The sequence below is a fragment of the Actinomyces qiguomingii genome, from assembly GCF_004102025.1.
GTDB classification, from domain to species: domain Bacteria; phylum Actinomycetota; class Actinomycetes; order Actinomycetales; family Actinomycetaceae; genus Actinomyces; species Actinomyces qiguomingii.
Genome location: NZ_CP025228.1, coordinates 3,285,637 through 3,516,322, shown reverse-complemented (window position 1 = coordinate 3,516,322; position 230,686 = coordinate 3,285,637). Strand labels below are relative to the sequence as shown.

The following is a 230,686-nucleotide window of genomic DNA, read 5'->3' as shown; positions in this document are numbered from 1 at the left end:
GCTGTTGAAGCAGAGCTCGGCCGCGGCGGCGCCGACGGGGGCTGATTGGGCTGCTGGCTCATGGAACCGACCTTCTTGTGCCTGCTGATAAACGGTGCGGGGCGGCCCACCGGCCGCTCCCATTGCTCGGAACAGAATCTCACACGCCGGGCCTGGGTTGAAGCTGACCGGTCCTGGCTAAGTGCCTGATTCGATGGCGGCGGTGGCAGTGCAACCGAATGGTGACGTTGTGGGCATGTCGGCACCTCGCGCTCCAGTTCCCGGCGGTCCGTCTGCGGATGGACCGTCTGGCTGCCGTTGGACCACCTGAAACGTACTCTCAGACGGTCCAACCGCAGGAAAGCGGTCCGACTGAAGGAACGCGGCCCGAGTGGGGTGCTCGGTGGCGAGTGTGGAGGGCGCAGCGTCTACCCGGTCCACCTGTGCGGTCGCCGTTATCCACAGCCCGGGTTGGTGCAGAGGGGCGTTCACCGTGTTCACAGGCGCTCGGACAAACAGCCCGGCCAGGGTGCACCGTGCAGGCATGTGGAGCTCGCCGATTCCGATCCTATTGTCATCCGAACTCGCCGGGTGCGGGCTGGACAAGGGTACGCTCGCCCGGTCCGCGCGCCCCGGCGGGGAACTTGTCCGCATCCTGCGTGGTGCATACGTGCAGCGTAGAGATCTCCACGGCCTGACTTGGTCTGAGGCACATCGGGTCAAGGTCATCGCCGCTCGACTCACCGGAGCACTGGAAGGTGCCGTGCTCGCCAGGGAGTCGGCGGCTGTCGTACATGGGATTCCGCTGGTGGGTGAGATTCCAAAGCAGGTCCAGGTGGTGCGGCCCGGGCGCGATGGCGGACGATCATCGGCGGGGATTCATACCCTGCGTGCCGGCTGCGACTTCCAGACGGTGCTTGACGATGGCGTGCCGGTTGCCTCGGTGGCGCAGACCCTCGCGGATCTTGGACGTCGCCGACCGTTGCGCTATGTATTGGCCGGCTTCGACGCCATGCTGAGAGAGGGGCGGGTGACGAAAGATGGGATCGCTGCCGCGGCTCCGGAGCGAACATGGGGGAGACAGCGCCTATCCCGGACGATCCAGGCGGCTGACCCGGATTCCGAGTCTCCCGGGGAGAGCTTGAGTCGAGCGGTGATGATCGAACACCACCTGCCACTACCGGCCTTGCAGGAGCCGGTACGGGACCAGCGTGGCGGACTGCTCGGACGTGTGGACTTCATGTGGCCCGAACACGGTGTGATCGGAGAGTTCGACGGTCGGGTCAAGTACGGACGGGAGCTGACGGGTAGGGCGATGGACGACGTCCTGCTCGCCGAACGGCGTCGAGAACTCGACATCGAGAGCGCCACGGGTATGCGAGTTGTGCGCTGGCTTTGGGATGACGCGCTGAGGGAACAGGGGATGTTGGAGATCCTCGCCGGAGCAGGCATTCGTGCCATCCATTGAGTAGGTGAGTGGGCGCCGTCGGTTCGGACCCGTTGCGTCGGTTTGGACTGCCCGCGTCGGTTTGGACCCCTTGCGTCGGTTTGGACCGGCCCAGTTGCACACTGCGGCGGTCCAAACGGAGGTTGGCGGTCCAAACGGAGGTTGGCGGTCCAAATGGAGGTTGGCGGCCCAAAACACGGCCAGGCCGCACGTGCCGGCCGCGCCGCTACTCCTGGCTCCAGGCCTCCCACAGGCTCGCATACTCCCCGCCGAGGGCGACGAGTTCATCATGCGTACCCAACTCCACGATCCGGCCGTCCAACATTACGGCCACCCGGTCCGCGTCCTGAGCCGTGTACAGGCGGTGTGCCACCTCTATTACGGTCCTGCCTGCCAGCGCCGTTGACAGGGTCCGCTCCAGAGTTCGTGCCGCGTGCGGATCCAGCAGAGAGGTCGCCTCATCCAGGATCAGTGTGTGCGGATCCAACAGCACCAGACGCGCCAGCGCCACCTCCTGCGCTTGTGCGGGGGTGAGCGTCAGGTTTCCCGAACCGACCGGAGTGTGCATGCCTTCAGGCAGTTCATCAACCCACTTGTGCGCCCCGATGGCGGCGATCGCGTGGGCGATGGTGGCGTCATCCGCGTCCGGGCGTCCCAGGCGCACGTTGTCCGCGATTGTGCCGGCAAACACATGCTGCTCCTGGGTCACCAGAGCCACATGGCGGCGCAGCTCCGCCTCAGTCAGATCGGTCAGCGGCACGCCGCCCACCGTCACCGACCCGGAGGTCGGCGGGTTGATGCCAGCCAGCATGCGGCCCAGGGTCGACTTGCCCGATCCTGACGGGCCGACGACGGCGAGTCGCTCCCCGGGCACCAGGTCAAGGTCAATGCCGTGGAGCACCTCCAGACCTTCGCGATAGGCGAAGCGAACATTGCGCAAAAGCATGCGCGTGTTCTCGGGTTCGGCACCGGTGGGAGTGCGATCATCCGGCACCTCCTCCACGCCCAGAATACGGGTGAGTGAGGCCTGGGAGACCTGCACCTGATCGATCCAGAACATCAGCTGGCCAATCGGCTTGCGCAGTTCCATGGCGTACAGGGTCACCGTGGTGATCGCGCCCAGGCTCGCCCAGCCGCGGGATGCGAGGAAACCTCCCCAGAGCAGAATGACCACCACCGGGGCCCGCCAGGCCACGTCCAGCACCAGGTACAGGCGCACTCGCAGCCAGGCCGTGAACTTCTCCAGACTCCAGGCCTCTGCCACCGAGGCGGCGATGACCTCCTCCCGACGACGACCGATCCCCAGGGCATCAACGGTGAAGGTGTGGTCAACCGTTTCGGAGACCACGCCGTTGAGCCGGGCTGCAGCGGCAGACCCCGCCCGGTACGCGGGCACCGAGATCGGCAGGTACCAGCTCATCATCGCCCACACCGGTGGACCCACCACCAGCAGTCCCGCCGCCAACAGCGGATCAGAAACCGCCGCCGCGGCGATAGTGAACACGATCGTCACGGTGCATACCATGATCTGAGGCACGCCAACTCGCACCAGGAACTCGATGCGGGAGACGTCATTGGTGGTGCGCCCCACCAGATCACCGGTTCCCGCCGATTCAACCGCCGACAGCGGCAGGTGCACCACCCGGGACATCATGCGCTCCCGTAGATCCGCGAACACCGATTCCCCGAGGGTACGCGCATACATCTGCGCAAAACGGTTGATCAGCGCGCCGACGAGCGTGACCAGGACGATCACCAGGACGATCTTGTCAACGTAGTCGACGGTGGCAGTGCCGGCGGAGACACGGGTAACCAGGCGACCCAGCAACTGCGGAGCCACCAGGGTGGCCAGCACCGCAGTGATCTGCAGAATCAGCACCCACACGAAACGCATGCGGTAGGAGGCCATGATCCCGAAGGTCTTGCGCATGGCCACCTTGCCAGGGGCTACGGGCAGCGCCATCAGCGCGTCACCCCCTCGGCGGGAGCGCCCGCGTCCGGCCGCGCCAAAGGCGCGTCCTGCTGGGATTGCGCCGCGCCCGCATCCGGCCGCGCCAAAGGCGCGTCCTCCCCTATAGCTCGGGCGACGACGCCGCGGTAGACGACGGCGTCCGGATCGCCGGCCCGGGCCCGGGCCACCAGCTCCCGATGCGGTGCGCGCAGGCGCTCGCGGCCGGCGTCGTCGAGAAAAACCACCTCATCGCACACCTCCAACACCAGCGGGGAGGCGGTGGTGACAATCGTGGTGCTGCCCGCACGGGCGGCGCGCACCCGACGCGCCACCCGGGCCTCCGTATGCGAATCCAGAGCGCTGGTCGGCTCGATCAGCACCAGCGTGGGCGCCTGCGTGAGCAGCGCTCGGGCCAGAGCCACACGCTGGCGCTGCCCACCGGACAGGGATCGCCCCCGCTCGGTGATCATGCCCGCCAGGCCCAGGTCCAGGGAGGACAGCACATCGTGGGCGTCTGCCACCTCCAGGGCAGCGAGCAGACGCTCATCGCCAGCCTCATGTGCCACCGCCCCATGCACATTCTGGTCCACATCGGCCACCCCGGACCGTTCCCGCTCGGCGGCCACCAGAGTGCCCACGTCCACTGGCTCGGGCACCGCACCACCGCGAACATCCAAGGCCTCACGCAGGGTGCCCGTGAACAACTGCGCCGTCGCCCCGGACACCACGATCGAGGCACGCACCTGCTCCAGCGGCATACCAGTCAAGGGCCGTGCGGCGAGTGTCACGGCAGGAGCGGCATCGTCGAAACGACCCAGCCGGGTGGCCAGCGCGGCGGACACATCCGGATCGGCGGAAACCAGCGCCGTCATGCGCCCGGGAGCCAGGGTGACGCCGGAGCCGGAGTCCGCCAGCTCGCCGACGACCGGGGAGGGGCGGGTCGGGTCGAGCACCAGCCGCTCGGCAACGTTCCCTGCGGCCGGCGTGACCGTGAGCAGTCGTGCCAGGCGTCGGGACCCCACCAGGGCGCGGGTGTAGTCCTGCACGGAGTATGAGAAAACCATCAACGGCCAGGACAGGTAGGCGGTGTAGCCGTAGAAGGTGACCAACTCGCCGGCGGTGATCGCCCCGGTGATGGCCATACGGGCCGCCGCCCATACGACGACGGCGACGAACAGGCCCGGCAGCAGCACTTGCAGACTCATAAGCACCGACTGTGTGCCGGCCACGGCCACGCCGCGGCGCCGCAGCTCCTGGGACGCCTCCCGGTAACGGCGGGCGAAGACGTCCTCCCCGCCGATGCCACGCAGAATCCGCAGACCCGCCACCGTGTCGGTGGTGATGGTGGTCAGAGCGGACTGCGCCTCGCGCTGCGCTGACTGGCGCCGCTGCAGTGGACGGATCACCGGGGTGATCGCCCAGGCCACCAGCGGCATGCCCACCAGCACGATCACCCCCAGCCGCACCGACGTGCTCAGCATGATCACCGCCACCACCAGGAAGGCGCAGGCGGAGCCGATCAGTTCGGGCAGGCGCTGCGCGAAGTTGCCGATGTACTGGGCGTCCGAGGCGACGATCGAGGCGACCTCGCCGGAGGAGACCTGCCGGGTCAGGCCGGCACCGGTGGTGGACACCTGGCGGCCGACCAGGCGGCCGATGTCGAAGTTGATCCGCATCCACGCGTGGATGCGGAAGTAGGACAGCATGGTGTCGCCCACCGCGTACACGAGGAACAGCCCCAGCAGAGTCAGCGTGATCGTCCATACACGCGGGTTCAGGCCATGCTCAATGCCGGCATCCAGAGCGGCTCCGAGGAAGGAGGGCACAATCGCCTGGATGATGCTGGAGATGATTGCGGCCACGGTGGCGACCGCAAGTGGTGCGGCGGCGCGCCGCAGCAGCCAGCGCAGCAGGCGCCCCGGTCCGGCCCCGGCCGGCGGCTGGGGGAGCGGGGCGTTCGGTTGCGGCAGGAGGTGGCGGACGGCGGTGAGTGGGTTGCGGGGACGAGCCATGGTGGCACGAGGCTAGCGGTGAGCCGACGCCTTGGGGCCGCGGCGCGGTGTGGGATGAACCGCGTCGCGGCGGGGAATACGCGTCGGACCGGAGCACGGGTGCTGTTGCGGCCGCATGGCCGCGGCTGCGGGCCGCGTCCGCTCCCGCAGCCACCGGCTGCAGACCGCCTACTGGTAGGTGTCCAGGATGCGTAGCTTCCGTGAAGTTACGTAGCGGGCGTAGGCCTTGGCGCGTGCCTCCAGATCGGCGGTGTGCATCGTCGTCGCCCCCGGAGTCACGAAGGGCTCCAGGTAGTCGGTGCCGATGATCACGCTGGTCGCCTGGAAGGGGCGCAGTACGTCGTTCATGGTGTAGCCGGAGGAGGCGGCGTCACGGTCGCGTCGACGCCGCCTAAACAGGACGTCGGCTACCGAGCGGCGGGTGTCGAAGCGCCGGTAGTGAGCGGCCACCGCACCGGCGGACACGGCCAGCAGCAACTCCTTGCCCTGCAGGGCGTCCCCGTTGGTGCCGTACGCCCAGCCCCAGGTCAGGACGTCGTCCTCCCACTTCTTCAGCAGCGGTGGGCTGGAGTACCACTGGATCGGGAACTGGAGCACGATCCGGTCGGTGTGCTCCAGCAGATTCTGCTCGGCCTCGATATCGAAGTTGAAGTCGGGGTACAGCGCGTACATGTCGCGGATCTCGACGCCGTCGAGCCCCTCCGCCGCCTGCGCCAGGCGCAGGTTGATGGTGGATTGGCTGAGGTCGGGGTGGAAGATGAAGATGGTGGTTTTCGCCATGACATTCCTCAACAGACGCGGGCGTAGAGATGCTGCCCACGGTAGACGACGAACTGTGCCGCTCCTCCCGGGGCGTTTACTCTCCGGAATAATAACGGCATGCTAACGGATGGGTGCGGGTATGTGTCTACCGATTGATCACGCTCACAATCCGGGGTTGCCGGCCCGGGGCTCCGGGCCGATCCAGTTGGGGGTCTTACTCGGTGGTGTCTGCGCCGGTGGGTGGCCGCGTCGCCCGTAAGGCCGGGGCCAGTGCCGCCAGCACGCCGCCGACGCCGCCGACCAGCGCTGGCGCCAGCAGCTGCATCCAGGGGATGACGATCTCGTCCAGACCCCGGTCGGCCAGCACCGTGCTCAGTGCCGTCGACAGGAGCAGGCCGCAGATCCCGCCGAGGATTACGCCGCCGGCACCGGCGAGCAGGGCCTCGCACAGGAACTGCCCGACGCTCTGACCCCGGGTCTGGCCGAGGGCTCGCAGCAGTGTGGTCTCAGCGGTCCGCCTGGAGGCGTGTGCCGACACAGCGCCGGCCGCGCAGATCCCGGCCAGCACCGCCATGCCGACGAGCATGGCCGGAAGGGCGTCCAATACGACGTCCAGGTATCCGGGTTGGTTCAGGGACTTGCGCAGGGAGGCGGCCGTGGGCGCGGCAAGGCAGGTGGCCGCGGCGGCAAGCAGGGGTGGCGCCGCCAGGGCGGCCCCCTGACGGGGAGCGGCGGCCAGACGGCGCACGGCTAGGCCACCGCTCGTCGTCGACCGAGCCGGCAGCCCCAGCAGCATGACGAACGGACGCAGCGCCCACGGCAGGGCGAGTAGGACTCCGAGTAGCAGCAGCGAAGCGGACACCCCCAGCACGGTTACCCGCTGGGGCAGGTCGGTCACGCGCCAGGTGACGCCGATACCGGCCATTGCGAGCAGACTCAGCACCGCACCGGCTACGCCCCGGGACAGCGCCGGGCGGGCGGCGTCGTCGGGCGGCGTCGAGCCGGCGGGCGGTGTCAACGCCGCACCGATGGCCGGCGGCGCAGCGCCGCAGACAGCCGCCAGCAGACCGATGATGATGGCGGCGGGCCGCGGCGCGGTCGACAGGTCGACCAGCGGCCCACCGCGGGAGGTGAAGCCGGTGTCCAACAGCCTGATGACGCCAATGCCGCCGAGCATGCCCAACGCGGCCCCAAGCAGGCCGATGGCCGTGGCCTGTAGGAGGACCGCCACTGCCACGGGCGTCGGGGCGGTGCCCGTGGCGCGCAGCAGGGCGAGCGCATGGGTGCGCCGTCGCAGGCTCGCCGCGAAGGCATTCATGACGATGATCATGACCGCTAGCGCCACCAGGGCGGTCATGCCCCACAGCAGAGCGTGCACGTACGCGTGCGCCAGGCGGGTGTCGGATGGGGCTGCGGGAAGGGCGTCGTCGACGGCGAGGGCACCGGCGACCGCGGACACGCCCACGGCAACGGTCGCCGCGGCGAGCAGGGACGGCCCCGGGCGCATGCGTACCGCATGCCAGACCGCCCGGATCACTGGTACCCCCACGGATTGTTGAGATCAGCGATGTCGGCACTGGCATTGCGGCTGCGCCGCCCCGGTCGGGCCGGTCGATCGCTGGGGGCGTCCCAGTCATGCGGGGTGGCGTCATAGGGGCGTGAAGCGCGTCCCGGACGGGGCTGGTCGCTGGGCTCGTCCCAATCGTGCGGGCGGTCGTGCGTGCGGGCGCCGCGGGGGCGAACGCGCTGCTGCCCGATGGGTTGCGCCCAGGCCTCTTCGATCTGTGAGACCTCCCGCTCGGTGGAGCCTACGCTGACGGCGGATGGCCCCGTGGCACCCAGGTCATGCAGGGCGTCCAGGAGTCGATCCCGGTCAGGCTGGTTCATCTCCGCGACGATATTGCCGTCTTGCAGGAAAAGGACGGTATCTGCGCGGGCGGCCGCATCGGCGTCGTGGGTGAACATGATGACGCTCTGCTCCAACTGGTCGACGGCGGCCCGCAGAATGTCCAGCAGCTGGGCGGTTCCCACCGAGCCCAGGGAGCCGGTCGGCTCGTCGGCGAAGACAGCCGCCGGGTTGCCGACAATTGCGCGGGCGCAGGCGACCCGCTGCGCCAGCTCCGGGGTCAGTTCGGCGGGACGGTAGTCGAGCCGGCCCCGCAGGCCGACGACGTCGGCGATTCGCTCCAGGCGCGCCTGATCTACGTGGCGGCGGGCCAGATTCAGCGTCAAGGTGATGTTCTCGGCTACGGGCAGCGACGGGATGAGATTGTGTGAACGCAGGATCAGACCGACCCGCTCGCGCCGCAGTCGTGCCAGGCGTCGGCCGTTCATAAGCGAGATCTCATTGCCGTCGAGTATCACGGTCCCCGAGGTCGGGGTGTCCAGGCCGATCAGGCAGCGCATGAGGGTGGTCTTGCCCGACCCCGACGGTCCCAGCACGGCGGTGAAACGGCCTCGGGCGATATGCGCGTCCACCGAATCCAGGGCCGTTACGGAGGCCTCGCCGTCGCCGAAGATTCTGGACAGGTTGCGGGCGGTGACCACCGGGTCGCCCACGGGCCCGTGCGCGACGAGCCGGTCCGGCCTGCGGCGGCTCATGCGCGTCTCGCGGCGCGAGGATGTCGATGATGTGCTCAGATGCCGGGCCTCTGAGGAGGTCGGTCCGTCCGGTGCGGCTGCGGTCATAACGGCAGTGTCACATGTAATGGTGTCGTGGGTGAAGCATGTGGCTGCGGCGCGCCTTGTCTGTGATCTGATCTGTGACCGTGTCACCTCGCGGCGCGGCTAGTCCCAACCGAGCTCGTGCAGCCGCTCATCAGAGATGCCGAAGTGGTGGGCGACCTCATGAATCACAGTAACTGCCACCTGTTCCACCAGTTCCTGGCGCGAGCCGCACCAGCGTTGCAGTGGACCCTGGAAGATGAGGATGCGGTCGGGTAGAACCAGGGACCACCCGGCATCACGTTCAGTCAACGGTACGCCGTCGTACAGCCCGAGCAGGGTGGGGCGTCCAGCGGCGTCGTAGTCCGCCTCGGTGAGCATTTCGTGCTCCGGCTCGTCCTGGACGAGCACCACGATGTTGTCCATGTGGGCGGCTAGGTCCTCCGGGATGATGTCGAGTGCATCGGAGACGGCGGCCTCGAACTCGGCGTCGGAGAGCTGGGTAGGGCTCATGGGGGAGAGCCTGCCATGGCTCGGCAGGTCGGGCTGATGCGGGATGGTGTGGGAAGGCTGCGGGAGGGCGTGGGAGGGCGGAGGGTGCAACAGGGGTGTGAACCGCCCACGGGATGCCTGGTGAGCAGGCTCACGCCCGGAAGATTTGCGTTGATGCGGTCTGGCCCAATACCGTACATCCCGGTTCGAGGCGCGACGACGCCAAGGGCAACCGGGCCCCCATCGTCTAGCGGCCCAGGACCCCGCCCTTTCACGGCGGTAGCACGGGTTCGAATCCCGTTGGGGGTACGATTCACGTAAGTGATGACATATTGGCCTCGTGGCGCAGTTGGTTAGCGCGCCGCCCTGTCACGGCGGAGGTCGCGGGTTCAAGTCCCGTCGAGGTCGCGGATGCGGGTCGCTCAGTCGGAAACGGCTGGGCGACCTAGCCTCTAGGCTCTGTAGCTCAGTTGGTAGAGCGTTCGACTGAAAATCGAAAGGTCACCGGATCGACGCCGGTCGGAGCCACGGCGATGGCCCTCGGGACCCACAAGGTCCCGGGGGCTTCGCTTGTTTCGGGCGGACTGCCGGGTTATCGGGGACGGTTATCGGCGCTAATGTGTGTGTGGTTCGGGCGTGTCGTGGTGTTCTAGCTGGTTCGTCCGGCCCAGCCTTTGCGTTTCCAGAGGCCTTCTTCGGGGGGTGGTGCCCCATCCGGCGGGGTGCGTGCTGGCGGTGGTGGGTGTGGACTCGATCGGCTGCCGTCCGCGTACTTGGACCGCGTTCCTGCGCTTGGACCGCGGTTTTGCGGTTGGACCGTCTGAGAGTGCGTTTCAGGTGGTCCAACGGCAGCTAGACGGTCCAGCGGCAGCCAGGTGGTCCAACGGCAGCCAGGTGGTCGATGGGTGTTTGCGCCTATAACCCCCAGGCCCTTTTGTGGGCCGGCCTCATCTCGTCGATGGAGATCTGGGAGTGCATCTCGCCGGTAACCGGTGGCTTGGGTACCGGGACGTGCCAGCACTAGGCCGTTAGGCGGCGAATCGCTCTGTTGCTACCACCGGACAGGTTGGCTTGGGAGCGGTTGCCGGTTGCCCAGTCGATGAACTCACCCAGCGCAGCTGGCTCGGTTCCACCCGGTGCGGGTGGGTGCGGTGGGGTGGTTGAGGACCGGCAGGCGGTGCACTTGCGCCGTTGGGTGTCTGCGGCGGTGTGGCTGGTCTTGTTCGTCGGGGTCTGGCAGATCGGGTGGAGCCTTGCTCGTGGGGAGCGTGTTCTGACGGCCCGCACATTTACCCGCGAAAGTCAAGCATCGCCCAGGATTAACGTCCCAGACCATAATCACCCCGATTTTCCCGCACCACACCGGCCAAAACCCCGATCTCAAGCACCACGCTCACGCCGACAACTCTCGACCGCAGGCACACCGGCACCATGCACACCACCGTCAACCACATCAAACAAGACAACCGCACCAACCCGAACCAGCACCACCACACCCCCGAATCGGAAGAGCCCTGGAGCGCCAGGTTGTTTGGAGTCCAGTAAGACGATGTCGGCGAGCTGTGGGACGACGGCCTCGCATGGGCCTCAATGGAGCCCGGTCCTGAAGACCAGGAAGACGCGCCACCAGCTTGACGTCGTGTGCGGCTGGCCGGAGCCTCAATGGAGCCCGGTCCTGAAGACCGGGAAGACGGCTGATCCTGATCCTGCTCAAGCAGTTGGTCGACTTGCCTCAATGGAGCCCGGTCCTGAAGACCGGGAAGACAGTCCGCGACCCAGCAGGTCCAGGCCGAGGCCCAGAAGCCTCAATGGAGCCCGGTCCTGAAGACCGGGAAGACAGCCCGACATTTTCGCCGAGACCTACCAGGAAGCCGCCTCAATGGAGCCCGGTCCTGAAGACCGGGAAGACAGTCGCCTGTCAGCCACCGCGGCCGGATGCCAACTTGCCTCAATGGAGCCCGGTCCTGAAGACCGGGAAGACGGCTGATCCTGATCCTGCTCAAGCAGTTGGTCGACTTGCCTCAATGGAGCCCGGTCCTGAAGACCGGGAAGACAGTCCGCGACCCAGCAGGTCCAGGCCGAGGCCCAGAAGCCTCAATGGAGTCCGGTCCTGAAGACCGGGAAGACGCCTGGACGACGGCACCAGCCAGGTCATACTGCCCGAGCCTCAATGGAGCCCGGTCCTGAAGACCGGGAAGACAAGGACACCCATCAGCCCTCAGCACAGGCACTCGGGCCTCAATGGAGCCCGGTCCTGAAGACCGGGAAGACCCGCATATCTACCGTCCGCGTCCGTCCACTACTGGAGGCCTCAATGGAGCCCGGTCCTGAAGACCGGGAAGACGTCAGGAGCTCGAGGAGATCGCCGCCCAGGGCTGGGCGCCTCAATGGAGCCCGGTCCTGAAGACCGGGAAGACCCGCATATCTACCGTCCGCGTCCGTCCACTACTGGAGGCCTCAATGGAGCCCGGTCCTGAAGACCGGGAAGACTAACCGCTTCTCTGACCTGTACGACAACACAGTCGGGCCTCAATGGAGCCCGGTCCTGAAGACCGGGAAGACAGGCGGGTGTTTCCGGTGGGCTCGACTGGCTGAAAGGCCTCAATGGAGCCCGGTCCTGAAGACCGGGAAGACAGGCGTACCAACACAAGTCTCAGCCGGCCGCGACTGGCCTCAATGGAGCCCGGTCCTGAAGACCGGGAAGACGCATCCGTCTACCGGCACATCGGCGCACAGGATATTGGCCTCAATGGAGCCCGGTCCTGAAGACCGGGAAGACTCCCGGCGAACTACGAGCACACGAGTATCACAATCGGGCCTCAATGGAGCCCGGTCCTGAAGACCGGGAAGACGGGACCAGCCTGGTCCTCACGGCCGTCATCTGACGGGCGGCCTCAATGGAGCCCGGTCCTGAAGACCGGGAAGACCGCGGTGCCTGGGCTGTCGAGCCCCTGGGCATGGACGAGCCTCAATGGAGCCCGGTCCTGAAGACCGGGAAGACCGCGGTGCCTGGGCTGTCGAGCCCCTGGGCATGGACGAGCCTCAATGGAGCCCGGTCCTGAAGACCGGGAAGACTTCACCGGCGGCCAGGTCACCGACTCCGACCATAAGCCTCAATGGAGCCCGGTCCTGAAGACCGGGAAGACGATAAACGAGAACAACATCGTTTTCAATGGGTATATGCCTCAATGGAGCCCGGTCCTGAAGACCGGGAAGACAGGCTGTGCGGGCGCTCAAGCCGCGCCTGGTGGTGTGGGCCTCAATGGAGCCCGGTCCTGAAGACCGGGAAGACAGCTCGCGGTTTTCACCGCCGCTGACCAGGGAGTTTACACGCTTCTGCGAGCGCTGCCTCAGAAACGGGTCAACCGGTTGTTCCAACGGGGGCGCCGACCGATAGAAATCCGCGTCATGGCAACGAATCGAGCGCTGCCTAGGAAACCGGCCGGCACCGGAGCGCTCGCAAAGCGCCCGCGTCTCCGGTGGGGCCTCGACCGTCGACCTCGCCAGCTCCGCTGTCATTCGTGGAGCTGGCGAGGTCAACGGCTGCCATGAGACGCCCTTCTCCGCATGCCTGGAAGCCACGGTTCTCAAGGGTACCCGCCTCGCTTTAGGCATAGTCGGTCTCGGTGTGTTACTGGTGCCGGTCTCGGTGAGGTTGCGCGGTGTGAGGATGCGGTCGCCGGCTCGGTCGGCGCCCGTGCGGCTCTTCAGCGAGTTAACGAGTCTGGACGGACTGGTGAGAGCGCCAGGACCGCAGGCTGGCCTCCCCGGCGGCGATCAGACCGAACAGGACGCCCGCGATCGGCCACAGTACCCAGCTGATTTCCCAACTGGAGCCGATGAAGGACCAGGCCAAGTAGATGGCCACGCAGCCGATCCAGTACGGCCCGGCGATCGCATCGGTGAAGGGGATGTTGGGGTTGCGCCAGGTGGGTGCGGCGTCGGCGGGACGGCCCTTCTCGGTGACGGTTGTATGCGTCATGGACGCCCAGGTGGTCGGCAGGAAGATGCGCAGACCGGCTGCCACCATGAACAGGCTGAGGACTAGACCGAGCGGCGGCCCGGAGTGGTCGGCTGACTCCCGGAATAGGACGCCGGCCCCCAAGGTGGGAATCGGAGCCATGATCCACAGGGCTACGGCGATGGCCAACGCGCGCGTACGCGCTCCCTCGTGCTCCAGTCGCAGCCGCGCGGTCCAAGCGGAGACGACCGGATTGCGCGTGAACTTGCCGTTCGTCAAATGGGTCAGGCCAGTGAAGGTGCGGTGGCGGCGGATCAGAACGGACACCGCCAGTGCCACTACGATCAGCGTCAGAACGGGTCCGAGTGCCGCGGCCTGGTCCTCGCTCAGGGGGATGAGCCCCAGGCCGTCCTCACCCTGGGCCAGGGCCACGCATACGAACAACGGCACCGCCGCCAGCACGCACAGGGCCACACCATTGCCGAGCAGGGTGCCGGTGGTGCGACGTGCCTCGGCCAGTGCCTGTGCCTCCGGCAGCGTGATGACGGGGAACTCCGACGACGTCGCATCGGGCGCGGTGGGGGCGCCGGTGTTCCCACCGCTCACAGCGTCGTGCTTGCCGGCCAAGCTCGCGTCCCCCTGGGGCGCGGCGCCGCGAATGTCGGGAAGAATGCCGAGCACGGGCGCCAGCTCCTCCAGATTGCCGAAGTCGGTGATTACCGAGCCGACCGCCTCATTGTGCGACTTCCCGGAGGCGACGGCGTCGGCGTAGGCATCTTCCATCATGGCGTGGAGTTCCCGCTTGGCCTCCAACAGGCGCGGGGTGGCCGGGTAGGGGGCGAACATGGCCTCTAAGAAGGTGTTGATGGTGTCCATCAGGGGTTCCTTGTCTGCTTGTGGGGTTCGGGGTCTGCTTGGTAGGGGGCGGGCGATTCGAGCTTTGACGGTTGGCCGGACGATCAGGGTTCAGCGGGGGAGGACCGTGCGGAGGCATACCGGGCGAAGCGATCGATGAGGGCCTTGGTGTCCTCCCACTCGGCGAGCTTGTCCGTCAGGTGGGTGCCCCCGGCCTCGGTCAGCCGGTAGTAGGTGCGGGGCTTGCCCGATTCGCTCGTATCCGCGAAGGAGGAGACCAGTCCCGCCGACTCCAGGCGCTTGAGAGCCGAATACAGCGTGGTCTGTTTGATCGTGTACTGCCCGTCGGCCACCTCGGCGATGGTCTTGGCGAGCTCGTAGGCGTAGGAGGGCCGCTCGTGCAGCAGCGTGAGCGCGATCAGGTCGATGTAGCCGCGGATGGCATCGGCGCTAATCATGGCGGCATTCCTTGCAGTCGCTCGGCCGCGGGGGCTTGTCGTGGGTCGTGACGGTATCCATGCGTCCAACGTACTACGACAGGCGTAGTACGTCTAGTGGGTTATTGCCGTGCCGCGTGGTGCTTCCGGCTTGGGGTGCGGTGGTAGGTGCTGGCCCGGAGCGTCCAAAATCGGCATAAACGGCCCCGGCAGCCTTGACGGCGGCGAGCAGAACGTTGGGATCATGCTGATACCGCAGCTGTTCGTGCCCCCGCCGACGGCGTTTATGCCGAGTTCGGACAATCCGCCCCTGGCGCCCGGTGCGGGGCGGGCTTGCCTGATGGCCGATCTCCCGGGGGCGGTCGACGTCGTCGGGTCGACGGCGCTTGACTACCTTTCCCGCGAACCACTCGACCCGGGTTGTGTCATAGTGGGACTGCTGCTGGTCACCGGCCGGCGATCAGGGTCGGACGGCGAAATACCCCTCTTCGTCTTGGTCTGGCAGCGGGGACCCCAGAGCCTGCGCCCACATCAGTACCGTCGCGAGGGTTAAGAGCTCCAGGCCCCGTACCCAGTGGGTGTGGGCCTCCAGTGCAGCCCTTTGCAGCATTGCCGGGGCCCAGGCGAGCAGGTGTGCTTCGGTGAACTCACGCGCCGCGGCCTCGTACTGCTCCTGGCGGTCGGGCCGGCCCGAGTCTGCGGCTTCCAACGCGGTCTGGCAGCAGCGCGCCAGAAAGTCCAGCTCTAGACCCAGATGGTCATCGGGCTCCCGATTCAAGTGCGGTGCATGCAAGCCCAGCCGCCGATACGCCCGCCTGACCTGCAGAGTGTGATCACCGAATACCAGGCCCTCCTCCTCGCGGTGAACCGACTCGAAGGGTGGTACGGCCGCGGTTGCGGTGATGCCGTAAAGCCGGTCCTGGTCGGCCCAGACGGATTCGGCCGACTCGCCGTCGCGCTGCGAGGCGATTAACCCCTGCCAGCCCCTGCGGGTGAGCCGACCGGTCGGAGAATCCGGCGCGACCACGTCTCCCAATGGCCACTGGTCTGACAGTCGGAGCATCTGACTGATCGTGTCCTGGTTCGCTGGGGACAGGTGAAGCCTCCCAAGTACGGACAGGGCGGCGCCGAAGCGTTCGAGCAGGTCATCAGACAGCACGGTTCTCCCGGTATCACATGAATGCGTAGAGATGGGTATTCGACCCAGGCCGGTGCTCAGCCCAGCCCGGACTGCAGGGAGGTGAGCCCAACATGCCTGAGGCCCTCGTAGTGGATGCCCCTTCCCAGCAGTTCCGTCCCCAGTGCGAGCAGGAAGGCGGTGGCGATCACGGTTACGAGCGCGGGTGAGGGCCGCTCGGCGTCCTTGGCCCGTGCGTAGGCGACCATGCGCACCAGAATCACCACTAGGGCAACCATCAGCAGGCGTATCGGCAGTGCAGCCGATGACGTCATTTCTTGGAGCACGTGGGCCGAGGCCGAATCCTCTCCGGCTCCCAGATGCGCCAGGAGCAGAGGGTATGTGACTAACAGTGCTACTCCGGCAAGCGCGCTGATAGTGCAGGTCAACTGGATGAAGTAGGCCGTCAGAGACGAGGTCGACCGATTCATCGGGGTGGGTGCCGTGATACGCAGCGCGGACAGCAGCCGCTGCCACCTGCCCGTGGCCCCCCGGGTGTCTCGCAGTCGCTGTGCCGTCCACGTCAGCAGCAGGCACGCTCCCACCGCCAGGGGCCCGGTTAACAGTGCCGATCCCAGGAAGAGCACCCAGGTTGTGGGAGTGTGCCATGCCGGGATCGTCCGTACCGAGTAGTACACCTGGATCATGGAAACTAGGAGTCCCAATCCTGCCAGGGCGGTGATGGCGGCTATCGAACGGCGGGCGGCGCGAGTCCCCAGTCCGAACCACTCGGCCGCGGCATAGGCGAAACCGGTGGCGCCGTAAAGCACGCCGAAGGCGATCTCTCTGCTGAGCCAGGACGAGCCCAGGTTGCGGAAGGTGTTCAGCGCATGCAGGGGATCGCCCAGGTGGAAGGAGGCGGCGATGAAACCCGCTACGAGGAGGGGGCCGACGGCGTACAGGCAGGCACGGGTGACCCGGTCCACCGTGGTGGGGTCATGACGACGCAGTCCCGCCACGACCTGCAACACCCCCAGGGTCCAGAAGGCGCCGACAGACATTTGGGCCAACACCGTGAACAGGATCATCGGCACTTCAGCGGCGTTCATCAGATCTCCTTCGGATTGGCGATGGCGCCGGTGCCCGCATCCCAGGACTGGGCGTCTCGGTGAGGCTTGATCACCAGGTGCGGCTCGGTCAGAGACGGGTCGGGCAGCGGGGCGATGCCGGCCTGGTCTCCATGCCGTTCTCGCAGCTCGTCGATCGGGCCCCAGTCGAGTGCCCGTGACGGGCAAGCGGATACGCAGGCCGGGTCCTGTCCGGTGGAACGGTAGTCGTAGCACAGATCGCACTTGGTCATGTGTCCGGTGCGCGGGTCCAACTGCGGGGCTCCGTAGGGGCAGGCCCACTGGCAGTACCGGCAACCCACGCATTTGGACTCATCGACGTATACGGTGCCATCCTCCCGCTTGGACATTGCCGTGGTGGGGCACACCTGCATGCACACGGGATTCTCGCAGTGGTTGCAGGCCATGGAGGTGTAGTAGGTGAAGACATTGGGGGTGACGGTGCTGCCCTCGATCCGCCAGGACCCGCCGCTGTACTCCACCACCCGGCGCCAGGTCACGCCAACCGGCAGATCATGCTTGTCCTTGCAAGCCACCTGGCAGGCCTTGCATCCCGTGCACAGGCTCTGGTCGAAGAAGAAACCGTAGTTAGCGCCCCCGCGGGTCAGGTCATTGCTCATCAAATACTCCTCAGGCCTTGACCACCTGAACGGTGGTGGTGTGGACGGCGTTTCCTTTGGCGAGCGGCGACGGGTGCAACGACGTCAGTGAATTGACACTGCCGTTAATGTCCACCGGGTGCTCTGGGTTGGCGCCCGGAGGAGGGGCGACTTCGCTGGCCGGGCGCGGGTTGTACCAGGCGCCCTGGGGTAGATCGACCACGCCCGGCACGATGCGCTCGGTCACTCGCGCCTCAATGCGAATAGTGCCGCGTTCGTTGTAGGCGAATACCAGGTCACCGCTGGAAATGCCCCGCGATGCTGCGTCTATCGGGTTGATCGCCAGATACTGGTGGTGCGCCTCCTGCATCCAGTCGACGTTGCCGTAGGTGGAATGGGTGCGCTGGCGGTAGTGGTGGCCGATCATCTGCAGCGGATACTTGTCCGAGTTGCGGGCCTCCAGCGCACCCTCCCAGGTTGCCGTGTACTCCGGCAGGGGCGTCAGTTCGTCTCCAGGAAGAGCCGGCCGGAAATCGTCCCAGGTCCATTTCTGCGCCATTTGCGCCAGGCGTTCGGAATAGATCTCTATGCGACCGGAGGGAGTGGGCAGCGGATTAGCGTTAGGGGCGGCACGGAAGTCCTCCAGGGGTATCACAGAACCGACGTGGCGGCGGTAGACACCCATCTCCTTCCAATCATCGTAGGTCGGCAGCTCTGGATCCACGGCGCGTGAGGTCTCCACCGTCTCTCGCAGCCAGTCCTCGCGGCTCTTGCCCTCGTAGTAGGCCTGCGCGACTCCCAGCTTCTCGGCAAGTTGGCCGCAGATGTCAAAAACGGAGCGGCATTCGTACAGCGGTTCGATCGCCTGGGAGGAGATGATGCCGTAGGCCATTGGGGAGGCGTTCTCCCCCGGGTGCAGATCGAACTCCTCAGCCGCGGAGGTTCCGGGCAGGATGTAATCGGCGTAGCGCGCAGACACGGTCATCTGAATGTCGCAGACGACTATGAGCTCACATTTGCTTTCATCCTGCAGTATCTTGGCGGACAGGTTGTTCTCCCCGGTCTGGTTGACGATCGAGTTGCCCGCGTACTGCCACACCATTTTGATGGGCGTGCTCAGGGCGGTATTCGTCGGGGAGCCGGACTCGTCAACGGGTACCTTTGCGGCGCGGACGCCCGGTTCCGGTTTCTCGCACACGCCGGCGTTGAAGGTGTCCATGCTTTCACCATGGTCAATGGCGTCCAACCAGGAGAACACCGAGATGATGTGCGGCTGAGGGTTGGTGGTGCCGGTATTGAACGGTTTGGACAGTGCCAGCGACGGCGAGGCCTCGCGCCCGCCGGTGCCCCCACCGGGGATTCCTACATTGCCGGTGACGCATGCCAGCAGGAAGATGGCTCGGGCCTCGTTCTCACCGTTGGCGTGCCGCTGCGGTCCCCAACCCTGATTGATGGAGCAGGGCTTGGCCCCGGCGATCTCGCGGGCCAGACGCGTGATCTGATCCGCCGGCACCCCACATATGTCCGCGGCCCACTCGGGAGTCTTCTCCACGCCGTCGGGACCTTTGCCCTCGATGTATGAGCGATAGGAGGAGTGGGCGGGTGCGCCCGCGGGCATATGGTCCTCGTCGAAGCCCAGGCAGTAGCGATCCAGGAAGTCCTGATCGTGGAGGTTCTCGGCGAGCATTACGTGGATCATCCCGGCGATCAGCGCGGCATCCGTGCCCGGCCGGATGGCGATCCACTCGTCCGCCAGCAGTGCCGCGGTCTCGGAATACCGGGGGTCGACCACAATGGTGCGAACCCCCGAGGCCCTGCGGGTCTGCTGGGAGACAAAGGTCAGCCCACCCCCGGACATGCGCGTTTCCAGGGGGTTGTTGCCGAAGAAGACTTGCAGCTGGGAGTTCTTGGCGTCGTCCAGAGAGTTGGAGGAGGTCCAGTCGCCGTAGAAGTAGGGGTAGGCGGCGGTGATCTCGGTGGTGGAATAGTCGGCGTAGTGGTCCAGGTAGCCGCCCCAGCAGTTCATCATGCGGGCGAAGGGCGTCTGCTCCGGCGGCCAGGAGCAGGCCATGGTCGCCCCCAGGGTCCCGGTGCCGTAGTTGATGTAGAAGGCCTCGTTGCCGTACTCCTCCTTCAAGGAGGTCATCTTCTCGGCGATTTCGGTCAGGGCCTGATCCCAGCTGATCTCCTCCCACTGTCCATCGCCGCGGGCGGTGCCCGCCTTGCGCCGCAGCGGCCGCTTGAGCCGGTCCGGGTTATAGATGCGGTGGCGAATGGAGCGTCCGCGCACGCAGGCGCGCACGCTTTGACTGCCCAGTTCGTCGTCACCGGTGTTGTCGGGCAGGACGCGCACGATGGTGCCGTCCTTGACTTGAAGCCGCAACGGGCAACGGGAACCGCAGTTGACGGTGCAGGCAGACCAGACGGTGCGGTCGGCGTCGGGCATTCCCTCGATCGGCGCCGCGGCAGCCGGGCCGATCGCAGGCATACCCAGATCGGTGGTGGCCACCAAGGCGGTGGTTCCGGCGGCTACCGCTGACCAGGCCAGAAAGGCTCGGCGGCCCAGTCTCGGTGGTGTGGGCCGCGATGGGTTGTGGGCGAGAACCATGGAGCCGAGGCCTCCTTCGGTGGCTGATGGCTGAGTGACCTGGTTGCACAACTGTAGGCGCTAAACGACACTTGTCGTATAGTCGTGGTGTGGATCGCGCCAGTGGGCGAGAAAACGCAGTTCCTGGGCTCACGGGCGCAGTGATGTGCAGAGGTTTTGCGGCACGGTGGCATATCGTTAATCGGCTCGCCGGACAGGACGGTGCCGGGAGGAGGGGTGAGTATGCCGGAGGCCAACCGCGACGACCCGCGCTACTTGCGTGTCCGTGAGCGCTTGACAACCGCGATACTGGATCTTGCCTCGCGCCGCAGCGTGGACACCATCACCGTTTCCGAGCTGACCGCTCATGCGGGTGTGTCCCGCTCGGCCTTCTACGCCCACGCCCCGTCTCCGACTCAGTTGTTGGCGGACCACCTGGTCTCCAAGCTGGCGCCCCTGCTGGAGCAGTTGGGAACGCTGTTGGAACGAGACCCGGACAACTACGTGCGGGGATGGCGGAACGTCTATCTGGACGTGCTTATGGCCGTGCGGGAGGACGGGAGCGTCTACGCCCATGTATTCGGCCCGGACGGCTCCCCGGCCGTGTTGGCGCGCCTATGTACCTGCTTTGAACGTGCAGCCGAGGTATTCGTGGGCGACTTCATAGCCCGACTGGACGAACCGGTCACGGAGCTGTGGCGCACGATGGCAGTGGCGCAGCATGTGAACAACACCGTAGTGCTCATAGAGTCATGGGTGCGGACGGGCATGCGGGGATCGCCAACGGCGGTGCTCGACACCTTCATGACCCTCGTGCCGCCCTGGCAGCTGGTGCATCTGTCTACCAGTGGCACAACATCCTTGGGACGTTCTCGGCTGCGGGCCGCGCTCAGCGCGCAGGAGAGCGTCTAGGCGGCCATTTGGCCGCGTGTCCCGCAAGGGGCGATATTCATCCGAGAACCGCGAAACGAACCATGAAGGAGTTGTTCTGTAGATGTCCGCAGACAGGGATGAGGATCTAGTCCTGGAGCGAATGCGCCGCTGGCTGGAGCTGGTGTGCGAGCGGCTGGAGGTGGACCCGGCCGTGGTTGCCGACCATGAGTCGGAGTTGCTCGGGCTCGTTTCGCAGGTGGCCCACGGACCGTCGCGGCCGGGAGCGCCGATGACCGCCTTCGTGGTGGGGTATGCGGCCGCGGCGGCAGCGCGCCCCGTGTCCGAGATCGTAGGCGAGGTCTCCGAGCTGGTCGCTGCTGCCGGCCGAGCCGATCCGGGGCAGTGAGCGTGCACAGTCGGCACACAGCGTGAAGCTCTACTCTGAGACCATGGCCATCGTCCCCGCGGCGCCCGCCGCCAGTCCCGCAGTGCTCGCGGCGTTGACCCTGCCCGGTGTCAGCCCCGCGGAGAACGACCCCACCGACTCGGCCACGTCCACGGCCACCGACGGCGCCGCCGAGACGGCCGAAGCCGTTGTGGAGGCCACCGCTAACGTGTTCTCGCTGGCCTGGCGCGCCGGACTCGGCGCGTTGATCGGCATCGCCCTGGTCTTCATCCTCGTGGTCATGCTGCGCACCATGGGGCGCCGCCGGGTGATGTACGCCGAGCTGATCCGCTTCTGCCGCACCCCCATGTACGTGACTGCGGCTGTCATCGGGGCTTTCATCGGCGGTCAGATCGCCTTCTTTGACCTCTCACAGCCCGACTGGGCCCAGTTCGTGCTGCATGCCCTGCTCATCGGCATGATCCTGGCCTCCACCTGGGTGGTGGTGGGGATCGCCAAGGCGGTGGAGTCCTCCATTGTGATCGGTGTGCGCGCCCGCGGCGACGTCGGCCGCACCAAACGCATCACCACCCAGGCGCAGGTGATGCGCCGCGTAGCCGAGGTGATCATCGTCGTCTGCGGGCTAGTCGGGGTGGCCATGACCTTCCCGTCGGCGCGCGTGGCCATGGCCTCGCTACTGGCATCGGCCGGGCTCGTCTCCGTCGTCGCCGGCCTGGCCGCCCAGTCGACCCTGGGCAACCTGTTCGCCGGCATCCAGCTGGCCACCACCGATGCCATCCGCGTGGACGACGTCGTCGTGGTCAATGACGAGCAGGGATATATCGAGGAGATCACCCTGACCTACGTGGTGGTGCGCGTGTGGGACGGACGCCGCCTCATCTTCCCCTCCACCTACTTCACCCAGAACCCCTTCGCCAACTGGACCCGGCGCGGCAGCCAGCTCACCGGCACCTTCACCATCGACCTGGATTGGCGCGTGCCCGTGGCCGCGCTGCGCGCTGAGGTGGACCGGATCCTGTCCGGCTCTCAGGCGTGGGACGGGCGCGTGGCCTCCGTGGACGTCACCGACACCTCTGACGCCACCGTCACGGTGCGCGTGGCCGTCTCCGGAGCCAATAACGCCGACGTGTGGACCCTCCAGTGCCAGCTGCGCGAGGAGCTGGTCGCCTGGCTGCAGCGGGAGGCCCCCTACGCACTGCCCCGCACCCGTGTTGAGGTGGATAACGTCGATATCGTCCATGACCCCACGGCGGAGAAGGTGGCGCGACTGGCGGAGGAGCTCGTGACACTCCAGCGTCCCGACGGAGCCGAGCCTGAACCGTCTGGGGCGGCGGCGACGGCGGTGCAGCGTCCTGTCGAGGATGATCCCATTGAGGCCGCCCGCCTGCGCGCCGTCGCCAAGGGGCGGGCCAAGCTCCGCCGCGCCCGACGCGACAAGGTCCGCCGACGCCGCATTCTCGCCCGCGACGCGGCGCAGGACGGCGGCGCGGCCGACTCCGCCCACAGCCGGGCGGCGGATACCGCGCAGGCCACGGGCGTCATCTCCACCCGGGAACAGCAGGCCTATGCCGACGCCGCCGAATCCGAAACCGGCAAGCCGGGCAGGCTCGACGGGCTCGGCATCGGCAAGTCCAGCACGGACGCGGACGAGGACTGATGAGGACTGAATCGGCCCGCGGAGGTTGAGTCCGCCCGCGATTCCGCTCGCAGGAGTCAGCGCCGCCCGGGGGAGCGGCTACGGCCGGGGCTCACCTGCGGCTCATATAGGCGTCCACCACCCGGTGGGCCAGGTCCGTTCCCTCCAGCTCGCGCAGCAGCTCCAGGTGCGGGAAGCGGACCGCCTCGCCGTCGCCCCGGTAGCGGGTGATCTGTGCCCGCGCGTCGAAGGCGGGCCGATGCGGCATGACGCCGTCGCGCACGAAGCCGAGCCAGTCCCGCTGCGTCACGGCCATCGCCCGGCGGTTGTCCGCGGTGATGGGGATGCGCATGCGATCCAGGTTGCCGAAGAAGATGGCGACCTCCGCGCCGTGATAGGCGCCGCGCAGTCCCCGGTAGAGGTTGGGGACGTACTCGAAGCGATAGCCGTAGACGCTGGTGTGTGCCGACAATCGCTCCATCAGGTTCAGTGCCGCACTGTGAAACACCAGCAGCTCCATCATCTTGATCTGCAAGTCCGGCAGGTCCGCGGCCTCCGGGCGCAGGGCGTCGGCGAGGGGGCCGGCCCAACGGCCGTATAGACGCGCGGTGGTCCGCTCGAACTCCTCCGGGGTCTTGGCGATGCCCATGCGTCGATACCACATGGGGATCTCGATCATGGAGAACTCGTCCGCGGTGCTGCCCACCAGCACCGGCACGTGCGGGAAGGCGCCCTCGTGCAGCACGTCGCGCGGATCGACCTTGAAGAAGGGCTGGTCCATGGTGGTGGACAGGGTCATGGTCGGCTGCGCCAGGCGCAGCAGACGACTCACCGGCGCGGCGGCCAGCTCGCGGTAATCGTGCAGGCGGTTGTCGGCCAGGAGCCGGGCGAAGGCCTCACGCTCGGCGTCGGGGTCCAGCGGCTGCGGGGTGGCGCGCTGTCCGCTGCACAGGATGAGGCGGTGGAACAGGCCGCGGTTGTCCGGGTTGAGCGCCTGGTAGAGGGCGTACTGGGCGCCGCCGCAGTGACCCATAAGCGTGATCCGCTCCGGGTCGCCGCCGAGGGCGGAGACATTGTCCTTCACCCAGCGCAGCGCCGCCTGTTGGTCCAGCAGCGCACGATCGCAGCTGATCCGGTCGCCGTCGACCACATGCAGGTGGCCCAGCACTCCGATCCGGTAGGTGACGGTGACGACCACGACGCCCTGTGCGGCCAGGTGGGTGCCGTCGTAGATCGGCAGCGTGCCCGAGCCGCAGTCGCCGCCGTGAATGAACACGAGCACCGGCTTGGGACGCGCGGGACCGGAGGTCCACACGTTCACGCGCAGTGCATCCTCACCCTGGACGTCCTCGCGCGGCTGCCATTCGGGGCGCAGCTGGAAATGACGCAGGAACAGGTTCATGAAGCCCGGCATGAGCCGCTGGGGGAAGCACTGCCCGCACCCGGAGTTGACGACATCGCCGCTCGAGTCGGCGGCCACGGGCTCCGGCTCCCGGAAGCGCTCGGCATGGGCGTAGGGGATGCCCAGGATGCGGTAGACCGGGTCTCCGGAGTCGGTGTTGTTGCCGGTGACGGAGCCGACACGTTCGGCCCGGAGCGTCCCGATCGTGGTGTGGAGCATCATGACTGCGTTCCCCTCATTGCTCTCATCAGTCCGATCCATCCGTGCAGGCGGAAGGCGCCGCGGTCGGCGAATACGAACTCCAGGACCCGATCGGTGCTCCGGGACGAGTACTCGGCAGGATCCGCCGCCGGGTCTGCGATGATCGGCGTGTGCGCATGGTCCTGTCGGTCACCGCGGACCTCTCTTTGATTGACTTCCGCCCGTGGGTAACGACGTTATCCAAATAAGTAAGGTGCGTCAAACCTAATCAGCATGCGCGTGGACCGTGCGGCGATGAGCGAGGGGTGCGGGTAGTCGGCGCGTGCGGAGTGGCCGAGCAATACGGACGACGCCGATATTCCCGCCGACATGCGTTCTTCGGGTGAGACTATCCACGCCTGTGCGGGGGTTGTCGGCCTATTACAGCGGGGCCAGTATGGGGGCATGACCGCAACAGAAGACACGAACGCAGCCCCTCGCCTTGATCCGGCCGCCATCGCGCGGACCGACGCCCAGTGGCGCGCCGCCCTCAGCCCGCTTGAATACCATGTGCTGCGCGAGGCTGGCACGGAGCGGCCCTTCACCGGCGCACTGCTCGACGAGCACCGGGAGGGCGTCTACCGCTGTCGCGGCTGCGGGGCGGAGCTGTTCCGCTCCACCACCAAGTTCGAATCGAACTGCGGCTGGCCGTCCTTCTACGACCCCTCCCGCACCGACGCCGTGGTGCTGTCCACGGACACCTCCCACGGCATGGTGCGCACCGAGGTGCGCTGCGCCGCCTGCAACAGCCACCTCGGGCACGTCTTTGACGACGCCCCGTCCACCCCCACCGGGCAGCGCTACTGCATGAACTCGGTGAGTCTGACCTTCGAGGCCGGCGCCGCCTCGCCCTCCGCCCCCGAGATGCCCGCCCAGGAGGCCTGACATGCTGCGGGTGCTGACCCTGAACCTCCAGCACGGCCTGCCCGGCGCCGGAGCCGGCGACGGCGCGGCCGCCTCCGGGTCGCTCGCCGGTGCCGACATCCGCAGCCCGGCCCTGGCCCGCGCCGTGCTGGTGCAGCTCGCCGCACAGATCGCCGAATTGGATCCCGATGTCGTCGCCCTGCAGGAGGTCGACCTGGGCCAGTCCCGCTCCGGTCGACTGGACCAGGCGGGGGCTCTGGCCGAGCTGCTGGGCTGGCACCACCACCGCTTTGCGGCCGCCTGGGCGGGGCCCGTCGCCGGACTGCGGCGCCGCCCCCTGCGTTCGGCCCTGGCCCGGCCCGCCGACGACGTGTTCGGCCCCGCCCGCGCCCTGCTGGGTCGATCGCCGGCCGGTTTCGGCAACGCTCTGCTGTCCCGCCACCCGATCAGTGCCTGGCGGGTTATGCGCTTGGGCCGCGGGCCGGCAAGTGTGGTGCGTCGCGGTGACAATCCCATCTCTCCACGCTCCTACCGCGTGTTCACCGCCTCCGCGCGCAATCTGCTCGTCGCCGAGCTCCGGCCGGGGGAGGGGAGGCTGCCCGGGATCGATAGCCTTCAGCTGGGAGTCACACACCTGGCCACTCGCGGCGATGTGGCTGCCGGGCAGCTCGCGGCCGCCTGGGGCGCGTTGGCTGCACTGCCCGGGGCGCACCTGCTCGCCGGCGATTTCAACCTGCCCGCCGATAAGGTGGCCGCCCTCGGCATCGGCAGGCTGCTCGGGGAGGGGGCCACCTTCCCTGCCGCCCGGCCGACCCGGCGTATCGACCACTTCCTGACCGATCCCTGGCCGGTCGACGCCGCCGGGGTACCGCTTTCCGTGGTTCGGGCGGACGGGGGCGGCTTGGCGCCGAGGCTGCACACTGTGGGTGGCGGGGTGCGCACCTTCGTCGCCTCCGACCACGCCGGAACCTGGGTGGATCTCGCCCCGCTGGGCTGATGGGCGCGAGGAGGGCGAAGTGGCGGACGTGGTCGGGGGCCTGGCGGTCTTCGCCGTCGTTATCGCCGTGGGCTGGGTACTGGTGCGCACCGGCGCCGTACCGGTGGGATCCGACACGGTACTGACGCGCCTTTGCTTCTATGCGGCCACGCCCGCCCTGCTGGTCACCACGTTGGCGGCCGCCGATCTGGCGGCCGTCGCCTCGGTTGGGACCGCGGTGGCCGTTTGGGCCGAGCTGCTCGGAATCGGCACCGCCTGGTGCCTGCACCGGTACATTCTGCGCCGCTCGGCCGCCGAGTCGATGATCGGCGCACTGGCCTCCGGCTATGTCAATGCGGCCAACCTCGGCATCCCGGTGCTCGTCCTGGTGCTCGGCGACGCCACCGCCGTCGCCCCGATCCTGTTGCTGCAACTGCTGGTGCTCACCCCGGTCACCTTCGCCGTGCTGGACACCGCCACCCGCCGCGGGAACCCTTCGCGCTTGGCCACCTATACCATCCCTCTGCGCAACCCGCTGGTGCTGGCGGTGCTTGCGGGGGTGACCATCAACCTCACCGAATTCAATCTTGACGGGGTGCTGCGGGGGTATCCGGCGCAGGTGCTGGATGCGCTGGGGCGGATAGCCGTTCCGTTGATGATGCTGTCACTGGGCATGAGCCTGGCGGCGTCACGTCGGCGTCCGCCGGCGGTTTCGGAAACAGCCTGCAGGACCCGCAGTGGCGGCCGGGGCGCCCGCGGCGATGCGGAGGCGATGGACCGCGTCGAGATTCCACCGGAGCCCGCCCACGACGCCGCTGGCAGGCGGGCCCTGTGCTGGGCGGTGACGTGGAAGCTGGTGGTTGTGCCCGGCCTGGCGGTGGCGCTGGGGCTGGTGGCCGGACTGCGGGATGGGGCGCTGCTGATGCCGGTGACCACGGCCTGCCTGCCGACGGCGCAGAACGTGTTCATGTACGCCTCCCGTTACGGGGTGGCCAGGCCGCTGGCCCGTGACGCCGTCTTGCTGACTACGGCGGGATTCGTTCCCGTGGTCCTGCTCGCCGCCGCACTGCTCTGAGGGGCCGGCCGTGGGTGCGGCGGCCCAAAGGCCCAGGCGCACTCTCCGGAGTAGTCGGCGTCAGGAGTCCAGGAGGCCACGCAGACCACGCTCCAGCAGGACCTCGCGCACCTCCGCCACGATCTCCCGCATGCACTGCTCGGCCTGTTCGGCTTGGCCCGCGGCGATCGCCTCGGCTAGGCGCACATGCAGGTCTAGGGCCTCGGCCTTGGGGGATTGCCAGGCCTCATCGGTCAGCCGGGCGCGGCCGCTGAGTACTTCTGCCACGACCTCGGTCAGCGCCGCGAAGGTGTCGTTCTGGCTGGCCGTGAGCACCAGGGCGTGGAAGGCGATATCGGCGTCTAGGTAGGAGGCGACCGATCCTGCGCTGCCCTGCTCGTGGATGATGCGGGCCAGTCGCAGCAACTCGGTGCGCTGTTGCTCCGTGGCTCGGCGGGCGGCGGCCGCGGCAGCGACCGGCTCGACGGCGGCGCGCAGCTCGGTGAGTGCGCCGAACTTGGGTCCCGCGGGCGTGGTCTCCAGCTGCCAGCGGATGACCAAGGGGGACAGTGCAGCCCAGTCCGTCTGGGGTCGGACTATGGCTCCCACACGGCGTCGGGACTGAACCAGGCCCAGCGATTCCAGGGTGCGCACACAGTCCCGGGCGAGGGTGCGGGAGACGTCGTGGCGGGATTGGATGTCCTCCAGAGTCAGGGACTCGCCCGGACGCACCCGACCGGAGACGATCGCGTGGCCGAGCGCGTCGAGGATGTCGCCGCGTCGGGATGAGGAGGTCATGGTCGCTCCCGGGCAGTGGTTTCACTGAAGTCTTAAGGCGTCAGTGTTGTTGGCCGCAGCGGTGTTCGCGGCGGCGTCGGGCGGTGGCTGTCCGGGCCCCGGCCCGCACCGTCAACATGCATGACGCGACACCCACCCAATCGGGGACCTTCGACCTATTTAAAAGTAGTACGTTATCTAGCATTATGGTACTACTAAATGTCGACAAGGTAGTCAAAGGAGTCCACCGTGAACCAACCCGTTGAACATCTGGTTCTCATGGGGGTGGCCGGCTGCGGGAAGACCACCGCGGCCGCGAACCTCCACCGCGCCCTGGGGTGGCCCGTGGCGGAGGCGGACGACTTCCATCCGCAGGCCAATATCGCCAAGATGTCTCGGGGCGTGCCCCTGGATGATGAGGACCGGCGCCCCTGGCTGGAGTCGCTGCGCGACTGGATGAGCGCGCAGGCCCGCTCCGGCACAAAGACCATCGTCACCTGCTCGGCGCTCAAGCGCTCCTACCGGGAGCTGCTGTCGCAGGCCGATGGACGCGTCTTCTTCATTCACCTGGTCGCCGATCAGGATGAGCTGCGCGAGCGTATGGAACACCGTGAGGGCCACTTCATGCCCCCGGCCCTGTTGCCCTCCCAGTTCGCCACCCTGCAGCCGCTCGACGCAGATGAGGACGGCGTCGCCGTCGTCTCCCGCGCCACCCCCGAAGAGACCTTCGAGGCGATTCTCGCCGCGCTCGAAACTGCCTGTGCCCCGTCCTGACCCTTCCCAATGGAGCCCATCGAAATGACTACCCATCTGCCGGCCGCGGGCGACGCCGTGGCCCACTCCGACAACGAACTGCAACTGGTGCTGGCCGCGCTTGCCGGTATCGCCGCCATCATCGTCCTGATCGTCTGGAAGAAGATCCACCCCTTCCTCGCCCTGACCCTGGGGTCGGCCGTGCTGGCTCTGGCGGCGGGCATTCCGTTGCGCGACACCTTCGCGGCCTTCACCTCCGGCATGGGATCGACCATCGGCGATGTCGGCACCCTCATTGCCTTCGGCGCCATCATCGGCAAGCTCCTGATCGACTCCGGAGGCGCCGACCAGATCGTCGACACCGTCCTGGACCGCACTCCTACCCGCAGGCTGCCCTGGGCGATGGCCCTGATCGCATTCGTCGTCGGCATCCCCCTGTTCTTCGAGGTGGGCATGGTCCTGCTGATCCCAGTGGTGATGATTGTGGCCAGGCGGGCCCGACAGCCACTTGTGCTCGTCGGGATTCCCGCATTGGCCGGCTTATCCGCCCTGCACGGCCTGGTGCCGCCGCACCCCGGCCCGCTGATCGCCATCGACGCCGTTGACGCCGACCTCGGCCTGACTCTGGGGCTCGGGCTGGCGGTGGCCGTGCCCACGGTTGTGGTGGCCGGCCCCCTGTCCGCCCGCATCATGGCTCGCTGGGTGCCAATCGAGGCGCCGGAGCCGCTCGGTGGAAGTGCGCAGGAGCGCGCCGGGGAGCGTCCCTCCTTCGCCATCTCCATAACCGTGGTGCTACTGCCGGTTCTGCTCATGCTTATGCGGACCGTGGTGGAGACGACGCTGTCGCAGGAGACCACCAATCCGATCGGAGATATCGCCCTGTTCCTGGGCCAGCCCATCGTCGCCCTGCTGCTGACGGTGTTGGTGGCGATACTCGTCTTGGGTGTGCGCATGGGGGATACCGCCGATGAGATCTCCGCGCGGGTGGGCGCCTCCCTGGAGCCGATCGCCGGAATCCTGCTGATCGTGGGTGCCGGCGGCGGATTCAAACAGACTCTGATCGACTCCGGTATCGCCACGATCATCGCCGGCTGGATCGAGCAGGCGGCCGTCCCGGCGCTGCTCGCCGGATGGTTGGTGGCTGTGGCGGTGCGCCTGGCCACCGGCTCGGCCACGGTCGCCACGATTACGGCGGCCGGGATCATGGCGCCCCTGGCACAGACCATGCCGCCGGTGGGGGCGGCCCTGCTGGTGCTGGCCATCGGTGCGGGCTCGGTGTTCCTTTCACATGTCAATGACGCCGGATTCTGGATGGTCAAGGAGTACTTCGGCATGAGCGTCGGGCAGACCTTCAAGACCTGGTCGCTGATGGAGACCGTCATGTCCGTTACGGCCCTGGCGGTGGTCCTGGTGCTGGCCCTGGTATTGGGCGTGCTGTAGCTGAAGGTGCGGGGCGTCACGCCGCCGCGGGCGGAGTCCGTGGCGCCCCGCACCCACGGATATGCCGTCACCGTCTCCCAATACACATCCTCGGCGTCCCGTGGCGCCCCGTGCCCACGGATGCGCCAAGGTCATCGTGATCCTGCGGAACATCTCCGGGGTCCGCACCCACGGATACGCCCTCGCGCAGATCCTGGACGATCGGGGCCACCAAGCTGCACTTGGACCGCCTGGCTGCCGTTGGACCGCCTGAAACGCACTCTCAGACGGTCCAACCGCAGGAACGGGGGCCAACCGCAGGAACGGGGTCCAACCGCAGGAACGGGGTCCAAGTACGAGGCCGGGAGTCGGCGCGGCCAGCGCCCACAACCAGCCAGCGCCCACGACACTCCCCAGCCCGAAGCGCCGGTGGGCGAGCCCGTCTTCACCGTCGCCCCAGCCTGAAGCGCCGGCTGTCACCGCTGTTTTCAGTGTTCATTATGCCTGCGCGGGGATATTGCGAGCCGGATGGGGAATGGATTGGAATACGGTGGGAGTGAAATGGGAATAGTGTGGGCGAGCGATTGCTATACGGCATATAGTTGAGACTGGTCTCACGGCAGGCAATTCGTGGTGTATCTTGCTTTCAGGCGTGTAGGGCGCCAGTGCTCCGTGGCATATATGCCGGCGAGCGCATTGTTCGACGCGATATGAAGGGAAAAGCGTCATGGGTGAACTCATTGGAATGATCGTCTTCGGCGGCATCATCGGTGCCCTGGCCAGGTTGATCATGCGCGGCGACCAGAGTCTGTCCATCCTGTGGACAATCGTCCTCGGCGCCATTGGCGCCTTCCTGGGCGGATGGGTGTCGGAGATGCTCGGCGTGGTCGACACCCCGGGAGTGGACTGGATCCGCTGGCTGCTGTCGCTCATCGCCGCCATGATCGCCATTTACGCGTATCTCGCCATCGCCCGCAGGCGCTGAGCGTCGGGTGTGGCGGGACGCCGTCGAGAATGAAACACGTTGTCGCGGTGGTCGCCAATATGGCGGGCGTGCTGCTGTGCATGTTTTCGCTGTTGCTTCTGGAAGGCGCCGGAGAACTGATTGTGGAGGGTAATGCCGATTCGTCGGCAACGCTTATCCTGTTCCCGCTCGCCGCGCTAGCAGGCGCATTGGCGATCGGCCTGCTTCTGGGGCCGGGCCGCCCGTGCTGCAGCGGCCCGCATGCGCAATACGGAATGAGGGTGCAAGATGCTCTGAGCGGCCTTTGCCCGAAGCTGTTTCCGGCTGGCGGCATAAAAGGTTTGCATTGCGCGCTCTTATCCCGCGTGGTGCCCCCCGTGGGGCTCGAACCCACGACCTTCGGATTAAAAGTCCGCAGCTCTGACCAACTGAGCTAGAGGGGCGCGCCGACGGCCGGAAGCGGAGTCCAGACGCCGTCAGCCAGGTCAGCATAGCCGATTGTGCAGGTACGGCAGGTGATCGACGGCGTGGAGCCGCGGCGTCGCCCGCGTCACTCTCGCCGCCATCCGCTCATGCGGGACAATGGCGTGAGCAACATTACCCGGGCCGACCGGCCGCTCCGCGGTCGATCGGCCCGGCCGACCACCGGGAATCACAAGGAGCTCCCATGGCACGCCAGTTCCACCGCCCCGCAAGACTCGACCCCGAGGACGCCGAGAACATCGAGGGCGGCGTCGATACCGCCGTCACCTCCGAGCTCGCCCACCGGGCGGCGCAGGCTCTGGTCGGCGGCTTCCCGGAGGATGCCGTCGAGACCGACGCCTCCGTGGAACTAATCACCCGTGACGGCGTGGTCGCGGCCGTCGCCGGTCATGGTGTGGACGCCGTCGCCGAACTCTGGGCCGACTCCCCGGCCACTACCCTGCCGGGCACCCTCTGGCGCCTGTTCCTAGTGTGCGAGTGGCTTCGCCGCGACCCGGATCTGGTTGAGCGGCGCTACGCCACGGTCGTGGACTTGACCGCGATCGCCTCCGAGCCCAAGGCCGCCGCTGCCCGGGTGCGCCTGGACGCCGCACTGGCCGATGCCCGTCGTGTTCCCTCCCCGCAGGAGGTGCGCGCCGCCCTGGACGAGGTACTTACCGGCCGCATCGAAGACTCTGTGCCGGCGTTGGTTCCGATTCTGAACATGACCGCGGGTTTCCTGCGGTCCCTGGCCGCGGGCAGCAATGCCACCTGGATCGACGACGACGCCGACGAGCTCGCCCACCGGGTCACCCGCCGCGACTCCGCGCTCGTGGCGACAGCCGACGAACTGGCCGAGGCGGCCCGGCGCGCCGAGGTCGGACTGCTGGACTGATCTCGTCGGATTACGCCGAGCGCCCGGGCCGGTCTGCGGCGTCCCGCAACGGCGGTCGCATCCTCGCCGGACGACGTCGAGCGCCCGGAGCTGGCCCGTCCGGCCCCGGAGCTGGCCCGTCCGGCCCCGGACCGGACTGTTAGGGCCGGGCGCTCGGAGACCGCAGGCTTCCTTGGTGCGGTTCCCCACCCGCTCCCGGCCTAGACGTGGGACGATTCCCCCATGACGACGCCCGACTCCGAAACGACCCCCTCCACGACTTCCGCGCCCCTGGCCTCCTTCCTCGGCGGCTGGGCTCGGGCCCAGGCCCGGCACGCCGCCGACCCGGGCTCCTCCCCGGTCAGTCCCGCGGAGGCCGATTCGCTCGCCGCGGCCTCGGCGTCGTCCGCGGATGCCGACGACGCGGCGTTGACCCAGGACGACCTGGACATCATTGAAGACCACGTCATTGAGGCGGCCGATCCCCGGGACTTCGTCGACGACGACGCCGGCCCCCAGTACGAGGATGAGGACTTCGACGAGGACGTTCCGCAGGCCGGGGGCGATGGCGTCGATGCCGGTGGCGCGGTGCCGGTATCCCCGCCCACCGCCGGCGAGCAGACCGGGTTCCGTACCCCCGCCAGCCCCGCGGGCTCTGACGCGCCCGCAGCCCAGAACGATTCCGCGGCCGCGTCCACGCAGCCGCCCGCCGCAGCAGACGCGTCGGATCCCGACCATCGAGGCCATGACGACGCCGAGGCGACCGCCGCGCCCGATCCACAGGACGATCTGCCGCCGCTGGAGTCCTTCACGGAGCGTTTCACCGACCGGGAACTGACCTGGCTGGACTTCAACGAGCGTGTCCTGGAGCAGGCCGAGGACCAGGACCTGGAACTGCTGGAGCGCGCCTGGTTCGCCGCAATCTTCTCCTCCAACCTGGATGAGTTCTACATGGTGCGGGTGGCCGGGCTGATGCGCCGCATCAAGGCCGGTATCACCCCGGTGCGGGCCTCGGGCTTGGACGCCCACCAGGTGGTCGCCGCCATCACTGAACGCGCCAAGGAGCTCACCGCCCGCCAGGCCGCCCTCTTCCAGGAGGACATCCGCCCCAAGCTCGCCGAGCACAACATCGAGATCCTCACCTGGGACCAGCTGGACACCCAGCAGGCGGAGAAGATGACCCGCTACTTCCGCCACCAGATCTTCCCGGTGCTCACCCCACTGGCCGTTGACCCCTCCCACCCTTTCCCCTACATCTCCGGCCTGTCACTGAACCTGGCGGTACTGCTGCGCAACCCGCGCTCCGGCAAGGAGCACTTCGCCCGGGTCAAGGTGCCGCAGTCCCTGCCGCGCCTGATCACCGTGCCCGGACGCGAACTCGATCCCAAGAACAAGCGGGCCGGCACTGCGCTGATCCCCATTGAGATGGTGATCGCCGAGCACCTGGACCACCTGTTCCCGGGGATGGACATCCTCGAGCACCACCTGTTCCGCGTCACCCGCAACGAGAACCTGGAGGTGGAGGAGGACGACGCCGAGAACCTCCTGACCGCCATGGAGAAGGAGCTGGAGCGTCGCCGCTTCGGCGCGAGCGTGCGCCTGGAGGTGGAGAACACCATCAGCCCCTTCGTGCGCCGCTATCTGGTACGCGCCCTGGGCCTGCGCGATGACGACGTCTTCGAGCTGCCCGCACCGCTGGACCTGACCAGTCTCAACCAGTTGCACGACCTGGACATCCCGGACCTGAAGTACCCGCGGTTCGTGCCGGTGACCGCAGCCGGCCTGGCGCCGGAGGAGTCCAGCACCCCCGGAGACATCTTCGCCGCCATGCGCGAACACGACGTGCTGCTGCACCACCCCTACGACTCCTTCTCCACCTCCGTGCAGGAGTTCATCTCCCAGGCGGCCGCCGACCCCAAAGTCCTGGCGATCAAACAGACCCTGTATCGCACCAGTGGGGACTCCCCGATCGTCGACGCGCTCATTGAGGCCGCCGAGGCCGGCAAACAGGTGGTGGCGATCGTGGAGATCAAGGCCCGCTTCGATGAGGAGAACAACATCACCTGGGCCCGCAAGCTCGAACGCGCCGGTGTGCACGTGGTTTACGGCATGGTGGGGCTCAAGACCCACTGCAAGCTGCTGCTGGTGGTGCGTCAAGAGTCCGACGGGCTGCGCCGCTACTGCCACGTCGGTACCGGCAACTACCATCCCAAGACCGCTCGCGGCTACGAGGACCTGGGTCTGCTGACCTGCGACCGCGACGTTGCCCAGGACTTGACCACCTTGTTCAACCAGTTGTCGGGCTACGCCCCGCGCGCCCGTTTCCGCCGGCTGCTGGTGGCTCCACGCACCGTACGTGACGGTCTCATTGAGCGCATCGACCGGGAGATCGCCAACAAGCGGGCCGGGAAACCCGCCTGGATCCGCATCAAGGTCAATTCGATCATTGACGAGGCCTGCATCGACGCCCTGTACCGGGCCAGCCGCGCCGGCGTCGACGTCGACATCGTGGTGCGGGGCATCTGCGGTCTGCGCGCCGGCGTGCCGGGGTTGAGCGAGAACATCCGCGTTCGTTCGATCCTGGGGCGCTACCTGGAGCACTCCCGCATCTATGCCTTCTGCAATGACGGCCAGACCGACCTGTTCATCGGTTCAGCGGACCTGATGCACCGCAACCTTGACCGGCGGGTGGAGGCGCTTGTGCGCATCACCGACCCGGTGATGATCGCCCAACTGGAATGGGTGGTAACCCACTCCGCCAGTCAGGCCGTCACCTCCTGGTGGCTGAACCCTGACGGCACTTGGACCCGACACACCCGCGACGCCGAGGGCAACCGGCTCGAGGACATCCAGAACACCATGATGACCTGGGCGCGCTCGCGTCTGCGGGCCGGTCACTGACGAGCGGAAACCACCACAGATGGCAGGCAAGTCCAACACTGACAAGCGCATAGTCCGTGCAGCCGGGGCCCTGGTGTGGCGCGAGTCGAAGGGGCACCTGGAGGTGCTGCTCGTCCACCGCCCCGGATACAACGACTGGTCCTTCCCCAAGGGGAAGGTTGAGCCCAGGGAGTCGGTACGCACCTGTGCGGTGCGGGAGGTCGCTGAGGAGACCGGTGTTCAGATCGCCCTCGGACAGCCGCTGGACACGATCCGCTACAAGCTCTCCAACGGTTCCCGCAAGGAGGTGCACTACTGGGCGGCACGTGAACTGGCGGGCGACTGTCCGGCCCTGCGCGCCCGTACACCGGTAAAGCCCGCCTCTGCCTCCGAAATCGACGGCGTGGAGTGGGTGCGCGCGAGAAGGGCACGTAACCTGCTCAGCCACGCCCTGGACCGTGATCTGCTGGGATCTCTGGTGGACCTGTGGGAGGACGGCAAACTCGACACCTGGACCTTCGTGCTCGTGCGCCACGCCCGCGCCGTCAAACGCTCGGTGTGGAATCGCCCGAAGAAGCGGGACGCCGAAACGGATGAGGCGACCCGCCCGCTGACCAGGGACCAGGGGGAGGTGCGTGCCCGGGCCCTGGTGCCGGTGCTGGCCGCCTACGGCGTCGCCCAGGTGATGACCAGCCCATGGCGGCGCTGTTTTGACACGGTTGCCCCCTACACGCAGGCGGCCGGGATCGAACTGGTCACCGAGCCGGAGCTGACGGAGGCCGCGCATGCCGCCAAGCCGAAGGCCGCCCGCAAGGTGGTTTCCAAGGTGCTGCGGCGCCGCGATGTGCCGGTCGCGGTGTGTACGCACCGACCGGTGCTGCCCACCGTCATGGAGGCGATCTCCGATTACGCTCCCGGCAAGCTTCTGCGCTCCGTCCCGGACCGTGACCCGTGGCTCAAGACCGGGGAGATCATGGTGGTGCATATGGCGCGTCGCCCGCGCGGCCGGATTCGCGCCGTGGCCATTGAGAAGCAGCGTCCGGTGCTATCCGAGGGCCGTTGACGCCCGCGCCCGGGCCAGCATCAGTGACCTGTAGGGAACGGGGTGTGAAGGACGTCGGGCCGGAGAGCGCCAGTCGGCGCGATGGCCGCTCGTGGCGGCTTATGTTGGAGCCCGGGGCCCGTCGCGGCCCGACGCCGCAACCAGGGTAGTACAGCCGGGGCTCATCCGACGACCTCCTCCAGGCCGATCTTCAACTTCTCCCAGGAGCGTCCCTTGGTGTCCTTGAGGATGTCGTACTCGACATCGACATGCGGCTCAATGGCGCTGTACTTGTCATTGGGCGCGCCGATTACGAGCTGGAAGCCCAGGCCCCGCCAAGCACCGATGGCCCGCTTGGTGAAGTGGGCATCGGCCTTGATCAGGGCCTCATCAAGGAAGACGACGGCGTACCGGGGGCGCTCGGCGGCGGCGTCGCCCAGCTGGTAGCGCAGGGCCGCCCCGACGATGAAGGCGATCAGCTCCTGTGACTCGCCGCCAGACTTCTCCCCAATGTGGTCGTACAGGGCCGCATGCGCCCCGGTGCGGGCGTGAACCTTTTCGGCGCTGATGCGCACATGGTTGCGCACATCGACCAGTGTGCTGAAGTCCGGGGCGGAGCGGCGGATGCGGTCGATCAGACGCGACATGCGCATATAGGCCTGCTCCCGCTGGGCCTCGCTGCCGGCGGCATCGATCAGGGCACGCACCTCGCGCAGCTCCCTGCGGAAACTACTGCGCACCCGCGACTGGTTGTCCCGCAGGTTGATCTGCAGACGGTGGGCGTCGTCGTAGAACGGCAGATCCGCCATGATCCGATTGACCGGTTCAATACGCTCGCGGACCTCCCGCAGTGCCCGGCTGAGCGAGGAGTCCAGGTTGGTCAAGTCATTGCCGGACAGGCGCAGCAGGCTGTTGCGCCACTGCTCCTGAAGCTCATGCAGGCCCGAAGTCTCCAGGTCTGTCAGGATCCGCTCGAAGTCCCGGTAGGAGGTATCCGGGTCCGCCCGCAGGCTCGGGTTGGGCCAGGCGTCCAGGAAGGATTCCAGGGCGTGGCGCAGGGCGGCCCGCTGCTCATCCAGGGTGGTGTGTGCACTGAGCCGGTCCTCCTTCAACAGGCGCGCCCCGGCGGCCAGCGCCGTGTCGAAGTGCTCCAGGCGTCGGAGCGGGTCCAGTTCCGTGGCGGCGGGGGCGGGTGCGAAGCGCCCGGACAGGTATTCCCGCTCCTGCGGTGTCAGGAGCTCCCCGCGATCCTGTGCCTGATCCAGAAGTCCCTGGGCCGCGTCGACGGCGTCGGAGGTGGCCGCCCAGCGCTGCGCAAGTGTCTCCTGCTCGGCGCGGACCCGGCCGACCTGCTGCTGGAAGTCCTGCACCTTCCTGCCCAGTTCATCCACCTTGCGGCGCAGGGAGGTGATATCCGGGTTCTCCGTGGAGGCCTCGGCCACGACGCCGCTCCAGCGCCGTTGCTCCTGCTCCAGCGCACCCACGTCGATCTGCTCCCAGCCGGTATCCAGCACGCGGCGGTAGGCGGTGCGCTGCGCCTCGACGTCGTCGAGGGCGCGTTCGGCCCGTTCCCGGCTTGCTTCGGCACGGGCCAGCTCCCCGGCCAGGCGCTCGGCCTCCTGCGCGAGCTCGGCCAGATGGCGTTGACTGGAGAAACCCAGCACATTTGAGCGTCCCTGACCGCCGTGGGCGCCCCGGCTGCCCTGGGAGACCTGACCGGTGATGGTCAGCGCCCGGGGGTGGGAGTCGAGTTGATCCGGCGAATCCACGCAGACGAAGGCGAAGCGCCGCTCCAAATGCTCCTTGAGCCACCCGGTGAACTCGGTGTCCCGGTACTCCAACCTGCCCGGGAGGATACTGGGGTCCAGGGGGCCCTGGTGCGGCACCGAGGTGCGCACGCCCTCGTACCGCAGCCTGGTGGGCAGCCGGAGCTCATCAATGGCCTGGCGGAAGCGTCCCATCTGGGTGACGTCGATCAACAGGGTCGTGGCGAAGCCGCCCAGCGCCAGGTTGAATGCCTCCCGCCACGGCTCATACTCGGCGCGCACCTCCACCAGCTCCCCGACGAAGGGCAGCCGATCCGGGTGCAGTCCGGCCTTCCGGGCCAGCAACTCACGTGCGGCATGGAGCCGGCCCGGGATGGAGTCCTGCCGACTGCGGGCCTGCTCCTGCTCGGCGTGTAGCTCCTCCAGGCGACGCCGCAGCTCATCCGCCTCGGCGTAGGCGCGGCCGTGCTCATCGCGCGCCGAGCGCCTGGCATCGGAGCTAGCCAGGGCGGCCTGGGCACGCTCACGCAGGGCCTCGAAGTCGTTGCGCCCGGTGATGCGCACACCCAGACACTCGGTGGCCTCAACAAAGGCCCGGCGCGCCGTGCGCACCTGCTCCAAACGGTGCTCGGTCTGCCTCAGCTCGCGCTCGGCGGTCTCCAGCCGGGCGCCGCCGGAACTGCGCAGCACCTCTCGGGCGGCCTCATACTGCGCCTCAGCGGCTTCGGCGGCGGCCACGGCGGTGGCGACTTCGGCGTCGGCCGTGCTCTTGCGTCTACGCAGCTCCTCTTCGGCCTCCCGCAGCAGGCCCAGCCGGTATTCGGCGCGCCACCGCCCGGCCCGTGAATCGGGTTGGGAGAACTCGCCGATCGAATCGAGTAGCTCCAGGCGTCGGGCGGCGTCCTGAATTCGGTCGTGCATGGTGCGGATGGGGCTCAGGGCGCGCACCTGCTTCTGGGCGGTGACCATGCGCTCGCGGGTGGACTGGAGCTCGTCGAAGTGGGAGACGACGGCGTCGGCGGTGGCCAGGGTGGCCGGCTCCTCCAGCACCATGCGCTTATACAGTTCATCCACGGTGGTTATCTGCTGACCGGCCTGAATTCGGGCCAGCAGGCTCATGGCTTTGGTGCCGGAGCCGGCGGCACCGATGCCCAGCACCGAGTAGATGCGGGCAAGGAACTCCCGGTCGGTGGGTTGGGTCTCCACCCCGGCGTCCCTGACCGCCGCGGCGCCCAGGCGGCGGGAGGCGGCCTCCTCCAGGCGGGTCAACGCGAAGGATGCGTCGACGGTTCCACGCACCTTGACGGTGTCGTCCAGGGAGCGGGCGGAGGCCGGGATGTACCAGGCCCGCAGGGCGGTGAAGCGAGAGCCGTCGTGGTCCACCCAGGTCATGGCCACTGCAGTCCAGGTGTCTTCGCCGTCGCCACGCAGTACCCGCATCCGGGTTCCGTCCTCGGTGCGGGATTCATCGAGTTTGCCGCGCCCGTAGGACAGGATGTTGCGTTGCTCCCCACTGCGCGCCCGTCCGGTGACCCCGCCGTTGGAGGCGCCGTTGAAGGGCGTGGTGTGCGGCATCATCAGGGCGATGTAGGCGTCCATGAGGGTCGATTTGCCCGAACCGGAGCCGCCGCATAGGAGGGTGGCGGTGGGGGAGAAGCGCACCCGGTGGTAGCCGTCATAGCCTCCCCAGTTGATCAGCTGTAATTCCTGAGCGAGCCACTGCTGTCCGCGGGAGGCGGCGGGAATCAGGCCGAACAGGGTGTCGATCATCGTCATGCGTGTCCTCCCACGGACTCGGGGGCGGCGGGGTGTGCGGCGTCGGCGGCCGCGAACAGGGGCTCGGGTTCCGGCGGCGTCGGCGCCTGCGGTGCTTGCGCCGCCGGGGGTGAGGCCGGTTGGTCGGTTTCTGGCGGTGTAGAGGAGTCCTGGTCGGTCTCCTCCAAGGATTCCAGTCCGGACTGCGCCCGCAACCAGGTGTCGAGCTGCTTGAGCCGTTCGGCGCTCAGGACGATCTCAATGACCGGGGTGATGCGGTAGCGGCCGGCGGACTCCTCCTGGATGAGTCCCTCCGTCGCGAGCCGGTCCAGGGCGTTGCGGATGGTCCGCTGTCTGCGAGCGGTTTCCCGGTCCGCATGGGTGAAGTAGCTCAGTGCCGTCTGCTCGACGTCTTCCACATCCACCAGCACCGAGCCCTCTCCCGCCGTCGACTCGCGTTGGTACACGGCCCGCAGGTAGATCAGTACCAGTGTCTCGGCGCGCGTGTACGGCTTGTCGCGCAGCAGGACGGGTGCCTCAATGCCCTCCGAGCGCACCTGCTGCTTGTAGGCCACGCCCCGGTCGAGGTCCACCACAAGACGGATGAACAGGTCGTGGAGTCGGGACTCGATGACCTGCTGGTTGTCCAGCAGGACACGCCAGTCCTCCCGGTTGCGTTCGGCGTGCAGGAAACGGTCACGCAGGATTTTGACCAGCACGCGTCGTACCGGGGCCTCCAGGGTGCCCCGGTCACCGGGGTAGTACCCCTCCGGGTCATCCTCCATGGCGACCGGTTGGATGAAGGCGCCGGTTTCCGGCGTCTCGGTCGGATGGTCCGCCTCGGCGGTGGGGGTCTGCTCGTTCAATCTGTGTCCTCGCTGGTCGGGGTCGGGCTGGCCTGGGCGGTGACGGAGCCGAAGGCGAAGCGCCTGGAGGTTCCGTCGGGGCGCTGCGCCTGGACGACGGAGACTGTATCGCCCTCGACCATGCCGTTGCGGTGTGCGATTTCCAGCAGCCCCAGCAGATCAACCGGGCGGCGGGTGTGAGCTGCCATACCCTCAAAGGCGGTGGCCAGGTCGAAGTGATCCTCGCCGAGAGTGCCGACGTACTCCTCGATCTGTCCGTAGTGGGGCCCGCCCCAGGCGCGCGTGTCCGCGTCGAGGAACTCCACGTCCTCCTCCTGCTGGTGCAGGGGCTCGGGGGCGCGTGGCGGGCGCAGGTCGCTCAGGGACTGGCGCAGATGGCCCAGTTCGGGGGTCGGCAGGGAACGGATCGGCTCTACGACGTCGAGGTTGGGGCCTGCGTGCATCCAGTTCTGCATGGCGGCCATAACTGAACGCAGCAGATCGTCCAGCTCCCGGTCCCGGACCGGATCATGGGTGCGCACCTGGGTGGTGATGACGTGTGAGGCGCGTCGTTGGGCGGTGAGCACCTCATCCACTCCCTGCTCGATGCGCTTGGCGACGGCGCGCAGTTCGTCACGCTGCTCGTCGGACATGAGCACAGTGAACGGCAGGTCCAGCACCGTGGCGAGCTGCTCGTTGAGCTGATCGATCTGCTCAGGGGCACCGATCAGCCGCAGGGCCCCGGCGAAGGCGCGCCCCTCGGCAGTCGATTCCATCACGTGTTGACCGCGCTCCAGGTACTCGCGCAGCACCTCGCCGGTGGGTCGCACATCGCGGCGCAGCTCGGTGACCACATCGCGTTGCATGGCCTTGATGGATTCCGCCACGCGGGCGAAGTCGGCGGGCAGCTCCTGGGACAGGTGCAGGACGTTCTCCGCCTCCTCCAGGAGTTGTTCGTCGTCGGCCGGCTCCATCTGCCCGGAGCGAATCCGCGCGATTTGCGCGTCCAGTTCCGATCGCTCGGCCAGAAGTCGGGTCAGACGCTTATCGGGATCGGTCTCGGCGCTGGTGGCCAACTGGTCAATGGCCTCCAGGAGCGTGCGGACGCGGGAGCGTGAGACTCGAGAGCGTCCGGCACCCGAACGGCCGACAAACTCCAATGCACCCACGGCCTGGGCGGAGAGGCGATAAACCTCCACGGAGTCACTCATCTGGGGAATGAGCCACCCCACGCGTACCCAGTAACGGCAGATGTCCCGGCCGGTTCCGGCGGGCAGGCCGCGTTCGTCCTCGTCGTAGCCGCAGGCGCGCAGCTGCTCGACGGCCTCAGTGACTTCTGCATGGGCGTCGGCCACGGCGACCAGCGGCCGGTCCGGGGTGAAGACGAGCGATAGGGCGGCGACGACGAAGGGCGCGTAGCGGCCGTGTAGCAAATCGAGTGTGGGACTTCTGAAGGCCGCCAGTGCACGTCTGTAGGCGGCTTCTGCGCGAGGTTCGGACATCGGGCCCAGGTTAGCGAGTCGTCGGGGTATTCGGCCTGACGGCCTGTTGCCCCTTCCTCCTCGCACGCCTCATGAGCGAGCTCATGGGCGTACTCGTCGTCGGGGTATTCGGCCTGACGGCCTGTTGCCCCTTCCTCCTCGCACGCCTCATGAGCGAGCTCATGGGCGTACTCGTCGTCGGGGTGGCGGGATTTGAACCCACGACCTCTTCGTCCCGAACGAAGCGCGCTACCAAACTGCGCCACACCCCGTGTGCGGGATGACTATATCCGTCGTCGCGCCGGTGGGGGAAATCGTGTTCCTGAGGATTCCGTCACCTGCGACCGGGCGGCCGTCAGTCGACGGGACGTAGCGTCAGGAGGGTTGCCTCGGGGCGGCAGGCCACGCGTACCGGCGTGTACGGGCTCGTGCCCAGGCCGGCGGAGACATGCAGAAGCATCCGCGTGTTTGCCTCGTCACCCGGACGGGTGTCCGGCCAACGCGACAGGCCCGAGGCCCGACCGCGATCCAGGTCACAGTTAGTTACCAGTGCGCCGTATCCGGGTAGGCACAACTGGCCGCCGTGCGTGTGTCCGGCGATAGCGAGTCCGACCCCGTCGTCGGACATGGCGTCCAGTACCCGACGATAGGGGGCGTGCACCAGCCCCAGTCGCAGTGGGCGGCCAGCGAAGTCGCGCACCGCGGTGGCGTCGTCGCCCGCCGGGGCGGAGGGCGGGAACACGTCCCGATCAACGTGCGGATCATCCGTCCCGACCAGCTCGATATGCCGATCCCCAACGGTTATGCGGCCGCGTGCATTGGTGAGATCGACCCAACCACCGGCGGTCTGCAGATCGCGGACCTCCCGCCAGGGGAGGGCCTGAACTGCGGCCTCCTGCTCGGGATCGTCGCCGGAACGCGGATCCCGGCGCAGGTAGCGGGTGGGCAGTTTGAAGACCGTCGTGCGGTAGTCGTGGTCGCCCATCACGAAGGCGCCGGGCAGATGCGCGAAGGGTGCCAGGGCCCGGCCGAGTGGCTCCAGACCGGAGGCGAAGGACAGGTTGTCTCCGGTGTTGACAACTATGTCGGGACGGATCTGTGCCAGACGCCGTACCCATGCCACGCGGGCTTCGGTGCGGTCGGTCAGGTGCAGATCCGACAGGTGCAGGATCGTCAGCGGACGCTCGCCGGCGGCCAACACCGGCACGTCGATGCGGCGCAACACCGGTGAGTGCGCCTCAAACAGGGCGTAGCCGAGCAGCCCGACGCCGGCAGCCAGCCCACCGAGCATGGCGATGCGGTGCGGGGGCATGTCAGTCATCGTCGTCGCTATTGTTGTTGTTCCGCGAACCCTGTGAACTGCCGCCGCCGGAGCCGCCGCCGGAGGACGGCGCACCGCCGCCCAGACTCACCTGGTTGAAGCCTTCGACGGGTTGATCGGCCAGGGCGGTGTCCATATAGGTCTTGAACATGGGTGCGGGCAGGTCGGAACCGTACATGGTGGCGTAGTAGCGCCCGCCGATGTACTGGTGGTTCATAGCGTAGTAGCCGTCGGAGTGACCGGCCCAGATGGCGGTGGACAGCTGCGGGGTGTAACCGACGAACCAGGCGTTGTCCATCTCATCGGTGGTGCCCGTCTTGCCCGCCGCCGGGCGGCCGTTGAGGGCGGCGGACTTGCCGGTTCCCTTACCTCCCAGCACCGACTGGAGCGTGATGGTCACCTGGTCGGCAGCCGTTTCGTTCATGACCTGCTTGCAGTTGGCCGACGGCGCGCTCATCGCATTGCCATCGGCATCGGTGATCGAGTCGATGACGATCGGAGTGCAGTAAACGCCGTGGGCGGCGAAGGTCGCGTAGGCGTTGGCCATCGCGAGGGGGGTGGCCTCGGTGCCGCCGAGCACCACGGAGGGGCGGGGGTCGACCGGCTCTCCGGAGGACTTGGTGACTCCCAGCTCCGCGGCCAGGCGGGTCACATCGCACACGTCCATTTGCGCCAGCATCTCCGCGTAGCCCACGTTGATCGACATGGCGGTGTTGTCCAGCACCGTGTGGACGCCGTCCTCGGCATTGTTGGCGTTCTTGGGCGCCCAGTCCTCGGGACGCAGATCGGGATCGCAGGAGATGTTCCACTCATAAGTGGAGAAGGTGCGTGGTGTGGTGTTGGTCACCGCGTATCCGGAACGGCCCTCTTGGTACCACTGGGCCAGAGCGAAGGTCTTGAAGGCCGATCCCGGCTGGAAGCCGTTGGCCTCCATCCCCCCGTGGAGGTAATCCGCCGAGTAGGAGATCTGGGTGGCGGTGGGGTCGGAGCCGGTGGCGTCGCCGTAGTTGGTGTTCTGGGACATCGCCAGGATTCGGCCGGTGCCCGGCTCGATCGACACCAGCGCCGTCTTCACATTCGAGGGGTCGCCGGTGGGCACATATGCCTGAACCGCGGCATCGGCTGCGGCCTGCTTGTTGGTGTCCAGCGTGGTGGTGATCTCCAGGCCGCCGCGCAACAGGAGTTGCCGGCGCTCGGCCTCGGTGGCGCCGAAGATCTCGGAGTTCTCAATCTCGCCAACCACGTACTCGCAGAAGTAGGCGGCCGAGCCGGCTGCCCCGCAGCCGCCCGCGGAGTCGGTCACGTGGAGTATGTCCGCGATCTGGGTGTCCTTGGCGGACTGGTAGTCCTCGGCGGTGATGAACTCCTCCTCATACATCTTCTGCAGCACCCAGTCCATCCGGCTCTTTGCCTTGTCCGGATACTGCACGGGGTCGTACATGCCGGGGGCATTGGTCAGGCCCGCCAGAAGCGCCGCCTCGGGGACTGACAGATCCTTGGCAGAGTGGGAGAAGTAGTGCCGCGCAGAGGCCTCCACGCCGTAGGTGGAGGGACCGAAGGAGGCGATATTGAGGTAGCCCTCGAGGATCTGCTGCTTGGAGTACTTCTGCTCGACGGTGAGCGCGTACTTGATCTCGCGGAGCTTACGGGCCACTGTCGGCGCCTTGGCGGCCGCCACCGCGGCGCTGTCGTCGTTCTGCAGACCCGCTTCAATCAGTACGTTGCGCACGTACTGCTGCGTGAGGGTGGAGGCTCCCTGGGAGCCGCCGTTGGCGTTGGACACGATGGCGCGGACGATCCCGGCGGGATCGACCCCCTTGTGCTGGTAGAAGCGCTGGTCCTCCACTGCCACGATGGCGTTGTGCATATTGGGCGAGATGTCATCCAGTGAGACGACTATGCGGTTCTCCGCGTAGAACTGGGCGATCTGGGAGCCGTCCGAGGCCTTGATCACCGAGATCTGGCTGGGTTCCAGGACGTTGAAGTCGTCGGGCAACTCGTCAAAGAGCTGGGCCGAGGCGTTGGTGATCGCGGAGGCGACGCCGACGGCGGGCATGGCGAAGCCGGCAGCCACAACGCCGCCCGCACCGGACAGGAGCAGGAAGACCAGCAGCATTGCCACGACCTGGGCAGGAGAGGATATGGACCTGCCGCGGGAGGAAGACTTCGACATAGTGCCCACACTACGGCGAAATGGGCCGTTTGTGCACCGGCTGGGGAGGTTTCACAACTGGGGAAACATCCATGGGGCGAGGCGAGCGGGTCAACGCCGGCGCGCCGATCGTGCGGGACGCACACCGGATTTGCCCGTCCATTGCGGGGTTCTTCTGGATTTGGGCGCTTCGGGTTGGAGGGTGTGGTCAGTGCGTGCGGTGGTGGGGGCTGGACGCCCCCAGGGGCCCGAAACCAGACGGCCAGGGCCGACTACACCCTCAAAACTGCGAGAGCTAGATTGCCGGCGTTACGGGCTGATGCGGCGGCGAAGACGGGCTTGGCCAGGGCATGGCGCCTGGGGGTGAGGGGACGGGGAGGATGACCGATTTGGCAAATGACCATCGGTTGGCATACCGTCTGCGTGTGATTCGGCCGACATTGTAGTTGACCGTCGCGGTAGGGGAGTGAGAAATGACGAGCGATCAGACCTGGGCGGCACGCGCCGCCTGCGCCAGCGTCCCGCCCGACCGGCTCTTTGGAAAGGGTGCCGAGCAGCGGGACGCCCGTTCGCTGTGCTTCACCTGCCCGGTGCGCATGGAGTGCCTGGCGGAGGCCTTGGACTCCGAGCTGAGTTTCGGGGTATGGGGAGGACTGACCGAGCGCGAGCGTCGGGCATTGCTGCGACGGTTCCCGGAGGTCACCGACTGGAGCGAGTGGCTGCGCCGTGAGGACGATGAGCTTGTGGCGGAGATCCATGCGCGCCGCGCACCCCGCATTCTAGCCCGCGTGCGGTAAGAACCGGCGTGTGGTGACTTTGCAGCCAACGTTCCCGGTGGACTTTCAAGTCGCGGGCGTCGGCCCCTAGGCTCTGTCTATGACTGACACGACCAGTAACGCCCCCGGCGCCTCCAAGGTCACCAGGTGGGAGTACGCGACCATACCCCTGCTCGTGCATGCCACTAAGCAGATACTCGACCAGTGGGGCGCCGACGGCTGGGAGCTTGTGCAGGTGGTCCCCGGTCCCTCCGGCTCCGAGAATCTGGTCGCCTACCTCAAGCGGCCTGTGGCCTGAGAATCCCGAGTTTCCGCTCAGCCGGCAGGGCTGTGCCCAATCTGTCGGATCGGCCAACAAGTCCGGATCCATCACCGCAGACACCCAACCGACTACAACGCCACGCCGCCCTAAAACACCACGCTCACGCCCGATCCCAGTCCGGGTGACTGGCTCACGACCCCCGTCAGGGTGACTAACTCACCTCCGGGCGTCGTGGCGCGGTGCAGCCGGACGCTGAGCTGACAAGTACACACGCCGGAACCGACACATCAGCGGTGTCGGTTCCGGCGTGTCGCCCGCCTCGGCCCTACGGCAGCGGTCTGGGAAGACCACTGATGCTGCGGGGCCGACGGGTGGTAGGCGTTAACGGGCGCGACGGCGCAGGCGATCGATATCGAGCAGCGTGACGGCGCGGCCCTCCAGGCGGATCCAGCCGCGGGAGACGAATTCGGCCAGTGACTTGTTGACCGTCTCCCGGGAGGCGCCCACCAGCTGGGCCAGCTCCTCCTGGGTGAGGTCGTGCGGCACGTGCACGCCGTCTTCAGTGGTGGAGCCGAAGCGGTCCGCCAGGTCCAGCAGGGCCTTGGCGACGCGCCCGGGCACATCGGAGAAGACCAAGTCCGCCAGCGCGGTGTTTGTGCGGCGCAGACGCTGGGCCAGGGCACGCAGCATGTCCTTGGCCAGCAGGGGGTGGGTCTCGATGAAATTCATGAGTTGGGTGTGCTCCAGCGCCAGCAGATCGGTCGGAGCGACCGCGGTGGCGGTGGTGGAGCGCGGGCCCGGGTCGAAGAGCGTCAACTCACCCACGACCTCCCCGGGGCCGAGCACCGCCAAAAGGTTCTCTCGACCATCGGCCGAGGCGTGCCCGAGCTTGATCTTGCCGGAAAGGAGGATGTACAGGCGGTCGCCCGGGTCGCCCTCATTGAACAGGATCTCGCCGCGACGCAAAGTGGTCTGCGTCATCATGTTGCGCAGCTCTTCTCGCTCCTCCGATGTCATCCCCTCGAAGAGCGGGATTCTGGAGATGATGCTGTCTTCCACGAAGGTCCTCCTGTGGTGTCGTCTGGCGGGCCCGGGAACGCGCGGGGCCTCTTACGTCATATCCTAGCCACGGCTTGTGATCTGTGGCACGCCGACCTGCATTGTAGTCTGACTGTGTGCCAGGTCAAACCCCTCACCGGTCGCAGATCTCATACACCGGTGCCACCGCCGATGATTGTGCCGCAGTCGTGCGGCGGGCCGCCGCCGTCGACGACGCCCTGACCCGCCTTTATCCGGACGCCGGCTGCACCCTGGACCACAACGGCCCGTTCCAGCTGCTGGTGGCCACGGTCCTGTCCGCGCAGACCACTGACGCCCGCGTCAATACGATAACTCCGGCTCTGTTCGCCCGTTATCCCGACGCCGTCGCCCTGGCGGGCGCCGATCGGACCGACCTGGAGGCTCTGCTGCGCCCCCTCGGCATGCAGCACACCCGCGCCGGCCGCCTGATCGCACTGGGGGCCGAGCTAGCGGCCGAATATGGCGGCGACGTCCCCGCCGACCGGGACGCCCTGGTGGCCCTGCCCGGGGTGGGAAGAAAGACCGCCAACGTGGTACTGGGGAACGCCTTCGGTGTGCCGGCCATAACCGTCGACACGCATGTGGGTCGGCTTTCGCGTCGCTTGGGTTGGACGACGGCGAGCGATCCCCGCGCCGTCGAAGGCGACCTGACCGCCCTATGGGATCCGCAGCGGTGGACCGATGGCTGTCACAGGCTCATTGAGCACGGGAGGACGGTGTGTCGTGCCCGCGGCCCCCGCTGCGGGCAGTGCGCCTTGAACGCCGCCGGGCTGTGCCCGCGGGTCGGCGTATGAAAGAGGCCCGCCAGGGCCTGCGACGGGTTCGCGGTGATCGTTCGGCGGGCAGCGGCGCGGTCTTGGCGTCCGCCTGTTGGGCGGGCCGCGCCAGCTCGGTGAGGAAGGGCAGCAGCACGTCTACGAGCCTGTCGGGCGCCTCCTCCTGCGGGAAGTGCCCGACGCCGTGAATCGTCACCTGCTGCAGAATGCCGGCCACGTGATGAGTGTCACGGGCATGGGCTCGGGCGGGCTGCACCGGATCGAACTCGCCCTGCACGGAAAGCACCGGCACCGTCGTCGGCCGGTTGAGAACCTGGATCTCGGCGCGGGTCAGGGTGGAGCGGCGGGTGTTCTCCAAGGCTGAGTGTGCCGCGCCCGGGCGCGACAGCAGTGCGGCGTAGTACTCGGCAGCCTCGGTAACCAATGGGCGCGTGGCCGGGGCCGCCCAGGACCGCAGGAGGCGTTCGACACCCGCCGTGGTCTGCAGGCTGCGTTCTGGCAGCAGAGGGATGTTGAAGAAGAGGTGCTGACCGGTTGAGCCCATGACGGTGCGCATGGGCAGGGAGCGCACCGCGAGTGGATGCGGAGCCCCTATGGGGATCAGACCCACCGTCAGCTCCGGCTCCAGGCACGCCAGCGTCCAACCGACCTGACCGCCCAGCCCCGCGCCGACGATGGCCGCGTGGTCGTGTCCCAGTGCCCGCACCACGGCGGCGACATCGCGCGCCAGGGTCATCAGGTCGTAACCCGACGGCGGGCGGTCGGAGCCGCCGAAGCCGCGCAGATCAAGGGCGGCTACGCGGCAGCCAGCGTCCGCCAGGGCCGGGATTACGTGCCGCCAGGTCCACCAGCATTCGGGAAAACCGTGCAGCAGGATCACCAGGTGGCCCGGTGCGCCCGCGGCGGTCCCCGTGGTGTCGAGTGGTGCCTCTGGTCCGGCTAGGACTACATGAAAGCGGGTTCCGCCGGCGGTGATGTGGCGGTGGGTCCAAGGGCCGGGACGAGTCACGGTGGCGCGCACGGTTGCAGCCTACTGGTAAGACGCCCTGTCCGGCTCTTCCGGTTTGACCCGTGTTCGCCGAGTTCGGTCGAAATAACCATCGAGTTCGGTAGATATGACGATCGAGTTCGGTTGGTAGGGCAGGCGGGCCCGGGGGAAGTGTCCAGATTCGGCACCAGCGATGCTTCCCCGCTCGACGCCGCCCGCCAGGTCCGCATGATTCCAACGAGTCTGAGGGCGTGTGTTGGGAGGGGCGGGGTGTTTGTGCCGATTCTGGACACTTTGGCTCTCAGCTGCCGGCCTACCGTCCTGATGCGGCGGGCCGGCCAGGGCCTCTGGTCGCCGACCCGGCCCCCTTGTCCGATCGGCTGGGACGCCTTTGATGACGAACCGGGCCCGCACCCCAGCCGGGTGCGCAGACCCGCCCGGCCCACAGTCAGGCCGGGCCCGCCTGCCGGCCATGCCGGCGACGTCCGCGCCCTAGGTCTAGGGCGTCTTGACCGTTGACCGCGGGTGCGCCGGCGTCCAAGGCAACTGCACCAGCCCGAGCCAACACCCCCGCACGTGGACTGCCTGCAGGTGCAGCTGCTCGACCGTGAGGGCCTGTCGCTAACACCCCCGCACGTGGACTGCCTAGCTGCCGTTGGACCACCTGGCTGCGGATGGACCGCCTGGCTGCGGTTGGACCGCCTGGCTGCGGTTGGACCGCCTGGCTGCGGTTGGACCGCCTGGCTGCGGTTGGACCGCCTGGCTGCGGTTGGACCGCCTGGCTGCGGTTGGACCGCCTGGCTGCGGTTGGACCGCCTGGCTGCGGTTGGACCGCCTGGCTGCGGTTGGACCGCCTGGCTGCGGTTGGACCACCTGGCTGCGGTTGGACCACCTGGCTGCCGTTGGACCACCTGGCTGCCGTTGGACCACCTGGCTGCGGATGGACCGCCTGGCTGCGGATGGACCGCCTGGCTGCCGTTGGACCACCTGGCTGCCGTTGGACCACCTGAAACGCAATCTCAGACGGTCCAACCGCAGAAGCCCGGTCCAACCGCAGGAGCCCGGTCCAAGCGCAGGAACCCGGTCCAGGTACGAGGCCGGAAGTCGACCGGGCCCACACCCACCACCGCCAACACCCTAAAACCGGAAGAGCCCCATATCTGCTCGGCCCGCCGCCGCTCATCGCCGAGGCCGGTCTATCTAACCGCCAACCGTTGCGTACCATCAGCCTCCGATGTAACATCGGCGCATCCTTTGTGCAGGCATCGGTTGAAGAGGAATGTGAAAACGAAATGGCTCCCAAAATCGTGTACGCGTCCAAGACCGGCAATGTGCAGACCGTGGTCGAGCAGCTCGGGCTGCTGCCCGAGGCCATTAAGATCGTGGATGGGACCGAGCATGTGGACGGCGAGTTCGTTCTGTTCACCTACACCGTCGGCAAGGGTCAGATACCTAAGCCGGTACGGGCATTCCTTGAATCGAACCCGGGAATTGTGGCGGTTGTGGGTAGCGGCAGCACGGCCAAGAGTCATATCGACACGTTCAATTACGCGGCGAAGCGCGTGAGTGAGACCTATGAGGTGCCGGTCATTGCCAAGTTGGACGGCGCGGGCACGAGCGAGGATCTTGAGACGATCCGTGCGGGTCTGGCGGCGCTCTAGGTCGTGTTGTGTAAGTCGTTTGTGGTGGTTGTTCGGTTCTGCTGCTGTTGAGGGCGTTGTCCCGGGCCAGGTTGTCGGTGGGGGTGGGTGCCTGCGGGCGGGCCGGTTGTGTGCTCGGTGAGGATCGTTGTATGCAGTCAGGCGCGCAGGGCATTGCCACGGTGTCGGGGTCGGGTTGCCGACGGTCGAAGGGGGGCGGTGGGTCTTGCACCGCCGCGTTGGAGGCTCTTCCGGTGTGAGGGTGTGGTGGTTGGATCCCGGGTTGCGGTGTGGTGGTCGTTTTCGGGTGTGTGAGGTCGTCTTCGGTTGGCGTCGGTCTGTTGAGGACGACCTAGTCATCTCCGGGCCCTTCACATTCTGGAGGGTTTCGGGCTGAAAAGGACGTTCTCGCCGGATCGGGGTCGTCCTTGGGCTGACGGGGATGTTGTCCGGCGTGTCGTGGGGGGTGTCCGCCGTCGGCGTGCCCTGTTTGGACCGTTTCTTTCTGTTTGGGCCGTCCGCCTCCGTTTGGACCGCTTTGCTCTGTTTGGACCGCCGTAGTGTGCTACTGGGGCGGTCCGGACCGACGCGAGGGGTCCAAACCGACGTAAGGGGTCCAAACAGAGGCGGGCGGTCCAAACTGTCAAGCCCCGGGTTTTGTGGAGGGTGTTTTATCTGGCGCCGGTGGTTGCCGGCTGGGGTTGGTTGATGGTGGTCTGCTCACCGACGTCCATGGCCTCTGCCTCTGTCTCGGGCTCGGGCTCGGCGATGGTGTCGGTGTCGTCTGGTGGGGTGTAGGCCTGCTCGTGCTCGATCGGAGCGTGCATGTCGATGGCGGAGTGAGGCCGGGTGTTGCCCGACCAGTTGCGCCCACTGGGCGGTAGCGAACACGGGCATCGTCGATGCCCTGCCAGGGCCCGTGGTCGTCGAGGTAGTGCCGGTTACGGATGAGCTCGGCCTTATAGAGTGAGCTGAGGGCCTCGGCCAGAGCGTTGTCGTATGAGTCTCCCTCGGGTGCCCACCGAGGCCACAGCATCACAGTCGGAGGGGGCCTGCCCGCACTCGGATTGCCCGGTACTGGACCCCGCGGCCGCGTGTGGCGGGGTCAGGCCCTTCAGGTCGGCTCCTTCTCGCCTGCGCTGCCAGATACCCATCCTCAAGGGGGCGCCCCTGGGCCAGGTCGGTGCACACGGGCTCGCGGGTGGTCTGCCAGCCGACGATCCGACGCGAGTACACGTCAGTGACAAAGGCCACATACACCCAGCCGGACAGGGTGCGTACGTAGGTGGGGGTACCTCCCACGTAGTGGGGGAATGTCCACACGCCCACAACTCGTTGGGCCTGAACGCGCTGAAGTGTCTTTTGACCAGGTCCGCCGGGCACTGCTCCCTTGGGAGCGCTGCGCGTGGTACGCGGTGATTTGGCGCGGCCGGTGGCCGTGCAACCCCATGGCCCGCATCAGACGCACCCGCGGTGCAGCAGGCGCCGCATGCCCCAGCCCATGCCGCTCACAGGACTCAGGCCGATTCAGCATCGCATGCATCTTGCGGGCCCCCACCCGCGCAGTAGTTGTCCTCATGAACCCGCCCGATCTCAGCCTTTAGAGCCTGGTCGCGCACAGCCCTTGCTGATGGGGGACGGGTCTTGGCTGCGCAAGTGGTGCTCGGGGCGATCTTGATGCCGGCGCTGGTCAGCACCTGGCAGAACCGGCACAGGCCCCGAACCCCTCCTTGTGGGAGTCGATGTACTTACAGATCAGCGGGACGGGCGGCCTGGTGTCGGCCGCGAAAAACAACTGACACGCTCCTCAAGATCGCGTTCGCCCGCCCCCGGCTCGCGGCTTGTCGGCCTCCAGCTGCCTGATCCGCTCAGCATCGGATGTGGTGGTTCCTGGCCGGGCGCCCGCGTCGACCTCGGCCCCTCTATCACCCAGGTACGCAGCGCCTCGGGGCGGGGCGCCCAGCTCCTCGGCGATCCTCCAGGTTCGCCCCCTTAGACCTCTCGGGGTCCCTACGGGCCTCCACAGCCATCCTGGTGGCCCGCTCCCGCAGCCCTCTTCGGGGTACTTCCTTTGTGCACTGCCGGCAGTGATCCTTCCGTGTATTCACTGCCTCCATCAAACCCGGTGCAGTTCAAACCCTGGGCGCGCCTGGGGCTTGACACGCCCAACCGCCACCCAAGCACTGACATAACAGGACCTAGGCCGGAGGCCGATGGTTCAGGTCATTAGGAGCGAGCCCGCCACATAGACGGCGGTGCCGCCGATCAGCGACACGCCCATGGCGCGGCGCCACAGGTGCAGGCCGGCGGTGGTTCCGATGCCGGCCAAAGCAGGCAGCCAGGTGGACGGTGTGGTGCTAACGCCGTCGAGGGTGTAGGCCACCAGGACGATCATGACTCCCAGTGGCATGGCGTCCCCCAGGAAGCCGAGCAGCGGCATGCGGCTGCGACTCCGCAGCAGTACGAAGGGCGCGATACGACAAGCGAAGGTGATGGCGGCGACCACCGCCACGGTAAGTGCCAGTTGGGAATTGGTGAGCATCAGCGCGCCCCCGCATGCGTATCGGTCGCGACGGCGCGGCCGGAGTGGCGCCGCCACAGGTACAGGGAGACGAGCGCGACCGCGAGGGTGCCCAGGGCGCTGAGCAGGGCGGCCGAGCCGCCCACCGCCAGCCCGACGGCGCCGGCTACAAAACCGCTCAACAGTACGGCCAGATCCGGGTGCGCCCGCCAGTTCTCAATGGCCAGCACAACGAACAGTGCGGTGAGCACGAATCCGAGCAGCTCCACGCGCTCACCGATCAGTGCGGCCAGCCCGGTTCCCGCAAGCGCCCCTGCCGTGGTGCCGACAATCCAGGCTGAATGGCTCATTGCCTCCACGGTAACGACGTAGCGCCCGCTCATGGCTGTGCGATCCCGCGAGGCCAGCAGGGCGTAGACCTCATCGGTAATGGCATGGATCGCGTACAGGCGAGTGGCTGCCCTACCGCGGACGCGATTCAGCGGGAATCCCAGCCCGTAAAAGACATGCCGACCGGAGACGAATAGCGTGGAGGCCGCAATCGCGGCCAGTGGCTCACCGGAGCCGGCCAGCGGCACCAGCAGCATCTGCATGGTCCCCGAGTAGATGAGCACGCTCCACACCGGCGCCCACCACCAGTCCAGGCCCGCGGCAACCAGCAGCAATCCGGCTGCCAGACCGAGCGTTATATAGCCGACGACGATTGGTACGGCGTCGCGGGCGGCATCGCGCGCCGTCGTCATGGGCGCCTGTGCGTGAGAGGTGGACGACGGCGGCTCGGCGGGAGACGGGTGCGGGTGTGGGGCGGGCACCGGGCCAGATTAGGCGGTGGGAGCCGCCTGCGCCCGGATCCGCACGGAATCCGCCGTCGGAGTCCCGCCGCAAGTGGGTGGGAGCCGCCTGCGCCCGGAGCCGCAGCATGATGAGACCGGCCGACGGCGCATTCATGAGTGGCCGACGGCGCACCCGTGTACGAATCGGGTCGGTCGTGTCAGTCGGGCATCCGCCCCCGGTCGATGATCTCCTGCTCGTGCCTGCCCTCGCGCCGAGCACGGTGCGAGACCACTCCCACCATGACCATGAACAGCCCAAAGGCGATGAATTTGCCGCTGACGGCGTCGGCCCAGAAGTAGCGGGACAGACGGGCCCCCAGGTCCGAGTGGGCCGTCAACCGCTCCAGAAGTGCTCCGACGGAGCCAGTCATGACCCTGGGAATGATCAGGAACGGCAGTCCGGTCAAAATCGACACCGCGCCGACCACGAATGCCCCCAGGCTGGAACGACTCGCCGTCCACAGCGCTGACGCCAGTACCGCGGCACCGGCGCCCAGCTCTATCAGCGCGCGTGCCGGGGCGCCGAAAGTCGATGGAGCGGAGTTGTCAACCGCTGCGGCGGCCGCGTCGTGGAGCAGGAACCAGGTCAGGGGCAGGGCGACCACCCAGACGAGCACGCCGGCCCAATGTGCGGCCGCGCGAGACTTCGGACGGCCGACGACGCTGGAGCCGTCCAGCAGGATCTCGTCCTCCGAGCGCAACCGGTGAGACAGGGGCCGCTCCTCGGGTGTGGCGGTGGGTTCGGGTTCGGGTGTGGCGGTGGGCTCCGGTTCGGGTGCGACAGGGTCTTGCGGCAGCGGGAGTGGTGCCGTAGGTGCCGGGGCCTGACCCGGCCCAGCTGCCTTTAGTGCGAATGCGTCAGGAGCGTCGGCGGGCGTGGCCGCGGCGTCGTCGCCGGTGCCTTGAATCGGTGGGTCCGCCGGGGTGTCGGCGCGGTCCGCGGGGCCTGAGTTCTGGGTGTCCGCCTGGGCAGACGCATCCGCCCAGGCGGCGGACTCAGCTCCGGAATCGGGTGCGGGCTCCTCCTCCGGGTCGTTTCCGGCGGTGGTGTCGGTGCTCATCGATAGGAACCTCCTTCTTCTTTCACGCTAACGGTTCGTCACCGCGGCGCGGGGAGGCGTGCCGCGTCGTTGCCCGCCGGTGCCTCAGGCCGGTATTGCGCTCAGCTGCTTCAGGGAGTGCGGGGCAGCCCGTGCGGCGGCGTCGGCGTCTCCCGGAATCGAAGTTCGGCGAGTTCGCGCGCCCTGCCCTCGCGGCGGGCCAGATGCGCCCCCCAACCGGTTGCGACCAGCAGGGTCCCGGTCAACAGCAGACCCGCGCCGGTCGGGTCATGGGGGAACAGACTCGTCAGCAGTCCGCGTCCGGGGAGGCGTGGCCAGACTTGGCCCAGCAGCGATGGCACAGAGAACAACAGGAGTAACAGGCCGGTGGTGCGGGCACCCAGGGTGGAACGTCCCGTGAGCGCCGTCCCCAATAGGAGCAGAACCAGGGCGAGTACAGATGCGAGCAGGGCGCCCAGGGGGAGCGCACCCGGGGCGACCAGCTGCGCATAGCCGCCTGAAATGAGAGCGAGGGCGGTGCCTGTGGCTGCCACCGTCAGGATCAGGGAGATCATGTGGTCCCGGCGTCGCGACGGAGGGGCCGCCGGGGTCAGGCCCGGCGTCTTGTCGTTCGCGCCTAGCCTGACCGACAGGCGTGCATCGGCCCGGCCGGCACGGCGCGCACGGCGCATCCCCCAGCTGCCGCCCAGCAGCAGCGCCGCGACGATGAGCACCGCACCCGTGGGGATCAGGGCGCGGGCCCAGCCGAAGGGCGCGGCGGCGGCGTGGCCCGGTCTGGTCAGGATCACCACCTGGGCCAACAGCGCAACACCGCCCGCGACCACTCCTCCCAGGGAGGAGCGGGCCGCGAAGAGCCACTGTGTCAGTGCCGAGACGAGCAGGGTGGACAGGGCGAACAGGGCGATGTGCGGCAGCTGTCCGGCGGCGACTGCCTGGGAGGTCATGCCGGTCAGGGCGAGGGTGAGTGGTGGCACGACGACGCCGATCACCGCCGTCAACAGATAGTCCCCGCGCCGCGACCGCGGCATACGCCCGGAGTCGTCGGGGGCGGGACCTGTGTGCGGGGGCCGGGCTGCCGGGGAGAGCTTGTCTTGCGCCACAGGGTGATTCTAGATGAGGGCGGCGCCGTGGCCGACCCTTCATTCCACAGCAGGGCGGAGACGTCTCCTCCCATGGCACGGGGGAAGTGGGGAGGACTATAGACCGACGGGGGGATTCGGGGCGCATCAGCCTCTCCTAAAGTCCCGCCCATGAGAACAAGAATGAGTCGTAGAGGCCTCGCCGGTCCGTTTGCCGCCGTGGCCGCGGCCTGCCTGGCACTGTCCGCATGTATGCCCGGCAACGGCAGCGGCGGTGATGCGGCGGCGTCCGCCAGTCCTGTGCACGCCCCGAGCGCTGCGCCGATACCGGCCGGACTGGAGACCTTCTACAACCAGACCGTGGACTGGAAGGACTGTGAGGATGATGCCTCCTTCAAGTGCGCCACAGTGAAGGTCCCGCTGAACTATGAAGAGCCTTCGGGGCAGACCATCGACCTGGCTCTGAAGAAACTGCCTTCGACCTCGGGTAACCCCATCGGCTCGTTGCTGACCAACCCCGGTGGGCCCGGTGGCAGTGGCCTGGAGTACGTCTCCCAGGAGGGGGTCTTCTCCGACGCCCTGCGGTCGGCCTATGACATCATCGGTTTCGACCCGCGAGGGGTGGGCGAGTCCACGCCCCTTACCTGTATGAGCCCACAGGAGATCGAACAGACCGCCCAGGCGGCGCTGGAGCCCGGTGACGCGGCGGATGCCGCCGAGCCGCAGCAGGAGGAGATGGAGGAGGACTCCGCCCAGAGCTCCGAGCAGGCAGCGGCCGAATTGTCCGCCCGATGCGAGCAGTACTCGCCGGTCCCGGGGATCATCGACCATATGGACACGGCCTCGGTGGCACGTGACATGGATGTGCTGCGAGCGCTGTCGGCAGACGCCCGTCTGAACTACCTGGGCACCTCCTACGGCACCTACCTGGGCGCCCGCTACGCGGAGATGTTCCCGGCGAATGTGGGGCGCATGGTGTTGGACAGCGCCCAGGACCCCGCGCAGGAGAACGCCGACAACGTGGTGGATCAGGCCGAGGCCATTGAGAAGAGCCTGCACGCATATGTCGAGCACTGCCAGTCGGGCGACAACTGCCCCCTTACCGGCGACGTCGCCTCCGGTGTAGAGCAGATCGGACAGCTGATCCAGAAGGCCACCGCCACGCCGCTGCCCAGCAGCGTGGGGGAGGCCGTGGACGGCGCCACCTTGACCAAGGTGCTGGTCGACCTCATGTACGACAACAGCGCCTGGGACATTCTTACCGCGGCATTGACCCAGGCGATCAACAACAATGACGGCAGTGCCCTGGCGGTCATCGCCAACCCCTCGCTGGTTGATGATGAGACTGATCCCCAGGAGCTGGCACAAAAGGACGCACGGGATGCGGCGAATCAGCACGCCATCACCGCCGTCGACTGTCTGGACTACCCGGTTCGGGGTAACCAGGCGCAATGGGATGCTCAGGCGGAGGAGATCAAGCGGGTGGCGCCCACCCTGGGCGCTGGACTGGGGTACTCCGACGCGTTCTGCAAGGGCTGGGGGCACCACACCGATCACCAGCCCGGCGAGATCCGCGCCACGGGTGCGGCGCCGATCCTCGTCGTCGGCATCACCGGTGACCCGGCAACCCCGTATCAGTGGGCCCAGGCCCTGGCCGAGCAGCTCGACTCCGCCCGGCTGCTGACCGTGGAGGGCAACGGACACGGCGCCTACATGCGTAAGGGCGAGTGCGTGGACAACGCGATTGACGCCTACCTGCTGCGAGGAGAGCTGCCGGAGGAGGGCAAGACCTGCGTCGAAGAGGTCAAACAGTACTGAAGTTGCTTCGATACGCCGATGCTTCGGCGCTCAAGCCAGGCCGAGCGGGCCGCGCCCAACGGCACTGTGCATCACCCCTTTGCCCGTGTCGCCGAGCTTGAAGAATTCGGGCCGGCCCGGACTAGAGCCGAGAACAGTCCAACACACACTGAAAGAGATATCCTATGAAAACAACCGACCTTTCCGACCTTCTTCTCAAGCGCCGCTCGGCGGTCGCGGCCATGGGGGCGGCCCTGCTGCTCCCGCTGGCCGCATGCACCGGCACGGAGGATTCCAAGAGCGGCGGCGCGACGCCGACGCCGAGCGCCGCGGAGCCCGCCGAGGGGGCGCAGAACCCGCTGGGCGGCCTGACCGGCACGCCGTCCCTGTCGGCCGAGCAGTACGAGACCATGGTTGAGGGAGTGGCCGGCTGGGTGAAGGCCGTATGGCCGCTCATGGGGCCGGTGTGGCCGGGGGTCGACTACACCCAGCACCGGATCGTTGCCCTACAGGTGGACGAGCAGTTCCAGGCCACCCGCGCCTGGGCGATCTCCACCGAGGGGCACCGGGAGCTCAAGGCCGAGGAGTTCGCGGACATTGAGCCGCCGTCCTCATACGGCAAGGTCACCTTCGAGGGACAGCCGTCGATCACCCTCAACCTCGGGCAGGCCGCATCCGCCAGCAACGGCCCGGGCCATGGGGAGGAGGAGGCGGCGAGCATGAACTCCACGCCGTCGATCACCGCCACTGGTTCGTCCGCTCCCACCGCGGACCTGACCGATCCTGCTACCTTCGCATTCGCCCTGATGACCCACGAACTGGTCCACTTCTACTATCAGGGCGAGATCAACGTCTCCGCCTCAAGCAGCCGCGACACCCCCTACCCCTACGAGGCCAGGCCGCGCACACTGCGCCGCATGCTGTTGGACCGTCTGCGGCTGGCCGCCACCGAGGCCGATAAGCGGGCCGAGCACCTGGGGCATGCCCGCCACTGGCTGGACACCTGGAAGTCGGAGTACTCCCAGGAGGCGCAGGACATCCATCACTACGACATCGCCGAGGGCGTGGCCCGGTACGTGGAGTACATGGCGCTGTCCATCCAGGCGGACCAGTCCGCCGAACAGTTGCAGGCGCGGCAGGCCCCGCTGCTGGGCAGCGAGTCGCTGGACGTCTCGGTCGATGTTGAGTCCTACGCCTTCGGCTTTGTCACCGGGGTGCTGCTCGATGCCACCAAGCCCGACTGGAAGAACGGCTTCTACGCCAGCGACAAGACGCTCACCGAGTTGCTCTTGGAGGATGTGACTGCTGTTCCGGAGGAGGTTGATCCCGCGGTCAGCGGCAAGGTCGATGAACTGATCAAGGAGTCCGACGAGTACACGGCTCCGGACATCAAGAAGATCGACGACGCCGAGGCGGACACCTCCGTGGCCTACCTGCGTGTGCACAAGTACGGGGAGATCGGATACGGCGGGTCATTCGCCTACAAGGACAAGGTGGTGCTGACCACCACCATCCTGGTGCTGAGCAATGAGGGGCAGAACCTGCAGATCCTGGGGGTGCCGACCTTCACGGGCACCGACAGGCAGACCCTGACCGTCCCCCTGGTCGACGCCCCCCACAGCTACGCCGACGGCGTGTTGAAGGTCGACGGCAATGAGATCACCGGAACCATCAAGGCCGAGAAGACCACCGAGAACGGGAGGGAGGTGTTCGTAGCGAAGTAACGCAGCGATTGTTCACGGTCCATGCCGCCCGGAAGCGGGCGTGCGCATGAGCGGGGCCGACCGACGGATGCGAGTCGGCCGGCCCCGCTCATGCGTGTACGGATGCCGGGCCGTCGGCGATAGCCGCCCTTCCGGTTGAGGCCGTAACCATCGAGTTCGGTTGAAATGACCATCGAGTTCGGTCGAAATGACGCTCTTCGTGTGTGTGGGTGTGGTGGGTGGTGTGTTCTGGGGCGTGAGGTGCTGGTTTTCGACCTTGGGGTGTGGTTTACGACCCCGGGGTGGTCGTAAATCGCACCCCAGAGTCGAAAATCGACATGAACGGCCGTCCTGCACACCATCGCCGGGGGTCAAGGCTCCGAACATCATGGCGATGAACCGGGCCCGCATCCCAGCCAGGCCCGCATCCCAGCCAGGCCCGCATCCCAGCCAGGCTGGCTTCCGACCGCGGCGGCGCCTGCTACAGCACCTCAACCCTTGACCGCAGGCACACCTGCACCATCCGCCACCACCTTCAGCGGCATCAAAGCAGACAACCGCACCAACCCCAATCAACAAACCACCCCAAACCGGAAGAGCCGGTTTACGACGTAGCCGCATACTCCCCGGCTTGAGGTGGGCTCCGTCCACGTGCATACAGTGGCCCCGTGATCAGCATGGGAGTGTCGATCGGCCCGCCGCCGGAGGAGCGGCCAGCGCGGCAACACGACACTGCTGAGGACGAAAGGGCGCGAAACACGGTGTCCCCAGCCGCCGGCGCCCGCTCTAGCGGTGTTCGGCGTCCAGCCCGCCCCACCCCTGCCGTCTGGGCGCTGGAGGCGCTCGCCGCCGACCCGCGGGTCCGGCGCGCCGAGGAGGCCCTGCGCGAGGCCTCCGCCGAGCTGCGCTGGCACCAGGCCCTGCGGCGTCGCTGGCGGGAGGCCCGCGCAGAGTCCGCCATCCGGGGAGCCATCGCCTCCGCCGCCATCGAGGGTGCGGTCCTGCCCGCGACGGTGCTGCGCGACGCCGTTGCGGGCCGCGCCCTGAGCGAAGCCGCCACCGGCGACCCCGCCCTCGACGCCGCTGCCGGCCTGTGGCGCGCCGGTGTGCGTCTGGGCGAGTGGATGCCCGATCTGCGCGGCAGCACCCGCCCGGCCCAGCCGAGCCCCCGCGCCCTGCTGGCCACGCTCCATCGCGACGTCGCCGGGCCGCTGGCCACTACCGGACGCATCCCCCTGGACGCCGTGGCCATCCCCCGCGGACCGGGCCGGCCCCCGCTGGAGGGCGGCCCCGGCACGGCCCCCGACGCCCAAGCACTCAGTGCACGCATCAACGCCCTGCTCGATCTCATCGACGTCCCAGGCGCACCCGCGCTGGTGCGCGCCGCCGTCGTCCACGGTGAAATGCTCACCGCCCGTCCCTTCATAGCCGGCAACGCCGCCGTCGGCCGCCTGCTGGTGCGCCACCTGATCACCCGCGACGGCCTGGAGCCCACCGGCGTGGCGGTAACCGACCAGTACGCCGCACGCACGCCCGGCGCCTACGCAGACGCTGCCGCCGCTTATGCCTCCGGGCGCCCCGCCGACGTTGTCGACTGGATCGTGTGGCAGGCCGAAGCGGTGCTCGTCGGCATCCAGGAGGCCCAGTCCATCTGTCGCTCCGTCCAGGCCGGCGCCGTTATCCACAGGCGCCGTTGGGAACCACCCTCCCAGACGCCATCCACAAGCGGCCAGCGCTAGGAGGCTGTCCCGACGCAACCTAATGGCGGTCGGAGACATGCGGGCCGCCCGCCCGCGGGATCACGCCAGGAGGAGCCATGGACAACGCCACCCTGCTCGCCCCCAATGTGCGGGTAGTCGTCGACACACCCACGGAAGCGGGCGCGGCCGCCCTCCCCGGCTCCGTCCCGCCCGTGCTGCCAGCGGGCTTCCCCGCGGAAACCGTACGCACCTGCACCGGCTCCCGCCCGATCCTGCTCGGCCCCACCGACGAACCGGTCGGCAAAGCCCGCGGCATACTCGCCGATTCTGATGTCGGCGCCGTAGTGCTGCTAGTTCCAGAAGCGAGCCGACAGATGCCGGCGGAGCCCGGAATCATTTGCGGCAGCCTCGAGCGTTGCTGCACCCCCGAAGGCACCGACCACCTCCTCGCCATGCTGCTGGCCGCGCAGCACCCGCCGCGGGCCCGTCTCATCGTGGTCACCGGGGCCCGCGGCGGGCTCGGCGCCAGCACCTTCCTCCTTCACCTCGCCCGCGCCTGCCACGCGCGGGGGAACCGCGTCGCCATAGTTGACGCCGACCCTGCCGGCGGCCTGGGACTGCTCATGGGCGACGGCGTGCTGCCCGGTCTGCGTTGGGCGGACCTACCCGCAGACGAGCCCGCCTTCCGGCCGGACAAGCTCATCACCGCCCTGCCCGCCTGGCTGGGCATGCCCGTGCTGACCGGGGATGGACGGGGCGGCGTCCGCGATCCGCTCCAGCTGCGACCCGCCCTGGCCGCCCTGCGTGCCAAGCACGATCTGGTGCTGCTGGACCTGCCCCGTGGCATTGACCCGCCCGCGGGCGCCATCATCCTGCTCCTGTCCGGGCTCGACCTGCGCTCGGCCGTCGCCGCCGAGGCGCTCGCCGCCAGGCTCAAGGCCCCGGATGCCGGGCATGGGACGCCCGGCGCACCGGAGGCAGCCGGGCCGCCCCGGGTGTGCACGGTGGTGCGCAAGGTCGGTGAGGACGTCACCCCCGATGAACTCGCCCTAATGACGCGCACCGAGATCATCGCCGTCCTGCCGCATGAGCGCGCCGTCGCCCAGCGCATCGCCCGCGGGGACGACCCGACCCGTGGCCGCGGCGCCCTGCGCACTCAGGCTCGCGCCGTCGCCGAGCTGCTGCTGGCCGACGGCGACACATTCGAGGAGTAGCCATGGCAGCCGCCCCATCACCCACGGGTCCGCTTGCGCACACTCCGGCGAATGCGGCACCGGCGCCGGGCTCCCCGCCGACGCGCCGCGAGGAGCTGAGCCGAGTGCGCGGCGCCCTAGCCCGCGGCGCCAGCCTCGACGCCGCCCTCGGCTCCGGGGCCTCGCCAACCACCGGCGCCGGTGGCCTGGCCCGGTTGACTCGACACGTGCAGGCCGATGTTTCCGGTGCCGGTCCCGTGCTCCAACCGCTCCTGGAGCTCGACGGCGTCACCGACGTGCTGGTCGGTGCCGGCCGCACCTGGATCGACCGCGGCAGGGGGCTGGAACCGGTGGCCGACGCCACCCTGCCCGAGCCCGAAGTGCGGGCGCTGGCCGTGCGCATGGCCGCTGCCTGCGGGCGCCGACTGGATGACGCCAGCCCAATCGTGGACGTCACGCTCCCCGACGGCACCCGTCTGAACGCCGTCCTGCCTCCGCTGAGCGCCGACGGCACGCTCATCTGCCTGCGCACCAAGCGGCGCCACGCCTTCACCATCGCCGAACTGGTGGATGTGGGCACCATCGCCCCCGGCCTGGACGCCGTGCTGGGCGAACTCGTGGCCGGTCGCGCCAACTGCTTGGTCACCGGCGCCACCGGCACCGGCAAGACCACCCTGCTGGCGGCCCTGCTGGGGCTGGTGCCCGCCGATGAGCGGATCGTCTGCATAGAGGAGGCCAGCGAACTGCGCCCCGACCATCCCCACGTCATCCATCTACAGGAGCGCGGGGACAATGTTCAGGGCGTCGGCGCGGTCCCCATGACCACGCTGGTGCGCACCGCCCTGCGCATGCGCCCGGACCGGATCGTGCTCGGAGAATGCCGTGGCCCGGAAGTCCGTGACGTTCTGACCGCGCTGAACACCGGTCACGAGGGCGGCTGGGCCACCCTGCACGCCAACTCGCCCGGGGACGTGCCCGCCCGCCTGACCGCCCTGGGTGCCCTGGCCGGCATGGGACAGGGCGCCGTCGTCGCGCAGGCGGTCAGTGCCCTCGACGCCGTGGTCCACCTGCGGCGTCAGACCCGCCTGGGTGCCACGGCGCTGCGACGGGTTACCGCGGTCGCCGTACTGGAGCGGGACGGGGAGCAAATGCGCTGCCGGGACGCACTGGTCCTGGCCGACGACGGCAAGATCCACCCGGGCCCCGGTGTAGACCGCCTGGCCCAGCGGATTGGGGACGCTCCGGTGGCTAGCGCCCTGGGTGCCGACACGAACGCGGAGCGGCCGGACCCACCCCGGGAAGGTGCTGACGAGGCGCTCGGGGTCACAACCGCCGGGGCCCGCTCACACGTGCGGGCGGACCGGCGTCGGAGCCGACCATGACCGGCGCACAGTTATTGGCCGGACTGCTGGTGGCACTGGCCGCCGCCGTGATCCTGCTGCCCGCCCGCCGTGAGGCGCCGGCCGCGCTCGGCGCGCACCATGCCGGAGCCCTGGCCCGCCCGGCCCATCCCGGTGCGGCGGACCTCGACCTCGGCCTACTGCTGACCGAGGTGGCCACCCTGCTGCGTGCCGGCGCTACCCCGCAGCGAGCCTGGGCCCGCGCGCTTGAACGCGCCGGCATCAGCGAAGACACCCACCCGGGCGACGACGGCGTACCCCCCGCCCTGTTGGCTCTGGCTCGGCAGCCGGCGGGCGGATGGCTGCCCGGGCGGTGGGAGGGGCGCTGGCACTGGGAGCCACCGCTGCCGGGGCGACGCGCACGCAATGCTCGCCGACGCCTCACTGCCGCGGCCGTGCCCGGGGCCGTGGCGGCCTGCCGCCTGACCACGGCGCTGGGCGCCCCGCTCGCCGGCGTGCTGGAGGCGGTCGCAACGGGAGTGGCGGACTGCGGGCACGCCGACGCCTCCCGTCGCACCGCCCTGTCCGGCCCACGTTCCACCGCCCGCCTGCTGGCTATGCTGCCGCCCATCGGACTACTGCTGGGGTCCGCTATCGGCGCCCACCCCGGGCAGATGCTTTTCGACGGCGCATGGGGAAGCGCCCTGGGACTGGTCGGCGTTGTCCTCATGGTGGTCGGCCACTGGTTGACGGCACGCTTGGTCGCGGCTGCGGTCGCGTCGGTGGAGGAGATCGATGAGGCCCTCGTGCTTGACCTGGCCGGGGCCGCGCTCGCGGCCGGAGCGTCCGTTCCCGGGGCGCTGCAGGCGCTTGGCGACGCCTTGGAGGACGAGGAGCTCGGCGTCGTTGGGCGGGCCCTGCTTCTGGGGGCCGACTGGGAGGAGGCATGGCGGGCCGGCCGTGGACAGGACGGCGCCGACGAACCGGACCCGGGGGAGTGGTCCGGGCGGTGGGGGCGGAGTCGGGGCCGGGATGAGGAACAGCGGCACGCTCGACTCAAGGCCTGTCTGCGGCCAGGCTGGGAGGACGGGGCCTCACCCGCGCCCCTGCTGGCCGGCACCGCTGCCTCCCTGCGCGCCGGCAGGCAGGCCGCCGACGAGGAGGCCGCCGAGCGGCTGGCGGTCCGGCTGGTCCTACCACTGGGGACCTGTTTCCTGCCAGCTTTCATCATCCTGGGCATCGTCCCGGTGGTGATGAGCGTCGGCATGGACATGCTCGGCTGGTGAACACCGGCGGACCGACACGGGTACGGTCGCGACCATGACCGAAGCCGCCCCCTCACCTACACATGCGTCCACTCCGCCACCCGTGGCGTCTTCCACCCCTCCACCCGCTCCGTCTCCCACCCCTCCATCCGCTCCGTCTCCCACTCCGCCACCCGTGGCGTCTTCCACCCCTCCACCTGCTCTGTCTCCCACCCCTCCACCCGTGGCGACCCAGGCCCAGGCCGAAGCACTACGTGCTGATCTGAAGGACAGTGGCTGGGGAGTGGACGCCGTTGCCCGACTGCTTGGGCCGGCCGCCGACGCCGCCCTGCGTCGAGAACAGCGCTATCCTGCGCTGCGCAGGGTGCGGGAGATGCTAAGAGCGGCGCGCGCCGGCACCGGGGCAGACGGCGCAAGGGATCCCATCGCTGTGCTCACCGCTGTGTTCATGCTAGGGGAGCCGGTGTATGCGGCTGAATTGGATGCCGTCCTGCCGCGCACCGGTGCGGCCGGAGCCCGGGCCATGGGGCTGGTCGCTCCAGTGGGAGATGACGTCGGCAGTGGGGGAGGGACGGTTTCGGGCGGCGGTCCCGCGAGTTCTGGGGGAGCCTTAACCGCGCCGGGGAAACGGATACGGGCGGTTGTTGATCTGCGTCCCCATGAGGCCAAAGACGAAGCCGGGGATGTGCGCTGGTGGGTCGCCTCCGATCTGGGCGAGCTGGTCTCACAGGGCCAACTCGCCCCCGACCACGTCCTGGGTATCGGCGGCGCGGGTCTCACCCTGGCCTCCCTGACACCACGCACGCAGGTGAACACCGCCCTAGACCTGGGCTGTGGTTGCGGCATCCAAACCCTGTATCTGTTGCGCCACGCGGACCATGTCGTCGCCACCGACATCTCCGCGCGGGCACTGGCCTACACCGCCTTCAACACGGCCCTGGCCGGCGCCGATCCCGAACGTCTGGAACTGCGTCGTGGGTCCTTCCTGGAACCGGTGGTCGGTCGCCGTTTCGACCTGATCGCCACCAACCCACCCTTCGTCATCACCCCGCCCGCGGTGCGGAAGGCAGGCCTGCCGCTGATGGAGTACCGCGATGCCGGCGGCCCCGTTCTTCCTACACTCCTGCCCGCACTCGGGTCATACCTGAATCCCGGTGGTATGGCCGTCATGCTCGGCAACTGGGAGCATCACGGAGCTGTGGACTGGCGAGAGCGCGTGAGCAGCTGGTTGGGAGAAGACGTCGACGCCTGGGTGATTCAGCGAGAGGTGCAGGATCCGGTGGAGTACGCCATCATGTGGTTGCGCGATGGCGGCTCAACTCCCGAGCGTGACCGCCCCGGTTTCGAGGCCGCACTGGAGGCCTGGATTGAGGATTTTGAGAGCCGAGACGTACAGGCCATCGGCTTCGGCTACGTGGTGCTGCACCGTCCGGAACCCCTAGCCGACCCGGGGCGGGCACCCTGGCGGGTGCTTGAGGAGATCGGTACTCGGTCGGTCGTACCCCTGGGGCAGCACGTGACCCAGGCGGTGCGCACACGCAGTCGCCTGGCTGGTATGGATGATGAGGCGGTGGCGCAATTGCGCCCCGTTGTCGCCCCGGATGTCACAGAGGAGCGCCACCTGCGTCCCGGTGACAGTGAGCCCAGCATGATCCTGCTGCGCCAGGGCGGCGGTTTTGCCCGCACGGTGCGGGCGGACACAACGTTGGCGGCATTAGTGAGCGTGGCTGATGGACAGCTGAGCGTCGGGCAGATCGCCGCCGCGGTGGCGGCGCTCACTGGTGCCGAGAGCGCGGAGCTAACTGAAAGCATGGTCGCCGCCACGCGCAGTCTTCTTGCCGACGGCCTGCTGCGGTGGGAGTAGGGGCCTCTGCGGCTAGTTCCAGAGCACTGGAGGCGCAGTCTTCTTGCCGACGGCCTGCTGCGGTGGGAGTAGGGCAGGCGTGGCGCATGCGGCGGAGCTGGGTGATGACGATTCCTGGGTGATATCCGGGCCCTGCGCGACCGATCCCGGCAACTGTCCTGATGGGCGTAGGCGCTCCACTCGCGCATCGCTGTCACGAAATGCAGCACTTTACGTGCTCGGGCGGCGCAGCCGCCCGTCACGGCCGCGCAATCATGCGGTTCACGCCGATCCTACTGACTCAGCAGGGTTGAAAGTGCTGCATTTTGTGACACCAACTGGATGTCCGTTGCGCGGCTCGCACGGGTTCCCCACGCCGTTGCGCCATAGTGCGACCCGCGCCCCTCTGCGCCGCATCGAGGGACCGGTGCGCGGAGTCTCAGGCATCTCCCAGGCGTATGCCTACTGCAACGACGCCCTCATCCAGTGGACTGCCTGGCTGCCGTTGGACCGTCTAGCTGCCGTTGGCCCACCTGGCTGCGGTTGGACTGTCTGGCTGCCGTTGGACCACCTGAAACGCACTCTCAGACGGTCCAACCGCAAAAGCGCGGTCCAAGCGCAGGAACGGGGTCCAAGTACGAGGTCGGCTTTCGGCGGGCCTGCCCTCATATACCACACCCTCAAACACGACGAGCCGGTTAACAATGCTTGTTAACGGTCTGTTGAAGGGTTGGCGGGTATTCAGTAGAGCGTTAACTGGTGTTATTGACGTCTAACTGGCCTTGTAGGCGCTGCGGCCCGCAGTCCGGGGCCGTCCTTGGCGCAGAAACACGAGGTGATGTTGCACGGCCTCGGGACGGTTGTGGGAGAGGTGCGGAGGTGGTGCAACGTGCGGTGGGGGGTGCCCCTATGTGGTTTGTCAAGCGGCGGCGGGTAGTTGTTGGGCTGGTGGGTCGTAGAGGGATCCGTCTCGGATCATGGCGTATAGGGTGAGTATGCGGCGGTGTGCGAGTGCGAGTATGGCTTGGTTGTGTCGCTTGCCCTGGGCGCGTTTGCGGTCGTAGTAGGCCCGGGATGCGGGGTCGGATCTGAGGGAGGCGAAGGCTGACAGGAACATGGCTCTCTTGAGGCGCTTGTTGCCCGCGTGGGAGACGTACTCGCCGCGTATGGAGGACCCCGACCGCCGGGTGACTGGTGTCAGGCCGGCGTAGGAGGCCAGGTGGGCGCCGGAGGGAAAGGTCTTGCCCGCGGTCTCTGCCAGGAAGACGGCGGCGGTCCTGACCCCCACCCCGGGCATGGAGGTCAGGACCGGGTAAAGAGGGTGGGCCTCCACCAGGGCCTCAACCTGGGCGGCGACATCGTCGCGTTGGGCGTGTAGGGCGATGAGCTGGCGGGCCAGGTGTGGCAGCACCACCCCGGCCGCGTCGGTACCAGCGACCACGACGGTCTGCTTGTTCAGGGCGTCGGTGATGGCTTTTGCCCAGGCGGCATGGCGCTTGGCGCCCTTGGATTTGAGCTTGGCGTCAATCCGCGCCCGGCCGGCCTTGCGCAGGTGGGCTGGGGTGGGCCAGGCGGCGATCACCTCCAGTATTGGGTCGTGTTCGAGCCACTTGCCCAGCACAGTCTCCAGGGCTGGGTGGATTTGGGTGTACAGGCCCCGGATACGGTTAGCGGTCTGATTGACCTGGCGGGCCAGGTCCAGGTCAAACCCTGTGAGCATGCTCAACGCGGCCGCGTCCTTGTCCGAGGCGTCGATCGCTCGCAGCGTGTGGGGCATGGTGCGGGCAGCATCCGCGATCACCGCCGCATCGCGAGCGTCGGTCTTGGCATTGCCCGGGGTCAGGTCGGCGATCCTGCGCATGGACAGGCCGGGTAGGTAGCCCACGGTGATACCCATCGCCTGAGCCACCGCCACCGCCAGGGCCCCGATCGTTGCCGGCTGATCCACAGCCACCAGGACCCGGCCATGCTCACCCAGACGCTCGTACAGGTCCCTAAGCCTGGATTCGTCGTTGGGTAGGGCCTTGTCGAAGATCTTCTTCCCGTCGTCGGTCAGGGCCGTGGCCCAGTGCTCGGCCTTGCCCACGTCGATACCGACGAAGACCTCCACATCCTCGATGTTCACCTTTCCTGCGCCTCTCTCGTGCGTTGGTGGGTCAGCCTGTCAGGCAGACGGCCCCGCACCCACGTTACGAAAGACATCGCCGCGCTGCGGCGGGTCGTTCCCCTAATCAGCGATCACCACCCGCCCGCCACCATGGGTGACAACACCCCCCGGATCATCAAACGACAGGGGCAAGACATCATGCCCACAGCGGCTGGCCCGGCCCCGGACTTCCCGGAACCACCAACAAGGTAACGGGCGTTGAGCGTCCGGGGCGGGACGCGCGGTTGTGGTGGGCGCGTGGGTGCAGGGGAAGGTGTTGCGCTGGAGGTCCGCCTGGGGGTGGAGGCATGCAGGCCCGTGGGCGTAGGGGAAGGTGAAGGGTGGTGGGTGTGGTGGGCGCGCGGGTGTGGTGGGCGCAGGGGAAGGTGTTGCGCTGGAGGTCCGCCTGGGGGTGGAGGCATGCAGGCCCGTGGGCGTAGGGGAAGGTGAAGGGTGGTGGGTGTGGTGGGCGCGCGGGTGTGGTGGGCGCAGGGGAAGGTGTTGCGCTGGAGGTCCGCCTGGGGGTGGAGGCATGCAGGCCCGTGGACGTAGGGGAAGGTGAGGGGTGGTGGGTGTGGTGGGCGCACGCGTGTGGTGGGCGCGTGGGTGCAGGGAATGCTGCAACTGCATAGGGCTGCGGCGGTCACCGTCCCCGCTGGCGCGCGGCCATGCCGGTTCCTACAGAACCCCGGTGATGAACTTGCATCCACCGCCACACCCGCAAACTGGAAGAGTCGGATGCTGTGCGGCACCGAGTGGGAGTGGAGAGCGAGCGCCGCCGCGACTCAACTGCGTCCCGAATGAGAGAGTATTTGTACTGGCTCGATGCGAATCGTATATTATTGACATCATGGCAATGTGCTTGTGACGGTGGCGCTAGAAATCGGTTATTCGCTTCACAGTACCCTTTGGGGGTACCACAGGCGGGGTCCCTGCGCACGGCGCGGTGAGGCCCCCCGTTTTCTTCGCAGAACGGAGCCTCTTCCCATGCCTCTGCCCCACGCGTTCCCCGGATCGCGGACCGGCTGGCGTCGCCTTATGGCGGTGATCGCTGTCGGTGTCCTGGCGCTCGTATCACTGCTCGCCGTACCACCATTGATGGTGCTTCCGGAGGCAGAGGCCGCCGGTGCTACGCTCACCATCGGCCTGGGAGACACGTCTGCACAGATCTCCAATGTCAAGACCTATGACACCGATGACACGATTGTCTACAACGGTCGCCGGGTGACGCAGGAGGAGTACGCCCGCCTGATTGCCTGTCTGCGCTACGGGCCGCAGGACAATAACTACAACACCGGTGTGGTCTCAGGATCTTCCGGTCAGTGGGCCGGATTCTCCTACGGATTTGATGAAGGAAAATGTGCGAGTGCCTTCAACCCCAACTCGCAGTCAGCGATGAGCTTCAAGCCGACCTCGGTGACCACGGCTGATGTCGGCGATGTGTTCCTTGTGGGCACGCTGCGTCACGACAACAACCCGATCGATGCGGTGGACACTACTACCAAGTCCTACTACGGAAACCTCCAGATCACCATGGCGGGCGGGGAGATCCAGACCAGTTTCCCCTTCCGCGAGTGGGACACCCCGAACCGCTGTAACGGCATGATCGGCCCGGATGGCAACGTCATCCCGGGATCCAACGGGCCCACCCAGTACGCCTGGAACGCCTCGGCAACGGCGGTTGGTCCCTGGGGAACCCGGGCGGCGGACGGCAGCACCTACACCTACGCCTGGAACTTCGGCACCTTCCGCAATATGTCGTCATATCTGGGAACCCTGAGTTGGGGTGCCTCCGGTCCCAATATGCGTACATGCGATGATGACACGCTGGAGATCGCCTCGGACCGCTCCGACACCTCCTGGACGGACCCGAATACGGGCATCTCTTACAAGCTGCGGCTGTGGGGCTTCGTCCACAATGGTTACGAGGCAACCTGCGCCGTAACCCCGGACGTTGCCACCGCCGATCTGGAGAGCTCATTCGTCACCAAGGAGGGGCGGACCAGTTACGGCTGCCTCTACGGCTCCCTGGAGCAGGTCCGGCCGGTAACTTTCACCAAGGTCGTTGAGACAGACGAGTCCTTACAAGCCAGAACTACTATCCCAACCTTCAGCTTCTCCAACGTTTCCGCCGAGGGCAGCTACGGGGCCGAGAAGTGGGGCACTCCGGCCTCACTTACCCCCACCGGCTGGGGCGCGGCGGGCGCTGCCTCGGACCCCACCACCTACGAGTTGCTGGCACCCAATGACGCCGCGATCGTCCAGGAGAACGCGCTCACTCCGGCGCTTACGGATACGACCTCGGGCTGGACCCTGGGTGCAGTGACCTGCACCTATAAGAGTGGGGGTGAAGAACACCCACTGATGCGTCGGGACGGTCAGAGGATGGACACCTCCGACTCCGTCGACCTGGCCAACCGCACTATCCGCCTGGATCAGGCCGAGCTCGCCACCTCCTTCGAGGAGGCCGCAATTACCTGCACCTGGCACAACCAGTATGTGGCCCACTCGCGGCTGACTCTGGTCAACACGGTCGGCGAGGGCGACGCCCGGGCCACCGACTGGACTCTGACCGCGACCCCGGTCTCTGGTCTGTCTGGCCAGAAGACCCTCAACGGCGTGACCGGTACTCCGGCGGTTACCGCCGTAACCACCGGTTCGGGCGCCTATGAGCTGTCCACATCAGAGGTTGACGGATACGCCGTTGACTCCTGGTCCTGCGTGCACACCGGCACCTCCACCGCGGTGACGATGAACAGCGGCACGCAGGTGGTGCTACCTGCGGACGCCGATGTCACCTGTACCGCCACGCAGAAGCCCGCCAATAAGACGATCTCCTTCGCCAAGGAGCTGACCGGTGCCACCGACGGAACGGATCTTGACTCCTACCAGTTGAGCTACACCTGCACTAAGGAGGGCAAGCCCGACGTAACCGGCACGGTCACTGTCAACAGCGACGGGAATGTGGTTGAAGGCCAGGCCGTCCCCGTGGGTGCCACGTGCACCGTCACCGAGCAGGCTCCCGGCACCGCCGACCTGATAACACCCGATTCCGGCTCCTTCGGTTGGGGCAGCCCCGCCGACTATGCGGTTACCGTGGGTCAGACCGCGGTGAGCACCACGCGCAGCGGCGACGGCGTCTCCTTCACCGTTCCCGGCGGTCAGGGCGCACTGGTGGTCACCGTGACCAACCAGATCTTCACTTACGCCGGTGTCACCAAGACCTTCGACTCGGTGACCAAGGCCGATGCTCTGGGCGCCAGCGCTACCTTCGACCAGACCTACACCGTCACGGTGACCAACCCCTCGCGCATTCTCCCGCTGTGGTACTCGCTGGAGGATGCGGTCACCGTGCCTGCGAACACCACCGTCAACTCCATTACGATCAGCGGTGGTCCGCTTGCGAGCCCACAGGAACTGCCCGCGGGTCAGACCACCTATACAGCCAATAACGTACTGCTGCCGGCCGGTGAGCGGCACGTATACACGGTGGTCGTCAATGTCAGTGCTCCCGATGCCGGGCTTGCCGGTCCGGACGGCGCCTGCACGGTTCAGGACGCCACTTCCGGGCGTGCGGTGTACAACGCCGTGGGCGTCACCACCCTGGGCCTGGAGAGAACTGCCGATGCCTGCGGCACGGTGCCAGCTAACCCGAGCTTCTCTGTGAGTAAGCAGGCCGGTGAGGTGGTGCGTAACAGCGCTGCCGGCGACTTCACGGCCGGCTACACCGTGACGGTTACGAACACCTCCCATGCCGCCTCGGCCGTAATCAGCGACGTCACCGACATTCCGGATCTTCCGGCCGGCGCGCGTATCAGCGGGGTTGAGGTGCTGGAGAACGGCGCTGCGGCCGCGGGCGTGAGCATTCCGGCAATTGTCGACGGCGCTCTGAGCGGTCCGGTGGTTCTGGCGGCCGCCGGAACCGGCCCGGAACTGGCCGCCGCCCCCGAGGGTTCCGAGACGGGCGGAACGCGCAGCTTCACCGTCCGCATCACCTTCACGGTGGATCCCACGGCCTCCGGATATGACGCCGCCGACTACCAGTGCGGGGCCACCCGGGCCGACGGGCACCCGTCGGGACTGGTCAACACCGTGTCCATGGACGGTGACACCTCTGGTGAGGATGACAACACGGCCTGCTTGTCGACTCAGTCAGTGCTGAAGTTCTCCAAGACCGTGGCTACTCAACCAGGTTCCGGCGCCTCTTTCGAGGTCGCCTATGACATCAGTGTTGTCAACGAAGGCGCCCTGCCCGGATCCACCGGTCGGGTCACCGACCTGCCGTCATTCGCTCCCGGACTGAATATCACCTCCGCCACTGTCTCCCGCGACGGCGGAGCTCAGAGTGCGCTCAGCGCCGACGGGACGGGTGCATACGTCCTTACCGAGGGGGAGACGATCGCTTCTGGGCAGACCATGACTTGGCGGTTGACCTTCTCCGTGGCGGTCGACCCCGCCGACGCCGATTACGACGAGGGACTGCTGGCCTGCTCCACCGACGCCGCCTCCGGCCTGCTGGAGGCCGGACACGGTCTGTACAACGCGGCGATTCCGCCCAGTGGTGTGGATCAGGGGACTGAACCCGACCGCAACGTCGCCTGTGCCAGCGTCTCGCCTGAGGCCGGGAAACGCACGCTGTCGGTGGTTAAGACCGGCAGTCAGGGCAACCTGGATGGCGCCTCGTTCAGCATCTACCCGGTCGACCCCACGGCTGGTGGTGCAACCGCGATCGTCGACGGCGTGGTGCCTTCCGGTCAGACCGGGGTGTTCACCACCGCACTGCTGCCGATCAACCGCGAGTACTGGCTGGTGGAGACCGAGGCTCCCGCGGGTCACCAACTGCTGGCGAACCCGGTGCACATCCGCGTCACCGAGACCGGTATCACCGTGCTGAACGATGCCCAGCTTGGAGTGGCCACCGCGGTTGTCTCACAGTCGACCGGTACGGGTCCGCAGGACACTCTCACGATCCAGGATCTCCAGGCGGGCAGGCTGCCGAATGCGGGTGGGAACGGATTGCTGCCCAATATCTTGGGGGCGCTTGCGCTGGTCATTGCGGCGGTTATCGCCTGGCGCATTAATTCTGGTGGGCAGCGTGTATAAGTAGCGCGATCTAGACGGTCGGCGCGCCGATTCTTAGGCGCTGACATGAGGGCCGGCCGCGCCCGGCTAGACCGGGGTGCGGCCGGCCCTCATGTGGCATATAACTGAGGTTCTATTCGTGATGCCTTGACATTGAATCGGGTGTCAACTGTAGTGGGAACGTTGTGTATATGGCGCGGTGACGGGAATTGCGCTAAAATGTTGCATGTTAGACGGTGAATCGTGCGCAATATCCGATTTCCCGGTAGTACTGTGGGTGTCCCTTGAGGAAATGAAGTCTCTTGGGCGGCGCCGCTGTCGAGTTGGTTAATCTGGGAGGGGAAGGCAATGCGCAGAGTCGTTTCGCGTCTTCGTGCGCGCTCTCCTCGGCGTGGAGCGCCGTTGGCCGTGCTGACGGTGATATCGCTATTCGTCGGGACTTTCCTGGGGGCAGCGGTCTTGCCTGTGCTGCCGGTGGCCGCAGCGGCAGAAGTAGTAGTCCCCCTCGGGGGATCCACCGCCCGTCAGTACGGCATCACCACCAGCGCCTTCCCGACCGTGTCCCAGGCGTTCACTGAGGGCTGTGTGCGATACAGCCCGGAGGTGATCGGAGACCAGACCACGACTGCAGAGGTGAGGGCCGGCACCGGTAACTATGCCGCCTTCGGGTACGGGTCGAATAAGGGCGTCAAACCGCAAGACTGCCCGGTGCAGTACAACGCGGCTCAGCAGAGCACCGTGAACCTCAGGCCCGAAGTCACGGGAAATGTTCGGGTGGGGGTGCCGTTCCTAGTTGCCACCATGCGCCACGGGAATCGCCCCATCTACTCCAAGGTGGGAGGGATGGTAACGGTCGACGGCACGATGGAGCTCAAACTGGGGGATGCCATCACCGCTGAATTCCCGTGGGAGCTAACCGAGACCGAGAACATCTGCCGCTCGACCTTCAACGCCGACGGCAGCTACAACACCTCGGGCACTGGTCTATACGCCTTCGACAGGTATGGCAATATCGGCCTGCGCGCGACCTGGCGCTGGGACGATTGGAACGGGTACGAGTGGAGCAGCGACTACCACTTCGCCTACAACCGGAACCATGAGCTGATTTCCCTGCCCACTGATGATCGCAACGTGAATGGGGCCGACCTGAAGGTCGGTGCCATTTACGGCAGCGATGGCCGCTCCTGCGAGGATGACTTCCTGCAGGTGAGCGCGGCCCGTATCTCAACCGCGTGGAGGGATCCGAGCACTCAGATCGACTACAAGCTGAAGCTGTGGGGATTCGTCAATAACGGGGAGAACGGCGTCTGCTCCGCTGGCCTGGCGGATGAGGGAAAGCTGGAGCACCTCTTCTTGACCAAGGAGGGCGCCGACACTTTCGGTTGCCTGTACGGCTCTCTGGAACAGGTGCGTCACGTCACCTTCTCCAAGTACGTCACGACCGACCCTTCCCTGGAGAGTGCCGTTACCCCGCCGGAATTCACCTACACGAATGTCTCCGCACCGGGCTCCAACGCCCTGGCCGACTGGACAGGCCTGGCCGGTCTTCGTCCCAATGGTTGGGGAACGGCCGGCACGGTCACCGATCCGCAGGAGTACGAACTGCTTGCGCCCGACGATGAGGCTGCCGTGAAGGAGAACATCTCCAATCCGGTAACACAGACCTCCTCCGGCTGGCGCCTGGTCGGCGTGGATTGCCGGACTCCCGACGGCGTACTGAAGCATCGCGACGGCGGTGACTTCACCGACACGGCCCTGGACCTGAACACGAATACGCTGGACCTGGACTCCACCCAGCTGTCGCAGGACCAGAGGAACACCGACTTCAATTGCACTTGGCACAACGAGTACGTGGGTCGCTCGCAGATAACCCTCGTCAAGCACCTCGGCGGCATGACCTTCCCAGCCGTCAGCACCCGAAACTGGACGTTGACGGCCACACCTGAGCTGAGTTCGCCCACTGACGATCCCTTCCCGTACCGGACGATCTCCGGTGTGTCCGGACAGCCTGCAGTGACCGGGCAGTGGACGCGTTCGGGTACCTACACCCTGTCGGAGGCCGCCACCGGTAACGTGCAGGGCTTTGAGCAGCAGGGGGAGTGGGTCTGCAAGGACCAGAACAACCGGGATGTGGCAGTCACCGACTCGAAGGTGACCCTCGCCCCGAATCAACGCGTCACCTGCACCGTCACCAACATTTTCAACACCGGCTCAATCGAGATCCGAAAGACCGTGAACGATCCCGAGCACGGTCTTAGCAACCCCAACAAGGTCTATACCGGCACCTATGACTGTGGCAGCGCCAATGGCCGCGACTTCTCCGGCACCTGGAGCACAACTGCGGGGCATTCTGACGTGGTCTCCGGCTTGCCCGTCGGCGCCACTTGCGCCATCAGTGAGGACACCCCCAGCGGGGACCTCAAGGACGGCTCCTATGAGTGGACGACGCCCGCTGTCGACAAGCCGACGGCACAGGTCCTGCGCGCACCGTCCGTCAACCGGGTGAACGTCACCAACACCATTGTCCGCAACACCGGCACCATCAACGTCAGCAAGGTCGTTGAGCCGGAAGACGATACCGCCGCGGGCGGCTGGACCGGCGGGGCGGACCGCACCTTCAAGGTGGACTACACCTGCGACGGCGACGGCGGCTCCGGCACGCTGGACGTCTCCACCGGAACCACCGCAACGCTGACCGTCCCTGCGGGAACCGCCTGTTCATTCTCCGAGGCGGCCCCCGAGACCGCGGACGGCGACTTCAAGGACTCCTCTTACGAGTGGGCCGGCGCCGGCAGCTTCGACAACTCCCGCGTCACCGTCGGCAAGGGCACCTCCGAGACCATCACCGTCACCAACACCTACAAGCGCGTGCTGGTGGATCTGAACCTGGCCAAGCGCGTGGACGGCGAGGGCTACAACGGCGGCGACGCCACCTTCGCCATCGACTATGACTGCGGAGCCGACTACGCGGGCACCGTAGACGTCGCCAACGGCGCCTCCGCCACCGTGCAGGTTCCTCGCGGCGCCCTGTGCACCGTCTCCGAGCCCGCCGCCTCCCTGAACGAGGACCTGCTCGCCGACGCCTACGACTGGGGCACCCCCAGCTACGAGGGCCTCGACGCCGCCGAGGGCACCATGGTCAGCGCGGCCGACGGCGGCAAGACCGTCACCGTCGTGAACCCCACCGTGGCCGCCTGGGGCAAGGTGGCTGTCACCAAGAACGTCGAGCCCGATGCCGGCCCCGTGGCCGCGGGCGCGACCTTCCCGGTCACCGTCACCTGTGACGCGCCCGCCCTGGGCCAGGCCGAGAACTACACCGGCACCTTTGACCTGTCGGCCACCGGCTCCACTGCCACCGGCACCACGCCGTACATTGCCGCCGGCGCCAACTGCACCGTCAGCGAGACGGCGCCCACTGGCAACGCGGGCCTGACCGACGCCTCCTACAAGTGGAACGCCGGCCCCGATGACCAGACCGTCACCGTCCAGGGCGACCGCACCGAGCAGGTCACCGTTACCAACACCTGGCAGCGCGACTACGGCGACTTCACCGTCACCAAGCAGCTGACCGACCTGGACGGCCAGGGCGCCGACAACACCTACACCGGCACCTGGACCTGCACGCACCCCGGCGACGACGACGCCACCGGCACCTGGTCGGTGACCGGCTCCGGCGCAGCCACGCTGAGCGTCACCTCCGGGCCCGCCACCGCCAATGGCACCAGCGCCGCCGTGCTGCTGGGCTCCACCTGCACGGTCACCGAGGATGACCCCGGCACTCCCAACGCCGCCGACTCCTCCTACGTGTTCTCCACCGCCGGCGCCACCTCCGGCCCGGTCACCATTGACTCGGAGGTCCGCACCGGCAACGTGGACGTCACCAACGTGGTCGCCCGCACCACCGGCGGGCTGACCATCACCAAGAGCGTGGAGGGCGCCGAGGCCGGCACCGGCTTCGCGGACACCGACTTCACCTTCACCTACACCTGCACCCCGCTCAGCGGCGAGGCCGTCAGCGGCACGGCCACCGTGCGGGCCGGCCAGGTAACCGAGCCCATCACCGGCATCCCCGAGGGCTCGTCCTGCACGGTCACTGAGAACACGGACGCCCTGCCCGCCCCGATCGACCCCTACCGCTGGGACGGTGACGGCACCACCATGACGGCCACGCCATCCAGTGGGGCGAGCGTGTCCGCGGACGGCGCGAGCATTACCTTCACCATGCCCGGCGGCGAGGACGCGGGTGTGGCGGTGGCCGCCACCAACACCATGAGTGAGCGCTACGGCTCCATCCAGGTCACCAAGACCGTGGCGGAGCCCAATAAGGCCAACGGCTTCACCGGCGCCGGGGAGAAGCTCTTCCCCGTCACCGTCATCTGCGACGGCGCCCAGGCCTACTCCGGGTCCCTCACCGACGGCGAGACCGTCACGGTCAGTGACATCCCGCTCGGCCAGACCTGCACGGTCACCGAGGGCACCATCGGCGGCGGCCTGGCCGACGGCTCCTACGCCTGGGGCGCGCCCACCATCACCGACCCGGTCACCGTCACCAGTGAGGACAATTCCTCCGGCACCGTCACCGTCACCAACACCATTGAGCGCGTGCGCGCCGACGTGAACCTGAGCAAGGTGCTCTCCGGTGAGCTGGCCACCCAGTTCGGCACCGACAACACCTACTCCGGCACCTTCACCTGCACCCACTCCGGCGACGCCGAGGTGACCGGCAGTTGGAGCGTGGACGGCGCCGGCAAGGCCGCCATCACCTACGACGGCGGCCAGGCCCCCTTCGTTGACTCCACCTGCACGCCCACCGAGGACCTGGACGCCGCCGGCGCCCCGGACACCGACCCCTCCTTCTCCTGGGGCGAGCCCACCTACGACGCCGCCACCGTGACGGCGGACGGCACCGCCACCATGACGGTCACCAACACCGTGAACCGGGGCATGGGTTCCCTGACCGCCACGAAGGTGGTTATCGGGGAGACGAACGGTTTGAAGGACGGCCAGACCTTCACCTTGAACGCCACCTGCACCGCGCCGGGCGTTGACGGCGAGCTCACCGCCACCGCCACCGTTGCCGACGGCGAGACCGGCGTCGCCTTCGACCGGGAGATCCCCGCCGGCTGGACCTGCGCCATCAGTGAGACCAGCCCCACGCAGGACCAGCTGAAGGACTCCTCCTACGCCTGGGACATGGTCACGGTGTATCCGGACCAGGTCACCATCACTAAGGGTGAGACCGTGGAGGTGTCCGCCACCAACACGATCCGCCGCGTCACCTCCAGCCTGAGCCTAAACAAGGCCTACGGGAACGGGCTGTCCGAAGGCGTCGTCGTGGACGACTCCTTCTCCGGCGCCGTCGCCTGCCACTACGACGACGCCCAGGGCACCACCCAGGACTGGAACCTGACCTGGACGGCCGACGGCGCCGGCGCGGCCACCATTGACGGCCTGCCGGAGGACGGCCTGCCGCTGGGCACCGTCTGCTCCGCCACGGAGGAGGCTCCCACGCAGGACCAGTTGAAGGATATCTCCTACCGTTGGGCCGAGCCGGTCATCTCCGACCCGGTCACCATCGGGGCGGACGGCGCCGCCAACGCGCTCACCGTCACCAACGACGCCGAGCGCGCCGCCCAGCCGCTCACCATCACCAAGGCCTACACCGGCATCGACGGCGCCCTGACCGACGGCGCCACCGTGCACGGCGGCTGGTCCTGCACCCAGGCGAACGGTAGCGAGGTAGGCGGACGCTGGGAGCTGCCCGCCGCTGGCGGCTCCACCACTATCGCCGAGGGCGCCACCGGCGCCACCGTGTTCGCGGGCGCCGACTGCACCCTCACCGAGGACACGCCCATCGACACCGCCGGGCTGATGGACGTCTCCTACGCGTGGAACAACCCCGTCTACGACGTTGCCGCCGACGGGCAGACCTTCACCGACGGCAACACGCTGACGGGTATAGCCCAGGACTCCGACCCGGTGCTGCGGGTAACCAACTCCACCCAGCGCATCTACGGCGCCCTGGCGATCACCAAGCTCGTTGAGGGACTCGACGGCGTCACCGCCGCCGCGGCCAACACCTACGCGGGCACTTGGTCCTGCACCGCCCCGGACGGCAGCCTCAACGAGGGCACCTGGCGGGTCACCGGCGGTGGCACCGCCACCCTGACCGGTAACTACACGCAGATCCTGGTCGGCTCGGCCTGCACGGTCACCGAGACCGGCCGCCCGACCACCCCGGTGGTCGGCGACCCCTCCTACCAGTGGACCGACCCCGAGCTCGACGGCGACTACGGCACCGTGTCCCAGGCACAGGCCATCGCCCGGGAGGCCACCTCCACCGCGGAGGTCACCAACGCCGCCGCGCAGCGGCTCCTGGCCACCGGCTTCACCGTCAACAAGGCCCTTTCCGGGGCCACCGACGGCGCCACCGGCGCGAGCTACACGGTGGACTACAACTGCACCGCCGGCCAGGACACCTTCACCGGCACCCTCACCCTGCCCGCCGACGGCACCGCCGTAGCCGTGGAGGGCGTGCCCGTGGGCGCCACCTGCACCCTTACCGAGGCGGCGCCGGGAGACGACGCGCTTGCCGCGCCCGCGGACGGATCCTTCACCTGGACCGCCCCCATGACCTACGCGGTCGAGGGCGCCGACGCCGACACCTCCACCCCCGGAGCGGTCACCTTCACCCTGCCCGCTGGGGCCGACGCCGCCGTGACCGCCACGGTCACCAACGACGTCGTCCCGCACGCCGGCGTGGACAAGACCTTCACGGGCACCACCAAGCACCTGGACACCGACGGCAACTGGACCGGCGAGACCTGGGACGTCACCTACGAGGTGGCCGTCACCAACCCCTCGCAGGTGCAGGACCTCACCTATGACCTGGTGGACACCCCGACCGTCCCCGAGGGCACCACGCTGAACTCCATCACCGTCACCGGCGGCGCCCTGGAGGACGCGCTCACCCAGGAGGCCGGGCCCATCACCGTGGTCGACGGCGCAACCCTGCCGGCCGGCGCCACCCACACCTATACCGTGGTGCTGAACGTGACCGCCCCCGACACCGGCGTCCCCGGGGTCGGCGACGGCCAGTGCAGCGCGCAGTCCGCCACCGACGGCACCGCCATCCACAACACGGCGGCCGTCACCTCCGGCGATGTCACCGACACCGCCGAGGACTGCGGCGACGTGCCCACCAACCCGAAGTTCTCGGCGCGCAAGGACGGCGTTGACGTGGTCCGCAACGCGGACACCTACACCGCCACCTACACGGTGACGGTGGAGAACACCTCCCGGGCCGCCAGCCGGATCATCGCCGACGTCACCGACACCCCGGTGCTGCCGCTAACCGCCAAGATCACTGGCGTCGCCGTGCTGGAGGGTGGGCAGGCCGCCGCGGACGCCGAGATTCCCGGCATCACCGACGGCGTGCTGGATGGGCCCATCATCCTGGCCCGGGCCGACTCCGGCCCCGTGCTGGCTGGCGGCACCGCTGGCCAGGACGGCGCCATCACCGGCGGCGGCGCCCGCATGATCACCGTCCAGGTGAGCTTCACCGTCGACTCCGCCGCCGCGGACTTCGAGGACACCGACTATCAGTGCGGTCATGAGCGCGCCGACGGCGCCCCCTCCGGCGTGGTCAACACCGCCGCCATGACGGGCGACACCGACGGCGATGCGAATAACACCGCCTGCCTGGACCTCAGGCCCCGGCTGACCACGTCCAAGTCCGTGGCCACCACCGGCGTGGGAACCCGCTCCACCTTTGACGTCGCCTACGCCATCACGGTGACCAACGAGGGCGAGCTGGCCCAGTCCACCGGGCTGCTGCGCGACAAGCCGGACTTCGCGCCCGGCCTGGGCATCGACCGGGTGACCCTGACCGTCCCCGGTGGGGATCCGGTCACCGCCCAGGCCGACGCGGAGGGCTACTACACCCTCACTGACGGAGATGTGGTCGCCCCCGGGCAGACGCTCCAGTACACGCTCACCGTCACGGTGAGCGTGGACCCGAGCAACGCCGACTACTCGGAGGAGCTGCTGGAGTGCTCCGTGGAGGCCGATGGCACCCGCACCCCCGGGCACGGCCTGTTCAACGAGGTCTACCCGACCGACGGGCGCGACGCCTCGGGGCGCTCCGACAACACCGCCTGCGAGCCGGTCACCCCGGACGCCGGCAAGCGCATCATCACGCTGCGCAAGACCGGCACCCAGGTGCAGGCGGACGGCACCACCAACTTGCCCGGCGCCGAGTTCGACATCTACGACGTCGATCCGGCCACGGACGGCGCCGCTCCGATCGCGGGCGGCGTGAGCGTGGACCCGGTGGACGGCTCCCTGTTCACCTCCGCGGGCCTGCCCATCAACCGCGACTACTGGGTGGTGGAGACCAAGGCTCCCGCCGGGCACAGCCTGCTGCCGCGGCCCGTCCAGTTCCACCTGGGTGTGGACGCCGATGGCAACACCACCATCACGCTCGCGCAGACCAATCTGACGGGGGACACCATCAAGGTGATCCCCGCCGTCACCGACGCCGAAGGCAACGTCATTGCCGCCATCGGCATCAACATTCACGACGTCGAAACCGGCACGCTGCCCCTGTCGGGTGGCCGCGGCATCGGCGTGTACCTGGCCGGGGCCGGACTGCTGCTGACCGCAGCACTGGTCCTGACCATCACCAAGACTTCCCGACGCCGGGGCCGCAGGGCCTGAGCAGCGGGAGAAACAGGGGCCAACCGGCCAGCCGGGCAACCCGAAACCACATCAACGAGGAGAACCCATGAAATCCCTCACCAGGCGCCGTGGCGCCGGCCTCGCTGCGGCGGTGGCCCTAGCTATCGGCGGTATGGTCGCGGCACCCATCGCCACGGCCGTTCCCGCGCCGGCGATCTTCGCCGCGGAGCCGGCAACCGACCTGAACACGGCGCTTATAGACGCCAATGAGCGCGCGACGCTGAGGATCTACAAGCTGGCCCAGACCGAGGACAATGGGACCGACCCCGGCAATGGTCTTGTTGACGACAACGCCACCGGCGCACCGGTTCCGGGTGTTGAGTTCACGATCACGAAGCTTGACTTCGACCTGACCACTCAGGCCGGCTGGCAGGATCTCGCGGCCCTGAACGGCAGCGCCGCGGCGGCCGCGAACCACAAGACCAACACCGTGTACACGCAGACGACCGACGAGAACGGTCTGGCCGACTTCTCGGGCCTGCAGGTGGGCGCCTACCTGGTGTCTGAGACCAAGGCACCGCAGAATGTGACCACCGCCGAGGACTTCGTGGTCACCCTGCCGATGACCGACCCGGAAAGCGGTTCCGTGTGGAACTACAACGTCCACGTCTACCCGAAGAACTCGGTTGTGGACTCCACCAAGGAGGTCTCCGACACCGGCTCCCCGACTATCGGTGACACCATCACCTACACGATCAAGGCGGACATCCCCAAGATCGATGTTGCCGGTGGCGCCACGATCAAGAACTACCAGATCGTCGACCCGCTCGACCCGCGCCTGGAGTACCAGGACATCGCCGTGACCATGCTCGGTACTGGAGCCGTGGCGCTGTCTGAGAACACTGACTTCGAGGTCGTTACCGCCACCGGCAGTGACTCCAAGACCTACGTGACCGTCACCTTCACCGAGGCCGGCCGCGCCAAGATCGCCGCTGCCCGCGCCACCGGAGACACCAGCACCCAGGTGCAGGTGGTCATCGACTCCACCATCAAGGCGATTGGAAACGGCAACGGTTCGATCTCCAACACCTCCTTCTTGATCCCGAATGACTCGCAGACCAACTGGGACCCGAATAACCCCAACCCGAATGACGTGCCCGGTGAGCCCAGCGACGAGGTCAAGTCCTACTACGGCAAGGTGACCATCACCAAGACCGGCACCGACGGCAAGCCCGCCGCCACCTATGCCGGTGCCGAATTCCAGGTCTACCAGTGCAACCCGAACGGTGCCTCGCAGGGGGCCACCATTGACCGCGACGCCGCCAACATCACCGGCGCAGCTTTGACGGCCAACCAGGTCACCGCCGCCGGCACTACCGAGAACACCGCCAAGTTCACCACCGGCTCGGACGGCACCGTCACCATCGACGCACTGCGGACGAATGACTTCGTCAACAACGCCGAGGTCGCTGTGGGCGAGCGCGGCTGGTACTGCCTGGTGGAGACCAAGGCCCCCGAGGGCTACGAGATCCAGAGCGACCCCATCGCCTTCCAGGTTCTGAAGACCAATGTTGAGGCCTCTCCGTTCTCGATCGGCTTCACGGTGATCGACGTGCCCTCCAACGCCGGCTTCCGCCTGCCGCTGACCGGTGCCAACGGCATCATCTTCCTCACCGTCGCCGGCATTCTGCTGGTTGCGGGTGCGGCCCTGCTGGCGGTGCACAACAAGCGCCGCAGCGTGGAGGACTGATCCGGGCGATGCGTCGGCTGGCTGACTGATCCCCGGCGCAGCCCAAAACCGGCGGCGGCGTGTACGAATCGGATAACTCCGGACGTACACGCCGCCGCAGGCCACCTCAAATTTCAACACAACCCCATACTCAGCACACCTAGACCTCAGCCGCGTAGAAGGACTCCCATGGGCCAGACGCTGACAATCGCCGATCTCCTGGAGGCGCCCCGCCTCGATGACGCTCCCAGTGCGCCATCAGCGGATCCGGTCGCTGCGCACGACGACGGCGTCGAGCCCCCCGAGCGGCCCGGCGGAACAGCGGATCGTAAACCCAGCAGGGGTAGCCTCCTGATGGGTGTGCTGCCCTTCATTCTGGCGCTGGCCGGTGCGGCGGTGCTGGCCTATCCGGTGCTCGCCACGCAACACAACAACGCCCGCCAGCAAGCCATCGCCGACCAGTATCAGGCGCAGATGGACTCAACCAGTCCCGACGTGCTCGGCGCCAAACTCGCCAGTGCGGACAAGTACAATCAGGAACTCGCCTCCTCCCCGATCCTCGACCCCTGGCTGGACCAGCAGCGTCCCGATACTCCGCAGTACCAGGCCTACCTGGCCGAACTTGACCTGAATGAGGTCATGGCCCAGATCGTTATCCCCAAGATCCATGTGGACCTGCCGATTTACCACGGCACCGAGGCGGACACGCTCGCACACGGCGTCGGTCACCTATTCGGCACCGCCCTGCCTGTGGGCGGGACCTCCACCCACTCAGTGCTGACCGGGCACACCGGCCTGGGCTCGGCAACTCTGTTCGACGATCTGACCGAGCTTGAGGACGGAGACGCCTTCTACCTGACCGCCGCCGGCCGCACCCTGAAGTATGAGGTCAACGACATCCGCGTGGTGCTGCCCACCGAGACCGAATCGCTTAACAAGGTCCCCGGCGAGGACCTGGTCACGCTGATCACCTGCACCCCTTACGGTGTCAACACCCACCGACTGCTGGTCACCGGCACGCGCGTGCCCATGGACCCGGCGCAGGCGGCGGCGGAACAGGCCGCCGCCACGCCAGCGCCCATGCGCGGCTGGATGCTGTGGCTGATCGGGGCGGTTGTGGCCATTCTGGCCGTGCTCGCCGTCGCCGTCGGCCGTATCCTGTGGCGCAATTTCAAGCGTATGCGGGCCGCCGAGGATAAGACCACACTGGCATCGGCTGCGCGCGGCCCCGCCGAGAGCGAGGTGGACGGCGGCACCGCGCCGGCGGACCTGACCGGGTCGATGTCTCGCTACCTCGAAGCGCTGGGGAATGGGCGGGAGCTTTCAGCCGGCATACAGCCGGACGACGTAACATCGCGGCCCAATGACAACTCCCAGCACCAGCGCGACGATCTCCCCTGAATACCGCACCGAATCGCCTCGGCCCGATACGTGGCGTAACCGGCGTGCGTTGGCTGGCGTCCTGGCCGCCCTCAGCGCGATGGCCGTGTTCGCCGTCTGGTGGCTGTCGGTGATGCTGCCGACCGGGCAGGCCATGGAGCAGACGGCCTTCGTCGGCTCACGCATCGGGGCCCGCTTCGTGACCGCTCACGCCCGCAGCCTGCTGCATGTGGTGTCCCTGCCGGCGGCGGTCGGACTGGTGCTTGTGGTGCTCCTTGGCGCCCTGTGGCGTGGCAGTCGTCGGCGGGCGCTGTGGGCGGCGGCCGCGGTGGTCGCCATCAACGTATCCACACAGGTGATCAAGTACCTGATTCTGTGGCGCCCGGACTACGGGCTGTCACTAAGGTTCGGTGGCTTGAATACGCTCCCCTCCGGGCATACGGCCGTCGCCGCCTCGGCCGCCGTCGCCCTCATTGTGGTGGCTGCTCCGCGGTGGCGCCCGGCCGCGGCCTGGGCGGGGGCGCTGCTCGCCGCGGCGATGGGCTACTCCACCCTTGCCTGCCAATGGCACCGCCCCGGAGACGTGATCGCCGCCCTGCTGCTGGCCACCGCCTGGGGGGCGGCGGCGATCGCCTGCGGAGCCTGGGCGGATGAGCCGGCCGAGCTTGGCGAGGTTGAGCCGGGGGAGCATGGGCCCGCGGAGCGGGTGTCGGCGGCAGCCGTCCTGGGCGGGCTCGGAATCCTGGCGGCCGTGGTGGCCCTGGCCCTGGAGGTGCTCACCTGGCGGGGTGTCGTCGACGGCGGTGGCGTCGTCGCGGTGGCCGCCGGACAAATCACCCGCACCGGTGCGTTCATCGCCTATGCGGCCGGCGCCGTGGGCACCGTCGCTGTGGCCAGCATGGGGATGGCGGCACTGGCCCTGCTGTGCCCGTCGGCGAGCACAACCGGCAAGCGATAAGCACTGTGAGCCTACGGCGGCTGGGGTGGTCGGCGTCAGCGGCTGGTTGCGGATGCTGAGGCCACGGGCAGTTCCACGGTGAAGATGGTGCCGTGGTCTTCGGCGCCGGTGCGAGATTCGACGGTGAGAGTGCCGTGGTGAGACTGCACAATCGCCAGGGCGATGCTCATGCCCAGACCGGTGGAGCCGGTGCGTCGCTCCCGGGAGGCGTCCCCGCGGGCGAAGCGCTCAAACAGGCGTTCGCGCACGGCCGGGTCAATGCCGGGGCCGTCGTCGGCGACGGTGATCACCAGCGCGCCGTCGGTGCGGGACAGGGTGGTAGACACTCGGGTGGCGGCGGGGGTGTGCACGCGGGCGTTGGCGAGCAGGTTGACCATGACCTGCCGTATACGCGCCTCATCACCGACCACCAGCGCAGGTTCGGGCACAAATTCCTCCGCCTGCTCCGGGCTGATGTCGGCGGGCGGCTCGAGCACTTCCAGTTCAAGCTCCCAGACATGGTCGGGGCCGGCGGCGCGGGCGTCGGCAACAGCGTCCACCAGGATCTCCACCAGGTCGACCTCTGCTTGTTCCAGTTCACGGCCCGCATCCAGACGGGCCAGCAGCAGCAGGTCCTCCACCAGCGCCGTCATCCGCACCGACTCCGAATGCACCCGCTCCAGGGCGTGCACGGCCTGGAGCGGGAGTGCGCAGTCCGCGCCGCTGCGCTTGATCAGCTCGGTATAACCGCGGATGGAGGCCAGCGGCGTGCGCAGCTCGTGGGAGGCGTCGGCAACGAACTGCCGCACCTGTGTCTCGCTGCGCTGACGGGCCGCCAGCGCGTCATCGACATGCCCCAGCAGCGTGTTCAGGGCATTGCCGACCTGGCCGATCTCCTGTGAAGAGGCGAGATCTGCGGCGTCGACCCGTTCCCGGATGCGCACCTCGCCGCGGGACAGCGGCTGGGAGGCGACTCTTTGCGCCGTGCCCGCCACTCTCTCCAAGGGCGCCAGGGATGTGCGCACCATGGTCCTTCCCGCGACGGCGGCAATCAGTGCCCCGGCCAATGCGATGCACAACTGGGCCAGCAGCTGGGTGCGGATCAACTTCTCATCGGCGGCGGTGGAAAGGCCGGTGACTACCACGTCGCCGCTGGCCGAGTCCTTGGTGACCAGCACCCGGTAGTAGCCCAAGGAGTCGATGCTGACCGTCACCGGTTTGCCGGTGGCCTCCAGCGACAACAGGGTCTGGCATTCGGTGCCGGTCAGGGTGCGGTAGTTGCCGTCGTCGTCGATGTATCCGGCTTTAATCGTGGAGACGGGCGAGTCGGAGCCTGCGGCGGCGTCGCGGGCGCCGGTGGCGATCAGGGTCAGCGTGCCGGTGGACTGCCCGACGGCGTCCAGGCCGATGGGCACGTCTTGCTTCGGGCCGATGGGCGGGGTCGCGCCGTCGGCAGGCGGCTGGGCAGCCGGCCCCCGGCCCTGCTCGGAGTCGGTGGGAGCGGCGCCCAGACGGCGTGCGGCGGCCCGTTCGGAGGCAGCCGTCAGTTGCTCATCGAGCCGGTCGATCAGTGACTGGCGCAGCATGAGGGTGGAAAGGGCCCCGATACCGCCCGCCATGACCAGGACTATGCCGATCACGCCGACGACGAGCCGGGTGCGCAGACTGTGTGGGGCCGGGCGGCCGGATCTGGGATTCGCCAAGCGCCGTCCGCTCTCGGTTGCCTCCGGGGAGCGCCGCCGTCGGCGGTTTCGCCACATATGTGCCATTACCGTTCCGGGTGTGCGGGCCGGGGCGGTTACCGGGCGGAGGCGGCGGGCTTGAGGACGTAGCCGACTCCGCGCATGGTGTGGATCATGGGCTCGCGGCCCTTGTCGATCTTGCGTCGTAGGTAGGAGATGTACAGCTCCACAATGTTTGCCTGCCCTCCGAAGTCGTAATTCCACACGCGGTCCAGGATCTGCGGCTTGGATAGTACCCGGCGAGGGTTTCGCATCAGATAGCGCAGCAGTTCGAACTCGGTGGCGGTCAGGCGGATCTCGTCGCCCCCGCGCCAGACCTCGTGGGAGTCCTCGTCCATGCGCAGATCACCTACCTCCAGCACGTTGGTGGGCTTGTCCGCGTCGGCCCCCGAGCGTCGCAGCAGGGCGCGCAGGCGGGCCACGACCTCCTCTAAGGAGAAGGGCTTGGTGACATAGTCGTCCCCGCCGGCGGTGAGCCCCGCCACGCGGTCCTCGACGGCGTCCTTGGCGGTGAGGAACAGGACGGGAACGGTGGGCTGGTGCCCGTGGATGCGACGCATGACCTCCAGGCCGTCGAAGTCGGGCAGCATGATGTCCAGCACGATGACATCGGGACTGATCTCCTGGGCGATGCGCACCGCCGCCCGGCCGGTGCCTGCGGTGGTCACCTCCCAGCCCTCGTAGCGCAGCGCGGAGGCGAGCAGATCCGCCAGGGTCTGCTCGTCGTCCACAACCAGGACGCGTATGGGGGAGCCGTCAGGGCGGGTGAGGGTCTCGGTGGGGATGCTCATGCCGCAATCTCAGATGGCAGCGCTAGGAGCAGCCTCATGTGGGACTGTGAGAGACCTGTGAACCTGTTTCGGGTGCTTCACCGTGTCATCCGTGCACGCGGCACGAAGCGAGCATGCATGAATCCGCGGGCGATTGTGCGCACGGCTGCCGGTATGGGATACAGTGTCGGGGCGAGTGCCAGTCATATGGCATGCGGGGGCAGTGCCGCCAAGAACCGCAACGATCCCAAGTGTAGTGCTATACCTCACAGGAGTGTCATGGAATACGTCAACGGCAATGAGCGGCTATTCGGTGCCGGCGACCTGTTCTTCTCGGTCACGGATACCAAGGGTGTAATTCGCGGTACCAACCGGGTGTTCAACACCCTTTCCCGGTACAGCGCGGAGCAACTCATCGGTGCACCGCACAACATCATTCGTCACGATGACATGCCTGCGGGCGCGTTCAAGCTCATGTGGGATGAGCTCGAGCAGGGCAGTCCCGCCTGCGTTTACGTACTCAATCGCGCGCAGGACGGGATGGACTACTGGGTCTTCGCCACGGTGGTGCCCTTGGCCGACGGCTATCTGTCGGTACGTATGCGGCCGGGCAACCAGGCCCTGTTCGCCCCTGTCAAGCAGATGTACGCCCGCGTGCGCGCCGCCGAGCGCGAATATGCCGCGGCGGGGCACTCGCGCCAAGAGGTGGGGCGTTACGGTGCGCAGCTGCTCACGGAGGAACTGCACAAGGCCCAGTTCCGCGGCTTCTACCCCTTCGCCAGGGCCGCCCTGCCGCGTGAGCTGGCCCTGCTGGTGGCCGAAGGGGTGCGGGTTCCGGCGCGCGTGAACTCCGACAATCCCATGTCCGAGATCCTGCTGACCATGGCCGCCATCGAGCGGGACACCGATGAACTGGTCCAACAGTTGGGCGAGTATCAGGAGCTGATCAACGGCCTGGGGGTGTGGACGACCGGGATCCGCTCCATCAGCGAGCGCGCCACCCGGGTGGGCTCGGTGGTCACCGAGGTGACCAGCCCCGATCAGGACTCCTCCGTGCCGGTTGTCTCGGCGCGTGTCAAGGAGCGCATCGCCCGGGCCCTTGAAGTGCTGCAACGGCTCAACTCCTTCCTGGTGGCCTTGTATGAGGTGGTTGCGGATGTGCGCTTCCGTGCATCGCTGATGCGCCTGCACACGCTCATGACGGGCATCTTCGCCGCCGCCGTTTTGGACGGGGAGGACGCGGACTCCGCCGTGGCGATCGGGGACCTCGCGGAGGCGCTCGTAGGCGATCTGGAGCCGTTGGTGCCCTCCTGCCAGAACGCTGCGGACCTGGCGGCTCACCTGGATGCGGAGATGCGCTCCCTGGTGTCCGATCTGGATCGGGTCAATCGCCCGTTCCAACGCTGGATCCGCGCCGTGCAGGATGAGGGAGCTCTGCCGCTGAATGAGGGTGCGGACGCTCAGGCCCTTGTGCGCGAGGCGGTGGAGCTCAGCGAGCGGGGATTCCCGGAGACCGCGTCCTTAGCCGAGCTGGCCGCTAAGGCACGCGGTGCGGTGGTCACCCTGGATGCTCCCGTCATCCGTGAGCGTATTGAGACGGTTCGGCAGGCGCTGGCTCGGATGGGGGAGTGACAATCCCATAAAGGGATGTTGCCGGCGGAAATATGTCCCTAGAGTAGTGCAGTAGCCGGAACAGTCGATGGTCGATTGGCGTGCCGGTTCGTGACGGCCGGAAGCATGTCGGTCGCGTGCGAAGAAAGGGGACCTGATGGAATCGCAGATCGGCTATGAGAGGCTGTTCGATCCGGAGGACATCTTTTTCTCGACCACCGACCGCCGGGGTGTCATCCAGAACACCAACCGCACCTTTGACCACCTTTCCCGCTACTCGCGTGACCGTCTCATTGGTGCCCCCCACAACATCATCCGCCATTTGGACATGCCCGCAGGTCTCTTCCGGCTCATGTGGGTCGATCTTGAGGCCGGCAGGCCCGTGTGCGCCTATGTCACCAACCGGGCGCTGGACGGACTGGACTACCGGGTGTTCGCCACGATCGTGCCCCTGCGTGAGGGGTACCTCTCGGTGCGGATCAAGCCGATGGACACCGCGACGCGCAACCCTGTGGAGGAGGCCTATCGCAGGGTACGCGCAACTGAGCGCGAGCTCGCCGCGCATGCGGCCTCCCGCCGTGAGGTAGGTGAGCGCGGCGCCGTCGAGCTGGCCAAGGAGCTGGGGGGACTCGGATTCGAGTCCCTACATGAGATGACACAGGTCATGCTGCCCCGCGAGGTCTCGGCCCTGGTTGGGGCCGGTGTGCGCGTGCCCGCGGCGCTGCCCGGAATGCAGGGGCCGGTTGCGCGTCTGCTAGCCGCGGTGGCGCTGATTGAGAAGGAGACCAACACGCTGGTCTACGAGCTCGACGAGTACATGCGGCTCATTTCCGCCATGGAGTCCGCCCGTGGCGCCGCTTCGGCCGCTCAGCGTCGGGCGGTGCGCATCGGTCGGCTGGTCTCCCAGGACACGGCGGGAGGCGACCGGGTCCGGTCGCTGGCCGGGCAGATCAGCGAACTGATCGGCGTTGCGGACGCGGAGCTGGGCAGGCTGCCGGCTCGCCTGCGGGCCATGGACGACGCCGTCACGGAGCTGCGTTTCGCCGTCGCCCTCATGCGGCTGATGACTCTCATGGTGGGGCGATTCGCGCGTTCCATCCTTGACGGCTCGGAAGAGGAGCCGGTCCGCTCGCTACGGGATCTGCATGAGGGCCTGGAATCTGGTTTCGCGGGTCTGGCCCCCGTCCTGCGCTCCGTGGGCGTGCAGGCGCGTGAGTTGGATGATGCCCTGCATACGGTGACTTCGAGTCTGGACCGGGCCACGCGGCGACTGGGACGTTGGGTTGACGCGCATAGAGGCGGGTTCTCTGGCTCCGGCGTCGTCAACGAGGTGGCGTCCTTCATGTCCCAGGGATTCCCGGAGGTCGGCGGGCTGGCTCAACTGGCCGCGGAATGCCGCGGACTGAACCTCACCTATGACGAGGCCGAGACCCAGAAGTGCCTGGCGGCGGTCCGGACGGCGCTTACTGAGTTGTCGTGACTCGTCCCGAGTCGTCCTGAGTTGTCGTGAGTCGTCGTGAGTCGTCCTGAGTTGTCGTGAGTCGTCGTGAGTCCGGTAGGTGGTCGATTCCACCGTGCCGTCTTCGACTGCGGTAGGTTACGCTCACCCGTGGGCGGGTCCTAGCCGGCTCCCGTCGTCACATCCGTGGGGCAGTGACGGTAGGTCTGACCTATTGATTCTATTGATGTCTGTGGTCTTCGTGAGAAAGGTCGCCTGTGTCTACCAAGCTCGTCATCGTCGAGTCCCCCAATAAGGTCCGCTCCATTGCCGGATACCTGGGCAAGGACTTCGACGTCGAGGCCTCGGTCGGCCATATCCGCGACCTCGCCCAGCCCTCCGAGCTGCCCGCAGCCGAGAAGAAGGGTCCGTACGGGAAGTTCGCCGTTGACGTTGAGGGCGGTTTCAAGCCCTACTACGTGGTCAACCCGGATAAGAAGAAGACGGTCACGCAGCTGCGCAAGGCCCTGAAGGACGCTGACGAGTTATACCTGGCAACCGATGACGACCGTGAGGGTGAGGCCATCGCCTGGCATCTGCTGGAGGTGCTCAAACCGAAGGTGCCTGTCAAACGCATGACCTTCACCGAGATCACCAAGGAGGCGGTCACCCGCGCCCTGGGCAACACTCGCGACCTGGACACCCACCGGGTGGACGCTCAAGAGACCCGTCGCATCCTGGACCGCCTGGTCGGTTACGAGGTCAGCCCGGTGCTGTGGCGCAAGGTGCGTGCCGGCCTGTCAGCCGGACGCGTGCAGTCGGTGGCCACCCGGCTGGTGGTCGAGCGCGAGCGCGAGCGTATGGCCTTCAAGGTTGCCGGCTACTGGGGTGTTCAGGCGCAGCTGTCCACCGATCTGGCAGCCGGAAGTTCCTTGCGTCCCCCCGCCGGGGCGCCGGAGGCCTCCTTCACCGCCCGCCTGACCGCACTGGACGGACGGCGCGTGGCCACCGGCCGGGACTTCACCGACGCCGGTGCGCTGCGCCCTGCCGCCGTCAAGGCCGGCACTGTCCATCTGCACGAGGGGGCCGCCCGCGCCGTCGCCGAGGCGATCACCCGGGCGGTGCCGCGCGTGGCCGAGGTGGAGGACAAGCCCTACCGGCGGCGCCCGGCCGCCCCCTTCACCACCTCCACTTTGCAGCAGGAGGCCAGCCGCAAGCTGCGCATGAACCCGCGCGAAACCATGCGGGTGGCGCAGGCGCTGTATGAGAACGGCTTCATTACCTACATGCGCACCGACTCCACGGTGCTGTCCGGGCAGGCGGTCGCCGCCGCCCGCGCCCAGGTGGCCGAACTGTATGGCGCGCAGTACGTGGCGCCGAAACCGCGCGTATACGCCAACAAGACTAAGGGCGCCCAGGAGGCGCACGAGGCGATCCGCCCCGCCGGCGACCACTTCCGCACCCCCGCGCAGGTCTCGGGACGGCTCACCGGCGCCCAGTTCCGCCTGTATGAGCTCATCTGGCGGCGCACTGTCGCCTCCCAGATGGCCGACGCCACCGGCTCCACGGCGACGGTACGTGTGGATGTGCCGCTGCGGCCGGCCGACGGGGGCTCCCGCGACGCCGGCATCACCTTCAGCACTGCCTCCTTGAGTGCCTCGGGAACCGTCATCACCTTCCGCGGCTTCCTGGCCGCCTACGAAGAGGGACGGGATGCCGAGCGCTACGAGTCGGAGAACACTCCTGCGGTGGCGGGCGGCGATGCCGGTGCCTCGGGCGAGGGCTCGGGGAGTAGCCCAGCAGCGGGAGGGGCTGCGAAGGCGGGCAAGGACCGGGAGGTGCGCCTGCCCGCCATGATCGCTGGTCAGGAGCTGTGCGCACTAGCCGCCGAGGCGGCTGGGCATGAGACCACCCCGCCGCCTCGCTACACCGAGGCCTCCCTGGTCAAGGCACTGGAGGAGCGGGAGATCGGCCGCCCGTCCACCTACGCCTCCATCATGTCCACCATCTCCGACCGCGGCTACGTGGAGCACCGGGGCCAGGCGCTGGTGCCCACCTGGCTGGCCTTCGCCGTCACCCGCCTGCTGGAGGAGAACTTCAGTGAGCTGGTCGACTACGACTTTACCGCCTCCATGGAGGCCGACCTGGACCGCATCGCCGCCGGTGAGGAGGACCGGGTCGGCTGGCTCACACACTTCTATTACGGGCCGCAGGGGCAGGCCGGCGCTGGGGCCGGTGATGCCGCACCGTCCGGTTCGGCGTCCGCAGCGGGGATCGGCGCGGGGCAGAGCCAGGGGCTGAAGGCCCTGGTTGACGGCTTGGGCGAGATCGACGCCCGCGCCATCAACTCCATTGACATTGGTGAGGGCATCACTTTGCGTGTGGGCCGTTACGGCCCCTACCTGGAGGACGCCGAGGGCAAACGTGCCAACGTTCCCGGTGATCTGGCACCCGATGAGTTGACGGTGGCCAAGGCGCGGGAGTTGTTCGCCCGTGCCGCCGACGACGGCCGCGAACTCGGCGTCGATCCCTCCACCGGGCACACCATTGTCGCCAAGGATGGCCGTTACGGCCCCTACGTCACCGAGATCCTGCCCGAGCCGGATACTGCCGCCGACGCCGCCGGGACGGAGCCCGCGCAGGAGTCCTCCGCCAAGTCGAAGTCGGCCTCCCGACGGTCCAGGAAGGGGCCCAAGCCGCGCACGGCGTCGCTTTTGAAGTCCATGGACCTGGCCACCGTCACCCTGGAGCAGGCCCTCGACCTGCTGAGCCTGCCACGGGTGGTCGGCCAGGACGCCGACGGCGTCGACATCACCGCGCAGAACGGTCGCTACGGACCGTACCTGAAGAAGGGGACGGACTCGCGTTCCTTGGAGAGCGAGGAGCAGCTGTTCACGGTGACTGTGGAGCAGGCGCTGGAGCTGTTCGCCCAGCCGAAGCGTCGTCGCGGTCAGGCCGCCTCCCGGGCGCCCCTGCGTGAACTCGGCACCGATCCGGCCACCGGCCGGCCCGTGGTGATCAAGGACGGCCGCTTCGGCCCCTACTTCACCGACGGGGAGACTAACGTGACGCTGCGCCGCGACGATGATCCGGCCACCGTCACCCCCGAGCGCGCCTATGAACTCCTGGCGGAGAAGCGTGCCAAGGGCCCGGCCAAGAAGCGCACCGCCCGTAAGACCGCGAGCAAGAGCTCGAGTGCGAAGAAGACAACCACACGGAAGTCGACCACGCGGAAGTCGACCACCCGTAAAACGAGCGGCTGAAGCCGCCTTCCTGGTTAACGGGCTCTTCTGCTTCGAGGCTCTGTTCGCCGAGTTCGGTAGATATAACCATCGAGTTCGGTAGATATGACGATCGAGTTCGGTTGGTGGGGCTGGTGGGGTGGGGGAGTGTACGGATTCGGCATGAACGGTGTTCCTCCGTCCGGCGTCGCCTACCAGGTCCGCATGGTTTCAACGAATTTGAGGGTGTGTGCTGGGCGGGGCGGGGTGTTTGTGCCGATTCTGGACACTTTGGCTCTCAGGTGCTGGCCTACTGTCCTGGCGTGGTGGGTAGGTTCCGGACGCCGCCAACGATGCTGACCGGAAGGCCTGGACCACCTGCCTGCCGTTGGACTGCCTGAAACGCACTCTCAGACGGTCCAAGCGCAGCCAGGTGGTCCAACCGCAGCCAGGTGGTCCAATTCGGGTGGGCTGTCATGAAAAGCGGCATGAGTTGGGTAGCCATCGAGTAATGCGGCAGCCTGTGGCCCAACTGGGCCACAGGCTGCAACGTGAGCGCCGCGGCGTACTCCCGCCTAACCGACGCCTTGACTTGTTAGACGCCGTCAGGCGCTCTGAGAGGGGGCGACTGCCTCCTGCTTCCGCCTCTTCAGGATGAGGACGAGCGTGATGACGAATTCAATCGCGGTGAGCGCGCCCATCGCGATGCTGATGGCCGGATACTTCACCGGCGCATCACTCAGAAGGATGTAGTCCCACAGGAAGTGGGCGGTTATCAGCAGGCCGATGCTCTTGGTGTAGTCGTACATGATCGCGTAGAACAACCCGGCGATGAAGGTGGACACCAGTTGCGACAGGGTCCCGGTCAGGGGCTGACCCGCAAGAATGTTGACCGCGTGAAGCAGACTGAACATGGTGGCGGAGACCAGCAGGGCACCATTGATGCGGTTGCCGTTCGGCTCACCCAGATAGCCGACGTACAGGATGCGGCGGAAGATCAGCTCCTCCGCGATCCCGACCAGCAGCGCCACGGCGAGCGGGGTCATGAAGGCGGCGCTCAGCTCCCCGTTCGTCGCCAAGTAGTAAGCGGTCATACCAATGACCGGAACGAAGATCACCAGGAAGAGCGTGTAGCTCTTCGGACCGGTGGGAGCGGGCAGCTGCTTTCGCAGGGCGAGGAAGCAGAAGACCGCGCCCAGGGCCAGCAGGCAGAAGAATGGCAGCATGGCCTTCGCGTAGCCCGGGTCGTTGTAGCTGGTGTTGAAGAGGTGGCGAACGGTCAGGTTCGCGATCCCCATGGCGAGGATGTAGACGACGGCGCACTTCAGCGCGGTACGTGCTGTCTTGGTTCTCGGCATATCGCCTCCCTGTCGGATCTGATGCTTCCGACTAGATCGTGTGGCGCCCTTGTGGGGCTTGGTGTGATCCGACCGCTTTTTGGTTCGCGTGTCGGCGCGAGCTGTGAACTCGCGACTGCGGAGGGTATCATGCGATGCTTAAGAGTCGATCGTTTGATCCTATGACGAAGAAATGCCGGATTCACCCGGGCTTCTGCTCCGCCGGGGAGCCTCGTCGTCTCAATGAATGTCGCCGGTGGGCGATGCGGCCGCGGGGGCTACGGTTGTGAGTCCTTCGGAGAGTCGTATGTTGAGGTCGGCTCGTCGAAGTATCGGGTTGGGAGGGGCATCTCACGGGTGGTGCGGGTACGGAACTCTTCCGGGGTGGTGTTGGTCAGTGCGGTGAAACTCAGCTCCGACAACTGCACCAGGCGCCGCAGCAGAGCCAGCGCGGTGTTGCGTACGTCGCGGTGCTCGCTGAGTGCGGTCACCGCGGCGCCGTCGACGGTGGCGATGACGGTTTCGGCTGTCAGGTACAGCCCAAGGCCGTTGACCACGCGGTTGACGGCGGCGTTCAGGCGGTTACGCCCCTCGCCGTAGGCGCGGCCGACAGGTGCGGAGGCGTTTGCTGAGATCAGCTGCATGTAATGGCCCAGGTAGGGACCGGCGTCGGGCAGGGTGGCCGAAAGCAGGAGCTCGACGACCTCCTCCAGGGAGGGGGAGTGATCCAGTCCCTCGACCTTCTTGGCGACCCGTTCGGCACGTTCGGCCCACAGGGCGATGTTCACCCGCCCAGCCTCATAAAGGAGGTCATCCAGGCCGGAGAAGTAGTACGTGGTGGCGGAGAGAGAGCAGTCGGCTCGTTCCGCCACACCACGATGGGTTACGGCGCTCGGTCCGGATTCACGGATGATCGCGGCAGCGGCGTCGATGATGGAGCGACGTCGTGCCTCGCCCTTGGGCGTTGCAGGGGTCCTGGGAGCATCGGTACTCACAATGGGGCGATGTTAACGCCCGAACGAGAGTTCGGCCTGTTGGTCTCACCTTGCGGTTGTCGGCTCCTGGGTGGCGGTGCCGGACTCGGAGGTGAGGTCGGAGCGCAGATGCACTTGAGAAGCGACGAGCGCCACCAGCGCTAGAGCGGCGACGGCGGTGAGCAGGTAAGCCGGGGCGATCGGTGTGCCGGTGAGCTTGATCAGCCAGGTGGCGATGAACGGTGAGGTGCCGCCCAGCAGGGTGTTGGCCATGTTGAAGGACAGGGCGAAGCCCGAGTAGCGCACGTCGGTGGGGAACAGCTCGGCAAGGAAGGATGCCAGTGTGCCGTCGTTCAGGGTGAGCATCAGCGCAAAGAGCAACTCGCAACCGATCAGTGCCAGTAGTGAGGCGTGCGTCATGATGTGGAAGACCGGTATGGTTCCCGCGACGAAGGCGACAGCGGCGATGATCATGATGCGCTTTCGACCAATTAGGTCTGAGATGTGGCCCATGACCATGATCAGCGCGATGTAAAGGGCCAGCGTCACGGATGTGGCCAATGTGGCCTGAGTCTCTGGGAATCCCAGCTCGGTGCTGACGAAGCTGGGCATGTAGCTCAACAGCAGGTAGAAGGCAACAGCGTTCAGACATGACACACCGAAGCCGGTCAGCACTGCTCCGCGGTGGTGCCGCAGCAGCTTGCGCAGGGGTTCGATGCCCGACGACGGCGTGCCGCCCCCTTGCTCACGCGCCGCCGCCTTCTGCTGGCTTTCCAACCGGTTACGTAGCTGCGTGTAGGCCGGAGAGTCCTCCAGGTGGGTACGAATGTAACGGCCGATGAGTCCCAGCGGTCCGGCCACGAGGAAGGGGATGCGCCAGCCCCAGGCCAGCATGGAGTCGTGGTCCAGCGCGGCGAACAGTGCAGAGACCGATAGGGAGCCCACCAACAGGCCTGCGGCAGTCGAGGCCGGCACCAGGGAGACGTAGATGCCCCGGCGTGCAGGTGGCGCGTACTCCGCCAAGAAGGTGGCGGCGCCGGCGTACTCGCCTGAGGCGGAGAAGCCCTGGGCCATGCGGGCCAGGAGCAGCGCTATGGCGCCCCATATGCCGATCCGGTCGTATCCGGGCAGGCAGCCCACGATCACGGTGGAGGCGGACATGATGAGGATCGACCAGCTCAAGGCCCACTTGCGGCCTTTGCGATCGCCCCAGGCGCCCCAGATGATCGCTCCGATGGGGCGCAGAATGAATGACATGGCGAATACCGCGAAGGCTGACAGCAGACGCGTAGTCGGATCGGAGTCTGGGAAGAAGACTTCGCCGATCACTACGGCCAGGTAGCCGTAGGAGGCGTAGTCGAACCATTCGATGAAGTTGCCGATGAACGAGGCGCCGGCCGCGCGTCGGACCGCGCGCCTCCCGGCGTCGTCGATCTGGTGGATGGGTGTTGACATGATTTGGCCTTGATGTGTCGTCTACTGGCACTGACTTGCTGGAGAGCTGCTAACTATTAATAGGGGAATGTAGTCGTTGTAGATTCGGACTGGGATCAAGTGGCCTCGGTGCTGTGAAGCACATCCGTTTCCGTGCTATGGCGTCTACGCAGTCTGCGAACTATGTTCGCCATCATGAGTAGAATGATGGCGCTGAATGGCAGTGCGCCGACAATGGTGCCCGTCTGAATCGTGGTCAACGCGCTGCCGCCGCCCAGCGTCAGAAGTGCGATCGCCAGCACGGAGATGAGCACTGCGAGTATGACTCGAAATCTGGGGGAGGCCTTTGCGCCCATGGAAACGAATCCAGACAGCGCATGCACCCCTGAGTCTAAGGAGGTCACGAAGTATGTTCCCACTAGCACCGTGGCCACTAGGATCAGTAGGCCTCCGATGAGCGGCACGAAGTTGAGTGCCGCGAAGAGCCCGGCCGAGATGTCCGCATCCAGGGAGTGGCGGACGGCGCCGTCCGACTCGGTGTCGTACCGCAGGGCGGTGCCCCCGATGATGCCGATCCATATCATGACAATAAGAGTGGGGACACCGAGCACTCCGAGTACGAACTCCCTGAGGGTGCGTCCCTTGGAGATCGAGGCGATGAAGGAGGCGACGAAGGGAGAGAAGGCGATGCACCAGCACCAGATGAAGGTGGTCCACTGCCCGTTCCATGATTCGTGCCAGGCATTGATCCCAGAGCCCAGGACCTCTGGTTCGGAGTAGACCGACATGGCGACGAATCGGTCGATGAACTCGCCGACCGACTGCGGCACGATGTGCAGGATGTACATCGTTGGGCCGAAGACCAGGGTGAGGAAGACGAGCGCAACGGACAGCAGGGAGTTGAGCTCCGAGATGAGCCGCATTCCGCGGTTGACCCCGAAGTAGACCGAGACCGCGGTGACCGCGCCCATTGTGGCGATGACGGCAACCTTGCCGGGGGTAGAGATCTCGATGCCCAGCAACGCAGACAGCCCCGAGGACAATTGCAGGGAGGCGAAGCCAAAGGATGTGGACAGTCCCAGGATCGTTGCTAGGATCGCGAATAGCTCGACCGCCAATCCGATACGGCGTCGGTGGCGTGCAGGGAACAGATCCTCACAAGCGCCCCGGAACGTGGCTTGTTGCGCGCAGTTGTATGTCGAGTAGGCGATGCACAGTGCGACCACGCAGTAGATTGCCCAGGCGGTCAGCCCCCAGTGGAAGTAGCCCCATGACAGTGATGCCGCGTCGGCGTTTCCCGGATGGGAACCGGCGAGGGGGTCGTCGGTTTTGAGGAGCACGGGCTCGGCCACGGACCAGAAGATGAGGCCTATGCCCTGCCCGGAGGCGAAGAGCATCGAGTACCAGGCGAAGCGCCCATACTCGGTTTTCGCCTTCGGGCCGCCCAATCTGATGGAACCATCGCGTGAGAAGGCGATGGCTAGGACGAAAACAAGGGCGAGCCCCGAGAAGACGACGAAGTACCATGAGAAGTACTCGGTGACGAAAGTGCGGGCGGTGTCAATGACCTTTGAGGCCTGTTCCCGGAATAGGACGGCGCCCAGCGCCAGGAGGACAACAACGGTGACCGCCGCGATCCGGATGCCGTTGTCATCGCGGCGCCGGGTTTCGGCGCTGATCGAGGCGGAGTCCTCCCGCTCCTCATCGGAGCCGATGACGCTGGGGCCGTCCTCAGAACTCATGATGAATAGCCTCGACGATGCCGTCCGCGGCGGTGTCCAGTAGGATGCGTCCCTTCTCCAAAGTGGCGTTTCGAGCCGAGGACAGGCATCCCGACGGCGGGGTCAACTCCGGTTTGATGGGAAGGACGTCATAGTTGGGCAGCACGGCGGGAGGATCGTCGGACACTCGGTCCATGTCAACCAGCTCGGGGTGAAGCAGGAGCATCAGGGAAGTCTCCAGGACTCCGCCGTGTTCAAGATCCCAGCCTGTGAAGCCCTCGGGGTAGAGTCGATCGATGGTCGCATCATCGACGAAATCCCAGTAGGAGATGAGCTGACAGGTGATCTCGATGCCGTGTAGCCGTAGTTCGCGGACCGCCAGGTCGACGCCTTCGAAAAGGAACTGGTAGTTCTCGTAGTGGCCGTTGCAGAAAACGAACTTACGCACTCCGTGCTCGGCCAGTTCCAGGGTGATCTCTTTGGCGAGGTCTATGAAGGTCTTGCCCGTCATGCTGACGGTGCCCGCCAGGTGATAGCCCCCGCCCGAGCGTTGCTGGGACTTGTAGCCAAAGGTGATGGTAGGACCGACGACGGCGTCTATCCGTTCTGCGACGGCGGTAGCCATGTCGGTTGAGAGCAGCTCGTCCACGCACAGGGGCATGTGGGGGCCGTGCTGTTCGAGCGATCCGACCGGAATGATGACGATCGGGTTGGAGGCGACGCGTTCACGGTAGGTGAAGGCATCCATCTCCTTCATGAGGACGGTCTGCTTCATCAGACTAGCGCTTTCTCGTGCTCGGCTGGAGTAGTCTCAGCCTCGGTGTTCGGTGGATTGGCCGCACCTCGGGTGGAGAAGAGTACCTGGGACAGGCCGCCAGCGATGATCAGTGCACCGCCCACGAATTGCAGTCCGGAGAGGTGCTCGTGGAAGAGAATGAACCCGAGGATCGAGGCCATGATGGTCTCTTGATAGGAGATGGTGGCCAGCTCTCCAGCCAGTAGCATCTTCGAGGCCACCGTGAGGAAGTAGAAGGCGCCGAATCCGGTCATGACGGCGGCTACCAGGAGCACTGCCCAGGAGCGGCCGTCCATCTCCAGCAGGTTCCAGGGTGCGCTGACCGGTTTTCCGTCGGCGTCCACGGTTGTGGTTGGCACGCCGTCGACGGACTCGCGCACCGGATAGACGAAGGAGCTCCAGCGGAAGGCCACCATGATGGCGATCGTGGAGGCGGCGAACAAGAAGTTGTACCAGGCGCGGACGTTGGAGTCGCAGTCCTCGCGATAGCGTGAGACGAATAGATATAGCCCGTATGCGACTCCCGAGGTCAGGGCGATGATGTTCCCGGTCATGTACTGGGGGTCCAGATCTAATCCGATACCATCTTCTGAGACGATCTCTACGATGAGCAGGGTGCCGATTACGACGGAGGCGAGCGATGCCAGCATTGCTGGCTTGAAGGGCTCCTTAAGGAAGATCGTTGCCAGTACCGTCGAGTAGATCGGGCCCGTGTAGATCAGGAACGACGCGTTTGCGAGGGTTGTGTACTGAGTGGCTATCACATACAGTGCTGAAAGCAGCCCGAGAAATATTCCCGAGAACAGCATGGCGGGGGAGAATCTGGTGGCGCGTACCTTGCGAAAACCACCGATGGCCAAGAATATGATGGTCATGCCGAGGAATCCGGCGAATGAGCGCCAGAAGGCAATGAAGTCCCCCGGGGCGTTGATGTAGCGAGCAAACGCTCCAATTCCGCCCATCAGCGAGGAGGAGAGGAACATGAAGCCGAAACCCTTGAGCTTGTACTTTGAACGTTCGTTCAAGGTGCTACTCCTTTGTAGTGCTGACTTTCTTCACCGGTTTCACTCAGGATGATGAGGACGCCGGATGCGGTGTTGAGGGGCGGCACACACGCAGCCATCTCGTATCCGTAAGGTGAATTGCCGCGGGGCCAAGTGTCCGCGGACGGGACTCGCCTCCCGGTTGCCCGGGCAGCCGGGAGGCGAGTCCCGTAGTGATCCTGGCGTTGTGCTCCGCTCCTCAGAACGTGGGCATCAGACCAGCGTGGGGTCTTCGACCTGGTTCGGGAAGTAGTCCTCGCAGCCGCCCTCGCGGTAGACGTCCGCCGTCGCACAGTGCAGGGCACCGCCGAAGGGGTAGGCGTCGCGGAAGGGCACCGGGATGACGTTCATCCCGAGCTTGTCCATCTGCTCCATCTGGTGGACCTCGGAGGCCTCGCAGATGACCGTCTTGTGGTCGAGCACCAGGCAGTTCATGGACAGCCACACCGAGGAGTAGCACAGCGGCGGCGGCGTGTCGTGCGCCGGCTGGGCGGCGTCGACGATCTGCCAGTCGTTGGCCTCGAAGATCTTGCGCTGCTCCTCAGGCAGGCGGCGGTGCGGGTTGTTGATGATCAGGCCCGGCCGCAGCGGCACGAAGGTCGCGTCGATGTGGATCGGGTAGGGGTCACCCGGGAAGTTGACCGCGTGTACGCGCAGGTCCGGGTAGTAGCGCTTGAACCACTCCATTGCCGTGCGGTTGGTGGTCAGACCGTGCTGGATGAACAGGTCCTTGCCCAGGCGCAGCACGTCGGCGGCGTCCCACATAGGCTCGACCTCGGTGGTGACGAAGTCCTTGTTCGCGGTACGTACGAGGCGCTCCTCCAGGGAGATCTTCTCGTCGTAGTAGTTGTGCTTGTAGGACTTGTCCGTCAGACGGGGGCGAGGGGCCTGGGTCCACTTGAACTCCGGGTCCTCGTCGAAGTACTGCTTCATGAGCGGCCAGTAGGCCAGGTACTCGAAGTACCGGCAGCGGAAGGAGTTGGCGGAGGCCATGATCTCGTTGCCGATGGTGAGCAGGATGTCGCGAGGCGGCATACAGGTCATCATCGAGTCGTTGCGGAAGTCGGGCGTCTGGATGTGCTGGTTCCACTGCAACGGGGTGGGCCGGTCCACCTTGACGCCGTGCTCCTCGAGAGTCTTGGCGAGGAAGTCGAGCTGGACGGCCGCCTTCTCCACGGTCTCCAGGGGCCGGGGCCCCCACATGCCGCGCATCTCGGAGTCGATCGGCACCTTCTCCGAGGTGGCGGGCTCCTCGGGCGGAATCACGGAGTGCTCGGCACGTCCGACGATGACGTGCTTGAGCGGGTCGAAGTCGTTCCATGAGTTGACGATCTTCGTCATGGTGGTCACTTCCTTGTGAATGTGTGTCTGCTGCTTGGTGGTTGCGGACGATTGGTCGGATCTTCGCGGTTCAGTGATTGCGGGCGGGCATCACTCCTTGGCTGTGTGAATCCGGGAGCATTCGAGCTACTGGTGTTAGGAGGGCACGAGACCCGGCGTGGGTGGGCGGATGTCTTCGGGTTGGCCGTAGTTGCCGCCGGGGGTGATGATGGTTCCGGCGGTGCCGTTGATGATTGCGGTGGTGTCCTCCAGGCGGCCGATGGCGGCCATGTCGCCGGTGAGTTCGACGAAGCGGCATACGGCTTCTACTTTGGGGCCCATGGAGCCGGCGGGTAGGTTGAGGGCTCGTAGGGATGCTGGTGTGGCGCGGTCGATGCGTTGTTCGTTGGGGGTGCCGAAGTCGGTTCTTACTCCGTCGACGTCGGTGAGGATGAGTAGGGCGTCGGCTTCGAGGTGTTCGGCCAGTACGGCGGCGGTCAGGTCTTTGTCGACGACGGCTTCGACTCCTTCTAGTTTGCCTTGGGCGTTGCGGATTACTGGTATGCCGCCTCCGCCGGAGCAGATGACGATGGCGCCGGCTTGGAGGAGGGTGCGGGCCATGCGGGTTTCGATGAAGCGTTGGGGTTTGGGGGAGGGCACTACGCGGCGCCAGTGGGTGCCGTCGGGTTTGACGGTCCATCCGCGTTCGGCGGCCAGTGCCTGGGCGGTGGGCTGGTCGTAGACTTCGCCGACGAATTTGGTGGGGTTGTTGAAGGCCGGGTCGCCGGCTAGGACCAGGGTCTGGCTGATCAGTGAGGCGATGTGGCGGCCGGGTAGGGCGTTTTGCATGGCCTGGAGGATCCAGTAGCCGATCATGCCCTGGGTTTGGGCGCCGAGGGTGTCGAAGGGGTAGGGCTCGGACAGGCGCTCGTCGTTGGCTGACTGTAGGGCGAGGGTGCCTACTTGGGGGCCGTTGCCGTGGGTGATGATCAGTTCGTGTTCCTCGGCCAGTGCGGCCAGCGCTTTGGCGGCTCGTTTGACGTTGGTGATCTGGGTGCGTGCGTCGGGGCGCTCTCCCCGGCGCATGAGGGCGTTGCCTCCCAGTGCTGCGACGATTCTCATGGGTGTATCACTCCCAGTCGCCCAGGGTGGCCACCATGACGGCCTTGATGGTGTGCATGCGGTTTTCGGCCTGGTCGAAGGCTATGTTGCGGTCGGTCTCGAACACCTCGTCGGTGACCTCCAGGCCGTCCATACCGGTCTTGGTGTAGATGTCCTGGCCGATGGTGGTGTTGCGGTCGTGGAAGGCGGGCAGGCAGTGCAGGAACTTCACCTCCGGGTTGCCGGTGCGCTGCACCAGGGTCGCGTTGACCTGGTAGGGCTTGAGTAGAGCGATGCGCTGATCCCACACCTCTTTCGGCTCGCCCATGGACACCCACACGTCGGTGTACAAGAAGTCCACGCCCTTCACGCCGGCATCAACCTCGGAGCCGATGGTGATCCGGGCACCGGACTCCTCCGCCAGACGACGGGCGGAGGTGACCACCTCATCGGCCGGCAGCAACTCGGCAGGGCCGATCAGGCGCACGTCCATGCCCATCAAGGCCCCGGAGACCAGCAGGGAGTTGGCCACATTGTTGCGGCAGTCCCCCAGATAGGCCAAGGAGATCTCCTTCAAAGGCCGACCCGCGTGCTCCAACATGGTCAACTGGTCGGCCAGGGCCTGGGTGGGATGCCAGTCATCGGTCAGCCCGTTCCACACCGGCACCCCCGACAGATCCGCCAACTGCTGAACATGGGCCTGGCTACGGCCCCTGAACTCAATCCCATCGAACATCCGACCCAACACCCGGGCAGTGTCAGCCACCGACTCCTTATGCCCCATCTGCGAACCCGACGGATCCAGATACGTGGTACTAGCACCCTGATCAGCCGCAGCCACCTCAAACGCGCACCGCGTACGCGTAGAAGTCTTCTCAAACAACAAAGCAATATTCTTGCCCTTAAGACGCTGCACCTCCCGGCCCGCCCGCTTATCAGCCTTCAACTGACCCGCCAAATTCAACAAAATACTCCACTGCGACGCCGTAAAATCAAGCTCCTTGAGGAAGGAACGTCCGGACAGAGGATGCGACATGGTGTTCTCCTAATGTGTTTTTGAACGCGGATGAGTCAGTCGACGGGATTGCGCAGAATCGGGCAGCTCATGCAGTGGGGTCCGCCACGGCCGCGCCCCAACTCCGAGCCGGGAATGGTCAGTACCTCGATCCCCTTGCTGGTCAGGTACCTGTTGGTATTGACATTGCGCTCATAGGCGATGATCGTGCCGGGGGCGATGGCCAAGGAGTTGGCGCCGTCGTCCCACTGCTCACGGGCCGCCGAGCGGGAGTCCTGGGGCGTGGTCAGCACGATGATCTCGTCTAGTCCGAGGGCCTCGGCGATCACCTGGTGCATGAGCTCGGGGGCGTTCTCCCGCACATCGATCTCATCGGGGTTGTCGCCCGGGCGCAGGGTGACGGTGGGGAGCATGCCGGCACCGGCGTACTTGGTAAAGGTGCCGCGGTCCACCATGGTCATGATTGTGTCCAGGTGCATCTGGGCGCGTGACTTCTGCATGCGCACGGCAACAACCTCGCGAATACCCCCGGCGAAGAGCTTGGCCGCCAGATGCTCCACCCCCTGCGGGCAGGTGCGTTCGGAGATCCCGATCATGACCGCGCCGTTGCCGATGATCTGGATATCGCCACCCTCAATGCTCATCTCCCGGCCAAGGGTGCCGTCGTTCCAAAGGGGGAAATCGGCGTTGGCGAACAGTGGATGCCAGCGGTAGATGGCCCGGTAATTGAGGGTCTCGCGGCGGCGCGCGGTACGGCGCATGGTGTTGACCGAGACGCCGTCGTAGATCCAGCTGGAGGAGTCCCTGGTGAACAGGTGGTTGGGCAGCGGTGATAGCAGCAGGTCCTCATCATCAATGGAGGACATGACCATGGAGGAGACCCCGGGCAGCTGCTCCAGCAGCTCGGCCTTGGTGATGCCAGCGATCAGCACCTCTGCTAGCACCTCGGCGGGGGCCTCTTCGGCCCATCGGCGCACCGTGGGGGCGGCCGTGAACCCCGTGTGGTCGGCAGTGAGCGCGCCTTCGAGCAGGTACTGCCTAGCCTCGGGAACTTCGATGGTGTCTGTGAGAAGATCTTGGAGGTAGAGGACGTTTACGCCGCGCTGCTTGAGGATCGCCGCGAACTGGTCGTGATCCTGCTGCGCTCTCTCCAGCCACAGCACATCGTCGAACAGAAGTTCGTCCTTGTTGTCCGGGGTGAGTCGATTCATCTCCTTGCCGGGGCGATGAAGGATGACCGTTGCTAGTTCGCCGATCTCCGAGGCGACGGAAAACTTCATGTCGTGTCTCCAGATTCGTCTTCAGCACACCTGCGTGCCTGTGCGGGGCGGTCGGTCGCCCCGTCGCGATTGGTACAAGCGTACCAATGTTTGTGTGAACCGAGAAGGGGGAAGAGGCGACTTCTAGTACGTTTGTCCAAAAACTCTAGGGCTGGGTCGGCTGTGTGGTCGCGCGAACGGCGCGTCATGGGGGAATTTATGCGGTATTCGGGTGGTGTTTGGGCCTGAGGGGAGCGAGAAGGTCAAACGATGGTCTTTGTAGGCATTCACAGCCCGTCTCGTCTTTGCCAGCAGGATTCCAGCTGTCTGCGCAGCCTCCTACGACGCCCGTGTCGCCGGGAGCCGCCGGGCGCGGCACCACGGCCGCGACCGCACAGACGACCCCGGCCGACCGGATGGCCCCGGCGGACCGGACGCCCCGGCGGACCGGATGGCCCCGGCGGAGCGGATGGCCCCGGCGGACCGGATGGCCCCGGCGGAGCGGATGGCCCGGCGGAGCGGATGGCCCGGCGGAGCGGATGGCCCGGCGGAGCGGATGGCCCCGGCGGACCGGACGCCCCAACCCCCGAGCACCGGTTCTTACGCCGTCAGAGTGCAGGAGCTCGCAGACCGGGGACCGTGAATCTGGCTTACCACCGTGTCGCAGGGTTGCGACACGGCAGCGACGCCCATGGGGTATACCCGCCTGTACTCTTTCGGTACCCAACTGCTGATTCCTGTAAGGAGCACCCGTGCGCATCACCGGCAAGCCCCTGGTCCCAGTAACCGTTCTCGCTGCGTCCCTTTCTTTGGCCGCGTGCTCAGTCAGCCTCGGCCGGGGCGCCGAAGACTCCCCAGAGCAGACTGCGGCCGTCGCCAATGCTGACATCACCGATCCCGGCTGGCTCGATGCCATTGAGAACGGCGATCGGCAGACACGGTCCGGCGACTACTGGATCGCCGACTCGAACCGTACCTACAACCTGGTCGGTGAGTTGGACAACCTGAACGTCACGGGAGCGGGAGTAGTGGTCGCGGCGGAGACCGTCTCGTACTTGAATGTCGCCGGCTCGGATGTAACCGTCTACGTGCGCGAGGTAGCCAGCGTGAAGGCCCTGGGGTCCAATGTGAGGATCTACTACTTGGACGGCAACCCGGAGGTGCAGGATCTGGGCTCGGGCAATGTGATCGACCGACTGACCAACTGACCGGCCCGGAATCAATCGGTGCAGCCCCATGCTCATGCCCACATCCCCCGCACCCGTGCAGCCCTCAGCAACTGTCCTGCTCGTAGATGACGAGGCCCCCATCCGCACCTCGCTCGGCTCCTACCTGGAGCGCAGCGGTTACCGGGTGATGTCCGCCGGAGACGGCGTGGAAGCGCTGGACCTGCTCGCCGACTATGACATCGACATCGTGGTCAGCGATGTACTCATGCCCCGCATGGACGGGCGGGAGCTCGTGCGGAGGGTGCGGGCCGGCGGCACCTGGACGCCGATCATCCTGCTCACCCAGGTCGACGCCTCCTACGAGCGGGTCTCCGCCCTGGACGACGGCGCCGACGACTACCTGTCCAAGCCCTTCGATCCCGCGGAGCTGGCCTCCCGAATCCGCGCCGTCCTGCGCCGCACGCGCGGGGTGGGACAGCCGTTGACCGCCGCGGCCCGGCTGGTGTCGGGAGAGTTGACCCTGGACCGGGCCGGTCGCCGCGTCACCCTGGCGGGTCGGGAACTGACGCTGACGCCCAAGGCCGTGACCCTGCTCGACTTCCTCATGTGCCACCCCGGTGAACTGCACACCCGCGAGGCACTGCTGTCCGCACTATGGGGAATCGACTTCGCCTCCTCCACCCGCGCCGTCGATCATCGTATCCGCGAGATCCGTCGGGCTCTGGGAGACAATGCCACTGACCCAACCTTCATCCAGACCGTCCCCCAGGGTGGCTATCGCTTCCGCGGTGAGGTGCACGCATGAGGCGCTTCTGGCTGGGCTGGGCGGGCGGCGTCCTTGGGGCGGTGGCCCTGACTGTTCTGGCTCGCCTGCATTGGGGTGGACTGTCCATAACCGTGACTACCGCCGTGCCGACAGCCGTGGCCATAACCGGTGCGGCGGTGCTGACGGCGGTGGCTGCGATCGGAGTCGGACGGCGGCGCTGTCGGGCCGCACAGATACGCGTGCATGCGGAGGTCCAGGCTCAGGAGCGCCGTCGTCACCGCCGGTTCCTGCAACGGCTGGATCATGAGTTGAAGAACCCGCTGACGGCGGTGCGCGCCGCCGTCGCCGACGCCTCCCGCACCGCCGACCAGGAGATGGCCGCCGACCTGGAGGTGGTGGATGCTCAATCCCGGCGGATGAGCCGACTGCTGACGGACCTGCGCAAGCTGGCTGAGCTGGAGACGGCGCCTCTTGCACTGGAGGATGTTGACCTGGCCGAAACCGTTCAGGATGCGGTCGGTGCCGTCAATGAGGAGATTGCCGGACGGGGTGCGGCGGTGCGCGTGCACATGGACCTGCCGGCGGCGCCCTGGCCGCTGCCGCATGTGCGTGGCGACGGCGACCTGCTGTACTCGGCGGTATACAACGTCATCGCTAATGCCGCCAAATACACCCCGGACGGTGGCGCGGTGGAGGTGCGCGGCCGGGAAGAGGGCGGCACCATCACCATTGAGGTGGCCGATACCGGCATCGGTGTGCCCGAGGCGGACATGAGCCGCGTTTTCCAGGAACTGGAGCGGGCCGGAAATGCGCGTGCCCTGCCCGGCTCCGGCCTGGGCCTGGCCCTGGTGCACACGATCCTCGACCGCCATGGCGGGCACGTGCGAATGACGTCGCGCGAGGGCGTGGGCACTCGGGTGTGGCTGACGTTGCCGATCACCGGTCCACCTCGCGCCGCCCAACCGGCCCGCGCGCCGACCCCTGGTCCGCCGCCGCTACCACCTGACAGCAAGTACTCCCCGAAGCTCTGACACAGCCATCGGCAGATAACGACAGACAAGGAACCATCCCATGCGATCTCAGCTCACTTCCCGCCTTTTCGGTAAACCCTCCCGCGTGCCGGTGACATGCGCGGCAGCAGCGGCCCTGGCTCTGACCCTGGCCGCCTGCGCCGGTGGTGCCTCCAGATCCACCGGTGCCGAGAGTCCGGCCCCACCGCCGGCAGCGGCAGCGCCCAGCGCACCCGCGAGCGCCTCGGCCGCCCCGACCGGATTGACCGGTTCGGCGGACTCCAGTCTGGCGGTGCCCGGGTACCAGGTCGGTGAGATTCCCCCGATCCCGGTATTCACCTTGCCGGACCTCAGCCTGCTCACACAGTCCACGGGAGTCTTCACCCCGGATCTGACCAAGGACATCACCTCCGTGCCCGGGGTGAAAGTGACTCCCGCCCGGTGCGACGAGCCGGGAGTCCTGGCGACTGGCGCGGGTACTACGGTGCTGGACGGTGACGGGGCGATGTCCTATTCGGACGCGTCGGTGACGATCACCAATGATGGCGACGGGGCGGGTACCTACTTGGACGCGTCGGTGACGATCACCAATAATGGTGATGGGTCGGGTACCTACATGGACGCGTCGGTGACGATCACCACCGATGGCGACGGGGCGGGTACCTACTTGGACGCGACCATGACGGTGACCGTCGATGGTGATGGGTCGGGTACCTACATGGACGCGTCGGTGACGATCAACAATAATGGTGATGGGTCGGGTACCTACATGGACGCGTCGAGGACGATCAACAATAATGGTGATGGGTCGGGTACCTACATGGACGCATCGGTGACGATCACCAATGATGGTAATGGCACTGCCACGGTCACCGGGTTCTCGGGCACGGTCACCGTGGCCGCCGAGCCGCTGCCGCCGGTGGGTAAGGTCGGCTCCTTCCCGTCGATCGATGCCATTCAGCCGGTCGAGTCCTGCGGCACGCTGATCACTCTTGAGGACGGAGTCCTGTTCGACTTCGGTTCCTACGAGATCCGTGACGATGCGGCCCAGACCCTAGGCAATCTGGCCGAGGTGCTAATCGAATCGAACTCTCCCACCCTTAAGGTTTACGGACACACGGACTCCATTTCGGATGAGGCCTTCAACCAGACTCTGTCTGAGAACCGTGCCCAGGCCGTTGTCAACGCGCTGATAAGCGAGGGCGTGACCGCCTCGACGGAGGCCACCGGTTACGGCGAGACTCGGCCCGTGGCTCCCAATGAGAATGAGGACGGCTCGGACAACCCGGCCGGACGCCAGCTCAACCGCCGGGTGGAGGTTTTCATACCGGCCTTCTGAGCACAGCTGGGTGCATCGGCCGGTGTTGAAGGGGCGGGGCCGGTAAGCGGGGTGCTGTCCAAGCCCAGCGTGCTTTCCGGCTACCCTGACTCCGTGTATCACTCAGCTTCCGCCCCCTCGGAGTCTGGGCGCGCCTGGCCCGGCCTGTTCATCTCCTTCGAGGGTGGTGACGGCGTCGGCAAGACCACCCAGATCGAGCTTCTGAGTTCGGTGCTGGAGGCGGCCCGGATCGCCTACCGGCGCACTCGTGAGCCCGGGGGCACCGAGCTCGGTACGCGGATCCGTGAACTGCTGCTGCACGGAGGTCAGGTGAGCCCGCGCGCCGAGGCCTTGCTGTACGCAGCCGACCGTGCCCACCACGTAGCCACCGTAGTGCGGCCCGCACTTGCCAGCGGCCAGGTGGTGCTGACCGACCGCTATTTGGATTCCTCCGTCGCCTACCAGGGTGCCGCCCGCGCCCTGGGGACGCAAGAGGTGCGCGACCTGTCCCTATGGGCCACCGATGGGCTGCTGCCCGACCTGACCATCCTGCTCGATGCCGACCCCGCCGTCGGCGGCCGGCGCACCGGCTCCCGCGGGCACCGCGACCGCCTGGAGCGCGAGCCGGACGTCTTCCACCGCGCACTGCGTGAGCAGTTTCTGGTGCTGGCGCACCAGGAGCACAGGCGCATCAAGGTCGTAGACGCCGACCAGCCGGTGGAGGCGGTGTCAGCACAGGTCAATCGACTCGTCGAGCAGCTCATCGCCGATCATGGAGCAGGTCTGTGTCTGGTACGGGGCAGAGTGGAGAAGGCGGTTGACACCGCGCGCGGGCATGAGCCCGCCTCCCGTATCCCGCTGGAGGCCTTCCGTACGGCCCGCGGCTAAGGGCTTGACCGCGCTGATGCCAACCCCGCGGTGAACTGCACCGGGTTTGCTGGAGGTAGTGAACATGTGGCTGGATCGCTGTTGGGAGTGCCACCCGTGGAAGTTCCCCCGGGAGGGGCTCGGTGAGTGGACTACCTGGATGGGTGTGCAGTGGTCTGCCGGGATCTTGAGACAGCCAAGGAGGGCGAACCTGGAGGATCGGAGAGGAGCTGGGGGTGCCCCGTCCCGGAGGTGCTGCGCGTCTGGGACACAGGGGCAAGCCCCGACCCACCCACACCACGAGACCCACCCGCACTACGAGACCCACCCTCCGGTCGGTTTGAGCCGTGCTCGCCGAGTTCGGTCGTTATTACCATCGAGTTCGGTAGATATGACGATCGAGTTCGGTTGGTGGGGCTGGCGGGGTGGGGGAAGTGTCCAGATTCGGCACGAACGATGTTCCCCCGCCCGACGCCGCTCACCAGATCCGTATGATTACAACGATTCTGAGGGCGCCTGTTGGGAGGAGCGGGGTGTTTGTGCCGATTTTGGACACCTTGGCTCCCAGGCGCCGACCAACCGCCCTGATGCGGTGAGCAGGCCAAGGCCTTCTGTTTGCAGACTGGCCCCTTGTCCGATCGGCTGGGACATCTTTGACGACGAACCGGGCCCACCGCCCAGTCGGGAGCGCAGACCAGCCAGGCCCGGCCCAAGGCCCAGTCCGGCCGATGGCAGGCCGGGCCCGGCTGTCGGCCATGCGGGCGACGTCCGCGGCCTAGGTCTAGGGCATCTTGACCGTTGACCTTGGGTGCGCCGGCGTCCAAGGCAACCCCACCGGCCCGAGTGGTCAGCACCCCCGCACGTGGACCACCTGGTTGCCGTTGGACCGTCTGGCTGCCGTTGGACCACCTGAAACGCACTCTCAGACGGTCCAACCGCAGAAGCCCGGTCCAAGCGCAGTAGCGCGGTCCAAGTACGAGGCCGGCAGCCGGCCGGGCCCACACCCGCACGCTACACACTTAAACCGGAAGAGGGGTTTTGATGACGCCCCATCGTCACCGGCGGGTCGCGCCGCACCCCCCACCAACAAGCCCTGAGCCGACATACAATCAAAACCACCAACCCCAGGCGTTGCACTTCTTCATAGACAACGGGCGGACGCCGAGTTTGTTGAGACTCTGATATGGTTAGGGAGGAGTGAACAGAATATAATGAACACTTTCGAGGATCGCTTTATAATAAGGCCGAGCGCGTCCACCGCCAACATGTGGATAACCTTGAGATGGCCGGGCAAAGATGGAGAGAATCCGAGTGCTCTGCCCGACGGCCGCGATTGGGAAGACGTCCTGTACGGCTACGGCATCGCCGCGCTGCCGGATGATCTTTGGCTCGAACCGTGGAACCACGGTAAACGTGTTGACTGGCTTTGGAGCGGCTCGGGTGAATGTGTTGTTTCGGAGCGGTTCTTGCAGGTTCTTGCCGAGCAGGAGGTTCCGGGCGTCGAGTATCGTCCACTGACCGTGCGGCGCAAGCGAAGTGCTGATATCGAGGGCTACTATCTGCTTCACCTACCTGAGGCAGGCCCGGGAGACGCGGTGCGACGATACCCGTCTAGCGCGCGAACGCCCGACATGCTGGTCGATCGAGCGGTGGCTGAGCGCATACGTGCGGAACGACTCACGGGCATATTGATGACGCCAACGGCGGGGGAACGGGAAGAGTTGGAAAGAAGGCGTCAAGAGGTGGGGCGTCAACTGCGTATCTTTAGACACGCTGAAGGTGCAGCAACAACTGGGGAGCACGTGTCGCAACCCGGACTACGCGCGTCAGTAAGCGGGAGCAAAGGTCTAGCGAGTAGCTGGGATAAGCGGTGCATAATTCATGCTAGTGATCTCGTTGGAGACGTGAATGCAATGACGGTGGAACTCGGCTGGCGGGGCAAGGACCCTATGCGGTCCGATCTTCTATCTGATGGTCAAGACTGTAGTCAGGTCCTTTTTGAGCGGGGAGTCGAGGCCCTACCTGTAGAGCTGTGGCTCGAGGTCATTACGCCCGGTGAGCGTACCGACTGGCTGTGGACGACTGGATGCGGACAGGTGGTCTCGCGAAGGTTCTTGGATCTGCTCCTCGCCGAGGCCGTTCCCGGAATTGAGTATCGGTCGCTTTTGGTCCGGTCGGCATCAGACACCGACGGGAATGCTGAGCGGCCGGATGTTGCGGGGGATTCAATGGGAGAAGAGGCCGATAGCGGCGGCTACTTCCTTCTGCGCGTTTACGGCACTGCGGCTGATGCTCCGCTCCGCCTCTTTCCGCCCGACGATCCGCATGCCCACCGGTTGGATGTGGATGCGGCGCTCGCAGAGAAGATGAGGCATGCCGGACTCTCCGGTGTCATCACCACCTCCGCGTGTGAGGTGTGGGATGAACTAGCTTCCGAGGCTGAGTGGTTGGACCAACTATTAAGGGAGCTTGCGGCAGAGTAGCTTTCGCCTGTAACAATTCGATATGTGGCTTTTCGTGTTTGTGGGTGAGGAGGGGAAATTCATGGGACGTGGGAGGCAGCGAGGCTCTTCCGGTTTGAGGATGTAGTGAGTTTGCGTGGGCCCGGTCGGCTGCTGGCCTCGTATTTGGACCGGGTTCCTGCGGTTGGACCGTCTGAGAGTGCGTTTCAGGTGATCCAATGGCAGGCAGGTGGTCCATCCGCAGCCAGGCAGTCCAGAACACCCCGCCCCTCCCAGCAGATTCCCTCAGACTAGTTGGAATTCTGCGGACCTGGTGGGCGGGGTCGGGCGGCGAAACATAGTTTGTGCCGACTCCGGACACTTTCCCTGGCCCCGCAGGCTCCACCAACCGAACTCGATCGTCATATCGACCGAACTCGATCGTCATATCGACCGAACTCGATGGTTATTTCTACCGAACTCGATGGTTATTTCTACCGAACTCGGCGAGTAGGGTTTGAGCTGGAAGAGCCGGCAATGAGCGGGATCGGTTGCGTAGGCTGGCTACCTTGGCCGTGTGCCGTGTGCCGTGTGCCGTGTGCCGTGTGCCGTGTGCCGCGGGCTTGCGGCGACGTTCCGGTATGCCGAGCCCCTGGCGCAGGCCTGGGTGACGGGCCCGCGCGGGTGGGCAACATCCCTCAACCTTTGACACCGCCTTCCTGAACGCCCTTGAAGAACTGCTTCTGCGCCAGGGCGAACAGCATGATGATCGGAACCAACGCGATGATTGTTCCGGCGGCTACCACGCGTGGGTTGGACCCGAAGTTCGACTGCAGGTACTGCATGCCCACGGTGAGCGTGTACTTCTCGGGATCCGACAGGACCACCAGCGGCCACAGGAAGTCGTCCCAGGCTCCGATGAAGGAGAACAGGGCAACGACGCTGACCATGCCGCGGATGTTCGGCCACACCACATGCCGGATGCGCTGCCAGGTGGACGCGCCGTCAATCTCTGCGGCCTCAAGGATGTCCCTGGGAATCATGGCGCAGGCGGTCGTGATCAGCAGGACGTTGACGGCGCCGATGGCTCCGGGCAGGAAGACGCCCACGAGGGAGTTCGCGAAACCGAGTGACCTGACGGTCAGGTACTGGCTGGTCAGCGTCACCTCGCCCGGCAGTAGCAGGGTTGATAGGAATATCGCCAGGAACAGGTACTTCCCGCGGAACTTCAGGATGCCCATGGCGTAGCCGGCGCAGGTGCAGAAGAAGACCTGGCTGGCCACGGTGGCCACGCCCACTGCCAGTGAGTGCCAGGCGTACTTCAGGATCGGTATGGTACGTGAGACCGTCGCATAGTGCTCTAGCGTCGGATGCTCCGGGAGCAGCTGGGGCGGAAATGCATAGATGTTCTCCGACGCGCCCTTCAGGGAGGTCGACAGCTGCCACAGGAAGGGGAAGACGGCGATGCCCGCCATGGCGATGAGCAGCACATAGCGTACGACGGCGCCGGCCGCGGTGGGTTTCAGGAAGTCGGATTCACCCCTGCGGCGCCAGAAGCGGTCCTTATAGGGTTTGGTCGGGGCGGGGGTGGAGGTTCTCGCGCGCTCGGCGGTCGTGGATGTCATCGTGAGACCTTCTTGCTCGCCCGCACGGCGTTCTCACGCAGGGCAGCCCTATGCGCGCGCCGTTTGCGCAACGCGCTGCGCATGGCGGAGATGTCGGTGCCATTGTTGAGGAAGGCGGTCAACACAAGTGGTCCGATGGTGAGCAGGAAGAGCATCACCGATAGCGCCGAGGCGTAGCCGAGCTGTCCGTCCAGTCCCGCGCCCTTGCGCTGGATGAGCATGACCAGGCTCATCGCCTGCCCACCCGGGCCGCCGGAACCGTTGGTGAGTATGTAGATCTCGGAGAAGATCCTCATGGCCGAGGTGGCGATCAGAGCGGAGACCAGAAGCATGGCGCCGCGCACACCGGGAACCGTGATGGACCAGAAGCGGCGCACCGCGCCAGCACCGTCTAATGCGGCCGCCTCGTGCAGCTCACGACCCACATTTCCCAGGGCCGCCAGGTAGACCACCATGTAATACCCCAGACCCTTCCAGGTGGTCAGTAGGATGGAACACAGGAGAATCCACCAGCGGTCGGTTAGGAAGTCGACACCCGTTCCGCCCAGGAACTCGATCGCCTGATTGACCACCCCGCGCGAGTCGAACATCCACGACCAGATGATGCCCACGACCACGACCGAGGCGATCACGGGGAAGTAGTAGACCGTGCGGAAGAAGGACATCCCGGGCATGTACTTCGATATCAGCAGCGCCAACAGCAGCGGAACGATCGTCAGCAGTGGGACGCATACGAGCACGTAGACCAGGCAAGTGGTGAGGGCGTAACCGACCTGCGGGTCGTCCAGGATGCGCGCAAAGTTGTCCAGGCCGGTGAACCGGGCGGGGCGCAGCGGTCTGGCATCGGTGAAGGCCAGGATCACGGTGTTCGCGAAGGGCCAGAGGGCGAAGACCATTACCCAGATCGTTGCCGGTGCGACCAGGATGTAGGGGGTGAGGCGATGACGCAGATGCATGCGAAAACCGCCTGTCAAACGTTGAGATTCTCGTTGCAGTACGCTACGGCGGCGTCCAGTGCTTCCTTCGGGGAGAGATCCCCCTTCATCGCGAGCGCGATCTGCTGCTGGGTGTAGGTGCTCATGTCGTCGGTGTACTGGACCGGCTTGACCGTCTCGGCGTCGGGCATGGCCGCGGCCGCCAGTTCGATGGCCTTCTTCATCAGCGGATCGGAGACGTCCCCGGTGAAGGACTCCGGATCGTTGTTGCCCGCCAGAGTTCCGGGCATGAACCCCTGGGCGATCTTCACGAAGGCGACCTGGTTTTCATTGTTGGTCACGTACTGGGCGAATGCCAGTGCCAGGGCGGGATTCCCGGAGTTCGCGGCCACGGTGATCCCCTGGATGTACAGCGGCGGCGTGGTGAAGCGCGCCGAGCAGTCCGTCTTGTCCAGGAGGGTTGGCGCGTCGTTCGTCAACTGGGTTACGAATGATCCCGTGGCGGTGGTGTAGCCGACCTTCTCCTGGGTGTACATGGTCGCATTGCCGGCGTAATCGTCGTTGAGGACCTCGGAGGGCATGGCACCGGCCCGGTAGAGCTCGGCGTACTTCCCCACGATCTGAGCGGCCCGGTCGGTGTTGAAGGTGAACTGGGTGCCGTCGAAGATCTCGACGCCGTAGTCCCTGATCTCCATCAGGCCGGGCATGGTGGATGCCAAGTAGACGCCCTTGTCCGCGGCGGTGGTGCACCAGTCGATGTAGGCGTCCAGATCCGCGGGCGCGTCCTCGGGGGACAGGCCCGCCTGCTCCAGCATCTCGGTGTTCCACCAGCACACGTCGGTGCCCAGGTACCACGGATAGCCGTATACACCCTCAATGCCGTCATAGGTGTAGGCGTCCAGGCCGCCTTGTACGTAGGTTCCCAGAATGTCAGCATCCGCCGCCCGCAGGTCGAGGAGCTGGGAGACCTGCGCGAGTTTGTAGGCGAAGCCCTCGGGAAGGTTGATGACGTCCGGCAATTCGCCGGAGTTGGCCTGCTGGAGGATCTTCTCCTCGTAGCCGTCGCCGGGCTGGTCGATCCAGTTGATGGTGGTGCCGGGATTGTCATCCTGGAAGGCCTTGATAAGGGCCTCGAAGTAGGGCGTGAAGCGATCGTCCTTGAGTGACCAGGTCTGGAAGGTGATCTCGCCGGACAGCTCCCCGGACCCGGAGACAGCCCCGGGATTGGAACCGTTGGAGCCACTGGGGCCGTTGGAGCCGGTGCAGGCGGACAGGGCCGCTGCCGATGCGGCGGAAAGGCCCATGAGCAGGCGGCGGCGGGTGAGCTTCATGGTGGAACTCCCTTCGTCATTGAAGCGGTGGCGTCCACGCCACTGAACAGAGACTACACCGGTTTAGTGCTGGTTGAGTAGATCAGGGCAGTCGGAGTTCAGGGGCCGGTCCCTGAGAGGCCATTCGTTGCCACTGGTCGAACAGATCCGAGTTCGGACCGGACTTGGAACGCTGCGCAGGATCGGCCGTCGGCAGCACCAGTTGTGGGAGGCCCTCCGGGGACTCCGGGCGCGCGGTGGCGGACTCGCCGACGGCGTCGACGGCATCACGGAAGGCGCGTCCGGTCGGCTTGATCGCTCCAGTTGAGTCGATCAGACCGAGGGAGTACTCAAGCTCGGGGAAATCGGCCAGGTCGCGGGAGACGTCGTGGGAGCACCACCAGGTGATCGCCTCCAGATTCTTCGCCGCCGGTTTGCCATCCAACCCCGTGAGATGGGCGATTGTGTCGGTGATAAAGGCGGGTGCGTCGGCGTCGGGCACGTGCGTGACGGGCGCGCCGACCTCCTGCAGCCAGACGGGTCGGCGATCCCCTCCCCAGGCCCGGGCCAGCTCGACGAGATAACGCGCGAACAGTGTTAGCGCGGGGTGCCCGCTGCCGTACCGCGGACCAACCTGCATGAAGATCCACGAATGCACCGTGGTGGCGTCTCCCAGGAGCGCATGCGCGGGCGTGAAGGGGTGGGAGTCGTCGAACCACAGGTCGTCGTCGAATGAGTGCGTAAACCTGCCGGCGGGCCACTCCTGCCGCGCCGCCTCCAGCAGGGTGGTCAGCCAGTGCTCGGCCTGGTCGCCTCGCAGCGGTGAGCGCTGGGGATGGCGCCGGGAGGCGAACTGGATGAACTCGTTGCCCAGGCTCAGCCCGTCGGCATGCGGGCGCGAGGAAAGCTCCCGGGCGAGGTTGCGCACCAGCTCGGCCTGGCCCGATACCACGCTCGGATCGGTGAAGAGATTCCCGCTGTGCCAGGTGGTCACCCACGATGGCAGGAAGTCGAAGGAGGACAAATGCCCCTGCAGCGCATCGACCGTCACCGTCAGCCCCGCCTGGCCCGCGATATCAACCACGCGCAGAACATCGTCAACGGCCGCCGGCCGGATCAACGACCGATTGGGCTGCAACAGCGGCCACAGCGGGAAGATCCGCACATGGTCCGCCCCGACGGCCCGGATGGTGGCCATGTCTTCGGCCACGAGCACCGGATCCAGGTCCAGCCAGGAGTGGAACCAGCCCACTCGCGGGGTGTAGTTGACTCCGAACCTCATTGTCAGTGGCCTCCCTTGCGCTTGGACTGCTGACTCATCCGCACGGTGGCGATTCCGAAGGGGTGCAATTCGAAGCTCCAGGCCCCCGCCTGGTCCGGGGTGGGAGCGATAGCGACGCCCAACGCGGAGTCGGGATTTCCGTGCAGGTCTGTCCCCACGGCTCCGGTCAGATCATCGGAACGCAGCGTCACCCGGGTACGCGCGCCCTCCGGCTCGTACAGGCGCACCAGCACATCCCCGGAGTCGTCGTCGGCCGCATGGAGCGATTCGATGACGGCGCCAGAGGCGGTCACCAGCGGGACTACGTCGACGGCGTCGTCGGGGGCGGCCAACTCCCGCACCGGCAGGTCCAGACGGTATGCGGCCTGCCGGGCCTCGCGCGTCCCGGCACAGGGCAGCACCGAGAAGCGGAAGGAGTGCTCACCCCGATCCTGATCCGGATCGGGGAAACGCGCGGACCGCAGCAGCGAAGCCCGCACCAGTGACCAGGTGCCGCCGCCCCGCCGCGGATGTCGGGTTATATCCCAGCCGTAAGTGGCGTCATTGGTGATGCCGACGCCACGGCCGGGCTCACCCAACTGCAGCCATTTGTGGGCGCATACCTCAAAGCGGTAGGCGTCCCAGGAGGTGTTGTCATGGGTGGGGCGGCGCACGTGACCGAACTGCGCCCCGTAGGCCGCGCAGTCGGTGTGCACATCGGTGGGGAAGGCCAGTTTGAGCAGCTTGTCCGTCTCCTGCCAGCAGACGTCTACGCGCAGGTCCATTTCGTCGCCTGTCAGCGTCCATGTCAGGCGGGCGCGTGAATCCCCGAAGGGCGCCTCGACGACGGCGAGCGCCGCCCCGGCCTGCACGCGCGCCTGAAGGAGCCGGCCCGGGACTTCGCGTATGGAGTTGCGGTAGAAGGGGTCCAGGTCCCAGGCGTCCCATTCGTTGGGGAAGTCGTTGGCGATCTGGAGGCAACCGAGTCGCTGTCCCGGCGGGACGATCTCCTGACGATCGCCGTCAACATTGAATGACAGTGACAGGACTGCCCCGGACGCGTCGAACTGCGCCCGTGCGCCGTCGACCGCAAGGATCACCCCGCCGTCCTGCAGGCGCGTGATCGAGGCGTCGGCGCTTCCGGCGTCGATGACGGTCGCCTCGGCGCCGGCCGTACCGGTCGCCACCACCGCGGCTCCCAGGGGCGGAATCTCCACACCATCCACACACTGCGCCGCGGGCGCAGCATTGAATACGAGCCGGCGCGGGGCCTGGGAAGGTGTGGCACCGTGCTGCGGGAAGATCGCAGGCTCTTCACGCACAGCAGCGGGGACGGGGGCGGAAACAAGCTCGGTCGGCGTGCGTTGCGCCAGGGCCTGCCGGGCGCTCGCGGCCAGGGTGCGGGCGGTGGCGATGACCTGTGCCAGCGCTGCCTCGGCGTCCTCATAGACCCAGGCGATCGACGAACCCGGCAGGATGTCGTGGAATTGGCACAGCAGGGTGGTGCGCCACAGGCGATGAAGAAGGGCGGCCGGGTAGGCGTCGTCGGCGAGCAGGCCGCGCACCCAGGCGGTTGTGCACCAGGTCTCGGCCTCGCGCAGTGCCGCCTCGGCCTCGCGATTGCCGCGCTTAATCGCCGCCTGACTGGTGAGTGTGCCCCGGTGCTTCTCCAGGTACAGCTCGCCGACCCAGACGGGAGCGTTGGGATACTCCGCGCGGGCGCGTCCAAAGAATTCCGCGGAGGTCATATGCTCCATCCGGGGCGAGCCGGCCAGATCCTTTCTGCGCTCTATGCGGTCGAGCATCTCGCGGACCGGCCCGCCTCCGCCGTCGCCGTAGCCGTAGAGGAAGAGCTCGGTGGAGGCGCGCCCCTTGTCCTTGAAATTGCGTTGAGCGTGCTGCACCTGTTCTGCGCTTACCTCGGCGCCGTAGGTGTCCGCCGGGGGGAAGTGGGTGAAAATCCGGGTGCCGTCGATCCCCTCCCACCACAGGGTGTGGTGGGGGAAGGCGTCAACCTGGTTCCAGGAGATCTTCTGGGTGAGGAAGTTGTCATAGCCGGCCAGGTGGGCGATCTGCGGCAGCGCCCCGGTGTAACCGAAGGAGTCCGGCAGCCAGATCTCATGGCACACCGCCCCGAGCTCATCGCGGAAGAAGGCCGTGCCCTCGGTCAGTTGGCGCACCAGGGACTCGCCCGAGGGCAGCACCGCGTCGGGTTCAACCCAGGAACCGCCGACCGGAACAATGCGCCCGGCGGCGACCTGGGCCTTGAGCTGTTCGAACAGTGCCGGGTCCTCCTCCTTGACCCAGGCTGCGTGCTGGGCCGCGGGGAGGGCGAAGATCATCGGTGACCCGTCCTGAAGCAGGCGTATCACATTGGCCAGGGTGCGCACCGCCTTGCGCCGCGACTCGCGGACGGGCCACAGCCAGGCGGAGTCGATATGTGCGTGTCCGATGGTTCCCAGCGTCACCGCGTCATGAGCTGCGGGTGTGGCCAAAAGCGGGTTCAGCAGTTCTCGCACTGCGGCTGCCGTGGAGCGGATGTCTGCCGGATCGAGCCGGTCAATCGCTTCGGCGGTGCCGATCAGCACTTTCCACATGCGCAGGGAGTCCTCCGGCAGCGTCCGCGCCAGTCCCAGCAGGGTGTCGACATCCGCAGCCAGGGCGCGCACCTGATCGTGGACCCGGACGAGCCGAGCGGTGCGGAAGGTGTACAGCGGCGCGTGGGACTGGGTGATCCGGGAGCCGTCCGCCGTGGGTTGGAACGGTGGGACATCCAGGAGCAGCGGGTTGGAGGCGGCTTCGAGGTACAGGGTGAGGCGGCCGGTGTCGTCCAGCAGCGCCGGTGAGACGGGAACCCATTGATTCCGGGGATTGATTGCCTTCACGGCGCTTCCGTCGGGGGCGCGTACCAGTCCCTCGGCCTGAAACCCGGGGGAGTGGGGCTCCCAGCCGAGGTCAATGTCCAACTCGAGGTGTTCGGTGCGAATCTCAGCGGGGATTTGAACACTCATCCGGAACCAGGTGGTGCCCCACGCCGGTCCCCAGACCCCGGGTATCTCGAAGGCGCGGTAGGGGTATGGGCGGCCAGGGCGACCGAGAAGGGGACTGGGGCACCCGCGCCGGGGACGCCGGCTGCGGGCCCGGCGTCATCGGTGACCTCCCAGGCCTCAACATGCAGGGGGGCGATGGTCTCAAGGACGGCCGGGCGGATCCTCTCGTTGAGAATGCGGTCAACGTGTTTGAGGAGCAGCGGGCGGTTGTCGTGCACGGCGGCCTCCATTGGCGCGGGCGGTTGACTAGGCGAATGTCCGTAGGCGGCGGACCGCCTGATGAAAGCCAGGCTAAACCGTGTTATGTAAGCGGTCAAGCGGTTCTGGTGGAAGTCGATGAGCGGATCAGTCGTGGCATACTGCCGTCATGGAACGTCCCACCATCCGCGACATTGCGGAGGTAGCCGGCGTGTCGCCGTCGGCGGTGTCCTTCGCCCTGAACGGTCGTCCGGGCGTCTCCGACAGCACCCGCAGCAGGGTTGTTGCCGTCGCGAATCAGATGGGGTGGACGCCCAATGCTGCGGCGCGAGCCCTGTCCGCCTCCCGCGCCGGGGCCGTGGGCCTGGTCATCGCCAGGCCGAGCCATGCCGTGGCGGCCGAACGCTTCTTCTTCGAATTCATTGTCGGCATGCAGGGTGAGCTGGCGGTTGACGGGCTCGCCCTGGTGCTGCAGATCGTTGAGACGACGGCGGAGGAGATCGCCACTTACCGCTCGTGGTGGGCGCAGCGGCGGGTCGACGGCGCCGTGGTGGTCGACCCGCGCAGTGAGGATCCGCGCTTGGCGGTGCTTGGCGAGCTCGGCCTGCCGTATGTGCTGGTAGGTGAGCCTGACGCCGCCGGCATGCCCGCCGTCGTCGGCGACGACGAGGGCATGATGGACATAGTTCTGGCCCACCTGATTGAGCAGAGGCGCGCTCGCATCGCCTATGTCAGCGGCGCCGCCGGCGTTATGCACAATGCGCGGCGCACCAACGCTTTATCTGCCTCCGGTAGGCGTGAGGGGGTTGAGATAATGGTCGTGCAGGCTCCCGACTACTCCGAGCGCTCCGGCGCTCAGGCCACCGCCGAACTCATCGGGAGCAGGCGGGTGCCCGACGCGATCATCTACGACAACGAAGTACTCGCGGTCGGTGGCCTGTCGGTGCTGAAACAGGCGCACAAGGACATCGCCTCCGGCATGGCCGTCATCTCCCTGGAGGACTCGGCCGTCCTTCGCGTGCTGAGTCCCGATGTGACGGCCATCCATCGGGAGCCGGGCGAGATGGGCCAGACCGCCGCCGGGCTCCTGCGGGCGTATCTCAGTGACGGGATCTCGCGGACCGTTCGTCTGGCGACCCCCGCCCTCGTGGTGCGTGCCTCCTCAACGTCCGCGGGCCGGACGTCAGACGTCCTCGCGACGTCGTAGGAGCCGGCGTGCTAGCACAACGGCCACTACGAGCGCGATGACAAGGTAGAGCACGCTGCCCGGGTCGAAACTCCGATCCCCGGTCCACAGCGGTAAGAGCGCCTCCATGAGGCGGTAGCCGGGCAGCCACACGGCGACTGCTTGCAGCGCGTCGGGGAAGGCGCTGATCGGAAAGATCGCGCCGGACAGGAAGAGCAGCGGGAAGAAGACCATGGAGCAGACCCCCTGCGTGCTGCGCGGCGTCCCGGCCACGGCGGCGACGCATATTCCCAGCACCAGGAACACGACAATGCCGAGGGTCGCCACGCCCAGAACCGCCAAAGGGAGAGCCGGCGGCGTCGCGCGCCATCCCAACCACAGGACCAGATAGGAGAAGGCCCATCCCAGCAGCACCAGGACGAGCAGAACCAAGGCATACGCCGACATGACGAGCCCCGGCCCGCCCGGGCGCAGACTGGACCCGGCCAGAACGCGGGACTCGATCAGCGAGGCCAGGCCGATCCCGGCTCCGCCTCCTCCAAAGCGCGGACGTCACGACGCAGGGACTCGGCGCTGGTGTATCCCACCAGGGTGGCTGCGCCGTCTGCGCTGAGGACGTGACGGGTCCGGGCCGTGCCCGCCGGAAGGGAGTCGAGAATTGCTGTCGGCACGGGCACCACGCCCACCAGCCCGGAGGCGCGGACCAGGTCGCTCACCGTGCCGGAGGCCACGATGGAGCCGTCGCGCATAATGATCACGGTGTCCGCGTAGTCCTCGGCCTCGGTCAGGTCATGGGTCGTGACCAGGAGCGTAGCGGGCCTGCCCGCCATGACCCGGGACAGGTAGTCCCACAGGGAGAGCCTGCTCTCCAGGTCGACGCCGCTGGTCGGTTCGTCCAGGATGATGAGTTCCGCCTCGCCGAAGAAGCAGCCCGCCACCATGACACGCCTCTGCTGGCCCCCGCTGAGGCGACCGAACCGTCGGTCCAACAGGTCCCTGATGCCGAAATCCGCGGCGGTGTCCTCCACCGCTCCGGCCGGCCGACCATAGAGTGCCGCGAGAAACTCGAAGTGCTCCCGGACGGTCACCTGGGCGTGCAGCGATCCGCCTTGCAAGCACACTCGGATGCGTGGCCGTAGGGAGGGATCGCCCGGGTGCGTTCCAAGCAGCGTGATCGTGCCGCTCGTCGGGGCACGCAGTCCCACGAGCGTCTCAATGGTGGTCGTCTTCCCGCACCCGTTTGGTCCCACCAGGAAGTAGGTGGACCCTGTGTCCAGGGAGAGGTTGATGCCATGGAGCACCTCTCGCCCCTGGTAGGTCTTCGTGACGCCCGACAGCTCGGCCACCGCAGTCATGGTCCCTCCTTTTCCTCTCAGAGATCTTAGGGGCACGGCAAGAAGACGGCGACGCTACTTCAACTCGGGGCAGCCATGTCGATGGTCGGGCGCAGGCAATGCGTCGGCGGTTGCCGCTAGCCTGGTGACGTGAATCAGTCCATTCCGCTGCCGGCCGTGGTCGGGGCACCGGCGGCCTTCGCGGGGGAGTGCGCATGAGCGTGTGGGACGACGTCGTCGGCCAGGCGAAGGTGGTCGCCTCCTTCCAGGCCGCCGCCCGGGCCGCCCGTCTAAGCGCTGCCGCCCACGCCTCAGGCGCGCCCGCCGTAGACGCCTCCGCCATGACCCACGCCTGGCTGGTGACCGGCCCGCCCGGCTCCGGCCGGAGCGTCGCCGCACGCGCCTTCGCCGCCGCCCTGCAGTGCACCGGCGAGATACCCGGCTGCGGGGTGTGCAAGGCCTGCCGTGACGTAATGAGCGGCAGTCATCCCGACGTGGTGCGACTGGCCACCGAAAAGCTCCTGATCACCATGGACGAGGTCAAGGCCCTGATCGGGGAGGCGCAGCGTCGCCCCTGGACCGGCCGTTGGCGGGTGATCCTGGTGGAGGACGCCGACCGCATGGCCGAGCGCACCACGAACGTGCTGCTGAAGTCCATTGAGGAACCACCGCCGCAGACCGTGTGGATCCTGTGCACGCCCAGCGCCGACGACGTCCTGCCCACCATCCGCTCCCGCTGCCGGCTGGTGACGCTGCGCATCCCGCCCGCCGACGCCGTGGCCGAGCTGCTGGTGCGCCGCGACGGCGCCGACCCGGAGCTGGCGGCCCGTGCCGCCCGCGCCAGCCAGTCCCACATCGGACTCGCCCGGCACCTCGCCGTCGACTCCGGCGCCTGGGAGCGACGCCGTCGTCTGTTGCTCGCACCCATCTCCCTGCGCAGCGTCGGAGACGCGGTCCTGGCCGCCGCAGACCTGGTCGAGGCCGCCGAGGCGGAGGCCACCCAGTCCACCGCCGAGCGTGACGCCGCCGAGAAGGCCGCCCTGCTGCGCGCTCTCGGCGTGGAGGATGGCACCCGCGTGCCGCCGTCGTTGCGCGCCCAGGTGCGGCAACTGGAGGAGGACCAGAAGCGGCGCGCCCGGCGTGCCCGCACGGATGTCCTCGATCGGGCCATGATCGACCTGCTGTCCTTCTACCGCGACGTACTGGCGGTACAGCTCGGCAGCGACGTGGAGCAGGTGAACATCGACCTGTCCGAAGCGGTGGAGCAGGTGGCCGCCTCCACCGGCCCGCGGCAGTCGCTGGCACGTATCGGCGCCATAGAGGAGTGCCGCAACCGGCTGCGCTCCAACGCCGCGCCGCTGCTGGCGGTGGAGTCCCTCATGGTGCAACTGCGCCCTCAGGCGTGAACGTCGTCGTCGCCAGCGCAGAGAGGCTCTAGCACTGGGCCGGTTGGGCGGCGTCGTCCGTCTGTGCCAGCTCGGTGGCCGCCCAGGAGGACAATAGCCGCAGTGCCTCCTGGCTCGCGGAGTCGGGCTCCACTCCGTATAGGAGCATCGTCAGTCCGGGTGTGGTGGCCATGGCGGCCGACTCATAAAACAGGTGCATCTCGCCGACGACCGGGTGGTTCACCACCTTCTTGTCACGGCACACATAGCCGACGTCGTGACGCGCCCACAGATCGGCGAAGTCCCGGCTGCGCGTGGACAACTCACCGATCAGTGCCTGTAACTGCGGATCGGTGGGATTGGCGCCGGCGTCCAGCCGCAACATGGCCACCAGATCCTCCGCGCCGTCCTGCCACCTGACGAAGAATTCCCGCGAACGCGGATCCAGGAAGACATAGCGCGCCATATTCGGATGTTCTGCGGCCACGTCGGGGATGGGATCTACGAACATGTGGGAGTACAGGGCCCGTGCCATCGCATTGGCCGCAAGGTAGTTGCCGGAGGCGTCGCGCACGGCCGCGGGCATAGCCATGGCGTCAAGGATCCACTGGGTGTCCGAGCGCACCCTGCCGACCCCACTGGAACGACGCCGCCTGGTCCGTCCGGTGGGGGTGACCGCCCGCGCCAGGTCGACTAGGTGCTGCCGTTCGGCATCATCCAGGCGGAGAGCGGAGGCGAGTGCCTCAAGGACCTCGTCGGAGGCGCCGGCCGCATGGCCGCGTTCCAGACGCGTGTAGTAATCCACACTCACTCCGGCGAGCATGGCTACCTCCTCGCGTCGCAGCCCCGGCACGCGCCGGTGCCCTGCGACCACCGGCAGGCCCACCATCTGCGGGGTGACCTTGGCGCGGCGCGTGGTGAGGAAGTCCTTGATCTCGGCGCGGGCGTCGGCGGAGGCGGGAGGAGGCGGCTGGCTCATGGACTCAAGGCTAGGCGCCGCGACGGAATCGTGGGAGGGTCGACCGGTCCCCGTCTGCGTCCGGGGTCACGCCGGGCCTGTGTAGCCGCCCGGCCGCCGGCAGGAGGATGCCCCAACTGCGTCCCGGGCCATGCCGGGCCTGAGTAAGCCTGAGTGAGGATGTCGGCGGTGCTTACGGCTGTGTCGCAATGGGGAGGACTCCACTCGGCGGTGCTTCGTCCCGGCCGTGGCCGCCTCGTAGGCTGAACGGATGAACGCACTTCGCGGACGTCCGCACCGACTACTTGTGGCACTTGTCGCAGTTTTTGCAGCCTTCGGCCTGGTGGCCTGCAACGGTCTGTTTCCCTCCGCAGGTGTCAGTCCCTCGGCTGCGGCCAGACCGACGGCCGCGGCCAGCGCCGTCGTCCCTGCTGGCCTGGAGAACTATTACTCCCAGGACGTCGCCTGGTACCCGTGCGACAAGGGCATGACCGAGGTTGACGGCGATGCCGACTTCAGCTGTGCTTATGTCACGGTCCCCCTGGACTACGAGAACCCGGACGGAAGCACTATTGATATCGCCATGAAGCGGCGCCCGGCGGACAAAGAGGCGATCGGCACCCTGTTCATCAACCCGGGTGGTCCGGGCGGCACGGGCGTCATCATGACGGAGTCGAGCGAGAAAACTTTCTCCGCGGATCTGCTCGCCGCATACGACGTGGTGGGTTTTGATCCGCGGGGCGTCGGGCGCTCCACAGCTATCGATTGCATGACTGATGCCGAACTCGATGAGTTCCGCGCCGGCTCTGAAGACGATATGGCCGTCGACGATGACGCGGTGGCCATACAGCAGGCTGTTGTGGACAGCACCTTGGAGCTGGAGGAGCTGTGTAATGCGAACACCCCACCTGGGCTGCTCGACCATGTGGACACCATCTCCGCAGCCCGTGATCTGGATATTCTGCGTGCCGCCGTCGGTGAGGACGTGCTGGCCTACCTCGGCTACTCCTACGGCACCTACCTGGGGGCGACTTATGCCGAGTTGTTCCCCGCCAATGTGGGCAGACTGGTCCTGGACGCCGCCGTCGACCCGACGCTGAGCCTCGGCGAGATCACCCTCGGGCAGGCCGCAGGCTTCGAGAATTCGCTGCGCGCCTACGTGGAGGACTGTCAGAGCGGAGGCGACTGCCCGTTGCACGGCGACGTCGATGCCGGAGTCTCGCAGATCCAGGACCTCCTCGCAGTCACGCGGGACTCACCGATTCCCACTTCCGATCCCGATCGGCCGCTAACCTACTCATTGGCCGTGTACGGGATCATCGGGATCATGTACGTGTCCGAGTCTTGGTCCACCTTGACCGAGGGACTGAGTCAGGCCATGAACCAGAATGACGGCTCAGTACTACTCAACACCGCGGACCTGTTCGCCGGGCGTCGGGATGACGGCAGCTATACGAGTAACGGCGTCGAGGCCCTCAATGCCATTATGTGCCTGGATCATCCCGTGGTCGGCGACTTTGACAGCTGGGAGGCAGAGCGGGAGGCGCTTGAGCAGGCCTCCCCGACCTTTGGTGAGGTCCTGGGTTACTCCGACCTGTTCTGCCAGAACTGGGGGCATGAGTCCAAGCGCGAGTTGACGGAGCTTCACGCATCCGGGGCGGCCCCCATCCTGGTGGTTGGCACCACCGGCGATCCGGCCACCCCGTACGCCTGGTCCCAGGCGCTGACGGAGCAGCTCGACGACGCCCGCTTGGTCACCTGGAAGGGCAACGGCCACACCGCCTACGGGCGTTCCGATGACTGCGTCATCAAGGCCGTGGACGACTACCTGCTGGCTGGCGTCCTGCCTGAGGAAGATCTCACCTGCGGCTGACTGTCTGTCCGGCTGGCTGCCTGTCGGGCCGGTTGCCGCTCCGGCTGACTGTCTGCCCGGCCGAACGCCCGCCGTCGGCCTGCTGAAGAGCTGGACCATGCCATATCGACCGAACTCGATGGGAACGTCGACCGAACTCGATGGGAACGTCGACCGAACTCGATGGGAACGTCGACCGAACTCGATGGTGATAACTACCGGTCTCGGTGGAGGGGAGTGGATGGCTCCGTGAGTTCTCCGGCCAGGTTGCGGCCCATCCAGGCGCCTAGCTCGGCGCCCCGCAGCCCCTGGGAGGCCAGGAACTGAAGCTTGGCGTACGCGGCCTCCAGGGTCATGTCACCGCCGCTGACCGCGCCCGCAGCGGCGACGGGGTTCCCGACGGCGTAGCGCCCGAACTCCACCGTGCCCTGGAGGCACTGGGAGGTGACCACCACCGTTACGCCGGTCTTCACCGCATCCGCTATTACCGTCGTCAACTCGGTCGGCAGATTGCCCACCCCGTAGGCCCGCAGCACCGCCGCGACGGGTGGTGGCTCCAGCAGCGCGGCCAGACGGGTGTCAGTCAGTCCGGGGACCACGTCTACGACGACGACGTCGTGCCGACGGAAGGGGCGCGGGCTCCTCCAGCCGGTGTCAGCTTCGGACTCGGCAGGACCGGACCACCGCCAGGGGGCTCCGGCGCAGGCCAGCGGCGCCGTGCTCGGAGAGTCGAAGCCCTGGAAACTCCAGGTGGAGGTTTTGGTGGCGCGATTGCCGGCCAGCAGGCGGCCGCCGAAGAAGAGCTGAACGCCGGAGGTGGCTCCCCCAAGCACCGCCTGTACGGCGCCAACCACATTTGCTGGGGCGTCCGAGCCCGCCGCGGACAGCGGCAGCTGGGAGCCGGTGATCACCACCGGCTGCGACAGGCCTGTCAGGGCGTAGGAAAGGGCGGCGGCGGTATAAGCCATCGTGTCGGTTCCGTGTAGCACCACGAAGGCGTCTGCGCGGGCGTGCGCACGTATGTCATCAACGATCGCCTGCCAGGTGGAGGGTGCGGCCTGCGTGGAATCGATCAATGGCTGCAGCGTGGTCACAGTGGCCGTCCCGATCGGTGTCAACGATGCCGGGAATGCGTCAAGAAGGTCTGTCAGCCAGGTTTCCAGGTCGGCGCCCGGGTGCAGCCCGCCGGGTGAGTCGATCATCCCGATGGTTCCACCGGCGTAGGTGAAGTGGACGTGCATGCGGTCAGGGTAGCGGGTGCGGCTGTGCTCCAAACCACTCCGTGGGTTTGGGGTGCCGGATTGCGTGTCGGCGGCGGCAGGCGGTAACCTGCGTGTCGCCGCTTTGGCGGCAGGCCACCTTAGCTCAGTCGGCAGAGCGATTCACTCGTAATGAATAGGTCGTGGGTTCGATTCCCACAGGTGGCTCCAATGGTCCCCGCACGCCGTGGACAGCCACCCCGGAGGACCCGACGCGCCGTATTTCCCAATTCCCTTGCTTCAATTGTGCCGTTATGTATATCCTGTTTCGCGGGACGATCCCGCAGTAGAAGCGGGGCCCGCAAATCTGTGGCAAGGAGGACCAATATGGCGCAGAAGACGCAGATTGTCCTGGTGGACGACATCGACGGGTCTGAGGCGACCCAGACCATCACTTTCGCACTCGACGGTGTCACTTACGAGATCGACCTGAACGAGGAGCACGCTGCCGCGTTGCGCGAGTCGATCGAGGAGTGGACGGTAAAGGCCCGTCGTCGCGGCGGACGCCGCACGCTCCGTCGTCGCCCGCCGACGGGCGTCACGCAGAAGATCCGTGAGTGGGCGCGTGCCAACGGCTATGAGGTTTCTGACCGTGGGCGCATTCCCGCTCCGGTGCGTGAGGCTTACATGGCGGCCAACAACCCCGGCAAGAACTGAGCTCCGGCGTCGTCGGCCTGAAAATGGTCGGCGACGCCGCGCGCATTGCCGGCGCCTCGTTTCCACCAGGCCCCTGGATCCAGCTAGGACCCAGGGGCCTGGTGGCGCGCGGCGGAGCCTGGCACAATGATCCTCATGGCTTACACCCTTGTGCTGCTCCGCCACGGCGAGAGCGAATGGAATGCTAAGAACCTGTTCACCGGCTGGGTGGACGTCGCGCTGTCGGAGAAGGGGCGGGCCGAAGCCCTCCACGGCGGCGAACTCCTTAAGGAGGCGGGCGTCCTTCCGGACAAACTCTTTACCTCGGTGCTCCGGCGCGCCATCATGACCGCCGATCTGGCGCTGGATGCGGCTGATCGGCACTGGATCCCGGTCGAGCGGCACTGGCGGCTCAACGAACGCCACTACGGGGCGCTGCAGGGCAAGAACAAGAAGGAGATCCGCGAGCAGTACGGGGACGAGCAGTTCATGCTCTGGCGCCGCTCTTACGATGTGCCGCCGCCGGCCATTGAACTCGGCTCGGAGTTCTCCCAGGACACCGACCCGCGTTACGCCGGTGAGCCAATTCCTGCCACCGAGTGCCTTAAGGACGTGCTGGTCCGGCTGCTGCCTTACTGGGAAGGGACCATCATCCCGGAGATCAAGACCGGCAAGACCATCATGATCGCTGCGCACGGCAACTCCCTGCGCGCCATCGTCAAGCACCTTGACGACATCTCCGACGCCGAGATCGCCGGCGTGAACATTCCCACCGGTATCCCGCTCGTGTACGAACTTGATGAGGAGACCCTCAAACCCATCAAGAAGGGTGGGCGCTACCTGGATCCCGAGGCCGAGGCGAAGATCGCCGCCGTAGCCAACCAGGGGAAGTGAGCCTGCGCGCATCTGTGAGGATGCGCGCAGCCGACAGTGACCATTGGTCTAGTGGGGCGGGCAGACGGAACCGGCGTCTGCCCGCCCCACTAGTCTGTGTGCCACAGGCCGGTTACGAGTGGTTACGGGCTCTTCGCGTTTGGGGCGTGGTGGTTGTGTTCGGGTGGGGGGTGGTTGTTGGTGGTGGGCTGCTGGTGTGCAGGACGGCCGTTCATGTCGAAAACCAGCACCTCACGCCCCAGAACACACCGCCCACCACACCCCCACGCACGAAAAGCCGGTTACGTCCGGCGCAATCAGGACTCGCTCGGGCCAGGCACGGTCACACCCGAGACCAGGTAGGCCATACGGCGGGCCACTGACGTCGAATGATCGCCGAAGCGCTCCAGGAAACGGCCCATGAGAACCGCGTCGACCACCTGCTGCCGGGTCAGCTCTATGCTCGGGTCGAGGATCATCTGGAAGGATTCGCGGTGCAACGCGTCCAGTTCGGCGTCGCGGCTCTGGATCTGCGCCGCCAGCTCCAGGTCTTGGGTCCGGATGAGGGTGCGCACGTCCCGGCCCGCGCGTACAGCGGCGTCGGCCATCTTCACCATCAAGCCCAGGATCGGCTCGGGCACCGGCGGGAGCGGGTAGCGACCACGGGCGATGGCGGCCACATGCCGGGCGAGGTCGCCCTGCCGTTCAAGGGTCTGCGCCATGCGCAGGGCGGAGATGACATTGCGCAGATCGCGGTCCACGGGCTGCTGACGGGCCAGCAGCATGACGCACATGTCGTCAATGTCACGCTGTAAGTCGTTTATGCGTTCGTCGGCGTCGATGACCTGCTCGGCCACCACTATGTCCCCGTTGCGCAGCGACTCCGCGGCACGCTCGATGGCGGTGGCCACCTGCTCTGCCATGGACGCCAGGTCGCTCCCGAGCTGTTTGAGCTCCTGGTTGAAAATGTCACGCACGGCTGCCTCCCAAGTGTCGGCGCTGCGGTCGGGCTCGCGAACGGCCCGCCCACACCTCTACCCTAGGGGGCGTGGGAACCGTTTGGCTGATCATCGCCGTGGCCGCCGTTGGTGTCGCCGCCGGCGCGGCGGCAGGGCTCGCACTCGGGCACGCCACCCGCGACGTGCACGGCAACGGCATGATCGCCGGCTCTACGCTCGAACGCGACGGTCTGATCCCCGTGCTCGCCGCGCTGAGCTCCACCGTGGTCCTGCTCGACGACGACGGCGAGGTCCTGCGTGCCGCGGCCGCCGCCTACACCTACAACATTGTGCGCGACGACGAGGTCAGCGAGCCGCAGGTGGCGCAGATGGTCGAGCGTGTGCGCGCCACCGGCCAGGCCGAGGAGGCGGAGATCACGGTTGCGCGCGGCCGTGTCGCCGGAGCGGGCAATTTCCACCTGCAGGTCCGTGTGGCCGCCATCGGCCGCGGTCGCCTGCTGGTGCTGGTGGAGGACCGCACCGCCGCCCGGCGGGTCGAGCAGATGCGGCGCGACTTTGTGGTCAACGCATCCCACGAACTCAAGACCCCGGTCGGCGCCATCTCGCTGCTGGCCGAAACCGTGCGCGAGAACGCCGAGGACCCCGAGCTGGTCGCCGACTATGCCGGACGCATGAGTCGGGAGTCACGTCGCCTGGAGCTGCTGGTGGGGGACATCATCGAGTTGTCCCGGTTGCAGGACGGCGACGCCCTGGTTGAGCCGGAGGATGTGAATCTCGACGACGTCGTCGTCGACGCCCTCGATCGGGTGCGGGTTGAGGCGGAAGCCAAGGAGGTCGCCCTGGTGTCGGGCGGTACGGAGAACCTCCACGTGCTGGGGGATGCCGCGCTGCTGGTAACCGCCGTCAGCAACCTGCTGGACAACGCCATTCGCTACTCCGACCCGCGCACCCGTGTAAGCGTTGGGCTGAGCGTGGATGCTGAGGATCCGGAACTGGTGCGTATCGCTGTTGTCGATCAGGGCATCGGGATCGCCAAGGAGGCGCAGGAGCGAGTCTTCGAGCGTTTCTACCGGGTGGATAAGGCTCGTTCACGCATGACCGGCGGCACCGGCCTGGGACTGTCGATTGTTAAGCACGTCGCCGCCGACCACGGCGGCACAGTGGAGTTGTGGTCCGCGCCCGGGCGCGGAAGCACCTTCACGCTGCTGCTGCCCCGTCACCGCACCGAGGCGGACCTGCCCGGGCCGGCCCCGGAGGCGGTCGAGGCGGTGGCTTCCGGAGCCGCCGGCGCCTCCTTCGCCGCCATCGCCGCCATATCCGAAGATCCCGCCGCCCGGCGCCAGGGGCCGCCGTCGGGCATGAGCCGCACCGGGCAGGAGGACAGGCAATGACCCGCATTTTGCTGGTTGAGGATGAGGAGAACTACCGTGAACCCCTGGCACTGAACCTGCGACGTGACGGTTTCAAGGTGGTCGAGGCGCGCGACGGCGCCGCCGCCATGGAACGCTTCGAGGGTGCCGGGGCGCCAGGCGGTACCGGCCCCATCGACCTGGTCCTGCTGGACCTGATGCTGCCGCGTATGTCCGGCGCGGAGGTGTGCCGTCGCATCCGCCGCACCTCCCGGGTGCCGGTGATCATGCTCACCGCCCGGGACGCGGAGATGGACAAGATCGCCGGGCTGGAGCTGGGGGCGGACGACTACATCACTAAGCCGTACTCCTACCGGGAGCTGGTCGCTCGCGTCCACGCCGTGCTGCGCCGCACCGCCGATGGGAGGCCGGAGGAACCGGTGCTCACGGCCGGAAGAGTGACCATGGACGTGGGACGTCACGAAGTGAGCGTCGACGGGCAGGTGGTGCCCATGCCCAAGCGGGAGTTCGAGCTATTGGAACTGTTCCTGCGGCACCCCGACCACGTACTAACCCGCGGCCAGATCATCGAGCGCCTGTGGGGCGCCAACTATGTGGGAGACACTAAGACGCTGGATGTGCACGTCAAGCGCATCCGCGCCAAGATCGAGGCGGACCCCTCCTCCCCGAAACTACTGACCACCGTGCGCGGAGTTGGCTACCGGCTGGTCACCGCCGACTGACTGCGGCCCCCGTGTGAGCTAACTCCCCGATCTTACTGTGTTATTTCCTGATAAACTGAAGCCCCGCGACAAATCTGGAGTGACCTCACCTATGACATTCGAAGTCGGCGAGACCGTCGTCTATCCCCACCACGGCGCCGCCCGGATCATCGACATCCGCCAGCGCAAGGTCAGGGGCGAGGAGAAGACCTACTTGCAGCTCGAGGTCGCACAGGGCGACCTGACCATCCTGGTCCCGGCTGACAGCGTCGACCTGATCGGTGTGCGCGACGTCGTCGACGAATCCGGCCTGGAACGTGTCTTCGAGGTGCTGCGCGCACCCCTGACGGAGGAGCCCACCAACTGGTCCCGGCGCTTCAAAGCCAATCAGGAGAAGATCGCCTCCGGAGACGTCATCAAGGTCGCGGAGGTAGTGCGCGACCTCTCCCGCCGTGACACCGACCGGGGCCTGTCCGCCGGGGAGAAGCGCATGCTGGCCAAAGCCCGGCAGATTCTCGTCTCCGAACTTGCCCTCGCCCAGAAGACTCCCGAGGAAGAGGCCGAGAACACGCTCGACGAGGTCCTCGCCTCCGGCGCCGCCGCCTAACAGGGGGCCGGACCGGACGGCGGCCGGGCGCTGGTAGTGTCCCGCACATGTCGGATATGACCGCCGGGCCCGCCGTCGCCGTACTGACCGCCGCCGGCTCTGGAAGCAGGCTCGGATCGGAGGGGCCCAAGGCCCTGGTGGATCTGTGCGGTGAAACGCTCCTGCACCGGGCCGCCCGTGGGCTGCTCGCCGCGGGAGTCATCGACCACATCACCATCACCGCCCCCGCTGCCGCCGTGGGACGCTTCACGGCCGAGGTCTGCGACCTGGCCGATGCTGGACGGATCGGAGTAGTCGCCGGCTCACCGGCCTCGCGGCAGGCCTCGGTCGCCCTCGGCCTGGCCGCTGCGCTGCAGGCGCGGCCCGAGGCCGAGGTGGTGCTCGTCCACGACGCCGCCCGTGCCCTTACCCCGCCGGACTTGACACGCCGCGTTGTGGCCGCGGTGAGGGCCGGTTATCACGCCGTCGTCCCCGGCCTGCCGGTTGTCGACACCGTCAAGGAGGTCGCCGTCGGGGAGGTCGTTGCGGCGTCGACGCCGGGGTCCTCAACCGGCCCGGAAGCAAACAGGGTGGAACTCGTGGTCGGCACGCCGGATCGTGCCCGTTTAAGAGCCGTCCAGACCCCTCAGGGCTTCACCCGCCGAACCCTGGAGGAGGCGCACCGCCGCGGCACGCTCCGCGCCGAGGACGAGTCGCTGGCCGCCCGTGACGACGCCGCCCTAGTCGAGGCGATGGGGGGAGAGGTCGCAGTCGTCGCCGGCGATCCGCTCGCCCTGAAGGTGACCACACCCCTGGATCTGGCCCTGGCTGAGATTCTTGCCCGCAGGGAGCGTCAACAGCCGTAGGCTCGGGGTATGAGTCCACATGCTCCAGGACAGGGCACCGCGATCGATTCAGCCGGCTCCACGCACGTCGGCTCCGCCGGAACCGGCGGACTGCTGACCTGGCCGATTCTCGCCTGGGGGCTGTGGGACTGGGGCTCAGCGGCCTTCAACGCCGTGATCACCACCTTCGTGTTCTCCGTGTACTTGACCAGTTCCGCCTTCGGAGACTCGGCCACCACCGAGTCCTCCCTGTCCGTGGGTCTGGCGATCGCGGGCGCCTGCATTGCCCTGCTGGCCCCCGTCACCGGGCAGCGCTCCGACCGCGCTGGGCGCACCGTATTCTGGTTGGGGGCGTATACGGGAGTCGTGGTCGCCGTCAGCGCCGGCCTGTACTTCGTTCTGCCGGAGCCCGGCTACCTGTGGCTGGGTATCACTCTGCTCGGAATCGGCAATGTCTTCTTCGAGTTGGCCTCGGTGAACTACAACGGGATGCTCTCCCGGCTGACCACCCAGGACAAGGTTGGGGCCGTGTCCGGTCTCGGCTGGGGCATGGGGTACCTCGGTGGCATTGTGCTGCTGCTGATCCTGTACGTGGGCTTCATAAACCCGGAGGTCGGCTGGTTCGGGGTGACGGATGCGGGCGGCCTGGATGTGCGTGTATCCATGCTCGTGTCCGCCGCCTGGTTCGGTCTGTGCGCTATACCGGTGCTGGTGACCCAGTCCGGTAAGCCGGCTTGGCGGCGGTGGGCCGCCATTGATACGGCGGACGGGTATGACGCCCGCGAATTGGCTGGGTTGGAGAACGAACCCGCCGAACCCATTGAGACGCCACAATCGGTTATGCGTCGCGAGTCCGTCTGGGCCTCATACAAGCACTTGTGGCGCACACTTGTGGGGCTGTACCGCAACCACCCCGAGGTGCTGTGGTTCCTGCTGGCCGCGGCGGTGTTCCGCGACGGGCTGGCCGGGGTGTTCACTTACGGGGGGATTATCGCCCAGAACACCTTCGGCTTCTCCTCCGGGGACGTGATCGTGTTTGCGGTGGCAGCAAATGTGGTCGCCGGTGTCGCCACCATCGCCGCAGGCAGACTCGATGATCTGCTCGGCCCCCGCCGGGTCATTCTCGGCGCGCTCACGGTGCTGGTGAGCGCGGGACTGCTCGTGTTCTTCCTGCACTCATCCGGGGCCACCATTTTCTGGGTGCTCGGCCTGGTGCTGTCGGGCTGTGTGGGGCCGGCGCAGTCGGCGGCGCGCTCCTATCTGGCGCGGCTGGCGCCCCAGGGACGCGAGGGGGAGATGTTCGGGCTGTACGCCACCACCGGGCGGGCCGTGTCCTTCATGGCGCCAGCGATGTACGGGGCCTCGATCTGGTTGGGCACCAGGGTGGTTGGCGAAGGTGCGGGCTACTGGGGCATTCTCGGCATTGTGATGGTGCTCGCGGCGGGCCTGCTGCTCATGCTGCGAGTGCCGGACCCGCCGGCTGACCCGCCCGTCCCGCCCGTCTCACCCGTCCCGCCCTCCCATCGAGTTCGGTCGAAATAACCACCGAGTTCGGTCGATATGACCATCGAGTTCGGTTGGTGGGGCGGGCGGGTGGGCCGCCGTGCTGAGCCTTCGGCAGATCAGTCGTCAGAGACGGTTACGGTCACCGGAATGTTGCCCCGGGTGGCGTTGGAGTAGGGGCACACCTGGTGGGCCGCATCGGCCAGGGCCTGGGCAGCGTCATGCGGTTGGGCAGGAATGACGACCTCCAACTCGACGACCAGTCCGAAACCTCCCTCACCGTTTGAGCCTATGGATACTCGGGCGCCCACGCTGGAATCTCCCAACTCGGCCTTCTGGGAGCGGGCAACGGCCTGAAGCGCGGAGTGGAAGCAGGCGGCGTAGCCGGCCGCGAAGAACTCCTCCGGGTTGGGCAGGTTCGCGCCGGAGCCTCCCATCTCCTTCGGCACCGCCAGGTCGGTGTCAATGCGGCCGGTGGTGGAGGTTACGTGGCCGTTGCGGCCGTCTCCGGATGCCAAAGCCTCAATGGTGTACAGCGAGTTCGTGACGTCGGACATAATGGCCCTCCTAGGCGGTGTTACGTGCACTGTTGGTCGAGGAGTATATGGCTGCTACATGGTCGGCGGGTCCAGGGGCACCGATGCCGACCTGAATGTCAGGCGCGCAGGTCCGGGAAGTCCTCGGCCGCGTCGGAGTCGCCCTCGCGCGCCGCGCGGTCCTCGTACTCGGCGCTCAGACGGTCCAGGTCCTCCTTGGTCAGCGGGCCCTGCGTGGTGCCGGCGGAGCCGTCCTGGCGCGTCCAGGACACCACCAGCCCGTCCTCGTAGCCGAAGCGCGCCAGATGCCGACCGGCGACCTCCTCCAGACGCGCCAACTCCTGCGCGGAGGCGGACAGCGTCAGTACGAGTGCGCCGTCCTCACAGGCCAGGTCCGCCACGCCGGCCACGGTTCCCTCACGGTTGAAAACCAGGTGTCCGGTGGAGTCGGCGCCGTTCCACTCGCCGTCGATCTTCCGGCTCATGTGGCTGACAAGCTGGCGACCGTAGTCGGCCGGCTTGTCGGTCGTCACGCGGGCCACCGAGCGGGAGTCGAAGTCGGGAGTGGCATGTGCATTTGCTGATTCAGAGATCATGAGACGAGGCTAGCCTCGTGTATCGGGGCAGCCCAGGCTTATCGCCCGCGGCTGAGTGGCCGGCGCAGTGCCCCTTTTCGGGAATACGGCGGGTGTTTCAGGCGGGGCGGCTCATGGTCGCCGCTGGCCGGTTGCTGAGCCCGACGACGACGGTCTCGGTACCCTCGGAACTCCCCGCCCCGGAGGCGGTCTGGGCGGAGCCGTCCGGGTCTGCGGCCGCGGCTGAGCGCGAGCACACCAGGGCGATGATTCCGGGTGCCGGCACCAGGTAGCCGTCGTCGAGGTAGCGCTGATCGGCCGTGGAGACCGCGGCGTCGCCCTCCATGTCTTCGCGGTCCAGGTGCACGGCGACGGTGCCGTCCGAGGCGACGACGTCGAGGCCCATGCCCTGCGGGGAGGAAGCAGCGTCTGAGCGGGTGGTGGTGAGAGCGTCGAGGTACCCGCGACCGGAGGCACGCTCGATCAGTTCCTGGACGGTGTATGCCTTACCGGTGGCGGGCTCGAAGACGACGTCGGCGGAGCCGGGCGAGGAACCGGCCTGGACGCGCAGTGTCCTGGCGGCGTGGTTCCGCATCGGGGTCGTGAGGTCGCCCAGGGGTACCGCGGGCGTGGGCGCGGCGCCGGACAGGGCGTCGAGGCTGACCGCGTCCAGTGGATGCGTGACGGCCTTGACGGCGTCACGATCCTGCTCCGCGAGCTCGGTGTAGACGGCGGCGGGGTCGCGGTAGCGCACGGTCCACCCGTCGACGACCACCGGGCCCGCCTGGCTCCCGGCGGGGACGACGCCGACGACGGTGGTGATGGCCGTGGGATTGTCATCGGGTGCGAGGGTCAGCTCGCACCATCCCTCCCGGTCACTCGGGCAGTAAGTGCCCAGGATGAGAGTCGAATGCCCGCCCTGGAAGAACGATGCGGGCTCCCAGCCGGAGGTCGCGCAGCCCCAGTCGTCCTCACACGTCGGGAAACGCGTATCCGGCACCGTGGCCAGGACAGAGCCGTCCGTAAGCGACAACACGTCGTCGTCGACCATGAGCACGTGATCGGTGATCTGCAGGCGGTTGTCGTTGCCCGACCAGTAGCGATTGGAGTGGTGGTGCATGTGCTCGAAGGCGATGTTCCCGGTAGCGGTGTCGATGCCGACGAACAGGGTACGGGTGGGGCCGGCGCCATAGGCGATGACCAGATGCGTGCGGTCCGGGCTGAGTGCCGCGTAGCAGGAGGCCTCCCGCTGGCCGCCGTCGCAGTTGCCGATCCTTATGGTTGACGCCGGCCGGGTCTGGATCCAGTCGGTATAGCCGCTGTTGGGGTCGAGCCCGAGCACGCCGTGGTCGGTGATGACGAGTGGGCTGAACGTTCCCGCAATGACGCCCAGCACCGGCTCGGTCTCTTCGAATACCCGCTGCCAGGCGACGTCGTCGTCGAGCGTGTCGGGTACCGTCACCGGGCGCACGGCGGTCAGCCATACGGACCGGGCACGGTCCGGGAAGGAGACCCCCGGGACCAGGAATTCCGTGACCGCGATGGCAAGGGTGACAGCCGTGGCGGCCAGCGCCGTCGGCGTGGGGCACAGACGGCGCAGGACAGACCGGTGTCCGGTCGGGTGCCGTCTTCTGAGCAGGCGCAGCGGGACGTCGGTGGCTACCATGAGGGCGAGCCCGGCCGCGGTGACGGTGAGTGGGAGCAGCGCCGGGTAATTCATACGGATCGCCCCGGACTGTTGCAGCCACAGCCTGCCGAAGAGGACCGTCACGACGAATGCCGGTATGACCGTCAGCAGCAGCACTAGGAGGGTGGCGGCCCGGGTGCGCTGGGGGCGGGGACGCACGCGGATCAGGTGCGCGTAGTACGCCCAGGCCGACAGAGCCACCGGTGTCAGCAGGACCAGCGTGGGGACGAGCCCATCGATGGCGGCTTCCAGCATGCCGGGGTTGTGCGATGCCTGACTCATCGCCCGGGCTGCTGCTACGACGGCGGTGATCGCACCGCCGGCGCGCAGACCGCGTAGGACCTCGGTGGTGGCGGTCCGGGTCTCGGTGGCGGCTTCACGCATGGAGGACGGTGGAGGAGGCGGGAACTCCGGGTGAGGTACGGACCGGATTGCGCCGTCGGGGCTGGACGGCGGCGGGGAGACGTCGGCGATGGGCTCGTCTGACTCGGCGGAGGGGCACATGGTCAAAGCATGTCAGCCGACGGCGGAGTAGGGTGCGTTCGAGGTGTCGTCGTCCTCGGTCGACCGCGGCGGCTTTCTAGCCGAGGCCGACCACCACGGTTTGGTGGTTGCTGGTTCCGTTATTGTCGTCTACGACGGCGCGGTCATAGACCAGTGCCACGACGCCGGGCGCGGGCACGAGGTAGCCGTCGTGGTAGTAGGCCAGGGTTCCGCCGGCGGCGGCGAGATCGGCGTGATCCAGGTGCATTGCAATCTTGTTGTCGGCGTTGTGTATGTCAATTCCCGTGTATTCCACGGATATGCTTCCGTCCGGTTGCTCCGATATTTCTCGGGGCTCCTCGACGGTGAGGGTGTTTAGGTAGCCGGGGCCGTACGCTCGTTCGGTGAGTTCCTGAGTGGTGTTGACCTGTCCGGTGGCGGGATCGAAGACGACCTCGGTCGAAGAAGCACCCTGCACTGTCAGTGTACAGGAGCCGTTGTTGTTGAGGGGTTGAATTAGGTCGCCGAGGGGAATCGGGGCGGTGTTGTCAGCGCCGGACAGGGCGTCGAGGCTGACTGCATCCACGGGACGGCTGTGGCTTGTCCCGAGCTGTTCGCTTATTTCCTGATTGGCGGCGTCGGGGTCGTGGAGACGCACGGTCCACCCATTCGCTACGACTGGCCCATTATTATCCGTGGGTAGGATGCCATTGACGGTGGTGATGGCGGTGAGGTCGTCGTCAGGGGCCACCACCATTTCGCACCAGATGCTCTCGGGGCCCATCGGTAGTGTGTTTGGACAGTATGCTCCGAGGATGAGGGTTGAGTGCCCTCCCTGCAAATTGGATGGGTCGTGCAGGACAGGGGACGTGAAGCAAAATGAATGTCCGTCGCAACTCGGCATGGTTACTTCCGGCAGTGTGGCCAGCTGACTGCCGTCGGCAAGAGAGATGATTTCCGGGCCTGATACGAACACATGGTCGGTGATCTGTCTGCGGTACTGCGCCGGATCCGTATCGGCGGGGGAGTGGTGCATATATTCGAAATCCGCATGCCCGGTGGTGGTATTAATACCTACGAACAGGGTGCGTCCGAAACCGGCGTGGTAGGCGAGCACCATATGCGCGCGATTGGGGCTCAAGGCCGCGTAGCACGCGCCGGAGTCATGTTTGTATCCGCAAAGGCTGAATGTCGATGCCGGGCGGGTGTAGGACCAGGTGGTCTCGCCGGTTTGGGGGTCCAGACCCTGGGCCCCGTGGTCGGTGATGGCGATGGGGCCGGTTGTTCCGGAAACGACGTATCTGAGCGAGTCGGACTCGTTGTTGTCAAAGGCGCGCTGCCACAGAATCTGCTCGCCTAGCGCGTTCGGGACAGACGCGGGGCGGAGACCAGACACCTCGACGGACCGGGCTGGAAAGGTCAGGCCCGGCAGTGTGAGTGCGGTGGTGGCGGCGGCGATGGTGAGGACGGCGACCGCCGTCGTGGTTCGAGAGGGGCGGAGGCGGCGTCGTAGAGGTTGTTTAGAAGGTGTACGACTGTCGCGTTCCAGGTGCAGCAGGAGGCCGGCGGTGAGTGCGACGCCGATCCCGGCGGAGGCGATGGCGAGTTGGGAGAGCACCGGGTAGGGGAGACCAATGGTTTGGGAGCGTTGCCACCAGTACCTGCCGAGCAGAACTACAGCGATGGTTGAGGGAATCAGTACAAGTAGCGCGGCGAGCAGGAGCGTACGTCGGGGACGGGGACTGTCTGCCGGCTCGACTATGTAGGCGTAAAAGGTCCAGACCGTCGCAGCTGTGAGGAGCAGGATGAAGGAGAGCAAGAGTGGATCCAAGCCGTTGCTGTGTGGGCCTAACATGCCCGGGTTCTGCCTGGCCTGCCACCAGGCCCAGGCTGCTGCCATGACGGCGGCCAGTAGTCCGCCGGCGCGCAGGCCGCGCAGGATGCTGGCGCGCCGGGTTTGGTTCCGAATCCGGTTACGTCGCGGGGACTGCGATCCGGGCGTGGTCTGGGAGGGTGGGGCGTCGTCGTCGGTGGCCATGAGTCGAGGGTGGCAGAAGGCGCCGCACGCGGCCATGGGGTGGGCTGCCCGTGCCAACCGACTCAGCGCAGCGCGGTAATAATGAGTTCGTAGGAGGTGTTCCTGGTCGTCTGATCCACCACCACGTGCTGATCGACGACGGCGATCACGCCGGGCGCCCGGAGGACGTAGCCGGCCCCGGAGGTCGGGAGCCAATTGTCGGCAGCGGGGTAGTCGTTCAGGTGCAGGACGAGCTCACCATCCGGGCGCATCACGCTTACGCCGTCGGTCTTCGACCTGTGGACGTTGAGCGTCTCCAACCAGGCGGCTCCGGACGTCTGCCCCGCAAGCTCGGCAGCGGTATACACCCCGCCCGCGGACGGAACAATTAAGGCCTCGGCCGCCGCGCCGGTTGCCGCATCCCCAGCCGACCGCCCCGCATCCTCGGGCCCGCCCTCGACGGTGAGCACTCGGTACGGATGCCGGGTGCGGTAGGAATAGACCCTAGCGAAACCATACAGCGGCACCGTCACCGCGGGCTCGGAGCCGGAGACGGAGTCCAGGTCCACGGCCTCGAGGGGGAGGCCGCGCCCGGCGGCCTCCTCACTGGCGTCGACGTCCTCTCGAGAGTTATGGGACAGCTCCGCGTAGGCGGCATCGGGGTCGGCGTAACGCACGACCCACCCCTCGATGACCTCCGGTCCGCCGCTCTCTGCGGGAACTACCCCGGCAATGCTCTGGATGGCGGTGGGAGCGTCGTCCGGGGCGATCCGCGCCTCGCACCAGGTCGAGTTCTTGTCGTAGTCATGGTCCGGCCGCCAGCAGGTCAGATCGAGAATGAGCGTCGCATGACCGCCGCTTGACGGCCCCTCCAACCTCTCGCACAGCTCCACGTCGTCGCGGGGACAGTCATTGGTGAATCCGAGGTCGGGAAGCGCGCTTTCGGGAACCGTGGCAAGCCGGCTCCCGTCGTCGAGGGACACCACCTCCTCTCCCATCATGAGCACCCGGTCGGTGAGGTGGATGCCAACGCGTCTGCCAGCACTGGTGCGGTTGTCCTCGTCGCTGCGGTATGCATACATGTGCTCGAAGGCGACCTCGCCGGTGGCAGCATCGAGCACGACCAGCAGGACTCCGAGCGGGCCGGCGTCATAGCCCAAGACGAGCCTGCTTCTATCCGGGGTGAGCACCGCATAGCACGAGGCGTCGGTATGCGGCTCGGGCACCCCATCGCGTTCGCACGGATTTCCGATTCTGCGGAGTGAGGCGGGGCGGGTATAGGACCAGGTCTGCTCGCCGGTTGCGGGCTCCACGCCCGAGGCGCCGTGAGCGGTAACGATGACGGGGCCCGCCGCTCCGGCGGTTACCCCGGTTATGGCGTCGCGGTCGTCGTAGTGGATGACCCCCTGCCAGGCGACCTCCTCGCCGAGAGTGTCCGGCCTGAGGGCGACGGCGGCGGGCGGCACCTGCACGGACTCCGGCGCGTGCATCCTCTGTGGGATTACCAGCGCCGCGGCGCCGACGGCGAGTACGAGGATGGTGGCGATGAAGGCCAGCCGGCTGGGGCGCGGGCGGCACCGGGCGCCGCAGCCGCCGGCGGGCGCGGAGCCGCTAGCCGACGCCGAAGATGACGACTTCTGACTCATCGGTCTTCCCGTCCTCTGTGGTAGTGCGGTGGCGCTCTACAGCGACGATCACGCCGGGCGCCGGAACCAGGTAGGCGGCGGTGTGCTCGATGCGTGCCTCGTATTCGGCCAGGTGCAGGGCGACGGAGCCGTCGGGGCGAGTGATGTCCAGGTCGCTGCCAGATCTGGTGACAGCAAGCGCATCCAGATAAATGGCTCCCGTGGCCTGCTCTATAGCTTGGTCTACGTCCTGCACCTGCCGCGTGGCCGGGTCGAAGACCACCGCGTCGCCGGAGTTCCCGTCCGCGCCCACCACCGCCAGAGTGCGAGCGCCGTAGTCACGCACGGTCCGCCCCGAGGAGCCCAGCGGCACCGGTGCGACGTCGTCGGTGCTCACGAGGGCGTCCAGGCTCACGGCCTCCAGGGGGAGGGAAAGCGGGTCAGCGTCCTCATCGCGCATGGCGGCGTAGGCGGAGTTGGCGTCGCTATAGCGGATGGCCCACCCGTCGAGCACGGGCGGCGTCAGAACGGGGTAGACGCCGTCAAGGTTCTCCCCGGCGACATTGCTCTGCCCCTCGGCGTCGCCCGTGGCCCGGTCGATGGGAACGAAGCCGCCGACCCGCCGTGAGGCTGTGGGGTCGTCATCGGGGGCCAGGGTCAACTCGCACCAACTGGTTGCGGTTGGGCCGGGGCTCCAGCAGGTCGAATCCAGAATGAGGGTGGAGTGCCCGCCCTGGGAGCCGGGCCAGAAGCTCTCGCAGGAGCCGACGTCGGTGCGCAGGCATTGCCGCTCGCCGTCGACGACGGCCGGGTCCGGGGGCAGGGTGGACAGGACGGAGCCGTCTTCGAGCGAGATCACTTCCCGTTCGGCCATGACTACGTGATCGGTGACCTGGATATGCAGGTCTACGGCCCGCTCGGTGACGATCGCGTAGCCGGTCACCTCATGGTCGAACAGCACCTCTCCGGTGCCGGTGTCGAGCCCGACCAGCCGAGTGGCGAAACTGCCGGTGCCCGCGCTCAGGCCGAGAACCAGGCGAGTGCCGTCCGGACTCAGTACCGCCTGGCCGTGGGCCCGCTGGGCGGAGACCACGCCGTATCCGGTGACTGACACGGTGGCTTCGGGATCGCGGTAGGACCAGGTGGTCTCGCCGGTTTCGGGGTCGAGGCCCATCGCGCCGTGGCCGGTGACGACAATGGGTCCGGAGGCCCCGGCCATCACGCCCCAGACGGGGTGGATCTCGGCGTCGTTGTTGTCGATAACGTGTCGCCAGCGCACCTGTTGCCCCAGGGCCGCCGGGATGTCTGCGGCCATGCCTGCGGGGGCGGTGACCGAGACGGCCGCCGTTGTGGGGGTAGGGGAGGCCGTCGACGGCGTGGCGATTGGGGTCGAGTCGGTGCAGCCCGCCAGCATGGGCGATACCAGGCCGACGGCGACGGCGGTAGTCAGAGCTGCTTTACGGATCGCCCGTCCCGGGCGAGGCGGGCGGAGGCGTGTGTCGTCGGCGGAAGAGGTGTGCATGGTTTCAGGGTGGCAGTAGGTACCACGCCCGGCCATGGGGCGGACTGCCCGTGGGCGGGCTGGGGGCGAGGAGAATGGGCCGGTCAACCACAAAAACCGACAATGACTGTAGTCGTGCGGTCGAGGTCGCCGTTCACGGTGAAGGTGTATTGCCGGGCCACTACGGCGATAACGCCGGGTGCCTGTAAGAGATAGGTGCCAAGGTCACCGCCAAATAGGTCGCTGCGACTCAGGTCCAGGTTCCTCAGGAGCAGGGCGATGGAGTCGTCGGTGCGGATGACATTGGTGCTTGCGCCGTTGCTGCTAAAGCGCAGGGAGTCGAGGTAGGTGTAGCCGGAGGTCTGCTCGGCCAGTTCGTCATAGGTGTAGATGTGACCGCTGGTGGTGTCGAACACGGATCTGGAACCGGTTTCGTCAGGGTTTGCCTGGGCTTGAAATAGGGTGATGGTGCGAGGATGCATCCCGTAGTAGTCGATGGGGCCGTTGAACTCACCCAAAGGTATGGACGGTGCGGATTCGGTGCCGCTGAGAGCGTCAATGCTGACGGCCTCCAGGGGGAAGTTCAGTTTCTCGGTCTGTTCCCTTGAGGTCTGCTCGGACAGAGTTGCGTAGGCTGCCTCGGGGTCGGCGTAGCGCACGGTCCAACCGTCCGCGAAGACTAGGTGCGGCCATGCAGCAGACTTGGGTACGACGGCGTCCACCGTGATGATGCCCGTGGGGTCGTCGTCCGGTGCGATGGCCACCTCGCACCAAACGCCATGGTTGTTCTCCTCATAGACATAGTTCGGGTTCCAGCAGGTTGATCCAAGAACCAGGGTGGAGTGGCCGCCGTGCTCCGGGGGGAACAGTTGCCTGCAAGACTGCACATCGTCACGGGGACAGCCCTCACTGCCGTAGCGCGCGTCAGAATCGTCGGACAGCGTCGCCTGGAGGGAACCGTCCGTCAGCGAGAGGATCTCCTGCCCCACCCAGAGCACGTTATCGGTGACCTGGATGCTGGGCCCCTCGCGTCTGTCGAATTCAGTCCCCCGGTTCTTGCCCTTCCAGGTGCGGTCGCTGTAATAGTGCTCGAAGGCGACCTCGCCGTTGGCGGTGTTGAGCACGACGAGCGGCGTTCCGAGTCTGCCAGCGTCGTAGCCCAGCACGAGGTGGTTCCGGTCCGGGGACAGGACGGCGTAGCACCAGTTGCCGGCCTCCCAACACCCCGCGCCGAAGTGCACGGTCTTGGCGGGGCGGGTGTAGGACCAGGTGGTTTCGCCAGTGTGGGGGTCGAGTCCCATGGCGCCGTGATCGGTGACGAGGATCGGTCCTGCCGCGCCGGCAACGACACCCTCCACGCGAGTGTCCTCGTAGTCCAAAGTCAACTGCCAGGCGGCGGTGTCGGTGAAGGACTCGGGTATTGCTGGTGCTGGGGCGGCGGCAACCTGTACGGACTCGGCGGCATACAGGCGGGTGGGTGCGGCCAGCGCCGTTCCACCGACGGTGAGGGTGAAGATGACAGTCAGCACCAGTGGCAGCGTGGGGCGGAGGAGACGGAGCCGTCGAGTGCGCGGCCTGGTCCGATATGCGTTGCGCCCCCGGATGAGAATGTCGCTGATAGCGACGATGCCCAGAGCGGCCGCGGCGACGGCGAACTGCGCCAGTGCAGGGTAGCTCATCTGGATGTCTTGCGACTCGCGCCACCACAGGCGGCCGAACACGACAGTCCCCGCCAAGGCCGCAGCCGCCACCAGAAGCAGTATGAGTGTCTTCTGTAGGCGGCCAGGGCGTTCGTGTCGCGCCAAAAGCGCGAAGTAGCCCCAGAACAGCACGGGCATGAGCGACCCGATGGCGACCCACGAAACGGCCTCCAGATCCTCGCCGGAGAGTCGGAATACGCCGTTGTAGTGCGCGGTCTGCCACCAGGCCCAGGCTCCTGCGCCCACGGCGGTGAGCAGTCCGCCGGCGCGCAGGCCGCGCAGTATTTCGGTGCTGCGGCGTTGGGGTGGGGTGGGTGTGGCGGCAGCGTCGTCGCGGGAGGAGGTGCGCATGCTCCCAGAGTGGCAGGAGGTACCGCACCGGGCCATGGGGCGCACTGCCCGTGGGCGGGCTGGGGCGAGGAGAATGGGGGCTCTTCCGGTTTGAGGGTGTGGTGATGAGGGTCGGGGTTGCGGTGTGGTGGTCGCTGTCGGGCGCGCGTGTGTTGTTGCGGGGGTGCGGACCTGGGTGTTCGCTCGTGTGTCCCGGGTGAGAGTTCGGCACTTCACCCCAGCGCTTGGACGCTTCGCGCGACGGCTCGTCTTGAACGGTGACGGTTCGTCACTTGGCACCAACGCTTCGGCACTTCCGGGGGCGTGTTCAATGGTGTGTGTAAGCCCTGATTGAGAGGACCTACTGTCATGACTGTGACTGATGAGGAGAAGACCGCCCCCTCCGGGACCGTTCCGACTGGTAGTGGTGTGGCCCGGGAGCTAGCCGCCTTGCGTCGTTCGAAGTACTCCTGGCGGGCGGTATGTTCCCGGTCTTCAAGGGCCTGCAGTCCGTCCATAATGGCGCGTAGTCGTTGCGTGAGAACAGGATCCGGGAGGTCTGCCTCGGTGTTGAGCAGCTGGGCGTCGAGTTTACGTAAACGGTGAAGGAGCTTGTGGCGACGGTTGTCCCGCTGGCGCACGCTGGCACCAATGTCGTCCGCGAGCTCGTTGCCCGCCTGCGTAAGTCTTTGCGGAGGTCTATTAGACTGCGCTCGGTGTCAACCAGGACCTGAGCGGTAGCGGAACGCTCCCACATGCCAGCGCCGTCGAGCTTCGAGCGCCGGATCGTGAACGGATGGATGTCGAGAGTCAGTTGCGCGCGCGGTTCCATTGTGATGCCACCAGGAGCAAGAACAGGACCATGAATACCGGTAGGGTCACTACGGAGATGTAGAAACCGTCGTGGTAAGCACTCAGGTTCTCTGGGTTCCAGGCAACCCGTAGGACCAGGTTGAGGCGGTACAGGGGATTGACCTCGGCGATGTTCTGGAGTGTCCTGGGCATCACCGACAGCGGCACTGTAGCGTCGGAGAGGATTATCATCGGCATGAACAGCGCCATCATTACCGCGGAAAAGGTGTTGATCTTCTGCGTGATCGCCCCAATCCCGAAACCAAAGAGTAGCGAGTAGACCACTGCCACCAGGAAGACCGCCACGAACAGCGCCATGTTCGGTGCGGCCACCTCGAATATGAATCGGGCCGTCAACATTATGAGCAGGAAGGCGGTCATGGCGACCAGGAACACTTTCATGATGACTACCATCATGATGCGCGGCAGGCTGACTGGCGTCACCCCGAGCCTTCGGTAGATCCCTTTCTCTCTGTCGGCGACCACTTGGTTCCCGACGTTGTAAACGGAAGAGGCAAACAGGATTATCACGCAAAAGCCGGGGATGTACGCCGAAAAGAAGTCGATCCCTCCGTATGAGGAATTCTTGTAGATGGACCCGAACATCGCGAAGCTAACCACCGGCATCAAGATACTGAAGAGGAGGTACAGGGGTTGTCTCAGGTAGATCTTGAGTTCGATCTTGAGTTGTTCTAGTATCACGAGGACTGCCTCTCCCGGGCGATCTTAAGGTAGACGTCTGACAGGTCGTTGCAGGACTGTTCCGCTAGGAGTCCTTTGATGGTGCCTGCATAAACAAGTCGGCTGTCGTTGAGAAAGAGAACGTGGCTGCAGTGCTCCTGGACCTCGGACATGTAATGGGAGGACAGGAATAAAAGACGGCCGTGGCACAGCGTGTCGAGGCTATCCCAGAACTCCGCCCTAGCCACGGGGTCCAGGCCTGTCGTGGGCTCGTCGAGGATCGCCACGGCGGGCTTGTTGAGGAACGCCAGCGCGAGGTTTACCTTCTGTTTCATGCCTCCAGATAGCTGTGAGTAACGTTTGTCGACGAAATTGTGAATTCCCAACATCTCGATGAGCATGCCGAGGTCGTATGTTTGATCGTAATAGGTGCGGAAGAGGCGGAGAAGTTCCATAACAGTAGCATCCTCATAGAAGTTGTTCTCCTGGAGGACGACTCCGATCCGCTCCTTGAGGGGAACTCCCTCGGTCTCCTTACTGAAGTCGACGTTGCCGGTGTTCGGCTTGGTCAGCCCCATAAGGATCTCGAGCAGAGTGGTCTTGCCCGAGCCGTTGTGGCCGATGACGGCTACAGAGGCGGGGCTATTGAAGGAGAAGCTGATCGGTGACAGTGCTGTCTTTTCCCCGTATATTTTTGAAATGTTGGTGGCGCGCATAGTCGATGTTCCCTTATGCAAGTCTACGGAGGGGACGGGGGTAGGTTTCCCGCCCCCTCAGGAAGAAAATCAAGCGTCGATGTGGGTCGAGCAACAGGAGGTCGAGACGCAGCAGGAGCAACTGGTATAGGAAGAGATTCCCGAGGAAGCGGCAGTCTCGGAGAGGATCATGGTTTCGTCGAGTTCGATGACTTCGATGTCCTCGAAGGCACTGTCCAGATCCGCAATATCCGGTCGTACGGTGGTCGTGCATGTTTTCCTTTGTTAGTGAAGGGAAAGGTGTTTTGTGTCGAGGAGTTAATGTGTCCGAGGGGCCGCGGTAAAGTGCCCACCCGGAGGAGTTTGCGCTTGACGAGACTGAGGGGCATCACCCATTCGGCCTACCTGATCGGGGGAGACTCCGATGGGGCTTGTCCCTGTTGGGTGGATACGAGGGTTTGGTAGCGTTTCGCGTTTGGGGGTGTGGTGGTGGGGTGGTCGTTGGTGCGCGTGTCGGGGTGGTGTATGTGGGTCGAGGTCCCCGATGACTGGGGGTCGCTTACTACCACCGATCACGGAGACCTCGAGATGGCCGAGACTACCTTCGCTGTCCCTGATCTTGCTAGTTTCCTGCGCCTGGACGGCCTGGGACTGACCGCCACTGCCAGGGCGCCGATCGTTGCCGGCTGGTCTACCACTACCAGGACCCGGCCGTGCTCGCCCAGGTGCTTATAGACCTCGCGCAGCCGGCTCTGGCTGTTGGGAAGGGCCTTGTCGAACAGCTTCTTCCCGCCGACGGTCAGGGCCGTGGCCCAGTGCTCGGCCTTGCCCACGCCCGATACCGACGAAGACCTCCACATCCTCGATATTCACCTTTCCGCATCCTTGTGTGTGTTGGTGGGTCAGCCTGTCAGGCAGACGGCCCCGCACCCACGCCTGCGAAAGGACTCTAAGGCCAAGGCGCCTCGGTCCGTTCCCCTAATCAGCGATCACCATCCGCCCGCCACCATGGGTGACTTTCGCCCCCCGGATCATCAAACGACAGGGGCAAGACACCCATGCCCACAGCGGCTGGCCCGGTCCCGGACCACCCGGAACCACCAACAAGGTAACGTGCCCCTATGTGGTTTGTCAAGCGGCGGCGGGTAGTTGTTGGGCTGGTGGGTCGTAGAGGGATCCGTCTCGGATCATGGCGTATAGGGTGAGTATGCGGCGGTGTGCGAGTGCGAGTATGGCTTGGTTGTGTCGCTTGCCCTGGGCGCGTTTGCGGTCGTAGTAGGCCCGGGATGCGGGGTCGGATCTGAGGGAGGCGAAGGCTGACAGGAACATGGCTCTCTTGAGGCGCTTGTTGCCCGCGTGGGAGACGTACTCGCCGCGTATGGAGGACCCCGACCGCCGGGTGACTGGTGTCAGGCCGGCGTAGGAGGCCAGGTGGGCGCCGGAGGGAAAGGTCTTGCCCGCGGTCTCTGCCAGGAAGACGGCGGCGGTCCTGACCCCCACCCCGGGCATGGAGGTCAGGACCGGGTAAAGAGGGTGGGCCTCCACCAGGGCCTCAACCTGGGCGGCGACATCGTCGCGTTGGGCGTGTAGGGCGATGAGCTGGCGGGCCAGGTGTGGCAGCACCACCCCGGCCGCGTCGGTACCAGCGACCACGACGGTCTGCTTGTTCAGGGCGTCGGTGATGGCTTTTGCCCAGGCGGCATGGCGCTTGGCGCCCTTGGATTTGAGCTTGGCGTCAATCCGCGCCCGGCCGGCCTTGCGCAGGTGGGCTGGGGTGGGCCAGGCGGCGATCACCTCCAGTATTGGGTCGTGTTCGAGCCACTTGCCCAGCACAGTCTCCAGGGCTGGGTGGATTTGGGTGTACAGGCCCCGGATACGGTTAGCGGTCTGATTGACCTGGCGGGCCAGGTCCAGGTCAAACCCTGTGAGCATGCTCAACGCGGCCGCGTCCTTGTCCGAGGCGTCGATCGCTCGCAGCGTGTGGGGCATGGTGCGGGCAGCATCCGCGATCACCGCCGCATCGCGAGCGTCGGTCTTGGCATTGCCCGGGGTCAGGTCGGCGATCCTGCGCATGGACAGGCCGGGTAGGTAGCCCACGGTGATACCCATCGCCTGAGCCACCGCCACCGCCAGGGCCCCGATCGTTGCCGGCTGATCCACAGCCACCAGGACCCGGCCATGCTCACCCAGACGCTCGTACAGGTCCCTAAGCCTGGATTCGTCGTTGGGTAGGGCCTTGTCGAAGATCTTCTTCCCGTCGTCGGTCAGGGCCGTGGCCCAGTGCTCGGCCTTGCCCACGTCGATACCGACGAAGACCTCCACATCCTCGATGTTCACCTTTCCTGCGCCTCTCTCGTGCGTTGGTGGGTCAGCCTGTCAGGCAGACGGCCCCGCACCCACGTTACGAAAGACATCGCCGCGCTGCGGCGGGTCGTTCCCCTAATCAGCGATCACCACCCGCCCGCCACCATGGGTGACAACACCCCCCGGATCATCAAACGACAGGGGCAAGACATCATGCCCACAGCGGCTGGCCCGGCCCCGGACTTCCCGGAACCACCAACAAGGTAACGGGGCATGGTGCGGGCAGCATCCGCGATCACCGCCGCATCGCGAGCGTCGGTCTTGGCATTGCCCGGGGTCAGGTCGGCGATCCTGCGCATGGACAGGCCGGGTAGGTAGCCCACGGTGATACCCATCGCCTGAGCCACCGCCACCGCCAGGGCCCCGATCGTTGCCGGCTGATCCACAGCCACCAGGACCCGGCCATGCTCACCCAGACGCTCGTACAGGTCCCTAAGCCTGGATTCGTCGTTGGGTAGGGCCTTGTCGAAGATCTTCTTCCCGTCGTCGGTCAGGGCCGTGGCCCAGTGCTCGGCCTTGCCCACGTCGATACCGACGAAGACCTCCACATCCTCGATGTTCACCTTTCCTGCGCCTCTCTCGTGCGTTGGTGGGTCAGCCTGTCAGGCAGACGGCCCCGCACCCACGTTACGAAAGACATCGCCGCGCTGCGGCGGGTCGTTCCCCTAATCAGCGATCACCACCCGCCCGCCACCATGGGTGACAACACCCCCCGGATCATCAAACGACAGGGGCAAGACATCATGCCCACAGCGGCTGGCCCGGCCCCGGACTTCCCGGAACCACCAACAAGGTAACGGGGGGAACATCGTTCGTGCCGAATCTGGACACTTCCCCCACCCCGCCAGCCCCACCAACCGAACTCGATGGTAATAACGACCGAACTCGATCGTCATACCGACCGAACTCGATCGTCATATCGACCGAACTCGTTGGTTATATCTACCGAACTCGGCGAACACACGCTTAGACCGGAAGAACCGTAGCTGGCACCAGGTTTGGCCGTGGGATGGACTCATGATCAACTGTGGCAGCCGTGCTGGATCAGCCGACGCCGTAGATGACGGTTTCATAGCCCGTGGGGGCGGGGTCATTCGTGTCTGTGCGCCAGATGCTGCAGTGGTCGACGATCGCTACTGTTCCGGGAGCCTGTACGAGGTACGGAGTGTACTCGGACTTGTAATCGAGAATCTCCCGCTGATCGGGGTAGTCCACGTGCATTGCTACGGTGTCGTCGGGACGAAGCAGGTCAATTCCGTCGTCCGTGCGTGACCCGGTGGGGTGCAGAGAGTCGAGATAGCCAGGACCGGAGGGGCGGGTGCCGACGTCGTCGCGAGTGAAAACCTGCCGAGTAGCAGGGTCGAACCAGGCCTGGACGGTGGCCGGCGCGTCCGGTCCGGCGGCGCCCAGGACGGCAAGGGTGTGTGCGCCCTCGTAGCGTTCGGGGCGGTTCAGGCTACCGAGGGCGACGGGCTCGGCATCATCGACTCCGGCAAGGGCGTCCAGGCTAACGGCCTCCAGAGGGAAACTGAGAGAGGTCGCCTCCTCCATCAGGTTGTGCCGACTCAGTTCCTCATAGGCGGCGTCCGGGTCGGCGTAGTGCACGGTCCACCCGTCCACGACCACGGAATCGTTTTCCCAGCGCCTATGGGTAGGCGGAACGATTCCGCTGACTGTGCTCACTGCCGAGGGGTCGCTGTCCGGCGCCACTTCCATTTCGCACCAGGGATAATCGACATAATTCTCTGGATCGTTGTCCGGGCTCCAGCAGGTGATCCCCAGGATGAGGGTCGAGTGCCCGGCACGGGACGGGGGCAGATAACCTCCGCACCGGGGAGAATCGTCGCGGGGACATTCGGAGCGATTGCCTAGGCTTGGTCGCGGTGCGCGTTCGTCCGGCAGCGTGCTCAGAACGCTGCCGTCGGTCAGAGACAGCACCTCCTGCTCGACCACGAGCACGTGATCGGTGGCTTGCACGCTGGGGTACCGGTAGACCCAGGGCCTACCGCGGTTCTCTTCAAGTTCAGAGCGATCCTTGTACGCATGCTCGAAGGTGACCTCTCCGGTAAAGGTGTTGACTACAACGAATTCCGTTTCCAGAGGGTTGTAACCGTAACCCATGACCAGCCGGGTGCGATCCGGGGTGAGGATTGCTTTGCAATTGGCCTCCATGCGTGTGTGGCAATCGCCGCCTATGGAATCTAGGTCGGCGGGGCGGGTGTAGGACCAGGTGGTTTCGCCGGTGTTGGGGTCGAGTCCCATGGCGCCGTGTTTGGTGATGACTATGGGCCCGGCGGCGCCGGCGATCACACCCTCGATGTCATCGTCGCGGCCGTGCTCAATGACTCGTTGCCAGCGCACCTCATCGGTCAAGGTTTCTGGTATTGGTGCTGGTTCGGTTGCGGCGACCTGTACTGATGTGGGGGTGTACATCATTGAGGGGATGGTCAACGCGATGACGGCGACGGCGAGAGGTCCCGCCGAGGCGCCGGTCGCGATAGTCGTCGTGCGTGGGCGTTGCTCTGCGCGTGTCGGCGCTTTAGTGGTGTGCGGCCCGGTTCTACGCAGTTGCAGGTCTGAGTCTGCGGCAACCGCGAGTCCGCCGGTGGCGACGGCGAGTTGTGCGAGCACCGGGTAGCTCATCTGGATTTCCTGCGACTCGCGCCACCACATCCAGCCGAACAGGAGCGAAGCGGCGGCGAACAGTACTGCCGGCACGAGCGCGCGTATCAGTGCATGACGCCGTTGTATCTGCGACATCGCGGAAGCAATCAGCAACCAGACGCAGCACGCGGCCGCAACCAGGAGAAGTCCGCCACCGAGAGCAGAGTTTCGGACATTCTCGGAGAGTCGGAATGCGCCGTGATACTGCGCGGTTTGCCACCAGGCCCAGGCTCCTGCGGTCACGGCGGTGAGTAGTCCGCCGGCGCGCACGCCGCGCAGTAACTCGGTGCTGCGGCGTCCGGGCGAGGCGGCTGTGGCGGCAACGTCGTCGCCGGGTGAGGTGCGCATGCTCCCAGGGTGGCAGCAGGTGCCGCACCCGACTATGGGGAGGGCTATCCGTATGAGGTACCGGTGCCCCGCACTTTCCTGCTGGAAGCTGCCAGGCGCCGGCGCGGTGCGTCGCGAGCGCGAGTGACGGCGCGCCTGACTGTCCTGAGGCTCAGCGGTTGTCGAAGTGGGAGTCGAAGGCGGCGTCGGGCAGGTCATAGACGTGCTCGCGCGCGAACTTCAGGGCCATGGGGGCGCCGTGCAGGCGGTCCATGCCGGAGTCCTCCCATTCGATCGAGATCGGACCGTCGTAGCCGATCTGGTTCAGCGTGCGGAAGTAGCCGTCCAGGTCGGCCTCGCCCAGGCCGGCGGAGACGAAGGTCCAGCCGCGCCGGGGGTCGTCCCAGGGCAGGTGACTGGATAGGCGGCCGTTGCGCCCGTCGAAGTGGGTCTTGGTGTCCTTGCAGTGGACGTGGTAGATGCGACTCGCGAAGTCGGTGAGGAAGACGGCCGGGTCGATCTGCTGCCAGATCATGTGGGAGGGGTCCCAGTTGATGCCGAAGGCCTCGCGGTTGTCGATGGCGTCCAGGGTGGCCTTGGTGGTCCAGTAGTCGTAGGCGATCTCGCTGGGGTGGACCTCGAGGGCGAACTTGACGCCCTCGGAGTCGAATACGTCGATGATCGGGTTCCAACGGCGGGCGAAGTCCTCATACCCGTCGGCGATCACGTCGGCGCCCACCGGCGGGTACATGGCCACGTACTTCCAGATCTTGGAGCCGGTGAAGCCGGTGACGACCTTGGCGCCGAGCTTGGCGGCCACGCGGGCGGTGAGCTTGAGTTCCTCGGCGGCGCGGGTGCGTACCCCCTCGGCGTCGCCGTCGCCCCACACGCGGTCGGACAGCAGGCCGCGGTGGCGGAAGTCGATGGGGTCGTCGCAGATGCACTGGCCGGTGGAGTGGTTGGAGATGGCGTACACGCTCAGGTTGTGGCGTTGCAGGGTGTCCTTCCACTGCTGGCAGTAGGCGTCGTCGGTGGCGGCGCGGTAGACGTCCAGGTGGTCCCCGGCCACCGGCACCTCCAGGCCGTCAAAGCCCCACTGCTCCGCCAGCGTGCACACCTCCTCGAACGGCAGATCCACCCACTGACCGGTGAACAGATTGATCGGACGCGGCATAACAAAGCTCCTTCGCAGACGAACGGTCGTCTGGAGGCGGATGCGGCGGCGTCGCGCGACCCGAGCCCCCCGACGACCATGAAGCTACCGATGCCGAATCGGGTGCCGACAGGGCCGGGCGCCCCGCTTCTGTGCGTACGGTGCGGAAGGCCCAGGATGAGCTCGCCCTCGGACGCCGTGCGCGCGCAGCCAGGCCTGGTCGACGAAGGCGAAGGCCTCGACCCGGGTGTAGCCGATCTCAGCGATGCGGGCGAGGGTGCCCTCCAGGTGTCTGCGGCGAGGGCGTCGCGGACGGCGTAGAGCTGGACGCCGGGAGCCGACATGGCGGGATCCTCCTTGATCGGTCCCGCCATCCTCGCGCGGGGGGAGGACGCCACAGGCAGGGCGAGTACGCGCGGAACTGCACGCCCCGGGCGGAAGGGATCGCAAGTCCCTACCTTCGGGTCCTGTAAATCCATACTTTCAGCGCCCGTAAGTCCCTACCTTCGGTGCCCGCAGATCCCTACCTTCGGGTCCTGCAAATCCCTACCTTCAGCTATGCTGCAGGCATGGATACGGCACAGGAAGTGGGTATTGCCTACCTCCCGCGCGCTGTGGATGCGGCGGTCAGCAAGACCCTCGAGTCCGTCGGTGCCATCGTGTTGGAGGGGCCGCGGGGATGCGGAAAGACCATGACCGGCCTACATCACGCCGGATCGTACGTTCTGCTCGACACTCCCGAGGCACAGGCCGCCGCGGACGTCGACCCGCGCATATTGCTCGAGGGCAAGACGCCACGGCTGCTTGCTGAGTGGCAGACCGTCCCGCAGGTCTGGAACCTTGCTCGCCGGGCGGTCGACTTCTCGAATCAGCCTGGGCGTTTCATCCTCACCGGTTCGGCTGTGCCTACCGCTGACTCGGTGAGGCACACCGGAGCGAGCCGATTCATCCGTATACGCCAGCGCACCATGACCTGGGCGGAGAAGGCCGGCGAACTGGCAACTCCAGGCATCGGGCTGCAAGACCTCTTTTCCGGCTCACAGCCGACACCATCAATGCTCACCAGCCCACTCGCCGATGTAGTCAACAATGTGCTCACGCCGGGCTTCCCAGCCCTGCGCACAGCCGACGCGCAGGTGCGTACCCGTGCGTTGAACGGCTATCTTCAGGACACCGCTACCACGGACCTCGGGAGACTCGCCACACTGCGCTCCGAGCCCGTCCTCGTAGAACAGATGCTGGTTGCGCTGGCGCGATCCACGGCTAGCGAGGTCTCGCAGGCAACGCTGCGCCGAGATGTCGCCCGCGTGCTCCCGGCGCCGTCTGAGGCCACCGTCGCGAAACTGCTCGAGTTGCTGCAACGTGTGTTTGTGGTTGAGGCCCTCCCGCCGTGGGCGACTGCGCTGCGCTCGAAGGCGAAGCTGCGCCGAAGCAATGCCTACCACCTCGCCGATCCGGCCTTGGCCGCTGCCGCCCTGGGGGCCGACGCTGCGCGCCTGACTCGCGACCTTGAGACGCTCGGCTTCCTGTTCGAGTCCGCCGTTGTCCACGATCTACTTGTTTACGCCGAGGCGGCGGGCGGTCGCGTGCATCGCTACCGTGACTCGAACGGGCATGAGATCGATGCCGTGATTACCATGCCGAACGGCTCGTGGGCCGCGGTGGAGGTCAAGCTCGGGGGAGGTCAGGTTTCCGCCGGGGCAGCGCGGCTTTCGCAGGCGGTGGCGCAGATCGACGCACCGCCGCCGGCGTTCCGGGCTGTTATCACCGGAACCGGCTTCACGGCCACACTGCCCGACGGCACGCTGACCTTCCCCTTGGAGGCGCTGCGCCCATGACTGGTCTTGTGCGCCTCAGGTAGGCGTCTTGAGGGCGAGCCGCGCACAAGCGGCCAGCCGTCATTAGAGGCTCTTCGCGTCGGCGAGTGCGGAGGGTTGGCTGGTGGCGGCTCGGCTGTTCGGGTCGACGGTTCGTGTGTTCGGGTGACGATTCGTCAGTTTGCGCCGACACTTCGGCACTTGCCGCGACGGTTCGTGGGGTAGACGGACGAACCGTCGCCGTTCAGGACGAATCGTCGCTGCTACCTGACGAACCGTCGCGGGGACACACGAACCGTCCGCCCGGTAACGGCCCCCGCAACTGCTTACGCACCCAGGCGCCGGCCCGAACACGACCCGCGCTCGCCCAAACGTCCTCATCAGCCCGAGCACGTCCTCCCGCGCCCGAGCACGACCACCACATCGTCAGTCCCCTGCCGGAACCATTACGCCTCAGGCCGGAAGAGCCACATTTCCGGGGGCGATCGGGAATCAGGCCGGCTCGTACTGGACGATGGCCGGATCGCTGGTCGTTAGAGCGATCAGCTGTGGGATGAGCGTGGTGAAGTGCGCGGAGGCGTTGTGTGCCTCAATGGCGGTGTCGTCGGCCCATGCCTCCAGGAAGGTGAGCGTCGTGGCGTCGTCGCGGGCGCGCAGCAGCTCGTAGGAGATGTTGCCGGACTCCGCGCGTGAGGCATCCACTAACTGACGCGCCTTGGCGGTGAATTCGTCGACGGCGTCGGGCCGGACGGTGAAGGTGGCGATGATGCGGATCATGGGGCTCCTTTGCGCGTGGGAGGCGGCCGTCGGAGTGCCGGTATCCCGCAACGGCGGGGCCGGAGCGGCGGCTGCGTTATAAGTGCCGGTCTCGGCATGTTACTTGTGCCGACCTCGGCATATAACGTCTACCGACCTCGGCGAGGGGGACGGGAGGAGGTCTAGGCGGTGGCCGCCTCGAATACCGAGTTGACGGCCAGTAGGGCGCAGCCGCGCAGCTCATCGTCCAGTCCGCTTTGCGCCGGCAGGATCTCCAGGTCGGCTGTGGCCAGGGACAGGGCGCGCTCATTGACAATGCGCATGATGACGTCCAGGAACATCGGACACCCCTGCGGCATTGGCCCGGCCAACACCACCCGGCCGGGGTTGAAGAAGCTGACCAGCATGGCCAGGGCGTCGCCGACCGCGGTAGCCGAACGCACCATGAGGGTGACGCATTCGGTGTCACCGGCATTCACGCCCGCGACGATATCCTCAATGGTCAGTTCACCGCTGCATTCCAGACGGCTCTTCAGATGCGGACTCAGTCCCTCCACCGCGGCACGGCGGGCGTCGCGCAGTAGCGCCCAACCGCCCGCGACGGCCTCCAGGCAGCCGGTGCGCCCGCAGCGGCAGATCACTGTGTCCGCACCCGATACGCGCACATGTCCAATGTCTCCGGCGGCCCCGGCGGAGCCCAAATGCAGGTGCCCGTTGGACATGATCCCCACCCCGATTCCGGTGCCGACCTGCAGGTACAGGACATTCGCCGGCTCCCGCCGCACCCGGTCGGGCAGTGTGGAGGCGTAGCCGAGCAGCATGATGTTGACGTCGTTTCCGGTGCGGACCGGCACCCGCAGCCCGGCCTCCAGGGTGCCGACGACGTCGAAATTGTCCCAGCCGGGCATGATCGGCGGGGATGAAGGGCGGCCCGTCTCCTGGTCGATCGGGCCCGGCAGGGAGACACCGGCCGCCCACACCGGCAGGTCGTGTCCGCGTAGCATTTCGTGCAGCGTGGTGGCGGCCTGGGCCAGCGTGTCCTTCGGGCCACGGGTGATGGGCCAATCCAGGGTGCGCCGTTCAACCGGCCCTCCGGCCAGGTCCGTGACCGCAAGGCGCAGGGTAGAAGTGTGTACGCCTATCGCAAGCACGAGCCCGGCTTCCTGACGGAAGCGCCATGTGGCGGGCGCTCTGCCACCGGTTGAGGGAGCAGACCCGTCCGGCGCGATCAGTTCGGCGGCGACGGCGATGTTTATCAGCGAAGAGATCGTGTTGCGACTCATTCCAGTCAGGCGTGCCAGCTGCTGCCTGGTGACTGCGCGGCCGGTACGGATGAGGTTGACAGTGGTGCGCACATCGGTATCGATTGCGGCGATGGGGCTGAACACGGCTGCCTCCCGGGATGGTGACCACGGCGCCGCAGGGGGAGGGGCGTCGACGTGGCCTCAGCCTAAATCAGTCCGCGAGCCCGGTCGGGAAGGCCGACGTCGTCGAGGCTAATGCCGTGATCGTGCAGAAGCGGCACCTGGGTGCCTGGCCGCCGCTCGCCGCCGCGCCATAACCTCGGTGCAACCGGGGCATCCCGAGCCAGTTGTGGCTACCACCCGCGGACAATCCCGCCCGCGGCGCCTGCCGGCCGCACTGGAATTCAACACCATCCAGGAACCTCCAAGGACGGAGAGAGGACGGATACATGACTATCAAGAAGGGCGTCTCCCTGTACTCGTTGCAGGACGCCTACGGACGCGGCGGCATGGGCCTGGAGGGCACGGTAGCTGCCGTGGAAGAAATGGGCGCGCAGGGTGTGGAGATCCTCTCGGATCAGATGATCCGTGGTGCCGCACGTGCCAGCGAGGAGACTCTCGCCGAGTGGGAAGCGGTTATGGAGCGGCACCCGCTTGAGCGCGTCTCCAACGACATCTTCATTAACTCCTCGCTGTACAAGAACCGCTGGCTGACCCTGGAGGAGCAGGTCGATGCTCTCAGCGCCGACCTGCGCCTGACCCACCGGCTGGGCTTCCCGCTGGTGCGCATCGTCTCCCAGACCGACCCGGCCGTGATCCGCCCCACCCTCCCGCTGGCGGAGAAGCTGGGAATCACCATGGCGGTCGAGGTGCACGCCGGTATGAGCTTCGACCACCCCTTGACGGAGGCCTGGATCAAGGAGATGCGGGAGGTCGACAACCCGCACGTCGGGCTGGTGGTCGACTTCGGCATTTACTGTCAGCGGCATCCGCGGGTATCCACGGATTACTTCCGTGAGGTCAGTGGGGTCAATGAGGACGTCATCAAGTACATCGATGATATCTTCGCCCGCGGCACCGACCCGCGCCAGTTCTTCCCGCGCAACCCGGACAACCCCGACGACTACGAGTTTCCGGATGAGTTGACCCGGCACTTCCACAGCTTTGACGACCGCTTCTACGCCATGATGTCAACCGGATACGAGAACACCCCGCTGGACACCCTGGACGAGTACCTGCCTTACATCAAGTCCTTCCACGGCAAGTTCTGGGAGGTCACCGACGACGGCGAGGAGTACTCCATCGACTACGGCCGCATTTTCACCCGGCTGAACCGGTTGGGTTTCGACGGTTACGTGTGCAGCGAGTACGAGGGGCAGCGCTTCACGCTGCCGGGTGAGCCCATCGCCGACCTCGAGCAGGTGCGCCGGCACCAGGAGCTCATGGAGCGGCACTTGAACGACGGCAAGAACGACGGCACCGGCGCGGCCCAGAACGACGGAAAGTGAGCAGAACCCATGTTCGACGGATACATCTTCACCGAGAACTCCCTCGCGAACGCCGAGGAGGACGGCAAGACCATCGGCTTTCAGATGCGCACCCGCATCCCGTATTACCGCGGTATTCCGCTGTCGATGGTGCACGACGTCGAGGTTGAGCTCGACGGCGAGGCCGTGCCCCGCGAGGACATCCGCTTCACCGCCGACGACGGCAAGCACTGGTTCACCCTGGAGGAGATGGAGACGGTCACCTTCTTCCGCTGGGAGTATGCCGACGAGGCCACCGTGCGCGTGCTGCGCGACGGCGGGCTGGCGCCGGGTGAGCATGAGGTGCTGCTGCGGGTCTCGGCGCGCGTGGCCTACATCCCCGTGCCCTTCTCCGGCGAGATGAGGCGCACCGTCACCATTTAGCGCCGCCTCAGGCGCATCCCGACGACGGCGGTCCGGTCGGTATTTGCCACCGGGCCGCCGCCGCTGGACGCTAGCTCCACAACCGCCCGCAATCAACGCAGCCCCGACCATTTCGAAAGCCAAAGGAGACTTTCTCATGAACCGCATTGACAGCCGCCACCTGGTGGTCGGGGGACGGCCCCGGCTGCTGTTGGGCGGCCAGCTGCACAACTCCACCAGCTCCGATCTGGTCCTTGCCCGCGTCGCCTTCGACCGGGTGGTCGAGCTCGGCGGCAACGCCGTGACCGCCACCGTGAGTTGGCATCTGGTGGAGGCCGCCGAGGGTGTCTATGACTTCACCGCAGTGGACGCGCTGATCGAGATGGCTCGCGAGCGCGGCCTGGCGCTGACCCTGCTGTGGTTCGGAGCCTTCAAGAATGCGGCCTCCACCTACGCCCCCAGGTGGGTTCGCGCCGATTCGGAGCGGTTCCCGCGTGCGGAGGCCGGAGCCGACGGCGCCACCGGTGCCTTCACCCGACCCGGTACCCCCGTGCTGTCGGTGTTCTCCCCGGCTCTGCGCCAGGCCGACTGCCGCGCCTTGACCGCGCTCGCCCGCCACATCGCCGCCGTAGACGCCGACGGCACCGTGGTCATGGTGCAGGTTGAGAACGAGACCGGGCTGCTGGGCGCCTCTCGCGACCACGCGGCCGACGCCGAGGCCGCCTGGGCCGCTCCGGTGCCGACGGCGCTGCTGGGCTGGCTCGCCGCGCATCCGGAGGCCACCGGCACGGCTTCGCGACTGTGGCGTGAGCAGGGCTCACCCGCCTCCGGCACGTGGGCGCAGGTGTTCGGGGAGGGGCCGGGTGCCGATGAGGTATTTATGGCCTGGGGTTTCGCCTCCTACTGTGAGGCGCTGGCCGTAGCGGCGAGTGCGCATCTGGACGTCGCCTACTACGCCAACGCCTGGCTGGGGCCGCAGCCGGGGCAGGAGCTGCCGGGCCAGTACCCCAGCGGCGGGCCGGTGGCCGGCGTCGTCGACGTGTGGAAGGCGGCCGCGCCTACGCTGGCCCTGCTCGGCCCCGACATCTACGTCGACGACGTCAAGGGTGCGGTGGCCGGGTATGTGCGAGCCGACAATGCGCTGCTGGTGCCCGAGTCGCGGGTGGCCGTCGGCAACCTGTTCTGGGCGGTCGGCTCCGGTGCGATCGGTTTCAACGTGTTCGGGGTGGACGACGTGCGTCCCGACGGCCAGTTCGCCGCCGCATACCGCCTGCTCGCCGGGGCGCAGGACGTGATTGTGACAGCGCAGCGCGAAGGGCGTATCCGGCCGGTGCTGCTGGAGGCGGGCGAGAGCGCCGTCGTCGAGCTGGGCGGCCTGAGCTGGAGCGTGCAAGGCGCCGCGGACGTGCTGGGCAGGATGTTCCTGGACGCCGGCGTACAGGTGCGTACCCAGGCCCGCGGCGAGCAGGAGAACGTGGCCGAGGCGCTGGTGCCGGCCCCGGCAGACATGCGCGCCATGGGCGTGCTGATCGACCTGGGTGAGGATGAGGTGCTCGTGATCGGGCAGGGCCTCATGCTGGAGGTGGCCGGTGCCGAGGGCGAGGTCGTGGAGATCGATGACGCCGTCGAGGGGCGTTACGAGGCGGGGGAGTGGGTGAGCGGTCGCAACCTCAACGGCGATGAGCGCCTGAACCTGCTGCCGCTGGACCGCCTGGCCGCCGTGCGGGTGCGTGTGCTGCGGCGGTGGAGGTGACTGGGAGCAGACTAGTTGGGTGATGGTGCAAAGACGGGAGCCGGTTGGGACTCACTCCAGGTGCCGGCTGATGTCCGCGCGCACATGGATAATCCGGACGACGGTTACGGTTGCAGACTCGTCGTCGACCCAGTAGAAGACGAGGTGCTGGTCGGCGCGTATATATCGATACTCGCGCGAGAGCGAACGAGATGGCGTATAGACGCGGTGGCGACTCGGCATGGTGCTCAACGAGTTGATGACAGTGACGATGCGTCGCACTGTCCGCACTGCGGAATCAACGTCTCCAGATACCTCGAGTACCGATAGCCCAGCATCGGCGAGTTCTTGCTGTGCTCTGCGCAGGTAGCGGACTACGTACGATCTCATGCTTCTGTTTCGACGGGGTGCGACGTGCTGGTCTGTTTGGATTCGTTGGCGTTGTCGATCGCGGCGAGTGCGTACGCGAGTACTTCCTCCGAGGTGAACCGCTCCGTGGTTGTCTCCATCTCGACTTCCGCCGCGGCCAGCGCCTCGGTGATTTCCCGGTTGAGCGCGAGCGCCTCGTAGTGCTCAATGCTCATCACCACCATGTCACCAACCCCATTGCGGGTCAGAAAGACCGGGCGATCGTCCTCATGGACAGTTGCGGAGATTTCTGTGAACTTATTGCGCAGGTCCGAGATCGGGCGGATGACTGGCATGGGTATCCTCAACCTCTCACCGAAGACGTTTTATCATCACCATGATAGCAGAGCTGCGAGGTGGGGGAGCGGCTGGGCGGCCGCAACCTCAACGGCGATGAGCGCCTGAACCTGCTGCCGCTGGACCGCCTGGCCGCCGTGCGGGTGCGTGTGCTGCGGCGCTGCGAGCGTTGGCAGCTTCAGGTGTGTGGTGCGTAACCGGCTACGCCACATCAACCGATCTCGGTGGTTATGTCTACCGATCTCGACGGTAACAACGACCGATCTCGGTGAAATGGGGCGGGGAGACGGGAGGTGATCACGCATCTTGGCGGCGGTGGGTGACCACCTCCTGCACCCCTACCGGGGAGCCGTGGGGCATCCAGACGTGCATGACGTGAGCCGACAGGAGGGCGTCGGTGACCATGCGGCACGCGCCGGACAGGGTATCGTCCGCACCTCCCATGCGCACGCGCAGGCGTTCGGAGGTGGCGGGCAGAACGCGCCGGCGCAGGGCCTGGCCGACCGCCCGGGAGAAGAACTCCCCTGCCTGCGCCACACCTCCGCCCAGCACCACCTCCCCGGGGTTGTAGGTGGTGGTCAGCACTGCCAGCACCACCGAGAGCCGGTCGGCCGCCTCGGTAAGCAGGCGCACGCACACCGGGTCCCCTTCCGCGGCGCCGCGAAAGACGTGCTCGCAGCGGACGCCTTCGGACTCGTCGAGACGGCGCAGGTAGGGGGATCGCTTCAAGGCCTGTGGGGTGACTGCCGCGTCCTCCATGGCGCCACCGGAGAGCGTCGTCTCCAGGCAGCCCCTTCGTCCACAACGGCAGGCACGGCCACCGGCGCCCGCCATCTGAATATGGGCGATCTCCCCGGAGGCGGCCGCGGCACCGCGGTGCACCTGTCCGCCCGAGACAATACCCATGCCAAGCCCCAGACTCAGCCGGACGTACAGGAGATCCGGGGGCGCCCCTATGCGTTTGGCGGCCGCCAGCGCCATGACATTGACCTCGTCGTCGAGCCACACCGGTAGGTCGAGTCGGCGGGAGAGCTGTTGACGCAACGGGAAGCCGGTCCAGGCAAGCGTGTCGGCCGCACCGCCAGCCCTGGCCGTGGCGGGTGGGATCAGCGTTCCGTCGCGGAAGTCCACCGGCGCCGGGATACAGGCGCCCAGACCCCATGCCGGCGGCAGCTCCGGGTGACGGCCACGCAGCGCCATGAGGTGCTCGACGGCGTGGTCAGTGACCTGCTGCGGATCGCTGAGAATGCCCTCAGCCCAGCTGATCCGATCGATGATTGCACCGCCCAGGTCCATCAAGGCCACGGTGGCGGATCGGTAGGCCACGCTGAAGGCAAGGATGGTTGCGGCGCGCGGGTTGAAGCGCCACATCTCGGGGGCGCGGCCACCGGTCGACACGCCCCGACCGGCCGGCGCGAGCAGACCCAACTCCACCGCGGTCTTCAATCTGCGATCGACGGCGTTACGGCCAAGCGTAAGTGTCTCGCACAGGTCGGCGCGGGAGACCCCCTGCGGGTAGCGGCGGGCCTCCGCGATCAGGTCTGCCAGCTGGGAGACGTGGGCAAAGGAGGGGGCGCGTAATGACACGGTGGTGGTCTTCCGCGTCTCCGAGGAGGGGGACGACGGGGCTGTCCGTTGCTCGTCTTTGAGTCTGTCGTCGTGGGAAGTCACGCAGGCAGTCTCCGTCCAGCTTTCGCAATCGTCAACCGAATCTATGGGCATAGAGCCCGCACTTTTGCGTTGGTCGTGCAAAAGTCGGGATGTGCTGTCTCTGGTGCATCAGTGCCCCCCAAGCCGCTTGTGATTCTGGGGAAAAGCCCGAAGCAGGTGGCGATGGGTGTGGTTTGAGCGACGGTTGTAGGGCCTAATCAGCTGCTGATCTTATGCACGGGCGGTGCGAAAGAAGAAGTAGGTGTGCTTGTTGCCCGCAGTCTCCGCGCGTTGACTGTCCAGCAGAACACAACGAGGTGCGGACCTCGAAGTCCTTGACCTCGGGAGTTCCGGGCAGAGCAGCCCGCACTTCACATCACAGAAAGGCCCGTCATGACGACGCAGTCTGCGGCACCCGCCACCAAGGGGGCCCAGGTACCCCTCAAGGAGAAGATCTCCTACGGCTTCGCCGAGTTCGGATCCCAGTTCGTTTGGACCACCGTTGGCTCTTACCTCATCACCTTCTACACCGACATCGCGCTCATTCCAGCGGCCGCGGCGGCGAACATCCTGTTAGTCGCCCGAGTTCTCGACGGCTTCCAAGACCTCGCCTTCGGCTATGTGGCCGAGCGTACCAAGAGCCGCTGGGGTCGCTTCCGCCCCTACGTCATCTTCGGTGCGCCGCTGCTGTCGATCAGCATGATTCTGGCTTTCTGGATGCCCTTCCATGGCGGCAACGGCGCCAAGATCGCCTGGGCGGGTATCGCCTACGTGCTCCTGTGCTTCCTCTACACCGTTGCCAATATGTCTTATGGATCCCTGGCGGGCGTCATGACAACCGATTCCGGTGAGCGCGTCATCCTCAACTGGATCCGCAATATCGGCTCTCAGGCCGCCGGGCTGATCCTGGACGTTGCCACTCCCTTCCTTCTGGTCTCACTTGTAGCGTCAGAGGCTGCCAAGGATCGCGGTTTTGATGGCCGTTCCTACTTCCTCACGATGCTCATTTTTGCGCTTATCGCGTTGCCGGCATTCCTCATCACGGGCCTAAACGTTCGCGAGCGCATCACTATGACGCCCGAGCAGCAGAAGATCCCCTTCAGCCGGACGGTCAAGGCGGTTGTGACCAACGACCAGCTCATGGTCGTTTTCTTTGCGCTGCTGCTGCAGCTCTTCGGCCTCTTCGGGCGCATCGGCATCATGTTCTACTACTGCCGCTGGATCTTGGGTAACCCGCTCCTGATGGCGGGCGTCATGCTCGCCTTCCGAGTCGGCACGATCATAGGTAGCGTCACTTTGCCACCCTTCGCCCTCAAGCTGGGCAAGCGCAATATGATGATGGCCTCCGTGCTTTCGGGAGGGGTCTGCCTCGTGCTCATCTTCTTCTTCGGGCAGAGCAATCTCACCGTGCTACTCGCCCTCCAGTTCCTCTACGGACTGTCCGGCTTCGCGGCTCCGATCGCCCTGTCCATGGTTCCGGACGCCGTCGACTACTACGAGCACAAGACCGGTGTTCGGGCCGACGGCACCTCCTATGCGACCGTTTCCCTCTCCACGAAGTTCGCCAACGCCATCGGCGGCGCCGCCGCCCTGTACATCATGGGCTGGTTCGGTTACAACGGGGCCTTGGAGGTGCAGAGCGGCAGTGCGCTGACGGGCATCAATATCGCCGCTAATCTGGTCCCGGCCATCATGGCCTTCCTCGCCTTCATCCCGCTGTTGTTCTGGAAGTTGGATACCAAGACCATGGCGAAGATCTCCGCGGAGCTCGAGGTCAAGCGCGCCGCCCAGGCCGAGGCCCTCGCCGAGGGCATCAGCCGCGATTAGGCCGAGCGTCTCGCCGAGGCCGCTGAACGCGCCGCCAAGGAACGCGGCGAGATTTGATTACACCCAGGGCGGGTGCAGGTGGATGATCGACCCGAGGGGCGACACCCTCTGCGCCCGCCCAACCCCAACACCGCTCGACCAGCCGACCGAATACCCGCTCAACGAGGAGCCTCACGTGACCACCATTCCCGACGCCAAGGTCCCCACCGACAACGCCACCGTCCCCGCACCCGCAGCCCAGCTCACCGACGCCCAGCGTGACCACATCGAGGCCCTGCTCGCCCGCATGACCTGGGAGCAGAAACTGGCGCAGGCGCAGGTCGCCTTCAAGATGACTCAACAGGACTGCTTGGAGGCGGCCCGCGCCGGCATCGGCGCCCTGTTCTGGCCCGGCAACGCGACCGACACCAACGCCATCCAACGCGCCGCGGTGGAGGAGACCGAACTCGGCATCCCCCTGTTGATCGGTTTGGACGTCATCCACGGCCAGCGCACCATCTTCCCCACCCCACTGGCCATGGGCGCCTCCTTCTCCACCGCCGTCGCCCATGACTGCGCCGCCACCTCCGCCGCCGAGGCACGCTCCGGCGGCGTCACCTGGACCTTCTCACCCATGGTGGACGTCGCCCGCGACCCGCGCTGGGGACGCGTGGCCGAGGGCTTCGGCGAGGACCCCCTGCTGACCGCCGAACTGGGCGCCGCCATGGTGGCCGGCTACCAGCATGAGCGCCTGGACGAGCTGGGCGCCATGGTGGCCACCGCCAAGCACTTCATCGGCTACGGCGCCGCCGAGGGCGGCCGCGACTACAACACCGTGGACATGTCCGACCAGCGGCTGCACAGCGTCTACCTGCCGCCCTTCGCCGCCTGCGTTGATGCCGGCGTCGGCTCCGTCATGGCCTCCTTCAACACCTTCAATGGCCGCCCGGTGCACGCCAACCGCCGTCTGCTCACCGGCGTCCTCAAGGAGGAGCTGGGCTTTGCCGGCGCCATTGTGGGCGATGCCTCCGGCGTGGACAACCTCATCCCCCACGGCGTGGCCGCCGACCTGGCCGATGCCGCCCGCATGTCGCTGGCCGCCGGGCTCGACGTCGAAATGGGCGGCCACCTGCACGACCCCGTCGCCCGTCCCGACAGCCCCGCCCTCCTGGACGGCGACGACCCGGCCCTGGTGGCCCGCGTCGACGACGCCGTGCGCCGCGTCCTGACCTTGAAGATGGCACTCGGCCTGTTCGAGCATCCCTACGTGGACCCCGACGCCGAGATCACCACCCCCACCGCCGAGCACCTGGCCGCCGCCCGCAACGCCGCCGAAAAGTGCCCTGTCCTGCTCACCAACGACGGCACACTGCCCATCGCCCCCACCACCCGCCGCATCCTGCTGGCCGGCCCGGCCGCCACCCACACCGACCACCTGGGCGCCTGGGTGCAGCACTTCGCCGCCCCACCCGTCCACTGCCTGGCCGACGCCTTGACCACCGCCCTGGGCGAGCGCGCCGCAGCAGCCGGTACGCCCGCACCCGAGCTCACGGTGCTGGGCGGGCAGGACCCGCTCGACGTCACCGAGGCGGAGGCCGCCGCCGTCGCCGCGGCCGCGGCCGATGCCGATCTGGTGATCCTCGCTCTGGACGAGCCCAGCCAGCTCACCGGCGAGGCCACCTCCCGCGCCGACCTGCACCTGCCCGGGAACCAGGCCGCCCTCGTCCACGCCGTCGCCGCCACCGGCACGCCCCTGGCGGTCGTGCTAGTCGCCGGGCGCCCCCTCGTCGTCGAGGAGTGGATCGAGGAGCCCAGCGCCGTCCTGGTCGCCTGGCACCTGGGCACCACCGCCCCGGAAGTCATCGCCGACATCCTCACCGGCGCCGTCAACCCCTCCGGACGCCTGCCCATGGCCTTCCCCCGCCACAGCGGGCAGCTGCCCGCGACCTACGACGCCCACGAGAACACCGGCCGCCCCGCCACCCGCGGCGGGGAGATGACCAAACCCGCCTTCGACATGGGCCTGGACGGCCCCGCCAACCTCCAGGAGTTCTTCACCTCCAAGTACCGCGACCTGGAGCTCGGCCCCCGCTTCCGCTTCGGCCACGGCCTGTCCTACACCAGCTTCACCTACCGCGACGCCGCCCTGTCCCGCGCCACCATCACCCTGGCCGAGCTCGACGCCGGCGCCGCCGTGGAGGTCACCGCCACCGTCTCCAACACCGGCGCGCGCGACGGCGAAGACGTGGTGCTGCTGTTCACCCACGACCTGCTGGCCTCGCTCGCCCCCGCCGTCCGCCGGCTCGCCGGCTTCCAGCGCATCGCCGTCCCCACTGGAGGCAGTCAAGAGGTCACCTTCCGGCTGGACCGCAGCCGCCTGGCGCTATGGGACGACGACGGGCAGGGCTGGCGCGTCGAGCCCGGCGACTTCGAGATCCGCCTCGGGACCGACCCCGACGCCGTCCCGCTGCTACTGACCGTCACCGCCTGACCACCCGCACCTGCAAGCGCGTACAAGGAGGTACCCCATGCGCTTCAACTCATCCCACGGCCCCGTCGTCGCCACCGAGGCCTCCGAGAAGGTCGGCCGCGTCGCCGGTGTCCACGGCGAGCGCCTTCACGTCCTGGAAGGTCTGCCCCCGCGCGGGCCCGGATTCACCGCCGAGCATCAGGCCCAGGCGGCCCGCTACGACCTGCCCGTCGACCCCGTCGACCTGCCCGAGGTGGACCGCCGTGACGATGCCGCCCCCGGCCCGCATGGGGACGTGCCCGTGCGCGTGTACACCCCGAGCGCGCTCGCCGCCCCCGACACCGCCGGCCGCCGCGGCGCCGTCGTCTGGATTCACGGGGGCGCCTTCATCTTCGGCGACCTGGACATGCCCGAGGCCGACCACACCGCCGCCCGCCTGGCGCACGCCACCGGGCTGCCCGTGGTCAGTGTCGACTACCGGCTCGCCGTCGACGGCCTCACCCACCCCGTCCCGCACGACGACTGCTGGGCGGCCTACCAGTGGGTCCGCTCCGGCGGCCACGGCCTGCCCGCCGACCCGGAGCGCGTTGCCGTCGGCGGCGGCAGCGCCGGCGCCTGCCTGGCCGCCTCCGTCGGCCTGCACGGGCGCGACGCCGGGGAACCCCCGGCCGGCATCTTCCTGGCCTATCCGCTGGTTCACTACCCGTTGCCGGAACCCTCAGCCGAGCTCACCGCCGTCCTCGCGACGCTTCCGCCCCTCCTATGGCCCGGCCGCGAGGCCGCAATCGCCCAGAACGACTACCTCATCGGGCAGCTCCTCGGCCCCGAGATGACCGGGGTCGAGCACTTCGACTACGCCATGCCCGGCAACGCCGACTCCCTGGTCGGCTACCCGCGCACCTACATCGAGAACTGCGAGGCCGACGACCTGCGCGCCTCCGGGGAGCGCTTCACACAGCAACTGGTGGAGGCCGGCGTCGACGTCGAGCAGCACACCGTCCCCGGGGAGACCCACGGACACCTGTCCGTGCCCGGCCTGCCCACCGCCAAGGCCACTTGCACGCACTTCGCCGCCTTCTTGGACGACGTGTTGTGCTGAACGACCCCACCCGCGAGCCCCAATCCCGCGCCAACAACAGCTACTCGACTCACCCCGCCGTCGCACCACCGGAGTAACCACATGAGCACCACAACCACCCCCGCCGCCCCCGCCTGGGGGCGCGGCCTTGAGAACCAGCGCCGTGCCAACCTCGGCGACGGCACCTACCGCAACCCCGTCATGGGCGGGGACTACCCCGACCCGACCGTCCTGCGCGTCGGGGACCGCTACTACCTGACCTACTCCTCCTTCGAGTCCAGCCCCGGCATTGTGCTGTGGCGCTCGGAGAACCTGGTGGACTGGGAGCCCGTCGGCCCCACCTGCCCCGACCCCTGGGGCAGCGTCTTCGCCATCGACCTGGTGGAGCACGCCGGCCGCTACTACATGTACATCCCCTTCATGCCCACCTCCTGGTCGCGCGTGGACGCCCCCACCATTGCGGTGATGTGGACCGATGACATCGAGGGCACCTGGCACGGCCCCGTGGACCTGGGCCTGCGCGGCTACATCGACCCCGGGCACGCCGTGGGCGAGGACGGCGAGCGCTACCTGTTCTTGAACGGCGTCGACCGGGTGCGGCTGAGCCCCGACGGCCTGGAAACCGTTGGCGAGGTGGAGCACGTCTACGACGGCTGGCACTATCCGGAGGACTGGGTGGTGGAGGCCTACTCCCTGGAGGGGCCCAAGCACGTGATGCGGGACGGCTGGCACTACCTGGTCTCCGCCGTCGGCGGCACCGCCGGCCCGGCCACCGGGCACATGATCATCGTGGCCCGCTCCCGGTGTATCGACGGTCCCTGGGAGAACATGCCCGCCAACCCGCTGCTGCGCTGCACCGACCCCTCCCAGCCCTGGTGGTCGCGCGGACACGGCACCCTGCTGGAAGGGCCCGGCGGCCAGTGGTACGTCATCTACCACGCCTACGAGCGGGGCGCCCAGGGGCTGGGCCGGCAGATTCTGCTCGAACCGGTCGACTGGACCGAGGCCGGCTGGCCGGTCGCCCGCGGCGGCGACCTGAACTCCCCGCTGGCCCTGCCTGGCGGCGGCAGCCAGCAGCGGCCCCACGGCGTCGCCCTATCCGACGACTTCCACGCCCCGGCCTGGGGATGGCGGTGGACCTTCGACCGGCCCGGTGCCGAGGAGACCGCCCGCGCCGCCTTCACCCAGGCGGGGCTGGTGCTGACCGGCAAGGGGGAGGACCCGGCGTCGTCCTCACCCATGACCGTGCGCGCCCCCGACCGCTCCTACCGGGTGGAGGTCGGCGTCGAACTGCTGGACGCCGCACGGGCAGGCGATGACGGCGGTCCGCAGGCCAGAGCGGCGGAGACATCCGGCGAAGCCGAGGCGCCCGAGACGATGGCGGGGCTGCTGCTGTTCTTCAACCACCGGCTCTTCCTCGGGCTGGAACTGGCCACAGGCCGCCTGCAGGCCTGGACCGGCGGCACCCGCACCTGGGGGAGTCAGTCGCTGCCGGAGGGCACCCGCGCCCTGGAGCTCGCCCTGGAGAAGCGCGAGCACATCGTGCAGATGTACTACCGCGCCCCCGGGCAGGCCCAGTGGACCCACTACCCGCTCACCTTGGAGTGCTCCGGCTACCACGCCAATACCGCGAACGATCTGGTCTCCCTGCGGCCCGCCGTCTTCGCCGCCGGGGGCGGGAGCGCGCGCATAACCGACTTCCGCTACCGGGCGCTGTAGGCATTCCAGCCAGCACTCAAGGAGGAGCAGACCCATGACCGCCCCCGCCCGTCTGCGCCGTCCCGCCAGCCGCGCCGCCCTGAGCCGGGCGCGTTTGGCCGACCCGGAGATGACCGACCGGCCCGGGATCCGCTGGTGGTGGCAGCAGCCGGTTCCGGTTGAGGAGCTACTCGAAGAGCTGCGGGCCATCACCGCCGCCGGCTTCGGGGAGGTGGAGATCGCCTTCTCGCCCGGCTTCTGGGCCGACGCCTCCCAGCGCCAGGCCCTTGCCGCCGTCCTGGACGAGGCGCGCCGCCTCGGCGTGGGCGTGGCCATGACCCTCGGCGCCGCCTGGCCCCTGCAGACCCCCAACACCGCCCGCGGCACCGCCTACGCCGCCCAGGAGCTTCAGTACGGGGTGACGTGGATCGGGGACGACGGCCCGGCAGCCTCTCGGGGCGACTCCGGCCGGGCCGCCGCCGAAAACTCCGCGCCCGTCGATGGATGCGGCGACGCGGTGGTCACGCCCGTGCCCGTGCCCTTCGACGACCCCGACCGGGCCCGCGGAGAGAAGCTGGTCGCCGTCGTCGCCGGCCGGGTGGCTCGGCGCGGCACGCCGCCGCGGGTGGTCCCCTCCGACAACCCCTGGGGCAAGTCCACCAAGATCATCGAACCGGAGCGCTCCACCCTGCTGGACGAGACCACCCTGACCGACCTGACCGGCGCCGTGAGCGGTGAGGATGCGGACGCCGTCGTCACCTGGGCGCCGGGGGAGGGGCAGTGGGCGCTCATGGCCTTCTGGTCCCGGGACAGCGAGCAGGGGGTGACCAGCTTCGTCGACGCCAAGGCCGCCCGGGCCGCGTTGGCCTACCTGGACGAGCACCAGATCGGGCAGGCGGGCGCCGCCCTGTCCGCCGACGGCGCCACCGCCACCGAGCTGTTTGAGGACTCCCTGGAGCTGAACGCCGACTGCCTGTTCTGGTCTTTGACCATGTTGGATCGCTTCCGTTCCCTGCGCGGCTATGACCTCACCCGCTACCTGCCGCTGCTCGTCGCGCACGGCCAATGCCGCTACTGGGTGCCCGAGGCGCCCCCGCGCCCCGACTTCGACTCCGCCGCCGCGGACGGCGCGCCGACCGCCCTGGGGCGGCGCGTGCGCGCCGACTACGACCGCACCATCACCGACCTGTACGTCAGCGACCACCTGGCCCTCATCCAGGACTGGGCCGTCGGACACGGCATGCGGCACAAGGCGCAGGCCGCCTACGGGCAGAACCTGGAGCCGGTCCGTTCCTTCCGGGAACTGGTGCGCTGCGGCGGGCGCGCTGAGGTCGAGTCCCTCAACTCCGGCGACCGTGTGCCCATGCGCATGGACCGCCCGGGCTGGCGCTTCACCCTGGACTGGCAGCGAAGCTGTGTGGGCGGCGCCCACCAGGGCGGGGCCGTGCGCGTGTCCACCGAGCTCGGCGCCCAGATGGACAAGTGCTACGACTTTTCCCTGGCGGACTACCGGCACATGCTCGACAAGGAGTGGGCTGTGGGCGTCACCAAGCCCTTCGTGCACGGCTTCGCCGCCCAGGACCCCGAGGCGCCCTGGCCCACCCGGGGCCGCTTCGGCACCATCGTCTCCGAGTCCTGGAACCAGCGGCACTTCCCCCAGTGGGAGCACTGGAAGGGCCTGACCGACTACTGGGCGCGCGGCACCGCCGTGCTGGAGACCGGCACGCCCCGGGTGGACGTGGCCGTCTACCGCGACGGCTTCCTGACCACCGCCGCCCGCGGCAATGCCGAGGCCGACGCCACCGCCCCCGACCGGCTGCTGGACACCGAGGCCCTGGACCGGGCCGGCTACGGCGTGCAGCTGCTTGACCCGGTCGGTCTGGCCGAAGAGGGGGTCGTCGGTCTCGAACCGGGGCCCGGGTGCGGTGTCGATGCCGCAGCAGCGGGCGCCGCGGGCAAGACCGGCGCTGGGGGACGGAGGGCCGGGGGCGCGACGCTGCCGGCCGCCGAGTGCGCGCCCGGTGCGGAGCGGGTCGTGCTCTTCCCCGACGGGCCCGCCTACCGGGCCTTGATTCTGGATGCCGCGCTCCAGGGCGGCACCATTCCGCTCGATGCCGCCCAGGGCTTGGCGCGTGCCGCCGCGGCGGGACTGGCCATCGTCGTCGTCGGGCGGCCGCCGACGGGTGACGCAGGCTGGGGTGGCAGCGACCGGGACCCGCAGGTGGCCGACGCGATCACCGCCGTCCTCGCGGGAGCGCGCGTGAAGCGGGTGGATGGCTGGGAGGAGGTGCCCGCCGCGCTCGCGGCGCTCGGGGTTCGCCCGCGCGTGGCCTGGCGCGGGCCGGTGCTGCTGAGCCAGGTGCGCGACGCCGCCGAGGGGCGCTATGTGCTCGTATACAACCCCGCCGTCGAGGCGGTCGCCCTACCGCTGGAGATCGAAGGCACCGGGCGCGTGGAGGTTCTCGACCTGGACGCGGGTGCGATCACCCCGGTGGGAGCCGAAGTGGTGGCGGGGCGTACACGCGTGGAGGCAGCACTCGCCCCGCTGGGGCTGGCGGTGCTGCGGGTCGTCCCCGGGGGCGAGAGCGCGGCAGGCGTTGCTGAGGTCGTTGGCGCGGGCGGGGCGTGCGCCGTCGCCGGGGCGGTAATCGGTGCGGGAGCCGTGGCCTCCAGTGGAGGCGATACCGCCTCGCTCGGAGGAGCCGTGACCGGGGCGCAGGCAGAGGCCGGCGGCGCGGAACTCGCCCTCATGGACTGGAGCCTGACCGTCACCAGCGAGGAGCCGGATGGGCCCCGTACCATCGACCTGCCCGGGCAGGGGCCCGGTGACTGGCGTGGTATCGCGGCGTTGAAGGATGTCTCCGGCACCGGGGTGTACCGGGCCCACGTGGAGGGCGGCGCCGGCGGCGAGGCCGCCCGGGCCGCGCTCGCGGATGCCGTGCTGAGCCTCGGTGAGCTGGGCGGCAGCGCGCTTGTGCGGGTGGGCGACTGCGAATTCGGGCCGGTGCTGCGCGATGACGCGGACGTCCCGGTCGGACAGGCACTGGCCGGGGTCGTGGCCGCAGGACAGGACCCGATCATCGAGATCGAGGTCCGCACGACGCTGCGCAACGCGACGCTGGCGGCCGACGTCTACATGACCGGCCCCTGGGCGGTGCGGCATCCCAGCGTCCCCCACGGCCTGCTCGGCCCCGTGCGCCTCTTGTTCTAATTGTTCCTCGTCGAGACCGGCACTTGTTATATGCCGAGGTCGGTCGATGCGGCGGCGCTCGGTGGCCGTGACATCCGGGCGGGGCGTGGTTTGGAGGCTCTTCCGGTTTGAGGGTGTTGGCGGTGTTGGGTGTGGGCTCGGTCGGCTGCTGGCTGCGTACTTGGACCGCGTTTCTGCGGTTGGACCGGGCTTTTGCGGTTGGACCGTCTGAGAGTGCGTTTCAGGTGGTCCAACGGCAGCCAGGCAGTCCAAGACGTGATGCCTGGTTTGTCGGCTCCGCGCCAATAGGGCCTGTAGCGCTCCACGGCCGAGCTGAGTGCGCCGATAGAACCAGTGGACGGCGCGCGCACCGGTGCCGGTAGATGCCTCGGCGGTGCCGTCCAGCCCGATCAGAGGCAGTGGCGAGCGGCGGTAATCGTCTCGCGTTCGCAGGTTGGTGCCGCAGGCGTGCAGTCACGGCACGTTCAGGCTGGAACTTCATAAACGACCTCATAGGGGAGTTGTTGCCTCGTCGCAGCGCTTTCTCAACGAGCCGCGGTCGGTGTTGAAGCGCTTCGAAGTATCCGGAGTTGGCGGGAGGGAAGGGATGGTCGCCGTCCCGGGTGCTGTTCGGTAGCTTGGATTCATTGAAATCGCACTGAATAGTCGCAGTCGGAGTGGTTCGATGAAGAGGTGAGTGTTGGTGGTTGACGTCCGTGAAGGCCTGGGTTAGGCTGGCATCGCAATGAAGCGCTTCAGTTTCATGGCTTGCGCCACTCCAATGGAGGAGTGGCGAGGCATTCATACATGGAGGACACCCACATGAGTATCCGTAAGTCCGTGGCCGTCCTAGCGGTCGTGACCGTCGCAGGGGCGCTTGGGTTCGGCGCCTGCGGTTCCGGAGCCGAGTCCGCCGACGGCGTCACCGAACTCTCGATCTACATTGACTCCGACCCTTCGTCGATCGCCCTGTGGGATCCGCTGGTGGAGTCCTTCAACTCCTCCCACGAGGACATTCGGATCTCCTATGAGACCCATCCCTCGGGATCGGAAGGGGACAACCTGATCAAGACGCGCCTGTCTACCGGGGACATGAACGATCTGTTCTGGTACAACTCGGGATCCTTGCTGAAGGCGCTGAGTCCCGACTCCATGCTTGTGGACTTGTCGGATCAGGACTGGGCGGGCAAGGTCGACGACAACTGGGTGCAGGCCGCGTCCACGGACAACGGCATGTATGGTCTTCCGGTCGGGGCGTCCTTCTCCTTCGGCATGATCTACAACAAGGACGTCTACGCCGAGCTCGGCCTGGAAACTCCAGAATCCTGGGACGAGTTCATGAGCAACAATGAGAAGATCGCAGCCGCAGGGATCACGCCCGTCGTGCAGACCTACTCCGATACCTGGACCTCGCAGGTCATGGTCCTAGGTGACGCCGCGAACGTGCTAGCGGCCGACCCTGATTGGGCTGACAACTACACCGCCAATAAGGCGAAGTACGCGGCCGAGCCGGCCTTCGCCGGATTCCAGCATCTTCAGGACATTTACGATGCGGGCTATCTGAATGACGACTTCGCCTCGGCCACCTATGACGACGGCGTCAGGATGCTTGCCGAGGGCGCGGCGGCCCATTACCCGATGCTTACGTCAAACGTATCCGCAGCCATCGGTGAGAACTACCCGGACGCGGACGCCTCACTCGGCGTGTTCGCGATTCCCGCGGAGGACGCCGCCAACACCACGCTGACCATCGGGACGCCGAACGGCATGTACATACCCAAGACCACGCAGGGCGAGAAACTTGAGGCCGCCTATGAGCTTCTTGACTGGCTCGCCACCCCGGAAGCTTGCACGGTCATGGGCTCTGCGATCACGGTCGGCGGCCCGTTCGTGATCGACGGCTGCGAGCTCCCCGCGACCGCCACTTCACTGGTGGAGGACATGACCCCGTACTACGACGCGGATAACACCGGGCTGGCGTTGGAGTTCCTCTCGCCGATCAAGGGGCCCTCCCTCGAGCAGATCACCGTTCAGGTGGGCTCCGGCATCTCGACGGCGGTTGAGGGGGCTGCCTTGTATGACCAGGATGTCGAGAAGCAGGCGCAGCAACTCGGCCTTGAGGGCTGGTGACGCCAGCCGCTGCGTGGGGGCGGACTCGGCGGTTCGCCCCCACATATGGCCGGGAGTGAAAATGGCAGCAACAACTGTATCAACGGCGTCGCGCGGCGCCGCAGACAATGCGCCCCGGGCAGGGGCGGAGAAACGGCGGGGGAGGGGGCTGGACAAGTACTATCCACTGTACTTCCACCTCCCCGCAGCGCTGTTCTTCGTGATCCTCTTCCTGGTTCCGACGCTCGCCTCCTTCTATTTCGCTTTAACACGCTGGACTCTGTTCGACATGGAGTTCATAGGTCTGGATAACTTCGCTCAGTTCTTCAAAGAGCCCTCCTTGGTCAAGGGCTTCGCCAACACCTTCATCTACGCCTTCGTGACCTCCGGCGCCAAGGTGGTTCTCGGACTCGCTCTCGCGGTCCTACTGACCTCCCAGGTCTTCGGGCGCAACTACCTGCGGTCGGTCGTCTTCTTCCCCGTGTTGGTGTCGACAATCGGTGTCGGCGTCACCTGGAAGGTGCTGCTCGACCCGCAGGACGGGTTGGTCAACCGGGCGCTCGCCGTCGTCGGCATTGATGGTCCAGGCTGGCTGACCGACCCCGGCCTTGCGCTCTTCTCCGTTGCCGGAGTCGACGTGTGGAAGGGTGTTGGACTGGCAACCGTCATCTATATCTCCGGGATTGTCGCCATCCCTCACGAGTACGTTGAGGCGGCGAAGGTGGACGGTGCGGGCGCATGGCAGATATTCAAGAACATCACCCTGCCGCTGTGTCGTCCGGCCACGGTCACCGTGATCATCCTGTCCCTCATCGGCGGACTGCGGTCCTTCGACCTCATCTGGACCATGACTCGTGGCGGCCCGGGTTTCTCATCCGACGTGATCGCCTCGGTCATCTATAAGCAATACCAGGCGGGCTTCTACGGCCTGTCGACGGCCGGCAACGTGGTGCTGTTTCTGGTCATCGCGGTAATCGTGATCCCACTCAACATGTGGCTGAACCGGAAGGGGAATCGGTCATGACCGCCGCCGCACTTGCCGGAAAGCGGAACCGGCGCCGGGGCCTGATCCCCGGGGTAATCGCGATCCTGATTAGCATCGTGGTCTTCATCGTCCCGTTCGTCTTCATTGTGTTGACGGCGGGGAAGACGCAGAAGGAGGCCTCTGTGCTGGAGTTCTCCTTGCCCACCGAATGGGCCTTCGTGGAGAACTTCAAGACGGTGATCGCCACCCAGGACTACGTGCTGATTCGCGCCTTCGTGAACTCCGCCGTCGTAACGGTGCTCGCGGTCGCGATACAGGTGATCCTGGGGGCGATGGTCGGTTATGTCCTGCAGCGGCGTCGGTCTCGGTGGAACGGCGTCATCAACCTGTTCGTCATGATGGGATTAATAATCCCTCCCGCCGTCGTCCCGACCATCTGGGTGCTGGAGGGGTTGGGCCTGTATAAGACTCTGGCCGGCCTGATCGCCGTTCACGTCGCCTTCGGACTGTCCTTCTGCATCCTGTTGTTCCGCGCCTTCGTCGAGACGATACCGCGGGAGCTGGACGAGGCGGCGATCATCGACGGCGCGGGTCCCGTGCGCCTGTTCTTCCGGGTCATCTTCCCGTTGCTGAGGTCCACGATCGTCACGGTCATCGTGGTGCAGGCCGTAACTGTCTTTAACGACTTCACATACGCCCTGTACTTCCTGCCCGGCCAGGGCAACGAGACCGTCCAGCTCACGCTGTACAACTACCAGTCGCAAGGGCTGAACCAGTGGAACCTTCTGTTCATGGACGTCCTGCTGATCACCATCCCGCCGCTTATCATGTATGCGTTCTTCAACCGGCAGATCCAGGAGGGGATGACGGCCGGTGCGGTGAAGGGGTGAGCCTGCGGGTGCACCTCCACGGGAAATGAGGTGTTCGAAAGGTGCCCACGCATGCGCAGCGTCCGCCGCGTCTGCGAGATGTCGCGGATCGAGCCGGGGTGTCCCTGGGCACCGCATCGAACGTCCTCAACCATCCCGAGCGCGTGTCCGCAGCCGCGATTGAGCGGGTACGGGCGGCAATCAACGAGCTCGGGTTCGTCCGTAACGCCAACGCCAGCACCCTTGCCTCCGGTAGATCCGGGGCCCTGGGCCTGGTGGTCATCAATCTTTCGAACTCCATGTTCGTCGATGTGGCGCGAGGGGCGCAGGCGGCTGCCCGGGCGGCAGGCCACAACTTGCTGCTGGCGGACAGTGACGACGACTTCGTCGCCCAGGGGAACAACGTCGCTTCCTTCAATGAAGCGCGTGTTGCCGGTCTGCTGCTGGCGCCGATGCAGGACTCGTCGGAGCATGTGGCCAGACTAAAGGCACGGGACACGCCCGTGGTCATGATCAATTATGACCAGGGGGATGAGAGCCTGTGCACTGTAATCGTGGACAACGAGCAGGTCGGTTACCTGGCCGTCCAGCATATGCTGGATATCGGGTGCAGACGGATAGCCTTTGCGGCGGGCGGTGACGAGCAGTATCAACCGGTTCGGCTGCGCCGCCGCGGTGTGCGGCGTGCCATGCGTGAGGCCGCGGGCGCCTCCTTCGAGGAGATTATGGCCGGTGGGGTGAAAGAGGCCGATGGCTTCGCTGTGGCGTCGCAGATTGCCGGCCGCGGCCCCGAGACCCGGCCCGACGGCGTCATTGGAGTGTCCGACTCGCTCGCCTCTGGACTGGTCGAGGGGCTGAGCGAGGCAGGCGTCCGCGTTCCGGGAGATATCGCCGTTATGGGGTGCGACCGCAACAGTTCGGCGGGGGACTGTCGTGTACCGTTGACCAGCATTACCATGAACGGTCAGGAGATGGGGGAGGCGGCCGTGCGCTTGATCCTGGACGAGATGGCGCGGGACGGATTGCATGTCCACCAGCGCGTGGTGCTAACGCCCGAGTTGATCATGCGTGGTTCGACGGCGGTTGCGCGTCCCCGCTGAGGAGCACTCGAACCACGGTGACGATCCGCCACCCGCCCCCTCCCGCCGAGTTCGGTCGATATAACCGTCGAGTTCGGTCGATATAACCGTCGAGTTCGGTTGTTGTGGCTGGGGTGCGGTGGGTTTTCCACAGGGTGTTGGTTGGGGGTGGCGGTTGTGGTGGGTGTGTGGGTACGGTTGTCTGGCGTCGGCGCTTTGGCTGGCGCGCCTGTTAGTCCCGTTAGGGTCCTCACCGAGGAGGCCGTGCCCGTTATGTCTACCGTCCCCTTACTCCATTCGATGCCGCATCGGCGCCGGGCTGCGGTCGGGTTCGCTCGTCTGGCGGCCTTGTCCGTGGTGGTTGCCTGGCTGGCACTGGGTGGGGGTTGTTCGCGTGGAAGCGCCACCAGTGGTTTCAGTCCCACCTGGACCCCATCAGCGACTGTTAGTGCTAGTGCCGCGCCCACGCTGTCGCCGGAACAGGCCGCGGCCAGAGCCACAGCCCTGGCCATGGAGCCGCCCGATCCCTACACCCCACAGTTCACCCCCGAAGGCGCCATCACCGCAGCCACATACTTCATCAGCCTGTTCCCATACGTCTTCGCCACCGGCGACCTGGACGCCTGGAAGAACCTGAGCGACGACAACTGCTCCTACTGCAACACAGTTATCCATAATGTAACCAATCTGCACGATTCCGGAGGCTGGGCGGACCCCTGGGGGCAGGAGATCACTCCGCTAGAGTGGTGGACGGACCAAGAAGACCCCAACCGATACGTAGTACGAACCCAGGTTGTGTCCGAAGCTCACACGGAACACCCGGGCAACAACACGCCCTCACTAAGTGTAGAAACGTCGGAGGGTGTATTTCTACTCCAGATTTACTGGAACAACACTTGGAAGACTGAAGCTGTTCAGCTGGAAGAGGAAGGTGAATCAGAATGAAAGCATCCCTCGCAACAAGAACGCTCGTTTGCATTTCAGCATTTCTACTATTCTGCACTATTGCCCCTGCTAGCGTCGCAGATGATCAGCCTGTAAGCAACGTGAAAGTTGGAGCGCATGGTAGTTCGGTGATTGTTTATGGTGGGGTGTCTTATGATGTGGTGGTGTCGGTTCCGGGTGGGTCGGGTGGCGGCGGTGTCACTGTTGAGGGCGGCACTGGTGGGGTGTTCGATGAGAGGGCCGCTTTTATGGCGAGTTTGTCTTATGCCATGTGCTTCGGTATGAGAATGGGCGTGAACGTCGGAATGCGTGCTGTTGTGCTTGATCCTGACGAGTGCGCCACCGATGCCGCGGCGGCAACCACTGCCCAGGCCGCAGGCGGCACCACCGTGGTGATCACGATCTCCTCCACCGACGTGTCCACCCTGCTGGCCGAGGGCTCAGGCATCACCCGCCAAACCCTCGTGTCCACAAAACAGGGGCAAGCCCCCGGTTTTTGGAGTTAGGGGATGGCTGGCCTTCCCTGTGATCTGACAGTTGGGATACATGAGTCGGGCAGCTCGTCCTTACTGGGACTTGGTGCCCGTACCCTGCTCCCGCACTGTTATCTACTGAGGCGAACTCCAAGTCGTGGGTTGGGCCGCAACATCTCTGAGGGGGCGGCAGGGCGGAGGCCTAGCCTGCAACTCGTGGTTACGGCTGTTGTCGGCAGTGGTGATAGCTGCCCGTAGCCCCGTCTACTACGCCACTTGGGCGTTGGGTACGCCGGTTAGGTGTTAGCTGAAGGCCTTAGAGCCCTTCAGCAAAGGCCTAAGTGGCGTAGTAGAGACCGAACCGGCGTAGTAGACATCAGTGGGGCTGGGTTCGGACGGGCGGGGTCGGGTCGGGCGGTGTAAGTCCCCATCGTTACTGCTGAAGTCGGTAGGTTTTCCACAGGGTGTTGGTTGGGGGTGGCGGTTGTGGTGGGTGTGTGGGTACGGTTGTCTGGCGTTGGCGCTTTGGCTGGCGCGCCTGTTAGTCCCGTTAGGGTCCTCACCGAGGAGGCCGTGCCCGTTATGTCTACCGTCCCCTTACTCCATTCGATGCCGCATCGGCGCCGGGCTGCGGTCGGGTTCGTTCGTCTGGCGGCCTTGTCCGTGGTGGTTGCCTGGCTGGCACTGGGTGGGGGTTGTTCGCGTGGAAGCGCCACCGGTGGTTTCAGTCCCACCTGGACCCCATCAGCGACTGTCAGTGCTAGTGCCGCGCCCACGCTGTCGCCGGAACAGGCCGCGGCCAGAGCCACCGCTCTGGCCATGGAGCCGCCTGATCCCTACACCCCACAGTTCACCCCCGAAGGCGCCATCACCGCAGCCACATACTTCCTCAACCTCTACCCATACGTCTACGCCACCGGCGACATAGATGCTTTCGAGAAAATGAGTGACGACAACTGCGGATTCTGTCGCAAGGTGATGGCCAACGCCACGGCGCGACATGAATCTGGGGGCTGGGCGGATCCGTGGGTGCAGGAGACCACACCTCTGGAGTACTTGGTCGACGATACCGACTCCAACCGCTACGTGGTACGAACCCAGGTTATTTCTGAAGCCCACACGGCCCACTCCGAAGATGGTGAGCCCAGTGCAATTGAAGCGTCTGACGACATACTACTAGTCCAAATTTACTGGACGGGCAGCAGCTGGAGCGTCGAAGCCGTTGAAGCTGTTGGCCCAGAAGACAGGAGTGATTCAGAATGAAGCCATCGCCTACCGTGCTTCGTGCATTGATTCCATGCATGTTGGTTCTCGCTTGTACGTGCATCGCACCCAAATCGGCAGCAGATCCTCATGCAGACCCGAGGATTAGCGTAGATGCAGGACAGGATTCGGTGATTGTTTCTGGTGGGGTGTCTTATGATGTGGTGGTGTCGGTTCCGGGTGCGTCTGGTGGGGGTGGGGTTGTGGCTGATTCTGGGGTTGGTGGTGTATTTGATGCCAAGGCCGCTTTTATGGCGAGTTTGTCTTATGCCATGTGCTTCGGTATGAGAATGGGCGTGAACGTCGGAATGCGTGCTATTGTGCTTGATCCTGACGAGTGCGCCACCGATGCCGCGGCAGCAACCAGCGTCCAAGCCTCCGACGGCACCACCGTGGTGATCACGATCTCCTCCACCGACGTGTCCACCCTGCTGGCCGAGGGCTCAGGCATCACCCGCCAACCCCCAGGCCCAGAAGTACTGCTAACCAAGGACTTCATCGTCTACACCAGCCCCGACACCCAGGTACTAACCACCACCGTAGCCGGAACCGAAGTAACCATCCACGCCACCCCGGTGTCCTACACCTGGAACTGGGGAGACGGCACCACCACAACCACCACCGATCCCGGTGCTGCCTGGCCCGACCAGACCCTCACCCACCGCTACACCCGCACAGCCGCCGACGTGACCACCACCCTTACCACCACCTGGAAAGCCACCTACACCCCCAACGGCGGCACCACCACCCCCGTGGTCGGAACCATCACCACCACCAACACCACCACCCCCTACAACATCGTCCGCACCATCACCTACCTCACCGACCACGCCGAAACCCAAAAACGACACTAAGCTGGCTCGTCTGGTTTGGGGTGTGGGTGCTGGTTCGGGCTGGTGCGGTGATCTTATTTTATGTGATTGTGGGTGGTGACAGATGGTGAATGTGCGCCTGTGGTCAAGGGTGGAGGTGTTGTAATGTATCGTTGGCGCCAGCCAGCCTCCTTGGACTAGTTGGAATCGTACGGTTCTTGTGGGTGGCGTAGGGTGCTGGAGCATCCGGTTGTGCCGAATCAGGGCACTCTCCCGGTGCGCCGGTGCCGCCGACCGAACTCGTTGGTTATATCGACCGAACTCGGCGCATGTGCCTCAAACCGGATGAGCTACGAAAGACGAGACTGCCCGGTAACTGCCTCCCCGCCGTCGGCCAAGGGCGCAGGACCGGCACGCGCTGTCACTTGTGCACGCACGGGGCGCAAGCCGTCCCTCACAGGCTTGGGATCCGCTCTGGACGGCTAGTTGAATCAATCCTGTGAGGCGGGAAAGCGTCCCGCCGGGCCCGGCCATCGCCGGCGGGCTCAACCCGAACACAGGAGTTCAGATATGAGCAAGAAGCTTCGCATCGGCATCGTGGGCCTGGGGTTCATCGGAACCCAGAAACACCTGGCGGGCCTGGCACAGCACAAGGACAAGTGCGAGATCGTCGCCTTCTGCGACTTCGACATCGAGCGCGCCGAGGCCGGCAAGGCCCAGTGGGGCAACGAGGACGCCTACACCACCACCGACTACCAGGACCTCGTCGCCGACGACTCCATCGATGTCCTCCACGTGTGCACCTGGAACGCAAACCACTGCGAGATCACCTGTGCCGCCCTGGAGGCCGGTAAGCACGTCATGGTGGAAAAACCCATGGCCGTCACTGGCGAGGACGCCCGCAAGATGCGCGACACCGCCAAGCGTACCGGCAAGAAGCTGACCGTCGGCTTCCAGTACCGCCAGCGCGAAGAGTACCAGTTCCTCAAGGCCCTGGCCGATGAGGGCAAGTTCGGTGAGATCTACGCCGCCAAGGCCCACGCCACCCGCCGCCGCGGCGTGCCGATCTGGGGCGTGTTCACCGACAAGAGCAAGCAGGGCGGCGGCCCGCTCATCGACCTGGGCGGCCACTCCATCGACGTCGCCCTGTGGCTGATGAACAACTACGACGTCGCCTCCGTCACCGGTGTGGTCAACTACAAGCTGGCTGACAAGCCCGAGGGCAACATTGGTGGCGAGTGGGACCCCGCCACCTACGAGGTCGAGGACTCAGCCTTCGGGTTCGTCACCTTCAAGAACGGTGCCTCCCTGTTCGTCGAGGCCTCCTGGGCCCTGAATATCAAGGCCGCTCGCGAGGGCTGCGTCACCATCATGGGCACCGAGGCCGGCGCCGAGACCATCCAGGACCCGGGCGGCTCCGCCAACCTGATCGTCGACGTCAACTCCATTGAGGGCGGCAAGCAGGTCAACACCGGTTTCGGCGAGGGTGGCGCCTACTTCTCGGCCGGCGGCGCCGGCGGCGCCCAGACCGGCTTCGCCTACATGGGCGGCCTGGAGGCCGGCCTGTGGCTCGACGCCATACTCAACGACACCGAGCCCTACGTGACCGCCGACCAGGCCGTCGTCGTTACCGAGATCCTCGACGGCATCTACACCTCCGCGGCACAGGGCGGCAAGCCCGTCTACTTCGACTGACGGCCCGACGGCGCTGCTCCCCGGGTCGGACGTCGTCAGCGACTCGACCGGGCGTGCAAGCCCGCCGGTCCGACGCCGTCGTCCCGGTAAGTGATCCGCCGCACCGTCCCGGCGCCGCCCGACGCCGTCGTCCGCCGGACAGCAATGGGTTCGGCCCCGGTCCCCGCCGCACGGCCGGGGCCGAACCACACCGCGGCCGGCTCCCGGCCGCCCCGCTTACAACCTGCACTCAGAGAGGAGCGCATCAATGACCTCGCAGATCAAACGCGGAGTCAGCCTGTACTCATACCAGCACGAATACGTCCACGGCACCATGAACCTTGAGGACTGCGTCGCCGCAGCCGCCAAGGAGGGCGCGCTGGGCATCGAAACCCTCGGCGAACAAATGATCCCCGGCTTCCCCTTCCCCGGGCAGGCGGACCTGCCCGACTCCTTCTACTCCTGGTGGAAGGACCTGATGGCCAAGTACGGCACCACCCCGACCGTCCACGACATGTTCCTGGACACCAAGCGCTACCGGGGTCGCCTGCTCAACCACGACGAGATGGTCGACTCCCTCAAGCGCGACATCCGGCACACCGCCAAACTCGGAGCCAAGGGCATCCGCATCATCGTCAACACCCCGCCCGAGGTCGTTGAGTCCGCCGCCCCCTACGCGGCCGAGCACGGCGTGTGGATGGGCGTCGAGGTCCACTCCCCGTACTCCTTTGAGGACGGCTGGATCAAGCGGCACCTGGAGGTCGCCGAGCGCGTCGGGACCGACGTCGTCGGCTGCGTGCCCGACATGGGCATCTTCGTCCACAGGCTGCCGCGCGTCGTCGTCGACCGGGCGCTGCGCGACGGCGCCGACCCGGAGCTGGCCCGCGAGATCGTGGACACCTACAACTCCCACGGCGACTCTCAGGCCCTGTTCGACCGCTTGGAGCGGCAGGGGGTCGACGGCGTCACCCTGGGGCTGGCCCGCAACGGCATCCACATGATCGCCCAGCCGGTGGACTGCCTGCGCGAGCACGCCGAGTTCATCAAGCACATCCACGCCAAGTTCTACGAGATGCACCAGGCGGAGGGAACCGACTACTGGCACGAGTATTCCATCCCCTACCACGAGATCGTTCCCGTGCTGGATGAGATCGGCTACGACGGCTACCTCTCCAGCGAGTACGAGGGCAACCGCCACATCGAGGACGCCGAGCCCGTCGACTCCATCACCCAGGTGGCCGCTCACCAGGGCATGCTCAAGGCACTCATCGGAGAGGAGAACTGACATGTTCGACGAGCTGATCATCCGTGAGGGAAGCGTCCGCAACGTCACCGGACCCGACGGCGAGGTCACGGGATTCTCCTTCGACAGCCACATCCCCTACTACCGCGGTCTGGGGCTGTCCATGGTTGAGGTACCCGAGGTCACGGTCGACGGCGAGGCCGTGCCCGGGGAGGACCTGCGCTTCACCTACAACGGCGTGACCCGTACCTTTGACGAGCTGGCCGACGTGACCGACGTGCGCTGGGAGCTGCGCACCTTCGCGACCATCACCGTCCTGCGCCCCGGCGGCCTGGCCCCCGGCGAGCACGAGGTACACGTGAACCTGCGCCTGCGCGTGTCCTACCTGCCGTTCATCTCCGAGAACCGCTTCACCCGCAGGGTCACGGTGGCCTGAGCCGCCGCCCACCTTCAATCCCTTCACTCGAAATCTTCGGAAGGAAACCACCCATGCCCACCAAATTCATGAAGCTCGGCTTCGACGAGCAGGTGCTGCGCCGGCTCGCCAACGACTCCGACGGTTACGTCCTCGACGTCGGCCTGAACTACTACCGCGGCACTCCGATCTCCGCCGTCGAGCGCCTCGAGCTGAGCGTCGACGGCGAGCGCGTCGGCAACGACCGCATCCTGGTGGAGATCAACGGCAAGTTCCTGCGTCTGCCGCAGGTGCCGCTGGCCTTCACCGAATACTGGGGGGTCAAGACCCCGATCCGCCTGCACGTGACCGGCGAGCCGCTGGCGGCCGGCGAGCACGACGTCGACTTCGTGTGCGAGGCGCGCGTCGTCTACATGCAGTTCGCCCCCGGCGTCTACGGAATGTTCGACGCCTCCGCATCCGCCACCCTCACGGTGGCCGAGGACTCTGAGAACTGAGGAGCAAGACCACCATGGCAACGATTAACGGCATCGAGCAGGCCATCTCCTGCTACAGCTACACCCAGGAGTTCATTGAGAACGACGACTGGAGCATCGACACGATCTTCGAGCACGTCGCCGCTAAGGGCGTGACCAAGGTCGAGTTGGTCGGCGGGCAGACCTTCCAGCAGTACCCCACCCCCCGCGCCGACGAGATCGACGCGGTGCTCGCCGCGGGTGAGAAGCACGGCGTGGAGGTCTTCTCCTACGGCGGCTACGTCGACCTGGGGCGCATCACGGGCTACCAGATGACCCGCGAGGACATCCTCTCCGACATCCGGTTGGACATCATGACCGCACGCAACCTCGGTGCGAAGTACCTGCGTGCCACCGGCTTCGAGCCGGAGCTGGCGCCCGCCGTCAACGACCTGGCCGAGCGCTACGGTGTTCAGATCGGCTTCGAGATCCACGCCCCGCACACCCCCGCGGACGCCACCACCCGCGGCTTCATGGAGACGATCGAGAAGAATCGGCTCGGCTCCTTCGGGCTGGTGCCGGACTTCGGCATGTTCATTGAGCGGCCCACCGAGATCGCCATCAACCGGTATGTGGGGCTGGGCGCCAAGCGGGAGACTCTCGACTGGATCATCGCCAACCGCCACAACGGCATGACCGAGGAGGAGATGCAGGAGCACGTCGCCAAGAACATGGGCGGCGGCGAGGGTGAGAAGGTCGCCATCTCCGAATGGTTCGGCTACCTGTCCTTCGCACCCGCCGAGCTCGAGTCCTTCGCCGCTATGGTGCCGTATGTGAAGTACGTGCACGGCAAGTTCTACCACCTGGAACTCGACGCGGACGGCAAGGTCTTCGAGCCGACGATCCCGTATGAGAAGGCGCTGTCCATCCTCGCCGAGGGCGGATTCCAGGGGGCCTTCATCTCCGAGTACGAGGGCCACGCCTTCTACCTCAACGACGCCGACGAGCAGCTCGACCGCCATCTGGCCCTCGGGAAGAGCATCCTCGAGAACCTGTGACGGAACGTTCCCGATGGGGGAGAGCCGGGGAGACCAGCCGCCCCGACTCGCCTCCATCCCCATCCTCGCTTCCCTCGCCGATGTCGGTAGAAAAGTACGGCTGCTCTGGCAATTGGGGCGGCGCAAATGTCGTGGGAGCCGCCCGGCGGTTCTCCCTGAGACGCAAAGGAGCGTGTTATGAGTAAAGTTCAGGAAGGGAAACAGGAGACGGTGCGTGCGAGGCCGGTGGCCTCGCGACGGCGAGTCGCGCCTGTGGCGTGGTACCTGATCGCACTTGCGGTGTTGATGCCGGTGTCTGCCTGGAGCATTGTGCTTGATGATTGGTTCGGGGATGAGAACACGCGGGCAAGTGTGTTTTCCTTGTTCATGCTCGTGTTCCTCCTGGTTGTGGGGACGTGGGTGCACAAGCGGACTCCGGCACGGCAGCGGGTTATCCGGCTCTTCGCGTTTAGGGGTGTAGTAGCTGTTGTCTGAAGCCTCCGGCGTGGATGAGGCTGCGGATGGTGTAGTTGGTCAGATTCCTGAAGCCCAGGGCGATGCCGCGTAGGTGCTCCAGGCGGCCGTTGACTGCTTCAGTGGGTCCGTTGGATGTGCCGCGGTGGTCGAAGTAGGCGAGTATGTCTTCGCGCCGCTGGGCCAGGGTCTTGCCCAGCGACTTCAGCTCTTCGAGGGCGTCAGGCACGCCGGTGGTGAGGGTCTGCATCACTTTCTCCATCAGGGTCTTGCCCTGGGCGGGGGCCTTGGCGCGGTAGGCGGCCATGATCTTCTGATACACGCCCCACATGATCTCTACCGGAGTGTTGTGGGGGTCGGCGAACAGTTGTTCGAGACGCTCCCAGCCCTTGTCGCTCACCAGGCCCGCCCCGGTGCGCAGCAGCCTGCGGGCCTTGTACAGGGGGTCGTCCTTACGGCCCCGCCGCCCGGTGGTCTCGCGCTGGGTGCGGCGGCGGCACTCATCCAGCTTGTCCCCGGCCAGCGCGACCACGTGGAAGGGGTCCATGACCTCCGTCGCGCCGGGTAGGGCCTCGGCGGCGGCGGTCTTGAAGCCCGCGAACCCATCCATCGAGACCACCTCGATCCGGCTGCGCCAGTCCTCGTCGCGTTCCTGGAGCCATTGCTTGAAGGCCTGCTTGGAGCGGCCTTCGATCATGTCCAGCAGGCGGGAGGGGCCGGTACGGTCGCGCACGGGTGTAAGGTCGATGATGACGGTGACGTACTTGTCGCCCTTGCGGGTGTGCCGCCAAACATGCTCATCCACCCCGATGACCTCCACACCCTTCAGACGTCCAGGATCATTGATCAAGCGGTCCTTGGCCCGCTCAAGGACGGCCTCATTGGCGGTGTGCCAGGACACCCCCAGAGCTGCCGCCACACGCGAGATGGACATGAACTCCACCCCCACGGCCCGGATCGCCCACTCCTTGGCCGCCAAGGTCAGCCTCGCCCGCTTGGCGGCCGCACGAGACGCGTCCTGCCTCCACACACGCCCACAGCCCTGGCAGCGCCACCGGCGCAGCCGCACCAGCAAGTGGGTTGGGCGCCAGCCCACCGGAACATGCGCCAGCCGCCTCGCGACGGTCCCCACCGGGGCGCCCTGGGCCCCGCAGACCCGGCAGAACGCATCCTCCTCGCAGACCTGCAGCCGACACTCCACCAGTGCACCGCCGCCATCTATGCGCATGCCGGTGACAGTCAGTCCCAGCGCGTCCAGGCCCAGGAAACTAGCAAAATCAGGGGCAGCAAAGGTAGTCTCGGCCATGTCGAGGTCTCCGTGATCGGTGGTGTTCAGCAACCACCAATCATCGGGGACCTCGACCCCTACCCGCCCCTGCGACACGCGCACCCACGACTACCCCACCACCACACCCTCAAACACGAAGAGCCGGTTATCCTCCGGATCGCTGAGAACAACTCGGCGGTGGTGCTGGTTTCGCTCGCCGTAGTGGTCTGGCTGGGTTGGGGCGAGGTGCCTCCGATCCTCGCCGGCGTGCTCGGGGCGGCGCCGTCGCTCAATAGCCTGTGGGGTCTGCGCGCCCTGCGGAAGGCGGCGGCGTAGTTCATGTCCTGCGGCCGCCTGTGCCTGCAGACCTCGTTGAGTGTCGATCTGATCCACACTGAGCGGCTGTTGACATGCGTAAACCGTGAGCTCGCATGCCGCTTGACACCGCAAGGTGAGATATGTGACACTCTAGTTGGCGGCGTCCCGTCGCCGGTGCAATGACAAGGGCGACACATGCACACCCTGGTAGTAGTCGGAAGAGTCGTGGTTGGCCTGGTCTTCGTGGCCTTCGGAGTCATGAAGTGGCGCGCAGGCGTGTCACACGGCGCGCGGGTTGTCCGTGGATTCGACCTCGTCCCCGAGCGCTTCGTTTCTGCGGTGGCTGTGTTGCTACCACCTGTAGAGATACTTCTTGGCATTCTCTTGTTCGCGGGCGTTGTTCCTGTCTTCGCTGCGGTTGCCAGCTGTCTGTTGCTGCTAGTTTTTGCTGTGCGATGATATCCGCCCTGCGTCGGGGGATTGTCACCGAGTGCGGTTGCGCGGGTACCGCGTTGAAGAGCGAGGTGTCCTGGTTACTGGTCTCCCGCAACTGTGTGTTCATTGCCCTGCTGCTGCCGAGTATCATTGGAGGCATGTGACGATCGCGCATTTGGCTCTTTATTCTGCCCCTGGATCAATCATGCGCAATTCTGTGAAATTAGGAGATCGATCATGCAATTCAAACGTCGTTCCGCCGTCGGCTTCTTCAGCTTCGCCACGGTCGGAACCATGCTATCCGCGCTATTCCCCGAGATCGCTCACGCGATGCCCCGCAAGCAGACTCTGGTGGAGCAGCCCTGGTACGCGGAGGTCCCTGCGTCCGAGGCTGATGTCACGGACGTGGAGAGCGAGGCCTGGCTGGCTGAGCTGACTGCCCTCGGCTATTCGGTAGCGGATGCTGACGGCGAAGGTGCTGCCGTCCACTGCAACCAGATGACCATGGAGGATGGGCGCACCGTGCTGGCCCGAAGCGCCACGCTGACCAGCGATGAAGTGATCGCGAGCTACCGTGAGACGCTCGCCGACGGAACGGAGGGGCGCACTTATGCCTCTGTCTGGTCCCTTGAAGGTGATACCGTCTACCTCGAGATGCAGGGCGACGACATCGACGCGGCCCACGATGTTCCAGAGTCGGCCTTCAAGTCTGGAACCAAGCAGGCAGGTGGGGAACAACTGGCCAGCCTCAAGTGCCCGTACGGCACCGCCCGCCGCATCGACTGCGTGGCCATCAACGTCGATCGTGTGATCACCTGTTGCGGCAAGTGTGGTGTCCTCGCCTTAACGAAGGCGATTTTGGCTTGCATGGCTGTTACCTGCCCCTTCTGTATTGCTCGAAGCTGCACGAAGTGGTGGGAATACTGTGGTGCTCCGTACTAGAGATTAGGTGAGTGTGTCATGGCTGAAGTGCGAGAACGGCGACGAGAGGCAGTAGGTGCGCGGTCAGCGGTACCTGTGGCGTGGTACCTGATCGCACTTGCGGTGTTGATGCCGGTGTCTGCCTGGAGCATTGTGCTTGATGATTGGTTCGGGGATGAGAACACGCGGGCAAGTGTGATTTCCTTGTTCATGCTCGTGTTCCTCCTGGTTGTGGGGACGTGGGTGCACAAACGGACTCCGGCACGGCAGCGGGTTATCCTCCGGATCGCTGAGAACAACTCGGCGGTGGTGCTGGTTTCGCTCGCCGTAGTGGTCTGGCTGGGTTGGGGCGAGGTGCCTCCGATCCTCGCCGGCGTGCTCGGGGCGGCGCCGTCGCTCAATAGCCTGTGGGGCCTGCGCGCCCTGCGGAAGGCGGCGGCGTAGAAGCATTGTGCCGTCGTCGATCGACGCGCTTTGCGGTGCTACCCATATCGGCTCAGGCGCGGGCTGCGTGGGATCCACAATCGTGCGCAGCCGCTCCAACGCTGCGTCGCGCGGCCCCGGCCGGTCTCAACGTGGGTTCGGTGCCCGTAAACCGACTCTTCCGGTTTGGGGGGGTGCCCCTATGTGGTTTGTCAAGCGGCGGCGGGTAGGTCGTGTGCTGGTTGGGGGTCGTAGAGGGAGCCGTGGCGGACCCGTGGCGTACATGGGGTGAGGATGCGGCGGTGGGCGAGGGCGAGTACGGCCTGGCCCAAGGCGTTTGCCCTGGGCGCGTTTGCGGTCGTAGTAGGCCCGTGAGGCCGGGTCGGATCTGAGGGAGGCGAAGGCTGATAGGAACATGGCTGGTTTGAGGCGCTTGTTGCCAGCGTGGGAGACGCACCTCGCCACGGATGGAGGACCCGGACCTCCGGGTTACGGGGGTTAGTCCGGCGTATGAGGCCAGGTGGGCGCCGGTAGGGAAGGTTCTGCCTGCGGTCTCTGCCAGGAAGACGGCGGCGGTCCTGACCCCCACCCCGGGCATGGAGGTCAGGACCGGGTAAAGAGGGTGGGCCTCCACCAGGGCCTCGACCTGGGCGGCGACGTCACGCCTCTGGGCGTGTAGGGCGATGAGCTGGCGGGCCAGGTGGGGCAGCACTACTCCGGCGGCGTCGGTACCGGCCACGACCACGGTCTGCTTGCCCAGAGCGTCGGTGATGGCCTGCGCCCAGGCGGCATGGCGCTTGGCGCCCTTGGCTTCGGGGCTTGGCGTCAATACGCGCCCGACCGGCCTTGCGCAGGTCGGCGGGTGTGGGCCAGGCGGCGATCACCTCCAGTATTGGGTCGTGTTCGAGCCACTTGCCCAGCACCGCCTCCAGGGCTGGGTGGGTCTGGGTGTAAAGGCCCCGGATCCGGTTTGCGGTCTGGTTGACCTGGCGGGCCAGGTCCAGGTCAAAACCGGTCAGCATCGACAAGGATGCGGCGTCCTCGTCGGAGGTGCTGATGGACCTGAGCGTGTGGGGCATGGTGCGGGCAGCGTCGGCGATAACGGCCGCGTCCTTCGCGTCGGTCTTGGCGTTGCCTGGGGTCAGGTCGGCGATCCTGCGCACGGGGCAGGCCTGGTAGGTAGCCCACCGTGATGTCCATCGCCTGGGCCACCGCCACTGCCAGGGCGCCGATCGTTGCCGGCTGGTCTACCACTACCAGGACCCGGCCGTGCTCGCCCAGGTGCTTATAGACCTCGCGCAGCCGGCTCTGGCTGTTGGGAAGGGCCTTGTCGAACAGCTTCTTCCCGCCGACGGTCAGGGCCGTGGCCCAGTGCTCGGCCTTGCCCACGTCAATACCGACGAAGACCTCCACATCCTCGATATTCACCTTTCCGCATCCTTGTGTGTGTTGGTGGGTCAGCCTGTCAGGCAGACGGCCCCGCACCCACGCCTGCGAAAGGACTCTAAGGCCAAGGCGCCTCGGTCCGTTCCCCTAATCAGCGATCACCATCCGCCCGCCACCATGGGTGACTTTCGCCCCCCGGATCATCAAACGACAGGGGCAAGACATCATGCCCACAGCGGCTGGCCCGGTCCCGGACCACCCGGAACCACCAACAAGGTAACGGGCGGCTTGTAGCGCGTCCTGGTCGACCCCGAGGACTGCTTCCCGCGCCCGAGCGCGGCCTCTCGTGCCCGAGGGTGGCTCCGCGTCGCTGTTCCGAGCGACTGCGCTCTCGCATGTGAACGCTGGTTCACGACAGGGCGTCTTCCTTGCGTCCCCCTTGCGAAGCGCAGCCGGTTGGAGGTGGGTGCCATCAGCCCGTGGTTTGGGCCGGCCGGGGTCTAGTGTCCTGCGTCGTTAGTTTGTTTCTGGTTGTTTGTGGTGGTGACTCGTTTCAGGTAGCGGGCGATTGAGTCGAGGATCTCCTGGGCGGTTTTGGTCCAGGTGAAGGGCTTGGGGTCTTGGTTCCAGTGGGTGGCCCATTGGCGCAGGTCCTTCTCCAGTGCTTGGACGCTGTGGTGGTCGGAGCGCTGGAGCAGGTCGCGGGTGACCTCGGCGAACACGCGCTCGACCTGGTTGATCCAGGAGGAGTAGGTGGGGGTGTAGTGCATGTGGAAGCGGGGGTGGCGCTCGAGCCAGGAGGTGATCGTGGGGGACTTGTGGGTGGCGTAGTTGTCGCACACCACGTGCACGTCCAGGTCGGCGGGGACGGTCTTGTCGATCTTGGTCAGGAACTTCTTGAACTCCAGCGCCCGGTGGCGGCGGTGGGTGGAGGTGATCAGGGTGCTGTCTCCCACGTTCAGGGCGGCGAACAGGCTGGTGGTCCCGGCGCGCACGTAGTCGTGAGCGCGCCGCTCGGGGGTGCCGGGCACCATCGGCAGGGCCGGCTGGGAGCGGACCAGGGCCTGCACCTGGGTCTTGTCGTCCACGCACAAAACCACGGCAGAGTCGGGAGGGTTCAGGTACAGGCCCACGATGTCGTAGACCTTCTCGGCGAACAGGGGGTCGTTGGACAGCTTGAAGGTCTCGGTACGGTGGGGCTGAATCCCGAACGCCCGCCAGATCCGCCCCACGGTGGAGGCCGACAGCCCCGACCTGGCCGCCATCTTCGCCCGCGACCAGTGCGTCGCGTTGGGGGGAGTCGACTCCAGGGTGTCAACAACCACCTGCTCGACCCGCTCCACGCTGATCACCGGCGGCCTGCCCGGGCGGGGCTCGTCAGCCAGCCCATCCAGGCGCCGCTGAAGGAACCTGCCCCGCCACTTGCGCACCGTCGGCAGCGAAACCCCCACCTGCCGGGCAACCTCGGCGTTGGACGCCCCCGACGCCGCCGCCAGCACGATCCGGCACCGCAGCGCCAGCGCCTGAGACGACTTACACCGACGCGCCCACCGCTCCAACTGCTCCCGCTCCCCATCACCCAGCGTCAACTCCACCAGAGCCGGTCCTCGCCTCGCCATCACACCACCATACCAGAAACCAGCAACGAACTAACGACGCAGGACGCTAGAGTGCGCCACTTGGGTGAGTTCTAGTGCGCAGGTGATGGTGGGGATGCGGCTTAGGGCGGGGTCGTGGGGTGGTTCGCGGGGCGGACGGTTCGTACGTTTGATTGACGGTTCGTCACTTCACGCCGACGATTCGGCACTATCCGCGACGGTTCGGCACCTAGAGGTACGTACCGTCGCATCAAAGTACGAATCGTTGACCAGAAGGTACGAACCGTTGGGCAAGCACCCGAACCGTTCCACCCGTCCGCCACCAAACCCTTTTCCGGAAGAGCCGCTAAAGGAGAGCTTAGATGGAGCGGCTACTCCAGTTCGAAGGCGCCGGTGTAGAGCTGGTAGTAGGTGCCGCGCTGCTCGATCAGCTGTTCGTGGCTGCCGCGCTCGATGATGCGTCCGTGGTCCAGCACCATGATCGCGTCCGAGTTGCGCACCGTGGACAGGCGGTGGGCGATCACGAACACCGTCCGCCCCCGCATCAGGTTGTCCATGCCGGCCTGAACCAGCGCCTCGGTGCGGGTGTCGATGGAGCTGGTCGCCTCATCCAGGATCATCACCGGCGGGTCGGCGACGGCGGCCCGGGCGATCGACAGCAACTGCGCCTGCCCCTGGGACAGGCTCGAGCTATCGCCCGAGATCACCGTCTGGTAACCCAGGGGCAGACGGCGGATGAAGCCGTCGGCGTTGGCCAGCTTGGCCGCCTCAATGCACTCCTCGTCGGTGGCGTCCAGGCGCCCGTAGCGGATGTTGTCCATGACCGTGCCGGTGAACAGGCGCACGTCCTGGAGCACCACGCCCAGTGAGCGGCGCAGGTCCGACTTGGCGATCTTGTTGATGTTGATGCCGTCGTAGCGGATCTTGCCGTCGTCGATGTCGTAGAAGCGGTTGATCAGGTTGGTGATCGTGGTCTTGCCGGCGCCGGTGGCGCCCACGAAGGCGATCTTCTGGCCCGGCTCGGCCCATAGGGAGACGTCATGGAGGACCTCCTTGACGCCGTCGTAGGAGAAGTCCACGTGCTTCATGACGATCTCGCCGCGCAGCCGCGTGTAGGTGACCGTGCCGTCCGCCTGGTGGGGGTGGCGCCAGGCCCACACGTCGGTCTTGTGGTCCGCGGGCTGAACACCACCGTCGGCCGTCTCGACGGCGTCGACCAGACCCACATACCCGGCGTCCTGCTCGGGCTGCTCATCGATGAGGGAGAAGACCCGGCCGGCGCCGGCCAGGCCCATGGCGATCAGGGCCACCTGCTGGGAGGCCTGGTTGATGGTCTGGGACAGCTGCCGCACCATCGTCAGGTAGGAGACGATGATGCCGACGGTGATGGTGCCCATGCCGGCGAAGCCGATATTCGTGACCTGCAGCTGAATGAGCAGTCCGCCAACCAAGGCGATCAGCACGTACAGCAGGTTGCCGAGGTTACCCATGACAGGCCCGAGGATGTTGCCGTACTGGTTCGCCTTCTCCGAGTCTGAGAACAGCTGCCGGTTCAGGGCGTCGAAGTCGACCTTGGCGGCCTCCTCATGGTTGAAGACCTGGACCACCTTCTGCCCGCCCATGATCTCCTCGATGAAGCCCTCCTCGGTGGCCAGCGACTGCTGCTGGGCGACCATGTACCGCGATGACGCCCCGCCTAGACACCGGGTGGCGCCGACCATGATGGCGGCCACCACCAGTACCAGGATCGTCAGCCAGAGGCTGTAGTAGAGCATCATCGCCAGCATCGCCCCGAGTGTCAGGCCGGACTGGATGAGCGTGGGCACCGACTGGCCGATCAGCTGACGCACGGCGTCGGTGTCATTGGTGTAGGTAGACATGATCGCGCCGTGGGCGTGGGTGTCGAAGTACTTGATCGGCAGGGATTGCATGCGGTCGAACATGTCGTCGCGCATGTGCTTAAGCGAGCCCTGCGTGACCACGGCCATGATGCGCGAGTACAGGAAGCTGGTGATCACGCCGAGCGCATAGACCACGCCCATGGCGGTGATGATCCGCACCAGGGTGGGCATGACGGCGTCCAGGCCCGTGCTCAGGCCGGGAGTGATCACGTCGTCGACCACCCGCTGCATGAAGATAGAGGCGATGGTGGAGGCCACCGAGGCGATCACGATGCTGATGGCGACGACGATCAGCTGCCACCGGTAGTAGTGGAAGACGTAGGCCAGCAGGCGACGGGCCGGGCGGTCGACCCCCGGCAACTCATGCGGGTCGGGCTGCTCCTCCCGGTCCGGCGCGGCCCGGTCGGCGCCGGGTTCCGGTGCGCCGACGACGGCGTCCGGCCGCTCGGCGTCGGGCCGCTGGTTCCCGGTCTGGTCTTTGCGGTTGCGCGCCATGATCACGCCACCTCCTGGGCCTGGCTGGTGCGGTTCTGCGACTCGTAGATCTGGTGGTACTCCCCGCCGGCAGCCATGAGCTCGGCGTGCGTGCCGCGCTCCAGGATGCGGCCGTCGTCTAGCACGATGATCTGATCGGCGTGCTCCACGGAGGAAAGCCGCTGGGCGATAATGATTTTGGTGGTGTCCGGGATCTCCTGATCGAAGGCCCGGCGGATCAGGGCGTCCGTGCGGGTGTCGACGGCGGAGGTCGAGTCATCCAGGATCAGGATCCGCGGCTTCTTCAGCAGGGCGCGGGCGATGCACAGGCGCTGCTTCTGCCCGCCGGAGACGTTGGTGCCGCCCTGTTCGATGCGGGTGTCGTAGCCGTCAGGGAACTGGCGGATGAACTCGTCGGCCTGGGCCAGCTCGCAGGCGCGGATGAGCTCGGCGTCGGTAGCATCGGGGTCGCCCCAGCGCAGATTCTCCTTGATGGTGCCGGCGAACAGGACGTTCTTTTGCAACACCACGGAGACGGCGTCGCGCAGGGACTCCAGGTCATAGTCGCGCACGTCGACGCCGCCGACGCTCACCCGCCCGGAGGTGACGTCGTACACGCGGGAGATGAGCTGGATGAGCGTGGTCTTCGCCGCGCCGGTGCCGCCCACAATGCCGAGGGTGGAGCCCGACGGAATGACCAGGTCGACGCCGTGCAGGACGTCGGTCTCGGCGTCGTCGGAGTAGCGGAAGGAGACACCCTCGAAGTGGACCTCGCCGTCGGCAACCTCGGTGCGGCCGTCGGCGGGGGAGGTGAGGCTGGGGCAGTGGTCGATGACCTCGGCGATGCGGTTGGCGGACTCCACCGACATCGACACCATCACGAAGATGAAGGCGAGCATCAGCATCGAGGCCAGGATCTGCACCCCGTAGGTCATCAGCGAGGAGAACTCGCCGGTAGTCAGCTCGGTACCGCCGCTGCCGACTACCACCCGGGCGCCCAGGTAGTTGACCAGCATCAGCGAAACGTAGATGAAGAAGACCATGATCGGGCCGTTGAGAGCCAGGATCTTCTCGGCATAAGTGAAGTCCTTGCGTACCTGCTGGGAGGCGGCGCGGAACTTCGTCTTCTCGTGCTCCTCGGTGACGAAGGACTTCACCACCCGGATCGCGGAGACGTTCTCCTGCACCGAGTTGTTCAGAGCGTCGTACTTCTTGAAGATCCGTCGGAAGATCGGGAACACGTAGGCGGCCAGGCCGATCAGCGCACCCCCCAGCAGCGGCAGCATGACGATGAAGATCAGCGCCAGACGAGCGTTGATCGTAAGCGTCATGATGATGGAGAAGATGACCATCAGCGGCACGCGCACGGCCACGCGGATGATCATCTGATAGGCGTTCTGCACGTTGGTGACGTCGGTGGTCATGCGGGTGACCAGTGACGACGTCGAGAAGCGGTCGATGTCCGCGAAGGAGAACTCCTGCACCCGGTAGAACAGGTCCTGACGCAGGTTGTGGGCCAGGCCGGCGGCGGCGGTGGCGGCGCGTACGCCGGACATGACGCCGCACACGAGCGAGATGAGTGCCATGACCACCAGGGCCAGGCCGATGCGCAAGATCGGGCCCATGGAGCTGCCGGTGAGGGTGTCGATGAGTTCGGCCATCAGCAGTGGCAGGATGCATTCGAGCCCGGCCTCACCCACCATGAACAGCGGCGCCTGCAGCGACGGTCTGCGGTACTCGCGCAGGCTGCGCAGGAGGGTACGTACGGTCTTCACAGAGGTCTTTTACCAGCTTCCCGGTAGATTAGGTAGTGGCCCTCAGTCGTGATTTGTGTCTGGCGGGGACAAATGTGACGGACAGCGGCGAATGCGATCGACCCCCGAGAGCTGGCGGGCTACCTCAGGCGGCAAGCAGCGGGCGATACGCGCCGTTGGCGCGGGTGCCTACGGGCGCGGCGCTCGTGTCCATCTCGTGTGTGGCGGCATCCCTGAGGGGTGTCGCGGGACACCGCCAACGACGCCGTCCTCCATCGGGTCAAGAAGGCGCTCCTGAAGGACCCCTACCGTCTGGAGGCTATGGCTCAGCCCTCTCCAAGCAGGCCTCAAGCAGCGTGCCTCCAAGAACTTGGCTATCACCGGCGCCGGGGGCGTGCAGGTGGTGCCCGGGGTGGTTTCATCGGCTCCCAGGACAGCCACCACAATGGCCCTACTCGGCGTGACCGAGCTGGTGGGCCCCTACCAGCATGGTCGCCTTGGTCAGCGACAAACTCGACTACTGCCGGCGCCGCACCCAGTTCCAGGACACCAGGCGCCCTCAGACTCGTCGGAACCATGCAGATCTGGTGGGCGGCGCGGGCGGGGGGGACATCGTTCGTGCCGAATCCAGACGCTTCCCCCGCCCCGCCGGCCCTGCCAACCGATCTCGTTGGTCATATCGACCGATCTCGATGGTTATTTCGACCGAACTCGGCGAGGGGTGGCGGGTCGACTACGGACTGGTCAGGCGGACAGTCCGGTGACCAGGTTGCGGGCGGAGACGGCCAGCAGCACCATCATGAGCGCGATGTAAAACCGACGCACCGCGGCGTTCGAGCAGCGGCGGTTGATTCGCGTGCCCGCCAACCCGCCGACGACCGCCGCAACCACCACCACGGGCAGGGCTCGGAACGTGAAATCGGCGGGTACACCGGTCGCGGTCACCGAAGCCAATTTGGTGATCTGGGAGAAGAATATAGTCGCCAGCGAGTAGATGGTCGCCTCCTTCATCTCGAAGGAGAACAGCAGCGTCAGCAGGGCAATGTTCAGCGGCCCGCCGCCGATCCCAAGGAACACCGAGATCGCCCCAAGGAACACCCCGACGGCGGCCACCGCCGCCGCGTTGCGCAGCCGCCAGTGCGGCAGTTGCTGCGCCGCCAACGTGTAAACAAGGATGCCCAGCAGAGTGACACCCAGCAGGCCCGCCTGGACCGCCTTGATCCGTCCCTCGCCCAGTGAAGCCGCGGCCAGGTTGAACAGCCGTTCGCCGATCCAGCCGCCGGCCATGGACCCCGCCGACACCGATATGACTAGGCGCGTCTCGAAGCGAAAGCCCGCCCGCAGCTGGGCCGCGAGCGAGACCAGGCACATGGCGAACACCGCCACCGCCGAGTACACGCCGATCGAGGCGGCCCCGTGGACGCCGATGAGGTCGAGCAGCGGCTTGATGATCACACCACCACCCAGGCCGGCCACCGCTCCCGCGGTGGTGGCGGCCAGGACGACGACGCCGTACAGGGCCTCGGTCACGACTGTGCCCAGGCGTGGGCGGACTCTGCCCGTGGTCGCACCGCATTTCGGTCACTGCTGTAAACCATCGCCCGCCGCCTTCGCATCGGCCGCGTCCGCGTAGCCGGCGTCCTCGTCCCCGAGCCAGGCGCCGTTGGAGGCGATCACCCGCCGGTACCAGTAGAAGGAGTCCTTGCGGTACCGCTTAAAGGTGCCCTGCCCGGCGTCGTCGACATCCACGTAGATGAAGCCGTAGCGCTTGGACATCTCCCCGGTGGAGGCGGCGACCAGGTCGATCGGCCCCCAGGAGGTGTAGCCCATAACCGGTACGCCGTCGACGTCGATGGCCTTGCGCATCTCACGCAGGTGCCGGCGCAGGTAGTCGATGCGGTACGGGTCGTGGACGGTGCCGTCGGCCTGAAGAGTGTCCACCGCGCCGAGCCCGTTCTCCACCACCATCACCGGCAGCTGGTAGCGGTCGTACAGGAGGTTCAGGGAGTAGCGCAGCCCCATCGGGTCAATGCCCCAGCCCCAGTCGGAGCGCTTGATGTGGGGGTTGCTGTAGCCCGTGTCCAGACCGTTCAGGCCCCGCAGGATCCCCCGGGTCTTCTGCCCGGTCACGTGCGTCATGTAGTAGGAGTAGGAGATGAAGTCCACGGTGCCCGCACGCAGAATCTCCGCGTCGCCGTCGCGCACCGGCAGCTTGATGCCCTCCCGCTCCAGTTCGCGCAGCTTGTAGCGCGGGTAGGCGCCGCGGCACTGCACGTCGCAGTAGAACAGCATCTTCTGCATGAACTCCATGGTGCCGATGACGTCGGCCGGATCCGGGCTGGCGGGGTAGGCGAAGTGCCCGCAGAACATCATGCCCACCTGGTTATCGGGGTCGATCTCGTGGGCCAGGCGCACCGTACGCGCGCTGGCCAGGAACTGGTGGTAGGCGGCCCGCATGCGCACCGCCTCATCCTCGGAGTCGATGCCGCCGGCATTCCACGGGTTGGTGGACATCACGTTGATCTCGTTGAAGGTGAGCCAGTGGCGTACCCGCCCCCGGTAGCGCTCCAGCAGGGTGCGGGCGTAGCGGACGTAGAAGTCCGCCACCTGCCGGTTCTCCCAGGAGCCGTAGCGCTGCAGCCCCAGCGGGGTCTCGAAGTGACTGATGGTGACCAGCGGGGTGATGTGGTGCTTGTCCAGCTCGTCCAGGAGCCGGTCGTAGAAGGCCAGGCCGGCCTCGTTGGGCTCGGTCTCATCGCCCTTGGGGAAGATGCGGGACCAGGCGATGGAGAAGCGGTAGACGTTGAAGCCCATCTCTGCGAACAGGGCGATGTCTTCGGCGTAACGGTGGAAGTGGTCGATGGCGGTGTGACTGGGGTAGAACTCGCCGGGCTCGACGCCGTCGGTAATGCGGCGCCGCTTGACGCCACGGATGCCCGCGGTCAGCACGTCGGCGGTGGACGGGCCCTTGCCGTCGACGTCCCAGGCACCCTCGATCTGGTTGGCGGCGGTGGCGCCGCCCCACAGGAAGTCAGCAGGGAATCCCATGGTCTTGTTCCTTTCAATGCTTGTTAAATGCTGGTCATGTGGTTGGTGCGGAGGTTTTCGAATTCGCGGCTGCGGGACTGGGCGGGCACGCCGGGCTGACTTAGGTGGTCAGGACGAGCACGTCGTCGCCGGCCGCGACCGGTCCGGGTGCAACCGGACGGACCGAGGAGTACTGGGCGGTGTTGGTGACGACGACGGGCGTGGTCACCTCGTAGCCGGCGGCCCTGATGGCCTCGACGTCGAACTCGACGAGCAGGTCCCCACGCTTGACCTCGGCCCCCTGCTGCACATGAGTGGTGAAGTGCTCCCCGTCCAGGGATACGGTGTCGAAGCCGATGTGCATGAGCAACTCGGCGCCCGCAGTGGTGGTCATGCCCACGGCGTGGCCGGTGGGGAACATGACCGTGATGGTGCCGTCGGCGGGGGCCACTAGGCGGCCGGAGGCGGGGACGATGGCGATGCCCTGGCCGAGCGCGCCGCCGGAGAATACCGGGTCGGACACCTCCGCCAGCGCGATCGCCTCCCCGTTGAGGGGCGCGTGGATTTCCTCGTCGACGATGGTCACGTCCTTCTGGTTGCCCAGGTCATCCGCGGCTGCGCCGGATGCGGCCTGCGCTGTGGCCGCCCCCTTGATGTTGGCCGCGTCGGCCCGCTCGTCGATCCCCCAGGCCAGGGAGATCAAGAAGGCGCTGATGAAGGCGACGACGACGGCGACGATCGCCCAAATCAGCACCGACAGGTTGCCGGGCTCCTCGGGGTTGATGTAGGAGGGTAGGGCAAGCAGGCCGGGCGCCACCTGGGCGAAGCGGGCTACACCCATAACGCCCACCACCAGACCGCCCAGGCCGCCACCGATCATGGCGGCGATCAGCGGTCGCTTGAAGCGCAGGTTGATGCCGTACAGGGCCGGTTCGGTGATGCCCAGGACGGCGGTGAAGCCGGTGGAGGCGGCCACAGAGCGGGTGTTGACGTCCTTTGCGCGTAGCGCCACCCCCAGGGCGGCGCCGCCCTGAGCGACGTTGGACACGAGCATGCCAGGGCCGACGAAAGGGTCGCGATGGGTGGTGGCCAGCAGATTGATGCCGATGGGAATGATCGCGTAGTGCATACCCACCATGACCAGCAGCGGGGTGAATGTGCCCATGAGCGTGGGCACGAGCCAGGGCGCCACCCCGGAGATCGCGTTCACGCCGGCGGCCAGGCCCTGCCCGGCCCAGTTCCCCAACGGCGCCAGCACCACGAAGCCGACCACACCCACCACCAGCGAGGTGAGCAACGGCGTGGAGACCATGTGGACGGCACTGGGCATGATCCGCTTAGCCAGCGGCTCCACGTATGACTGGAGCCAGACCATCAGGAAGATGGGGATGACCGAGGAGGAGTAGGTACCGGCCTGGACGGGCAGGCCGAACAGGCTCAGGGCGGGTCCACCCTCCTGCGCGGCGCCTGCCAGGGACACGAAGGTAGGGTGGACGAGCATGGCCCCCAGGGCGGCGGACACATACGGGTTGACCTGGAACTTGTGGGCGGCCGACACCCCGATCAGCAACGGCAGGAAGTAGAAGGCCGCATCCCCCATGAAGGTGAGGAACTGGTAGCTCATCGACTCGGCGTCCAGCAGGTGGGCGGCCAGCAGGATGGCGGCGATGGCCTTGAGCATGCCCCCGCCCACGATGGCCGGAATGATGGGGAAGAAGGATCCGGCGATCATGTCCAGGGCGCGGGCCAGCAGGTTCTTGTCATCCTGCGCGCCCGCCCCGTCGACGGGCGCGGCCGCGAAGGAAGACTGATTGTTGATGTCCTGGTAGACGTCGGCGACGCCGGGGCCGATCACCACCTGGTACTGGCCGCCCTTGGCGACGACGTCGATCACCCCCTTGGTGGTCTTCAGGGCGGCAGTGTCTGCCAGGGACTCGTCCTTCAGGACGAAGCGCAGGCGGGTGGCGCAGTGGCCGAGGCTGGAGACGTTGTCCTGGCCACCGACCTTCTCCAAAATCGTGGAGGCAAGCTGGGAGTCAGCCATTGAGGGCTCCTTGGTGCGAGGCGGGAATGCGAGGCGCTCTCAGTTTGCGTTGGTTTTCCGCCGCTATGCGGGTCGGGGTCGATTCCTCGAACAGCGTTGCGCTGCGGCGGGACCGAGTCGGCGTCGGTGCGGGAACATTGTTGCGGCGATGGGACGGGGAACTGATGGGGTCGTAACGGCGTCGGCGGGTCAGGGGCTGCGGCGACAGCGGGTGGGCGGGCGGCGTCGTCGGCGAGGAACTAAGGAGGCGCCGTCGTCGGGTCAGAGGGTTCCGGCGTCGGCGTCTCGGCTCCAGCGGTCCCGCAACACCGGGTTGGTGGAGTCGCGGCGGAACTCATAACCGTGGACGAGGGCGGTGCGGTAGCGCAGGTTCGCCGCATGATCCAGGTTGAAAACCGCCGAATACAAGGAGTCGAGTAGAAACAGGGTGGAAAGGGACATGGCGTAGCCGCCAAGCTTCTCCACCAGGCGCTCGCGGGTGGACACATGCAGCACCAGGTCGGCCAGATCAGCTAGGCGGCTGCGGCCAAAGGAGGTGATGGCGATGAGTCCGACGCCGCGACGGGCGGCCAGGGCGACGGCCCGCAGAGTGCCCGCGGTCTCCCCCGAGTAGGAGATGGCCAGCGCCAGGTCTTCCTTGCTCAGCGTCGAGGCGGCGTAGAAGCCGCGGTCCGCCAGGGGGTGGATGGTCACCCGGTGGCCGATGCGGCTCATCTTATCGGCGAAATCTGCAGCGATATCGGCCTGCACGCCCTGGGAGAAGACGTGGACGCTGCGGGCGGCGGCAATGCGTGCGGCCGCCTCGGTAAGGACGGCCGGGTCCAGCAGCCCGGCGGTGTCGTCGATCGTCTCGTGGTACAGGGCGGTGAGCTTCCCGGCGAGGGAGGCGTCGTCGTCGGACGCAGTGAAAGGGTGATTGGCGTCGATGTCGGTGAAGGCACTGGACAGGTAGCGCAGCTCATCCAGGTAGGCGTCGCGGAAGTCCGGGTAGCCCTCGAAACCGAGCCGCTGGCATAGACGGACCACGGTGGAGGGAGCGGTGTGAATCTGCCGGGCGATGGCCCGGGCCGATAGCCCGCGGATGGTGGCACCGAGCTGGAGCAGATGGTCGGCTACGGTGCTCTCCGCCGCCGAGAACCCGGTTTTGTCCTGCAAATCCTCCTTGATCACGCCGACATGCTAGCGGTTGGTGCGGTGGATCGCCGCATGGGTGCTCAGTCTCCGCGCCGCTGCAGGTAGGCGACCAGGCTGATGACTATGCCTCCCAGCAGTGCCACGGTCATCGCGCGCGGCACCCAGATTGCGGCCAGCACCAGCCCCAGGGTCTGGATTGCCCATTCCGCCGGCGCTAGGGCTCGGCGCTCGCGGTGCAGCGGAACCAACGCCTGATTGTCCGGGTCGGCGGCCTGCAGTGAACGGTGTACGGCGACGCGACTGACGGAGGTCAGTAGGAAGACCAGGCCGTAGATCACCTGTGCGGTGCTATTGCCCGGATTCTGTGCCACCAGCGTCGTGGTGTAGGGGAAGAACGAGGCGAAGAAGAGCAGCAGCAGGCTCAGGCCCACCGTCGCGCGGGTTACCACTGTGGCCGGGTCCCACTCGTAGTGAATACGCGCCCACAGCAGGCCCAGCCAGGCGAAGGAGACCGTATAGGCCAGCAGCTCGTTGCGCAGTTCCCACAGTCCCGCCGGGCTGACCGTCTCGGGCTGGGGCAGCTCGAGAATGAGGATGGTGATGATGATGGCGAGGACCGCGTCCGTGAAGGCGGCGAGCCTCTCCTTGCCCATGGTCACGGGCGGCTTCTTGGTCATGCGGATTCCTTCGGGAGTCTCTACTACGCCGGTTCGTGCTGTAGTACGCCGGTTAGGTGTTTGTTGAAGGGCTTGGGAGCCTTCAGCACAGGTCTAACCGGCGTACCCAACGGTGAAGTGGCGTAATAGACGGCTGGTGACGATGCGGTCAGTTCGCCGGCAGCGCCGTCGGCCGGGTGCCGATTGGGGTGTGGCGACGCGCACCGGCACCGCGCTCGCCTCGCGCGCTCTGCTCCGCAGCCCGCGCCTCCAGCATGGCATTGGTCGACTCCGCAATGAAGCGGATCGTGTTGGCATCCAAAGGCGTGGTGGGGACTAGTGCGAACATGCTGGTCCTTTCAGGAGGAGGAGTCCACGCCGTCGTAAGCGGACGTGGACGGGGCCGGCGCGGCTGACAGGCCGCCGAGCGCACGTTAGCAGCCCGGGGAGCCGACGGCGATGCTTGCCCCGATCTGCGCCAGATGCCGTAGATGAGCAGGTCGGTTCGGTGGCCTGATGCCCTGGCCTGCTCGCCGCGCCAGGGCGGGTGGCCGGTGTCTTACGGTAAAAAGTGTCCAGATTCGGCGCAAACGCGCTGCCCGGGCCAGCAGGCGCCCTCAGGTTCGTTGGAATTATGCGGCTGCGGTGGGCGGCGCCGGGCGCGGGAATATCATTTGTGCCGAATCTGGACACTTTCCCGGCCTGCCGGTCCCACCGACCGAACTCGTTGGTTATATCGACCGAACTCGGCGTTCATAACCGGTTCTTCCGGTTTGAGGGTGTGGCGGTTCGCCGGGTGTGTGCGGCTGGGTGAGGTAACACGCCGAGACCGGCACTTGTAACACGCCGAGACCGGCACTAATGACGTACCGAGGTGGTAGTGCTTTGGTGTCGGCTTTGGAGTGGGCCTGACGGTTCGTATGTTCTGGTCGGCGGTTCGTCACTTCCCACGACGGTTCGGCACCTAGAGGCACGAACCGTCGTGGGAAGTGCCGAAGCGTTGGTGCCAAGTGACGAATCGTTGCCGTTCATGACGAACCGTCGTGCGGGGCACACGGGCGAACACGCCCCAGGCCCGTGCCCCTCAGCGGCGCATGCGCGCCCGAGGCGCCTGGGGTCGCGGCATTATTAGCAAGCAGCGGAATCACTGTAAGTACTGAGCGGTGCCGTCGACGGCCGCCGCTCCGGTCGGCGTTCGGATGGTCTCAACGGCCCTAACGAATCGTTCCCGCAAGGCCCTCCACCGCCCGCCCGACAACATCCCCGTCGGCCGGAGAACGTCCCTGGTTCGGCGAAGACGTTCTCGTCAGCCCGATAATGTCCTTACCGGCCTGAAACCCGCCCGAATGTGGAGGGTTTGGGGAGGAAGAGGTCGTCTGCGGCAGATCGGCACCCATCGAAGACGACTTCCCACACCCGAAAACGACCACCACACCGCAGCCCCGGACCCAACCACCACACCATCAAACCGGAAGAGCCTCATAACCTCAAAGCGGGCGAGCCGGTTATGGGTGGCGCCCGCGTCGCTGCGATCCGACCTGATTCACCGTATGAACCCGTCCGGAGGGCACGCAACGCATGCGCTACAGGCTTCCGCCCCGAGCGGGCGGAAGCAGTTCTAACGTCGACGAATACCAGGCGAGAGATCCGGTAGTGTGCAATCTGTCGTCAGGCACAGGACAAGGAGGTGCGATATGGACGATCAGGATGCCCGCGCCTGCGCGGGCTTGCTGTTTGACGCGGCCTGGCCTGCCTACCGCACACTCAAGGCACGCACCCATGACCTGTGCCGCCGTTACAACGCACTGGATGAAATGGATCCCGCCCGCGCCGAAATCCTGCCACAGATTTTTGCGGCCCTCGGCCCGGAGGCATACGTGCGCGGTCCGCTCCAGGTCAATTGCGGCTTCCACACTTCCATCGGGGCGCGCTTCTTCGCCAACTTCAACCTCACTTTGCTCGACGACGTGCCCGTGACCATCGGTGATGACGTCCAGCTGGGTCCAGGCGTGACCATTGTGGCCGGCACACACCCTCTGCTCGCCTCCGAGCGCCAGCACCTGACCTATCCCGACGGTCACACCGGCGGCGCCGAGTACGGCGACCCCGTCGTCATGGAGGACCGTATCTGGCTCGGTGCCAATGTCACCGTCATGCCGGGCGTCACCATCGGACACGACGCCGTCGTCGGTGCCGGCAGCCTGGTCACCCGCGACGTTCCCGCGGGCTGGCTAGCCTTCGGCAGCCCGGCCCGCCCAGTGCGCGAGATCACCGAGGCCGACTCCGTTCACAGCCCGACCTCCGCCGTCCACGGGCGTCTGGGTACCGAACGGCGCCCCGCTGGGGCCGACGGGCATTGACTGCCGGGGCGGTTCGCCCAGCCCGGCCCACGGCGTACCGCCCCTCAACGCGCACCGGCCGCGTTCGCTCAAGGCCCCGTGCCGCATGCACGCCGCCCCCGCTACCCCGCGCGATCGCTGTAGGCCGGGCCTCGTCGTTCCTCCTCGAAGAAAGCACACCAATGACCGCGGACTCCCGTATCCAGACTTCGCCTGCCCGCTCGGCGCCCAGCCCCAACCGGGTGGCCGCCGTGGTCATGATCGGCTCATTCATGTCGGTCCTGGACGGCACCATCATCAACGTGGCCATCCCTGCGCTTCAACGCCATTTCACCGCTCCCGACGGCGCCTCGCCCGCCTACTCCACCGTCTCCTGGACCGTCACCGGCTACGCGCTCGCGGTGGCCGCCATCATCCCGCTGACCGACTGGGGGCTCAAACGCATCGGCGCCCGCTGGATGTACATCAGCTCCATCGCCCTGTTCACGCTTGCCTCCGTGCTGTGCGCGCTCTCCCCGAGCCTGCCCTTCCTGATCATCATGCGCGTGGCGCAGGGCCTGTGTGGCGGTTGCATCATGCCGGTGGGCACCACCCTGGTCGCCCGCGCAGCCGGGCCGAACAACCTCGGCCGCATGATGAGCCTGATGGGCATACCCATGCTGATCGCCCCGGTGATGGGGCCGATCCTGGGCGGCTGGTTGGTGGAGGTCGCCTCCTGGCACTGGGTGTTCCTGATCAACCTGCCCTTCGGTCTGGCGGCGGCCGGGCTCGGGCTGCTGCTGCTCCCACGCGACGATGACCGCGGCACCGTCCGCCTGGACGTGCCCGGAGTGGTCCTGATGTCCCCGGGTCTGGCCCTGACCCTGTGGGGCGTGTCCAACGCGGGCGGTGGGGCGGCTGTCACCGCGCCGGTGGTGTGGGTGCCGCTCGTACTCGGGCTGGCGATGGTCACGGCCTTCGTGTGGCGCAGCCTGCAGGCCGAACATCCGTTGCTGGACCTGACGATCCTGCGCCTGCGCGGCTACCGCAACGCCGTCCTGTTGGCCGTGTTCTTCCAGGCCGGTTTCACCGCCGACCTGCTACTCCTGCCCGCTTACTTCCAGCAGGTGCGGGGTCTGGGTGCCATGGCCGCTGGCTTCTTCATAGCTCCGACTGGCCTGGGTGCGCTGGTCACCATGCCCATCGCCTCCAGCCTCGTGGACCGTCTGCCTGCTGGACGGGTGGTGCCCTTCGGCATGATCGCCATGTTCGTCTCCGTGCTGGCGTTGACCCAGGTCGACGCCGACACGAGCCTGTGGTGGCTCGGGATTGTGCTTACGGTGCAGGGGCTGGGCATCGGCGGCACCATGATGCCGGTGTCCACGGCGGCCCTGCAGACGGTGGATCGTCGGGAGGTCGGCAACGCCACCACCCTGTTCAACATCGGTCAGCAGGTTTTCGGCGCCGTCGGCATTGCGATCGTCTCCGTGCTGCTCGCCGTGTTCCTGGCGGGAACCGATTCCGGCGCCGCGGCAGTGGGCGGCGAACTGAGCGGATCGGCGCTGTCCGCCGGGCTGGAGCAGGCGGCGGGGGCCTTCGGCCGCGCCTTCTGGATGCCGACTATCAGCATGGCACTGGCGCTGATGATGGCCTTCCGCCTGCCCATGCGTCGCGACCGCGGCGTCATCCCCGCTGCCTGAGGCCCCGGCAGAAGCTGGCTCTTCCGGTTTAAGGGTGTGTTCGCCGAGTTCGGTCGAAATAACCATCGAGTTCGGTAGATATGACGATCGAGTTCGGTTGCGGGGCTGGCGGGCCCGGGGGAAGTGTCCAGATTCGGCACGAACGATGTTCCCCCGCCCGGCGTCTCCTACCAGGTCCGCATGATTCCAACGAATCTGAGGGCGTGCGCTGGGAGGGGAGGGGTGTTTATGCCGATTCTGGACACTTTGGCTCCCAGGTTCCGGCTTGCCGCCCTGGTGTGGTGGGCAGGCCGGGGCCTCCTGGTCGCCGACCCGGCCTCCCCTTGTCCGATCGGCTGGGACGTCTTTGACGACAAACCGGGCCCACAGCCCAGCCGGGAGCGCGGCCCAACCCGGCCCAGCCCAGCCCGGCCGCTGCCATGCCGGCCCGCTGCCAGGCCGGGCCTGGCTGCCGGCCATGCCGGCGACGTCCACGGCCTAGGTCTAGGGCATCTTGACCGTTGACCTTGGGTGCGCCGGCCTCCAAGGCAACCCCACCGGCCCGAACCAACACCCCCTCACTCGGACCACCTGCCTGCCGTTGGACCCCCTGGCTGCGGATGGACCGTCTGGCTGCGGATGGACCACCTGAAACGCACTCTCAGACGGTCCAACCGCAAAAGCCCGGTCCAAGTACGCGGCCAGCAGCCGGCCGGATCCACACCTGGAGGGTTATTCATAGGGGGTGTGGGGGGGTTCGCGACACGCGTATAGCGGGTGAGGGTTGGGGCGGTCCGTTCCTGCGAGGATTCATTTGACCGTGAATAGCCTCGAAGAACGGACCGTCAGTAATGAATGCTAGCACGAAGCTCGACCGCCACCAGCTTCAGGACCTGTGCGCCATCTTGCACAACCAGGGGGACCTGCCGGTGGCCGGCTCCCGGGTGCTGGGCCTGTACCAGCGCATCAAGCTGACCGTGATGGCCCTGCGGCACAACACCAGCCAGGAGCTGCTGGCCGAGATCTTCGACATCTCCCAGCCCACCGCCTCCCGCATCATCAGCTCCTACACCGCTCTCATTGCCGATGCCCTGGGACGGGGCGTGCCCACAGTGGAGGACATCGACCCCACTCAAACCCTGATCATTGACGGCACCGTGCTGAAAACCTGGGACTGGAAGGGCGTGCCGGGCTTGTTCTCGGGCAAGTACCGCACCACCGGGCTGAACGTGCAGGTGGCCTGCACCCCCTCCGGGGCGATCGCCTGGGTGGGCGACCCGCTGCCCGGCGCCACGCATGACGCCGCCGCACTGCGCGCCAGCGGCCTACTGGACGTCCCACCCCACCACCTGCCCGACGGCGCCACTGCCGCCCTCCATATCGGAGACAAGGGCTACATCGGGCTGGACATGATCACCCCGGTCAAAAAGCAGCCCGGAGGGCCCCTGCCAGAGGCCGACAAGGCCTACAACACCTCCATCAACCGCATCCGCCACGTAGTAGAAAGAGCCATCGCCAACCTCAAGACCTGGCGCGTCCTACACACCGGCTACCGCCGCCCCATACAAACCTTCCCACAAACCATCACCGCCACACTCGCACTCATATTCACATACACCCCATGAATAACCCTCCTGGAGGGCCAGGTTGTTTTGGACTTGGGGGATGGCTAGCGTCCTGGATTGTTGATTCCTGGACGGTTGGCTTTGGTGAGGATCTGTTCGGCGGTTTTGGTCCAGGTGAATGGGCAGGGGCTCGGCAAAGTCGTTGGCTGGGTGGTGGGTTGTTAGGGTTTTTCGGCGTGTTGGTGGGGGTGCGGCGCGACTCTCCGGTGACGATAGGTGGTGCAAACATATCCGCCACTGCTGAGAGGTCGCGCCGCTGTGTCATCATCCACTGGAACGCGAGGTTGTTTTGGGACTTGGGGGATGGCTAGCATTTCCCGTGATCTGATAGTTAGGATGGATGACTATGACGAAGGCGAAGTACTCCGACGAGTTCCGCGAGCAAGTGGCCCGTGAGGTGGTGGAAGGGGACCGGTCGATCGCGTCGGTCGCGGCCTGTTATGGTCTGGTGGCCCAGAGGGTGGGCAACTGGGTCGCTAAATACCGCAAGCAACACGCCGACGCCCAGGAACAGAAAAACGAGTCCGAGGCGCAGGAACTGGCCCGGCTGAAGGCCGAGCTGCACAAGGCGCGGATGGAGAATGAGTTCCTAAAAAAAGCGGCGGCCTTGCTTGCGAAGGAACACGAGTGACTCGCATCTACGAGTTCATTCACAGCGAAGAAGGCAACTTCCCGATCGCCTGGATGTGCCAGTGGGCCAAGGTTTCCAAGTCCGGCTACTACAACTGGCGCAGCAGGCCCGAGTCCGCCACAGCCATCAGGCGCCGGGAGCTGGCCGGGCACATCAAGAAGATCTTCGAAGAGTCCGACGGCACCTACGGGTACAGGCGCATCGCCGCCACACTGGACTGGCAGGGCATCCCCGCCGATGCGGACACGGTCAGGTCGATCATGCGTGAGCTGGGCCTGAAAGCGGCTAGGCCGCGCCCAAAGGTGCGCACCACCGTGCCGGCCCAGGACCTGGATGAGCGCCCCGACCTGGTCCAGCGAGACTCCCGCCGCGGATGCTCCGGGCGTGAAGTGGGTTGGGGATATTACCTATATTCCTACTTGGGTGGGGTTCGTGTACCTGGCCACCGTGCTGGATTGTTGTACGAAAAAGGTCGTGGGGTACGCGATGGCGGATCATATGCGCACCGATCTGGTGTGTGAGGCGATTGACATGGCGGTGCGCAACTGCAAGCCTACCCGTGGGGTGACTGTTTTTCATTCCGACCGCGGGTCGCAGTACACTTCCCAGCAGTTCGCCGACCATTTGAAGAAGTATGGGATTCTGTCGTCGGTGGGGCGTACGGGGGTGTGCTGGGATAATGCGTGGGCGGAGTCGATGGGCGCGACACTGAAGAATGAGCGCGTGCATCGTATGGTCTACCCCACCCGGGACAAGGCGATACGGGATGTGGCGGCGTGGATTGAATTGACGTATAATCAGACACGTCTGCACTCGGGGATCGGTTACCGCACACCCAACCAGTTCGAACGCGAACTACAACAGGCCGCCACCCCGAAAGCAGCCTGACAAACACACAACAACCAAGAGTCCAAAAAACACCCAGCATTCCACACCACTCCTGCCCTGTCGCGCCAGCCCCTGACAGGGGTGTTCAGTGGGGCCGCAGGCGGGGGTTATAGGCGTAAACGTGGTGCTTTAGACCGGCGTGTCGTGGTGTTCTAGCTGGTTCGTCCGGCCCAGCCTTTGCGGGCCCAGAGGCCTTCTTCGGGGGTGGGTGTGGTGCCCCATCCGGCGGGGTGGCTGGTGGTGGGCTTGTTTGTTTTGGGTTTGGGTGTGCGGGCGCGCTGGGGGCGGCCTTGGGTGTGCCAGTCGGCCAGGATCACCGCGGGCGTGGCCGGTGCCTGGGTGTAGGTGTGCAGTGTCCATTCGGCGATGGCAGCCTGGTGATCAGTGGTGGCGCCGCGGTGGTGGCGCAGCCGGTCGCGGACCTGGGAGTTGATGGACTCTATGGGGTTGGTGGTGCGCTCGGCGGGGGTGGGGCGGGGCTTGCCGTCCGGGTCGGTCAGGTAGGCGAACAGCTGGCCCTGCTTGGCCAGGCGTTCCAGGCGCCGCCAGGCGCGGCGCGCCCGGGGGTGGGTGTACCACCACTTGCGGCCGGTGCGGGCGGCGGTTTGGGGGTCCTGCTGGGCGGTGGTGCGCTGATTCAGCCAGTCCTTGTACTGGATGCCGTAGTCGTTCAGGGTCACCAGCCACCTGGTGGCCTGCTCGGTGGTGGAGATACTCAGCAGTTTGCGGGAGTGGCGTAGTAGGGCCTTGCCGGGGGTGGTCTTGGGATGGTGGGTCAGGTCACGGACGGTGTCGCGGTGCACGTGGATCAGACACCGCTGGATGGGAGTGCCCGGCCAGGTGGCGGCGATGGCCTTCAAGGCGCCGCCGGCCCCGTCGGTGGTTGCCAGGTCGGGCGGGGCCAGGTCGGCTAGCAGCGCCTGGTAGGCCGCCGCGCTCTCGGACGCGGCCCACTGCCAGGCGATCACGTGCGTGGGACTGCGGGCCACCAGGAGCACCCATTTGTGGGCCAGCCACATCCCGTCGATGAAGATCTGGGAGTACACCTCGCCGGTGACCGGCGGCTTGGGTACTGGGATGTCCCAGCACCAGGCCGTCCGGCGGCGAAACGCCCTGCCGCTACCACCGGAGATGTCGGCCTGGGAGCGGCTGCCGGTCGCCCAGTCGATGAATTCGCCCAGCACCGCCTGTTCGGCCCTACCCGGCGAGGGTGGGCGCGGCGCGGTGGTTGAGGACCGGCAGGCGGTGCACTTCCACCGCCTGGTGCCTGCGGCGGTGCGGCCGGACTTCTTCATCGGGGTCTGGCAGATCGGGCAGAGTCTTGCTCGTGGGGACCGTGTTCTCACGGCACGCACATCTACCCGCGAATGTCAAGCACCGCCCCGGATTAACCTCCCAGACCATAATCACTCCGACTTTCCCGCACCACAGCAACCAAAACCCCGATCTTAAGCACCACGTTCGCGCCGATAACTCGCAGGCGGAGCTTTAGCTGCTTGCGGTCGCTGGTATGGACCCGCGCCCAGGGACGCATTCGGCAGTTCGGTCGACCCCGCGTCTCGGTTGACGGCACCCACAATCCCAAACCGGTGTCGCTTCGCGTATGAGGGTGCGGTCGTTCGGAACAACGATGCGGAGGCCGTTTGAGGGTGCGGGAGGTCACGTTCGGGTGCGGGAGAGGTCGTTCTCGGGCCGACCAGAACACATCACCGACTACCCCCAAACATGAAGATTCCGGTTACTTCGACCGAACTCGGCACGTAACTTCGACCGAACTCGGCCGTCAGGCCTGCTCGGGGTGGACCACCTCGTGGGTGCGGGCCGAGGTGACCACAGCCTCCAGGACCGTCAGGCAGCGGATCACCGACTCGTTGGTGATGACCGGCGCGGCGACGCCGTCGACTACGTCGCGGGCGTTGCGGTAGAAGTCCATGACGTCGACGTCTGCCTCGGGCAGTGGCAGCACCTCCACGGGCGGGGTCGTGGTGGCTAGGGTCTTGTAGTCCAGAATGCGCGGTGCCATGGTCTTGGTCAGGCCCACGCCCGCCTGCACGGGGGCGGCGTCGTCCTCTTCGGCGCCGGTGCGGCGCACGATGCGGCCGTTCATCTCCCAGTCCTCGATGACCACGGTGCCGGTGGCGGACTGCATCCAGAACTTCGCCTCCGGCAGGAAGGAGGTGGTGGAGACGTCCACCATTGCGTGGAAGCCGTTGGCGAAGGTCAGGTGTGCGCGGAAGCCGTCGTCGACCTCGTGGCCGAGTGCGAAAGACAGCTCGCCGTAGACGTCCACCACGGGGGAGTCGACCATGGTGAGCAGCCGGTCAACGGTGTGCACGCCCCAGTCCAGGATCATGCCGCCGCCGCGGGAGGGCAGCTGCCGCCAGTCGCCGGGGATGCCGCGCGAGCCGTGGATGCGCTGGACGAGGTAGGTGGGTGCGCCGATGAGCTGCTCGTCGTAGATCCTCTTGATGATGTTGAAGTCGGGGTCCCAGCGGCGGTTCTGGTGCACCATGAACATCCGGCCGGTCTGTTCGGCGACGGCGGCGACCTCGCGCATCTCGGCGGCGTTCATCATGGCTGGCTTCTCGCACAGCACATGCTTGCCGGCGTGCAGGGCGTCCATGGCGTAGTTGTGGTGGGAGTCGTTGGGGGTGCAGATGAAAACGATGTCGATGTCGGCGTCGGCCAGGATGTCGGCTGCGGAGGCGTATACGTGCAGGCCGTCGGCCTGGGCGTCCTGGTTGGCGCGCGGGTCGGTGTCGTAGATGCCGACGACGTCGATGGCGACGTCGTCCAGTGCCCGCAGGTTGCGGGTGTGGTAGACGCCCTGGGTGCCGTAGCCGATGACGGCGAGCTTGTGGGCGGGGGCGGACTCGGGCTTGCGGGTGGTTTCCTCGGACACGGTGACCTCCGAAAGTGTTCGCGCAGCGCGGCTGCGGTTCGCCGACTGCGGATGGTTGCCGACAGCGACTTCCATGCCGCCGCCGTGTATACGGCGACAGTAGGCGGGGCGCGAGTGAGCGTGTCAGGGCGGAGCAGGGGCCTTTCGCCCGCTCCGGGGAGAAGCCGGGGATGGCGGCAGAGTACGCCTTCGGCCGCGGTCGTCCCAGTCGGTGCGGGTGGCCGATCAGGGCGTCACCGGGTCGGCGGCATCGGGAATCCATGCCAGCAGGTCGAGTGCCAGGGCGATGTCGGTTCGGTGCCCCTCCAAACCGTCCGGAAGCATGCCGACCGCTTGGGCAATGCGGTAGTTGACCGTGTTGCGGTGAATGTAGAGGCGTTCAGCAGTGACGCTTCCGTTCTCACCTGCTGCCAAGTAATGGCGCAGGGTGAAGCGCAGTCGCTCCGCGTCCGCGGCCCCGCCTGCCAGCGGGCCGAGCGTGGCTCCGAGCCAGCGTCGGGTGTGTTCCGGGCTGTGCAGCATGAAGGTCAGTGGGGCTACCTCGCTGTAATCTGCCGCTCTGGGTCCGTTCCCCGATGCGCTGACCACTCTGAACGCCGCCGTGGCCTGCTCATAGGTTCGCACAAAACCGGTGATGCCCCACTCCGGCTGCCCGAAGGCACCGACCAGGGATTCGTCCTTACGGATCTGCTCCGCCCAGTGCTGCTGGGTGGGCTGTGACTGGCAGGAGGCCCACAGGGCCGCCGTGTCCTCCGCCAAGTTCACGACCAGCGTCCTTTCGGTCGGCAACGTCTCACGTAGCCGTCGCTCCAATCCGCTGATCGCCTCGTCGAAGTCAAATTTGGTCCGCACCACGGCGGCAATATTCCAGGAACTCACCGGATACCCGAGCAGGCGGGAGGCCACTGCGCCGTCGGTGACCTCACCGTCCAGGACCGAACGGAGACGCGCCTGGAGGGCCGCGTCGCTGCGCCGATGACGGCGTTGCCGTCGTTCGAAGAAGGCTCCCACCGTTTTGCGGTGCCGCGCCGCGAGCTGAGCCAGCACGACGTCGACCAGTGGCGGTAGCACCTGCGGCGTCATGCCGGCGGGTAGCACCTCCACCGCCGTGGACACCACATCCCTGACGAACACCCTGCTGGCATTGAGGAACACGGACTCGACGACGTCCGCCGCGGCACCCCGGTCCGCCAAGTGCTGGACGATCTCCTCCGTCGCGGCGAGCAAGGGGGCCTGCCCGGAGGTCTCCAGCAAGAGCGTAGTGCTGAGTGACTGAAAGGAACCTTTGATTACCTCGGTGGTCAGTCTTCGCAGCTCTGCGTCGACCACCAGGTCCGGCAGGTCGCGTGCAACTTGTCTAAGAGTTGCGGCGGCCTCGCTGTCTGCACGGTTGGTGAGCCTTCGTACGAACTCGTGGCGCAGCTGCTCGGGAAGTTCCAGCGGCTCCGGTGCGGCGTCGGGAATCATGACGAACACTGTGCGCGCAACACGCGCCTTGTGCAAGTTGCACGACAGCATGGGCGATTTCTGGTCACGGGACCATGGCTGTTACGGGATGCGGTCGGTTGACTGTTCACCGAACGCGCGGTGAGGGACGCCGTGCGTCACGGAAGGAGCAGAACATGACCGACCATAACTTCGCTGTCGTCACCTTCACGGAGTCGAGCAAGGCCTATGAGACGCTGAGCGACCTGCGCGGAGCCTCCCGTGAGGGGCGCATTGGCGTCGTCTCGGCGATCATTGCGGAGCGTGAGCCCGACGGCCGCCTGCACCTGGCGGAGGGCGGCGACGCGGTCATCGGCGCCGGAGCAAGCACCGGCGGCCTGGTGGGCATGTTCGTCGGCATTCTCGGTGGCCCGCTGGGCGTGCTGCTCGGCTGGGGCACCGGCGCGTTGGTTGGATCCATCGCTGACAGCAAGCGGCTGGGCCGCAACGAGACCATCGTCGGCGAGTTAAGCTCCCGTCTGCCCGCGGGCACGACGGCGATCCTCGCAGAGGTGAACGAGGTGACGCCGGAGGTACTGGACGGGTTGGCCGCGTCCCAAGACGGCGTCGTCCTGCGGCGTGCCGCCGTGGACGTACTCGCCGAACTGGAGGCGGCCGAGGCTGCCGCGGAAGCTGCGGACAAGGAGGCCAGCCGCGTCATGCGCGAGCAGCGCCGTCAGGATCGCAAGGACTCCTGGGATGAGCGCGTCGCCCGCCTCAAGGCGCGCTTCCAGCGTAAGAACTGACGTCCTGCTGTAGGGAGGGCTGCGCCGAACGCGCTCCTTCGCGCCCGACTACCACCCGGGGTGCCCGTGTCCGTGCACCGGGCTGGTTGGGTGCGGGCGGATGAGCGTGCGGGGACGGCGAGGGGTGGGCTGTACGTGTTGTTGCGGTTATCACAGTGTGGTTCGGGATGCGTGGGCAGGACTGGGGTGCTAGCTTGTGACCGTTCGTACATCAATCGGTGAGGTTCTGGCCTGCGTGTGCGATGCGGTGGTTGGGCCTGGATTTGTGGAGGTCCCTGATGGTTCTACAGGTTGTCCCCGAGGAGCTTTATCGTGCTGGGGCGCTGGTGGATGAGTGCCAGGCGGCGGTAGGGAGGGTCGTTGTGAACGCCGGCAGTGAGGGCGCCTTCGGCTTGCCGGTGCTGGCGTCCGCGGTGGCGCGGTTCGCCTACCATTTCGAGGACCGGGCGAGCCAGGATGCGTCCCGCGCGGTTGAGCTGGCCGATGGGCTGGTTGTGGCTCGGCGGGATTTCGTGAACACCGATGAGGAGGCCGCCGACGGCGCACGAGCCCTTGGCGACTCCTCGCGCAAGTTCGGTGGTGGTCATTCCAATGGCGCCATGGTCGAACGTGAGGTGGGGCGGGTGTTCAGCTATCGCGGCCTGACGATCTAACCGGCAACCAGGCGGTTGTCACCGACTGGGTGACGCCACCGGTGGTGCACGTCCTGTCCGTTCGCATTTCCCTTCTCTTGAGAAAGAGTTCCTCTATGCATCCTTTGTCTATGTCCTCCTCGCTGGACGGCGGAGTCTCAACTGCGGCTGCGATGGGCGTTGGCGGCATGCTGGTTGGGCAGGTGCCCGGTGATCCGGCGGCTGTTCGTGCGGTTGCGGAGGATTGGAAGACCACCGCACGCGGGTTATGGGATGCGGCGGATCTGGTTGATTACGCCCGTGGGGCCACGCCGTCCTTCCAGGGGGCTGCGGCGGATGCTTTCAGGCGTGGTGCCCGGGAGCTGACTCGGACGTTGGAGCAAGACGCCGAGCGGCTAGAGGCGGGTGCGGTGCCTCTGGAGGCTTACGCGCAGGTCCTTGATTCTGCGATCGCGGCGGCGGATGAGTTGCGGGAGTTCGCCGGCCGGACGGTGCTGGCCGCGCTGGGTACCCCGGCGGCCGGTATCGTGGCCGCAGCGGTTGTGCCCGCGGTCGCCCAGGCGTGGGCGGGCATACTCGCAGAGGTCAACCTCGCCGCCATACGCAGCGCGGCGGCCTTAAGCCTGGGGCTGGGTGCAGGCGTACCGGTTAAGGGCGCCGGGCCGCTGGCTCAGGGTGGTAAGGGCAAAACCGATGACGATGATGATAAGACCAAAGACAAGGCTAAGCTGACCTATGCCGAGATCGAGCGGATTAAGCAGCAGTTGGATGGCGGCGAGGAATGGGACGATGTCAGCCAAGGCGAGCTAGGTGACTGCTATCTAATGGCTACGCTTCAGGCCTATTCATGGACCGACGAGGGCAAGCAGGTTTTGCGTGAGAACGTGCGGTGGGATGAGTCCAAGCAGGCATTCATCGTTGCGCTCTACGATGACGGTGAGAAGGTGGAGGTCGAAGTCACCGACGTCTACACCTACGGGAACGGAAATACCGACCTCATCGCGGTGTATGAGCGCGCCTACGGCAAGCACTTCGGGGATGAAGCAGTCAGGGACGGCGGGCACCCGGACGATGTTATTTCTGCGATCTCAGGTAACGATTCTGAGACGGTAAGGACTATCGGGTGGACGTGGAACCTGTTTCCTCAGCAGCAGCACGGGTACACGAACGAGGAGTGGAATGCGATCGAGGAGGCAGTGGAGGACGAGAAGCCTGTTATTGCGACCACCGGAGGCGGCAACTTCGACGACGGCGATCAGGTTACCGCCCTGGCTGACACGAATGACGATGGCGTCATCCGCTCCGAAGACGAAGACGAGGGCGTAACCGTCGGCGAGGGGAAGCGGGCCTGGCGGCCGGACGTCGTGCCGGGCGCAGAGCCGGACGAGGAAGGCCAATACCGAATCGTCGGCGGAGACTATGATGGCCAAGGAGAACGATCCGCTCATGCATACACCGTCGTAGCCATCGACGACGAGACCGTCACGCTATACAATCCCTGGGGAACAAACCACACTGTGGAAGACTATTCTGCACCACCTGGAGACCTGCGAGATGGATACATACGAATCTCCCGCGCTGACTATGAGAAGTACTTTGACGTCACGACCATAGAGAAGGACGAGGACGAGGAAGACTAGCTGTTGCGCAGATGATCGTTGCCAACGGTTTACTAGTGGACGCAATCGGCCTCTTCCCAGGGAATGCATTCTCTGACTCCGTCTTCAAATTCAAGAACGAAGTGTATCCTGCTCCCGCCACCGACTTTCTGTTTTACGCCAGGCAGCCAATATAATTTATTTGTATCAATAAGCGGAGCAGGGTCGACCCGTACTAGCATCATGCGCCCCAGACCTTCCGCGTAAACCGACTCCCCGAGCCGCAGCTCGTAAACATGCTGAATGCGCTCCAAATCCGTCCACCTCAAACGAGCCACCCACTCGTGATCCTCAGAACGTAGCCCAGCCGACCTGACCGTACCGGCGCTAGTGTGCAAGCTTGGCAGTGACGGGCCAACAACCATGTATTGATCTTGCTCGGTCCCTTCTGGTAAAGGTACGGATCTCAGCGCGGGTCTGGTCCACCAGATCCATCCGCCTGTCAGTGCGGCGGCGATCGCCAGTGTCGCCGCGATGCCTATTAGAACGCGCTTCTTGGACTTGGAGATCGTGAGCCTTCTCCCCATCGAGGACCTCCGGCTAATAGGGTTACGCCAAATCTTACGGTGCTATGATATCACGTCTGTTTCCTTCTGGGCTACCGCCTTTCTTGTGATATCTGGGCAAAGGCTGCCCGCCCCTTCCGCTGACAGAACCCATGCGAATACCGAACCGAGGGGCTATAGGGTTGGAGTCGCGGTTCACTGCCCGGACGTTAGGCGGGCAGCGAGCCGGATGAAGGGGGTGACTACCGCATCGTGGGGGTGCCCGTATGTGGTTTGTCATGCGGCTGCGGGTAGGTCGTGTGCTGGTTCGGGGTCGTAGAGGGAGGCGTGGCGGACCGGTGGCGTACATGGGGTGAGGATGCGGCGGTGGGCGGCGATCCACCGGGACACGGTCCGGGCAGTAGCCACGGGTACGCCCGTGGGTGGCACGATAGGACACCCGCGCGGGGGCCTCTTTCCGGGCTTGGTTATTCTTTGTCGAAACACATGCTGCCGGAAGGCTCCGCGTGCACCCACCAACGACACACCCACCTTCCCGCACCACCCCAACGATCCCTAACCCCCCCGCCCTCAACCCTGACAAGAACGGCTCAATCCCTGGGGGACAAACCATACTGTGGAAGACTATTCTGCACCACCTGGAATCCTGGGAGATGGATACATACGAATCTCCCGTGCAGACTATGAGAAGTACTTCGACGTCACGACCATAGAGAAGGACGAGGAAGACTAACTGTTGCGCAGATGATCGTTGCCAACGGTTTACTAGTGGAGGCAATCGGCCTCTTCCCAGGGAATGCATTCTCTGACTCCGTCTTCAAATTCAAGAACGAAGTAGGTCCTGCTCCCGCCACCGATTTTCTGTTTTACGCCAGGCAGCCACGAGAACTTGTTCGGATCAATAAGTGGTCCTGGGTCTACCCCAACGAGTGTCATGCGTCCCAAGCCTTCCACGTTAGCCGATTCTCCAAGTCGTAGCTCGTAAATGTGTTCTTTGTGTTCCAAATCCGTCCAGCGCAGGCCTGCGATCCATTCATGTCGCTCCGAACGCATCCCAGCTGGGGTTATCATCCCTGCGGTGGTGTATATCGAAGGCAATGAGCCTCCTTGTACCATGACTTGGTCTGGCTCAGTTCCTTCTGGCCAGGGTACGAATCCCAATGCGGGTCTGGTCCACCAGATCCATCCAACTGACAGCGCGGCGGCGGTCAGTACCAGTATCGCCGTCATGCTTACAAGAAGGCGTTTCTTGGACTTGGAGATCGTGAGCCTTCTCCCCATCAAGGACCTCCGGCTAATAGGGTTACGCTAAATCTTACGGTGCGATGATATCACGTCTGTTTCCTTCTGCGCTACCGCCTTTCTTGCGATATCTGGGCAAAGGCTGCTCACGCCTTCCGCTGGCAGAACCCATGCGAATGCCGAGGGAGTGCAGGTGATGGACCGACGAGGGCGAGCAGGTTTTGCGTGAGAACGTGCGGTGGGATGAGTCCAAGCAGGCGTTCATCGTTACGCGATACGATGATGGTAAGAAGGTGGAGGTCGAAGTCACCGACGTCTACACCTACGGGAACGGAAAAACCGACCTCATCGCGGTGGACGAGCGCACCTACGGCAAGCACTTCGGGGACGACGCGATCAGGTACTCCGGTCAACCTAGTGAGGTGATTAAGCACATCTCCGGCAATGACTCGCGAGTCGTAGACACCACCGGATGGAAGTGGGGTGTGCTTCCACAGCAGCAACACGAGTATACCGATGACGAGTGGCGGACTATTGAGCAGGCCGTTGAGGCTGGAAAGTCTGTGGTCGCCAGCACTGGAAGCGGCAACTTCGACGACGGCGATCATGTTACCGCCATGGCGGACGCGAATGACGGTGGCGTCATCCGCTCCGAAGGCGAAGACGAGGGCGTAACCGTCGGCGAGGGGAAGCGGGCCTGGCGGCCGGACGTCGTGCCGGGCGCAGAGCCGGACGAGGAAGGCCAATACCGAATCGTCGGCGGAGACTATAGGGGGCAAGGGCGTGCGTCCGCACACGCCTACACCGTCGTCGCCATCGATGACGAAACCGTGACTTTGTACAACCCTTGGGGTCGTAACCACACCGCCGGAGACTATTCCACGCCATCCGGGGACCTCAAGGATGGTTACATACGAATCTCCCGTGCAGACTATGAGAAGTTCTTCGGTAAAACGACTATAGAGGAGGGTGACTGATGGAAATCATCGAACTGTCCTCGCGGGGCTAGACGTAGCTTACGGACAGTAGTCTTCGGCGCGGCCACAGTATCTCACGCCGTCTTTAAATTGGACCACGAAGTAAATCCATTCGCCGCCACCAACTTTCTCTTCAATGCCTGGAAGCCAAGAAAACTTGTTCGGATCAATAAGCGGAGCCGGATCAACGCCAACTAAGGTTACAACCCCTAGACCCTCGATATCTACCGGTTCCCCAAGTCGCAGTTCGTAGATGTGCTCTAAACTCTCCAAATCCGTCCAGCGCAGGCGCGCAACCCACTCATGATCCTCAGAACGTAGCCCAGCCGAAGAAATCGCGCCTACAGTCGTCAGTATATCTGGAGTCGAACCCCCCTGTGCCCTCACCTGATCCGACTGGGACTCATCTGGCAAGGGTGCCGAGCGCAGCGCGGGTCTGGTCCACCAGATCCATCCGCCTGTCAGCGCGGCGGCGATCGCCAGTGTCGCCGCGATGCCTATTAGAACGCGCTTCTTGGACTTGGAGATCGTGAGCCTTCTCCCCATCGAGGACCTCCGGCTAATAGGGTTACGCCAAATCTTACGGTGCTATGATATCACGTCTGTTTCCTTCTGGGCTACCGCCTTTCTTGTGATATCTGGGCAAAGGCTGCCCGCCCCTTCCGCTGACAGAACCCATGCGAATACCGAACCGAGGGGCTATAGGGTTGGAGTCGCGGTTCACTGCCCGGACGTTAGGCGGGCAGCGAGCCGGATGAAGGGGGTGACTACCGCATCGTGGGGGTGCCCGTATGTGGTTTGTCATGCGGCGGCGGGTAGGTCGTGTGCTGGTTGGGGGTCGTAGAGGGAGCCGTGGCGGACCGGTGGCGTATATGGGGTGAGGATGCGGCGGTGGGCGAGGGCGAGTACGGCCTGGCCCAAGGCGTTTGCCCTGGGCGCGTTTGCGGTCGTAGTGACCTGTTTCAGCGTTAATGTCCGCTTGGGGCGGTTGGATCAGACATCATCGTGGTCTTCTTGGTTGGTTTGATTGTCTCGTTGTTTGCGGTTGTAGGCAAGGCGCTGCTGAGCGGCCCGTTTCAGGCCTTCCTGGCGGGCCTTGCGGATGGCCGGCCCGCGCCCGGTGTGCTCGTCCAGGGGTGTGACGTAGCCGATTCCGGAGTGCAAGCGCTGGCTGTTGTACTCGGTGCGCACAGAGTCGAGTTCGGCCCTCAGGACAGCGGGATCGGTGATTGCCAGCAGGTGAGGCCACTCGGCCTTGAGTGTTCCGTTGAGGGACTCGATCCAGGCCTGGTCGGTCGGAGTCGCCGGCCGTCCGAAGTGCTGGGCGATGGCGACCATGGCCATGAACCTGCGGGTGTTGGCAGCAATCATCTGGGAGCCGTTGTCGGACACCGCCAACAGGATCGGGGTCAGTTCATCGTCTCCGTCAAGCGTCAGCCGGCGCTTCAGGGCCTGGGCTCGTTCCAGGGCGGCCTCGAGCAGGCCTTCGGCGTCCAGGGCCTGCTCGAAGGCGAGGCGGACCTGGTGGTGGGTCTCCTCGCTGGAGACCACATGGGTGATCCACTTGCGTGAGACCAGATCCTCGATGATCAGCACAGTCATGCCGCAGGCGGTGAAGTGAGTGGAGTCGTAGATCCAGATCGAGTTGGGCTTGTACGTCGCCCAGTCGGGGAACGGACGACGCTTGGAGCGCGCTGGCCGGGCGGGATGCCTGAACCGAAGCTCGTGGTCATTCAGGACCCTGCGGACGGTGGAGGCCGACGCCCAGAACAACCCGTTGTAGGAGCCTCGGTGAGCCAGGCGACGGTGAGAGAAGTCCTTCTCACCGAAAGTCTCGAAGGCGTCCACAATCGCCTCGATCTCGCACGGCATCAGGGCATTGACAGCGGCGCCAGGCCGGGCGTCGGCCAGTCCTACCCCGTTCTGGCGCCGTTTCCAGCGCCGGTAGCGTCGCTCGGCCAGTCCCAGGACCTCACAGGCCTTAGCCACGGTCCAGCCCTGACCGGTGGCGTAGTCCACCAGCTCCAAAAGCCCCTGTTTGACGGGCGCATCCACCCGGGCGGGGACCGGGGCACCGGGCATCAGACCGAGCCCCCTTTTTTCTCCAGCACCACCAACTTCACCGCCTGCTCCGTCACCGTACGGGTCAAGCGGTCGATCTCGGCCCTGGCCTGCTCAAGCTCGACATCACGAGCCGACTTGCCAGACGAACCCGGACGCGAAGCCGACAACGCGTCCAAGGCGCCTTGCCTGGCGACCTGCCGCAGCCTCACGATCGTGGAGCGGTCCACTCCGGCCTCGGTCGCAGCCGCCCCCACCGTGACCTCCTCTCGCATCAGCCTTACGTAGATCTCATACTTCTGCGAAGGCGACAAGAACACCTTGGCCCGACGCCCAGAACCCCTCGTCGTGTCAGCATCACTGCTCATCGCGCACCCTCCTCAAGGTGTCACGAAGACCCTACCCATGCGGTCTGATCCTCAGCCCAAAACCGGACACGAACGCTGAAGCAAATCAGTAGTAGGCCCGTGAGGCCGGGTCGGATCTGAGGGAGGCGAAGGCTAATAGGAACATGGGGCTTGCCCCTCGGTACCGGCCACGACCACGGTCTGCTTGCCCAGAGCGTCGGTGATGGCCTGCGCCCAGGCGGCATGGCGCTTGGCGCCCTTGGATTTGAGCTTGGCGTCAATCCGCGCCCGGCCGGCCTTGCGCAGGTGGGCTGGGGTGGGCCAGGCGGCGATCACCTCCAGTATTGGGTCGTGTTCGAGCCACTTGCCCAGCACAGTCTCCAGGGCTGGGCGGGGTCTGGGTGTAAAGGCCCCGGATCCGGTCCCTCGGTCTGGCTGGTCCTGGCGGGCCAGGTCCAGGTCAAAACCGGTCAGCATGCTCAGCGCGGCCGCGTCGGGGCTTGCCCCTGACGAGCACGGCTGGCGGCATACCCGCAAGGGCGACCGGTACGTGACGGTGATTATTGACCTGACCCCGGTGCGCGACGGGACGGGCCCCTCCCGTCTGCTGGGGCATGGCCCCGGGCCGGTCCAAGCAGGTTTTCAAGCAGTGGCTCCAGGATCAGCCCGAGG

At 66.5% G+C, this 230,686-nt stretch carries 173 protein-coding genes, 6 tRNA genes, 4 pseudogenes and 1 CRISPR repeat array (2 of these 184 running past the window's edge); of the genes and pseudogenes, 91 read left to right on the top strand and 92 right to left on the bottom strand.

The features are described from left to right. Positions 1-62, bottom strand: partial view of a phage holin family protein gene (locus tag CWT10_RS14670; protein WP_103061635.1) — the 5' end (the start) only. The gene continues 400 nt to the left of window position 1, outside the view; 62 of the gene's 462 nt are visible here — the first part of the coding sequence; it begins with the start codon at positions 60-62; its stop codon lies beyond the left edge, outside the window. A gap of 461 nt (positions 63-523) precedes the next feature. Between CWT10_RS14670 and CWT10_RS14665 the strand changes: the two genes are divergently transcribed. After that, entirely contained in the window at positions 524-1,447 is a 924-nt protein-coding gene (locus CWT10_RS14665) for a hypothetical protein (protein WP_103061644.1), read from the top strand. Positions 1,448-1,652: 205 nt separating this feature from the next. On the opposite strand, the gene CWT10_RS14660 is transcribed toward CWT10_RS14665, so the two are convergent. From CWT10_RS14660 to CWT10_RS14635, 6 genes are all read right to left on the bottom strand, one after another. Beyond that, the gene (locus CWT10_RS14660) at positions 1,653-3,389 is read right to left on the bottom strand and encodes an ABC transporter ATP-binding protein (protein WP_103061636.1); all 1,737 of its coding nucleotides are present in this window, start codon (positions 3,387-3,389) and stop codon (positions 1,653-1,655) included. Continuing rightward, complete coding sequence (locus CWT10_RS14655; protein WP_103061637.1) at positions 3,389-5,389, bottom strand: ABC transporter transmembrane domain-containing protein; 2,001 nt, start codon at positions 5,387-5,389, stop codon at positions 3,389-3,391. The genes CWT10_RS14660 and CWT10_RS14655 overlap by 1 nt, the downstream gene beginning before the upstream one ends. A gap of 168 nt (positions 5,390-5,557) precedes the next feature. Further along, positions 5,558-6,169 carry an NAD(P)H-dependent oxidoreductase gene (locus CWT10_RS14650; protein ID WP_103061638.1) on the bottom strand — a complete coding sequence of 204 codons (612 nt, stop codon included), beginning with the start codon at positions 6,167-6,169 and terminating at the stop codon, positions 5,558-5,560. 196 nt (positions 6,170-6,365) lie between these two features. Further along, complete coding sequence (locus CWT10_RS14645) at positions 6,366-7,658, bottom strand: ABC transporter permease (RefSeq protein ID WP_103061639.1); 1,293 nt, start codon at positions 7,656-7,658, stop codon at positions 6,366-6,368. A 26-nt stretch (positions 7,659-7,684) separates the two neighbouring features. After that, positions 7,685-8,839 carry an ABC transporter ATP-binding protein gene (locus CWT10_RS14640; protein WP_233187962.1) on the bottom strand — a complete coding sequence of 385 codons (1,155 nt, stop codon included), beginning with the start codon at positions 8,837-8,839 and terminating at the stop codon, positions 7,685-7,687. A 99-nt stretch (positions 8,840-8,938) separates the two neighbouring features. Continuing rightward, the gene (locus tag CWT10_RS14635; RefSeq protein WP_103061640.1) at positions 8,939-9,328 is read right to left on the bottom strand and encodes a metallopeptidase family protein; all 390 of its coding nucleotides are present in this window, start codon (positions 9,326-9,328) and stop codon (positions 8,939-8,941) included. Positions 9,329-9,543: 215 nt separating this feature from the next. Here CWT10_RS14635 and CWT10_RS14630 point away from each other — a divergent pair. The 3 genes from CWT10_RS14630 (at position 9,544) to CWT10_RS14620 (ending at position 9,835) form a co-directional block, all read left to right on the top strand. After that, positions 9,544-9,616, top strand: a tRNA-Glu gene (locus CWT10_RS14630). Between the two features lie 25 nt (positions 9,617-9,641). Next, positions 9,642-9,715, top strand: a tRNA-Asp gene (locus CWT10_RS14625). A gap of 47 nt (positions 9,716-9,762) precedes the next feature. After that, a tRNA-Phe gene (locus tag CWT10_RS14620) sits at positions 9,763-9,835 on the top strand. Between the two features lie 1,056 nt (positions 9,836-10,891). Next, positions 10,892-12,599: a CRISPR direct-repeat array (repeat unit 36 nt; unit sequence GCCTCAATGGAGCCCGGTCCTGAAGACCGGGAAGAC). Positions 12,600-13,022: 423 nt separating this feature from the next. Here the strand turns inward: CWT10_RS14620 and CWT10_RS14615 are convergent. The 6 genes from CWT10_RS14615 to CWT10_RS14590 form a co-directional block, all read right to left on the bottom strand. Continuing rightward, on the bottom strand, positions 13,023-14,144 hold the full coding sequence (locus CWT10_RS14615; RefSeq protein ID WP_174721971.1) for a permease prefix domain 1-containing protein: 1,122 nt from the start codon (positions 14,142-14,144) through the stop codon (positions 13,023-13,025). An 83-nt stretch (positions 14,145-14,227) separates the two neighbouring features. Further along, entirely contained in the window at positions 14,228-14,581 is a 354-nt protein-coding gene (locus CWT10_RS14610) for a PadR family transcriptional regulator (protein ID WP_103062018.1), read from the bottom strand. Between the two features lie 439 nt (positions 14,582-15,020). Continuing rightward, positions 15,021-15,719: a TorD/DmsD family molecular chaperone gene (locus CWT10_RS14605; RefSeq protein WP_103062019.1), complete on the bottom strand. Its 699-nt coding sequence runs from the start codon at positions 15,717-15,719 to the stop codon at positions 15,021-15,023. A gap of 56 nt (positions 15,720-15,775) precedes the next feature. Continuing rightward, entirely contained in the window at positions 15,776-16,786 is a 1,011-nt protein-coding gene (locus CWT10_RS14600; protein ID WP_103062020.1) for a dimethyl sulfoxide reductase anchor subunit family protein, read from the bottom strand. Continuing rightward, positions 16,786-17,424 carry a DMSO/selenate family reductase complex B subunit gene (locus CWT10_RS14595; RefSeq protein WP_103062021.1) on the bottom strand — a complete coding sequence of 213 codons (639 nt, stop codon included), beginning with the start codon at positions 17,422-17,424 and terminating at the stop codon, positions 16,786-16,788. The genes CWT10_RS14600 and CWT10_RS14595 overlap by 1 nt, the downstream gene beginning before the upstream one ends. 10 nt (positions 17,425-17,434) lie before the next feature. Further along, positions 17,435-20,011 carry a DMSO/selenate family reductase complex A subunit gene (locus CWT10_RS14590; RefSeq protein WP_103062022.1) on the bottom strand — a complete coding sequence of 859 codons (2,577 nt, stop codon included), beginning with the start codon at positions 20,009-20,011 and terminating at the stop codon, positions 17,435-17,437. Positions 20,012-20,233: 222 nt separating this feature from the next. On the opposite strand from CWT10_RS14590, the gene CWT10_RS14585 reads away from it, so the two are divergent. From CWT10_RS14585 to CWT10_RS14575, 3 genes are all read left to right on the top strand, one after another. Next, on the top strand, positions 20,234-20,902 hold the full coding sequence (locus tag CWT10_RS14585) for a TetR/AcrR family transcriptional regulator (RefSeq protein ID WP_103062023.1): 669 nt from the start codon (positions 20,234-20,236) through the stop codon (positions 20,900-20,902). 82 nt (positions 20,903-20,984) lie between these two features. Next, the gene (locus tag CWT10_RS14580) at positions 20,985-21,269 is read left to right on the top strand and encodes a DUF6457 domain-containing protein (RefSeq protein ID WP_103062024.1); all 285 of its coding nucleotides are present in this window, start codon (positions 20,985-20,987) and stop codon (positions 21,267-21,269) included. 43 nt (positions 21,270-21,312) lie between these two features. Then, a complete protein-coding gene (locus CWT10_RS14575; protein ID WP_103062044.1) occupies positions 21,313-22,926 on the top strand; it encodes a mechanosensitive ion channel family protein in 1,614 nt (537 codons plus the stop codon). Positions 22,927-23,017: 91 nt separating this feature from the next. Here CWT10_RS14575 and CWT10_RS14570 read toward each other — a convergent pair whose 3' ends face one another. Beyond that, a complete protein-coding gene (locus CWT10_RS14570) occupies positions 23,018-24,529 on the bottom strand; it encodes an alpha/beta fold hydrolase (protein ID WP_158247588.1) in 1,512 nt (503 codons plus the stop codon). 423 nt (positions 24,530-24,952) lie between these two features. Between CWT10_RS14570 and msrB the strand changes: the two genes are divergently transcribed. Genes msrB through CWT10_RS14555 form a run of 3 tightly spaced genes read left to right on the top strand, consistent with a single transcriptional unit; the run spans position 24,953 to position 27,462 of the window. Continuing rightward, on the top strand, positions 24,953-25,432 hold the full coding sequence (gene msrB / locus CWT10_RS14565) for a peptide-methionine (R)-S-oxide reductase MsrB (RefSeq protein WP_103062026.1): 480 nt from the start codon (positions 24,953-24,955) through the stop codon (positions 25,430-25,432). A gap of 1 nt (position 25,433) precedes the next feature. Beyond that, positions 25,434-26,408, top strand: a complete 975-nt coding sequence (locus CWT10_RS14560; RefSeq protein WP_103062027.1) for an endonuclease/exonuclease/phosphatase family protein — start codon at positions 25,434-25,436, stop codon at positions 26,406-26,408. 19 nt (positions 26,409-26,427) lie between these two features. Further along, complete coding sequence (locus CWT10_RS14555; protein WP_103062028.1) at positions 26,428-27,462, top strand: AEC family transporter; 1,035 nt, start codon at positions 26,428-26,430, stop codon at positions 27,460-27,462. 60 nt (positions 27,463-27,522) lie between these two features. Here CWT10_RS14555 and CWT10_RS14550 read toward each other — a convergent pair whose 3' ends face one another. Next, the gene (locus tag CWT10_RS14550) at positions 27,523-28,239 is read right to left on the bottom strand and encodes a FadR/GntR family transcriptional regulator (RefSeq protein ID WP_103062029.1); all 717 of its coding nucleotides are present in this window, start codon (positions 28,237-28,239) and stop codon (positions 27,523-27,525) included. 228 nt (positions 28,240-28,467) lie between these two features. Here CWT10_RS14550 and CWT10_RS14545 point away from each other — a divergent pair, with 228 nt between their 5' ends. The 3 genes from CWT10_RS14545 (at position 28,468) to CWT10_RS14535 (ending at position 31,375) form a co-directional block, all read left to right on the top strand. Next, on the top strand, positions 28,468-28,992 hold the full coding sequence (locus CWT10_RS14545) for a gluconokinase (protein WP_103062030.1): 525 nt from the start codon (positions 28,468-28,470) through the stop codon (positions 28,990-28,992). Between the two features lie 24 nt (positions 28,993-29,016). Further along, a complete protein-coding gene (locus CWT10_RS14540; RefSeq protein ID WP_103062031.1) occupies positions 29,017-30,411 on the top strand; it encodes a GntP family permease in 1,395 nt (464 codons plus the stop codon). Positions 30,412-31,117: 706 nt separating this feature from the next. Next, the gene (locus tag CWT10_RS14535; RefSeq protein ID WP_103062032.1) at positions 31,118-31,375 is read left to right on the top strand and encodes a GlsB/YeaQ/YmgE family stress response membrane protein; all 258 of its coding nucleotides are present in this window, start codon (positions 31,118-31,120) and stop codon (positions 31,373-31,375) included. Positions 31,376-31,720: 345 nt separating this feature from the next. Here CWT10_RS14535 and CWT10_RS14530 read toward each other — a convergent pair. Then, a tRNA-Lys gene (locus CWT10_RS14530) sits at positions 31,721-31,797 on the bottom strand. A gap of 224 nt (positions 31,798-32,021) precedes the next feature. Here CWT10_RS14530 and CWT10_RS14525 point away from each other — a divergent pair. The 3 genes from CWT10_RS14525 (at position 32,022) to CWT10_RS14515 (ending at position 36,633) form a co-directional block, all read left to right on the top strand. Further along, positions 32,022-32,711 (top strand): hypothetical protein, encoded by a 690-nt coding sequence (locus tag CWT10_RS14525; RefSeq protein WP_103062033.1) that lies wholly within the window; start codon positions 32,022-32,024, stop codon positions 32,709-32,711. A 222-nt stretch (positions 32,712-32,933) separates the two neighbouring features. Then, entirely contained in the window at positions 32,934-35,591 is a 2,658-nt protein-coding gene (locus tag CWT10_RS14520) for an RNA degradosome polyphosphate kinase (protein WP_103062034.1), read from the top strand. Between the two features lie 19 nt (positions 35,592-35,610). Beyond that, on the top strand, positions 35,611-36,633 hold the full coding sequence (locus tag CWT10_RS14515; protein ID WP_103062035.1) for an NUDIX hydrolase: 1,023 nt from the start codon (positions 35,611-35,613) through the stop codon (positions 36,631-36,633). Positions 36,634-36,794: 161 nt separating this feature from the next. Here CWT10_RS14515 and CWT10_RS14510 read toward each other — a convergent pair whose 3' ends face one another. The 6 genes from CWT10_RS14510 to CWT10_RS14485 all read right to left on the bottom strand — a co-directional run bounded on the left by CWT10_RS14510 (position 36,795) and on the right by CWT10_RS14485 (position 45,953). Next, the gene (locus CWT10_RS14510; RefSeq protein WP_103062036.1) at positions 36,795-40,154 is read right to left on the bottom strand and encodes an ATP-binding protein; all 3,360 of its coding nucleotides are present in this window, start codon (positions 40,152-40,154) and stop codon (positions 36,795-36,797) included. Beyond that, positions 40,151-40,999 carry a DUF4194 domain-containing protein gene (locus tag CWT10_RS14505; RefSeq protein WP_199176303.1) on the bottom strand — a complete coding sequence of 283 codons (849 nt, stop codon included), beginning with the start codon at positions 40,997-40,999 and terminating at the stop codon, positions 40,151-40,153. Before CWT10_RS14505 ends, CWT10_RS14510 begins: the two co-directional genes overlap by 4 nt. Further along, positions 40,996-42,480, bottom strand: a complete 1,485-nt coding sequence (locus tag CWT10_RS14500) for a DUF3375 domain-containing protein (RefSeq protein WP_103062037.1) — start codon at positions 42,478-42,480, stop codon at positions 40,996-40,998. The genes CWT10_RS14505 and CWT10_RS14500 overlap by 4 nt, the downstream gene beginning before the upstream one ends. Before the next feature lie 177 nt (positions 42,481-42,657). Next, positions 42,658-42,731, bottom strand: a tRNA-Pro gene (locus tag CWT10_RS14495). 83 nt (positions 42,732-42,814) lie between these two features. Next, positions 42,815-43,780, bottom strand: coding sequence for a metallophosphoesterase (locus CWT10_RS14490; RefSeq protein ID WP_103062038.1), 966 nt, complete (start codon positions 43,778-43,780; stop codon positions 42,815-42,817). Then, the gene (locus CWT10_RS14485) at positions 43,773-45,953 is read right to left on the bottom strand and encodes a transglycosylase domain-containing protein (RefSeq protein WP_103062039.1); all 2,181 of its coding nucleotides are present in this window, start codon (positions 45,951-45,953) and stop codon (positions 43,773-43,775) included. Before CWT10_RS14485 ends, CWT10_RS14490 begins: the two co-directional genes overlap by 8 nt. Positions 45,954-46,405: 452 nt before the next feature. Here CWT10_RS14485 and CWT10_RS14480 point away from each other — a divergent pair, with 452 nt between their 5' ends. Together CWT10_RS14480 and sp36 are read left to right on the top strand one after the other, a co-directional pair. After that, the gene (locus CWT10_RS14480; protein ID WP_092534064.1) at positions 46,406-46,729 is read left to right on the top strand and encodes a WhiB family transcriptional regulator; all 324 of its coding nucleotides are present in this window, start codon (positions 46,406-46,408) and stop codon (positions 46,727-46,729) included. Between the two features lie 79 nt (positions 46,730-46,808). Next, positions 46,809-47,006, top strand: a complete 198-nt coding sequence (gene sp36, locus CWT10_RS14475; protein ID WP_103062040.1) for a Sp36 family protein — start codon at positions 46,809-46,811, stop codon at positions 47,004-47,006. 345 nt (positions 47,007-47,351) lie between these two features. On the opposite strand, the gene CWT10_RS14470 is transcribed toward sp36, so the two are convergent. Continuing rightward, positions 47,352-48,029: a Crp/Fnr family transcriptional regulator gene (locus CWT10_RS14470; RefSeq protein WP_103062041.1), complete on the bottom strand. Its 678-nt coding sequence runs from the start codon at positions 48,027-48,029 to the stop codon at positions 47,352-47,354. Positions 48,030-48,175: 146 nt separating this feature from the next. On the opposite strand from CWT10_RS14470, the gene nth reads away from it, so the two are divergent. Beyond that, on the top strand, positions 48,176-48,844 hold the full coding sequence (gene nth / locus CWT10_RS14465) for an endonuclease III (protein ID WP_233188014.1): 669 nt from the start codon (positions 48,176-48,178) through the stop codon (positions 48,842-48,844). Here nth and CWT10_RS14460 read toward each other — a convergent pair. After that, positions 48,747-49,847, bottom strand: a complete 1,101-nt coding sequence (locus CWT10_RS14460; protein ID WP_128683547.1) for an alpha/beta fold hydrolase — start codon at positions 49,845-49,847, stop codon at positions 48,747-48,749. The two genes, nth and CWT10_RS14460, sit on opposite strands and share 98 nt — an antisense overlap. A 1,259-nt stretch (positions 49,848-51,106) precedes the next feature. Here CWT10_RS14460 and CWT10_RS14455 point away from each other — a divergent pair. Beyond that, positions 51,107-51,475, top strand: coding sequence for a class Ib ribonucleoside-diphosphate reductase assembly flavoprotein NrdI (locus CWT10_RS14455; RefSeq protein WP_103062043.1), 369 nt, complete (start codon positions 51,107-51,109; stop codon positions 51,473-51,475). Positions 51,476-52,125: 650 nt separating this feature from the next. Here the strand turns inward: CWT10_RS14455 and CWT10_RS16880 are convergent. The 6 genes from CWT10_RS16880 to CWT10_RS14430 all read right to left on the bottom strand — a co-directional run bounded on the left by CWT10_RS16880 (position 52,126) and on the right by CWT10_RS14430 (position 56,969). After that, the gene (locus tag CWT10_RS16880) at positions 52,126-52,281 is read right to left on the bottom strand and encodes a hypothetical protein (RefSeq protein ID WP_158247672.1); all 156 of its coding nucleotides are present in this window, start codon (positions 52,279-52,281) and stop codon (positions 52,126-52,128) included. 208 nt (positions 52,282-52,489) lie between these two features. Next, positions 52,490-52,777, bottom strand: a complete 288-nt coding sequence (locus tag CWT10_RS14450) for a hypothetical protein (protein ID WP_128683545.1) — start codon at positions 52,775-52,777, stop codon at positions 52,490-52,492. An 895-nt stretch (positions 52,778-53,672) separates the two neighbouring features. Beyond that, positions 53,673-53,996 carry a branched-chain amino acid transporter permease gene (locus CWT10_RS14445; RefSeq protein WP_103064057.1) on the bottom strand — a complete coding sequence of 108 codons (324 nt, stop codon included), beginning with the start codon at positions 53,994-53,996 and terminating at the stop codon, positions 53,673-53,675. After that, positions 53,996-54,718: an AzlC family ABC transporter permease gene (locus CWT10_RS14440; RefSeq protein WP_103064056.1), complete on the bottom strand. Its 723-nt coding sequence runs from the start codon at positions 54,716-54,718 to the stop codon at positions 53,996-53,998. The genes CWT10_RS14445 and CWT10_RS14440 overlap by 1 nt, the downstream gene beginning before the upstream one ends. A 248-nt stretch (positions 54,719-54,966) precedes the next feature. After that, a complete protein-coding gene (locus CWT10_RS17520; protein ID WP_233188332.1) occupies positions 54,967-55,869 on the bottom strand; it encodes a hypothetical protein in 903 nt (300 codons plus the stop codon). A gap of 110 nt (positions 55,870-55,979) precedes the next feature. Next, positions 55,980-56,969 (bottom strand): hypothetical protein, encoded by a 990-nt coding sequence (locus tag CWT10_RS14430; protein ID WP_233188331.1) that lies wholly within the window; start codon positions 56,967-56,969, stop codon positions 55,980-55,982. A gap of 162 nt (positions 56,970-57,131) precedes the next feature. Here CWT10_RS14430 and CWT10_RS14425 point away from each other — a divergent pair, with 162 nt between their 5' ends. From CWT10_RS14425 to CWT10_RS14395, 7 genes are all read left to right on the top strand, one after another. Further along, a complete protein-coding gene (locus CWT10_RS14425) occupies positions 57,132-58,766 on the top strand; it encodes an alpha/beta hydrolase (protein WP_158247690.1) in 1,635 nt (544 codons plus the stop codon). A gap of 164 nt (positions 58,767-58,930) precedes the next feature. Then, on the top strand, positions 58,931-60,469 hold the full coding sequence (locus CWT10_RS14420) for a hypothetical protein (protein ID WP_103064053.1): 1,539 nt from the start codon (positions 58,931-58,933) through the stop codon (positions 60,467-60,469). Positions 60,470-61,125: 656 nt separating this feature from the next. Beyond that, complete coding sequence (locus CWT10_RS14415) at positions 61,126-62,187, top strand: Fic family protein (protein WP_128683674.1); 1,062 nt, start codon at positions 61,126-61,128, stop codon at positions 62,185-62,187. A 77-nt stretch (positions 62,188-62,264) separates the two neighbouring features. Beyond that, positions 62,265-63,362 (top strand): cellulose synthase operon protein YhjQ/BcsQ, encoded by a 1,098-nt coding sequence (locus CWT10_RS14410; protein WP_103064052.1) that lies wholly within the window; start codon positions 62,265-62,267, stop codon positions 63,360-63,362. A 104-nt stretch (positions 63,363-63,466) separates the two neighbouring features. Then, complete coding sequence (locus CWT10_RS14405; protein WP_103064070.1) at positions 63,467-64,723, top strand: TadA family conjugal transfer-associated ATPase; 1,257 nt, start codon at positions 63,467-63,469, stop codon at positions 64,721-64,723. Next, positions 64,720-65,967 (top strand): hypothetical protein, encoded by a 1,248-nt coding sequence (locus tag CWT10_RS14400; protein WP_103064051.1) that lies wholly within the window; start codon positions 64,720-64,722, stop codon positions 65,965-65,967. Before CWT10_RS14405 ends, CWT10_RS14400 begins: the two co-directional genes overlap by 4 nt. Before the next feature lie 202 nt (positions 65,968-66,169). Further along, positions 66,170-67,810: a DUF7059 domain-containing protein gene (locus CWT10_RS14395; RefSeq protein ID WP_233188329.1), complete on the top strand. Its 1,641-nt coding sequence runs from the start codon at positions 66,170-66,172 to the stop codon at positions 67,808-67,810. Between the two features lie 898 nt (positions 67,811-68,708). On the opposite strand, the gene CWT10_RS14390 is transcribed toward CWT10_RS14395, so the two are convergent. After that, positions 68,709-69,914 (bottom strand): IS110 family RNA-guided transposase, encoded by a 1,206-nt coding sequence (locus CWT10_RS14390; RefSeq protein WP_128683273.1) that lies wholly within the window; start codon positions 69,912-69,914, stop codon positions 68,709-68,711. A 1,008-nt stretch (positions 69,915-70,922) separates the two neighbouring features. Between CWT10_RS14390 and CWT10_RS14385 the strand changes: the two genes are divergently transcribed. The 5 genes from CWT10_RS14385 (at position 70,923) to CWT10_RS14370 (ending at position 87,763) form a co-directional block, all read left to right on the top strand. Beyond that, positions 70,923-75,038, top strand: coding sequence for a DUF5979 domain-containing protein (locus CWT10_RS14385; RefSeq protein WP_128683543.1), 4,116 nt, complete (start codon positions 70,923-70,925; stop codon positions 75,036-75,038). 327 nt (positions 75,039-75,365) lie between these two features. Beyond that, complete coding sequence (locus CWT10_RS16875; RefSeq protein ID WP_158247640.1) at positions 75,366-83,735, top strand: DUF5979 domain-containing protein; 8,370 nt, start codon at positions 75,366-75,368, stop codon at positions 83,733-83,735. 67 nt (positions 83,736-83,802) lie between these two features. Then, positions 83,803-85,446 carry a SpaH/EbpB family LPXTG-anchored major pilin gene (locus CWT10_RS14380; protein ID WP_103063013.1) on the top strand — a complete coding sequence of 548 codons (1,644 nt, stop codon included), beginning with the start codon at positions 83,803-83,805 and terminating at the stop codon, positions 85,444-85,446. A gap of 168 nt (positions 85,447-85,614) precedes the next feature. Beyond that, complete coding sequence (locus CWT10_RS14375) at positions 85,615-86,826, top strand: class C sortase (protein ID WP_174721969.1); 1,212 nt, start codon at positions 85,615-85,617, stop codon at positions 86,824-86,826. Continuing rightward, the gene (locus CWT10_RS14370; protein ID WP_103063014.1) at positions 86,789-87,763 is read left to right on the top strand and encodes a phosphatase PAP2 family protein; all 975 of its coding nucleotides are present in this window, start codon (positions 86,789-86,791) and stop codon (positions 87,761-87,763) included. The genes CWT10_RS14375 and CWT10_RS14370 overlap by 38 nt, the downstream gene beginning before the upstream one ends. 35 nt (positions 87,764-87,798) lie before the next feature. On the opposite strand, the gene CWT10_RS14365 is transcribed toward CWT10_RS14370, so the two are convergent. Together CWT10_RS14365 and CWT10_RS14360 are read right to left on the bottom strand one after the other, a co-directional pair. Further along, entirely contained in the window at positions 87,799-89,502 is a 1,704-nt protein-coding gene (locus CWT10_RS14365) for a sensor histidine kinase (protein ID WP_103063026.1), read from the bottom strand. Positions 89,503-89,540: 38 nt separating this feature from the next. Next, complete coding sequence (locus CWT10_RS14360; protein WP_103063015.1) at positions 89,541-90,275, bottom strand: response regulator transcription factor; 735 nt, start codon at positions 90,273-90,275, stop codon at positions 89,541-89,543. Between the two features lie 258 nt (positions 90,276-90,533). On the opposite strand from CWT10_RS14360, the gene CWT10_RS14355 reads away from it, so the two are divergent. From CWT10_RS14355 to topA, 3 genes are all read left to right on the top strand, one after another. Then, positions 90,534-91,886: a PAS domain S-box protein gene (locus CWT10_RS14355; RefSeq protein WP_103063016.1), complete on the top strand. Its 1,353-nt coding sequence runs from the start codon at positions 90,534-90,536 to the stop codon at positions 91,884-91,886. 136 nt (positions 91,887-92,022) lie between these two features. Continuing rightward, positions 92,023-93,345 carry a PAS domain-containing protein gene (locus CWT10_RS14350; protein ID WP_103063017.1) on the top strand — a complete coding sequence of 441 codons (1,323 nt, stop codon included), beginning with the start codon at positions 92,023-92,025 and terminating at the stop codon, positions 93,343-93,345. A 236-nt stretch (positions 93,346-93,581) separates the two neighbouring features. Next, the gene (gene topA, locus CWT10_RS14345) at positions 93,582-96,566 is read left to right on the top strand and encodes a type I DNA topoisomerase (protein ID WP_103063018.1); all 2,985 of its coding nucleotides are present in this window, start codon (positions 93,582-93,584) and stop codon (positions 96,564-96,566) included. A gap of 563 nt (positions 96,567-97,129) precedes the next feature. Here topA and CWT10_RS14340 read toward each other — a convergent pair. The 10 genes from CWT10_RS14340 to CWT10_RS14295 all read right to left on the bottom strand — a co-directional run bounded on the left by CWT10_RS14340 (position 97,130) and on the right by CWT10_RS14295 (position 108,545). After that, on the bottom strand, positions 97,130-97,882 hold the full coding sequence (locus CWT10_RS14340) for a CPBP family intramembrane glutamic endopeptidase (protein ID WP_103063019.1): 753 nt from the start codon (positions 97,880-97,882) through the stop codon (positions 97,130-97,132). 257 nt (positions 97,883-98,139) lie between these two features. Continuing rightward, a complete protein-coding gene (locus tag CWT10_RS14335; RefSeq protein ID WP_233188137.1) occupies positions 98,140-98,856 on the bottom strand; it encodes a TetR/AcrR family transcriptional regulator in 717 nt (238 codons plus the stop codon). A 45-nt stretch (positions 98,857-98,901) separates the two neighbouring features. Further along, complete coding sequence (locus tag CWT10_RS14330; RefSeq protein ID WP_103063021.1) at positions 98,902-100,290, bottom strand: MFS transporter; 1,389 nt, start codon at positions 100,288-100,290, stop codon at positions 98,902-98,904. Positions 100,291-100,385: 95 nt separating this feature from the next. Beyond that, complete coding sequence (locus tag CWT10_RS14325) at positions 100,386-102,011, bottom strand: BCCT family transporter (protein ID WP_103063022.1); 1,626 nt, start codon at positions 102,009-102,011, stop codon at positions 100,386-100,388. Further along, entirely contained in the window at positions 102,001-102,765 is a 765-nt protein-coding gene (locus CWT10_RS14320; RefSeq protein WP_103063023.1) for a creatininase, read from the bottom strand. Before CWT10_RS14320 ends, CWT10_RS14325 begins: the two co-directional genes overlap by 11 nt. Beyond that, positions 102,765-103,811 carry a DMT family transporter gene (locus CWT10_RS14315; RefSeq protein WP_233188138.1) on the bottom strand — a complete coding sequence of 349 codons (1,047 nt, stop codon included), beginning with the start codon at positions 103,809-103,811 and terminating at the stop codon, positions 102,765-102,767. The genes CWT10_RS14320 and CWT10_RS14315 overlap by 1 nt, the downstream gene beginning before the upstream one ends. Positions 103,812-104,042: 231 nt before the next feature. Then, on the bottom strand, positions 104,043-105,170 hold the full coding sequence (locus tag CWT10_RS14310; protein WP_103063024.1) for a serine/threonine protein kinase: 1,128 nt from the start codon (positions 105,168-105,170) through the stop codon (positions 104,043-104,045). Between the two features lie 135 nt (positions 105,171-105,305). After that, positions 105,306-106,271: a carbamate kinase gene (gene arcC / locus CWT10_RS14305; protein ID WP_128683541.1), complete on the bottom strand. Its 966-nt coding sequence runs from the start codon at positions 106,269-106,271 to the stop codon at positions 105,306-105,308. A 7-nt stretch (positions 106,272-106,278) separates the two neighbouring features. Continuing rightward, positions 106,279-107,286 (bottom strand): ornithine carbamoyltransferase, encoded by a 1,008-nt coding sequence (gene argF / locus CWT10_RS14300; protein ID WP_128683539.1) that lies wholly within the window; start codon positions 107,284-107,286, stop codon positions 106,279-106,281. Positions 107,287-107,321: 35 nt separating this feature from the next. Beyond that, the gene (locus CWT10_RS14295) at positions 107,322-108,545 is read right to left on the bottom strand and encodes an arginine deiminase (protein ID WP_103062106.1); all 1,224 of its coding nucleotides are present in this window, start codon (positions 108,543-108,545) and stop codon (positions 107,322-107,324) included. A gap of 731 nt (positions 108,546-109,276) precedes the next feature. On the opposite strand from CWT10_RS14295, the gene CWT10_RS14285 reads away from it, so the two are divergent. The 6 genes from CWT10_RS14285 (at position 109,277) to CWT10_RS14260 (ending at position 116,137) form a co-directional block, all read left to right on the top strand. Next, positions 109,277-109,732 carry a DUF3060 domain-containing protein gene (locus CWT10_RS14285; RefSeq protein WP_103062105.1) on the top strand — a complete coding sequence of 152 codons (456 nt, stop codon included), beginning with the start codon at positions 109,277-109,279 and terminating at the stop codon, positions 109,730-109,732. 28 nt (positions 109,733-109,760) lie between these two features. Then, positions 109,761-110,498 carry a response regulator transcription factor gene (locus CWT10_RS14280; RefSeq protein ID WP_416171688.1) on the top strand — a complete coding sequence of 246 codons (738 nt, stop codon included), beginning with the start codon at positions 109,761-109,763 and terminating at the stop codon, positions 110,496-110,498. After that, positions 110,495-111,490 (top strand): sensor histidine kinase, encoded by a 996-nt coding sequence (locus tag CWT10_RS14275; RefSeq protein ID WP_103062104.1) that lies wholly within the window; start codon positions 110,495-110,497, stop codon positions 111,488-111,490. The genes CWT10_RS14280 and CWT10_RS14275 overlap by 4 nt, the downstream gene beginning before the upstream one ends. 40 nt (positions 111,491-111,530) lie before the next feature. Then, a complete protein-coding gene (locus CWT10_RS14270; RefSeq protein ID WP_128683537.1) occupies positions 111,531-112,808 on the top strand; it encodes an OmpA family protein in 1,278 nt (425 codons plus the stop codon). A 93-nt stretch (positions 112,809-112,901) separates the two neighbouring features. Next, a complete protein-coding gene (tmk, locus tag CWT10_RS14265; RefSeq protein WP_233188007.1) occupies positions 112,902-113,675 on the top strand; it encodes a dTMP kinase in 774 nt (257 codons plus the stop codon). Between the two features lie 1,190 nt (positions 113,676-114,865). Further along, on the top strand, positions 114,866-116,137 hold the full coding sequence (locus CWT10_RS14260) for a hypothetical protein (protein WP_128683536.1): 1,272 nt from the start codon (positions 114,866-114,868) through the stop codon (positions 116,135-116,137). 656 nt (positions 116,138-116,793) lie between these two features. Here CWT10_RS14260 and CWT10_RS14255 read toward each other — a convergent pair. From CWT10_RS14255 to CWT10_RS14230, 6 genes are all read right to left on the bottom strand, one after another. Further along, entirely contained in the window at positions 116,794-117,720 is a 927-nt protein-coding gene (locus CWT10_RS14255; RefSeq protein ID WP_103061987.1) for a carbohydrate ABC transporter permease, read from the bottom strand. Beyond that, positions 117,717-118,676, bottom strand: coding sequence for a carbohydrate ABC transporter permease (locus CWT10_RS14250; protein WP_103061986.1), 960 nt, complete (start codon positions 118,674-118,676; stop codon positions 117,717-117,719). Before CWT10_RS14250 ends, CWT10_RS14255 begins: the two co-directional genes overlap by 4 nt. A 14-nt stretch (positions 118,677-118,690) precedes the next feature. Beyond that, the gene (locus CWT10_RS14245; protein WP_103061985.1) at positions 118,691-119,986 is read right to left on the bottom strand and encodes an extracellular solute-binding protein; all 1,296 of its coding nucleotides are present in this window, start codon (positions 119,984-119,986) and stop codon (positions 118,691-118,693) included. An 82-nt stretch (positions 119,987-120,068) separates the two neighbouring features. Then, positions 120,069-121,247 (bottom strand): glycoside hydrolase 5 family protein, encoded by a 1,179-nt coding sequence (locus tag CWT10_RS14240; RefSeq protein ID WP_103061984.1) that lies wholly within the window; start codon positions 121,245-121,247, stop codon positions 120,069-120,071. Positions 121,248-121,249: 2 nt separating this feature from the next. Continuing rightward, positions 121,250-124,237, bottom strand: coding sequence for an alpha-mannosidase (locus tag CWT10_RS14235; RefSeq protein ID WP_128683534.1), 2,988 nt, complete (start codon positions 124,235-124,237; stop codon positions 121,250-121,252). Further along, positions 124,234-124,494, bottom strand: a complete 261-nt coding sequence (locus CWT10_RS14230; protein ID WP_128683532.1) for a hypothetical protein — start codon at positions 124,492-124,494, stop codon at positions 124,234-124,236. The genes CWT10_RS14235 and CWT10_RS14230 overlap by 4 nt, the downstream gene beginning before the upstream one ends. 149 nt (positions 124,495-124,643) lie before the next feature. On the opposite strand from CWT10_RS14230, the gene CWT10_RS14225 reads away from it, so the two are divergent. Next, entirely contained in the window at positions 124,644-125,681 is a 1,038-nt protein-coding gene (locus CWT10_RS14225) for a LacI family DNA-binding transcriptional regulator (protein WP_103061982.1), read from the top strand. Here CWT10_RS14225 and CWT10_RS14220 read toward each other — a convergent pair. Together CWT10_RS14220 and CWT10_RS14215 are read right to left on the bottom strand one after the other, a co-directional pair. After that, positions 125,658-126,107 (bottom strand): ABC transporter permease, encoded by a 450-nt coding sequence (locus tag CWT10_RS14220; RefSeq protein WP_103061981.1) that lies wholly within the window; start codon positions 126,105-126,107, stop codon positions 125,658-125,660. The genes CWT10_RS14225 and CWT10_RS14220 overlap by 24 nt on opposite strands. A gap of 56 nt (positions 126,108-126,163) precedes the next feature. Continuing rightward, positions 126,164-127,015, bottom strand: coding sequence for an ABC transporter ATP-binding protein (locus CWT10_RS14215; protein WP_103061980.1), 852 nt, complete (start codon positions 127,013-127,015; stop codon positions 126,164-126,166). 194 nt (positions 127,016-127,209) lie between these two features. On the opposite strand from CWT10_RS14215, the gene CWT10_RS14210 reads away from it, so the two are divergent. Next, complete coding sequence (locus tag CWT10_RS14210; protein ID WP_103061979.1) at positions 127,210-128,400, top strand: DNA polymerase III subunit delta'; 1,191 nt, start codon at positions 127,210-127,212, stop codon at positions 128,398-128,400. A 28-nt stretch (positions 128,401-128,428) separates the two neighbouring features. Here CWT10_RS14210 and CWT10_RS14205 read toward each other — a convergent pair whose 3' ends face one another. Next, entirely contained in the window at positions 128,429-129,358 is a 930-nt protein-coding gene (locus tag CWT10_RS14205) for a helix-turn-helix transcriptional regulator (protein ID WP_103061978.1), read from the bottom strand. A gap of 250 nt (positions 129,359-129,608) precedes the next feature. On the opposite strand from CWT10_RS14205, the gene CWT10_RS14200 reads away from it, so the two are divergent. Continuing rightward, positions 129,609-131,210 (top strand): alpha/beta hydrolase, encoded by a 1,602-nt coding sequence (locus tag CWT10_RS14200; RefSeq protein ID WP_103061977.1) that lies wholly within the window; start codon positions 129,609-129,611, stop codon positions 131,208-131,210. Positions 131,211-131,404: 194 nt separating this feature from the next. Here the strand turns inward: CWT10_RS14200 and CWT10_RS14195 are convergent, their stop codons facing one another. After that, the gene (locus CWT10_RS14195; protein ID WP_103061990.1) at positions 131,405-132,430 is read right to left on the bottom strand and encodes an asparaginase; all 1,026 of its coding nucleotides are present in this window, start codon (positions 132,428-132,430) and stop codon (positions 131,405-131,407) included. Positions 132,431-132,543: 113 nt separating this feature from the next. Here CWT10_RS14195 and CWT10_RS14190 point away from each other — a divergent pair. The 3 genes from CWT10_RS14190 to CWT10_RS14180 all read left to right on the top strand — a co-directional run bounded on the left by CWT10_RS14190 (position 132,544) and on the right by CWT10_RS14180 (position 133,978). Next, positions 132,544-132,619 (top strand) — tRNA-Thr (locus tag CWT10_RS14190). 156 nt (positions 132,620-132,775) lie between these two features. Further along, entirely contained in the window at positions 132,776-133,105 is a 330-nt protein-coding gene (locus tag CWT10_RS14185) for a histone-like nucleoid-structuring protein Lsr2 (RefSeq protein WP_103061976.1), read from the top strand. A 135-nt stretch (positions 133,106-133,240) separates the two neighbouring features. Next, positions 133,241-133,978 (top strand): phosphoglyceromutase, encoded by a 738-nt coding sequence (locus tag CWT10_RS14180; protein WP_103061989.1) that lies wholly within the window; start codon positions 133,241-133,243, stop codon positions 133,976-133,978. A gap of 296 nt (positions 133,979-134,274) precedes the next feature. On the opposite strand, the gene phoU is transcribed toward CWT10_RS14180, so the two are convergent. Further along, positions 134,275-134,934, bottom strand: a complete 660-nt coding sequence (gene phoU, locus CWT10_RS14175; RefSeq protein ID WP_103061523.1) for a phosphate signaling complex protein PhoU — start codon at positions 134,932-134,934, stop codon at positions 134,275-134,277. A gap of 71 nt (positions 134,935-135,005) precedes the next feature. On the opposite strand from phoU, the gene CWT10_RS14170 reads away from it, so the two are divergent. From CWT10_RS14170 to CWT10_RS14150, 5 genes are all read left to right on the top strand, one after another. Then, on the top strand, positions 135,006-136,307 hold the full coding sequence (locus CWT10_RS14170; protein ID WP_174721968.1) for a sensor histidine kinase: 1,302 nt from the start codon (positions 135,006-135,008) through the stop codon (positions 136,305-136,307). Beyond that, positions 136,304-137,008, top strand: a complete 705-nt coding sequence (locus CWT10_RS14165; RefSeq protein ID WP_103061522.1) for a response regulator transcription factor — start codon at positions 136,304-136,306, stop codon at positions 137,006-137,008. The genes CWT10_RS14170 and CWT10_RS14165 overlap by 4 nt, the downstream gene beginning before the upstream one ends. A 91-nt stretch (positions 137,009-137,099) precedes the next feature. Continuing rightward, entirely contained in the window at positions 137,100-137,594 is a 495-nt protein-coding gene (locus CWT10_RS14160; RefSeq protein ID WP_103061521.1) for a CarD family transcriptional regulator, read from the top strand. A gap of 47 nt (positions 137,595-137,641) precedes the next feature. Further along, positions 137,642-138,439: an IspD/TarI family cytidylyltransferase gene (locus CWT10_RS14155; protein ID WP_199176280.1), complete on the top strand. Its 798-nt coding sequence runs from the start codon at positions 137,642-137,644 to the stop codon at positions 138,437-138,439. A gap of 9 nt (positions 138,440-138,448) precedes the next feature. Continuing rightward, a complete protein-coding gene (locus CWT10_RS14150; protein ID WP_103061519.1) occupies positions 138,449-139,960 on the top strand; it encodes an MFS transporter in 1,512 nt (503 codons plus the stop codon). A gap of 80 nt (positions 139,961-140,040) precedes the next feature. Here CWT10_RS14150 and CWT10_RS14145 read toward each other — a convergent pair whose 3' ends face one another. The 15 genes and pseudogenes from CWT10_RS14145 to CWT10_RS14075 all read right to left on the bottom strand — a co-directional run bounded on the left by CWT10_RS14145 (position 140,041) and on the right by CWT10_RS14075 (position 159,132). Further along, entirely contained in the window at positions 140,041-140,478 is a 438-nt protein-coding gene (locus tag CWT10_RS14145) for an Ohr family peroxiredoxin (protein ID WP_103061518.1), read from the bottom strand. 98 nt (positions 140,479-140,576) lie between these two features. Beyond that, on the bottom strand, positions 140,577-141,053 hold the full coding sequence (locus tag CWT10_RS14140; RefSeq protein ID WP_103061517.1) for a DUF2218 domain-containing protein: 477 nt from the start codon (positions 141,051-141,053) through the stop codon (positions 140,577-140,579). A 97-nt stretch (positions 141,054-141,150) separates the two neighbouring features. Beyond that, the gene (locus CWT10_RS14135) at positions 141,151-143,223 is read right to left on the bottom strand and encodes a hypothetical protein (protein ID WP_128683530.1); all 2,073 of its coding nucleotides are present in this window, start codon (positions 143,221-143,223) and stop codon (positions 141,151-141,153) included. Positions 143,224-143,299: 76 nt separating this feature from the next. Continuing rightward, positions 143,300-145,240, bottom strand: coding sequence for a hypothetical protein (locus CWT10_RS14130; RefSeq protein WP_103061515.1), 1,941 nt, complete (start codon positions 145,238-145,240; stop codon positions 143,300-143,302). Positions 145,241-145,302: 62 nt separating this feature from the next. Next, positions 145,303-146,865, bottom strand: coding sequence for a hypothetical protein (locus CWT10_RS14125; protein ID WP_103061514.1), 1,563 nt, complete (start codon positions 146,863-146,865; stop codon positions 145,303-145,305). Further along, positions 146,831-148,366, bottom strand: a complete 1,536-nt coding sequence (locus CWT10_RS14120; protein ID WP_128683528.1) for a hypothetical protein — start codon at positions 148,364-148,366, stop codon at positions 146,831-146,833. The genes CWT10_RS14125 and CWT10_RS14120 overlap by 35 nt, the downstream gene beginning before the upstream one ends. Before the next feature lie 83 nt (positions 148,367-148,449). Continuing rightward, complete coding sequence (locus tag CWT10_RS14115; RefSeq protein ID WP_103061512.1) at positions 148,450-150,396, bottom strand: hypothetical protein; 1,947 nt, start codon at positions 150,394-150,396, stop codon at positions 148,450-148,452. 789 nt (positions 150,397-151,185) lie between these two features. After that, positions 151,186-151,929: an ABC transporter permease gene (locus tag CWT10_RS14110; protein WP_103061511.1), complete on the bottom strand. Its 744-nt coding sequence runs from the start codon at positions 151,927-151,929 to the stop codon at positions 151,186-151,188. Beyond that, positions 151,926-152,624: an ABC transporter ATP-binding protein gene (locus CWT10_RS14105; protein WP_103061510.1), complete on the bottom strand. Its 699-nt coding sequence runs from the start codon at positions 152,622-152,624 to the stop codon at positions 151,926-151,928. The genes CWT10_RS14110 and CWT10_RS14105 overlap by 4 nt, the downstream gene beginning before the upstream one ends. 69 nt (positions 152,625-152,693) lie before the next feature. Beyond that, positions 152,694-152,843, bottom strand: coding sequence for a thiazolylpeptide-type bacteriocin (locus tag CWT10_RS18075; RefSeq protein WP_416171666.1), 150 nt, complete (start codon positions 152,841-152,843; stop codon positions 152,694-152,696). A 410-nt stretch (positions 152,844-153,253) separates the two neighbouring features. Then, positions 153,254-153,470 (bottom strand): annotated as a pseudogene (locus CWT10_RS14095) (IS110 family transposase); the annotation flags it as partial. A gap of 264 nt (positions 153,471-153,734) precedes the next feature. Continuing rightward, positions 153,735-154,940, bottom strand: coding sequence for an IS110 family RNA-guided transposase (locus tag CWT10_RS14090; protein ID WP_128683273.1), 1,206 nt, complete (start codon positions 154,938-154,940; stop codon positions 153,735-153,737). Between the two features lie 227 nt (positions 154,941-155,167). After that, positions 155,168-155,530 (bottom strand): annotated as a pseudogene (locus CWT10_RS14085) (IS110 family transposase); the annotation flags it as partial. 481 nt (positions 155,531-156,011) lie between these two features. Further along, the gene (locus CWT10_RS14080; protein WP_103062564.1) at positions 156,012-157,979 is read right to left on the bottom strand and encodes a hypothetical protein; all 1,968 of its coding nucleotides are present in this window, start codon (positions 157,977-157,979) and stop codon (positions 156,012-156,014) included. 151 nt (positions 157,980-158,130) lie between these two features. Further along, entirely contained in the window at positions 158,131-159,132 is a 1,002-nt protein-coding gene (locus CWT10_RS14075) for a sugar phosphate isomerase/epimerase family protein (RefSeq protein WP_103062563.1), read from the bottom strand. 548 nt (positions 159,133-159,680) lie between these two features. On the opposite strand from CWT10_RS14075, the gene CWT10_RS14065 reads away from it, so the two are divergent. Then, the gene (locus CWT10_RS14065) at positions 159,681-160,949 is read left to right on the top strand and encodes an ATP-binding protein (RefSeq protein ID WP_103062562.1); all 1,269 of its coding nucleotides are present in this window, start codon (positions 159,681-159,683) and stop codon (positions 160,947-160,949) included. A gap of 471 nt (positions 160,950-161,420) precedes the next feature. Here CWT10_RS14065 and CWT10_RS14060 read toward each other — a convergent pair whose 3' ends face one another. After that, entirely contained in the window at positions 161,421-161,705 is a 285-nt protein-coding gene (locus tag CWT10_RS14060) for a putative quinol monooxygenase (protein ID WP_103062561.1), read from the bottom strand. Between the two features lie 161 nt (positions 161,706-161,866). After that, positions 161,867-163,072, bottom strand: coding sequence for an ROK family protein (locus tag CWT10_RS14055; RefSeq protein WP_103062560.1), 1,206 nt, complete (start codon positions 163,070-163,072; stop codon positions 161,867-161,869). Positions 163,073-163,377: 305 nt separating this feature from the next. On the opposite strand from CWT10_RS14055, the gene CWT10_RS14050 reads away from it, so the two are divergent. The 3 genes from CWT10_RS14050 (at position 163,378) to CWT10_RS14040 (ending at position 166,570) form a co-directional block, all read left to right on the top strand. Further along, the gene (locus tag CWT10_RS14050; protein ID WP_103062559.1) at positions 163,378-164,436 is read left to right on the top strand and encodes a sugar phosphate isomerase/epimerase family protein; all 1,059 of its coding nucleotides are present in this window, start codon (positions 163,378-163,380) and stop codon (positions 164,434-164,436) included. Positions 164,437-164,445: 9 nt separating this feature from the next. Continuing rightward, on the top strand, positions 164,446-164,838 hold the full coding sequence (locus CWT10_RS14045) for a C-glycoside deglycosidase beta subunit domain-containing protein (RefSeq protein ID WP_103062558.1): 393 nt from the start codon (positions 164,446-164,448) through the stop codon (positions 164,836-164,838). Positions 164,839-164,974: 136 nt separating this feature from the next. Continuing rightward, the gene (locus CWT10_RS14040; protein ID WP_103062557.1) at positions 164,975-166,570 is read left to right on the top strand and encodes a DUF5597 domain-containing protein; all 1,596 of its coding nucleotides are present in this window, start codon (positions 164,975-164,977) and stop codon (positions 166,568-166,570) included. A gap of 51 nt (positions 166,571-166,621) precedes the next feature. Here CWT10_RS14040 and CWT10_RS14035 read toward each other — a convergent pair whose 3' ends face one another. Further along, the gene (locus tag CWT10_RS14035) at positions 166,622-166,939 is read right to left on the bottom strand and encodes a type II toxin-antitoxin system RelE/ParE family toxin (RefSeq protein ID WP_103062556.1); all 318 of its coding nucleotides are present in this window, start codon (positions 166,937-166,939) and stop codon (positions 166,622-166,624) included. Beyond that, the gene (locus CWT10_RS14030; RefSeq protein WP_103062555.1) at positions 166,936-167,253 is read right to left on the bottom strand and encodes a type II toxin-antitoxin system Phd/YefM family antitoxin; all 318 of its coding nucleotides are present in this window, start codon (positions 167,251-167,253) and stop codon (positions 166,936-166,938) included. The genes CWT10_RS14035 and CWT10_RS14030 overlap by 4 nt, the downstream gene beginning before the upstream one ends. 60 nt (positions 167,254-167,313) lie before the next feature. Here CWT10_RS14030 and CWT10_RS16870 point away from each other — a divergent pair, with 60 nt between their 5' ends. Then, a complete protein-coding gene (locus tag CWT10_RS16870) occupies positions 167,314-167,451 on the top strand; it encodes a hypothetical protein (RefSeq protein ID WP_158247615.1) in 138 nt (45 codons plus the stop codon). Between the two features lie 100 nt (positions 167,452-167,551). Here the strand turns inward: CWT10_RS16870 and CWT10_RS14025 are convergent, their stop codons facing one another. Beyond that, positions 167,552-168,925 (bottom strand): ROK family protein, encoded by a 1,374-nt coding sequence (locus CWT10_RS14025; protein WP_158247614.1) that lies wholly within the window; start codon positions 168,923-168,925, stop codon positions 167,552-167,554. A 372-nt stretch (positions 168,926-169,297) separates the two neighbouring features. Here CWT10_RS14025 and CWT10_RS14020 point away from each other — a divergent pair, with 372 nt between their 5' ends. The 19 genes from CWT10_RS14020 (at position 169,298) to CWT10_RS13930 (ending at position 193,000) form a co-directional block, all read left to right on the top strand. Then, a complete protein-coding gene (locus CWT10_RS14020) occupies positions 169,298-170,731 on the top strand; it encodes an MFS transporter (protein WP_103062553.1) in 1,434 nt (477 codons plus the stop codon). 175 nt (positions 170,732-170,906) lie between these two features. Further along, positions 170,907-173,201, top strand: a complete 2,295-nt coding sequence (locus tag CWT10_RS14015; RefSeq protein ID WP_199176325.1) for a glycoside hydrolase family 3 N-terminal domain-containing protein — start codon at positions 170,907-170,909, stop codon at positions 173,199-173,201. A gap of 37 nt (positions 173,202-173,238) precedes the next feature. After that, the gene (locus CWT10_RS14010; protein WP_103062552.1) at positions 173,239-174,279 is read left to right on the top strand and encodes an alpha/beta hydrolase; all 1,041 of its coding nucleotides are present in this window, start codon (positions 173,239-173,241) and stop codon (positions 174,277-174,279) included. An 81-nt stretch (positions 174,280-174,360) separates the two neighbouring features. Beyond that, positions 174,361-175,977: a family 43 glycosylhydrolase gene (locus tag CWT10_RS14005; RefSeq protein ID WP_103062551.1), complete on the top strand. Its 1,617-nt coding sequence runs from the start codon at positions 174,361-174,363 to the stop codon at positions 175,975-175,977. A gap of 34 nt (positions 175,978-176,011) precedes the next feature. After that, entirely contained in the window at positions 176,012-179,167 is a 3,156-nt protein-coding gene (locus tag CWT10_RS14000; protein WP_103062550.1) for a glycosyl hydrolase family 2 protein, read from the top strand. A gap of 801 nt (positions 179,168-179,968) precedes the next feature. Beyond that, positions 179,969-181,276, top strand: coding sequence for an ABC transporter substrate-binding protein (locus CWT10_RS13995; RefSeq protein ID WP_199176324.1), 1,308 nt, complete (start codon positions 179,969-179,971; stop codon positions 181,274-181,276). Positions 181,277-181,337: 61 nt separating this feature from the next. Continuing rightward, on the top strand, positions 181,338-182,279 hold the full coding sequence (locus tag CWT10_RS13990; RefSeq protein WP_103062548.1) for a carbohydrate ABC transporter permease: 942 nt from the start codon (positions 181,338-181,340) through the stop codon (positions 182,277-182,279). After that, positions 182,276-183,130, top strand: a complete 855-nt coding sequence (locus tag CWT10_RS13985; protein ID WP_103062547.1) for a carbohydrate ABC transporter permease — start codon at positions 182,276-182,278, stop codon at positions 183,128-183,130. Before CWT10_RS13990 ends, CWT10_RS13985 begins: the two co-directional genes overlap by 4 nt. A 41-nt stretch (positions 183,131-183,171) precedes the next feature. After that, a complete protein-coding gene (locus CWT10_RS13980; protein WP_103062546.1) occupies positions 183,172-184,209 on the top strand; it encodes a LacI family DNA-binding transcriptional regulator in 1,038 nt (345 codons plus the stop codon). Positions 184,210-184,461: 252 nt separating this feature from the next. Next, positions 184,462-185,133, top strand: coding sequence for a DUF6318 family protein (locus CWT10_RS13975; RefSeq protein WP_128683524.1), 672 nt, complete (start codon positions 184,462-184,464; stop codon positions 185,131-185,133). Then, positions 185,130-185,639, top strand: a complete 510-nt coding sequence (locus tag CWT10_RS13970; protein ID WP_128683522.1) for a hypothetical protein — start codon at positions 185,130-185,132, stop codon at positions 185,637-185,639. Before CWT10_RS13975 ends, CWT10_RS13970 begins: the two co-directional genes overlap by 4 nt. Before the next feature lie 549 nt (positions 185,640-186,188). Beyond that, positions 186,189-186,869 carry a DUF6318 family protein gene (locus CWT10_RS13965; protein WP_128683520.1) on the top strand — a complete coding sequence of 227 codons (681 nt, stop codon included), beginning with the start codon at positions 186,189-186,191 and terminating at the stop codon, positions 186,867-186,869. Between the two features lie 290 nt (positions 186,870-187,159). Next, a complete protein-coding gene (locus CWT10_RS16865; RefSeq protein WP_168190773.1) occupies positions 187,160-187,723 on the top strand; it encodes a zinc transporter in 564 nt (187 codons plus the stop codon). A 528-nt stretch (positions 187,724-188,251) separates the two neighbouring features. Next, positions 188,252-189,376, top strand: a complete 1,125-nt coding sequence (locus CWT10_RS13955) for a Gfo/Idh/MocA family protein (RefSeq protein WP_103064126.1) — start codon at positions 188,252-188,254, stop codon at positions 189,374-189,376. Between the two features lie 247 nt (positions 189,377-189,623). Further along, positions 189,624-190,640 (top strand): sugar phosphate isomerase/epimerase family protein, encoded by a 1,017-nt coding sequence (locus CWT10_RS13950; protein WP_103064127.1) that lies wholly within the window; start codon positions 189,624-189,626, stop codon positions 190,638-190,640. Position 190,641: 1 nt separating this feature from the next. Beyond that, entirely contained in the window at positions 190,642-191,034 is a 393-nt protein-coding gene (locus tag CWT10_RS13945) for a C-glycoside deglycosidase beta subunit domain-containing protein (protein WP_103064128.1), read from the top strand. A 53-nt stretch (positions 191,035-191,087) separates the two neighbouring features. Beyond that, entirely contained in the window at positions 191,088-191,510 is a 423-nt protein-coding gene (locus CWT10_RS13940; protein WP_103064129.1) for a C-glycoside deglycosidase beta subunit domain-containing protein, read from the top strand. Positions 191,511-191,524: 14 nt separating this feature from the next. Next, the gene (locus CWT10_RS13935) at positions 191,525-192,526 is read left to right on the top strand and encodes a TIM barrel protein (protein ID WP_103064130.1); all 1,002 of its coding nucleotides are present in this window, start codon (positions 191,525-191,527) and stop codon (positions 192,524-192,526) included. 177 nt (positions 192,527-192,703) lie between these two features. After that, complete coding sequence (locus CWT10_RS13930) at positions 192,704-193,000, top strand: hypothetical protein (protein ID WP_103064131.1); 297 nt, start codon at positions 192,704-192,706, stop codon at positions 192,998-193,000. Here the strand turns inward: CWT10_RS13930 and CWT10_RS13925 are convergent. After that, positions 192,975-194,285, bottom strand: a complete 1,311-nt coding sequence (locus CWT10_RS13925) for an ISL3 family transposase (protein WP_103062545.1) — start codon at positions 194,283-194,285, stop codon at positions 192,975-192,977. The two genes, CWT10_RS13930 and CWT10_RS13925, sit on opposite strands and share 26 nt — an antisense overlap. 12 nt (positions 194,286-194,297) lie before the next feature. On the opposite strand from CWT10_RS13925, the gene CWT10_RS13920 reads away from it, so the two are divergent. From CWT10_RS13920 to CWT10_RS13905, 4 genes are all read left to right on the top strand, one after another. Further along, positions 194,298-194,582, top strand: a complete 285-nt coding sequence (locus CWT10_RS13920; RefSeq protein WP_128683518.1) for a hypothetical protein — start codon at positions 194,298-194,300, stop codon at positions 194,580-194,582. Between the two features lie 177 nt (positions 194,583-194,759). Continuing rightward, on the top strand, positions 194,760-195,023 hold the full coding sequence (locus CWT10_RS18070) for a MauE/DoxX family redox-associated membrane protein (RefSeq protein ID WP_103063010.1): 264 nt from the start codon (positions 194,760-194,762) through the stop codon (positions 195,021-195,023). Positions 195,024-195,236: 213 nt separating this feature from the next. Continuing rightward, positions 195,237-195,941 carry a hypothetical protein gene (locus tag CWT10_RS13910; RefSeq protein ID WP_103063009.1) on the top strand — a complete coding sequence of 235 codons (705 nt, stop codon included), beginning with the start codon at positions 195,237-195,239 and terminating at the stop codon, positions 195,939-195,941. A gap of 18 nt (positions 195,942-195,959) precedes the next feature. After that, positions 195,960-196,364: a hypothetical protein gene (locus CWT10_RS13905; protein ID WP_128683516.1), complete on the top strand. Its 405-nt coding sequence runs from the start codon at positions 195,960-195,962 to the stop codon at positions 196,362-196,364. Positions 196,365-196,555: 191 nt separating this feature from the next. Here the strand turns inward: CWT10_RS13905 and CWT10_RS13900 are convergent. The 10 genes and pseudogenes from CWT10_RS13900 to CWT10_RS13855 form a co-directional block, all read right to left on the bottom strand. Beyond that, positions 196,556-197,771, bottom strand: a pseudogene (locus CWT10_RS13900) (IS110 family RNA-guided transposase). Between the two features lie 458 nt (positions 197,772-198,229). Next, positions 198,230-199,348 (bottom strand): IS630 family transposase, encoded by a 1,119-nt coding sequence (locus CWT10_RS13895; RefSeq protein ID WP_103061508.1) that lies wholly within the window; start codon positions 199,346-199,348, stop codon positions 198,230-198,232. 350 nt (positions 199,349-199,698) lie between these two features. Further along, on the bottom strand, positions 199,699-201,723 hold the full coding sequence (locus tag CWT10_RS13890) for an ABC transporter ATP-binding protein (protein WP_103061524.1): 2,025 nt from the start codon (positions 201,721-201,723) through the stop codon (positions 199,699-199,701). A 2-nt stretch (positions 201,724-201,725) separates the two neighbouring features. Further along, positions 201,726-203,477, bottom strand: a complete 1,752-nt coding sequence (locus CWT10_RS13885) for an ABC transporter ATP-binding protein (protein WP_103061507.1) — start codon at positions 203,475-203,477, stop codon at positions 201,726-201,728. A 723-nt stretch (positions 203,478-204,200) separates the two neighbouring features. Next, complete coding sequence (locus CWT10_RS13880; protein ID WP_103061506.1) at positions 204,201-204,986, bottom strand: sulfite exporter TauE/SafE family protein; 786 nt, start codon at positions 204,984-204,986, stop codon at positions 204,201-204,203. Between the two features lie 51 nt (positions 204,987-205,037). Further along, entirely contained in the window at positions 205,038-206,504 is a 1,467-nt protein-coding gene (locus CWT10_RS13875) for a glycoside hydrolase family 1 protein (protein WP_103061505.1), read from the bottom strand. Between the two features lie 100 nt (positions 206,505-206,604). After that, complete coding sequence (locus CWT10_RS13870; protein WP_103061504.1) at positions 206,605-208,527, bottom strand: beta-glucoside-specific PTS transporter subunit IIABC; 1,923 nt, start codon at positions 208,525-208,527, stop codon at positions 206,605-206,607. A gap of 261 nt (positions 208,528-208,788) precedes the next feature. Then, a complete protein-coding gene (locus CWT10_RS13865) occupies positions 208,789-209,697 on the bottom strand; it encodes a MurR/RpiR family transcriptional regulator (RefSeq protein WP_103061503.1) in 909 nt (302 codons plus the stop codon). A gap of 44 nt (positions 209,698-209,741) precedes the next feature. Next, positions 209,742-210,338 (bottom strand): TMEM175 family protein, encoded by a 597-nt coding sequence (locus CWT10_RS13860; protein WP_103061502.1) that lies wholly within the window; start codon positions 210,336-210,338, stop codon positions 209,742-209,744. A 148-nt stretch (positions 210,339-210,486) separates the two neighbouring features. Continuing rightward, positions 210,487-210,666: a hypothetical protein gene (locus CWT10_RS13855; RefSeq protein WP_103061501.1), complete on the bottom strand. Its 180-nt coding sequence runs from the start codon at positions 210,664-210,666 to the stop codon at positions 210,487-210,489. Positions 210,667-212,011: 1,345 nt separating this feature from the next. Between CWT10_RS13855 and CWT10_RS13850 the strand changes: the two genes are divergently transcribed. From CWT10_RS13850 to CWT10_RS13825, 6 genes are all read left to right on the top strand, one after another. Continuing rightward, positions 212,012-212,677: a sugar O-acetyltransferase gene (locus tag CWT10_RS13850; protein ID WP_103061701.1), complete on the top strand. Its 666-nt coding sequence runs from the start codon at positions 212,012-212,014 to the stop codon at positions 212,675-212,677. Positions 212,678-212,838: 161 nt separating this feature from the next. Then, positions 212,839-214,335: a DHA2 family efflux MFS transporter permease subunit gene (locus CWT10_RS13845; RefSeq protein ID WP_103061702.1), complete on the top strand. Its 1,497-nt coding sequence runs from the start codon at positions 212,839-212,841 to the stop codon at positions 214,333-214,335. Positions 214,336-215,165: 830 nt separating this feature from the next. After that, positions 215,166-215,939, top strand: a complete 774-nt coding sequence (locus CWT10_RS13840) for a transposase family protein (protein ID WP_128683515.1) — start codon at positions 215,166-215,168, stop codon at positions 215,937-215,939. A gap of 346 nt (positions 215,940-216,285) precedes the next feature. Beyond that, positions 216,286-216,570, top strand: coding sequence for a transposase (locus CWT10_RS13835; protein ID WP_158247605.1), 285 nt, complete (start codon positions 216,286-216,288; stop codon positions 216,568-216,570). Continuing rightward, positions 216,567-217,091, top strand: coding sequence for an IS3 family transposase (locus CWT10_RS13830; RefSeq protein WP_103062426.1), 525 nt, complete (start codon positions 216,567-216,569; stop codon positions 217,089-217,091). Before CWT10_RS13835 ends, CWT10_RS13830 begins: the two co-directional genes overlap by 4 nt. Next, positions 216,973-217,458: an IS3 family transposase gene (locus CWT10_RS13825; RefSeq protein ID WP_233188055.1), complete on the top strand. Its 486-nt coding sequence runs from the start codon at positions 216,973-216,975 to the stop codon at positions 217,456-217,458. The genes CWT10_RS13830 and CWT10_RS13825 overlap by 119 nt, the downstream gene beginning before the upstream one ends. Before the next feature lie 152 nt (positions 217,459-217,610). On the opposite strand, the gene CWT10_RS13820 is transcribed toward CWT10_RS13825, so the two are convergent. The 3 genes from CWT10_RS13820 to CWT10_RS13810 all read right to left on the bottom strand — a co-directional run bounded on the left by CWT10_RS13820 (position 217,611) and on the right by CWT10_RS13810 (position 221,878). Then, complete coding sequence (locus tag CWT10_RS13820) at positions 217,611-218,804, bottom strand: IS1249 family transposase (protein ID WP_280525559.1); 1,194 nt, start codon at positions 218,802-218,804, stop codon at positions 217,611-217,613. 437 nt (positions 218,805-219,241) lie between these two features. Next, positions 219,242-220,360 carry a Gfo/Idh/MocA family protein gene (locus CWT10_RS13815; protein ID WP_233188027.1) on the bottom strand — a complete coding sequence of 373 codons (1,119 nt, stop codon included), beginning with the start codon at positions 220,358-220,360 and terminating at the stop codon, positions 219,242-219,244. 225 nt (positions 220,361-220,585) lie between these two features. Beyond that, positions 220,586-221,878 (bottom strand): PucR family transcriptional regulator, encoded by a 1,293-nt coding sequence (locus CWT10_RS13810; protein ID WP_103062145.1) that lies wholly within the window; start codon positions 221,876-221,878, stop codon positions 220,586-220,588. A 104-nt stretch (positions 221,879-221,982) separates the two neighbouring features. Between CWT10_RS13810 and CWT10_RS13805 the strand changes: the two genes are divergently transcribed. The 4 genes from CWT10_RS13805 to CWT10_RS13790 all read left to right on the top strand — a co-directional run bounded on the left by CWT10_RS13805 (position 221,983) and on the right by CWT10_RS13790 (position 227,606). Continuing rightward, complete coding sequence (locus CWT10_RS13805) at positions 221,983-222,591, top strand: DUF1269 domain-containing protein (RefSeq protein ID WP_103062144.1); 609 nt, start codon at positions 221,983-221,985, stop codon at positions 222,589-222,591. Between the two features lie 278 nt (positions 222,592-222,869). Beyond that, positions 222,870-223,244: a hypothetical protein gene (locus tag CWT10_RS13800; protein WP_103062143.1), complete on the top strand. Its 375-nt coding sequence runs from the start codon at positions 222,870-222,872 to the stop codon at positions 223,242-223,244. 110 nt (positions 223,245-223,354) lie between these two features. Then, on the top strand, positions 223,355-224,863 hold the full coding sequence (locus CWT10_RS13795) for a C2 family cysteine protease (protein ID WP_158247592.1): 1,509 nt from the start codon (positions 223,355-223,357) through the stop codon (positions 224,861-224,863). A 1,987-nt stretch (positions 224,864-226,850) separates the two neighbouring features. After that, a complete protein-coding gene (locus CWT10_RS13790; protein WP_103062140.1) occupies positions 226,851-227,606 on the top strand; it encodes a hypothetical protein in 756 nt (251 codons plus the stop codon). Between the two features lie 39 nt (positions 227,607-227,645). Here CWT10_RS13790 and CWT10_RS13785 read toward each other — a convergent pair whose 3' ends face one another. The 4 genes and pseudogenes from CWT10_RS13785 to CWT10_RS13770 all read right to left on the bottom strand — a co-directional run. Continuing rightward, positions 227,646-228,152, bottom strand: a complete 507-nt coding sequence (locus tag CWT10_RS13785; RefSeq protein WP_128683511.1) for a hypothetical protein — start codon at positions 228,150-228,152, stop codon at positions 227,646-227,648. Positions 228,153-228,599: 447 nt separating this feature from the next. Beyond that, positions 228,600-229,688, bottom strand: a complete 1,089-nt coding sequence (locus tag CWT10_RS13780) for an integrase core domain-containing protein (RefSeq protein ID WP_128683167.1) — start codon at positions 229,686-229,688, stop codon at positions 228,600-228,602. After that, the gene (locus CWT10_RS17515) at positions 229,688-230,035 is read right to left on the bottom strand and encodes a hypothetical protein (protein ID WP_128683201.1); all 348 of its coding nucleotides are present in this window, start codon (positions 230,033-230,035) and stop codon (positions 229,688-229,690) included. The genes CWT10_RS13780 and CWT10_RS17515 overlap by 1 nt, the downstream gene beginning before the upstream one ends. Before the next feature lie 156 nt (positions 230,036-230,191). Then, positions 230,192-230,509 (bottom strand): annotated as a pseudogene (locus CWT10_RS13770) (IS110 family transposase); the annotation flags it as partial. A 119-nt stretch (positions 230,510-230,628) separates the two neighbouring features. On the opposite strand from CWT10_RS13770, the gene CWT10_RS18065 reads away from it, so the two are divergent. Further along, on the top strand, positions 230,629-230,686 hold the 5' portion of the coding sequence (locus tag CWT10_RS18065) for a transposase (RefSeq protein ID WP_128683509.1). The gene runs 113 nt beyond the window's last position; only the first 58 of its 171 coding nucleotides appear in the window; it begins with the start codon at positions 230,629-230,631; its stop codon lies off the right edge, out of view.

Bases quoted from the DNA above. Each gene is read 5' to 3' on its own strand.
- CWT10_RS18070 (WP_103063010.1), top strand. From the start codon at position 194,760: ATGCACACCCTGGTAGTAGTCGGAAGAGTCGTGGTTGGCCTGGTCTTC.
- CWT10_RS13805 (WP_103062144.1), top strand. From the start codon at position 221,983: ATGACCGACCATAACTTCGCTGTCGTCACCTTCACGGAGTCGAGCAAG.
- CWT10_RS14590 (WP_103062022.1), bottom strand. From the start codon at position 20,011: ATGGTTCTCGCCCACAACCCATCGCGGCCCACACCACCGAGACTGGGC.
- CWT10_RS14540 (WP_103062031.1), top strand. From the start codon at position 29,017: ATGACTACCCATCTGCCGGCCGCGGGCGACGCCGTGGCCCACTCCGAC.
- CWT10_RS14295 (WP_103062106.1), bottom strand. From the start codon at position 108,545: ATGAAGTTTTCCGTCGCCTCGGAGATCGGCGAACTAGCAACGGTCATC.
- CWT10_RS14455 (WP_103062043.1), top strand. From the start codon at position 51,107: ATGGCTCCCAAAATCGTGTACGCGTCCAAGACCGGCAATGTGCAGACC.
- CWT10_RS14260 (WP_128683536.1), top strand. From the start codon at position 114,866: ATGAACACTTTCGAGGATCGCTTTATAATAAGGCCGAGCGCGTCCACC.
- CWT10_RS13905 (WP_128683516.1), top strand. From the start codon at position 195,960: ATGGCTGAAGTGCGAGAACGGCGACGAGAGGCAGTAGGTGCGCGGTCA.
- CWT10_RS14235 (WP_128683534.1), bottom strand. From the start codon at position 124,237: ATGAGTGTTCAAATCCCCGCTGAGATTCGCACCGAACACCTCGAGTTG.
- CWT10_RS14050 (WP_103062559.1), top strand. From the start codon at position 163,378: ATGACTATCAAGAAGGGCGTCTCCCTGTACTCGTTGCAGGACGCCTAC.
- CWT10_RS14650 (WP_103061638.1), bottom strand. From the start codon at position 6,169: ATGGCGAAAACCACCATCTTCATCTTCCACCCCGACCTCAGCCAATCC.
- CWT10_RS14385 (WP_128683543.1), top strand. From the start codon at position 70,923: ATGCCTCTGCCCCACGCGTTCCCCGGATCGCGGACCGGCTGGCGTCGC.
- CWT10_RS16880 (WP_158247672.1), bottom strand. From the start codon at position 52,281: ATGCACGCTCCGATCGAGCACGAGCAGGCCTACACCCCACCAGACGAC.
- CWT10_RS14500 (WP_103062037.1), bottom strand. From the start codon at position 42,480: ATGTCCGAACCTCGCGCAGAAGCCGCCTACAGACGTGCACTGGCGGCC.
- CWT10_RS14275 (WP_103062104.1), top strand. From the start codon at position 110,495: ATGAGGCGCTTCTGGCTGGGCTGGGCGGGCGGCGTCCTTGGGGCGGTG.
- CWT10_RS14510 (WP_103062036.1), bottom strand. From the start codon at position 40,154: ATGACGATGATCGACACCCTGTTCGGCCTGATTCCCGCCGCCTCCCGC.
- CWT10_RS14380 (WP_103063013.1), top strand. From the start codon at position 83,803: ATGAAATCCCTCACCAGGCGCCGTGGCGCCGGCCTCGCTGCGGCGGTG.
- CWT10_RS14140 (WP_103061517.1), bottom strand. From the start codon at position 141,053: ATGATCTCTGAATCAGCAAATGCACATGCCACTCCCGACTTCGACTCC.
- CWT10_RS14195 (WP_103061990.1), bottom strand. From the start codon at position 132,430: ATGCACGTCCACTTCACCTACGCCGGTGGAACCATCGGGATGATCGAC.
- CWT10_RS13990 (WP_103062548.1), top strand. From the start codon at position 181,338: ATGGCAGCAACAACTGTATCAACGGCGTCGCGCGGCGCCGCAGACAAT.
- CWT10_RS14585 (WP_103062023.1), top strand. From the start codon at position 20,234: ATGCCGGAGGCCAACCGCGACGACCCGCGCTACTTGCGTGTCCGTGAG.
- CWT10_RS13950 (WP_103064127.1), top strand. From the start codon at position 189,624: ATGACCTCGCAGATCAAACGCGGAGTCAGCCTGTACTCATACCAGCAC.
- CWT10_RS14570 (WP_158247588.1), bottom strand. From the start codon at position 24,529: ATGATGCTCCACACCACGATCGGGACGCTCCGGGCCGAACGTGTCGGC.
- CWT10_RS13875 (WP_103061505.1), bottom strand. From the start codon at position 206,504: ATGGGATTCCCTGCTGACTTCCTGTGGGGCGGCGCCACCGCCGCCAAC.
- CWT10_RS17520 (WP_233188332.1), bottom strand. From the start codon at position 55,869: ATGAGCACCGACACCACCGCCGGAAACGACCCGGAGGAGGAGCCCGCA.
- CWT10_RS14310 (WP_103063024.1), bottom strand. From the start codon at position 105,170: ATGACGAAGATCGTCAACTCATGGAACGACTTCGACCCGCTCAAGCAC.
- CWT10_RS14145 (WP_103061518.1), bottom strand. From the start codon at position 140,478: ATGTCCGACGTCACGAACTCGCTGTACACCATTGAGGCTTTGGCATCC.
- sp36 (WP_103062040.1), top strand. From the start codon at position 46,809: ATGACTGACACGACCAGTAACGCCCCCGGCGCCTCCAAGGTCACCAGG.
- CWT10_RS14080 (WP_103062564.1), bottom strand. From the start codon at position 157,979: ATGCGCACCTCACCCGGCGACGACGTTGCCGCCACAGCCGCCTCGCCC.
- CWT10_RS14375 (WP_174721969.1), top strand. From the start codon at position 85,615: ATGGGCCAGACGCTGACAATCGCCGATCTCCTGGAGGCGCCCCGCCTC.
- CWT10_RS13965 (WP_128683520.1), top strand. From the start codon at position 186,189: ATGTCTACCGTCCCCTTACTCCATTCGATGCCGCATCGGCGCCGGGCT.
- CWT10_RS14135 (WP_128683530.1), bottom strand. From the start codon at position 143,223: ATGTGCCCCTCCGCCGAGTCAGACGAGCCCATCGCCGACGTCTCCCCG.
- CWT10_RS14240 (WP_103061984.1), bottom strand. From the start codon at position 121,247: ATGAGGTTCGGAGTCAACTACACCCCGCGAGTGGGCTGGTTCCACTCC.
- CWT10_RS14515 (WP_103062035.1), top strand. From the start codon at position 35,611: ATGGCAGGCAAGTCCAACACTGACAAGCGCATAGTCCGTGCAGCCGGG.
- CWT10_RS14635 (WP_103061640.1), bottom strand. From the start codon at position 9,328: ATGAGCCCTACCCAGCTCTCCGACGCCGAGTTCGAGGCCGCCGTCTCC.
- CWT10_RS14370 (WP_103063014.1), top strand. From the start codon at position 86,789: ATGACAACTCCCAGCACCAGCGCGACGATCTCCCCTGAATACCGCACC.
- CWT10_RS14185 (WP_103061976.1), top strand. From the start codon at position 132,776: ATGGCGCAGAAGACGCAGATTGTCCTGGTGGACGACATCGACGGGTCT.
- CWT10_RS13780 (WP_128683167.1), bottom strand. From the start codon at position 229,688: ATGCCCGGTGCCCCGGTCCCCGCCCGGGTGGATGCGCCCGTCAAACAG.
- CWT10_RS14320 (WP_103063023.1), bottom strand. From the start codon at position 102,765: ATGAAGCAGACCGTCCTCATGAAGGAGATGGATGCCTTCACCTACCGT.
- CWT10_RS14415 (WP_128683674.1), top strand. From the start codon at position 61,126: ATGGGAGTGTCGATCGGCCCGCCGCCGGAGGAGCGGCCAGCGCGGCAA.
- CWT10_RS14205 (WP_103061978.1), bottom strand. From the start codon at position 129,358: ATGAGCCAGCCGCCTCCTCCCGCCTCCGCCGACGCCCGCGCCGAGATC.
- CWT10_RS13855 (WP_103061501.1), bottom strand. From the start codon at position 210,666: ATGTTCGCACTAGTCCCCACCACGCCTTTGGATGCCAACACGATCCGC.
- CWT10_RS14225 (WP_103061982.1), top strand. From the start codon at position 124,644: ATGGAACGTCCCACCATCCGCGACATTGCGGAGGTAGCCGGCGTGTCG.
- CWT10_RS14410 (WP_103064052.1), top strand. From the start codon at position 62,265: ATGGACAACGCCACCCTGCTCGCCCCCAATGTGCGGGTAGTCGTCGAC.
- CWT10_RS13945 (WP_103064128.1), top strand. From the start codon at position 190,642: ATGTTCGACGAGCTGATCATCCGTGAGGGAAGCGTCCGCAACGTCACC.
- CWT10_RS14250 (WP_103061986.1), bottom strand. From the start codon at position 118,676: ATGCATCTGCGTCATCGCCTCACCCCCTACATCCTGGTCGCACCGGCA.
- arcC (WP_128683541.1), bottom strand. From the start codon at position 106,271: ATGAGAATCGTCGCAGCACTGGGAGGCAACGCCCTCATGCGCCGGGGA.
- CWT10_RS13930 (WP_103064131.1), top strand. From the start codon at position 192,704: ATGAGTAAAGTTCAGGAAGGGAAACAGGAGACGGTGCGTGCGAGGCCG.
- CWT10_RS14575 (WP_103062044.1), top strand. From the start codon at position 21,313: ATGGCCATCGTCCCCGCGGCGCCCGCCGCCAGTCCCGCAGTGCTCGCG.
- CWT10_RS14595 (WP_103062021.1), bottom strand. From the start codon at position 17,424: ATGAGCAATGACCTGACCCGCGGGGGCGCTAACTACGGTTTCTTCTTC.
- CWT10_RS14010 (WP_103062552.1), top strand. From the start codon at position 173,239: ATGCGCTTCAACTCATCCCACGGCCCCGTCGTCGCCACCGAGGCCTCC.
- CWT10_RS14350 (WP_103063017.1), top strand. From the start codon at position 92,023: ATGGAATCGCAGATCGGCTATGAGAGGCTGTTCGATCCGGAGGACATC.
- CWT10_RS14160 (WP_103061521.1), top strand. From the start codon at position 137,100: ATGACATTCGAAGTCGGCGAGACCGTCGTCTATCCCCACCACGGCGCC.
- CWT10_RS13975 (WP_128683524.1), top strand. From the start codon at position 184,462: ATGTCTACCGTCCCCTTACTCCATTCGATGCCGCATCGGCGCCGGGCT.
- CWT10_RS16865 (WP_168190773.1), top strand. From the start codon at position 187,160: ATGGGCGTGAACGTCGGAATGCGTGCTATTGTGCTTGATCCTGACGAG.
- CWT10_RS14005 (WP_103062551.1), top strand. From the start codon at position 174,361: ATGAGCACCACAACCACCCCCGCCGCCCCCGCCTGGGGGCGCGGCCTT.
- CWT10_RS14440 (WP_103064056.1), bottom strand. From the start codon at position 54,718: ATGACGACGGCGCGCGATGCCGCCCGCGACGCCGTACCAATCGTCGTC.
- CWT10_RS14030 (WP_103062555.1), bottom strand. From the start codon at position 167,253: ATGCCAGTCATCCGCCCGATCTCGGACCTGCGCAATAAGTTCACAGAA.
- CWT10_RS14360 (WP_103063015.1), bottom strand. From the start codon at position 90,275: ATGAGCATCCCCACCGAGACCCTCACCCGCCCTGACGGCTCCCCCATA.
- CWT10_RS14035 (WP_103062556.1), bottom strand. From the start codon at position 166,939: ATGAGATCGTACGTAGTCCGCTACCTGCGCAGAGCACAGCAAGAACTC.
- CWT10_RS14665 (WP_103061644.1), top strand. From the start codon at position 524: ATGTGGAGCTCGCCGATTCCGATCCTATTGTCATCCGAACTCGCCGGG.
- CWT10_RS14610 (WP_103062018.1), bottom strand. From the start codon at position 14,581: ATGATTAGCGCCGATGCCATCCGCGGCTACATCGACCTGATCGCGCTC.
- CWT10_RS14060 (WP_103062561.1), bottom strand. From the start codon at position 161,705: ATGATCCGCATCATCGCCACCTTCACCGTCCGGCCCGACGCCGTCGAC.
- CWT10_RS14425 (WP_158247690.1), top strand. From the start codon at position 57,132: ATGAGTCGTAGAGGCCTCGCCGGTCCGTTTGCCGCCGTGGCCGCGGCC.
- CWT10_RS13835 (WP_158247605.1), top strand. From the start codon at position 216,286: ATGACGAAGGCGAAGTACTCCGACGAGTTCCGCGAGCAAGTGGCCCGT.
- argF (WP_128683539.1), bottom strand. From the start codon at position 107,286: ATGTCGCATCCTCTGTCCGGACGTTCCTTCCTCAAGGAGCTTGATTTT.
- CWT10_RS14480 (WP_092534064.1), top strand. From the start codon at position 46,406: ATGACGAGCGATCAGACCTGGGCGGCACGCGCCGCCTGCGCCAGCGTC.
- CWT10_RS14040 (WP_103062557.1), top strand. From the start codon at position 164,975: ATGAACCGCATTGACAGCCGCCACCTGGTGGTCGGGGGACGGCCCCGG.
- CWT10_RS13800 (WP_103062143.1), top strand. From the start codon at position 222,870: ATGGTTCTACAGGTTGTCCCCGAGGAGCTTTATCGTGCTGGGGCGCTG.
- CWT10_RS13810 (WP_103062145.1), bottom strand. From the start codon at position 221,878: ATGCTGTCGTGCAACTTGCACAAGGCGCGTGTTGCGCGCACAGTGTTC.
- CWT10_RS14660 (WP_103061636.1), bottom strand. From the start codon at position 3,389: ATGGCGCTGCCCGTAGCCCCTGGCAAGGTGGCCATGCGCAAGACCTTC.
- CWT10_RS14220 (WP_103061981.1), bottom strand. From the start codon at position 126,107: ATGTCGGCGTATGCCTTGGTTCTGCTCGTCCTGGTGCTGCTGGGATGG.
- CWT10_RS14520 (WP_103062034.1), top strand. From the start codon at position 32,934: ATGACGACGCCCGACTCCGAAACGACCCCCTCCACGACTTCCGCGCCC.
- CWT10_RS13860 (WP_103061502.1), bottom strand. From the start codon at position 210,338: ATGACCAAGAAGCCGCCCGTGACCATGGGCAAGGAGAGGCTCGCCGCC.
- CWT10_RS13845 (WP_103061702.1), top strand. From the start codon at position 212,839: ATGACCGCGGACTCCCGTATCCAGACTTCGCCTGCCCGCTCGGCGCCC.
- CWT10_RS14645 (WP_103061639.1), bottom strand. From the start codon at position 7,658: ATGCGCCCGGGGCCGTCCCTGCTCGCCGCGGCGACCGTTGCCGTGGGC.
- CWT10_RS14365 (WP_103063026.1), bottom strand. From the start codon at position 89,502: ATGTGGCGAAACCGCCGACGGCGGCGCTCCCCGGAGGCAACCGAGAGC.
- CWT10_RS13955 (WP_103064126.1), top strand. From the start codon at position 188,252: ATGAGCAAGAAGCTTCGCATCGGCATCGTGGGCCTGGGGTTCATCGGA.
- CWT10_RS14150 (WP_103061519.1), top strand. From the start codon at position 138,449: ATGAGTCCACATGCTCCAGGACAGGGCACCGCGATCGATTCAGCCGGC.
- CWT10_RS13895 (WP_103061508.1), bottom strand. From the start codon at position 199,348: ATGGCGAGGCGAGGACCGGCTCTGGTGGAGTTGACGCTGGGTGATGGG.
- CWT10_RS14045 (WP_103062558.1), top strand. From the start codon at position 164,446: ATGTTCGACGGATACATCTTCACCGAGAACTCCCTCGCGAACGCCGAG.
- CWT10_RS13890 (WP_103061524.1), bottom strand. From the start codon at position 201,723: ATGGCGCGCAACCGCAAAGACCAGACCGGGAACCAGCGGCCCGACGCC.
- CWT10_RS14340 (WP_103063019.1), bottom strand. From the start codon at position 97,882: ATGCCGAGAACCAAGACAGCACGTACCGCGCTGAAGTGCGCCGTCGTC.
- CWT10_RS14245 (WP_103061985.1), bottom strand. From the start codon at position 119,986: ATGAAGCTCACCCGCCGCCGCCTGCTCATGGGCCTTTCCGCCGCATCG.
- CWT10_RS13910 (WP_103063009.1), top strand. From the start codon at position 195,237: ATGCAATTCAAACGTCGTTCCGCCGTCGGCTTCTTCAGCTTCGCCACG.
- CWT10_RS14280 (WP_416171688.1), top strand. From the start codon at position 109,761: ATGCTCATGCCCACATCCCCCGCACCCGTGCAGCCCTCAGCAACTGTC.
- CWT10_RS14420 (WP_103064053.1), top strand. From the start codon at position 58,931: ATGAAAACAACCGACCTTTCCGACCTTCTTCTCAAGCGCCGCTCGGCG.
- CWT10_RS14400 (WP_103064051.1), top strand. From the start codon at position 64,720: ATGACCGGCGCACAGTTATTGGCCGGACTGCTGGTGGCACTGGCCGCC.
- CWT10_RS14485 (WP_103062039.1), bottom strand. From the start codon at position 45,953: ATGTCGAAGTCTTCCTCCCGCGGCAGGTCCATATCCTCTCCTGCCCAG.
- CWT10_RS13795 (WP_158247592.1), top strand. From the start codon at position 223,355: ATGTCCTCCTCGCTGGACGGCGGAGTCTCAACTGCGGCTGCGATGGGC.
- CWT10_RS14215 (WP_103061980.1), bottom strand. From the start codon at position 127,015: ATGACTGCGGTGGCCGAGCTGTCGGGCGTCACGAAGACCTACCAGGGG.
- CWT10_RS14490 (WP_103062038.1), bottom strand. From the start codon at position 43,780: ATGACTGACATGCCCCCGCACCGCATCGCCATGCTCGGTGGGCTGGCT.
- CWT10_RS14000 (WP_103062550.1), top strand. From the start codon at position 176,012: ATGACCGCCCCCGCCCGTCTGCGCCGTCCCGCCAGCCGCGCCGCCCTG.
- CWT10_RS14255 (WP_103061987.1), bottom strand. From the start codon at position 117,720: ATGACATCCACGACCGCCGAGCGCGCGAGAACCTCCACCCCCGCCCCG.
- CWT10_RS14550 (WP_103062029.1), bottom strand. From the start codon at position 28,239: ATGACCTCCTCATCCCGACGCGGCGACATCCTCGACGCGCTCGGCCAC.
- CWT10_RS14525 (WP_103062033.1), top strand. From the start codon at position 32,022: ATGGCACGCCAGTTCCACCGCCCCGCAAGACTCGACCCCGAGGACGCC.
- CWT10_RS13785 (WP_128683511.1), bottom strand. From the start codon at position 228,152: ATGGGGAGAAGGCTCACGATCTCCAAGTCCAAGAAGCGCGTTCTAATA.
- CWT10_RS14355 (WP_103063016.1), top strand. From the start codon at position 90,534: ATGGAATACGTCAACGGCAATGAGCGGCTATTCGGTGCCGGCGACCTG.
- CWT10_RS14615 (WP_174721971.1), bottom strand. From the start codon at position 14,144: ATGGACACCATCAACACCTTCTTAGAGGCCATGTTCGCCCCCTACCCG.
- msrB (WP_103062026.1), top strand. From the start codon at position 24,953: ATGACCGCAACAGAAGACACGAACGCAGCCCCTCGCCTTGATCCGGCC.
- CWT10_RS14580 (WP_103062024.1), top strand. From the start codon at position 20,985: ATGTCCGCAGACAGGGATGAGGATCTAGTCCTGGAGCGAATGCGCCGC.
- CWT10_RS13995 (WP_199176324.1), top strand. From the start codon at position 179,969: ATGAGTATCCGTAAGTCCGTGGCCGTCCTAGCGGTCGTGACCGTCGCA.
- CWT10_RS13850 (WP_103061701.1), top strand. From the start codon at position 212,012: ATGGACGATCAGGATGCCCGCGCCTGCGCGGGCTTGCTGTTTGACGCG.
- CWT10_RS16875 (WP_158247640.1), top strand. From the start codon at position 75,366: ATGCGCAGAGTCGTTTCGCGTCTTCGTGCGCGCTCTCCTCGGCGTGGA.
- CWT10_RS14180 (WP_103061989.1), top strand. From the start codon at position 133,241: ATGGCTTACACCCTTGTGCTGCTCCGCCACGGCGAGAGCGAATGGAAT.
- CWT10_RS13925 (WP_103062545.1), bottom strand. From the start codon at position 194,285: ATGGCCGAGACTACCTTTGCTGCCCCTGATTTTGCTAGTTTCCTGGGC.
- CWT10_RS14655 (WP_103061637.1), bottom strand. From the start codon at position 5,389: ATGGCTCGTCCCCGCAACCCACTCACCGCCGTCCGCCACCTCCTGCCG.
- CWT10_RS17515 (WP_128683201.1), bottom strand. From the start codon at position 230,035: ATGAGCAGTGATGCTGACACGACGAGGGGTTCTGGGCGTCGGGCCAAG.
- CWT10_RS13870 (WP_103061504.1), bottom strand. From the start codon at position 208,527: ATGGCTGACTCCCAGCTTGCCTCCACGATTTTGGAGAAGGTCGGTGGC.
- CWT10_RS14105 (WP_103061510.1), bottom strand. From the start codon at position 152,624: ATGCGCGCCACCAACATTTCAAAAATATACGGGGAAAAGACAGCACTG.
- CWT10_RS14155 (WP_199176280.1), top strand. From the start codon at position 137,642: ATGTCGGATATGACCGCCGGGCCCGCCGTCGCCGTACTGACCGCCGCC.
- CWT10_RS14325 (WP_103063022.1), bottom strand. From the start codon at position 102,011: ATGAGTTCTGAGGACGGCCCCAGCGTCATCGGCTCCGATGAGGAGCGG.
- CWT10_RS14130 (WP_103061515.1), bottom strand. From the start codon at position 145,240: ATGGCCACCGACGACGACGCCCCACCCTCCCAGACCACGCCCGGATCG.
- CWT10_RS14120 (WP_128683528.1), bottom strand. From the start codon at position 148,366: ATGCACACCTCTTCCGCCGACGACACACGCCTCCGCCCGCCTCGCCCG.
- CWT10_RS14065 (WP_103062562.1), top strand. From the start codon at position 159,681: ATGGATACGGCACAGGAAGTGGGTATTGCCTACCTCCCGCGCGCTGTG.
- CWT10_RS14210 (WP_103061979.1), top strand. From the start codon at position 127,210: ATGAGCGTGTGGGACGACGTCGTCGGCCAGGCGAAGGTGGTCGCCTCC.
- CWT10_RS14445 (WP_103064057.1), bottom strand. From the start codon at position 53,996: ATGCTCACCAATTCCCAACTGGCACTTACCGTGGCGGTGGTCGCCGCC.
- CWT10_RS14200 (WP_103061977.1), top strand. From the start codon at position 129,609: ATGAACGCACTTCGCGGACGTCCGCACCGACTACTTGTGGCACTTGTC.
- CWT10_RS14535 (WP_103062032.1), top strand. From the start codon at position 31,118: ATGGGTGAACTCATTGGAATGATCGTCTTCGGCGGCATCATCGGTGCC.
- CWT10_RS14270 (WP_128683537.1), top strand. From the start codon at position 111,531: ATGCGATCTCAGCTCACTTCCCGCCTTTTCGGTAAACCCTCCCGCGTG.
- CWT10_RS13935 (WP_103064130.1), top strand. From the start codon at position 191,525: ATGGCAACGATTAACGGCATCGAGCAGGCCATCTCCTGCTACAGCTAC.
- CWT10_RS14560 (WP_103062027.1), top strand. From the start codon at position 25,434: ATGCTGCGGGTGCTGACCCTGAACCTCCAGCACGGCCTGCCCGGCGCC.
- CWT10_RS13970 (WP_128683522.1), top strand. From the start codon at position 185,130: ATGAAAGCATCCCTCGCAACAAGAACGCTCGTTTGCATTTCAGCATTT.
- CWT10_RS14330 (WP_103063021.1), bottom strand. From the start codon at position 100,290: ATGTCAACACCCATCCACCAGATCGACGACGCCGGGAGGCGCGCGGTC.
- CWT10_RS14165 (WP_103061522.1), top strand. From the start codon at position 136,304: ATGACCCGCATTTTGCTGGTTGAGGATGAGGAGAACTACCGTGAACCC.
- CWT10_RS14020 (WP_103062553.1), top strand. From the start codon at position 169,298: ATGACGACGCAGTCTGCGGCACCCGCCACCAAGGGGGCCCAGGTACCC.
- CWT10_RS13840 (WP_128683515.1), top strand. From the start codon at position 215,166: ATGAATGCTAGCACGAAGCTCGACCGCCACCAGCTTCAGGACCTGTGC.
- CWT10_RS14600 (WP_103062020.1), bottom strand. From the start codon at position 16,786: ATGAACGCCGCTGAAGTGCCGATGATCCTGTTCACGGTGTTGGCCCAA.
- CWT10_RS13940 (WP_103064129.1), top strand. From the start codon at position 191,088: ATGCCCACCAAATTCATGAAGCTCGGCTTCGACGAGCAGGTGCTGCGC.
- CWT10_RS14115 (WP_103061512.1), bottom strand. From the start codon at position 150,396: ATGCGCACCTCCTCCCGCGACGACGCTGCCGCCACACCCACCCCACCC.
- CWT10_RS14640 (WP_233187962.1), bottom strand. From the start codon at position 8,839: ATGACCGCAGCCGCACCGGACGGACCGACCTCCTCAGAGGCCCGGCAT.
- CWT10_RS13985 (WP_103062547.1), top strand. From the start codon at position 182,276: ATGACCGCCGCCGCACTTGCCGGAAAGCGGAACCGGCGCCGGGGCCTG.
- CWT10_RS14125 (WP_103061514.1), bottom strand. From the start codon at position 146,865: ATGAGTCAGAAGTCGTCATCTTCGGCGTCGGCTAGCGGCTCCGCGCCC.
- CWT10_RS14075 (WP_103062563.1), bottom strand. From the start codon at position 159,132: ATGCCGCGTCCGATCAATCTGTTCACCGGTCAGTGGGTGGATCTGCCG.